The sequence below is a fragment of the Limnothrix sp. HT2024 genome (assembly GCF_059138625.1).
The window spans coordinates 807,402-1,038,087 of the sequence record NZ_CM181121.1 but is presented as its reverse complement, the minus strand read 5'-3'; the positions used below and the strand labels follow the sequence as shown (position 1 = coordinate 1,038,087).

The following is a 230,686-nucleotide window of genomic DNA, read 5'->3' as shown; positions in this document are numbered from 1 at the left end:
AGGGCGATCGGCCTTTGGTGGTGGCCCAGGCGGTGTTAAGCAATTGGCAAGCGGCCCAACAGGCGGTTTTGGCGGGCGATCGCACCCAAGGCGGTGAGGTTTCGGCGGAGTTGGCGGCTCTGGCGGGTCAGGAGCCGAAGCCGGGAGATCTGGACGATTTGGCCGATGGCACGCTGGATCTGAGTATGGATCTCAGTGACGAGATGCCGGCCGGTTGGTTGGATTTGACCGATGGTACGTTGGATCTGACCACGGATCCCCCGCCTGCCCCCACACCTGCCCCCCCGATCGCGGGTGGATCGCCTGCGATTTCCGCACCCACTCCAGCGCCCGTTGCCACACCGGTTCCGACCCCGCCCAACCCCCCGCCCGCTCCCTTGGTGACGGCGGAAGCGGCCCCCCGTGGGACTCCAGAACCAATGCGATCGGCGGAACCGCAACGGGTGGACAGCAAACCCCTAACCCCGACTCCCCTGATTCGGGTAGAAATCGATCGGCTGCAATCCCTGCAACACCTGGTGGGGGAGCTGCTGATTAATGAAAATCGTCAAAGCTTGCAGGATGAACAGTTGCGATCGGCCCTGGAACGATTTCGCCAAGGCCTGCGCCAGCACCGTCGCTTGCTGGCGGAAGCACGCGATCGACTGGAAAAACGCCCCAACGATCGCCGATCGCTCAATGGTTCTCCCGCCGCCACCAGTGCCAACGATCTGATTTTGCAACAGTCGATCGATGCGGCCCTCGACAGTGCCGAGCGGCTAGATTCCACGGCGGAAGTGGTGGAACGCTACGCCCAACAAACGGCCACCACCCTCGACAAACAGCGCCGACTGTTGGGTCAGGTGCGCGACAGCCTGATGGATACCCGAATGCAACCGGCGGCGGCCGTGTTCGATCGCTTCGGGCCCTTGGTGCGGCAACTGTGCGCCCGCTATGGCAAAACGGTGCATCTGCGAGTGGTGGGGGAACGGGTTGCCATTGACAAGGTGGCGATCGAACAGCTTTACGATCCCCTGCTGCATTTGGTCCGCAACGCCTTTGACCATGGCATTGAAACCGTTGAAGAACGGCGCGATCAGGGCAAACCCGCCGAAGGGACGATCGAGCTGCGGGCCCAGCAACAGGGCAACCATGTGTTGATTTGGGTGGCCGACGATGGCAAAGGCATCGACCCCCAACGGTTGCGACAAAAAGCGATCGAACGCGGTTGGCTCACGCCCGATCGGGCCCAAACCACCTCAGATCAAGCCCTCTTGGATCTGTTGTTTGAGCCGGGCTTTTCCACCGCCGACAAAATCACCGATCTGTCTGGGCGCGGCGTGGGCTTGGACGTGGTGCGATCGCAAATGCGATCCCTCAAAGGCTCCGTCACCATCCAATCGAGTCCCGGACGCGGCACGGCCTTCATTTTGCGGGTGCCCCTGAGCCTGATGACCGCTCGCCTGTTGGTTTGTCAGGCCGATCGCGCCGCCTATGCCCTGCCCTCAGAAAGCGTCCGCCAAATTCTGATTCCTCAACCGGAGCAAACCCAAATGCTCGGGGGGCAGCGGATTTTGCGGTGGCGAGCCAGCAGCGAAGATCCCGAAATCACCATTCCCATTCGCAAGTTGGCGGAACTGATGCGCTACAGTTCCTTGGCTCCGGGCCTGTTGCGATCGGACATGGGCGCAATCACACCGTTTTTGAGCAATCGCCTCGCGCCCCTGCTGTTGATGGATGCCGGTGACACCCCCGTGGCGATCGAGGTGGATGGGGTTGTGGGTGAACAGGAACTGGTGTTGCGGCAACTGTCGGAAGCCCTGCCCGCCCCACGCTATATCTATGGCTGCACCATTTTGGGCGATGGGCGCATGGTCTTGGCGATCGACGGTAATGAGCTGTTGGCCCAAGTCGAGGCCGTCCCGATCGTCGCCGCCACTCCCCTACAGTTGCCCACACCCGCCGCACCCGCTGCGATCACCCCGGAATTGCCCGCTGAGTTGCCCAACGCCCCGATCGCGCCCCCCAGTCCCGCCCCCGCCCAAGGCAGCAAAACCCTGCTAGTGGTGGAAGATTCCGACACCGAGCGCCGCCTTTTGACCCTGACCCTGGAGCGCCAGGGCTATCGTGTGGTGCAAGCGGCCGACGGGCTAGAAGCCTTGACCCAGCTTCGCCAGCGCTCCGATATTGATCTCGTCATTTCCGATATTGAAATGCCGCGCATGACGGGCTTGGAGTTCTTGAACGCCCGCCGCCAGCATCCCAACGCCGCCCAAGTGCCCGTGATTTTGCTGACTTCCTGTAGCGGCACGCAGTATAAACAGGTGGCCCTGAGTTTGGGGGCCGCAGACTATATGCTGAAGCCCCACGTTACCCCGGAACTGGTGGCCAGCATTGAACGGCTAACGGGCGATCGGGCGGCGGCAGTGGTTTAGGTTTAGGGGTGGCCTCAATCACCCATGGAGCGATCGGGCAAAAACCAGCCAGCCCCTAGCTCCGGCGGCTTTTGTTGGTGGCCAGCTTCAAGAAACTCTGGTAAGTGGTGGCGATCGCCTGAACCCGCCGGGCCTGATCCGCATAGACACATTCCCACTGCGTGACGGCGCGCCCTTCTCGGGAGCAAATGCCCAACAGGCCCGAAGCCCGGTTCGTGCCGTTGCGGATATCCAGCCGATCGTTGCTGTCTAAATAAAAGGAAGCCGTTCGGGCCCAAGCATAGGCCTCCAGCCCCGAGAGGCCCCCCCGCCGGGCGATCGCCAAGGCCTGGGGAAACCAGCGGGAGTGAACCGGGCTGGCTTGGTTATACAGGTCGATCGCATTGACCAAGGCTTGCAAATCTTCGTAGGGATCAATGCCAGCGGCATACAGATCCGTGAGGGCCGTGGGCAACCGCCCAGACAACCGCTCCACACAGGCCCGATCGGCCACGGCCAAGTTACCGCCACTGCGGCCCTGGTCACTGCAAGCCCCGTAGTTGGTGACCCGCTGCCCCCAAGACAAATTGCCCGGATCCGTATGGCCGTAATAGTTCGGGGTGGGCTGCACAAACAGACTGCCGTTTTGCACCATCAACCGATAGTTTCCTTCCGCCACCCCCACGGCCACCACCCCCATGGAGGTAGGGCTTTGGAAGATTTGGGCATAAACCGGCAAATCTTTTTGCAAATTAAAAGACCGCTGGGGAGCCTGTTCCATCCAAAACATTGTTTGGCCGTTGGGAGCCGGCCGGGTGGGCGGCGCGGTGGGCGGCTTGGCGGTGCTGGATTTCAGTGGGGCGGCCGGTGTGGGGCGGGCAGTGGTTGGGGCCGCCGCTGGGGCCGACTGGGTTGGGTTGGGTTGGCTACCGTTAGCAGTGCCCCCGGCGATCGCTGCACCGTTGTTGGGGGAAGAGCTGGTTTGGCCGGGCGCTGCGCCGCTGGTGGTGGGAACCGTGGCCATAGATTCCAGGTTGGCGGCAAAGGGATCCGAAATGGGCACATCTCCGTTGCTGCCCCCGGTTGGCTGACTCGCGATCGAGCCGGAACCCGATCGGGACGCATCATCACCGGGTAAGTCAAAACTGAGGGGAGACACCGGCAAGGGCGCACTGGCCTCGGTTTTGGGCTGGGCTTGCTTGCCGGCCGTGAGTGGCAGGGCAATTAACACGATTGCCGTGCCTGCCACACCAAGGGCGATCGACCGTCCCCACAGGATACGCCCAGGGGAAGCTGGACTAGACACCAGGGAGTTTGCAACAGATTTCACGATCACAGGTTGCCAACCCAACGTTGACAAGAAAATAGAACAACCTACCGAGTGTCTACTTTAGCTTACGGTTTCAAATTGCACAGAATTATTTCGGGATCGTTGTCTTATAGGCGCGAATCGCCGCTTGTGTGCCTTGCTGTGCGCCCTGGCCGTCGTCAAGGGCGCTAACCCGCTGAAAGATCTGATTTGCCAGTTCCGTCACCGGTAAAGCACAGTGGCCGGCGGCTTCCGCCACCAGACGCAAATCCTTTTGCATATGGGCGATCGCAAAGCCCGGGGCCAAATCCTCCGCCAAAATTTTCGGCCCCAAATTGGCCAAGGCCCAAGACCCGGCCGCTCCGGTGCTGCAAACCTCAATTACCAACTGCGGATCCAAATTCTGGGCAGCGGCCAATTGCAGGGCCTCGCACAGGGCCAGCATGTGACCGGCGGCCAACACCTGGTTGCAGAGCTTCACCGCCTGGCCACTGCCGATCGGGCCACAGTGGCGAATGGTTTGGCCCATGAATCCTAACCAAGGGTGCGATCGCTCAAAATCCGCCCGCTCACCCCCCACCATGATCGTCAAGGTTCCCCGCTGGGCCCCCACGTCCCCCCCGGAAACCGGCGCATCCAAAAACCCAAACCCCAGCGATCGCAGGGCCGTTCCCAGCTCGATCGCCGCCACACTCCCGATCGTGGTGAAATCCACAAGCAGCGCCCCGGCCCGCGCCACCGCCGCCGCACCGCCCGCTCCCAACAACACCTGCCGCACATCGGGCACATCGCCCAAACAGGAAAAAATCAAATCCGCCTCGGCCACCGCTGCGGACAAGTCGGGGGCGATCGTCACGCCCGCCGCCGCCGCTTGGGCCACCGTCGGGCGATCGGGCGTGCGATTCCAGCCCCGCACCGTCGCGCCACTCCGGGCCAAGTTGGCCGCCATGGCGCTGCCCATCACGCCCAATCCCAAAAATGCAATTTCGGTCATGCTGTTTACTTCTTTGTTTCTATTCTTTGTCTGTAAGGATTCTTGGCTCGTCAGGAGATTGATGCAAGGGGTCTGTTGGTGGGTTTCGCCAACAGGATCCCGATCGCACCCAAAACAATTGCTAATCAGGGTTCGATCGGGGAGGGGTACGGGATAGGCGATAATTGCCCTGGCGCTTGGGTTGCGCCGTTCCCGTTGTCTCCGTTGCGCACCATGTCTTACTTCGTTTCGCCCCGCTTCACCGAAAAAGTCGCCGTCCACGCGGTCAAGAACTTCCTGAACTTGCCGCGCGTGCCCGTGCCGCTGATTTTGGGCATTCATGGCAAAAAAGGCGAGGGCAAAACGTTTCAGTGCAACCTTGTGTTCGAGCAAATGGGCATCGACGCGGTGCATATTTCCGGCGGCGAACTGGAAAGCCCCGACGCGGGCGACCCGGCCCGGCTGTTGCGGTTGCGCTACCGGGAAGCCTCGGACATGGTGAAGGTGCGCGGGCGGATGTGCGTGCTGTTGATTAACGACATCGACGCGGGGGCGGGCCGGTTCGATCGCCTGACCCAATACACGGTGAACACCCAACTGGTGAACGCCACCCTGATGAACATTGCCGACAACCCGACCAATGTGCAGTTGCCCGGCAGCTACGACAGCGAACCGGTGCGCCGGATCCCGATCATCGTCACGGGCAACGACTTTGGCACGCTCTATGCGCCCTTGACCCGCGACGGGCGGATGGAGAAGTTTTATTGGGAACCGACGGCGGCGGAACGGCTGGAAGTGGTGCGCGGCATGTTTGAGGGGCTGGGCTTGGCCGATCGGGCCGTGGCCGAGCTGGTGGAAACCTTCCCTAAGCAGTCCGTGGACTTCTTTGGGGCCATGAAATCGCGGGTCTATGACGACCTGGTGCGGCAATTCATCCAAGACACGGGCTTGGCTCAGGTGTCGAATCGGTTGCTGAAATCCAAGGAAGCGCTGCCCCAGTTTGCGGAACCGCAACCGACCCTGGAGCAACTGAAGGCGATCGGGGCGGCCTTGGTGAAGGAGCAAGATCGAATTCAAGAACTACATCTGGTGGCGACCTACAATCCCCACCGCGAGGCCAATTCCGCCAGCGAAACGGTGAGCCAAAACGGCCAGGGCGAAACCAACGGGCTACAGGGTCGATCGCGCCCTTACAGTGCCGAACCGCCAGGGGCCCCAACGCCCGAACCGGCCGTGGCGACCCACACCCAAACCCAGCCGATCGCCCCGGAACCTAAACCCGGCGGCGCTCCCCGGCCGAACCTGGAACCGGAGTTGCCGCCCCTGAGTGGCAACCCAGATCTGGAAGCGAAGTTGGAATATCGCAGCAGCCAGCGGCCGAAGTTGGTGCAGCCCTTGGGCCCGACAATTCGATCGCAGCTCGTGCCGATCGTGAACAATGGCTATCGGCTGGGGATCGAGGTGGCCGACAAGCGCCACTACAACGCGAATTCCTGGCAATGTTACGGAACGGCGGAACCGCACCAGGAAACGGAGGCGATCGGGAAGTTGGAAACCTGCCTGGCGGAAAACCTGGATTGTTATGTGCGGTTGGTGGCGATCGACCCCGATCGCAAGCAACGGATCCGCGAGGTGATCGTCCAGCGCCCGCAATAGTTCGGCTTTACGATCGTGCTGGTTGCAGAGTCGCACCCAAGGTGCGCAGGATTTGCAGCACGTCGTAAAGTTCGTTGCCGGGATTCAGCAAGGAAAATAGGCGGGAGTTGGCGTAGCGCTTGGATATCCCGTCGGTTTTCAAAAACAGAAATTCGTTGCCAGTGGTGATCAGTCCATAGCTGGGGCGATCGCCTTGGGGATTGGCTAACAAATAGGCGAGGGCTTGGGGGATGGCTCGCAGGGCGGAAAAGTCGCTGCGTTTGGATTCGATCACCAGTACCCAGAGGCGATCGTGCAGCACCAACACATCAATGCGGCCACGGACGATCGCCCCTTGATCTTCGGCGGTGATTTCGATGCGGCTTTCGGTTTGAATCCTGAAGGGTTTTTGATAGAAACCGGCGAGGTCGAGCAGGGGGGCAAGCACGACCATTTTTACGCCGTCTTCGAGGAGGGGCGGGTCTTCGAGCAGGGTTTGGAAGTTTTGTTTGACGCGATCGAGCAGTTGTTGTTCGAGGAGGCTGAGGCTGGGTTGGGGCGATCGCCACTCGGGAAAAAAGTCGGCATCATCGGTCAGTTGCAACCCAAAGTCTTGTTTCAGGTTCCGAAGGGTGACATCTTGGGCAGCAATAATCTGGGTCATGATGCTTGCTGTTGATAGATCATTTTCGCTTTGTTTCTAGGCTAGCTTTGGTTGACCCAAAACAGGTTGCTGAGTAGGTTGGGTTGAAGCATGAAACCCAACACCCGTAACACTTCCAATCATCGCGTTGGGTTTCGCAAGGCTCTACCCAACCTACTGAGGTGTGGCAATGGCTGAGGATATCAATTTTCGGCGGGCGATTCAGACGGTTTTTCAGCGGTATGTGGCGTTGGCGCGGACGGATCGGGGGGTGGAGCTGATTGCGGTTTGTGATGTGGAGACGGGGAATTATTTGCTAATGAATGTGGGGTGGTCGGGGCGCGATCGCATCCACAGTGTGGTGGTGCATTTGCGGGCGATCGGGGAGCAAATTCGGGTGGAGTGGAATGGTACGGATTCTTTGATCGATGACTTGATTGAGTTGGGGTTGCGGGAGGAAGATTTTGTGCCTGCGAATCCCCGATCGAGTGTGTCGGCGATCGCGGGTTAGGGGTTGGGAATGGGTGGATAGGATTTGCCTTTGGCGGCGTAGTATTCCTTAATTTGGGCGATCGGGCGCAGCATTGTGGCTTCGATGTCTTGCCGCACTTCTCGGGACAAATAACAATCCGTATTCAAACATTCCAGCAACCTCCAAGAAGCGGCTGCATATTCTTGCAGTAAGTCTCTTTGTTCATAAGATAGCGACCACTGATGGCAGACATCTCGATATCTAATTGCAGTCGATCTAAACTCGGAAAGCCATGGTCTCTCTTCAAGGTTGCCTTGCTCACTATCAAAATCAAGTATTGAGTCGATTCTTAGGGTTAATTCTTGAATCTTTTTACCAAGAATTTCATTTTTCATGAGTTCACAAAGCTTTAGTGCATAACCTAGATTTTCAAATAGAGAATTTGAATCATCTTCGGTTTCGTAATATTCTGAAATTGACATCAAGCATCGATCTAGCAGAATGGAATAAGAATCATCATTATCTTCATGGTACATTGTATTAGAAATTTCAATTGCCTGATCAAAATTGATTACACTTGTTAAATAGAAGCAACCAGCCAAGTATCTTTTTTGGAAAGATAAATTAGAATTCATCTTGATTGAAACCCATTCAAGTATTTCATTGAGATCACGATCAAAGGCAATTAATTTATTGACTCTCTTGCTTAAGAGTTTCATTAATTCATCTGCTTTTCTCATACCTCCCACTACCAGCAAGGTAATTTCTCTCCAAGATTTTCTTGATATATTTGTTGACAGTAAATTCCAAAGATCAAGATTTTGACTAAGGAATATTTCACGTGCAGCAAAATACTCGTGAAATGTTAAGTGGGAAAAGGAATAAATTCCACGCGATCGTTCGATAAGTAGCCCATGCTGTGCCACGATAGAATGCAGGATAGCCTCACTATCCAGGCTCAGTGCTTTTGGGTTGTTTTGAACATCAGGTAGGTTTGATATATAGCCCACAATTTCTTTCTTGGCTATAGATTTTTCAAAAAAGTAACGTCCTTCCTGAAAAGTGGAAAAAGCTAGCTGAGATAATAAATCTTCTTTTCGATCAACGGATAACTTTTTATAGATTTTATCTCGCTGAATGTTCCGTTTTCCATCCCATTTCTTCAATAAAAGATTTACACCTTCTTCATAAAGTCTGACGCGATTACGCGGAAAATTACCACTTTCACCAAATACTAAACATAGCAATGTTAATAGAAGTGGATTACTTGCTAGCTCTAGAATTGGCTCGTTTACTTTTAATTGTTGAATAAACTGATTGATTTTAGGAATGTCTTCATGATATTTAAACCAATTATTGACAAATTCCTTTATTTGATCTTGTGTAAAATCTGCCATTTCTACTTCAGAAAAGTTACTAAAGCTGTATTCTTTTGCCGCAATCCTACAAGTCATGACGAATCTATTTTTAGGAAAATTTCGCACTAAATTATTGACTTCTTGGATAGTTCGATTGGTATCATTTGCTAAAACTTCATCTAGTCCATCAAAAAATATTAAAATTCGACCCTCTTTCAGTAGCTCCCATACTATTTTGCTGGATTGAGGGATGGAGGCTTTTGACCATTGATCTGCAATAAACTTTATCAATCCCGGCTGCTTAGAAGACTCTGACCATTCTTTAAGAGTTACAAAAACTGGTACATATTCTTTAAAAATTTTTTGATCTAAGCAAGCAATTGTTAAATGTTTTAAAAATGTAGTTTTTCCTGATCCTGGTTTACCTAAAACCATGAGGGCCTTATGTTGTTCAATAGCATTCAAGCCAGAAATTCTCTCTTGCCGAACTCGACCTAGGCAAAAGCGGTCAAAATCTTCAACTTCATCTAAATTTTCACGAAGTTCCGATATGGTAAAACGTTGATTTTCTGTCAACTTCTCCAACACATTTACTTGGGTATAAATCGTGCTTAAGGCAATCGGCTGCTCCATATCTAGGACTTTCATTGTGCCGCACCGCCGCCGTAAATCTGCCTCCACCTGCGATCGCACCCACGACACATCGATCGCATCCGATGCCGATTCGGACTGCACAGGCTCGATCGCATCGCCCCAAGCAACCTGCCAAGCCTTGAACTCCGCAATCAATACTGGCAGCTTATTTTGTCCTTCTACCCTGATCCCAAAGTCCTTATACAGTTGACGCAAATGTTGTCCCACGTTATCCGTGTTGCCACCGCATAGGTCTGTAGCAATTTTGATCTTGGTTTCCCCGCGCACAATCCGCTCTAGGACGGCTTTTCGCTTGGGTGGCAGCTTGTCGAAAATTTCTTTGGCGCGGGCTGGAGTCATGCTGAGAATTTCTCATCACCTCTGAGAATTTTCTCGCATCTAACATCTGAGAGCCAACTGTTTTTCACTGGAGGAGTCCCAAATACAGGAGCCACCTCCCATGAAACGCCCGCAAATCTATCAACAACTGCTGATCGTCTCCGTTTTGTTCACCGCCCTCTCGGGTGGGGCCGCCATCCACCTGGCCAGCCAACCCCAGCTCAATCCCCAACAATCCGAACTGTTCCAAACCTTCAAAGGCCTGTTTGAAAAAGGCGTGTTGGGCATCGGCGGCCTGGTGCTGGGCAAAATGACGGGCTACTTTCCTGATCGGCCGCCCAACAACCCCGACGACAACACCGATCAATAGAATCGCGGCCCAGCGCGACTTGCGGATCTCCGGCCAACGCACCGGCTCGTGATATCATCGAAAGTCGCGCTTTCTAACACCTAGACAGGCGCTAAATTTGTTGAACCAATTTAATGGACTGCCAAGCCAGACAGCAGTTGGGTGCAGCCGTGAACCGTTCCCGTGCGATCGCCCCCGCTTCCGTTTGGTCAACGCTTAGTCCGCCAATCGCCCACTCGGAGCTAGCCCAACCATGACCAAGCGTACTCTTGAAGGAACCAATCGCAAGCGCAAGCGTGTTTCCGGCTTCCGTGCCCGGATGCGGACTAAGAACGGTCGCCGCGTGCTGAATGCTCGTCGCCGTCGCGGTCGCGCTCGGTTGGCGGTTTAAGGATTGCTCACCGGCAGTCTGTCACAGGGTGGTTGAGCGATCGCCCCTACACCCAAACGTGCATGGCCTTACCCCAAGCCTACCGACTTCGACATCGCCATGACTTTGACCGAGTGTATCGGCAAGGCAAACGGTATCGCAGCAAGCACCTAACCCTTTGGGTCTACCGGCCATCGGCAAGCCCCGCGATCGCCCCCAGCGAACCATCGGCGGCCGTTGCCCCCACGCTGCCCACCCTGGCCCCGGCTCCGAAAGTTGGCATCAGCATCAGCCGCAAAGTTGATAAACGCGCCGTTGTGCGCAATCGGCTGCGGCGACAAATTCACGGTATTTTGTGCCAGCACTTGCCGACCATGCCCCTCGGTTGGCTGGCGGTGATTAGTGTGCGTCCAGCCATGCCCCTGTGTCAGTACCCCCAAATTCTGCAAGAATTGGAACAGTTGCTGACCGCCGCCAAGTTGGATTTGGAGCAAGCCAGCGTTTAAACCGTTGTGTTTGCGCTGTTGACTTTGCCCCATTCCCCAGGGGCGGCGATCGCCCAATTCGCCCCATTTGGCCCGCACTGAACCTTACGAGCACTGGACTATGGGTATCAAGGAAGATGTTTACTATGAGGGCGGCCCCCACCGTGGCGATTTGATCGTCAACCTGCTGTTGGGTCTAACGATCATTTGCCTGCCCCTCACCATCGGCTCGATCGTGCGGGCCTTTTGGTTGCGCTATCGCATCACCAGCCGCCGCATTTCAATCACCAGCGGTTGGCAAGGGCGCGATCGCTCCGATGTGATTTATCCCGAAATTCGCGCCGTTGTGGCCGTGCCTCGGGGGTGGGGTGCTTGGGGTGATATGGTGCTGACCCTCAAGGATGGTAGCCGCCTGGAAATGCGATCGGTTCCCAACTTCCGAGCCGTCGCGGACTACATCAACGAGCGGATCGGCGCAGCGGCCCAAACCGCCACCAGCAAGCGCTAAACCGCCCGATCGCCCCCTCGCTGCTCCTGTTCAACCCTCCTGCTTGCACGGCCTTGTGGCTTCCGGCGGAGGGTTACGTGTTGATTAGGCTGTGACGATTGGGCTGTGACGATTGGGGCGGCATTGGCGGCCCGCGGCCAGGGCGGTAGTCCCCACTGGGTAACCGCCCCCCAAGGGGCTCCACTTTGCATAAGCTGAAGTCACATCTTTGGGCTAGGGTGGCTCTGGTTCATGGGGTGAGCGTTCGGCTCGATCGCGTCACCCTGGGCCAGCCTTGCTGTTTTGCCTTCGTTTAACGAATCGTTGACCGCCCGTTGACGGTTTTTTGATAACTTTTAACAACTCGATCGCACAACCGACGCAACGCGCATGGATTTCGGAGTTGGATTTCTCTCAAACAACGTCATGCTGCCGATCCTGGATTTTTTCTATGGAATCGTGCCCAGCTATGGCCTCGCCATCATCGCCCTGACGCTGGTGGTGCGCTTTGCCCTCTATCCGATCAGCGCTGGCTCCATCCGCAGTATGCGGCGGATGAAGATCACCCAGCCGATCATGCAGAAAAAGATCAAGGACATTCAAGAGCGCTACAAAAACGACCCCACGAAACAGCAGGAAGAACTCAGCGCCGTTTACAAGGAATTTGGGAACCCCCTGGCCGGTTGTTTCCCGATTCTGGTGCAAATGCCCGTGCTGATTGCCCTGTTCACCACCCTGCGTGGCTCGCCGTTTGCGGATGTGCCCTATTCCGTGAATCTGCAAATTTTGCCCCAGGAGCAAATTGAGCGGGTGCAACCGGAAGCGTTTGCCACCCCGCCCAAGAACATCTACATTTCCGACAGCACCCACTATCCCGTGGTGGGTTTGCTGCCCGGTGGCACGCGCCTGGCCGTGGGTGACACCACCAAGCTGGAGTTCCAAACGCCCGAAGGCAAAACCCTGACCACCCTGGCCACAGAAGCCGGTGGGGACATTGACCTCTCGCCCAAGTGGCAGGTGATGAAGGGAGCCGAGCGGGTGCAGTTGGGCCCCAACGGTGAAATCACGGCGCTGCAACCGGGAGATGTGACCCTGCAAGGGACGATTCCCGGCCTGGCGGCGAGCAAGGGCTTCCTGTTCATCAGTGCGCTGGGCCATGTGGGCGCAGTGGACGATGAGGGGATCCACTGGGATATTGTGGCGATGGTGCTGCTGTTTGGCTTGAGCCTTTATGTCAGCCAATCGATTTCCAGCCAAGGGGCAACGGATAATCCGCAACAGGCGGCGGCAAATAAGCTGACTCCGATTATTTTTTCGGGGATGTTTCTGTTTTTCCCCCTGCCGGCTGGGGTGCTGATGTACATGGTGGTGGCGAACCTGTTCCAAACGGCCCAAGCGTTCATTTTGTCTCGGGAACCGCTGCCGGAGAATATCCAAAAGATGGCGGAAGCTCAGGGCATTGTGGATGTGAAGGCGGTGGCGGTGGATGGCGCTACGGGCCGGCTGCCGTTTGAACCCAAGAGCACCAAGGCCAGCAGCCCGGCGAAGAATCAGCCGAGCAAGGGCCCAGGCAACAAACCCAGCACGAACAACAACAAGCAGAAGGGCAAGTCGTGATGAGTGATCCGGGCGATCGGGGACGAATTTGGCTGGAGGGGCTGCTGGCGCGCTTGGGTTTGCCAACCCAGGTGCAGGCCGAGCACGACCCGATCGATCATGTGCTGAACTATTGGCTCACGATCGACGCTTCGCCCTGGTCTCCGGAGCAAATCACCAGCGTGGTGGGTGAAGCGGGGGTGACCCTGGATGCGATGCAGTATTTGGCGAATATGCTGCTGAACGTGGGGGTCGATCGGGATGACCATTGCGGTTACACGATCGAACTCAACGGCTACCGGGCCCAGCAACGGGCCGAGCTGGAGTCGGTGGCGGCCAATGCGGTGTCGCAGGTTCGTGAAACGGGGGAGTCGGTGGCGATCGACTCACTCTCCTCATCCCAGCGCAAACAGCTCCACGCCATGCTCGCGGCCTACGAAGACATCGCCACCCACAGCGAAGGCCAAGAACCCCACCGCCGGTTGGTGGTGGCCCTGAAGTCAACCGAAGCCTAGCTTGACCCGCGCCGCCGGGCCTTGGGGGTTCGGCGGCTTGGGTCGGGCTGGCCATTCGGGAATAGCCAGTGGTCTGCTGCCATTCCCGATCGCACCCATCTTTACCCTCCCCGCTGCGGGGTTCCTACCGTGGATTCGGTCTATATTCCCCACATCCTGAAGGCCACCAATCGAACGATCGGTTGGGAATTTAAGGATTTTCTGCCAGGCTTGGAAACCCTCACCCCCGTGCGCGGCAAGTTGCGTGTGGTTCACCGGGGCAATTTTCTGGAGGTGTCAGCCCAGGCGGAAGGAATTGTGACTCTCACTTGCGATCGCTGCCTTTGTCAATACAATCAGCGGCTGGTGGTCGAGACCCAAGAGCCAATTTGGTTGGATGAGGCGGCGGAGTCCAAAGATTTACCCCTGGAACGGGAAATCAGCGCTGAGGATTTGCAAGAATCCTTGTCGCCAACGGGTTATTTTTATCCCGAAGATTGGCTCTATCAGCAATTTTGTCTTGAACTGCCCGCCCAGCAGCTCTGTAGCGAAGACTGCCAAGGGATTCTGGAACCGGAAGACGCTGCGGAGGCCCAACCGGCGATCGATGCCCGCTGGTCTGCCCTGGCTTCCCTGAAGAACCAACTCGATCGCTAAGGCTCCACCGCAAGCCGATTCTGTGCATGGCTGGCCGCCTTATGCCTAATGGCTTAACGGACTTGGCAACGGGGCGGCATTTCCATCAGCGTCAAGGGTTTCAGCGGCGGATGGCCCACCCACTGGCGCTGAATTTCGCAGTGATTCACCTGGATCGCTTGGCTCGATCGCCCCTGAGTATCCGCCTTGAGCTGAATTTGATAATCCGAGGGCAAATTGCGGGCAAAGGGTTTGTTCACCAGCACCTGTGTCCAGCGCAGCGGCGTTAGCTCCGGGGGCGATCGATGCTCACCGATCACCCAAGCCGTGTCTGTATTGCCGCTGGTGTAGATGCGGTACTGCTGGTTGAGATTGGGCGACACCAGCGCACCCACCCAGGCTTGTAGCTCTGCGCCGTCGCGGGCAAACCGCCCATGCTCCTGATAAAACGCCTGCTGGGCCCGCACCACCGATCCCACCGTGGGCTGCAAGGGAGAGCCACAGGCACAGGCCGGCGGCGAGGCCACCCACACCAGACCACCCGCCAGCACCGTGCTCACCACCAGAGCGCTGGTCAGCCAAGGGGAAACCCGCCAAGCGAAGAATGGGTGCTGGTGGCTGGGTGCTATGGGGCGATCGGGCGCGGGCTGTCCGTCGTTGGGTTGGTCGCCACGGCTTGCACCAAAATTCGTCTCAAAATCAGAACTTTGAAGATCAGAACTTTGATGCTGTTTCATACGGGTGCTTTTGAGGTGGTCTAAGGCGGCGGCAGGGTCATGCCAGCGGGCCGGCGGCGCATGAACTAGCGCAACTTTTGCTTAATGAACGTCACAAGCTGGGTCAACTGCTTCTTCAGTTGATCCACTTCCGCTTGCAAGGTTGCCACTTTTTGCTCCAGGGCCTGGATTTCAGCGGCAGAAGCACCCGGAGCTGCCATGGGCGCAGCGGCCGGGGCAGCGGCCGGCGGTGGGGCCACGGCCGGAATCCGCGAAGCGATCCGCATGGCTTCTTTGATGGACTCGATTAGCTCTTTCTTTTCAAAGGGCTTTTCGATGAAGGCAAATCGCTCGAAGGGTTCCGAAATTTTTTCGGTCACTTCTTCCTTGCGCCCCGACATCACCAGCAGCGGAATCGCTTGCAGGTGGGGTTGGGTTTGAATTTCTTGATAGACTTCCCAGCCGCTCTTTTTGGGCAACAGGAAATCCAACATGATCAGGTTGGGATGTTCTTGCTGAATGAGCTGTAGCCCTTCGAGTCCGTCTTTGGCTTCGAGGACTTCAAAGTTTCCGGCTGGCAACATTTCTTTGACGCGCTGCCGAATCACTTTGCTGTCATCGATGACGAGGATTTTGTGTGTTGCCACGACTTTCTCCTTAGGCTTGCGTGCAGACGAGTCGGGAGTGATAGGGGCGATCGCCCTTCAAGGGGGCGGCGCGTTGGATGAAAAGTTAGGAAGCGATCGCTTAAGACTGAATTCAGCCACCATCGGGGCCGAAAACAGGCTGGCAATGGGTATCCCTGCTTAAGATACGAGCGATCGGGACTCTCGGGTAGTATCCGGGGGAAAAATCTTTCCGAAAACTCCCGAAGACCGTTGCAAATCCTGGGGTTGAGTTCGCCAAAGATTTTCAGCAATATTTCCAGGTCACTGGATCGGCAGCTAAGCCCCTTGGGCCTCTGCGACTCCAGTATATGGCGATCGTCCCGAGGTTTGAAAAGCCCCACCGCTGGCGTGATGAGTTCCCCGATCGCGGCTGTGGCTTTTTCTGAGGCCGCCTACATGGGCGATCGCCCGGATAGTTGCCCCCCCCAAATTAGCCCAAACCCTCGCTCCGCCATCACCCAACCAATTGTCCCGCAATTCTTACGCCACAAATTTTTACGCCACAATAGGGGAAATTCATTTTCCAAAATCCATTTGCCGCCTGTGTCGCCGTCCTCTTCTTCCAGTGCCGCCAGTTCCGCTGTGCCCGACGGGTTGCCTACCTGGCTGAAGCCCCGATTAGGCCGGGCCAGTGAGTTAGCTGAAGTGCAGCGCATTATCAAGCAGCGGCAAATTCACACCATTTGCGAGGAGGGCCGCTGCCCCAATCGGGGGGAATGCTATGCCAATCGAACCGCAACGTTTCTGTTGATGGGGCCCGTTTGTACCCGATCGTGCGGTTTTTGCCAGGTGGACAAGGGCCATGCACCGATGCCGATCGACCCGGAGGAACCCCGCAAGGTGGCGGAGTCGGTGGCGCTGTTGGGGTTGCGCTATGTGGTGCTGACTTCGGTGGCGCGGGATGATTTGCCCGATGGGGGCGCGAGTGTATTTGCACAGACGATCGCCGCCATTCGATCGCAATGCCCTGGCACGGACATCGAAGTGTTGACCCCGGATTTTTGGGGCGGCCAGCCTGACCCTCGGGCCAAGCAGCGATCGCGGGTGGAAGCGGTGGCGGCCTTGCGCCCCGCTTGCTATAACCACAACCTGGAAACGGTGGAGCGGCTGCAAGGCCCCGTGCGGCGTGGGGCCAAATATCACCGATCGCTGGATGTGTTGCGCTGGGTGAAAGAACTGGATCCCACCATTCCCACCAAGTCCGGGCTGATGTTGGGCCATGGGGAAACGGAGGCGGAGATTTTGCAAGCCCTGCAAGATTTGCGATCGGTGAATTGCGATCGGCTGACCTTGGGCCAATACCTACGCCCGTCCCTAGACCATCTACCCGTCCAAAAATATTGGACACCGGCCGAGTTTGACCGCCTGGGAAACCTGGCCCGTGAGCTGGGATTTACCCAGGTGCGATCGGGGCCCCTGGTGCGCAGCTCCTACCATGCGGGGGAGGCGGATTGAGCTGAAGGATTGCCCAAATAATCGCCCATGGGTCGATCTCGCCTGATCACTCCCTTACAGGCTCAAGGGGTGATCGCCGTCGGTGAAATAGACCCGATCGACCGGCCAAAGTCGATTGCGCGTGAGGGTCGCCTGCAAACTGCCAAACAGGGTTAACTGTTCGCAACTGGATAGGGATTGGAACTTGCGGCGGCCATCGGGATTCAGGCGCAGGTCAATGGTGACCGATCGCTTGGCTGTGTCCAAGCTGATGCGATAGTGACGCAGGTCAAAGGCCGGATCGGGTTTATCGCCAGTGGCTTCAATCAACAGCCGCCCCACGGCCGCTTCCAAGGGACGATCGCGCGGGACTTTCACGGACTGGGCCACCAAGCCTTTGCAAGCACCGTCCGGTTTATATAGATCCACCGAAACCGTATCGGGCAGCGGATCCGAATCAATTGCCGCCGCCTGGGCGGAAGGGTCGCCGGTCAAATTACAGCCCGCCAACCCCGGCACAGCCGCCAGGGCCAGCAGCGCCAAGACCAGAGCAGCACGGCGAGGGGTTGCGGGTCGCGAAGACTGAGGAAACCAGGGGCGATCGAGCATCATGGCGAAAATTCCAACGAGGAGTAGTGCTGAAGGGGTGCTGAAAGGAAGGTGACTCAATCTTGCCGGTTTGGGTCAGCCAGCGTCCCCGAACTGGAAAGCTTTCTGAATTGGGTCTAAATGGAGTCTGAAGGGGGGCCAGATCCATGATTGGTCGGGGACTGGGCGGCAGGGGGTCGGGGGCTGAATGGGGTGTTTAAAATCTAGTGCTGATTGGGCGCTGAATCGATGTTTGCTTGGGTGCTTGGTCGTTGATTGGCCGGTGCTTGATCGGTTCTTCAAAGGCGCGATCGCCCAATCCGTATAAACCGCCTTGTAAACCATGGATTCGGCCCCTGATTCGATCGCCGTGGCAAATCCCCTTCGTCAGCGCACCCGTTTGCGCTGCATTTGCGCTTCAATGGATTGCTGGCCCGCATTTCCCCTCGCCCCATGACCACTGCAAGCTGGACCCACCGCCACGTCTTATCGTTGGCGGAGTTCTCGCGCGAAGACTACGACACCGTGTTGACCACCGCCGCTAGTTTTCGCGAGGTGTTGTCCCGTCGCACTAAAAAAGTGCCCACCCTTCAGGGGCAAGTGGTCACCAACCTGTTTTTTGAACCCTCGACCCGCACCCGCAGCAGTTTTGAGCTGGCGGCCAAGCGCCTGTCAGCGGATATTCTCAACTTTGCGCCGGGATCATCTTCGCTCACCAAGGGGGAAACGATCCTAGACACAGCCAAAACCTATTTGGCCATGGGGACGGACATTATGGTGATTCGGCACCAGCAGGCCGGTGTGCCCCAGTCGATCGCGGCGGAGATGGATCGGCTGCAGTCCGGGGTGAGTGTGCTGAATGCGGGGGATGGTCAACACGAACACCCTTCCCAGGGATTGTTGGATCTGTTCTCCATCTGCCAGGTGTTGAATCCCCAAAAACCATCGATCGGGGACTTGCGGGGTAAAAAGGTGGCGATCGTGGGCGATATTTTGCACTCACGGGTGGCCCGATCGAACCTGTGGAGCCTGACGGCTGCGGGGGCGGAAGTCCATTTGGCCGGGCCGCCAACCCTGCTGCCTCGGGAATTTGCCCAATTTTTGCCGCCAACGGCCGATCGATCGCCCCTCCAAATCCATTGGCAACTGGAGCCGGCCTTGGCCGATGCGGATTTTGTGATGACCCTGCGGTTGCAACAGGAACGAATGAGCCAACACCTGCTGCCCAGCTTGCGGGAATATCACCAACGCTATGGCATCACGCGCGATCGACTGCGGCTCTGTCAGCCCCAAGTGCGGGTGTTGCACCCGGGCCCCACGAATCGCGGCGTGGAGTTGGCTTCCGATGTGATGGATGACCCGGCCCTCAGCTTGGTTCCGGATCAGGTAACTAGCGGCATTGCGGTGCGCATGGCGCTGCTTTACCTGATTGGGGGCGGCAAGGGCTAACTTGTTAACTCATTCTCCAGTCAAGCATCCGGGGGCAAGTGCGCCACCGTTTAACTGCGCCACCATTTAACAAAATGCCGGTTTATTGGTTTTGGGGTGAGGATGATTTTGCGATGCAGCGGGCGATCGACCCGTTGCGATCGCGCGTGGATGCCGCCTGGGAAAGTTTTAATTTTGAAAAAATCCCGCCCGATCGTGAGGATGGCCTGTTGGTGGCCCTGGCCCAGGCGGTAACTCCTCCCTTTGGGGCGGGCGATCGGCTGGTGTGGCTGGCGGAAACGGTCTTGGCCCAACGCTGTCCCGATGATTGGTTGCGGGAGTTGGAACGCACCCTGCCCCAAATTCCCGACAATGCCATTTTGCTGCTCACCTCCCGCCCAAAGCCCGATGGCCGCCTCAAGTCCACCAAATTGCTCCAGAAGGCCAAAAACACCGAAATTCAGGAATTTTCCCCGATTCCTCCTTGGAAAACCGAGGAGCTGTTGCAACAGGTGAAACGGGCCGCCCAAGCGATGAAGGTGAAAATTAAGCCCGAAGCGGCGGAGTTGCTGGTGAACGCGGTGGGCAACAACACGCGCCAACTCTACAGCGAGCTGGAAAAGCTGCAATTATTTGTGGGCGATCGCCCGATCGGTACGGAAGACATCAATCGCCTGGTTTCCGTTTCCACCCAAAGCAGCTTGGAGCTGGCGAAGGCCATGTCTTTGGGGCAAATTTCCCAATCGTTGAAGCTGATTGCGGATTTGATTGCCCGGAATGAAAATCCCTTACGGATTCATGCTTCTTTGGTCACTCAGTTTCGACTGTGGCTGTGGGTGAAGCTGATGCTTGATCGGGGTGAGCGGGATGATTTGGTGATTGCCAAGGCGGCAGATTTGGGCAACCCCAAGCGACTATTTTTCATTAAGAAAGAAGTGCAACCCATGGGACTCAAAGCACTTCAAAAAAGCCTCCAGCTTCTCTTGGAGCAAGAAACCCTCTTGAAGCGGGGCAGCGACCCGATCGAAACGCTGCAATCTAAGGCGATTGAACTCTGTTTGCTGTTCCAAAAAAACTAGGCAGCAGAATCATTGTCTTCCAAAAAGCAATGGCTCAAGCAGGATCAAAATCTCAAAAAATAATCGACAAATGGTCGGCCAATGGATCGGCTAATTGATTAAATCCTTGCTGATTTTAGCTTCAAACTCCAAGAAATTTGCGACAATAGGCATAGGAAAAAGAATAAGAGGATGTTTAAAAAGTATTCTTTGGCACGGGCAAGCACCAATAGTCGTGGAAGGAGCTTAGGGCCTGTCGTCATTTCCTAGGATCGGGCGGAAACGACTGATTTTCCATGTCCCAGTCGTTGTAACAAGGGGCTTAAGCCCCTTGTCCCCCACGATCTGCCAACGGCGGAATCAAGGTTTCAGGCGATTTGACGACAGGCCCTAAGCCCCTTGTCTAAGTCGATCACTGGGGCGTACAGAGTAGCAATTTTGGCTTTTCAGACATCCTCTAAGACAAAGATTAATTGCCTCCCGATTTGCAGCACCAAAATTTCAAGCAGGGAATACCAGTGGCTCCACCCCCCATCCGAGTGCTGTTGGTTGAAGATTCCGAAATTGCCATCCGGCTCCTGCGGCGGGCGATCGAGAGCACTGGTGCGCTGCAAGTGGTGGGCACGGCCCATACGGGGCTGGAGGGGTTGGAACTCCTGAAAGCCACCGATCCCGATGTGATTTGCACGGATTTGCACATGCCGCGCATGAATGGGCTGGAATTTACCCGCGAGGTGATGGGGCGATCGCCCCGGCCCATTTTGGTGATCAGCAACTCCGTTCGCGAGGACGATCGACGCACGGTGTTTGAGTTGCTGGAGGCGGGGGCAGTGGATGTGTTTCCCAAACCGGTGATGAGTTCGCCGGAACAATATGCTCAAGTGGCGGCCCAGTTAATTGCCAAAATTCGGGTGCTGGCGGGGGTGAAGGTTTTCAAGCTGCGGCGATCGTCATCCCCCTCGCCGTCACCGACGATCGCGCTGCCGTCGGCGCTGGTGCAAGGGCCGGCGATCGAACGGGCGATCGGGGCGATCGGCGCTTCCACGGGCGGCCCCCAGGCCCTGCGGGAGATTTTGAGCCAATTACCGCCGCGTTTTCCCCTGCCGCTGGTTTGCGTGCAACATATCAGCACGGGCTTCTTGCGGGGGTTACTGGATTGGCTCAGCCTCAATTGCGCGCTGTCGATTCAAATTGCCCAAGCGGGCCAAACTCCCCAGCCGGGCGTGATTTACTTTCCGCCGGAAGGTCACCAGTTGGAGTTTGATCCGCAAGGGCGGTTCGTCACCTTTCGCACGGAACCGGTGGATGGCCATTGCCCCTCGGTGACGGCCACCTTTCGCTCCATGGCTCGGGTCTTTGGCAAACGGGCGATCGGGATTTTACTGACGGGCATGGGCAACGATGGCGCAAGGGGCCTGTTGGAACTGTCCCAATCGGGCGGCTGGACGATCGCCCAGGATGAAACCAGCTCTGTGGTGTTTGGAATGCCCCGAGCGGCGATCGAGCTGGGCGCGGCCAAACAGGTGCTCCCCCTCAGCTCGATCGCCCTGCATTTGGTGGAACGCAGCGGCAGCCTAGCCCGCTCTGGCTGATTCCCCCCGCAGGCCCTCGCGTCCGGGAACCCGATAGGCCACAATGGAGAGCGCATCATCCATCGGTTCGATCGGGTTCTCCTGCCATGTCTTTTGTTGGTCTCCACATCCACAGCGATTACAGCCTGCTCGATGGGGCGAGTCAACTGCCCGCTTTGATCGATCGGGCCATGGAACTGGGAATGCCCGCGATCGCCCTGACGGATCACGGAGTGATGTATGGGGCGATCGAACTGCTGAAAGTTTGTCGCGGCAAACCCATTCGCCCCATTATTGGCAACGAAATGTATGTCATCAATGGCAGCCTTGATGACAAACGAAAATTACCGAAATATCACCAAGTTGTCCTGGCGAAAAATAAGCAGGGCTATAAAAATCTCGTTAAATTAACCACCGTTTCTAACCTGCAAGGGGTGCGTGGAAAAGGCATTTTTGCCCGTCCTTGTATTAATAAAGAATTACTAGAAACCCATCGCGAAGGCCTAATTGTCACCAGTGCTTGCTTAGGTGGCGAGATTCCCCAAGCCATCTTGGCCGGGCGCTTTGACGTGGCGGAACGGGTTGCCCAATGGTACAAAGAAATTTTTGCCGATGATTTTTATTTGGAATTGCAAGATCACGGCTCCCAGGAAGATCGGGTGGTGAATGTGGCGCTGGTTCGGCTCGCTCGCCAGTTCGATATTCAACTGATTGCCACCAACGATTCCCACTTCATTTCCTGCTTTGATGTGGAAGCCCACGATGCATTGCTTTGCATCCAGACCGGCAAGCTAATTACAGAAAATAAACGACTGCGTTATAGCGGTACGGAATATCTGAAATCGGCCGAAGAAATGGCTCAATTGTTTCGCGATCACCTCACCGATGATGTGATTCAAGAGGCCATTAGCAACACTCTGAAGGTGTCCGAAAAAATCGAAGATTACGACATTTTGGGCCAACCCCGGATTCCCGACTTTCCAGTTCCCCCGGGTCACACGGCCGATACCTATGTGGAAGAAGTGGCTTGGCAAGGTCTTTGTGATCGCTTGGGTTTGGCCTCTCGACAGGAATTAATCGATCGTCATCCTGAATATACAGAGCGCCAAACCTACGAACTAAACATGCTGCAACGCATGGGCTTTTCGGCCTATTTCCTCGTGGTTTGGGACTACATCAAATTTGCTCGCGATCACAACATTCCCGTGGGCCCCGGTCGGGGCAGTGCCGCCGGTTCCCTAGTTGCTTATAGTCTCGGAATTACCAATATTGATCCAGTACACCATGGCTTGCTGTTTGAGCGATTCTTGAACCCAGAACGGAAATCCATGCCAGACGTGGATACGGATTTCTGCATTGAAAAACGGGATCAAGTAATTGATTACGTCACCCAAAAATATGGAACCGATCGGGTGGCGCAAATTATCACCTTCAACCGGATGACCTCCAAAGCCGTGTTGAAGGATGTGGCACGGGTGCTGGATATTCCCTACGGGGAAGCCGATCGAATGGCCAAAATGATTCCCGTTTCGCGGGGCAAGCCAGCCAAGTTAAAAGTGATGGTTTCTAACGAAACACCCGCCCCCGAATTCAAGGAAAAATACGACAAAGATGAGCAGGTTCCCGGCGCGTTACCGGGGGTGACCTATCGCCGCTGGCTCGATATGGCCATGCGGATTGAAGGCACCAACAAAACTTTTGGGGTTCATGCGGCCGGCGTGGTTATTTCCGCCGATCCCCTCGATGAAATTGTGCCCTTACAACGCAACAATGACGGCTCAGTGATCACTCAATATTACATGGAAGATATTGAGGCCGTCGGACTGCTAAAGATGGACTTTTTGGGTTTGAAAAACCTAACCATGATCCAAAAAACTATTGATTTGATTGAGCGCACCAGTGGCAAAACCATTGATATTGACAGTGTGCCGGAAGATGATCCCAATGCTTACAAACTGCTTGCTAGTGGTGATTTGGAAGGAATCTTCCAGTTGGAATCTTCCGGAATGCGCCAGGTGGTGCGTGATTTGAAGCCGTCTAATTTGGCTGATATTTCTTCAATTTTGGCGCTCTATCGGCCAGGGCCCCTTGATGCCGGTCTGATTCCACAGTTTATTAACCGGAAGCATGGTCGAGAGGCGATCGCCTATGACCACGAAATGTTGGAACCGATTTTGAACGAAACCTACGGGGTTTTGGTGTTCCAAGAACAGATTATGAAAGTCGCCCAAGAGTTGGGGGGCTATACCTTGGGTGAAGCAGATCTGCTGCGGCGGGCCATGGGGAAAAAGAAAAAGGAGGAAATGGAGAAACACCAAAGCATTTTTGTTGATGGGGCAGCGCGTAATGGCATTAAGAGCAAAATTGCCGAAAGTTTGTTTGAGCAGATGGTGAAGTTTGCGGAATATTGCTTTAACAAATCCCACTCGGCAGCCTATGGCTATGTGACCTACCAAACGGCTTATTTGAAAGCCAATTATCCCGTTGAATATATGGCGGCGTTGCTGACTTCCAACAGCGACGATCGGGATAAGGTGCAAATGTATATTGCCAGTTGTTTGCGCCTGGGCATTGACGTGGAGCCGCCGGATATTAATCGATCGGATGTGGATTTCACACCGCTCAAGGATGCGTCTGGAAAACGGGGCAAAATCCTGTTTGGCTTAGGTGCAGTTCGGAACTTGGGCTTAGGGGCGATCGAGTGTTTATTGCAAGCGAGATCGGAAGGTGGACTCTTTCAATCTTTGGCCGATTTGTGCGATCGAATTGACTTGCGATCGGTCAACCGGCGGGCCTTGGAAGCATTGGTGCAGTGCGGTGCATTGGACTGTTTGCAAGCCAATCGCCGTCAATCAATGGCTGATTTGGAGTTAATTATCGATTGGGCCCATAGCCGGGCAAAGGATCGAGCCAGTGGCCAGGGTAATCTGTTTGATTTGGCTATGGGACTGGAATCTTCAAGTCATGCCAAAACACCGGAGAATGTGTTGGATTTGGCTCCCAAAGCGCAACCGATGGATGATTATCCCAAACAGGAACGGTTGAATTTGGAGAAGGAATTACTCGGATTTTATATTTCCGATCATCCCCTGAAGGATATTCAAAAACCCTCTCGATTGTTGGCTCCCATGAACCTGTCAGAACTGGGTGAGCGACCCGATGACAAGGCCACGGTGAGCGCCATTGTGATGTTGAATTCCGTGAAACCGGTGGTGACCAAAAAGGGCGATCGAATGGCCATTGTGCAAATTGAAGATCTGACGGCTCAGGCGGAGGCGATTGTGTTTCCCCGGGCCTATGAGCGAATTCACCCACTGATTCAGCCCGATCGACAGTTGATGATTTGGGGCAAAGTCGATCGCCGTGATGATCAACCCCAATTCATCATTGAAGATGCGGAACCCATTGATCAAATTCAACTGTTAACGATCGAAATTTCTGCTGATTTAGCGGGCAACATTGAACAACAACACCAGTTACGAACTTTGCTGCTGAATTGGGCGGGGGATGATGCCAAAACGCCCGTGATTGCCATTGTGCGCGGAGAGGATGGCCGCCGTGAATTAGTGCGGTTTGGCCCCCAATTCCGGGTACGCGATCCGGGAGCTGTCACCCACGCGCTTTCCAACGCGGGATTCGCTGCCCGATCGATGGCCTTGGTTAGTGGATCCTAGGGTTGAGAGGGATCTATGATGCGAATTTTGGTGGTGATTCCGCACTTCTTTCGCCCTGATGCTGATGGGAAATATGGTTCCGCCAGGCGCGATCCCCGGCCGCGAATTGCCGCCCTCAGCCAGGCAATTCAGGCACTGCATAGCCTTTTCAATGCTCACCAGGTTGCCTTCCAAGATCAACCCCAACAGGGACTACAAATTCAGCAGGTTAACCAATGGACGAGTTGTGAACTGGATATTCTGCTTTGCACAACGGGCGATCGCCATTTGTTGGCAAAGTTGCCCGTGAGCAGTCATCTTTTTCAACACATTGCCTTGGATTGTCCCGATCGGGAATTGGGATTTTATTGCCAGCGAGTTTTGGGCGATCGACTCTCAGAAAATTATGACTATTACTGCTATTTGGAAGATGATTTAACCATTCGCGATCCCTTATTTTTTCTAAAGCAACAATGGTTTCAGTCATTCCTAGGCGAAAGTGCAATATTACAGCCGCATCGCTTTGAATGGTCGAATCCAGCGCTAAATAACTCCTGCGCAAGCCGTGGAGTCGGTGAAAATCCTGACTCATCCACTTCAGATTGGGTTAACTCACCCAATTTCGACTCAACCAGTAGCCATCATCCAGGAAGCTATCACAAAGTCTACGTCGATCCAGACTTTGAAAGCAAAACCGGCCAAAATCCAGGATTTGCCCACCATTTCACGGAGCAGCGTGTTTTGGTTGGCCAGTTTCTGGGTCAACCGATCCAATTCGATCGGGCTGGAAATCCCCATGCGGGTTGCTTTTTCCTAACCCGATCACAAATGGCCCTTTGGGCTTCGGCAGTGGATTTTGGGCAACCCAGTAGTCAGTTTATTGGCCCCTTAGAAAGTGCTGCTTCCTTGCATCTCATGCGCTATTTTCGGGTCTATAAACCGGCTCTGCCATGCGCCAACTTTTTGGAAATTGAGCATTGGGGACAATACAACAGCCAAGACTTACTGAGTAATTTACATTTGGTGCAGTTTCAACCCAAAGTGGTTTCCTATGCGGTCGGCAACTTCCCCAATGGATAATTCGATGGTTTTCTCAAAAAGCTTTGCGCTAAACTCTTCGCTTACTGAGCCTTAAAACCATCCAGTGCCAATAGGATGAACTGGGTTACCTGGGCTTCTCGAAAATTATTATCACTCACCAAAATGATACTTTGGCGACCGTCCGGCAATCGGGGCCCAAGGGTTAGTCCTTCTAGGTTATCGATCGGGATGCCCAGGGTTTTAAAGTCCAGCAGTAGCTTTTTATAAGCGGGTTTCACATCAGGCAAAGCCCCCCGCAAGTTGGCATAGCTCGATGTGTCTGTGGCGGTTCCTAGTTCCACCTGAAAGAGTTTGGCCCCAAAGCCTTCTAAGGGGTCAAAGGTACGCTCCAAACTGAGGAAATGACCGCCTTGGTCGAGGGGTGTTAATTCCACCAGACCGTTACTAATGGCGGTGCTACTGGCCGGATCCATTTCATACAAATGCTCAGAAATAGGAAATGGTGGCCCATCACCCAAACTGAAATGCAAAATGCGCGATCGAGGCGGAATTGTGGGGCGATCGCCCTCGGTTTTTTCGGGTTTCGGCTCCAAATCTTGAACTAGGTTTTCTTCGGTGGCTGTGAATGCCCGAAACGGTTCCACAGGGGAGGGATTCGCCCCCACGGGCACAATGCCCAACGCCTCAAAACCCAAATTATCGCGAATTCCTTGGGGCGAACCGTCCGCCGCGTTGCCGGGTAGATAGCGACTGGGCAAGGGCAGGGGCGATCGCGTGGCCATGCCCGTTTTGCGATCGAACTCGCGAATCATGGGCAGAATGCCCTGTTTCACATCACCTTCACTGGAAATTAAAACCGTATTTCGTGGGGTAATTGCTAACCCTTCAGGATCAATTTCTCCTGCTGCAAAAGGCTCACCTGATTCATCTCGTAAAATGGTGACATTCTCAACCGTCACGCGATCAATGGTTTGCCCCACTTTGACCGATGAAGGTGCTGAATTTTGATCAGAAACAGAGGCCTTAGCAGGATTAGGATTGTCGGTTGATCGCCAGGAAATTTTGAGTGTATAAAACCTTGCGGGAGCCAAGTTAGAGCGATCGTCAGAAAGGGCCAGAAATCGATCGGTTTGGCGATCGTATGCCAAGGCCGAAAGCCCTCCCACGGGCGTGTCCATGATCTGTTGAGCGGGCAACAAATAGGCCCCCAAAAAATCAACGGACAGCGGTAATAGCAACCGAGACTCTGCACTAACTTGGGGCAATCCGCAACCGCCCACCATCAGTCCAAAACAGATCAGTAAGGCCAGGCCTCGATGGGCAAAGCGTCCCTTGCCGATCGCTTGCAGTCCAGAATGCCAAACGAAGCCATCGAGCCTGGCGATTTTGGATAGGGATCGGAACCAAGGTTCCCAGAGGTTGCGATCGGGTGGGCTGCTGTGCATGGCGATCTCCAACGGTCAAGGAAACGGGCTTACTTGGCGGGTAATTTTGTAACTTTGTTGGTTTGGTTTTGAGTTGGTTTGGTTTTGATTTTTTGGCCTTTGAGGATCTCTATTTTTGGGTCTTAACTTGGGAGCTTGGTTGCTCTAATTTTTAGCCTAATCCCTAGTGCGCTGGGTCGCCTTTGATAGTTGTTGGAATGGAGCTTTAACCATTGGAAGCTTCGTGACCCACGCTCACCACATCAGGCAGCGATCGACGAAGTTTATAAAGCCAAAACAACCCCAAACCGCCCAAAACAACCCCAGTTAAACTCACCATCTGAGCCATGCGCAGGGGGCCAAACATCAAGCTATCGGTTCGTAAACCTTCAATCCAAACGCGACCTAAACTATAGGTCACAGCATAAACACAACCGATCGTCCCGGGCCGTAAATTGGGCCACCGCAAAAAGAGGGTCATTAATAACCCAAAAACTCCCAAATTCCAGAGCGATTCATAGAGAAATGTGGGATGGAAAAACTCAAATCCTTCATAGCCCAAGGGGCGACGATCGGGGGGAATATAGAGTTTCCAGGGCAAATCTGTTGGCCGCCCAAAGGCTTCGGAGTTAAAGAAATTGCCCCACCGTCCGATCGCCTGGCCCAAAATCAACGAAGGCGTAATGACATCTACCAACTGCCAAAAGGGAATTTTGTTGAGGCGGGAAAACAGCAACAATGCCGCCAGTCCGCCCAAAATCGCACCATGAATTGCAATGCCGCCTTCCCAAATGGCGATAATCCGCTCCGGATGGGCTGCGTAGGCTGACCAATTAAACAGCACGTAATAGATCCGAGCGGCTGGTAAGGCAGCTAACACCAACCAAATGGAGACATCGGCAACCAAATCGCGATCGATTCGACGCTTGGTTGCCAGCCATTGAGATAGACTCACGCCCGTCATCAGGGCGATCGCAATTAAGAGTCCATACCAACGAATGATGAGGGGGCCAAACTTCAGAAAAACGGGCCCTGGCGAAGTGAATTGCAAGGCAAGTGGCAGCACAATAGCTCTCTCAAACGCAACAGCAACGACAGGATCAAAACTTCTTCCAAACCGCTTCCAAGACGCTTCCAATCAAAAGGAAGAATGCAAAAAAATAAGCAAAAATAGCCAAAAAGCTAATGAATCAGCTCTGATTACAACAGCCCTAGAATTTCGCCATTACCGGCCACCACTTCACCTAATTGCCAAGCAGCAATTCCCCATTGATTGAACTGCGTCAAGGCCGCCGCAGCTTCAGCAGCAGGCACCAAAACCACGAAGCCCACGCCCATATTAAAGGTATCGAACATGGCCGCGGTTGGCACCTCACCCGTTTGGGCCAACCACTGGAATAGGGGGGGAATTTGCCAACTGCTGCGATCGACCGCTACGGATTGGTTCGGGCCCAAGGTGCGCGGCAAGTTCTCCGGCAGCCCGCCACCGGTAATGTGGGCCATGCCATGGATCGATAGGTCAGACTTCAGCAAATTCAGGATGGGCTGAACATAGATTTGGGTGGGCGTGAGCACCAGCTCGCCTAAGGTGCGATCGCCCGTCAGCCCTGCCACCCGATCGCCCCAGGTCAGACCTGCCTGTTCAACCACCTTGCGCACCAGGCTAAACCCATTGCTGTGCAGTCCCGAGCTGGGCAGGGCGATCGCCACATCACCCACCTGTACCTGAGCGCCGGTTAGGAGGCGGTTGCGCTCGGCAATCCCCACGCAAAAGCCCGCCAAATCATATTTTCCTTCGCTATAAAATCCCGGCATTTCGGCCGTTTCGCCGCCCAACAGGGCGCAACCCGCCTGCTCACAGCCGATCGCAATGCCTTCCACCACATCGGCCATAGCCTCCGGGCGCAGCTTGCCCGTGGCGATGTAGTCCAAGAAAAAGAGGGGTTCGGCTCCAGAGGTCAGCACATCGTTGACGCACATGGCCACCAAATCAATGCCCACGGTGTTGTGTTGGCCGGTTTTTTGGGCAACTTCCAGCTTTGTACCCACGCCATCGGTTCCGGAAACCAACACCGGCTCCTGGTAGCCCTTGGGCAGCGCAAAACAACCGCCAAAGCCGCCCAGTCCCCCAAGCACCTCAGGACGGAAGGTGCGTTGCACGCGATCGCGAATGCGATCGACAAAGGCGCGACCCGCTTCAATATCGACCCCTGCTTCCCGATAGTCCACGGTTGCTGTTCCTCTCGAAGTCGCCCGCCGCTCCTGAGGGAGGATTCCCTTGAGAGGAGAATTCCCTTGGGAAATACATCGTTGGGGGCGGAGCGCTGAACGGCATGGATTTTAGCATCCAGGTTGCAGCAAGCACTATGAACCTTCAGCTTCCCAAGCGTTTAGCCCAGCCTTCAGCCAGTTGTGATTCTGTCCTGTGGGCATTCCCAAAGAAGCGAATTTGGGGTCGAGAAATCTTAAATTTTTATTAAGACGGTAATCGAACCCAAGGGGCTGAGATCCTTTGTTTTCCATGGCGATCGAGCAGGGAGCGATCCCCACCGATGCCAGACCCAGAGCGCCGCCACCAGGGATCAGGCAGTCTGCTGCGGTTGGCTGTGGTAACCTACGTCAATCTTGCGGTCAAAACTTTGCGGTTCTTAATGAAACCCTTGGTGGCGACTGCCGGAGAGTGCGAAGCGGTTGGAACTCTTGCCGATTCAGCTATCCACCCATTGATTGCGATCGCCACGGCCAATCGCTTTCTGTCCACTGTGTTCTCGCCCTGTGCAGCGTTGGTTCCCAGCTTTAGTTCCTTGAAACTATTGCTAACTGGGTTCCGGCATTGGATAGCCTCCGAGTTCACCAAAGCCGCCATCTCCACTGTGTCAAATGTTGCGCGGGAGATGGGACGGGCGCTTGGTTGCTCCGGAACTGCTGTGTTGATGCTCTGCTAGGGTGCATGACCAACCGACAGACCTCCTAGGTTCCCGGTTTTGCAATATCGAGTTCGATCGCCCCTGACTAACCTCCATGAACTCCCCCTGAGTTCTCCGGCGATTAACTGATACTCCAAAACCCGTTGATGCTCCGGTGCATTTTGCACCAACGTCTTTAACTTTCCCGATCGCCCCTTGGTGGTCTCTTGTCAGTTAACTCCAACTAGCTACCCACTTCGTTTCCCTTCGACCATTGCATGTTCGTGAGCATCGGACAGTCAGAGCCTGATCACTGAACCTAGCTTGAGGCGCGCGTGACGTTTACCCCACCACGCCATGAATTATTCCATTCAAAAACTGACGTTGTTGGCTGCCTCGGTGGCCGCCGTCGCCTTCGGTGCTGAAGCTCCCGCCCTTGGGGAAGAAATTCAACCCATTTCGGCTCAAGCTCAGTCCACCCCCTCAGTCATCTTGGCAGCGGAGTTAACCGCTCCCACCCTGGCTCTCCAGCCAGCCGCTGAAATGACTGGCGCGCGCATCAGCGCCGCTGCCGCGATTCCACAGCCCACCGCGATCGGGTCGCAACTGTACGGAATCACCAAGGTTCATGCCCACCAATTGGGTAACCGACCGGCAGTGACGCTCTATGTTCGCAATATCCCCGTGGTGACTTTCCTGGCCAACGACGAAGCCAGCACCACCAACGCCCTGGAACGGGCCACCGCCACCGCGCGCGAAATTGACCAACGCCACGCCAACGGTGTGGATGCCCAGGCCATTCGTTACGAGTGGAGCAACCGCGAAAATCGCTATTGGGTGACGATGGGCGGTCAGCCGCTGGTTGCGATCGACCAAACCACGCTTGCGCCCCAACCCACTGCCAGCTACTCAGCCGATGCAGTGCAGGTTGTTAACCGTCTCCGCCGCCAGTTGGGCAATGCTCAACCCTTGGCCTACAACGGCCAGTTGCGGATGCGGGTTGCCTCGAACCAGTCGGGCGGCAATTCCTTGGACACCCCCAACGCCAATAGCTTGCAACATAACGGGGTGCTTTACGCGGTGCGATCGAGCCAAACAGGCCAGGCTTCCTGGTATGGGCCCGGCTTCCACGGCAACCGCACGGCCAACGGCGAGCGTTTTAACCAGAACGCCCTCACCGCTGCCCACCGAACCCTGCCTTTTGGCACGCTGGTGCGGGTCACGAACCTGCGCAACGGTCGATCGGTGATTGTGCGGATTAACGATCGCGGGCCTTTCACCCGTGGCCGCATTGTTGACCTGTCGGTGGCTGCTGCTCGCGAAATCGATATGTACAGCTCCGGGGTGGCTTCCGTCCGTTTGGAAGTCCTGCAAGCTCTCCCGGGTGATGTGGCATCGGTTCCTAACCGGTAGAACTTTCCCGTAAAGCTTTCCCGTAAAGCTTGCTCGTAAAACTTTAATTTTCGGTTTTCCGAATCATAGGGGGGCTAGTTCTTGAAGGATTAGCCCCTTTTTGCATGATTGGTTTCGGTAGAAATCAGTAGAAATCAACAGAAACTAACTCATCGCCAACATCCGCTGAATGGGTTTGAGGGCGGCCGATCGCACTGACTCATCCATCGTGATTTCAGGCGATCGCGTCTTCATGCAGAAATAGAGCTTTTCTAAAGTATTCAGCCGCATGTGCGGGCATTCATTACAAGCACAATTGCCCTCGGGTGGCGCGGGAATGAATTGCTTTTGGGGTTCTGCCTTTTGCATTTGGTGCAAAATTCCCGGCTCCGTTGCCACAATAAACGCCGCCCGATCGCTCCGTTGCACATAGTTGAGCAAGGCCGTGGTGGAACCGATGAAACTGGCATGACGCAGCAGGGGCGGTTCGCATTCGGGATGGGCAATGACTTCCGCCTCAGGATGTTGAACCTGAAGTTGCACCAATTTCTGTTCTGAAAAGGTTTCATGAACAATGCAACTACCATCCCAAAGCACCATCTCTCGACCCGTTTGTTGCATCACGTAGCGGCCCAAGTTGCGATCGGGCGCAAAGATAATCGGTTGCTCCGGGGGAATTTGTTGCACAATTTTGACCGCGTTGGAACTGGTGCAAATAATGTCACTCAGGGCCTTAATTTCAGCGGTGCAATTGATGTAACTAATCACCAAATGATCGGGATAGCGAGACTTGAAAGCAGCAAATTCACGCGCCGGGCAACTGTCCGCCAAAGAACAGCCCGCTTCTAAATCCGGTAACAACACTTGCTTGTGGGGGTTCAGAATTTTGGCCGTTTCTGCCATGAAATGAACTCCCGCAAACACGATCACATCCGCATCGGTCTGGGCTGCCTGCTGGGAGAGACCCAAAGAATCGCCAATATAGTCGGCAATATCTTGAATTTCCGATTCTTGGTAATAGTGGGCCAAAATGACGGCGTTGAGTTCGCGCTTGAGGTCGCGAATGGCAGCAAAGAGATCGTGAGGAATGGCGGTGGGGCGATCGAGCGCGGCTGCAAACACGGCAGTATGAGGATAAGCGGGTGAAGTATGGTAATTATAGTACTTTTTACCAAAATAAACATCCACACCCGTTGCCCTGCGATTGCGCCTTGATCGCGCTCGAACTGCACCCTGGCCTCGATTCGCCGCTGTCCCCAACGATCCACACTTCAGCAAGCAACACTTCAGCAAGCAACGATCGCTCCTCAACCCAAACAAAATCGGGAGCCGGCCAATGCCCACTCCCGATCAAACCATCAGATTGATCTGGCGAACTAAGTTGATTCCATCAATCACCGCTTGGGCGAATGCCTCACCTCAATTCAGCCATCTCAATAACCCGGTTAATCCTAATCAGCCGGGTTAAAGGATCATGCTTTAAATAACCATACCGTCGGGAATGGTGGCGTTCTTGAGCACCACCACAATTCCGCTGCGAATCACAAAGCCCAATTCCTCGCGGTTTGCCTCTTGCACATTGTCCTTGTTGACGATCGCCACCTTTTGGCCAATGCGAGCGTTCTTGTCAACAATGGCGCGGCGGATTGTGGAATCTGGCCCAATCCCGATCGGTACATAGCCCCGCTCAATGCAGTCCATCCGCTCGGGGAACGGTTGATAGTAATCCGCTCCCATCAGTAGGGCGTTGTCAATCACAGAGCCAGATTCAACTCGGGAGCGCACCCCCAACACGGAATGTTCGATCGTGCAGTTTTTGAGGATGCAACCCTCACTCACGATCGAATCGGTGACCTGGGCGTTCAAAATTTTGGTGGGGGGCAAATGGCGCGATCGGGTGTAGATCGGCGCATGTTCATCGTAAAAACTAAAGGGTGGCTGCGGTTGCTTGGTCAGCGCTAAATTTGCATCAAAGAAGGCTTCGATCGTTCCAATATCTTCCCAATAACCGTCAAATAAATAGGCTTGAACGTTGTAATTGGGAGCCGCCTGCGGAATGATTTCTTTCCCAAAATCCGTGCGATCGACGGACTCATTCAACAGGTCAATCAAAACTTCTTTCTTAAAGACGTAAATGCCCATGGAGGCGATATAAGGCATCTCCTGGGCGCGGTCAGCCGGCAAACCCAAAACGGTAGTATCCACCGCCATGGCCTTGAGGGCATCCCCCTTCGGTTTTTCGCTAAAGCTTGTTACCCGGCCGTTGCCGTCAATTTTCATCAGGCCAAAATCCGAGGCCCGCTTCTCATCGATGGGGATCACCGATAACGTGATGTCGGCATTGGTGGCGCGGTGATGCTCCACAAATTTTCGATAATCCATCCGATAGAGATGGTCGCCGGACAAGATGACGTATTCATCCACGTCCCAGTCGGCAAAAATCCACAGATATTTTCGCACCGCATCGGCAGTGCCTTGGAACCAATTGGGACTATCGGGGGTTTGTTGGGCAGCCAAAACCTCCACAAAACCATCGGTGAACCCGGACATGGCATAGGCCCGGGACAAGTGACGGTTCAACGAGGCAGAGTTGAACTGGGTGAGGACGTAGATTTTAAGAATTTCGGAATTGATGCAGTTACTAACCGGAATATCGATCAACCGATATTTGCCCGCCAGGGGGACTGCCGGTTTTGCCCGTAATTTGGTCAGCGGATACAGGCGGGTTCCTGCTCCGCCGCCTAGGATGATGCCTAAAACTCTTTTCACAAGACGACCTCTAGCGCTGCCAATCCACTTCCACGTCCAGTGTCCGTTGCTCGGTGGCAATTGACAAGGGGTTGACAGTAAAGCCATTTCAGCCCGATCGCTCCCGGGCCGATCGAACGGGAATTCACGATCCCAAGCAGATTCTGAAGTCCAGAAAAACCGTAGCGAGGGTTACTGTTAAAATTTGTTGCGATATATTGAAATTGTGACAATCGTGTTAACCACGCAACAGTTCTCTTGGGCCAATCCCCCGAGGTGGAGGCTGAACCATGAGTATCCAGACCGGCAACCCTAGTTCCTTGCGCAGTTCCCCCACACCAGCCCGCCCCCGCCCGATCGCGCCTAGCTCCGGGCGATCGGAATTTGATGCGGCCACTTTCCTGAAGGCCCGAGCCGCCACAGACGATCGGGACGTGTATGTGGAATGGACTGGCTCCATCTACGCCATGTTGCCCGACCAAACCCAATGCCACCTGTTTGACATCGTGGGCATGAACGTGGCCCGGGGTGTGAACAACGGGGATGGTAGTTGGAGCCTGGTGTCCCGGGAGCTAACTTACTACTTAGATCCCAACACCGGGACCGTGCTCCACAGTTGGGACAATCCCTGGACGGGGGAATCCGTGCCCGTGGTGCATGTGGCCAATGACCCGGTGCAAAGTCGCCTCACGGGCACGTTCGGAGCAACCCTGGCGGGCGATGCGGTGATTTTTACCTGTGATGTGTTTCCGGCCTATCCGAATCCCTTGGGCAATGACCCGCGCTTTCAGGACTACAGCCCCAGCCCCCACTACAGCGCTGCTGAGTTTTTCAAGCTGACCGTCCCTCTTTCGGAGCTAACCAATCCGGAGTTGGCGGCCGTTGACACCATGACCGTTGCTTGGCATCGGATTGGCCCTTGGTTGCCTTGGATGAAAATGGGCGATCGCTCCGGGCAGTTGGTCTATAGCGCCTGTGGTCAGCGCGTTGCGGGCTTCGAGGCCTTGCCGCCTCTGCTGCAAACGGAAATCCGCGATCGCCTCCCGAAATATCGCCACGCCCCTGATCACCACAGCACCCAGAAAAACATGACCTCTTGGCGCTACTTCAAAGAGCACTTTGAGGCCTATCTGCGGGGTGAAATGTTCCCGCTGCCAGAACTAGCGGTTTAGTCGTCGCCCGTCTAGCTATCCCCACTGCATCAATCCTGGGCAACCCCAGTTTGGGGCCCCAACTCAGCGGGCTAGCGGGCCTAGGGGGCCTTTTTGGTGGCTTTCAGTTGACTGATGGCCCGTTGGAACCCAAGCACCAAGGTCAAATTCGCCAAGGTCAAGAAAACCTCCGCGCTGCCATGGAGCCAGTCCACATCGGCGAGACTTTGGTTGTAATGCACCTGGGCGTAGATACCGGCGGGAATGGTAATCGCCACAAATAAAAGGGTGAGGTAAAACCCAATCAGACCCAGCTTGGGTGCTTGACCCGATCGCGTCAAAAACCACAGAAACCCCAAATAGGGAAACAGAGACAGACCAAACAGGGTTTCTTTGGACAAAAAAGACATCATTGATTTCCGTCACTAATCCTCAGCGGCTTCGGCGGCTTCCTCACCTTCCGGGGAAGACGTTTTGAGGGCCGCTTCCAGGGCCTGGAGCTGATCGCGGCGAATTTCTAACTCTAACGATCGCCGCGATAGCTCTTGATTTTGCAGGGTCAGAGACTGTTTCCACTGCTCTAGGCGGTTGGCCTCGTGGGCCAACTCCTCGGGCGTGACTCCCAGGCTCAAGTAGGTTTTAATCAGCTCCAAAATCCAGTCGGTTGCATCTTGGCAGTCGGTCACCAATTGGGCATTGTCCACCTCAATCAATACCAACTGCTGGGGATGACATTGGGCCTGTTGCGGCAAGGGCAGGGTCTGACGTTGGCGCTCTCGGGTAATTTGCCATCCCCGATCAACGGACTGCACCGCCAGCGGCATCAGGGCCAGGGAGTGATCCGTTTCCTGCTGTTGCACTTGGGCTAAATAAAGCACCATTTCCCCTCCGACGAGGCCATACGCTGATTTTAAGTTTCTTAAACTCAGGAAATTGCCTGAATTCAGGATTCCTGGGGCAATTATTGCAACTGGGCCAGGCGATCGCGCAGTAGTTGAGCTTGGGTTTCCGCTTCGGCCAAGGCGGCGCGGGCGCTGGCCACCACATCGGCCGGGGCCTTATCCACAAAGCCCGGATTGCTGAGGCGACCCGACAGCCCTTTGATTTCCCCTTCGGCCTTGGTCAGGGCCTTGGTCAACTTAGCGCGCAGGGCGGCCAAGTCCACCACGCCATCCACTAGGGGCAACAGCACTTGGGTCGTGCCCACCACACCGGCCATAGCCCGCTCGATCGGGATCGCTGCCGGTTCCGCCTGGCCCAGGTCGATCGGCAGCTTCACCTCGGGGGCTTGGGCGGCCGGCAACTGGCGGGGCTGCGGAGTGGCCGCGGCCGGAGCGTCCCCAGGATAGGCCCGCACCGCAAAGGGATTGCCCTCGCCGATGTAGGTCAGCTTGGCTTGCCGAACGCCGTTAGCAAAGGCCGCTCGATCGCGTGCAAACAGCAGGGTCTTGGGCAGGTGATAAACCGTCCAGAAGAAGCCAATCAACTGGAAGATCGAGGGCAGCAACGGAATCTCATCGATCGCATCCAGGGTGCTGTTGGCCAAATAGAGCGCAAAGACCGCCGTTCCCATCATCGCCAAGGTCAGCAGGGCCACCCGCCGTTTTTCGCTCTGCTCCCAAGCCAGTTGGTCGGGATCCAGAGCCATCCCGTCGGTGGCGATCGCCTCTAGCAGGGCCGCCGTGTCCGTATCCATCAGGGTCGGCTCCGGGGCTGCCGGTTCCGCCGTTGGGGCCGCCGAAGCTGCACCGCCCTGGATTGTCAGGTCAGACACCTTGGCCAGATTGCAAATGTAGGCGCGACCCACTTCAAAGGCCGTCCGTTCCCGATCGGTCTCCGGTTGCAGGACGATCGGCACTTTCTGGCTGGGTTTAATGTCCGCCTCGGCCCGCAGGTTCCGGATCGTGCGGATCGCGTTGATGATCGCCTCAAATTGCGCTTCTAGCTCTAGGTCGATCGCCCGGTCGATCGCCACCGGGTAGGCTTGCAGGGCCAGGAATTCCGTCGCCGCCGCCCCCGTCAGAGCGTGCCACACCTCTTCGGTAATGTGGGGCATGAAGGGATGCAACAGCTTCAGCGTCCCATCCAAAACCAGGGCCAACACCTGCTGCACCGTTCGCCGGGCCGCCGGATCTTCGCCATTCAAGCGGGGCTTCACCAACTCGATATACCAGTCGCAGAAGTCGCCCCAAATGAACTCATAGAGACCCTTGGCCGCCTCACCCAAGCCGTAGTGATCAATGTCGTGGCGGGTTTGGCGCACCGTTTGGTTAAAGCGCGACAGAATCCAGCGATCGGCTAGCTCCAGGCGATCGGCCTCCGGCGCACCCAAACTAGTCGGCGTTTCCCCGGCCAAATTCATCAACACAAACCGCGACGCATTCCAGAGCTTGTTGGCAAAGTTGCGCGAGGCTTCCACGGACACCGACTCATCGGTTTTGCGGTTGTAGTCTAAGCGGATATCTTGACCTGCGCCGGCCACTTCTCGCACTAGGGTGTAGCGCACCGCATCCGTGCCGTATTTGTCGATCAACAGCAAGGGATCAATGCCATTGCCCTTGGACTTCGACATTTTCTGGTTATTTTCGTCCCGCACCAGCCCATGGACATAGACCGTCTTGAAGGGCATTTGGCCGGTGAAATAGCCCGCCATCATCGTCATCCGGGCTACCCAGAAAAAGATGATGTCAAAGCCCGTCACCAACATTGTGTTCGGGTAATAGGCTTGGAAATCGGAGGCGGCTTCGTTGGGCCAACCCAGGGTCGAGAAGGGCCACAGACCGGACGAGAACCAGGTATCCAACACGTCCTCATCACGCTCCAGCACCGCTTCTTCGCCGTAGCGGGCTTGGGCTTGTTTGAGGGCATCGGCTTCCGTGCGGGCCACGATGAAGGGCGTGTGCTCCGTTACTTGGCCGTTGGTTTCGCTGATCACGTACCAAGCGGGGATTTGGTGGCCCCACCAGAGCTGCCGGGAAATGCACCAGTCGCGCAGGTTCAGCAGCCAATCGCGATAGACCTTTGTCCAGCGATCGGGCACAAACAGCGGCTCCCGGTTGTTTTCCAAATCCGCCAGGGCTTTTTCGGCCAAGGGGCGAATTTTCAGGAACCATTGGGACGACAACAGCGGCTCTACGGGCACTTTGCCCCGCTCGCTGTAGGGCACGGAGTGGCGATAGGCTTCCACCTTTTCCAGGTAGCCCAGCTCCTCCATCTTGGCCACCAGGTTTTTGCGGGCCACGAACCGATCTTGGCCGCAGAACTCGCCGCCGTTTTCGTTCACCGTGCCGTCTTTGTTCAGGATTTCGATTTGGGGCAGGTTGTGGCGCTTGCCCATCTCGAAATCGTTGGGATCGTGGGCGGGCGTGACTTTCACACAGCCCGTGCCAAAGGTCGGATCGACGAATTCGTCGCCAATGATCGGGATCTCCCGGCCCACCAGCGGCAGAGTGACGGTTTGACCGATCAGGGCTTTGTAGCGATCGTCCTGGGGGTTCACGGCCACCGCCGTATCGCCCAGCATCGTTTCCGGGCGGGTCGTGGCCACCACCACTTCACCGGAACCGTCGGTCAGCGGGTAGCGGAAATGCCAGAGGCTGCCGTCCACCTCTTTGTTGTCCACTTCCAAATCGGACACGGCCGACTGGGAGGCGGGACACCAGTTGACCATGTATTTGCCGCGATAGATCAGCCCGTCTTCGTGGAGCCGCACAAAGGCTTCCAACACGGCGTTGGAGAGGCCTTCATCCATGGTGAACCGCTCGCGATCCCAATCGACGGACAGGCCCAGGCGGCGCATTTGCCCCACGATCGTGCCGCCGGATTCTTCCTTCCAAGTCCAGGCGCGATCGAGAAAGACCTCACGGCCCAGTTCAAACCGATCCGTACCTGCATCCTTCAGTTGCTTGTCAAGGATGGCCTGTACCGCAATGCTGGCGTGGTCGGTGCCCGGCAGCCACAGGGTGTTGCGCCCGGTCATCCGGTGGTAGCGGACAAAGGCATCGATCAAGGAATGCTCAAAGGCATGGCCCATGTGCAGACTGCCGGTGACGTTCGGCGGCGGAATCACCACACAAAACGGCTCGCCAGCGGCATTCACATCGGCCGCAAAGGCAGCGGAGTCCTCCCAGGTGGTCTGCCATTTGGCTTCGGCAGCTTTGGGATCGTATTGGGTGGGAAGCGCGTCTACCGAGGCAGTCATGGCGACGAGGGCTGAAACGGTGAATGGGATAACGGGCGATCGGGGCCTTGAAGGGGCTACCCATCTTACAGGCTGCTATCTTACCCGGTTGCGCACCCTGTTCGCGCTGGGCAACAGAACCGGTTCACCGGGCGCGATCGGCGCGATCGAGAGATTGTTGGGGATCCCATGCGATCCTCAGATCCCGAAGCCAGATTCCTGGATCAAGAAATGGCCGCGAGGAATTCTTGAATCATGGCTGCCAACTGCTTGAGTCGCACCGGCTTGCTCAGATAATCACTGGCTCCCGCCGCCAAACATCGTTCCCGATCGCCCGCCATCGCCAACGCCGTCAGGGCAATGATCGGCACATTGGCCAGGGTCGGATCTTGGCGAATTTGGCGAGTAGCTTCCAAACCATCCATCACCGGCATCTGAATATCCATCAGGATCAGATCCGGTGGCGCGGCCTTGGCGAAAGCAACGGCCTCCTCGCCGTTTTTGGCCAGGGTCAGGCGATAGCCCTTCGCTTGCAGATACGCCACGATCGTGCTGACATTGGCTTCGTTATCCTCCGCCAACAGAATCAACGGCGACTCCAAAGGCACTGCCGGACTGGGTTCCGTCGCCTCGATCGCCCCCGTTGCCGGTTGATCTGGCCCAGACAGCGTATTTGCACAGGGCAAATCGACCGTAAATCGACTGCCAACACCTAATTCACTCACGAGGGATACTTCTCCACCATGCAATTCAACAATTCGCTTCACCAGTGCTAACCCCAACCCTGTGCCGGTATACTGCCGATTCAAAGCACTGTCCACCTGCATAAAGGGCTGAAAGAGTTTGCGGACATCTTCTGGTGCAATCCCAATTCCGGTATCCACAACCGAAATTTCCAAAAACTGGTGAACTTCTGTTTCCCCCAAACTACTGTTTAGTTTAGGGACTCGCCGTGACGTTCCCAAACAAACTTCCAAAGCAACAGATCCGTGGTCGGGGGTAAATTTAACCGCATTGTTTAACAGATTAATCAGTACCTGACGCACCCGACGTTCATCCACCAACAGGTCCGGCAACTTGGGGGAGAGCTGAATCGCCAGTTGAATTCCTTTTTTGAAAGCCTGTTGCTTAACAAACGCCAAGCTTGATTGACATAGGGGCGCAACAGGAACCGCTGCGATGTCTAACTCTAGCTGTCCGGCTTCAATTTTGGCCACATCGAGGATGTCATTAATCAATGATAAAAGATGGGAGCCACTGCGTTCAATGGTTTGAAGCACTCGCTCCTGTTGCTCAGTGATGGGACCAAAAATCGACTCCTGAAGCCCTTCAGTAATTCCCAAAATGGCATTCAACGGCGTTCGTAACTCATGACTCATGTTCGCTAAGAATTCATCTTTTAACCGAGTGGCTCGTGCCAACTCTTGATTGGAAACGGCCAATTCTTGGTTGCGATCGGTCAATTGCTGTTGAGCCTGCTGGCGCTCTTGAAGTTCCCGTTGCAATTGTTCAAATAAATTAGCCTGTTGAATTGCCGTGGCCAACTGGTTCGCAATTTGTTGCAAAAGCTTGGCCTCTGCCCCCTGCCACACTCGCTGTTCCTGGCAAGCATGGATCACCAATACGCCCCACAGGCGATTATTGTGCCCGATGGAAACCCAGCGATCTTCGCTATGAACGCGGACTTCTTGCAAAATAGGAGCCACCACTTTGGACTGAATTTGTCCTGCTTGGGAATATTCCCGCAGGCAATCTGTCCACCGATCGTTCATCACATCCGGCACAATTCGCGGCTTTCCCTGCCAATAGTGCTCCAAAATTTCTATGGACCAATGCTCATCATCCCACTGGCGGTTTTTGAGAACCGGAAAACCTGGCGCAACAGATTCTTCAAAAATTTGGCTGTGGCCATTTGGGAATACCTGGAGTATGATTGCGCGATCGCACTGAAAGACCTGCCGCACTTGGTCGGTGACCACTTGCAAAATTTCGGCCACATCCAACGATTCTCGAATTCGTTGAGAAATAATGCCTAATAATTCCTGTTGATGGAGTTGAAGGGCGATTCGCTTTTCCGCTCGCTTGCGAACTAATAACTCGGCCTGCATTCGGTCATACAGGCTGGCTTGTTGGATTGCAATTTCTAATTGATTGGCGATTTGCTTAATTAATTCAATTTCTGAAAGCTCCCAATGTCGAATTTTCATGCATTGATGCACACAAAGCAGGCCCCACAAGGCTCCATTACAAAGCAAAGGCATCACCAAATTAGCCCGCACCGCAAACCGCTTCAAAACATCCGTGTGGCAGGCGTTCAGGCTGCCATCATAGATATCGTCGGTTGCACAATATTGTCCTTGGGCATAGCGTTGGAAATAGCTTTCGCCAAAACAGCGATCATCCATCGAAACGGCAATTACCGATGGATATTTGTCATCAACGGATTCCGCAACAAACTTGCCATCTTGCCATTGGGAATCAGGATTAAATTGAAAGATGCCAACGCGATCGGACTCCATGAGTTTCCGAATTTCCTGACAAGCTGTTTCAAACACAATCGAGAGATCCAAAGACTGACGAATTCGTTGGGTAATTTCTAACAGCAGGGTCTCGCGCTTGGCCTGCTGAACCACGATCGCTTCCGTTTGCTTGAGATCGCTGATGTCCGCAAAATAGCCCACAATTTCTAGGGGCTGATTATACTCATCGCGCACCAAGTAAATTTCATCCCGCACCCACAAGTAGTAGCCATCCGCATGAAGTAATCGGTACTCATACTTGTAGCGATCCTCTTCAAATGAACCACTTAGATCATTGAGCACCCTGTCTACATCTTGGGGATGAATTCGGCTAATCCAGAAGTTTGCATCCTGAATAAACTCCTGGGGCGTGTAACCGAGGATGGATTCTACATTGGGGCTAACAAAGGTTGTGGTGTAGCGTCGATCGAGCTTGCGACTGTAAATAACAGCGGGGCTGGAAGCCAACAGAAACTCCAACCGTTCCTTGAGCAGTCGATTTTCCTGCTCTGTGCGCTTGCGATCGGTAATGTCTTGGACAATGCCCAAAAATCCAATGATTTGATCATTGCGATCCTTCAGGCAGCTACGAGACAGGACAGCGGGAAACCGAGAACCATCCTTGCGAACGTGAATCCACTCATCTTCGTCCACAACACCCTGGCGGGCCCGGGCCACGAGCACTTCAAACCCTTGGTCGATCGGTTCGCCCAACTCTGCCGATCGCTGGGCGGCCCGGGTGGCCACCTCCTGGAGGTCGTGGAAAATTTCCGGCGTAAGCTGGCGGATCACTTCGGCAGCCCGATATCCCAACATGCGCTCGGCGGCCGGGTTGAAGGTGGTAATTAGCCCCTGGATGTCGGTGGCGATCACCGCATAGGGGGCACAGTTCAGAATGGCCTTATGCAGATTGTGAACGCGCCAAAGCTCTTGGGTTCGCCGTTGAATCGTAATTTCTAGATCCTGGTTGAGCTGCTCAAGGGCGTTGGTGGCTTGCTGGCGCTCGAGTTCGGCTCCAGCCCGAGCCGCAAAGATGCGCAAGACGGTTTCGGCCCGGCGGGGCGCTTGAATGGGCCCTTGGTTCAAGATGCAGAGGTGACCAATTTCCAGACCGTGGGAATCCTGGAGGGGAACGCTCAGATAGTTGCTGTCGGTGATTTGTGTCAGGCCAGGCACTTGGGGAAACAGGGACTGAAGCAACTGCGGGTGGCAGTCCCCGTGCCAAGGGTAAGGTAGTTCCCGATCGAAGTGGTTGAGGGCACAGGTGGCGATCGTTTCTACGGTGCCCGCATTCCAAAAGGCCAACACTTGGATTCGATTGCCCATGCGCTCAGCCACAAAGGCGTGGGAAACATTGAGGGCGGTGGCCAGGTGTTTGACCAGGGCAGGGAAGAAATCGAGGCCGGTGGCGGCGGTTCCTTCGATCAGGTTTTGGAGGGCAAAGTCAGCCTGTTTGCGATCGGTGATGTTGGTGATGGCTCCCACATGGCCCAGGATATCGCCGTTGAAATTGCGCTCCACCACCGACTGGCCATAGACCCACAGCACTTCCCCATCGGGACGTGCCAGGCGATATTCGGCCTTCCAGGGGCGATTGATCTGGATGGCTTGCATCCAGCCGTTGATGACTAAGGCGCGATCGTCCGGGTGCAGGGTGAGCTGCCAACCATGGCCCAGGGCGGCCCGATGGTCGAGGCCGGTCATTTCACACCAATGATCGTTGACGTATAGGCAATGGCCGGCAGTATCGGTGCGAAAAATCCCGACGGGGGCCACGGCCAACAGGCTGGCGTATCGCTGGCGACTTTCGCGGAGTTCGAGGGCCGATCGCTTCCGATCGCTGATGTCCGTGAGGGTTCCCACATAGCCGATCGGTTGCCCCGTGGCATCCCGCTCCACCACCACCCGCATATCCACCCAAGTGATAGCCCGATCGGGGTCGGGGCCGTGGCGATGATCGCGAGATTGGAACCGGCATTCTAACTGACAGGAGGACTGTTCCCGCAGATTTTGCTCCCGCAGGGCCAACACCCAATCCCGATCGTCCGGGTGCAGGGTTTGCTCCCAATCCCAATCAAGGCCCTCTTCAACGGAACAGCCCAAAATTTGGCAGTAGCGTTCGTTGACGTAGGTGGGCCGTCCCTGCAAATCCATGCGGAAGATGCCCACGGGCACAACGGCCGCGAGATTGGCATAGCGCTGCTCGCTTTCACGCAGGAAGGCTTCCGCTTGCGTGCGGGTTTCCAATTCCTGTTGCAGTTGCTGGTGAGTGATGGCCTGCTTGAGGGCCACTTCCAATTGCACCGACAGGCCCTTGAGCAATTTCACCTCGTCGGGTAACCAGTTTCGGGTGGTTCTGCTTTCGGAAGCGCTCAACAATCCCCACAGTTCCTCTTGATAAAGCAAGGGAACCAGGATTTTGGCGCGGGGCCGCAGCTCGATCGGTAACTTGAGGTGACACCCACCCATGTCACTGGCGGCCACGTCGGGTTCAACCCGGATGTAGCCCTGCCGATAGACCGGTTCTTGGTCATGCTGAAACCAGGTACCCTCCAGTTCCGTGCCGATCATGGAAATGGGCAAGTCCGTTGATTCCGCCACCACCCTGGCCCTGGCCTTGTCGGCGGTTTGAAATTGCCAAATATTCACCCGATCGCACTGCAAGACCCGTCGCACCTCCTGCACCGTGGTATCCAAAATGCTCTGTAAGCTCAGGGACGATCGAATCTGAGTGGCCAACGCCACCAACAGCAGTTCCCGTTCTGCCTTGGCCCGCAGGGCCGCCGTGCGGGTTTCCACCTGCTGCTCCAGTTCCTGGTGATGCAGCGTTTCCAGGGCCTGTTTCTCCGCTTCGAGCTGGTTCACCTTGTGCTCTAGCAGTTCCGCCAGTTTGTATAGCTCCAAGGGGTTCAGAACCCGCAGCAAACTGGTTTGGGTGACAATGCCCACCAACTCGCCCCGATCGCCCATGACCAAAACGCGCTGGATGTTGCGCTTGGCCATCAACTCATGAACCAACCACAGGGAACTATCGGCGGCCACGGTGAAGACTGGTGTGCTCATCACCTCTCGTACCGTGAACTGCTGAAAGTCCAAACCTAGGGATTGAAACTGCACCAAGTCCCGTTCCGTCACAATTCCCACGGGCTGCTGTTCCGAATCTGTTGCACCCGACTCCACAATCACCACGGATCCCACCTGGCGCTCAGCCATCAGCCGAGCCACATCGAGCATGGAACTGGTGACCGCGATCGCCACCACATGGTGGGTCATCACCTCCGAGGCCAACCGCATCCGCAACAGGTCGATCGGGCGGGTGGTTTGGCAGAGGCTTTCGTGGGTCATCAAGCCCACCAAACGGCGATCCGCATCCAGCACGGGCAAATGGCGAATGCCGTGTTTGTGCAACAGCGTGATGGCCGCCATCACGTCCAGGTCTTCGCAAGTTTTGGTCTGCAAGGTCACCAGGGGCTGGATCATGATCTGGGAGACCGTGAGTTGATCCAAGCAGGTTTGTTGGGCCAACAGTCGCACCACATCTCGCTCGGTCACAATCCCGATCGGGCGGTCTTGATCCACCACCAGCACACAGCTCCCCCGAGCCTCTCGCAGCGCCTGCTGGTTGTTGTTTTCAGGATCGGTGGACTCCGCAATTCCACAGCTCGATCGCACCTGACTCATCCGATGGAGCGCCGCTACCACGGGTGTGTCCGGTGAAACAATCAGCGGGTTCTGAATCAAGGCAGCCTGCGGATCCAAAGGAGTCAGGGTGACAGACAAGGCAGCCATAAGCATTGCAGAAGGGAAGTTCTTCTATTATTTACTACCCAAGGGAAAAGCGCTGGATTACTCATTTCATCCATTGATTTTCTCAAGACCATCCAATCATTTCGCCAGTTGTCAGCCAAGAGCGTTGTAAACGGATATGAATTAACGAAAGGACTATTGAAAAAAAGACAATCACAGGATATGTATCAAATCAAACTAAGTAATCAAGATCGGAATAATGATTATCAATAATATCTTTTGCATGTTTTTTGATCTTTTTCAAGAATTAATTCTATTGAGTTCCTTTTAAAGTTCATTGCATTTTCAGGCAAGCTTGGTGGCTCAATTTATTTGTACTGATTAATTTGCATCAATCGGGAAACGAACCCGTTGTCGCAGGTCACAGGTCTGAGTGATTTCAAACGCAACCCATCTTCAAAAACACTTCACAAAGACAGAGGGCTGTCACCCAGTTACTGATGACAGCCCTTGAAATTGAAGCGACGAAATTTCGAGAGTCTTGGAGAGGATGCCTGGACTGTTAAAACTGCTACCTAGTGGGTCTCATCGATCGACAAGAGCAGGGGGCTGAGAGGATATTTGAAAAGTATCTTTTGGCCTTTGCCAAACACCAATAGTTGTGGGGGCAAGATGCTCAAGCCCCTTGTCTACGTCGATCACTGGAGCGGACAGAGTAGCAATTTTGGCTTTTCAGACATCCTCTGAGGGGCGATCTCCATTTCCTGGGTACAGAAACTGGAACGGTCGATGTTCCAAGCCCTAATCGTTGTAACCGGGAGCTTCAGCCCCTGGTTACAGCAATCGGTCTCGTCACAATGGAATCAGGGGATGAAAAGAGCTAACAGCCTGGCAATGTCCCCTAGGCTGAAGCTTCGGCTTCCGGCTTTTTGGGTTTGTAGGTGGAAGCCACTTGCAATTCCTTCAGTTGCTTGGCTTCCACGGACGATGGCGCATCGGTCAGCAAGCAGCGGGCCTGCTGGGTCTTGGGGAAGGCGATCGCGTCGCGGATCGAGTCTTCGCCGGTCAGGATCGAAACTAGGCGATCGAGACCGTAGGCAATCCCCCCGTGGGGCGGCGTGCCGTATTCAAAGGCATCGAGCAGGAAGCCGAACTTGGCGCGGGCTTCGTCGTCGGTCAGGCCGATCGCCGCGAATACTTGCTCCTGCACATCCCGTTGATAGATCCGCAGGCTGCCGCCGCCGATTTCCGTGCCGTTGAGCACGATGTCGTAGGCCAGGGCGCGGGCGGTTTTCAGATCCGCCAAATCTTCCGGGTTGGGGGCCGTGAAGGGATGGTGCAGGGCTTCCAATCGCTGTTCGTCGGCGTTGTACTCGAACATCGGGAAATCGACGACCCACAACAGATTGATCGCGTCGGGATCAATTTGGTTCAGCTCTTTGCCCAGGGCCAGGCGCAGGCGATCGAGGGTTTTGTTCACGATCTCTGCCGGGCCCGCACCAAACAGCAGCAGGTCACCCGATTGGGCCCCGGTACGCTTCAGCAGTTCGGTGGTGATTTCTGGGGTCAGGCTGTCCTTGAGCGCCCCGATCGTGTCCACTTCACCGTTGTCGCGCACGCGAATGAAGGCCAGTCCCTTGGCTCCGGCTTCCGAGGCGATCGCGAACAAATCCCCACCGGGCTTGATCCGCACGTTGGAAACGGCATCATTACCACCGGGTACGGGCAGGGTTTTGACGATCCCACCTGCGGCGATCGAACCGGAGAACACCTTGAACCCACAGCCCTTAAACAGATCTGAGCAGTCCGCCAGCTCCATGCCAAAGCGGGTGTCGGGGCGATCGCTGCCGTAGCGATCCATGGCTGCGGCGTAGGTCAGACGCGGGAAGGGGCGCGGCAGGTCAATGCCCTTGACGGTTTTGAAGATGTGGCAAACCAGTTGTTCATTCAGGTCCAGGATTTCTTCCATGGACATGAAGCTCATTTCCATGTCGAGCTGGGTGAACTCGGGCTGGCGATCGGCCCGCAGGTCCTCATCGCGGAAGCAGCGGGCGATTTGGTAGTAGCGATCGAACCCGGACACCATCAGCAATTGCTTAAACAACTGGGGCGACTGGGGCAGCGCAAACCACTCGCCCGGATTCACCCGCGAAGGAACCAGGTAATCGCGCGCCCCTTCCGGTGTGGATTTGGTGAGGACGGGCGTTTCGATTTCCATGAAGCCCTGGGCATCTTCCAGGAACCGGCGCATGGCCTTCACCACCGCATGGCGCAATTGCAGGTTGTGCTGCATCCGGGGGCGGCGCAAATCCAAATAGCGATATTTCAGCCGCAGCTCTTCGCGCACGGTTTCGTTTTCGGAGGTGGAAACCTGGAACGGCAGTTGCTTGCTGACGGCGCTGAGGATTTCGATTTGATCCGCCAACACTTCCACTTCCCCGGTGGCCAGCTTGGGGTTTACGGACTCGGCCGGCCGTTTGGTGACCGTGCCCGTAATCCGCACCACATATTCATTGCGGAGGGAATCGGCAATTTGGAAGGATTCGGGCAAGTCCGGGTTCGAGGCCACCTGAACGATCCCCGAGCGATCGCGCAAGTCCACAAACACGACTCCCCCGTGGTCGCGGCGGCGATCGACCCAACCGCAAAGGGTGACGGTTTTACCAACCTGTTCGGCGCGCAGTTGACCGCAATAGTGGGTACGCATGGTGACTCAAAATGGGACTGGAACTTAACTGGACGAAATCGGAACTGACGCGGTTGCTGCGAAGGGGCTGTGACTTCGTAGACAAGGGGCTTAAGCCCCTTGCTCCCGACGATTTCGCACGGGCGGATCAGGGTTACAGATGATCGATCGCCCCTTGCTCCCGACGATTTCGCACGGGCGGATCAGGGTTACAGATGATCGATCGCCCCTTGCTCCCGACGATTTCGCGCGGGCGGATCAGGGTTACAGGTAATCGATCGCCCCTTGCTCCCCACGATTTCACGTTGGCCAATCGAGGTTTCAGGCAATTAACGGCCCCTTGCCCCAAGCCTCTCGTAACGGTTGCGTCAGTCCGCAAAAATCTTGACGAAACGCAAATGCGCTGGGGTGCAAGTCCAATATCCTACCCCGATCGCGCGGCTTGGCCCGCTGAGAAATGCCGCGATTTTCCGACAACCGGCAAGGCCAGAACCGAGCCTGAGCGCCCAGCTCGATTGTAAAGGATTGTTGCGATCGCCCCGTTCCACTGGCGGGCATTCACGTCTAGCTTGCGATTCAGCCAGTTAAGCCAGTCGATCGAGCAGGTGATCGCCCACACGCAGCGCATTCGCAATAATCGTTAGGGCGGGGCTAACACTGGCATTCGAGGGGAAAAAGCTGCCATCCACCACATACAAATTATCCACATCGTGGGCGCGGCAGTGGCGATCGAGCACCGAAGTCGCTGGGTCGTCCCCAAACCGACAAGTCCCGCATTGATTGGCCATCACCTGCACCGGAATTTCACCTCGGGGATGCATCGTGCCCACCGGAAAACCATCGAGTTGTTTTTCTAGGGATTTCAACACATTAATCCAGCGGTGAGCGAGGCGATCGTGCGCTTCGGTATTATTGGGTTGGTAGTCAATACAAAGTTTGTGTTGATCCCAGTAAACCCGGTTATCAGGATTGGGCAAATCTTCCGTTTGAATCCACCAGCCGATCGAGCGGGTTGCCAGTTGTTGCAGCCCAAATCCCGGCATGAATTTCGCCAGCACCGAAAACATCGGTGGCGCTTCTGCAAAAATCACATCGGTTAGCAAACCACCCGTATTGTAAATATGCCCCATGGGGTAGGGAAAATCTGCATCGCCCCAATAGAAATCATTCACACAAACGGTTTTTTGAAATGCACCTGAATTGGCTTTGCTGCTGACCTGCACGATCGCGGTCATCAGATTTTTCATGAGGTTGCGGCCGACCAAATTGGAACTATTGGCCAGTCCCTGGGGATGGCAATCATTAGCTGATCGCAGCAACAAAGCCGCCGAATTCACTGCCCCGCAGGCCAGCACTACCAAATCTCCCAAAAAGAGGTAGGGTTTGCCGTTAATCTCTGCTTCGACGGCGCGAACCACTCGCCCCGAAGAATTGGTATGCAACCCCACCACTTTTGCCTTAGTTTTGAGGGTGACATTGGGGTATTCCACCGCTGGCAAAATACCGCTCACCTCGGAATCGTTGGTGGGGTCATCCTCCTGGCGAGTTAACCCCAAGGGCAAGGCGGAGGGGTGCAATCCTTGCTGGGCGATCGCTCCGGCAATAGCGGCAATTTGCGGATCCGATTCGATCGCCGGAAAAGGATAGTCGCCGCTCCGAAATGGCTCGGTTGGGTCTTGGTCAGCCTGACCATGTACTTTATAAAGTGCTTCGGCAGCAGTGTAATAAGGCTCGAATTCTTCATAGCCCACAGACCAAGCCGGTGAAACTCCCTCACGATGGGTAACGGCCGCAAAATCCTGTTCTCGCCGCCGCATCAGCACGGCTCCATAGATTTTGGTGTTGCCCCCGATCGCGTAGTTCATTTGGGGCGAAAAGGGTTCACCCGTGTTGTCGTACCATTGCTCCGGCGCGTGATATCGCTCGCGTTTAAAAACATCCACATTGCTGCGGTTTTGTTCTTCGAGGGGCATAAAATCCCCCCGTTCCAAGATCAAAATACGCTTACCAGTGGGGGCTAATTTATAAGCCAGCGTCCCGCCGCCGGCACCAGTACCAATAATAATCACGTCGTAATGGCAATCATCAATAATCATACTTAGATCGTCCTGACTACTCAACGATTGAAACTATTGCTTGCCGATTCACTGACATTACGAGGGGCTTGGTAGGCGATCGCTCGCCTCATGCCAAATCGCCTATCACCCTCATCCTGATCGATGTTTTGGTTACTGCCAGATGTAAATCAACAGAAACAAAATAATCCAAATCACATCCACAAAGTGCCAAAACAACGAGGTCGAAGCCACACCAAATTCGCCGCGATCGTAGTTACCTGGAATGAACGATCGCACCAGCATAATCAGTTGCAGCAGCACACCGGCAAAAACGTGCAGACCATGGAACCCTGTGAGCAAATAAAACGTGCCACCAAACACGCCATCGGTGAACCCAAAGGCTAAGTGGCTCCACTCGATCGCTTGGCCATACAGGAAGTAGCTACCCATGGCGATCGTCAGCAGCCAGAATGCTCGAAAGCCCCAAAGCTGCTTGACATGTAAATAGCGCTCAGCCAGATAAATCGTGAGGCTGCTGGACACCAAAATGACCGTATTGATGGCCGGCTCCCGCACCTCCAAACCCAAAACGCCTTCCGGCAACCAAGTTTGGGCCGTAGTTTTGTAGACAATATAGCCCGCAAAAAAGCTGAAGAAAATGACACTTTCGGACAGCAAAAAAACCACGAAACCAAACATTTGATCGCCAGGGGATCCATGCCCATGGGCCGCATGGTGTGCGTCGTCATGGGCTTCGGCAATCCCCAGCAATGCATCATCTCGCAAGTCCGTTTCAGTTGGGTTCATGGGCCACCTCTAGTTCGTCGGGATTAGACACCAAGGGATCAGATTTGCCATAGCCATAAGGCTCAGAAACCACGATCGGGAGTTCCTCAAAGTTCTCAACCGTTGGCGGTGAAGATAACAACCATTCCAACCCGATCGCCCGCCAAGGATTTTTGGGCGCTTTTTCACCCTGCACCCAAGAACCAATCATGTTCAAAATGAAAGGCAGGGTAGACATGCCCAACAGAAAGGCTCCCAGGCTCGCGACCACGTTCCAGAAGGTAAATTCAGGATCATAAGACGCGACCCGGCGCGGCATTCCTTGCAACCCCAAAGGATGCATCGGGAAAAAGTTCAAATTAGTGCCAATAAAGGTGAGGGCAAAGTGCAATTTCCCTAGCCCTTCGGAATACATGCGCCCGGTCATTTTGGGGAACCAGTGATAGATCGCTGCATAAATTCCCATCACCACCGCGCCGTAAATCACATAGTGAAAATGTCCCACCACGAAATAGGTATTGTTCACATGAATATCAACCGGGACTGCCGCCAACATAATTCCGGTGATCCCTGAAAACACAAACATCACCAACCCACCCAGGGCAAATAGCATGGCTGTGTTGAGGCGCAACTTGCCGCCCCAAATGGTGGCAACCCAGGCAAAAACTTTAATCCCCGTGGGCACTGAGATCAGCATGGTTGTGGCCATAAAAATCATCCGCATCCAGCCCGGTGTGCCACTGGCAAACATGTGATGCACCCAAACAATGGCACTCAAACCGGTAATGATTAGGGATGAAATGGCAACTACTTTGTAGCCAAAAAGTGGCTTACGGGCATAGACCGGCAAGATTTCTGAAAAGATGCCAAAAACCGGCAAGATAATGACATAAACGGCCGGGTGAGAATAGAACCAGAAAAAGTGCTGAAACAGCACCGGATCGCCACCTTTGGCTGGGTCAAAAAACGTCGTACCCACGGTCAGATCCAGCAACAGCATCACCGCGCCAGCGGTCAAAGCAGGCAGACCAAACAGTTGAATAATCTGGGCTGCCAGCACTGTCCACACAAAAACCGGCATCCGAAACCAAGTCATGCCAGGGGCACGCATTCGGGCGATCGTGGTGACAAAATTCACCGCACCCATAATCGATGCAACGCCAGAAATCGCCACTGCCAACAGCCACAACACCTGACCATTGATCAGGTTGCCCGTGGGGTTTTGGAGGCTCACGGGTGGATAGGCCCACCAACCGGCTTGAGCCGGGCCGCCCGGCACCAAAAAACTCGCCATCAGAATTGCGCCAAAGATCGGCACCATCCAAAAGGCGACTGCATTCAGCCGAGGAAATGCCATATCCCTTGCGCCAATCATCAGAGGCACGAGATAGTTTCCTAGGCCCAACAAACAGGGAAAAGTCCACAAAAACAACATCACCGTGCCATGCATGGTGAACATGGCGTTATATACGGTGCGATCGACCAAATCTGCTTCCGGGGTGATCAATTCGCCCCGAATAATCATGGCAAAAATGCCCCCCACCAAAAAGAAAAAGAAAGACGTTACTAGGTACTGAATCCCAATGACTTTGTGATCGGTACTGAAGCTAAAAAATCGCTTCCAGTCATTGGGTGCGCCGGGCATGGTTGGCTGAGAAGCGGCGATCGATTCGGTAACAAGATTGGTCATAAATCGGTTGGAGGAGATTGTTCTGGAATGCTGAGATCAGCACCTAAAGTTCAGCAATTGTTTTCGACCAAGACCGAACTAAACTAGACTAGGTTGATCGAAAACAGCTAATTGCTAACTGGTTCCTTTGCCGGGATAGTTCACCAAGGGTGGCGGCGCTGGTTGAACTGTTTGCCAGCCAATCCGTCCGCCGGGGGAACGCTGGAATTCATCAAAGGCTTGGTTATAGGCGGCGGTGGGCTTTTGGTTCGCCGCATCCGTCAGCCATTGCTGATAGGAATCGGATGATTCAACCACCACATCGGCTTGCATGGCCGCAAAGTAAGTGCCGCTGTACTGGGAGTCGCGCAGGCGATATCGGCCTTCGCGGATGGGCGTAAATTTCAGGGTAATGGCACGCCCTGGAATGATATCTTGCTTCACACGAAAGGCTGGAATATAAAATCCATGGATGACATCTTCAGAAATTAGTTGCAGACTGATCCGTTGATCGGCTGGCAGATGCAATTCAGCCGTGGTGACTTGTCGATCGGGGTAATAGAATTCCCAAGCCCATTGTCGAGACTTCACGGCAATCACGACCTCTGGTTTGACGATCGCATTGCTATTGCTTGATTCAGTAGCAACCGGGGCGATCGCTGGAGCTTTTGGAGCCATATTATGTGCCATCGATTCATGCACATGCTCCATTGGCCCCAGGATAGAAATGCGATCGTAAATGTGGTAGCTGTAGGCGGCAATTCCAACGACGAGGATAAAAGGAATCGCCGTCCAAACCACTTCTAGCGTGACATTGCCTTCAATGTGCGGGCCGTCGCTGGTATCGTATTTACCGGCTTGTTGAAACAGTGCCACATAGACGATCGTCCCGACCACCCCTAGGAAAATAAACGTCCCGATCGCCACTAAGAAGCTAAAGAGCCGATCGATCAATTGAGATTCCGCTGAGGCTTGGGGAGGAAACCAGGTGTAGGATTGCTCCCCCATCCACCAACTGATGAGAGCCAGTACGATCGCTAGGGTTCCTAAGGTAAAAATGGTGCGAATCTTCATGGATTGAAGGATTTCAAAACGAGGTTGGGATTTTCACCCAAATCCAACAGGCGATCAGCGGTGATATGGACACCAAATTCAGCGGCTAGCTGTGCTCCCAAGGTTCCATGGACAAACATCAAGCCAAAGATGATCAGCCCCACGAAAAGATAGCTCCATTGCACTTGGCGCGATCGGTCTTTCAGCCAAACAAATCGCTGAAATCCTCGCCAAACGGTCATGCCTACAATTAATAACAACAGGGCAACACCACCCACACCATGCCACAACATGGTTTCCATGGCCTGCAAGCCCCAGGCACTTTTCACATCTGCCGGTGGCCGAGCCAATAACATTTCATAAAAGCCCGCAGCCACCGTCAAAAAGGTGACGATCGCCCCGGCCAACATGTTGTACCAACCCACATCGAAGAAATTGGAGCGCGTGGCAGGAATGGCCAAAAACTTAAAAACCGGCTTTTCTAGGGGAAACAAAACGCCAACAATATCAAAGGCGATCGCGACAATAAACAGGCCCAACGTCAAATGCACCAAGTTGGGATGAATCGGAATTGTATAGGGTAATCCATTGATCCCCAACTGGTTTTGTAATTGCTCAATCAAATCATTGTTCATTACAACAGTCCCTCCCGCACTGCCTCAACCACGGGCACCGTATGGAGTCCATAGACCCACACTAAAACATCACCGAGATAAATCTGGAAACACACGATTACGGTCATCAAAACTCCCACCCCTAAAAAGGCGTTGGGCAATGTTTTTGGATCGCGCGATCGCAACACATAGCGCCAAGCTGTCATTGCTGCGATAATTCCCGACAAAGACCAACCCAGAAGCGTGTGCAGATTCAAAGTGGCTTCGGCGGCGTTGTAGGGTTCGGCCAATCCTGCTTCGATTTGACCAAAAATAATGGCAACGAAGATAGAAATGGTTGCAAAAAACAAATTCCACCAGCTCACTTCATAGAGTCGTGAATTGCGAGTGAAGTAGGCAATGCCATCGCATAAAACCGAAAACAACACCATCGCAATGACAAAATGCACCACAATTGGGTGCATCGTGTCTGGATAAGGCAAATTATGATCGTTGAGCGGGGGGAGATACTCCAGCATATTGGTCAAAAGTCTGTCGATTGATTGAATATACTGATCTATCGGTCAATAATTATCATAAATTTTGCGAATTGTCCGTCATTTAATGATGGTCGCCAATGACAGTTATATTTCATGAATGGGCAACCGTTTACGAGCCAATTTTTCAAAGCCCTATTGCTTGACAAATTTCATTGCTTGACAAAACACAATCCATCAGTCTGACAGCCAGTGATTATGAGTTCATCAAAAACTAGCCGCCAAACGTGGACAAAAAAATTCAACGTGGAAAGATATTTTGTAAGCTAGGCTACTGTCTAATTGAAATGGATGTTTGCTATCTCGCCTACTAGTTTAGTGGAGACATAGGAAATGTCAGTAAGTTGTACTGGTTTTTTTAAGATTTTTATCAAGATTATTACCAATTATTTCAGATTTTTTGGAAAACCTTTTGAAAGTCAAAATGCAGTCCGCTCACTTTTTATAAATCTTTTTTCTATCAATCTGTGCAATCAAGTCTCAATATCAGAGTCATTGAACAGTGATTCAATAGTGTCATCATACTGGAGATCAAGGTTTTTGTATGTTGAACAACATTTTGATCAATTTAAAATTAATTATTTAGTTCAAGTTGGAACTGATTTTTAAGTCTTCTTAACTTAAATTTTGCTTGGCCCAAGATGCTGGCTTAATCATTCACTAGTCTCTCAAAGCTTCCAATTTTGAAACTAACTGCCAGAAGGAGGATCTTAAAATTCTTGATCTTCGATTGGTTTCGGGGGAATCTGGTCAAAAATCACATCTTCATAAAGGCGATCGAACCCGGCTCGGTAATTTACGGTTTCCAAGACCAATTCCGCATTGATGCCTTCATCACTTTCCAATACCCATTGGCCCGCCTCGGAGCGCCGAAAAATATCCACTTGGGGCTGTTGAGTAGAAATTAAAACGTATTCTCGCAAGCTGTTGAGATGACGATAGGTGGCGAATTTGCGGCCCCGATCGAACGCTTCCGTGGAATCCGATAACACTTCCACAATCAAACAGGGTGCGGATTTGTAAAGCCGTTGATCGCGATCGCCCGGGTCGCAAGTCACCATCACATCGGGATAAAAAAACTGCGCGCCCTGATTAATTTGCACCTTCATATCCGACATAAAGACACGGCAACCAGTTCCTCTCAGGTGCGATCGCAGTTCGCTTGCCAAATTTAGCGCGATCGTCGTGTGCGCATCTGTGCCACCGGCCATGGCATAGGCTTGCCCATCGAGGTATTCATGCCGAATATCGCTCTGGGCTTCAAGAGCCAAATACTCTTCGGGGCTAAGGAATTGGGGAGCAGCAATCATAATGGCGGGGCGATCGCGCAGTTTTTCCCAGCATATCGCAACTATCTGGGGAAGGTAATTAAGATCAGTTGATGAACCACCATGGATAATTTTCAATCACTGAATGTAGCCTGTTTTGGCTTGGAGGGCGTAGCTGCGAATCACCGAATTTTGCGTGCTGGGATGCTTCAGCCACTTTTCCAAAATAGCCACTGCTTGTTTGTTATTCAGTGACCAATGTCCTAATCCGTGAATGGCAGAAACGATCGCATTGCCGTTTTTGCTATATAGGGCTTCGCTCATAACTTCTAACCCTGCTTGGATGACAGATGGGGCAGTATAACCAGGATGCAGCACGAAAAGATCCCAGAACATGTAGCACAAATAAGATAGCCGATCACCCTCGGGGGTAGAACCAATCACCTGGATTGATTTATCTGAAACAAAGCAGTATCGATCGAAGTAATGGCGGTAAAGATACTTGAGATTTTTAACCCCTTGAACAATTCTCGGCTCCGGTGATTCCAAGTAGCAGAGGGGAAAGTCACTACAACTATTTGAAAAAATGTAGTTCAGACCAAAGCCAATTTGAGCCGGGGAAGCTTGTTGGTGAATTTCCGAATCGAGTAGCAATCGGTCAATGAAATCAAAGGCTTGATGGCGCGGCATTGTATATATTTCAGGACTCAGCTCTGTAAAAATTGGATTGGCCCTTGCGGGTTGTCCAAAGAGTTGATCGCGCCATTGTTGATAGTTCATCGGCTGAATTGGTCTTGAGCGATGGAGCGGGGGCTTGATCGATTCTAGCCATTGCCCCCTGCGGACGGGCCGGGCGGTGGTAGGCTGTTGGCGATTTGTGCCGCAGGAACCCAAGATGCGATCGCCCATCTGGACATCTATTGCAAATTCGATTGCAAGCTGGCTTCGATCGATCCCCCGATCGCTCTGGTGGTCCGTGGGCATTTGGGCGATCGTCCTGTTGATTTGCAGCGTGGTGCGCCACGAGCTATTTCAATCGACGGCCTTTGACTTAGCGATTTATGACCAAGTGGCCTACCTGATGGGGCGCGGCGAAGTGCCGTTTTCCACCGTGTCGGATATGCACCACATGGGTAACCATGCGGCCTACAGCTTCTTTGCGGTGGGGCTGCTCTACGCGATTTTTCCCAGCATTTATTGGCTGTTTTGGGTGCAGGCGATCGGGCTGGCGGCGGGGGCGATCCCGGCCTGGGCCTTGGCGAAACAGGCGGGGCTGAATCCGGGTCAATCCCTGGCGATCGCCTGGGCCTATTTGCTCTATCCCGTGGTGTTTAACGTCAATTTGTTTGACTTTCACCCGGAGGTGATGGGGATCGCAGGGCTGCTGGGGGCGATTTGGCTGGGGCGGGCGAACCGGCCGATCGCCCTGGCGCTGGTGCTGGTGTGGGTGATGGGCTGCAAGGCGGTGCTGTCGATTACGGTGGCGGCCATGGGCGCTTGGTTGTTGCTGCTCGATCGCAAACGCTGGCCCGGACTGGTGGCGCTGGGGATGGGGATCGGTTGGTTTGTGGTGGTGAACCAAGCGGTGATCCCTGCCTTCAACCATGGCCTCAGCCACGATGCGATCGGGCGCTATGCCTATTTGGGTTCCAGCGTGTCTGAGGCGGCGTTGAATCTGTTCCTGAAGCCGCAATTGGTGCTGGGGAAACTGTTCTCGGGCGACACGCTGATCTATTTATTGTTGATCTTGGGGCCGTTGTTGCCTTGGTTTGGGGGTGGGCGGCTGCGGGCCTGGGCGGCGGCGGCTCCGGCGATCGGGTTAAATGCCCTCTCAACGGTCGCCGAGCAGCGGGATTTGGTGCATCAATATTCCCTGCCGATTTTGCCGTTTTTGCTGGTGGCGGCGATCGACAGTTTGGCGCGGGGGCGCTGGGATTGGCTCGATCGCCTGGGATCCATGGGCGATCGGCTCCGGGGCTGGATCGCCAGCGGGCGGGCTATTTGGGTTTGGTCGCTGATTGGCTTTTTGGCCTTGGCCAAATTTGGCTATTTTGGCTCCATCTATTTGGTGGAACTGGATACCTGGGCCGACAGTCGCGCTGCGATCGCCTTGATCCAAACCCAGGAGCGATCGATCCCCGCCAACCAACGGGGCGGCATCCTCACCACCGCTGATTTGGGCCCCCACCTCAGCCACCGCACCATGCTGCGCCAAACGATCGCCACCGCGCCACCGCCCAACTGGGCCGAATACGATTGGGTGTTGCTGAACCTGAAACATCCGGGTTGGGGCAGCACCCATGAGTTTGCTAAATCATTAGATCAACAATTGCGATCGAATCCGGTCTACAAAATCGCTTTCGATCGCGGTGGGATCGTCCTCTTTCAGCGCTAGCCTAGTACGAGCGCATCGCAAGTCAGCATTCATTTCTGTGATTTTCGCGGGCGATCGCACCCTTTTCCATCCCCCTCGCCTTTTGGCAACCAAGGATAAGACGGCAACATGCAGCGACTGATTGGGTTGTGGCAACGGTTTGGACAGGTGACTTTGGGGCTGGGGGTTGTTGTGGCGGGCGCAACCCTGGCCGCGTTCGATCGCCCAGATGCCATCAACTCGCAGTTGCCGCCGCCGGACGATCTTCAGCCCCTCAATGTCACCCCTGGGCCCGCCAAGGACTTGGCCAACGAACTGCGAATCACGGCTTCCTTTGGCAGCAATGGCCGGCCCGTGTTGTCACCCCTGCCCCAGGCTCAGGAGGTTTGGCAATGCGAAGTGGTGGTGGTGGGCGGATCCTTAGGGGGTGTGGGGGCCGCCGTTCATGCCATGCAATCGGGCGCACGAACCTGTGTGATTGAGGTGTCGCCCTGGATTGGAGGGCAAATTAGCACCCAAGGCGTGTCCGCGATCGATGAATCGGCGGACATGATTTTGGCCGGGAACCTCTCGGAAAGCTGGAAAGCCTTTAAATCGCGTATCTATCGCCAACCGGTCAAGATTCCACGCTGGGCCGATCGCAACCAACCGATCAAAACCGTGCGCGAGGTGGATAGCTGCTGGGTCGGTTCCCTTTGTTTTCCTGCTTCGGCCGGCGATGTAGCCGCGCGGGAAGCGTTGGCCGCGGCTGCCCAATTGGCTCCCGGCAGCCGCTGGAGCAGTGCCACGGCCTTCAAGGGCGCAGCTTTTGATGCAACGGGCCACAACATTACGGCGATCTACGCAGTGCGGCGAACGCCTCGGGCGGACTATGTGCCCTCGGGTCGCTTGTCTCAGGAGTTGCCGGCCTGGTATTCCTGGAACAGTGACGACACCTTTCGGAAAACACCCATTCGCCTAGAACCAGTGCCGGGCAAGCGATTCACGGTGATTGATGCCACGGATACCGGTGAGCTGGTGGCCTGGGCCCGTGTGCCGCACCGATTGGGATCCGAGTCGCGCCGCACCTTGGGTGAGCCGAATGCGGCCAATTGGGACAACCCCCAATGCACCCAGGCCTTTACCTTTCCCTTTGTGGTGGCGATCGCCAATGATGAGGGTCGCAGCCTCAAGCAACTGGGCCAACTGCAACCTACCTTCCCCAAGCACGAACACCAGCGCACCTTTTCCCTTTGGGGCTTTCCACCCTTTCTCGATCGCAGCTTTTTCAAGTATCGGCGGATCGTGAGTATGCGGCTGGATAACCGAATTACCGGTAAGCCCAGTCCCGGGGACATGGCCATGATCAATTGGGGCTATGGCAACAACTGGAACCTGATGAACCCGCCTTTGATCCTGACGGGCGATCGGCTAATGGATACGGATCAGTACCGCAACTGGATGGGCGGCGTTTCCACGGAAGCCTTACATCACGGTGAGGAGCGGGCGCTCATTTTTTCAGAATGGGTGCTGAAAACCCTGGCCACCAAAGAATTTCCCCTGATGCATTTGGCGGGGCCGAATACGCCCATGGGGACACGATCGGGCTTGAGCCTAATGCCCTATATCCGCGAAGGGCGACGCATTTTGGGCCGCAGTGCCTATCGCCAAAATGCCTTCATGATTCGGGAAAACGACGTGCATCGGGGCATTGAGAATATGCGCGACTTTTCCGCCACCTCGATCTCCATGGTGCATTACGACATCGATATCCAGGGCTGTGCCTATCGCAACTGGGAAGACCCCGGTGAGGCCACCAACGCCAGCGCGGACATTGCCCATGTGCGCCCGGTGGCTGTCCCGATCGAGGCGCTCATTCCTCGGGGTGTGGATAATTTGTTGATTGGTGGCAAGGCGATCGCCGTTTCCCACATCGTGAACGGAGTCACCCGCATTCACTACAGCGAATGGAGTTCAGGGGCTGCTGCTGGTTCGATCGCCGGTTGGTTGCAACGACAACCCAAGAATTTAATTGCGGCCGAAATTGTGCCCCAAAATCGGTTTCCCTCGGTGCGTGAACATATGAAAGCCCAAGGATTGCGCTGGTGGTGGTAAACCCAAGATGCCGTCTCTCAGGGTGTGAATGAGCCTTGGGGCGGTGTCACGGGAATGCGAATCAGAAAAGTGGTGCCCTCACCGGGTTCAGAGGTGCAAATCAGTTCACCCTGATGGCGATCGACAATGATTTGATAGCTAATGGAAAGGCCTAAACCCGTGCCTTTCCCGATCGGTTTGGTGGTGAAAAAGGGATCGAAAATGCGATTCATCGTTTTCGGATCCATGCCTAAACCACTGTCCGTAATTTTCACCTCAACCCAATCTTGATCACTTAGGCATGTGCTGATCTGAATACTGTAGGGAATTACATCGCTAGAACGAGGATGCATCGATCCCGACTTGAGCTGCTGGTGATAGTCCTCGATCGCATCAACCGCATTCACCAAAATATTCATAAACACCTGGTTCATGTTGCCCGAATAGCACATCACGCTGGGCAGCGAACCATATTGCCGCAAGACCTGAATTTCAGGGCGATCGCCGTGGGCTTTCAAACGATGACCCAAAATAGTCAGCGCACTGTCTAAGCCATCATGCAGGTTTGCCAATTTCAACTCTGCTTCATCCAATCGTGAAAACGTGCGCAATGACTTCACGATTCCACAAATCCGGTGAGTACCCAACTTCATGGAATTCAAAATATCTAAGAGGTCGGATTCCATGAAATCCAAGTCAATTTCTGCAATTTTGGCAGCAATTTCTGGCGTTGGCTGGGGATAGCTTCTGCGATATAGCTCCACCAATTGCACCAGCTCTTTCGTGTAGGTTTGGGCAGGACTGATATTCGCCGCAATGAAATTCAAGGGGTTATTAATTTCATGGGCAACGCCGGCCACCATTTGCCCCAAGCTCGACATTTTTTCCTGTTGCACGATTTGTGCTTGGGCTGCCTTCAAATCCGCCAGGGCTTTTTGCAATTCCTCGTTCCGTTGCCGCAGGGCCAATTCTGACGCTTGCAGGGCTTCTTCAATGCGCTTGCGATCGGTGATATCCGTGCGCACTGACAAATAGCGAACGGGTTTTCCTCGCTGGCTCACGATTGGCACAATAATCGTATACACCCAATATTCAGAGCCATCTTTAGCGCGATTTTTAATTTCGCCGCGCCAAATCTTTCCCCGTGAAATGGTTTGCCACAGCTCCGCGAAAAATTCCGCAGAGTGATGACCCGAGTTCAGAATTCGATGATTCTGCCCCATCAACTCTGAGAGTTCATATTTTGAGAGCTTGCAAAAATAGTCATTAGCATAGATGATTTGACCCTTGTGATCGGTAATGGCCACAATTGCCGTTCGATCGATCGCATATTCCCAATCGCCCAACCAAGCGTCAAAGGTTTTGTCATCCCCTTCTGCTTTTCCACCCAGGCTGTTGGCATTTTGGAGGTCATGAAATGCATTTGCGTTGATATTAAACGCAGCAGCATTATTATTAGTAACCATGACTGGTTCCTGAGAGCAGGGAGAATGAATATCCAATGACCGAGCCTCGTTTTTAGGAAAGAGAGTGCAAAGTAGGTGATGAGCAGTGTAATTAATGCTACAAGGCAGGTCTTGATATTGTTTGGGCGATGTAATTAATGCTACAAGGTAAATATTGATAGAATTGGATAGATGTGCTGAAAGAGCTTGAACTGACTGTATTGGATGAAAACGATGAATGCTGATTATTTTAATGAACAATTAATAGAAAATCATACTGACTTTCTCTATGAATATTTCTTGTCCTATTTGAACTTTGTTTAAACCTTTGGTTTCAAATTTGGATTCTATTCCCATAGACATAAACCGACAAAACACCGCCGAATCTTGCGATCGGGCGGTGTTCGGATTGGGAAGATCTTCAAGAGATCATTGGAATCAGCTAGGTATTGTTGCTGACTTTCAGCCCGGCGTTGGATTGGGAATAGGTTTCCAGGGACACGGGTACGGGCGACACATGCCAAATGTCGCGGCAATATTCCCGAATGGTGCGATCGCTGGAGAAGCGACCCATCCGCACGGAATTGAGAATTGAGGATTTTGTCCACCATTCCCGATCTCGATAGGCCCGATCGACCTTGCTTTGGGCTTCAGCATAAGCACGGTAGTCCGCCAAGACCATGTACTCATCCCGATAGAGCAGGGCATCAAGCAGGGGGCGGAACAACTCCCGATCGCCCCGGCTGAACTGTCCCTCAGCGATCGCATTCAAGACCCCTTGAATTTCCGGATCACCGTAGTAGTAGCCCATGGGATCGTAGCCTTCGACCTTGAGGGCCACCACTTCCGCTTCCGTTAGCCCAAACAGGAAGAAGTTATCGGGCCCCACGGCTTCGCGAATTTCGATGTTTGCCCCATCCAACGTCCCGATCGTCAGGGCCCCGTTGAGCGCAAACTTCATATTTCCCGTGCCGGAGGCTTCCTTGCCCGCCGTAGAAATTTGCTCCGACAGATCCGCCGCCGGATAGATGCGCTGGCCCAAGGATACGGAATAGTTGGCCACGAAGGCCACTTGCAGCCGCCGGGCGATCGCAGTGTCGTTGTTCACCACCTCCGCCACACCGTTGATCAACCGGATGATCAGCTTGGCCAGGTAATAGCCAGGGGCCGCCTTGCCCGCAAAGATAAACACCCGAGGATGTAGATCTAGGTTGGGATTTTCCTTGAGCTGTTGATAGAGCGAGATCACGTACAAAATGTCCAGCAGTTGCCGTTTGTACTCGTGAATCCGCTTCACCTGGATATCGAAAATGGCTCGGGGATCCACTTCCAAATCGTTGTACAGCATCAGGTAGTCCGCTAGTTCCCGCTTGTTGGCCTGTTTGATTTCAGCCCAGCGGTGTCGGAATTCGGGATCATTCGCCAACGGCTCCAGAGATTGCAACAACTCCAGATCCTTGACCCAGCGATCGTCCCCAATTTTTTCCGTAAACAGCTTGGATAGCCGAGGATTGGCCAACAGCAGCCAACGGCGGGGCGTTACGCCATTGGTTTTGTTCTGGAACTTTTCGGGCCAGAAGGTGTAAAAGTCGTTGAGGACGTGCTTTTGCAGCAAGTCCGTGTGTAAGGCCGCAACCCCATTGATCGCATGGCTGCCAACGCAGGCCAGATGGGCCATCCGCACCATCCGCTCTGGATTTTCTTGAATCAAAGACATCCGACCGGCGCGGGCTTCGTCGTGGGGATATTGCAGCCGCACTTCGTCCAAAAAGCGCTGGTTGATTTCGTAGATGATTTCCAAGTGGCGGGGCAAGAGCCGCTCAAACAGGTTGACGGGCCAGCGTTCCAGGGCTTCCATCAACAGGGTGTGATTGGTGTAGGCCAAACATTGGCGGGTGACGTGCCAAGCGCGGTTCCAGCCCAAATCGTAGCGATCGATCAGCAACCGCATCAGTTCGGCTACGGCGATCGCGGGGTGGGTGTCGTTGAGCTGAATGGCGATGCTTTCATGCAGGTATTCCAACCCCCGCCGCCGATCTCGCCGGTAGCGGTTGATTGCGTCTTGCAGGGAGCAGCTCACGAAGAAGTATTGCTGCTCAAAGCGCAGTTGCTTCCCTTGGGCCGTGTTGTCGTTGGGGTAAAGCACCTTGGAGATGTTTTCCGACAAGATTTGGTCGGCCACGGCTCCGGTGTAGTCACCCCGATCGAACACTTGGAAATTAAACTCTTCACTGGCGCTGGCTTTCCACAGGCGCAGGGTGCTGACGGTGTTGTTGTTGTACCCCGCGATCGGCACATCATGGGGCGTGCCCAAAATGCGTCGGGCCGGAACCCAGCGACAACGACCATGGCCATGCTCGTCCACGTACTGTTCCGTGTGCCCCCCAAAGCCCACTTCCACGGTCAATTCCGGGTGACGAATTTCCCAGGGATTGCCGAACCGCAGCCATTTATCGGGCCGCTCCACTTGGGCCCCATCTTCGATCCGCTGATCAAAGATGCCAAATTCGTAGCGGATGCCGTAGCCGATCGCCGGAATCTCTAAGGTGGCTAGCGAGTCCAAAAAGCAAGCCGCCAGCCGACCCAAACCGCCGTTGCCAAGCCCCGGTTCTGGCTCCAATTCCAACAGGTGATTGAAGTCTAAGCCAGCTTCCGTCACCACCTGCTTGGCTTTTTCATACATCCCCAGGTTGAGCATGGTCTTGCCCAACTGTCGCCCCAGCAAAAATTCCGCTGACAGGTAACAGACCGTTTTCACGTCCTGTTGCATGTAGGTGGTGTTGCTGGCGATCCAGCGGTGTAACAGGCGATCGCGCACCGTGTAGGCCAGCGCCATGTAGTAGTCAAAGGGCGTGGCGGTGAGTTCGTTTTTGCCTTGGATGTAGTACAGGTTGTCGGCAAAGGCACGCCGCAACGTGTCGGGGGCCATCCCGGTGCGATCGTCCTCCACGTGAACGGTAATCGGGCAGTAGTTTCCCTGAATGTCAAATGATTCCGTGTAATTCGAGAGCGGTTGTCCGGTAGAGGTCATAGGGGCGGCGGTGGGTAAAGAAATCAGGTGAGAGGCCGAACGGCCGTGGGGGCCAAGGGGACGATCGGGCGTGGACAGGGAGCCGGAACCGGCCCTGGCGCTGCCCAAGGTTCAAGGGAAAATACACTTGATCCCGATCGTAGCGATCCCCACCGGATATCCAAACTGCCTATCAACTCAATCAACCAGTGCAGTGAATCAAACCTTTGGGGTATCAACCTTCGGAAATCTCAATCTTCGGAAATCTCAATCGTGGTGATCGGGTGTGGCGATCGGGGTTCCCAATCGAGTCCCGGATTAACCAGGGCGATCGAACAGGGCGATCGGGTTGGAGGAGTCACTGGCGCTGGCTGACTGTTTTCTAACTGGATTGATGTTGTCTAATTGAGTTAGTTGATTGTGGCCAGTGGAACCCATCACCCCAAACCGGGTCTAGGGGAAAGTAACACCCAAAAGCCGGGTCTGGGAAACTCAATGGTGCGTGGGGAGCAGTTGATAACTGAAGTTATTGGCTTGGGTTATGACCCCACTCCTCAAACAAGTGATGCGGATCAGGCCTTGGGATGCACTCTAACCTCGTCTTGCTTGGAAAACTAGAGCTGTGGTCAGCTCTGGCAGTCCGCAGGGAGTCAGCGGTGGATCATCCTCAGGTTGAGTCCTAGTCTAGCCGAGTCATTTTCGTCGCTTCCGTCGTGTCTAGAAGTTTTAATGGTGTCTGGAAATTTTGACTTTGAAGAGGCGATCGCCTTCGCAGAAAACCCAGAGCCGCGCTGCCCTTGCGTGCTGCTGCTGGATGTCTCAACCTCCATGCAGGGCGCGCCTTTAACCGCTCTGGAAGCTGGCTTGCAAGCTTTCCAGGCTGATCTCAACGGCGACTCCCTAGCAGCTAAACGGGTGGAAGTGGCGATCGCAACCTTTGCCGATCGGGTGGAAGTGCTTCAAGACTTTGTGACGGCCGATAGTTTTGAAGCGCCTCGGCTCCGAGCCGGCGGCATGACCTACATGGGAGCTGCAATCCACGCGGCCTTAGACTTGCTGCGCGATCGTAAAGCCCAGTATCGCAGCAATGGCGTGGCTTACTACCGTCCTTGGATTTTCTTAATTACTGACGGTGCGCCCAGTGATGATGCGGAAGTGCTCGGAGCCGCTGCCACCCGAATTCGCGACGAAGAAGCCCGTAAATCACTCGCCTTTTTTGCCGTGGGTGTCGAAGGTGCAGATATGGAGCGACTGGGATCCCTCACGGTGCGATCGCCCCTGAAGCTCAAGGGTCTCAGTTTCCAAGAGCTGTTTCTGTGGCTTTCGGCCAGTATGCAGCAAGTGTCTCGATCGCGCCCCGGCGAACAAGTTCCCCTCCCTTCCCCTACGGGTTGGAGCGAAGTTTAGCGATCCCCAATTGGGCAAATCAGTACTGTTCAATCCTGGTCAATCCTGGTCAATCCTGACTGTTCAATCCTGCTTAGCTGATTAATGCTGGTCAATCCTGACTGCTCAATCCTATTTAGCTGATCAATCCGGGTTGTTGAATCTGGCTGCTCAATTCAGATTGCCAACTGCAAAATCAGCGATCCCAGACCCGATCGCTGATCCCAGAGCATCAAAACCAGACTCCAACCAAGTCTCAAAGCGAATGGGGGGCGATGCCAAGTTCATGGCATCACCCCCCATTTTCCAGCTCAATTTTCAAGAGCGCCTTTCTGAGGCAAATTAGGCGCGGCTCTGGCGACGCTTCAGCGCCACCCAGCTACCCACCGCAGCCAAACCAACCATCAAGGACGGCTCCGGCGTGGCGGCCGGCGGCTCCGGCAACTTGCCTTGGAACTGCACCAAATAGGTTCCGTTGTGGGACTTGCCATCACCCGCTTCCACCTGTCCAGAAGCGATCCCCTGACCACCATAACGGACAGTTTCTTGCCCATCGTAAAGCACCTTCACCAGCTCGCTGGCTTGCAGCTTCACCCCTTGGGTTCCCAGGGCCTTGATGGCGTTGCCATACTGAACTTTTTGGATGTTCGTTAGGGTTTTGCTGGTGGCAATCAGCCCCGACACAATATTGGTCACGTCCATATGACCCGCCAGACCCACCGAAATCATCCCGCTCACCAAGTCTTGGTTCACGAAGGCAATGTTCGGGTCACTCAGTCTGGCCAAAGCGGCATTGGCTTCCGTCGTGTTGGAGGTGAAGTAACCAACTGCTTCTGACAGCAAACCACCGGTCAAAATGCTGCTAATGCCATTTTGGGTAGCCACATCCGTCAGCCAAGCTTGGGTAAATTGAGCAGTCCAGTCGGACTTCACCAGGCTGCGGAATTGAATGGCTTGACCGTTCAGAGTGCCGCTGAGGGTGCTGTAAGTGCCGCTCAGGAACTTGGCCAGTCCAGGCGCGGTTTCGCTGTCTGCGAATAGTTCAACGTTGCCACCGGGCGCGGTCAGATCCCCTTGCAGGGCAGTGCCGAGGTTGCTGTTATCGCACAGAAAGGTGTTGGTGCCGTTTGAACAATACACCAGGATATCGCCGGTGGTGCTGGCACCTTGGAGGCTGGCGGCTAGGGCTGGTGCTCCGGCAAACAACCCCACGCCAGCGGCCATTGAGGCGCTTACGACCAGTTTGGGGAAAAGTCCAACCATGTTTTCGACTCCAACAGTCTTGAGCTAACTTGGGCTAAAAATTTTGGGCTTGTTTTCAAGGAGCACCCAGCTAAGACGCGCTTGGCTTGGCGTTGGTCAGCCATCAGGGTTTTAAGCGCACTGGGCTGACTTGACTTGCTACTCCTGCAATCCTACGGGAAGGGCCAGGGCGATTAGGTAAAGACTGGATAAAGTTGCGCAGATGGTTCTTAAGGAGTTGATGAAGTTCTGCGAAAAGCTTCGATGAATGATCTGGATCACGCCTTTGGATGGGTTAACCAAGGGTTTCTGAGACTGATCTCTACAGATCGTTGATCTCGATCACACATTCAATGCTCAAATCGATCGGGCAGAATGAGTTTGCGGAAAAAGCAGCCCCAAATGAATCGTTCCAAGGCAAATTGCGAAAACAAGGCTGCTAATACGCATCTCGATCGAGTTCCCAAGAATCATCACGCGTCCCCAAGAGTCGCCCGGTGGACTGAGCCTTGATCGGTCAAACCCAATCCATATCTTTAGATCAACGAAAGATCAGCGAAGGATCAACGAACCGATCACGAACTCAACCAACCATCGCTGATTAAATAGCTAGTCAACGGGGCGATCGAAAAGCGGTTCAGCGAGTTGATCAATAAACCAGCACCGATCGAACCGGCACATCCGGCAGGCGATCGCGCCCCTTGAGGTCTTGCAGCTCAATCAAAAAGCCATAGCCCACCAGGGTTGCTTCAATTTGCTGGATCAGTTGCCCAGCGGCGGCGGCCGTGCCCCCGGTGGCAATTACGTCATCCACCACCAACACCCGAGAGCCGGGGCTGATCGCATCCTGGTGAATTTCCAGGCGATCGCGCCCATATTCCAAGTCATATTCCACGCCATGGGTGGCGGCGGGGAGTTTGCCCGGTTTGCGCAGGGGCACAAAGCCCACACCCAAGGCCAACGCCAAGGCCGGACCAAACAGAAACCCGCGCGCTTCGATGCCGGCCACAAAATCCGGGCGCAGGTCATGGCAGCGATCGTGTAGGTGATCCACGGCCTGTTGCAAACCATCCCGATCGCGCAGCAGGGTTGTAATATCGCGGAAAACAATTCCGGGCTGTGGAAAATCAGGAATAGCACGAACCAGACGATGCAAATCCGTCGGCTGGGGCTGGGGCTGGGTCATCGGGGTTTTCTCCAGGAAATTACTTAAAACTGCTTAAACTGGTGGGGATCATTCGGTGGCATCAGTGCGGAATCAGTATCGCTGAATCGCGGGGCTGAATTTTGCAGCCGATCGTCCGGTGGGGGGTGGTTACGGAATGATTTTGGGATGATTGCAGGATGTTGGATGATTGCAGGATGTTTCAATGGGTGCGATCGCCCAAGTGGCACAGGCTTCCCGATCTTCCCCGATCGACCCAATGCCCTGGAATCTTCGCTTGGGTGGGATTGCCCCCTATCCCCCTCGCGGACAATCGGACTGATTGACCGATGGATCGAAATGATTTTCTAATCAATGGTTTCATTGAATTGCTGATGTGATTCTGTGCCGATGACTTCTTCGAGTGCAATGTTTGCCGATCGATCGCCTATTCCCGCAGATTCACCGGAGATCCCGCCGATTTTGGAGCGGCTGCCCAATCCGCTCGTAAAAGATGGCGAATGTCCCCGACGGGCCCGCCAACAACTGGACTTGATGCTCCTGGCGATCGAAGCCCTCGATCTCAGCGGGGCTGAGGCCATTCTTTACTGTGCCCAAGAGCTGGGGATCACGAGCGTGGTTGGCACAAAGGTTAACCTGTGGCGACTGCGAGCCACGAATCCTTTGCGGCGGGCGGTGCAACGGCGGCCCCTCAGCTTGAATGAGGCCAAAGCCCTGACCACAATTGTGGTTTATTTGGCCAAGCGGCTGACGGTGCTGATTCGGCAATTACTTCTGGCTTGCGAGCGTCTGGAGGAGCAGGATCTATCCTTCGAGCACCATTTTCGGCTGGCGGATTATCTGGAGCGGTTCCGGGCCCACTTCCGGGCCCGGATGAATCCGCGCCGATCGGCCGTGACGGTTTACAACACCGACGAAGCCCTGAATACCCTGGCCCTGCGCTTGCTGGAACAGTTACTGTACTGCTCGTCAACGGCGGGGCTGGAACGCTTTTGGATTAGTTTGTTTGACGGAGAAGTGGCGTGACAATTCAACGACAGTACAGCTTGCCCAATTGTGTCCTAACCCTGGAGGGTATGGATTCATTGGCAGAGGTGGGAGAAGCAAGACCGACTTTATCGGTGCTGTTGACGGTGAATTGTCAGTTTCCTGCCCATGGCCGGGGATTTTTGTGCGATCGCAGCTTTTTTGAGCGGTTTGCCCAGGTGGTGAGTCAATACGCCCAGGGTTGCTTCAGCGGCATTCAATCGCCCCAGTTGCCCACGGAGATCAATCCCAGTCAGCCCAATGTGGCGGTTGTGCCGGCCGATGGGGGCAAACATCGATTGTTGGTGATGCCGCCGCCGAATCCGGAGGGGCCCGGCGATGGCCCGCCACAGCCGATCGAGCTATTGCTGACCCCGCTGCAACTGTTTGACTTGGTGGAAACGATCGACCAGTTCTATGGCGATCCCAAAACCTTGCCCGACATCCAGCAGGTGTTCTCACCGGTGTCTCGCCATGACTTGGTGCAGGCGGAACCGCTGGTGCAACGGGCGGCTCCCGTGGCCTTGGGCGCGTCCGGGTTGGCCGTGGCGGCGGGGTTGTTGTTCATGCTGCCCGTGCCCAAGGTGCAACAACCCAAGGATTTGTTGCGACCCACGCCCACACCCACGCCTCAAAATCAGTCGGCCTTGCCCTCGCCCTCACCGGCCACCGCACCCAGCCCCACGAAACCTCAGCCCCAAACCCGATCGCTCCCGGCGGCATCCCCAGCCAGCACGAGCGCAGCCATTCCCCCCTCATCGGTGCCAGTGCCCTCGCCCCTGGCCGGAGAGGGAGCCGATACGCTGTTGACTCCCGCCAAGCCGGTGACGGATCCCAAACAGTTGGCGGCCTTGGAGCGGTATCTCCTGGGCCAGTTAGATCAGGCTTGGACCGATCGCCAGAATTTGGCCGTGACCTTGAGCTACCGGGTGAGCGTGGGCGAGGATGGCTCGATCGTGGGCTATTTGCCAGAAAACGCCATGGCCCAAGAGGCGATCGCCCGCACCCCGTTGCCCAAATTGCTCTTTAAACCCCTCGATCGGGCCAACACCGGAGAACCCCTGGCCACTTTCCAGGTCTCCTTCAGCGCTGCCCAGGGGGTGCAAGTGATCCCCATGAAATCCGTCAACGCCAGCAATGCCGCTGTCAACCGAATTCAGAACCCCAGCCTCAGCGACGCGATCGCCCGTGAAAGTGCCCGCGCCCAGCTTGAGAAGAGCCTGCGAACCGCCTGGCAGGGTCAATCTGCGCCCAGTATGCCCCTGATGTATGACGTGCGCACCAATGCCGCTGGCCTCGCAGTGGAGGCGGATCCCGCCAATCGCAACGCGGCCCAAAAACCCTTCCCCCTGGGCCCATTGCTGAACCCAGCCGCCAGCGCCATCAAAGGCGACAACGGCAAGGTGCAACTGGCTCCCTTGGCTCAGTTTCGAGTGGTCTTTTGGCCCGATGGGTCGATCGATGTGCGTTCCTAACCTGATTCTTGGGGATTTCTTGGGTATGTTGGCCTTGGGGTTAGCTCGATCGCTGGGTTGATGGCTGAGTTGATTGCGCCCAAGCGTCCTCACCCAATCGATCGCCCCAATCCCAATCCTCCATCTCCCTAGTGTTCCTAGCTATGGCTGGTCTATCTCCCGAAGGATTCTTTGATCTGAGTGCCGGTAACGATACCTACACCGTTCCGGCCAACCTGCTCGCCACCGCCCCCCAAGGCCTACGGGCCCTAGAAGGTGCAGACAGCGTTCAAGGGTCTGAAGGGGGCGATTTTATCTATGGCAACACGGGCAACGATCGGCTACGGGGCAACGGTGGAAACGACAGCTTGCTAGGGGGCCGCGACCAAGACGACCTCGATGGCGGGCTGGGGGATGACCTCGTGGCTGGGAACTTGGGTAACGATTGGGTGGTGGGTGGCGATGGCAACGATACCCTAGTGGGAGGGCGCGATGCTGATCTGCTCCTGGGCGGTGCGGGCAATGATTTCCTGAGCGGCGATTTGGGCAGCGATGTGCTGATCGGTAGTGCAGGAACCGATACCTTCAGCCTGCGGGGCGATGCCACCGGTCTCAGCAATGTGGACGTGGTGTTGGATTTTGATCCCACGGTCGATCGCCTGCAACTAAACAATCTGAGTGCCAGCGATATGCGCTTCCAAACCACCAGCTATTCCCTCAGCCTTCTGGTCACCCTCCTGCAAGGCAGCAGCGGCAGCCTGCCTCCGGGGCTAACCCTGCCTGCCAATGCCACCGCCGCCACCATTCGCCAAACGATCCAGAGCACCGTGGGCGTGGACATTGATCCCGACGGCGACGGCTCCATCACCGGCACCTTGGTGACCAATGCGGCCGGCCAAGAAATTGCCTTCTTTTTGGGGGCTGCCCCCGATGCTGTGGCCCGCGCGGCCGGTGGCAGTACCACCAACAGCGGCGGAACCAGCGGCGGCGGAACCAGCACCTTCACGAGCGACATCCTCACCACCCACAACAGCTATCGATCGGCCGTGGGTGTTGCCCCTCTCACTTGGTCAGACTCCTTGGCCAGGGATGCCCAGGCCTGGGCGAACCAATTGGCATCCACCGGAGCCTTTAACCATGCCCAAAACACTGGTCAGGGCGAAAACTTAGCCCGAGGAACCAGTGGGGCCTATTCCGCTAAAGCGTTGGTTGACCTATGGGGAGCCGAAAAGCGGTTCTTCAAGCAGGGAATTTTCCCCAACGTCAGCACCACCGGCAATTGGGCCGATGTGGGACACTACACCCAAATCGTTTGGCGCAACACGACGCAAGTGGGCTGCGGCCTGGCCTCGGGTGGTGGTAACGATACCTTGGTTTGTCGCTATTCACCGCCGGGAAATTTCACCGGCCAAGCCCCGTTCTAGTGGCACGACGAGCTGATTTTGAGCTGATTTTGATAGGCTGATCCTAGTGACTGTTTCCATTGCTCGATCGTTAGGCAGCAAGGGAATAACGGTTGCCATCGCCAAACTGTTAGGCAGCAAAGAGCTTAGGGGCTGTCGTCGTTGAGCACGAAATCCCAGATTTGTCGTTAGCGGATCGTTAGGCAGCAAGGAGCTTAAGCCCCCGTTCGCGGATCATGGGGGGCAAGGGGCTTAAGCCCCCGTTAGCGGATCGTGGGGGGCAAGGGGCTTAAGCCCCCGTTAGCGGATCGTGGGGGGCAAGGGGCTTAAGCCCCCGTTAACGGATCGTGGGGGGCAAGGGGCTTAAGCCCCTTGTTATGACGATTCACCCCGCAATCTTGACCCCATGAATTAGGACAGCCCCGTTCTAGGATTTGCCATTCATTCAGGATTCAGAACCTCATGTTTCAGATTGAAGAATTAGCTGAACAGTGGCCGGTCTTTCGATTAACCGATGGGGCTGCCCAGTCCGTTTTAGAAGTGGTTCCCGATCGCGGCGGCATCATCACCCGCTGGGCAATTCAGGGCCAAGAGCTGCTCTATCTCGATCGCGATCGCTATCAAGATTCCAACCTCAGCGTTCGCGGCGGCATCCCCATTTTGTTCCCCATTTGCGGGAACTTACCGGACAATTACTATCAGCTACCCAGCGGAGAAACGGGCATTCTCAAGCAGCATGGTTTTGCGCGAAATTTGCCTTGGATGGTCACGGGATCCGACTTGCGCGACGCAGCGAGCATTACCCTCACCCTCGATGCCACACCCGCAACCCTAGCCGTTTATCCCTTCCAGTTTCGATTGGATTTCACCTATCGGTTGCAGGGAAATCAGTTAGAAATAATCCAAAATCATCAAAACTTGGGCGATCGCCCCATGCCTTTTTCCTCAGGGCTACATCCCTATTTTAATGTGGCTGATAAATCAGTCCTGGCGATCGATCTTCCTGTCACTGAATATTTTGATCAAAAGCGCCAATTGAGCGGGGCCTTTGATGGCAATTTGGACTTTGAACAAGATGAATTAGATCTGCGATTTCCTGTGGTCGATCGCCTATCGGCCACGGTCACAGATCGCCAGCAACAGCAAACCCTCAGCCTGGAGTTTGATGCTAGTTACCGCACCTTGGTGTTTTGGACATTGAAGGGTAAGCCTTTCTATTGCCTGGAACCCTGGACAGGGCCGCGCAATGCCTTAAACACGGGTGAACAATTGCTGTGGCTGGATCCCGGTTCGACTCACACCAATCAGGTGCGATTGCAACTGCAACATAACCGCTAAAGCACAGCCCCTTAAGGGCGTTCCATTGATGTAGTTCGTTCACAATGGGTTCTTGATCGATGATGCTCACGCCCGAGGAGTTTCAGCAACAATGGACAGCCCTGCTCGATCGGGTGGAAACCTGCACCACGGAAAAAGCCCTAGAAGATCGAGTTTTGACCCCATTGCTGATGCTGCTAGGCTATGACAGAGCCGATGTGGCCCAACAGGTTCCTTTTGGGCGTAAACGGGTTGATTTTTTAGTGAGGGCCCAACAAGCAGCTCCCTGTAGCCACTATTTGGTCATTGAGGCAAAAGCACCCCGCAAATCGATCGCCCACAATAGCTGGCAACTGCGGGAATATCTCCGGGAATCGGGCAGTTTGTTGGGCCTATTAACCAATGGCAATCAGTTCAAGTTGCTCTATAACGATGGTAGGGCAATTCACATTCTGTGGGAGTTTGAGCGAGCCGATCTTTACGATAACTATCGGTTGTTGGGATCGTTGCTGTGGCAGCGCAATTGCGATCGGGTCATGGCCGCCTTTGCCGATAGCCATCGAAAGGTTCATCATCAATTTATTCGGGCGATCGCGCGGCTTTCTCACGATCCCAAAATGATGAGCCTGTTGGCGATTCACGATCGCCAAACCTCAGACCCAGAACCTCAACGGCGAGAGTCTATGATCATCACGGTTTTTAACAACAAGGGTGGGGTTGGTAAAACAACACTCACCATCAACTTAGCCGCTGCCTTAAGCCAAATGGGCAAGCGAGTTTTGCTGATTGATATTGATGCTCAGGCCAATTTAACCACCGGACTCGGAATTGATCCCCTTGAAGATATTGAAAAAGCGGGACGCAAGGATATTACCCATCTGCTGACGGAACCCAAAACCACGGCCGCTTCTGTCACCATCAGCAAGCGCTGGGGCAATGTGACCTTGGATGTGATTCCTTCCCATATTCGGCTCAGCAATATGGAGAATCAGCTCATTCAGTTAGTGGATAGCGATCGAATCCTGGCCAAAAAACTCAAAAACCATGACTATGATTTTGTATTCGTTGACCCACCGCCCTCCTTTGGGAAAGTGAACCGAATTTCCCTGATGGCTTCGGCGGGAGTTCTGGTGCCCACACAGCTTTCCCCCTATCCCATTCGTGCCTTGGAATATGTGCTTAGTCAAGTGGAAGAGGTGGGACAATTCCGAGAAACGCCCCTGCCGATTGTCGGCATTGCTGTCAGTATGTATGATCGCCAGTCCAAGACTTTTAATCAAGCCATGGTGGATGATTTGAACGCCAAGCTTGATCGGCTCCCGGGGGGCGATCGCACGGCGCTTTTCCGCGAAGCAACTTGGGTTCCTCGGTTAAATGTTTTGTCCAAATCTCAGTCGAAAGGCTATCCGCTTTGCGCGGCTGATTTTGATGAGGATCTGGGATCTCAGGATCGCAATTCCGTTGAAAATGCCCTGGCGGCCTTTGAGAATTTGGCCAAAGAATTGATTCAAAAAGTTAGTGTTGACGCTGAACCTAACCCATGAGCGATTATCAAGAACGTCGCCGCCTGATTCGCGAAAATCTGAAGATTCAACCCGTTAACCATGGTCAGGTTCATACCTGTTTGGTGGGGATGCGATCGCAACCGAAAATTTCACCCGATCGCTATGAAGAGCTGCGGTGGAGTTTGCAGAATCACAGCAGCAATTTGATCCCAATTCTGGTTCGCCGCACCGATCAGCTTGGGGATGAAGTGGAATATGAGGTGATTCATGGGGCCGATTGGGTGGTGGTGGCCAATGATTTAGACATTGGGATGCTTTGGGCTTGGGTTTTTGACCTGAGTGATGCGGAAGCGGAATTGGCCCAAGAAGAGCTGGCGGTTTTGTTAGAGGGTGATTCCCCTTCGGCCTCGACTGTCAACCCCAACCCAAGCCTTGAGTCACCTTCAAAACCCGGCATCGATCCAACTTTTGGCCAGCGCCTGGAGGAACAATTAACCCAAAAATTGGAGCAACTCCTGGATCAGAAACTAACCCAGGCCCTTGCAGGAGTAACTGTTGCCGATCGCCATGCTTTGGGGGATGCCAACTCAGCGCAAACATTGGCCAAGCTCGAAAGCCAAATGACAGCTCTCAGCCAACAGGTGGCGAACCTTAGCCAACCGGGAAATGCGATCGCGCAGCCACAGCCGCCCAGCCCTACGGGCGAAACCAACTCCAGCAGCGCTGCCCAGGAAATGGTTGCTTCTTTGGAGCGATCGATCCATCGCCTTTGCGAAGTGGTGACCGAAGGATCAAAAATTACCCTGACAATCGAGCCGCCGGCCCAGTCGCCAGCCAAAATTGTTGATCCCCAAGAAGCTGAACTGCGGGCCATTTACGGCGCGATCGCGTTGACCAAGCTCAAAACCCTCGCCAAAGAAAAGGGAATCGCGGTCAGCAGCAAGGCGAAGGCTGAGGAAATTATTGAGGCCCTGATTGAATCCCATCGTCCATCGGTTGCGTCCTAGTAGCATGACAGGCTTAATACATTGGGTCAAAGTTGCGGAGCCAGTCGTAGTAACAAGGGGCTTAAGCCCCTTGCTGCCTAACGATTTGGTGGCGATAACAGCCATGTAATTTAACCCAGTGAATTAAAGCAGCCACGCTACTAGGCTCAATTACATCTAGCCTGGGGCTAGTGCTGAGTGAGGACGGACAACATTTGGCGAGATTGATCGGAGCAGTTTCCGCAAACTTCATCAAACTTCATCGCCACCCTTGAAGCGCGATCGGTTGTGGGTTAAAGTATCAAACGTCATCCCCAGGATGGCTAATTGCTGGCGTAGCTCAGTTGGTAGAGCAACTGACTTGTAATCAGTAGGTCAGGGGTTCAAGTCCCCTTGCCAGCTTCCGAATCGCGTTAATCAGGCAGCCCCATGATCGGGCCGGCCTAGGAGTCTTTGGCGGCTTCTAGCAGTTGTCCCCGCTCAACGGTGGGGGTAATTTGCCAACCCCGGTTTTGTAAAGATTCCAGGATTTCGCGGGAGGGGCGATAGAGCCAAACCCGATCGCCCAAGGGCTGGCCCGCCAAATCAGCGGGCGATCGCACGAACAGAAACTGCACGGTGGGATCGGTGCGATAGCCCAGCCCGATCGCCCGGCCCACCTTTTCCGGCCCCGTCAGCACCCATTGCTTAGGGCGGTTGGCAAGGGCGGCAGCCACTTCGCCATCATAAAAACTGCTGTATTTGTTCCACCAAGTATCCGCCTGCACCATGGTGATGCTGGAAGCGAGGCTAACCGACACCAACAGCACGGTGACGACCTGGCCCAATCGTCGGCCATATTGCCCAGCCAGGGAATGGGAAGAGCGCGGGGTTACCCAAAATTCTGCCAGGCTGTAGGCCACCGCTAAGATCACCCCGATCGAGGGGCCCAACAAGAAACGGGGCACGGTCGATCGCTGTCCCCCATCAATCAAGTCGGGAATGGCCAGGGCCAAAAAGGGCACAGCCAACCCACAAAGCACCAAACATTTCGCCGCTTCATTGGCAAATTGGCAGAGAATCCGGAAACTCCAAACCACCAAGCCCGCCACTGGCAACAGCACGCCCCACCAAACCCAGCTTGCCAATTGGGCTTCATCCTGGCCCGTTTCCACATTCACCAGCCGATCGCTTGTCAGACCTTGCACATCCGCAAACAAACCCACTAGGCCAATCAACCAGCGCCGGCCGATCGTCAGCCAACCCACATCGCGCCCCACCCAAGCCATGCCGTCAAAGTGGATCAAATAAACCACCAACCAAGGCAAAAAAGCCGCACTACCCAGCGCCGCTGCGATCGCCCAAGCGCGCATTTGACGGTTCCAGCGAAACCGTTCCAGCCAAGTCATCCATAGCCCATGGCCAAAAATCGTGAGCGCAAAGGTGGGGTGAGCATACAAACCCAGGGCGATCGCCCCGCCATAGGCCAGCCATCCCCGTTGCACCCGTTGCAGTCGGCCCGCCGGGTCAAAGGCCCGAGATTCATGCCAAGCCCGCTGCACCCGCACCAACAGGGATCCGGATACCAGCACCAACAACACCACTAGGCTATATTCCCGGGCCTCCTGGGCATAGACCAAGTGCAGTGGCGACAGGCTCAACAGCAAAACCGACAGCAACGCCACGGTCCAAGAGCGGAAAAGTTCCCAAGCCAACCAAACCATGGCCGGAAAGGTGAGCCAACTGATCAAGGCTGAGGTCAACCGAATTTGATCGATCGCCCGGCCACCAAACCCGGCCAACACCCTGGCAAATCCATAGAACAGGGGTGGATGTTGGGGATTGTCCGTGGCCAGGGCGATGGTGGTGGCCCGCAAGCCCTCGATCAGGTTTTGATCGGCGGGCAGGGTTTGGAACTGCATTAGGTCGGCCATGGTCACCGGTTGGCGATCGCTGGCGGCCCGGGTGGCCCAAGCCACGGCGGTTTCCTTGCCCACGCCGGCCACCCGCATGGCGCTATGAATTTCATCAATCCAGTGGAATTTCTGGGGCAAGTTGGTGACCCGCAACCCCAGGCCCAGCCCGATCGCCAGAACCAAAACCAGGGACAGCAGCCAGCTCGATCGTCTTAGGGCGTACATGGCAAGGTTAAGGAAAGGGGCAAGAGAGCTAAGTTCTGGCGGTGTTCGGCAACATCAGGCCGGTGGCGGCGGGGTGATCTCGGTAGCCACCTTGGCTAGGCACTTCGCATCGAGAACCACCAAATCCGGTTGTTGATAGGTCTGGCAGGGGTGATTGGGGGTTAAAAAGGTGCTGAGGGCGGGCTTTTCACCGCGATTGAGCCGATCGAGCGCCTGTTGTTGCACCGGTTGAAATTGGCGTAACCAGCGGTTGGCTCGCCGCTCCTTGGCACTCAGGTAATCGATCGTGAAGGTGTCGCGATCGAGCAGCCAAAAATCAATGTGGTATTGCTGATTGAAGGCCAACACCGCCGCCAGATCTGGGCTATAGAGCGCTTGCAGCAAATCCATCATCCGCTGCCGAAATACACGGTAATAGCCCCAGTGGTAAGGAATGGCATATTCACGGGCCACCAAAACCGATCGCCCGGCAAAGGTGGGCAGATTATCGGCCTCCTTGGCCAAGGACGCAACCCGCAGATCCACTGGCTGGGTCGCAAAAAATTGGTACAGGCTCGGCGATTCTCCGGCGACGTAGTTGGCCTTGGGGAAGCGTTTCAGGCTGAGGGGATAGAGCACTGCACCGCTAAATAGCCCGATCGCCAAGAGTGCCGCCAACATGCGCTGAAGACCCCGGCCGGAGCCTGAGGCTGGGGCAATGGTTCGGCTGGAGTCTGGGCTAGTTCGTTGAGAGTTGGCTTCGGTGTCGGTGAATTTGGTGCTCATCACTGGATCGGTTAAGTCAGACCGCGATCGACCAGCGCCCAAGAGCTGATCCAGCAGCAGCGTCAACACCAAGGCCGCCGCGATCGGCAACATCATCCGAATGCTGTGTTGGGTGTAGCGACCGGGCAAATGGAGCCGAAATAGCAGCAAATGGGCCAAGGTATAGCAACCGATGCCGGAGGCAAGCCAAATGGGCAACAGGGCCAGGCGATCGCTCAATTGCTCGCCCAAACGCCAGCGATCGCGCTGCCACCAGGCCACCGGCAACAACAACCCCAAGGCCAGGGTGGCCGGCGTGAATGGATCCTTGGGCAATAGGCTGCTGCGTTGCCCCAAAATCCAAAAGTCAAACCAGTTGTCATCAAAAAAGTTGGCCCGGCCGCTGGAGAAAAACTCCGGGAGCGATCGCGCTTGGCTGACGGTCACCACCGGGCCATAGTCCGAAGCTTGCAGGGCATAGAGACCCAGGACTGCGATCCCCGCGATCCCACCGCTAAGGGCCAAGCGATCGCGCCGCTGAGTTAGGGTGGCGGCGGGGCCCCAACGGCTGGCAATCAGCGCCCGCAATCCGGCCGGCCACTGCCATCGCCATCGCCAACACCAATCAATCGCCAAGATGCCCAAGGCCACCAGGACGTATTGGGGATAGAACAGGCCCAGCAGCCCGATCGTGCCCAAAACCCAACCCAGGCTGGAGCGTACCCACCCCCAAGCAAAGGCCAAAAAGAGCGGGTAAAGGAACGATCGGGGGGTAGCGGAAGCCAAGTCATCGGTCATGGCCAACACTTGACTGGTGAGCACCGATCCCAAAAATCCGGCCACTGGAATCGGCAACAGGGCTGTAGTTAGGCCAAAGGCCAACCCTGCGACCAACAACCCCAGCCCGATCGGCAGAATTTTGCTCACCCCCAGCGGATGAAACCCCGCCCAAGCCAACAGCCGATAGAGGGTGCGATAGCCTTCCGGGGCCACGGATTGAAAATAATCCGCAATCCAATCCTCAGGAAAAAGGGTGGGATCTAGCCAGCGCTGCATCCAAAACACATGCTGGCGAGCATCGTCTTGGACAATGTAGGGGCCGCCTGTGGCCTGGCGATAGCCGGCCCAGCCAATGGCCAGGGCGATCGCCCCGCTGGCCAACAGCCAGCCCCACCAATCGCGCCGCTGGGGCTGGGCCGGAAACAGCCAGCACCGGAGCCGATCGCTCCAAGGGATGAACCGTGGGGCCGTCATGGGCGGCGGGCTGCGCGGTCGATCGCCGCCGTCATTAATTGGGCCAACTGGGCGGCACTGTCGGGCACAGCCAGGGCGCGGGCCCGCTGGGCCATGGTGTCCAGGCGCGATCGATCCGCCAACAGTTCCAAAACCAAATCTTGCAGGCGATCGGGAGACAGTTGCCCCTGAGGAAACACCTGTGCGGCCCCCGCTTCCACAAAAACTTGCGCATTAAACGTTTGGTGATCATCGGCCGCGAAGGGATAGGGCACCAAAATCGAGGGGGTGGCGGTGGCGGCCAGCTCCGTTAACGTGCCTGCACCCGATCGACTCACGGCCAAATCGGCCCGCCCCAGCAGGCTAGCCATATCGTCATAGAACGGGAGCGCAATGTATTGGGGATGTTCAAAGCTGGCCGCATCCGGATCCCGATCGCCCGTTAAATGCACCACCCAAGCCCCCATCGCAAACCAAGCCGCCGCCACTTCCCGCACCAACCGATTCAGGGCCACGGCCCCTTGGCTGCCGCCGGCCACCACAATCAACGGTGCATCCTCCGGCACGGGCAAGGCCAGCGGTTCCGGCTTCCAGAATCGATCGCGGGCGGGCGTGCCGGTGCAAAGGGCCGCAATCTTACGTTGGCGCAACCGCTGGCCCGCCACCTCAAAGCCCACGGCCACCGTGTCGCACCAGGGGCCAAACCAGCGCGTGACCCGGCCAGGAATGGCGTTGGACTCGTGCAACACCACGGGCAACCCAAGCGATCGAGCGGCCACAATGGCCGGCCCGGCAATATAACCCCCGGTGGTCAGCACGCCGGCAAACTGTCCCCGCCGCAACAGCCGACGTACCGCAAAGACAGACTTCACCAAGCCATAGGCCGTGGACAGGGTTTTCCAGCCCAATCGCTCCTGAAAACCGGTCACCGGAATGGTGTGCAATGGAAAGCAATCGGGTACAAGCTTTGTTTCCAGGCGATCGGGCACACCAAGCCACTCGATCGTCCATCGATCGGTCAACTCTTGGGCCGCCGCCAGCGCCGGGAACAAATGCCCTCCCGTGCCACTGGCGGCCACTAACAATCGCTGCGGGGCGGTTGCTGCCAAACCGTTTCTCTCTTTCAACCGCTACAATCGGACAGGCAAGGCGGGAACTGATCTCAGAGCGGCGCAATCCGAGCGATCGCCCCCTTTGAGCCATCAATCCGGCCGATTCCCGACTTCTTAAATTATCATTCCATGCTTCTTCGTGCTTGTTACGTCTTGGGAAATCCGCAACCGATCCAGCGGGCTAGCCGGTGGGGACTCGCCCTCGGAGCCAGTCTGCTGATGGCCATGGGCACTGCCGTCAACCCTGCCGCCGCCGTAACGATCGATCCCAACGTGCAAGCCCTGTTGAGCGACATCGATCGCGCCGCCAGCGCCAAAGATACCGGTTTGCTGCAACGGTTCGCCCCCAATTTTCGCAGCGCCGACGGCCTCAGCCGCGACGAGTTGGGCCGCTCCCTCAGTCAGTTTTGGCAATCCTTTGATCAGGTGACCTACAGCACCACCGTTGAAAAGGCCGATCGCGATCGGGATACTTGGATTCTCGAAACCCGCACCGACATTACCGCCACCAAAGCCAACACCACCCTCGGGCCCGTCAAACTGGTTACGGAAGTCCGCGCCCGCCAGACCATTCAAAACGGCCTGGTAATCCGTCAAGAACTGCTTGATGAGCGCACCACCACCCAATGGGGCAGCAAACCACCTCGCGTGAGGGTGCGGCTGCCGGAGCGAGTGCGCCCGGGAGATACCTACACCTTCGATGCGATCGTGCAAGATCCGTTGGGCGACACCCTCTTGGCTGGCAGCGCGATCGATATGCCCGTGCGCCCGGAGGTGTATGCCATTCCCCAAAATGCAGCCCTAGAACCCATTTCCGCTGGGGGGTTGTTTAAGGTGGGGCGCGCGCCCAATAGCCCAGGATCTCGCTGGATTTCCGCTGTTTTGGTGGGGCCCGAAGGCATGACTTGGATTACCGAACGCTTGGAAGTACGCTAGGTTTCTCACAATTAAGCTGAATCAATTGGACTGGCGGAATTGGCGACAATTCAACGGGAAACCCAACTGGGGAGTCGCTTGCTTGGCCACAAGGGCGATCGAACCGTTGGCCCGAGTCACCCAACCTTGAGCTTCAACAATTGGCTCAGAAATCACTGGCTCAGATGACTCGGCGGAAACCGTGCGATCGGGCAAATTCGGGGCGATCGCCCGATCAGGAGCATCCGTCGCCTCCCCCGTCAGGTTGCCGCCCAGCCACCGCACATCATCCCAATAGGCCCCCGCACTGCTGGCTGGCTGATCGGGTTCCGCCGGTAAGCCACCCCGTCCTGTCACCACAAATCGGTTACCCTCATCCGCTGCGCAACCGATAATAATCGCTGCTGTTGGATCCAAAGTGTCTTCCGGTAAGTCAATCAACCCCGACTCATCATTGAAGTTTTGGGTGTTGATTTGCACCGCGCCGCTGAAATTCGCCCCCAGCCCCGAAGTGGCCGTGATGTCGCTTTGGGGAGTGAGCTGCTGTCGAAAGGCCGTTCCCAAAACCGTATCCGCTTGAATGTCAACGCGCCCGCCCCGCCCCGCCTGAGCATTCGCTGTAATGTCGCTATTTTGTAGGGCGGCCAGGGAAGAAAGCTGAAACCGGATGTTGCCGCCGTCACTGCGCACGGCGTTGGTGGCGATCGAACTGCCGGCCAACATTTGCAGCGTGTTCACCTGCACATCAATGTTGCCCCCACGGCCGGAGGCGGTGTTGGCGGTGATGTTACTGTTTTCCAAACGGAGGCGATCGCCCGTGATGCTGAGGCTGCCCGCATCCCCCGTCAGGCTGCTGTTGACGGCAATTTCCCCTTGGTTGCGAATCACCAAATCGCCCACTTGCAGGTTTAAACTGCCACTGTTGCCCGTGGCGGTGATTTGGGGCAAATCTGCTCGCCCGGAAACTGCCAACAGCCCGCTACGGAAACCATCGGCCGATCGCCCACTGATTTCCATGCGATCGGCCTTGATGGTGATGTCTCCCCCTTGACCCAACCCCAGCGAGGAGCTAGAGAGGGTTGCGCCGTCCAAAACCCGCAGGAATGGCGTTTCAATCAACACGTTGCCGGCCGGATATTCCGTGAAGGTATCGGTGGCAATCCCACTGGAGAACAAGCGATCACCGGAACTTCCAATCAGGTCAATTTGGCGGGCGGCCCGAATCGTAATTTCGCCGGGCACTCCTCCCACCGGAAACAACCCAATCCGAATGTTGGCCCCGCTCTGCCCCCCAATAAATGCCCCATCACGCACCGTGAGGGTATTGGTTTCAATGAGCATGGCTCCGCCCCGACCATTGCCAGCGATGGTGTTCGTGAAAATCCCACTGGCCACGGAAGCAAGGGGCACTGCATCTTTAATTTCAATGCTGTCCCGAACTTGCACCGTCAAAGCGCCGCCGGGGCCGTTGCCTAAATTCACCGTCACCAGTAGCGCTCCCCCTTGCACCAACAAGGATCCAGCGCGAATCGTGAGGGATCCGCCTTCGCCCGTGGACTCGCGAGCATTACCCGTGCTAATCAGAGAGCTGGCGGCATTCATTTGCTCAGCATTGATGATGATGTCGCCGCCTCGGGCTGTGCCAAAGGTGGGCGCAAACACAACGGCCCCATCGGCAACTGTCAGGTTGCGCGCATTCAGCCGAATGGAACCCCCATTCCCCAAGCCAGCGGTGTTGATGTATAGGCCAGCGATGCGAACTTCAGGGGTAATTTGCCCCACCAAGCTGCCGCCAACAATCACCTCGTTCACAAACTGCAATCCCAGGCCACTGAGGGTGATGGCATCGGTGGCACGAATATCAATGTCGCCGCCCTGGCCGGAGGCAAAGGTGCTGGCGGAAAGGAGGGCGGGCCCTTGGGTGTTGAAGCGGTTGGCTTCAATGACGATCGAGCCACCTCGGCCGGAGCCGCTGGTGTCGGTCACGATTGCGCTGGGCTGTTGGCCGGTGGGATCAATGCCCGCCACCACCACTTGATCAGCCCCGATCTCGATTCCCCGGCCGTTCACTGCCCCTTGCGTCAGGGCGGTGACCGTGGAGCCGTTGAGGATGGCCACTTGGCCCGCCTGCAGATTCAGCAGGCCACCGCCGGGCCCGCTGGCATCAATCGCGGCTTGCTGATCCAAATTAATCACGCCGCTGCGTTGGGCCGTGCCCAGGCCGATCGCCTCATTGGTTTGCCAGCGCACCGTACCACCGGCCGCGCTGATCAGATCAATTTGCCCCTGAGGAGCCACGGCCCGCCCGCCCGCCAGGTCGATCGCCCCGCCCACCAACGACAGCCGCTGGGTCGGAGCCACCACCAAACTCCCCAACAGCCGAATCGGAGCCGGTTGTGAACCTAATTGCAACCCCAAAGGAACCTGGGAGGACAACAGTGGGGCCCCACCCGATCGCCCCGCATCAAAGGTCACCCCATCGCCAAACACCAAGCCATCGGCCGTGCTGGCCCAAAATGCGCCCCCCAGTTGCAACTGGGCATTGGGCCCAAACAAAATTCCGTTGGGATTCAGCAAAAAAAGATTGGTGGAGCCATTGGCCCGAAGCGTGCCCAAAATCTCCGATCCTTGGCTACCGGTCACCCGGGTGATGGCGTTCTGCACCTCTGCGCCCGTGTTGAACCAAGCGGTTATGCCCTCGGGAACCGAAAAGCGCTCAAAGCTGTGGAATAAATTCCCTCCCGATCGGGTGCCCCCGTCGATCTGGATCGTGTCGCCCGTGGTTTGGATGCGCGACGGTTCCGGCAATGTGCCATCGGGGGCGATCGGCCCCACTTGGGCCCCGGCAGCGCCTCCCCAAAGCCCAACACAACAGCTCGCCGCCAGCCATCTTCGCCGCAAATTTCCCATCGTCCTTTGGATCGGTGTTTGGCCCGTTTGACCCGTTTGGCCAAGGCCCCCTCCCAGGAAGATAACAAACGGCCAGCGAGTGCTGAGGCTCCCCGCGTTTGCTGTATTTACCCGATCGCCAGTCATGAAACAACGCATCCAAAACGCCTCATGGGCGGCCAAGCAAGGAGTCCGCCTTGCTGTGTTATACCAACGACCCGAGACGCACCCGTAAAAGCAATCGATCTCAAACCATCAAATCATCAAGATTCATGATCAAAGATTCATGATCAAAGATTTCTGATCGCAATTCCTGATCCAAGTCAATCATCTAATTTTCAATCCTCAAACTGACCGAGCTACCGCTTGAGGGCCCGTTCCATATCGCGCTGATCTTGCTTGCGCTTGAGATCTTCGCGCTTGTCGTGCAGTTTCTTGCCTCGGGCCAGCCCGATCGCCACCTTGACCCATCCCCCCTTTAAATACATTCGCAAGGGAACCAGGGTCAGTCCCTTTTGATCCACCTGTCCCACCAGTTTGCGGATTTCTTCCTTGTGTAGCAGCAGCTTGCGCGTGCGGCGAGGGTCGTGGTTAAAGTAGCTGCCCGTGGTGTCGTGGGGCGAAATATGCACATTCAGCAGCAACGCTTCGCCATTGCGAATGAGGGCGAAACCATCCCGCAGGTTCACCTTGCCAGCCCGAATGGACTTCACCTCAGTGCCCTTCAGTTCAACCCCCGCCTCGTAGGTTGCCAAAATTTCGTACTCGTAGCGGGCTTGGCGGTTGTCAGCGACAATTTTGTACCCACTTTGCTTGTCGGCCACGCTGTTGATTAACCCTCCGTCGCGCTCTGACCCCGATTGGGAATCTTCATGTTGGTTCTGAGACCCAGGCCTGACCGGGATCGATAGGAGGTCTATTCTAACCGCTGATTCATCTCAAGCGGCGCAGTACCGGGATTTTGCAAGATTTGCGAGCCGATGGCGGTGGTGATTAGGGGCGATCGGGGGCAATCGGTGATGATCCGGGGTGGTGAGGAGTGGGATTGCAAAGCAAATGGCAAAAACATCGGCAAGGCCGGCAGCGATTAATCCTTCAGCAACCCTTCAGCAAGCTTTTCGCCAGATCATCGCGATCGAATCCTCAACTTGCGATCGATCCATGATGCAGTTTCCAAGACTCCCGATCGCCCTCAGCAGTTTCCAGGCAAGGGTTTTGGGCGAGGGCCAACGGTTCGATCGCCACCCATTCATCAGCCCCAGCGATCTTTGCTTCACAAAATATTAAGTGCCCCTTGACTATTTTGGGCTTAAATCGTATCTTTAGATACAGAAACCAATCGTTCATCTTTCCCCGCTAACACCACAGCTTGCAGGTCACCCTAGCAGCCGTTAGTTAGAAAGAAAGACGGAAGTAGGGATTCTAGGTCAATGTCGATTTTGGGTTAAGTCCTAACCACCGATCCACAGCCCGCAAATCCCGAAGGAACGCGCCTCAGTCAGATCCTGAACGCATCTCCTGGAGGCGATCCTCATGAAACTCATTTATCGCGGTGTCCGGTACGACAGCACAGAAACCCCTCTGCCCACGGTAGAAACGGGCCACACTGGTCGATATCGCGGATTGGAAGTGCATTTCCGCCATGCCGAAAGCATTCCGCCGCAGCCAGTCAATGATCTGACCTATCGGGGTGTCGCCTATCGCACGGGCGCTGAGGCCTTCGCGCCCAGCAGCGTCCCCGCTAGCCGCCCCGTCACTTCGCCGATCAGCCAACCCCTTACCGCAGGTTCTGTTATGTCTACCCAATCGATCTCCGCTCGTGCTCGCGTCCAAATGATGTCCCGTCATCATCAAGCCGCTGCTCGTGAACAATTGGCACTCGATCGCGCAGCAGCCGAATTGGGTCTGGGTCACCTGTCGTCTACTTTCAGCCGCATCCAAGGCAAAATGCAACACGACATCGCCATTTCCTGCGAACCCAGCTCCGTCGCGATGAGCTAAGCAACCCTTGCTGGGTTTTGGGCCACCCGAAAGCCATTGGGGTTTCGTTAAGTGGTTCCTAAGCTGAATTGTCTTGAACTTGTCTCAAACCTTTTTGTTGTGAACTCTTTCTCGAATGCTGCTCGGTAGAGCAGGGTATCGGTTGAATGAAAGGTTCTGATCCAAGGTAGTTGGCTTGCGGGCTGGCTACCTTGGACTCTTTCCTGAATTCGTTCTGGCTGATATTTTGCAAAACCCGACTATTTCAGTGAGCGTTAGCCCCATACCCCCAGCCTGCTCAAGGAGCGCTGGAGGTATTTTTTTGGGTTTTTCGGTGGGACAAGACCCTTGCTAAGATGCGGGTGGGAATGGGGCGATCGCCCGTTGGGGCTTTTGCTGTCTCTATTTTTCGGGATCTATTTCGGGATCTATTTTTGCAGGTCTATTTTTAGAACATTTTTGAAGATCTATTTTTAGAAATTTATCGATCCTTTTGGAACCTATCTTTCTGGGTCTCTCTATGTTGAAATTCAAGCGATCGGGTCAAGTTCGCACACCCAAAGAACCCCATGGCCAAGTGACTTCCGATCGCAAACGGCTACGCATCGTGCGTATGGGACACCGTTTCCATCCCTGGGAAGATGCTTACCATTTATTACTAACCTTGAGCTGGCCAAAGTTTTGGCTAGCAATTATTGTGGGCTATGGGTTAGCCAATTTCCTGTTTGCTGGGTTATATCTTTTGGAACCCGAAGGAATCGCCAATGCCAAACCGCAATCTTTCATGGATGCGTTCTTTTTTAGTGTGCAAACCATGGCAACGATCGGCTATGGCGCAATGTATCCGGCCAAGCCTTGGACACAGATGCTCACGGCCATTGAAGCTTTGGTGGGTCTGATGGGATTTTCGGGAGCAACGGGGCTAATGTTTGCCCGATTTTCGCGGCCCACGGCTCAAGTGCGCTTTAGTCAGGCGCTCCTGAAAACAACCCATGAAGGTCAACCTACGCTGCTGTTTCGGATGGCTAATCAGCGGCAGAATCAGATCATTGAAGCCCAGGTAAATTTGGTTTTTATTGAGGATACGGTCACCCAAGAAGGGGAATATTTACGCAAGATTCAAGATTTATCGTTGGTGCGATCGACCTCGCCCATGTTTGCCCTGTCGTGGTTGGTGATGCACCGAATCGATCAACAAAGTCCCTTATTTGGCCGATCGATCGAGTCTTTATTGAATAGTAATGCCACCTTTGTTGTGTCTTTAACTGGGATTGATGATGAACTGAGCCAAACGGTTCATGCTCGCCATATCTATGCAATTTCTGATGTTTTAGAAAATCACCGATTTGTGGATATGTTGGCCCATCAGCCCAATGGGGTGATTTGTATTGATTACCGATTTTTTGATCAGGTGGAACCGGTGGCTCAATTCACACCCAAAATCACGCCCAATTAAGGGCGATTATTCACCCCGACGAATCACCAATCGATCGCCCGCTTTGCCAACCAAAATTCCTGCCTGAAACGGAGGACGATCGCGATCTTGGGGCCGAATCACCCACAGAGCCACGCGGCGATCGGCCCAATGTTTGGCCTGTTCCGATTGAGGCACGGGAATTACTTCACAATGACAATAGAAATCCAGGGAAGGGCGCTGGGTGCGATCGCTCGTGTAAACCTTTGAGCCGGAATGGGCAACCGATCGCAGCAGATTCGCCACCGGCCGCACGGGATACTGTTCATTCAGTTCCCAAAGCCAACTGCCCGACGAGAAAAACAGTGTTAACCCCACAAACATGCCCCAAAAGGCTACGGGGATCAGTTGTCGATCGCCCTGCTGGGCCAACAAGACCACGGCTCCCCCCGTTAGCCCCAAGGCCGCCAGCGCCAGGGCGAGCATCGGCTCCAATGGTGTGGCCCAGGCGCTGAAGTAAACGGCTCCAGCACAGCCACCCAAGGTCAGCAACCCAAAAATCACCTGCCACGATCGCCCAAACCGGGCCGGCGGTTCTTCCCACAAAGACCCCAGCACGGGCCCGATCGCCAGGGCCAAGGGGGGATAGAGCGGCAGACCATACCAGGGAAGTTTGGTTTCCATCACGGAAATGGGCAGTAGATAGCCCAAGCTCCAAACCAGCACCAACTTGCCCCAGGGCCAATCCCGATCGCCCCAGGCCGCTTGCAACCCAGCGGGCAATAAAAATAGCCAAGGCCAAGCCAATTCCAACAGCTCTTGCAGATAAAACCAGGGCGGGCCGCCCCGATCGCTCACGGAATCCCAAACCCGCCGCAGGGATTGATTCAGCAAATTAGTCTCAAAAAATGCTGGGCCGTAGTGTTGCCATTGGGCCCCATACCAAGCCAGGGCTGGGGCCAAGCCCAAAAGCCCCCCGAGCCAGAGATAGGGCGATCGTAACAACCGGGGCGTATCCCAGACTAAAAAGCCGAAGATTAGGCCCCCAAACAACAGGGCCACCAGCCCCTTCAATAGGGCGATCGCGCCGAGGGCAAACCCAATTCCCAGCGTCCACCGCAAATCCCGCCGGGCCCGCAACAGACAGCACCAGGTCAGCAACCCAAAGGCCACAATGGCCGCATCCAGCATGGCCAACCGCCCATGACGCACCACGGGCAACCAGGTGAGATAGACCAAGGCGCTGAAGAGGGCGGCGGCCCGGTGGGTGAAAATCAACCGCCCCACCGCAAACACCAGGGGCACGGCCGCCGCACCCAGCAAGGCTCCGGGCAGTCGGGCAGCCCATTCGCTTTCGCCAAAGGTGCGGAACAACAGGGCGATCGCCCAATGGAGCAGCGGCGGCTTGTTGAAATAGGGGCGATCGTGCAGGGTGGGAAACCACCAGGACTCGGAGCCGATCGGGACGCGGGCCAGCTCCCGGGCCACTTGGGCCACCGTGCCCTCATCCCAATCGCGCAGGGGCAACCCACCCAAATTGATGCCATACAACACCAGGGCCAACAATCCCAGCCCGATCGCCCAGGCCCAATCCACCGCCCGATCGTCCCTGCGCCACAGTTGCCGGGCGATGGCCCCCACGCGGGACGATCGCACCGAGGCCGAAGAACCAGCCGGGTCAGGATTAGGGGCCATAGGAATGGGGAACAGGGATGGGGAAATCGATCGCGCGGTTGAAATCAATGCCCAATCTAGCGAATTAAGGGGCCCGAAAACCCAGAATCAATCCGTTTTCGGAGGCTGGCATGGCTATTGAAATGGTTGTTGGCAACGATGCCACTCGTGGGGCCCAGACCGCACGCCCGACCCCGATCGGCCGGCTTATACTGGCTGGCATCGTGGGCCCCATAGCGTCTTCAAAAATTTCCAGCTAAATCAACCGAACCATTCAACCTAACCATTTAAGATGCAGCTTTCACCCATCGTCGATATCGTTATCGGCCTCCTATTCGTTTACTTAACCCTCAGTCTGTTGGCTTCGGAAATTCAAGAACTGATTGCCACCCTGTTGCAATGGCGAGCCGCTCATCTGAAACAGTCGATCGCCCAATTACTGGGCGGTGGCAGCCAATCCACCGTCAGCGGCCGCGCTCCCCAGCGTCCCGGTGACAGCACCCGCGCCGAACAACTGACCGAACGCCTCTACGATTCCCCCACCATCAACAGCCTGAACCAAGAGGCCCGGGGGTTGTTAGCCGCCGGTTTTCGCAAGGGCTTTCGGGTTCTCTGCAACCTGATCGGCCTCAGCAATTCGATCTTTGGGCAACATACCAGCGCCCCTTCCCACATCCCGCCCAGTTCCTTTGCCGATGCATTGCTGTCTTCGGCCAAAATTCCCGAGCTGATTCGTACCGTCAGCCTGCGGCGGTTTGAGCAATTTACCCAAGACTTGGGGCGACAAACCCGCCAATTGCTACAACCGCAACTGAGTGATTCGCGATTGACCCAACTGCTCGATCGCTTTGAACAACGCCTGCGAGACATCACCACCGACTATCGATCGGGCAAATTTGACCTCAAAATCAGCCTCACCCGAGTGCTGAACTCCGTCGATCGGCTCATTAGCATTCTGCAAGCGGCCCATATTCCCGAGGTCGATCGACTGGTGATCCTGCGCGACGACACCTTTGAAGACCGCGAGGGCCACACCATTTTGCTGGCGGCCCTGTTGCCCTCCACCGAAGAAGTGCTGGATGGATTGCGCCACAAACGCGCCATCTACCAGGAAGTGCAGGCGGTGATTGCTGAATTGCGCGATGCTAATGACCCCACTCGCAAAGGATTGGAAGAGGCCCTGAACCTGTTGCCCGAGCCTGTGCAAGACAACCTGTTGCTGCTGGCAAAGCGGGCCCGATCGCGGGCGGCCTCCGCGCAAGAGGATTTCCAGGAATTCCAAAAGGAAGTGGAAGGTTGGTACGATCGAGCGCGCGATCGGGCATCGGGGGTCTATCGCCGCAATGCACGCGGGGTTTCGATCCTGTTGGGCATTGTCCTGGCGGTGGCCAGCAACGCCGACACCTTCAACATTGTGAGCAAGCTGTCTCGGGATACGGCCCTGCGGCAAGCGGTGAGCGCCTACGCCGATCGAGTCGTTCAAACGGGTAGCGCCCCCGGAGTTCCTTCGCGGCCCATGCTGCCCAAGTGGTCGGAAGTTAGCCAGGACATGCAGGCGGCTTTGGATGAAACCACCCTCCCGATCGGCTGGGATTCCAACAAATTAAATGAGCAATTGCGCTACGACAATCGCAAACCCAACAACCAAGGAGAAGTGATTTGGGTTTTAATTCGCACGGCTTTGGGCTGGCTGGTCACGGGCTTGGCGATCGCGATGGGCGCGCCCTTTTGGTTTGATCTACTTGGCAAAATTATGCGAGTTAAAAACACCGGCAAATCAGAAGCATCCTAATTGTCCAGCACCATATCGGCGGTGATAAAATCTCGTGAGTAGGTTATCGGCTCACTCATAACGCCTCAGGGCCGAACCATTCGCCCATGCCAAAAGTCACAACCACAACGTCTGAGTCTGGCGGTTTGGGTTGGGTTTGGTTGCTGTTGCTGTTGGGTACGGGGGCGATCGGGGGTGGGCTTTGGGGGCTAACGACCTGGCTACTGGGTCGATCGCCCGCCTTGCTCACCCAGGCCCGCCAAGCGCGATCGACTCCTTCAATTCCCCGCCTTGCGGAAACCAACCAACAACTCACCCAGCAAATCAACTGGCTGCAATTGATTCCCCCTTGGCCCCTGTTGCCCCATGACCAGGCCCAAGCCCAATTGCCCACGCTCAAAGACCAGCAAGCCGCCATTAACCGCGAGCTGACGATTGCCCGGGGCCTGAACACCGCTGAAAATGCGGCCATGAAAGCCGCCCGTTTGGTGCAAAATCCGCCCCACCCGCCGGCTGTTTGGCAACAGGCCAAGCAGCAATGGCAGTTGGCGATTCAAACACTGGCGAGTCTGCCGCCGGATGCGTTGACGGGGGCAATGATTCAAAGCAAGCTGGCCACCTATCGATCGAATCTAGCGGCAATTGAACAGCAATTGGCTGTGGCAGTGCAGGCGGTGGAATTTAACAATCGCGGGGTTGAGGAGCTGAACAACGAACGCTACCGCGAGGCGATCGCTTGGTTTCAGCAGGCCCTGGCTCACAACCCCAAGATGGCGGAGGCCCTGTTGGGGCAAGGGTTGGCGCAAGTGGCCCTCCAAGACTATCGATCGGCATTGGAGTCCTTCAATCGATCGATTACCGCCAAGGGGGATTTTGTGGATCCGTACCTTTATCGGGCGGAAACTCGCTATGAATTTGGCGATGCGGCTGGGGCCATGGCGGACTTGGATCAGGCCATTGCCCTGGATAATCAACGGGCGACGGCCTATCTGTTGCGGGGGGTGATCCATTTTGCCCAAGACCAAGCCAATCAGGCCCGATCGGACTTAAACAAAGCCGTGGAGCTGTTTTCGCAACAGCAAGATTTTGATTCTGCGACCCAAGCCCGCACCCTGCTGGCGCAACTGCCCGCTGAATTGCCTCCTGCTGAATTGCCGGTGACGGAATCTGCCCCGCCAGACAATCCAGCAGTGGCGGTGGAGGACGATGACGATGATGATGACGACTACAAACGCCGTCGTCGCCTCTCGTTGCGGGATGTGCGATCGACCTGGGATCGGGTGCGCCGTTCTGGCCGCCGTCGCCGCTAGGTTTTGCGATCAATAGCAACTTTCCCAAGGCCCGCAGAATGCCCAATTCAGGATCCCCAATTGTCCATGGCCGCAAACCGATCGAGCGTCAACCCCTCAAGAACCATCTGGCTGGGAGCCAAGGCCGCCCAGGTGCAACGGGCGATCGCCCAAGGTCTTTGGGGCCCTTTTGATTGGGTGCTGACCCCGACCCGGCAGGCAGCCCGGGCGATCGGGGTGCAGGCCCAATCTCTCGATCAACTCCTCAAGCGGTTGCGACTGGATGGCAACCTGGCTCCGATGCTGATGCGTCAGCGGGCTTTACGATCAGCCGTGGCGAAGGTTTGGCCTGATGTGGAAGCGGGGCCCTATGCCAATACGATCGCCCCCGTGATTCGGGAAATGCTGCACAACGGTTGGTCTCTGGCGATGGCGGCCCAGGAACCCACCTTGAGCGATCGGGCGCGGCAGTTGGTGACCATTGCCCAGGCTTATTTGCAAGCGCTGCAATTATCGGGCGATCGGAAATTGGGCGATCAGAAACGGGATGATCAACAACTGAGCGATCAACAACCAGGTGATCAGAAACTGGGCGATCAATCCACTCAGCGGCGGGCCGTTGATCGACCAGCCGATCGACTAGATGCGGCCCAAATTTATGGACAGGCGGCCCAGGCGATCGCCCAAGGTGCGGTGAACCCCCTGGTGCTGGGCCTGTGGGGCTATGGCTATTTGGCTCCCGATGCGATCGCCCTAATTGATGCCTTGGCGGGGCCCGGCAGTTGCCTTTGGTGGCCCAATGATCTGGCTTTGCATCGGCTGCTGCCGGCCTGGGAACAGCGGGGCTGGACGGTGCGATCGGTCTCGGAACTTTCTGAAGAACCCGAAGCAACAACGCCCCCGACCGAATGCCCAGCCTTGCAACAGGCGATCGCCTTTCCCACCCTGGAGGACGAGGTGCGCTGGGTTCTGGCCAAGGTCAAACAGCATCTTCACCAAGGTGTGCCAGCTAATCAAATGGTGTTGATTGCCCGCGATGAGCAACGCTACGGGCCGAAGCTGTTGGAGGTGGCGCAGGAATTTGAGGTTCCGGTGCGGTTGCTGTATGGCGTGCCCCTCACGCAAACACGGGTGGGCCATTGGGTGCAATGCCTGCTGGAAGCGGCCCAACAACAATGGGCCTATGAGCCAGCGGTGCAATTATTGCGCCACCCGATCGGGCGAGATCGCCTAGAAGATCAATGGGAAATGGCCCGCCGCCTACGCCCCGATCGCCCCAAGGCCTGGGTTCAGGCAGGCATTGATCTTGCGGATTTGGCCCCGCCGGCCCAATCGGCCCGCCGCGAGGCCACCCGTGAGCAGTGGGTGAGTTGGGTGCAGGACTGTGCCCGATCCCTGGAGATTCGATCGGGCGCACAGCATTGGCCCAGTGAAGCCAACGCCCTCAGCAGCCTGAATCATCACTTGATTGAGCTAGCCCGTCCCAGCCACGAAACATTAACCCTGGCCAGCTTTGCCCAGGAATTGCGGGAACTGTTGAGCCTAATTTCCGTGCCCCGCCATCCCGGCCGCGGCGGTGTGGAATTGCACAACCCCGCTAGCCTCATCGGGGCCCAATATCGCTACGGATTTGCCCTGGGGATGGTGGAAGGCTGGTGGCCCGCCCCGATCGCCCCTGATTTAGCCCTCGATTGGTTCGATCGACGCGCCCTCACCCAAGCCGGGTTTCCGATGGCTGGCACTGCCGAGCTGGCGGATCAAGAGCGCCTCCACAACAGCGCCGCCTTTGCCACCATCCAAGCGCAATTGGTGTTTAGCTATCCCCAGTGGCACGGCCAGCAACCCCAATCCCCCAGCGCCCTGCTCCGCAATCCCCAAATCAAACCCGCCGAGCCGGAGCCGGTTCCCGATGTCAGCCCTTTGGCCAGTTGGCAGCGGTTTTTGACCCGAGCCGATCGCCCCGCAGCCCTGGTGCAAGATCCCTTAGGCCCAGCCTTGGAGCGAGCTTGGCGGATGGAATGCCAACGATTGCGTGGTGGCCCACCCAATCTCCCGGAAGATTTGGCATTTAACGGCTTCCTTGGCTCCCTCGCCGCCATGGATCCCGATCGGCATACCTTTAGCGCCTCTCAAATCACCGATTTGGGGCAATGTCCGTTCAAATACTTTGCACGGCGCGTCCTGCGGCTCCAAGAACCCCAAGAAACCGAAGCCGACTTGCCCCGAAACAGCAAAGGCAACCTCTACCACCGCGTTTTGCAAAAACTGGGGGAACAACAGCGCGATCGGCAAGCGCCCGTTTTCAATGACCCTGAGCAACGGTTGGCGGCCCTCGAAACCTGGCTGACCGAAGCGGCCACCGAACTGCAACTGCCACGCCATCTCACCTGGACAGCCCAGCGCCAAGAACTCTTGGCCCAATTACAGTGGTTAATTTTGCAAGACAGCTTTTTACCCACCGAATCCACCATCCTCCATTGCGAAGTGCCCTTTGAAGGGGAGTGGCTGGGTCTGAAGGTGAAGGGCATGATCGATCGAGTGGATCAGTCCCCCGATGGCTTGGTTCTGATTGATTACAAAACCGGTAAAGCCGAAGGAGCCAAAGTCAAAGACCAAACCGGCCAAGCCAGCCTGGATGTGCAACTGTTGGTTTATGCCAGCGCCGCCGCCCAACTGGTTCCCGAAACCCCCGTCGCCAAGGCCTATTACTACAGCTTGCGAGAAGCGAAGCCCTCGCCATCCCAACAGCCCACCCGTGACGATCCAGAGGTGGGAGCCTTGGTGCAACGATTGCGTCACCACTTGGCGGCGGGGGAATACCCTGTGGATCCCGATCGGGAATACAAAGCCTGTCAGTTTTGCGAAGCCTCATCGGCCTGTCGTTGTGTCCAGGATGGCTGATTGCAAGTGGGATTTGCCCTACGATTGGCTGAACAACCGCCACAGAATGCTCTGGTAATGTTCTGCATGGGAGACTCTTTTCCCTGCGATTGTTAGCCGTGACGATGCACGGGTGCTGATTTTCGATCATGATCGGGTCGATCGCTCAGCCTCCTCCCCTTTCTCCCCCCTCCTTCCAGGTGTCTGAACGTCGCCGTTTTCGTCCGATCGACCAACGACCGTTCCAAAAGATTTGGATTGGGGCTGCCTTCTTTGCAGTCACCCTCATCATCTCCGTCACGGGCTACATGATCGCTGGCTGGGGGTTCCTCGATGCCTTCTACATGACCATCATCACCGTCTTTGGCGTGGGTTATGGGGAAATTGGCCCCATGACCCCCCATTTGCGGGCCTTCACGATTTTTGTGATCATCGCGGGCACTTCTTCGGCGGTCTACACTGTAGGGGGGGTCTTCCAAGCCCTGGCCGAGGGCGAAATGAATCGGCTACTGGGGGCCAGGCGCATGAGTCGAGATATCGATCGCCTCAAAGATCATGTAATCATCTGCGGGTTGGGCCGCATTGGTCGGCTATTGGCCCGCAAGCTGGTGGAAACGGGCCAGCCCTTCGTGGTGATTGACTCCAATCCTGATCGGGTGGAGCGGGGTGTCAATCTGGGCTATTTGGTTTATGAAGGCAACGCCACCGATGAATCGGTTTTGCGAGCGGCGGGCATTGAGCGGGCCAAGGCCTTGGCTACGGTGTTGCCCGATGATGCGGAAAATGTGTTCATTACCCTGACCGCCCGGGGCATGAATCCCCACATGACGATCGTGGCTCGGGGCGAAGCAGCCAGCACCGAAAACAAGCTGAAGCTGGCCGGAGCCGATCGAGTGGTTTTGCCAGCTAATATTGGGGCGGAGCGGATTGCTCAAATTTTGAATCACCCCTCTGCCCTCTATTTCTTGGAAGAGGATGAGGGCCGGGCCACCCTCAGCGAAATGCTGTTGCGGTTGGATGTGAAGCTGGACGAAGTGTCCGTGCTTCCCCAATCCCCCTTGGATGGCCGGACGATCGGGGACGTGGAAGTGCGTGGCAACGGCACATTCATCGTTGTGGCCCTGCTGCAAAAGGACGGCAACACCATCATTCACCCACCCCAATCGACGCAACTTTATCCAGGCGATACGCTGATCGTGATGGGTCACAGCGACGATATGCCCACCTTTGTCTTTGGTCGGGAATATAGCCGCAACCACAACCGCAACCAACGCTATCGCGGCCTACCCCGTTAGCGGGCAGCCACCAGTTTTAGACCGAGGTTCATGGAACGAATGCCGCTAATTTCAGCCCCAATGACCAACGCTGACTCGGATTCGGGGCCCGTGGTCAATCATCGCCGCCCGTTGTCTTGTTGGGCGATCGGGATCGATCGGGCCGGGTGGTTGCAGGTTTGCCCCGCCCAAGTGCTGCGAGGGTTATTGATGGTGGGGGTGCTGTTGTGGGGATGGGGATTCCTGGTGTTGCCGGTACGGGCCGAGAGCCTGACGGATTTGCAGCGATTGTTTCGGAACACCGTGTGCCGCCACTGCGATCTCAGCTATGCCAACTTGGCGGGGGTGAACCTCAGCGATGCCTATTTGGGCGACACGGACTTGGTGGGGACTGATTTACAAGGGGCATTGCTCGATCGGGCTAACTTGACCCGGGCCCGGGCGATCGGGGCGAGCTTTGCTCAGGTGCGTGCTGACCATGCCGACTTCAGCAACGCCGACCTCAGCGGAGCCAACCTCACCCAAGCCCACCTGGAGGCAACCCGCCTCACCCGCGCCACCATTGTCAGCGCCTCCCTGGAAGGCAGCGTCCTGCGTCGGGCCGAACTCACCGAGGCGGACTTGCGAGACAGCAACCTCACCCGTGCCAACCTATCCAAAGCCGACTTAACCCGCGCTTCCTTGACCTATGCCCGTTTAAACCAGGCTGACCTCCGGGGCAGCATTTTGCGAGGAGCCGACCTGCGCCAAACGGACTTCAGCGGCGCAGACCTAACCGGCGCAGACCTAACGGATACCAATCTGGAAAAGGCGATCCTTTGCGGCACTCGTCTGGCCGATGGTAAAGTGTCGCGCCAAGGCTGTCCCCGATCGCCTGCGGGTGATACCATCAAAGGCGGAAAATTTTGACGCAAACGCATAGGGGACGGACATCATGGATATCATCACCCTCGGTTGGGTTGGCTTGCTGACGGTTTTCACCTTCTCGATTTCGATGGTGATTTGGGGCCGCAACGGCTTCTAAGTTCCCGGGGCTGTGGCCAATTACGTTGCCGAAGCTCGATGTTTAAGAATGCATTTCAGGGATTAAAAAGATTGTCGATCGAGGGTGTATGAATCAACCCGATCGACAGTTTTGTTTAAGTGGCTTTATCTTGTTTTTTGACCCTTGATTTTTGATTTTTGGTGAGGATTCCCGTGGAAACTTCGGCCTTAACCGTTTTATCGATCGTGGCCATGGGCTTGATGGTGGTGGTTACGGGCGGCATTGTGTACTTAACGGCCGCTGAATGGCGCGATCGCCGTCGCCAAAAAACTCCCCAAAAGCGCTAGGGCCTGTCGTCAAGTCGCCTGAAATCCTGATTCCACCGTGGGCAGATCGTGGGGGACAAGGGGCTTGAGCATCTTGCTGCCTAACAATTTGGTGGCGATAACAGCCATATAATTTAACCCAGCGAATTGAGGCAGCTCCGCTAGTAGGGTGGGCAGTGCCCACCAAATTCAGGTAAACGAATCCAGGAAGGCAACTTAAGGTAAATAGAAGCCTAGAAGCACATTTTTGAGTTTGCACATTCTTGGCTAGATTGACTCCGGACTAGACTGCAAAATTCTCGGCTAGTTCCTGGTCTGTTGCTGATACATCGCTCGCAACACCAAGGCCGGATCAATCCAGTCTTTCCCGTATTTAATGCCCCAATGCAGGTGCGGCCCCGTGGTGCGGCCCGTCATGCCCACACGCCCAACCCGCATCCCCGTGGTCACCGTTTGCCCCTGGAAAATCCGTAATCCCCCATCGGGATCGCTCAGGTAGCGGCGGCCTTGCCAGGTCGCCACCCGCCCCATCATGTGACAGTAGGTGTGTTCCCAAGCGCCGGACTGGATCGTGATTGCCGTGCCACATAGCCCACCGTCAGACACTCGAATCACCCGGCCGGCCCACCAACTGCGAATATAGCTACCTTTGGGGGCGGCCAGATCTAGGCCCTTGTGAAACTCCACGCTGCCCCCCCGACGACGGTAGCCAAAGGGCGAGGTATAGGTCTGGAAGTTCTCGACGGGAAATGAACCCTGTTGCCATGAGGTGCGACGGTTCGATCGATCCGATTGATTGCCTTGTCCCGAGTTGCCATAGGGATTGACATAGTTGGGATTGTAGCCCCCGGCATAGTTCCCAACGGAGTTTACCTGGTTAATATTCCTGTTGTAATTGCTGCCGGAATTATTACCATTATTACGAACAGGATTACCGTTGTTGTAACTGTTGCTGTAGCTGTTGTTGTAGTTGCTATAGCTGTTGAAATTGCTGGAGTTAGTCGGGTTATTGGTTGGGGAGTTCCGGTTAGCAGGACGGTTGGCCGCTGGCTGTGCAGAATTGAATCGACTGTCTGGAGAATTTTGGTAATTGGTGTAGCGATTACTGTTCTGATAGCTGCTGTAATAGCTAGTCGCGTTGGCGTTTTGGCGTTGAGCTTGGGTGGTATAGTTTGTCACATTCAAGGGCTGAACAGGGCGCATCTGTGGCTGCCAGTTGGGGTCGGCTTGGCCACGGACAATCGCCGCCGACTCGGCAATCTGCCGCCGGGATGCTTCGATAATTTCAGCAGGGGGCGATGTGGGGGGCGCTTCGAGGCTGGTGCTGGCGGTGTGCTGGGGGCGCTGCCACCAGGGGGCGATCGCCTCCGCTGACAACAGCCCCACCCCAAACAACCCCGCGATCGCCGCCAATTGCCAGTGGGCGCGATCGCGGGCCCGGGGCGATCGGGCCTTGCGCACCAAAGCTTCGCCAGTCAGCGGCGGGGAGGGAAGCTTGGAAAGTGAGAAGCCATGGCTCGATCGAGCTGGGGGCAAGGCAGGACGGTGCAAGGTGCGTGGCGGCATGGGCGGTGGAGCGTTAGCGCCCGTCAACGTGACATAACGTCACCGACTCTACAAAAAAAAATTCGCTCCGTCCACTCTTGACCCGCAATCCGACCACAGAACTACGGATGCTGAATTCTGGGAAAGGGGCGATCGCTCAGCCCCCAAAGAAACGCAAGAGTTTTGCTCTAAAAGTTAGCGTAGGCGCAGGCTAGAGAAGGAAATGTGCTTTTTTATCCACCAAGCTTTGTGGCAGTTCCGTGAAAAACACTGGGTCAGCCTCTACATCTTTTCTGCAATCATGAGGCCATGGTTTTGCTGAAGAGACTGGGCCGTTAACCTTTTAAGAGTCCAGCAAAAAAATATAAATGCCTTGGAGATCAATCGATTTTAAGGGAAATTTCTGAGAGAGAAGGTCTTTAGATAGAATGAATCCAGGGCTGACTTTAGAACAATCATGAATGCTTAGTTAATCCTTGGGTATTGTCTGGGGAAGCGTCTCAGGGAAATGACTCAAGGCTAAGCACTCAAGACTAAGCACTCAAGACTGGGTTGAGCTGATGCTGAGGTGATCCTGAAGCGATCGAGTTCCTGATCAAGTGGCACTACAAGCGATTACAGCGGGTCTGATTATGAATGACCAACAACAGTTGGGGTTACCTAGCCGATCGAATCAATTTCTGACCTATTGGCAATGGGGAAATCCAGACGATCGGCCGCTACTGCTGTTGCACGGACTGGGCGATTGTGCAGCGGTTTGGGAGGGGGCAGCCCAAGAGCTAGCGCAGAAGGGCTATGCGGTGGTTGCACCAGATCTGCCCGGCCACGGGAACAGCAGCAAGGGCGATCGCCCCTACACCACCGAAGCAATCGTTGAAGATTTGGAAGCCCTTTGTAATCACCTGGGCTGGTCTCGGGTGACGGTGGTTGGCCACTCTTGGATGGGCAAGGTTGCCACCCGTTGGATGCAGGATCTTCCCCAGCGATTTCAGCAGGCGGTCATTGTTGACCCGTTTTTTATTGGCAAAATGCCTGATTGGTTGCGCTTAAGCTTCCCAATTTTGTATCGAACCCTGCCATTTTTGAAGCTAACGGGCCCGTTTCCGGATCAAACTTCAGCGGAAGACTGTGCTCGGCAACTCAAACAATATCGTGAGTGGAATCCTTGGCAAGCGGCGGCCTTTGCGGCAAATCTGGAACAAAAAGATGATGGTACTTGGGGTAGCAAACTGGATTTGCTAGCGCGCGATCGCGTGTTTGAAGATGTGCTTGGAATTGCGGGCTTCCAAAAGTCAGTTTCCTTGCCCACGTTGTTGATTTTGCCGGAACAGGGCTTGAATCAATTTGCTTGGCAAACTCGCGATTTCCATCAGTTCTGCGAGCGGCTGACGGTGCAAACGGTTCCCGGCAATCATTGGCCCTTTCTGAATGACCCGATCGGGTTTGCAGAAGCGATTGATCGATGGCTCATTGCGCCCGCCCAAGAACGCCACAATCTTGGTCAAGTGGCGCAATTGGATGTGGTCTGAACGCTGGGTGTGAGGGCTGGATTGCTCTGGCCAACCACCCTGAGTGAGACTCAACAACTAACCGAAGATTCACCGAACAGCGGAGCTGAGTGACGGAGCTGCTGTTGAGAGCATGTTTTTGGTTAAGCTGTTTGTTGAGATTGCGTTGTTGAGATCGCGTTGTTGAGATCGTGCTTAGACGGCAGGTAGTGTGGATCGCGATCGCGTGATTGGGGGCAATCGGAACCCCAGCGATTCAGACCCACGTGATTCAGACCCGGATAATTTTTTTAGATTGGCACTCGCCCAAGGAGATGTTCCCGTGCCGACGGATGCCCAGCCTGTGACCGAAGAAGCCTTTGGAATTGTGCCGATTTATTTGCCGCAGTCGGGCGATCGAGCAGAGGCTTTGTTTTTGCTAGTGCAGCACCGGGCAGGACATTGGGCGTTTCCCAAGGGCCATGCGGAGCCGGGCGAAAGTGCCCTTGAAACAGCGCTTCGGGAATTTACCGAAGAAACCGGCATTCAACATTGCACTCCCGTCACCGACGTGCAGTTTGTTGAAACCTACTGCCGACAGAATAAACTGGTGCAAAAAACGGTGACTTATTTTCCGGCTTGGGTTTTGGATCGGGAAACCAACCTGCAACCGGAGGAAATCCAAGACAGTGCTTGGCTAACCGCAGAAGAAGCCCGATCGCGCATTACGTTCCCGGCTAATCGGGGGGTTCTTGAATCGGCGCTGGAATGGCTGCAATCGCTGCCCACAATGCCTAACCAAGCCGAAAATTAACTCAGCTTCGTCCCCCTAATCCCCATCCATTCAGTCCGAATCAGTCCAATAGTTCTTGCCCAAGACCCTTCGCCCATGCTGCTCGATCGCCCCGTATTGTTTACCCTGCTGGTTGTCGTGACGCTCACGGTTGGCGTGGGGGCGATCGGGCTACTCATTGGTGCAATCGCAAGGCTCTTGGGGCGGCGATGCCTACGCAAAAGCCTCGTCGCGGCCTATGGCAGCGCCTTGGTGGGGGGAGCCTTGGGGGCCCTGGCTTCTTTGGCGGTGACCTTTCCGGTCTCCCTGTTGACCCTGGGCATGGCGGGCGCTTTTGCGGCCACCCCGATCGGGACACTGATTATTCTCTATGTGACGAAAACACGCCGTCCCCGTCGCCGCCGTGCTTCCACCTGAGCATTCAGCGGGCCAAGACGTTCACCCCTAGCTCTATTGGTCATGGGCTGACGGATTGCTCGACCCTTGCCACTGCGAGCCGCCCACGGGACTCGGCAACGCTCAAGACTCGTCGTAGGCCTCCAAATCTAGTAAGTAGATGTAAGGCTCAACCAGCTCTGGCCGCTGAAAGGCGATCGCCCGCAGCAAGTGCCAGTCTCGCAACCCCTCAAAGGGCGTGGCATAATCATCCCGCTCCAGCCGGAGCGCCAACTCGGCCACATCTTGCTCAGTCATTTGGGCAACGGCCGGTTGTGAAATATGCAGTACTTCCACGGTTAAACCTCCTCCAAGCCCTAGACTGATCTTAAGCCGGATGAACCACCAAACAATCGATTTTCCTTGTTTTGGTACGTTAGTTCATGAAAGCGGCCATCGTTCGCCCAAAAGTTAAACCGAAAGTTAAGCCAAAGGTTAAGCCACCAGCTAAACCAAATGCCAGACAATGAGCGCTAGAGGGTTTCTAGGTAGCGCAGTAGGTCGGCCATGTCCTGCGGAGCGGGCTGAAATTGCGGCATGGGGGGTGTTTTGCCGCTAATCACCTGTTCAATCAGGGCGACTTCTGATTTCCGGCTGGCCACATCAAGCAAGCTGGGGCCCACATGACCCGCGCCATCCGCTCCATGACAAACGGCGCAGTTCATGGAAAAAATTGCTTGCCCCCGATCGCGATCGCCCTGCAAGGCGAGGACACTTTCCGCGTAGGGATCCATTGGCTGAAACCACTGGCCCAAGGGCCAAACCATCAGCAAAACGGACAGGACAAGGAGTATCGCGATCGCAAGGGTACGACGCGCCCAAGGTTGGACTGGGGACTGATTAACTGGCGTTTCCAAGGCGATCGCGTTGCTGAGGAACCGACATGAAAGTTTTCATTTAATAACATAGCTCAAAGGTCGCCCCCAGGCCGCCGAAGTTCCCCCCGACTCGCCCACTCAGGGCAGAATCAGTTTTCGGGCTGAGAAGCCGGTAAAATCGGAGGGCGCGTTGCCCGATCGGGAACAGCCACCGCACCAGATCCGCAGTCTTCACTGCTGGAGTCTGACTAAGTGCTTTAAAAATGACTTAATGTTTTAGACGATTTAGGGAAGGAGAATCCGCCGTGATCGAACCTCGCTTGCTCGGTATTGTCTTGGGTCTGATTTTGGTGACGCTGAGTGGTCTGTTTTTCGCAGCCTATCAGCAATATCGTCGCGGCAATCAGTTTGATCTGTAGGTTGATTTGGCCCCGATCGACCCGCTCGATCGTCCCATTCAATTTGAACCGGTGTCTGGAATTCGCGCATCCTCGCGATCGCAATTCCAACCTTAATTCAATCGCTGTATTTACAGCAACGATGCAGTGGAGGCCCGTTTTAAGCAGGTCTCCACACTTTTTTGATCATGCTTTTTTGAGCATAATTTTTGAGCATAAATTAATCATGATTTTTGATCATGAATTGAAGGAATTATTTGAGAATAAACTTGAGTATAAATTGGGTAATAAAAAGGTAACAAGAAGGTGACGCTAGTTGAATATTGTTGATTATGACTTTGATTATGATTGCTTTCTGATGATCACGATTATTTGCTCATTGATTTGCTCATTAAAAAACGCCCAGCCCAAAGGCCGAGCGCTCATGAGTCTTGAACTCAATCCGGTTTAATTTCAGCAAACCAGACTAGGGAGCCAGGGCACTACCCCGCAGCAAACTCCCGATCGTCTTCGCCGTAATCTTCAGTTGAGTCAGCGGATTGGCAGGCACAACCGTCTTATACAAATAGCTGTCAAAGGTCAGCTTTTGCACATCGATGTCTTCGCACATTTCCACAAAGGCTTCGCGCGTCGCATCGGAACGATAAAACACCCGTTGCAGCAGATCCAGCACTAAATAGGTTGCCCCGTACTGCTTATCCCAACGCTTCAGATACTGCTTCAGATCCGCTTCATTGGGAACGCGCTGGCCCTTGTTGGAAAATTCCACAATGGTTTCCGCACACATCCGAGCCGACTTGGCCGCGAAGTAAATCCCTTCGCCAGAAGACTTGGTGACCGTACCGGCCGCATCACCCACCAGGGCCACACGACCCACCACCCGACGAGGGCGGGGATGTTCCGGAATCGGGTGTGCTTCCACCTTGATGATTTGCCCACCTTCGAGGCGTTTGGCTGCTCGGGCCCGAATGCCCGCTTGCAGTTCCTTGATCCGGGCTTGGTTCACGCGCATTGTGCCCGTGCCCACTGCCACGTGATCATATTTGGGGAACACCCAGGCGTAAAAGTCGGGGGAAACATCGTCACCGACGTACATTTCCGCCAAATCCTGGTAGTAATCCATCTTGTCTTCGGGCAGACGGATTCGCTCTTGGAAGGCGATCGCGTAGTTGTAGTCCCCCGCATCGATCGCCTTGGCAATCCGGGAGTTAGCCCCATCAGCCCCAATCACCAAATCCACTTGCAGGGTTTTGGCCACGCCCGCCACCGAACCATCGGAGTGGTCAGCATAGTGCAGGGTGTAGGGAGCCTTGTCATTGCTGGGAATTTCCAGCTTGTGTACTGTGCCGTTAATCAGGTTAGCCCCCAGCTTCACCGCCCGATCGCGCATGAACCCATCCAGGACTTCCCGGCGGCACATACCGATATATTCATCAGGCTTGAGGGTCGAACCGATGTTCACCTCAATATTGGACGGTGAGATCATTTTCATCTTCCGCACGCGGCGATCGATGATCTCCGGCGGAAGTTCAAACTCACCAACCATGCATAAGGGAATTGCGCCGCCGCAGGGCTTGGCGTTGTCCAGCTTGCGCTCGAACAGATAGGTCTCAATTCCAGCTTTAGCGAGCGTTTCTGCGGCTGAGGAACCGGCCGGCCCGCCGCCAACAACAGCAACCCGTAACACGAACAGCTTCTCCTAATTACGCGTGTGGCTGAGGCTTCGACATCACCCTCGTCCTGATGAAATTTCGATCGCGCCTTAGATCCAACCGCAATGCCCAGCGGCTTACAGAGGGGCCTAATTCAGACTCAGAAATTCAATCAAGGCGAGGAGCTTTGAGAAGGCTTGCGATTTTGTTCTGGACTCCAAAGCCACGCGATTAGCATGGGTTACTGCCGCCGTTGAGTTGTCTCCGTCTACTGAACGGATTAACCCGTCACTGTTCAATAACCGCTGGATCGCCCGTCGATTATTAACTGGATCATTCACCGCGCTGCCCATCGGCAACAAAGGCGAAAGGGGGCAATAAACCGCAAAAACCGCTCTGGCCGCCCAAAGATTGGATGTCATCCTATCACGGGGGTTTCCTGTGGCTGGGCGTGCCCCAAGCTTCTATAACGAGAATGCAACAGAGTTTAATGATCTGATACCCCTCGTTCACCAACCTTGAGATCCACAGGCTGAGTTCTCGGGTCATCAAGCTGCGGGAGTGGAGCAACGGGCCGGGGACTAAGGGGTGTCGTCATTTTTCGAGGTGATGCTGAAACGGTTGATCTTCCATATTTTTCGAGGTGATGCTGAAACGGTTGATCTTCCATATTTTTCGAGGTGATGCTGAAACGGTTGATCTTCCATACCCTAATCGTCGCAGCAAGGGGCTTAAGCCCCTTGTCCCTCACGATCTTGCTAACGACAGATCTGGGGTTTCGTGCTCAACGACGGCGGGGGTTAGGGCGATGGTTGACTGGGGGCCCGCCAAGAGACTCAAGGGCATGGGCGAAAATCAGCTAAAGACAAGTACAAATAGTCGTAAACAGGCGCAGATAGTCACAAATAAGCACAAAAAGATAAAAAGAGACAAAAATAAATCGAGGAACTGAGCGCTCCTCGATCGCTTTGCTTGATATTCATCAACCGGGTTCAGCAGTCGATCGCCCATGAATTAGCCACATGAATTAGCCAATTGATGGCGGGAAATCGCCACTGAACCCATCAATAACCTCATTCCTAGAGGAGTCCCAATTACCCCTAAACATTCAGTCACAGCGAGGAGAAAAACCAACGAGCGCTAGGTAGGTGATCAAACACTTAACTTAACCCTTGGGGATCAGCTCTCTGGGCTATTCAGTCCAATTGGAGCCGAGATAGGGTTCATCTTCAAAGGGCTGCACGCCAACTGCGGGATAGTCGTCATGGTCGGGTGCAAAGATTTCACCAAAGCCTTCAAAGACGTATCGCATTGAGGATGAGAGCGAAGTCCAGAATTGCATAACCTAACCTCCGGCTCCATCAATTAAGAGGGAATGAAATGGCTTACCTTCAGCATAGGGAAGTTTCCTGAGAGCTGGGATCGCTCCGTGATAAATCGATGAATTTCGATGAATTTCTCAATGTTTTGTGTGCTAATTTTGCGCAGGAACTTCCTGGAAATTGAGAATTTCAAACAATTCTTGGCAATTTGCCAGCTTTGCAAGTCCTCCCAGTGACTGCTCAGATGTTCCTTCGGGATTCGCTGTCGTTAAACCTGTTCTATGGCCATTCGGATTTACGGTAACCGATCGCTGAAAACGCTACCCGGCCAAACAACCCGGCCGACTGTTTCGCGGGTGCGGGAGGCGTTGTTTCAAATTTGGCAAGGAACGATCGGGGGTTGTCGTTGGCTGGACATTTGCGCCGGATCCGGATCCATGGGCGCGGAGGCCCTAGCGCGGGGGGCGGTTTTGGTGGTGGGGGTGGAACAGTTGCCCCAAGCCTGCGGAGTGATTCGAGACAATTGGCAACGCATTGCCCGATCGCCCCAACGGTTTGAAATTGTGCGGGGAGATGCGCCACGGGTCTTGGCACGATTGCGAGGCCAACGGTTCGATCGCATCTATTTCGATCCGCCCTATGCCGGTGGCCTGTATGAACCGGTTTTGCAGGTTGTTGCTGAGGCGCAATTGTTGGCGGAGGCGGGTGAATGTGCCGTTGAATTCAATCCTAGACAGTGGCAGCCGCCGCTTCAGGTGGGCCAGCTTCGGTGCGATCGGGTCAAGACCTATGGCAACTGTGCCCTGGCTTTTTATGGTTGGTCTGAGGTAACCGCACCTGAGGAAACCCTAGATCTTGCCTGAAGTGGCCCTGGCTGATGATATTTATCCAGAGCCTGTATGGATCCGCTTAATGTAGATCTTCTTGTATAGATAGGTTTTGTACAGAAACGATGACTCAACCCCTTCCAGCCAGTCCCGCAGGCCGCAACAGGTAGTCTGGCACACAGCAACGGCGGCAACGGCTGCACCATACTCGATGGTCGGGAACCCAGCGCGCAACGCGATCGCCGCTGTCTGTCCGGGGGCCATGAAACCGCGAATTATCATTTGTGGCTTGGGGCGCACGGGTTACAAGGTTTTTAATTTGTTGCACCAGCAGGGGGCGGCGGTCACGGGCATTAGCGATCGCCCTTTGCCGGGAGCAAACAGTGCGCAGGTGGTGGTGGGGGATCCCACTTCGGCGGCGGTGTTGCTGTCGGCGGGGGTTGCCACGGCCCAAACTCTGGTGTTGGTGGGCGATCGGGACTCGCAGAATTTAGCGATCCTGATGCAGGCGCGGTTGTTAAACCCGAATTTGCGGGTGGTGCATCGCCTCTATAACGCTCAGTTGGGCGATCGCCTGGATTCCACCTTGGCGGATCACAATAGTTTGAGCGTGTCGGCCCTGGCGGCTCCGGCTTTTGTGTTTGCGGCCTTGGGCAGTCGGGCGATCGGGCAAGTGCGACTGTTCGATCGCCTTTGGCCGATGCGAGAAGAGGCGATCGATTTTGGCCATCCCTGGTTGGGGCGACGGCTTTCGGAACTGTGGGACGATCGGGATCGGATGCTAATCGACTATTTGCCAGTGACACCAGTCGATCGAGGGAGCAATCGTTACGAACCAGAAGACCCACACCGAGAGATCTATCGCGAGGCCCATCGCGAGGCCGCACGCGATTTTCCCCGGGATCTCCAGGGTGATGAGCCACGAGGCGACGTGCGATTTGCGGATCGACCCAATTTAGTGGCAGCCCTCAGCCTGGATCGGGAACTGCAAGTGGGCGATCGGCTGATTGTGGCCGCGCGTCCCACTCGCCGTCCGTCCCAACTGAAACGCCGCCAACGGCTACAGAGTTTTTTGGATGGTTTGGGGCGGCTGGGTCACCAAGGCCGCCCGGCGGCGATCGCCTTTGTGGTGTTGTTGGTGGCGATTGTGGTGTCCACCATTCTCTATGACATGGCCGCCAATAGCCATCTATCGCTGATTGAAGCGTTCTATTTTGCCGTGGGCACAATTACCGGGGCCGGCGGGAAGGAAGATATGCTCGATCGGGCCCCCGATGCCCTCAAAATTTACACCGCTCTGTTGATGTTGGTGGGGGCTGGCATTGTCGGGATTTGCTACGCCCTGCTGAACGATTACATCTTGGGAACTCGGTTTCAGCAGGTTTTGGAGGTGGTGCGGCTGCCCAAACGTGGCCACTTCATTGTGGCCGGGCTGGGGGGGTTGGGCCTCAAAACCGCCCGGGAACTGCGGGCCCAAGGTTGCGAAGTGGTGGTGATTGAACAAGATCCCCGTAATCGATTCTTGGCCACCGCCCGATCGCTGCAAATCCCCGTGGTGATTGGGGATGCCACCTTGCCAGAAACCTTAGTTGCCGTTGGGGTTGAGCGTGCTGAAGCGCTCCTAACCACAACTCAAGATGAATTGGCTAACCTGGAGATTGGGCTAAATGCCCGTACCATCGCCCCCCGACTGGCGATTGTGTTGCGTAATCAGGATCCCCAATCGGCCATGATGATGCAGCAGGTTTTTGAATTTGAAACGGTGCTCAGTCCCGTGGAGCTAGCCGCGCCAGCCTTTGCGGCGGCCGCCTTGGGAGGGCGAATTTTGGGCAGTGGTGTCACGGGCGATCGGCTATGGGTGGCCCTCGGAACCCTCATCACTCCCCTCCATCCCCTTTGTGGCATGGATGTGGAAACTGCCGCCATTCACCTTGACTTTGTGCCGCTATATCTGGAGCGCCCCGACCACGCCACCATCCACGGCTGGGAACTGCTGCAAACCATTTTGGGGGCCCATGATGTTCTGTATCTGTCCATTCCCGCCTGTTACCTCGATCGATTGTGGCGTTTGGCAAGCGATCGCATCCTCAATCAACATCACGACAAGCAATTTCGACGGATCGATCGCTGAAACTTCCCCTTCGTCATTGGCAGAGAATCTGCTCGATCGCTAAATCCTGCATGGTTTTCACCAATATCCCTTGATTTCTATTGCCGCAACTGACGGCAATAGAACAGCATTTTCGACTTAATTTGATCAGCAACCTGCCACCGGGGCCCAATAACTGCGGTATGATCAACAGCATCAGATAATTAAGAAAAAATTAATAACAAAAACAAATATGTATTTGTACTCAGGCTTGAACAACGTCGATCGAGCTACTCGATGCTTAATCAGATCTGGGGCCAAGCCTTAAATTTTTAATTTTCCTAGCCTAAAAGTTGTGAAATTCAGGAATATCAAGGTGCAATTCAGCTTTCGTCAGCACACAAACTTCTACTAAAAGTCCATGGCTTCCTCTAGCTTATCTCCTCTTTTCGTGGCCAAAAAGTTTCAATTTCAGTTTCAGCAGTGGAAAGCAGCCATGATTAGCTTCAAGCCAACCGCGATTCGCTCCAAAATTGCCAGCGGTTATCTGGTTGCTTTAGGGATTCCAATCATCGGAGCCTCGATCGGGATTTTGATTGGTAATCACTACCAAGCAGCCGCCGACCAAAAATTAGCAGAATATCGCGAAGATCAAAGGCGATTGTTGGATTTACAAATTAATATTTTGTCCAACTTGCCCGCAAAATCCCTGAGTCCCTTTACCCATGACTCAGTATCTTTCCGCAAAGCCGGTCAAGCTTTGATCAAACGAATTGAAACTGTCAGCGAATTGACAGAAGGAATGGCCACCGATGATCGGCCCCTATTCATCCAAAATAGAACCGCCTTTAAGCAATATGCAACGGTGGTGTCAGAGTTTTCAAGCTTTGTTCAGCGATCGATTAAGACAATTCAACCGTTGGCCGGTAGCATCAAGAATCAGTACAAGGTTGATGCAGAAATTGGCAAACTCCTCCGCAGCCAGGAATTTAATAACTTCATCGCCTTTACTAATGTTTTGGAGTCCTTAAATATTGATGCCAATCAAGAACTATTGACTGCGGTTCAAGATCGGCGCGAGGCAGAAAATTTTCGGCTGATGATGGCGGTCGGGAGTATTTTCCTGGCGTTGTTGGTATCGGTGTTACTTGGTAATTACACCAGCCGCACGATCGCCCAACCGATCGAAGATCTGGCCAGCCTTGCCCAACAGGTGACCCACGATGCCAACACCCGACTGCGGGCCGATGTCACGACCGTTGATGAGGTGGGAACCTTAGCCCAATCTGTGAACCAGTTGATTGAGTGGGTGGAAAACTACACGCGAGATTTGCAAGCGGCCCAGTTGCAATTGGTACAAACAGAAAAGATGTCTAGCTTAGGAGAATTGGTGGGCGGATTAGCCCATGAAATCAATAATCCGATTAGCTTTATCTACGGCAACTTGGGCTATGTCGATCAGTATGTCTCTGATCTGATTTATTTGGTGAAATATTATCAGGAAAAATATCCCCAAGATGAAACTGATATTGATATGGAAGAGAAAATTGAAGAATTAGAATTTGTAATTGAAGATCTGCCTAAAATGCTGATTTCCATGAAATCGGGAGCGGAGCGGATTCGCGAACTGGTGGTTTCGTTGCGCAATTTTTCACGGTTGGATGAAGCTGATCTCAAAGCCGTTGATTTGCATGAAGGACTAGAAAACACCCTGTTGATGTTGAACTATCGCCTACAACATTGCCGTTTGGAAGATGATATTAAAATCACCAAGCGCTATGGCGACCTGCCGGAAGTTGAATGCTATCCAGCACAGCTCAATCAGGTTTTTATGAATGTGTTGGACAATGCGATCGATGTTTTGAGTGATGAATCAATCCTCCATCCTGAAATTACCCTGAGCACCCAGGTCATTGATTCCGAATGGGTACAACTGAGCATTACCGATAACGGCCCAGGCGTTGAAGAAGCGATTCAGGGTAAGTTGTTTGACCCGTTTTTCACCACCAAGCCGATCGGGCAGGGAACGGGCTTGGGCTTGGCGATCGCCTATCAGGTGGTGCAGCAACATGAAGGGCAAATTCGAGTGATTTCAGCACCGGGTCAAGGAACTACCATTCAAATTGAGTTGCCCATTCAACAAAAATTAGAACCCGAGGAAAATATGCAACCAGCTTTGGAAAAAGCTTTGGCGTAGCAACCCGGTCAGGGCTTCCCGCGATCGCGCCATGGAAAATCCAGCGTTCAGAAGTTTGATCATCGAATCCCGATTCATTGTATGAATTTGGTGTCCGAGTTTGGTGAATTTGGCCCATCTAAGGTGCATCAATCCGATGACTGAAATTTCTGTGAACCGTTGGCAATCCACCGATCATGCCCTCAGCTATTTGGCGCGGGCCGATCGAATTCCGCGTCGCACTGAAGGGGAAGCGGCCCTGCTGGAACAAGTGCCGAAAACGGTACAAAGCATTTTGGATTTGGGTACGGGTAATGGACGACTGCTGGCGTTGCTGAAGGTTGATCGCCCGGCGGCGGTGGGGGTGGCGCTGGATTTTTCGGAAACCATGTTGGCGGCGGTGCGCGATCGATTCGCGGCCGATGACAAGGTGACCGTGGTGGCCCACAATCTCGATACCCCCTTGCCAGAGTTGGGGAAATTTGATGCGATCGTGTCGAGCTTTGCGATTCATCACCTCAGCCATGATCGCAAGCGATCGCTCTATCAAGAGGTATTTCAACAACTGGAGCCGGGGGGCATTTTTGCCAACTTGGAACATGTGGCTTCGCCAACACCCCAGCTTCATGAGCAATTCTTGAAAGCGATTGGCTATCGACCAGGAGAAGATGACCCATCCAATCAATTATTGGATGTTGAAACACAGCTTCAATGGTTTCGAGACATTGGCTTTCAGCAGGTTGATTGCTATTGGAAGTGGTTGGAAATGGCGCTGCTAATTGGCCTCAAACCAGCCTAAGTTTTTGGAGATCGATGGGCAAATTTCAGGATGTTTCCTGGATTTTGGCGTTTTAAAGCCAGCGCGATCAGTTACAGTCCTTTACAATCGAATCGATCCAGTCCGCAACCCCAGGAAGCGACAACGGGGCAAGATGGCCGCGTCGATCGCCCGCTGGATCCGTAGCTGGGGCATCGAGGGCTTGCCTGAAGCCTGTCTGAGCAATGCCGGTTTGGGTCACGGCTGCCGACCCCCTTTAACCATTCAAAGAACTTTAGAAAACCCGAAGCCCTATGACTGCGCTGGTTTCCCCGACTGACTCCCTGGCCCAGGAGGCCTTTCAAACCTGGCTGTGGCGTGGCTACCGAGTGCAATGGTTAGCCCAGGGCAGCGGCCAGCCGATCGTGCTGTTGCATGGGTTTGGGGCTTCGATCGGCCATTGGCGCAAAAATATCCCCGCCCTGGCCGCGGCCGGCTACCGGGTCTATGCGATCGACCTGTTGGGGTTTGGGGGATCCCAAAAGCCCCCGATCGATTACAGCATGGAGCTTTGGCAAGATTTGGTTTTGGATTTTTGGGCTGAATTCATCCAAGAGCCAGCCCTGTGGGTGGGTAACTCGATCGGGGCGCTGTTAGCCCTGATGCTATCGGCGGCCGCGCCGGAGCGCACCCGAGGAACGGTGCTGCTGAACTGCGCCGGAGGGCTAAATCATCGCCCCGAGGAATTAAACCCGGTGTTGCGGTTGGTGATGGGCACGTTTGCCCAAGTGGTGAATACCCCAGGAATTGGGCGGTTCATGTTCAATCAAATTCGCCAAAAACACCGGATTCGCGGCACGCTCAAGCAGGTTTATGGCAACCCAGAAGCCGTTACGCCGGAACTGGTGGATTTGCTGCATGAACCTTCCGGGGATGAGGGCGCATACGAAACCTTTGCCTCAATTTTGGCCGCACCGCCGGGCCCCAAACCCGAAACGCTGCTGCCCCAAATTGCCGGGCCGCTGTTGGTGTTGTGGGGGGAAACGGATCCTTGGACACCGATTCAGGGAGCCAAAATCTATCAGGATTTGGCGGAAACGGCGGGCGATCGGGTAACGTTCTTGTCGATTCCCAATACGGGCCATTGCCCCCACGATGAGCGTCCCGAAGTTGTCAACTCGGCGATCGTCAACTGGCTGAGTCAGATGGCCTGAGTGGGGCGCTAAATTTTTGACGCTCGCTTAACCTTTGGCGCTAAATCTTTGACGCTAAATTTTTGACGCTTAACCTTTGACGCTAAATCTTTGACGGTTGACCGTTGACTGACCGCTGATTAGCCGCATAACAAGGGCCCGTTGCGCCTAATCCACGCGGCGGCCGGGCCGATCGCGTTGCAAAACCTTGCAAAATTCAAGTCAAGTTCACCGCCAAGCCGGGCCCAATGGCAATATGGACGGGCCCGATGCAATGGGCAACCCGACCCCAGGGCGATCGGCTGTTCCCGCATTTTGGAATTAGCCCTAGGCTATCCCCGCGATCGGGGTTGCCCCGGGTTCATCAACCGCAACGCTCACCCATAGGCAGGTTATGGAGAGGTGCTGTGCGAGCGCAGTGCCGACGACTTGCCAATGACGCGCAAATTACGAGACACAGCTCTGAGCTGGCCGCTGATCGCATGACTGCCAATCCATCTTCCGCCTCCCGATCGAACCGTCGCGCCAAAGCTGTCAAGTTTGTGAGGCGCTGGCATTTGGTGCTGTGGACTGAGCGGCTGCTGATCCTCGTCGCTTGGCTAAATTTGATGTTGGTGGCGTTCCACATGACCTATGTGCCGCTGCGATCGTGGTACTTGCGCGCGGCCCTGCTGGTGCGCGATTGGGGCACGGAGCTTCCCTTGCTGGGCCAGGTAGTGGGGCCGCCGGGAGAAGTGCGGCTGTTCTATGACCCGATCGTGGGGATTGAGCCGGAACGCCAAACCCAGGCTTACCTGAAAGTGGTTGATCAACTGGTGACGGTGCTGGAGCGAGGGGGCGTTGATTCGCCTCAGGTGTCGCCCCTGCTGGCGGATCTGCGCGATCGCAGCCAGGAAATGATTAACCAAAATCCGTTCACCCTGTCCGATCGCACCGGTAGCCTGGAAATTATTAAAAACCGAATGCGCGATCGACTGGGTTTGGAGTCCTCCAAACGTGCCTTTGACACCTTTTGGAGTGTTGACTATCTTCGTTCGCGCACTTGGACCAGGGAACTCCGATTTTTTGATCGAGAAATTCGGTTTCAACTGCAAAGTAACTATTTTCGCAGCATTGGGGAAGACGGGCGACCCGCCGACTATTTTGGAATTTTAGATACGCCCTTTGTCATTTTGTTTGCGGTGGAATTTGTGGTGCGGACTTTGTGGATCCGTCGCCGCTATTCGGCCCTCAGTTGGCAAGCCGCTGCCTTCAGCCATTGGTGGGATTTGTTGTTCATTAGTCCCTTCTTCCGTTGGTTGCGAATTATTCCCGTCGTCATCCGTAGCAACAAGGCACAATTTCCCAACTTGGAACCGATTCGGGCCCTGATCAGCCGAGGAATTTTGGCGGGCATTGCCTCGGAATTAACGGAAGTGGTGGTGCTGGAGTTTATTTATGGTCTCCAGAGTTCAGTGAAGTCTGGCAGCTTGTCCCAGCAAATTTTGGATGTGGCGAATAATCCCTATGTGGAAGTGAATGACGTGAATGAGATTCAGGCGATTTTTGATCGCGTTCTGCAACTGAGTCTCTATCGTGTTCTGCCCGAAATTCAAGAGGATTTAGCCAAACTTTTGGCCTATCAAATGGAATCGGTTTTGGCTCGCACGCCAACCTATCAAGCCCTGCGAGCTTTGCCAGGATTCAGCAATTTTTCAAATCAGTTAGCGGGGCAGATTGCGGCAAATCTATCCGCCATTGCCACTAATGTGCCCCAAAAGGCCTACAAAACCTTTGCGGTTCCTGATCCTGAGGCGGAAAAATTGCTTGAAAAATTAGTCGAGGATGCTTCGGCTGCGTTTCGTCAGGGATTGGCAGAACCCAAAACTCAGCAGGAATTGCAAGAGCTAATTTTTGATTTGTTGGAAGAGCTGAAGTTGAGCTACATCAAGCGATCGCGCGATCGGGCGGATTCCTTACAAATCTTGCAGGAAACGGAGCAGTTGCGGCTCAAGGCAGGAAAGACCAAGCTTTGATTTCGCTCAGCCCAAATCCAGCCAACACAGACCAGCCGATGGCAACCGAGATTTCTTAACTCACGCTTAACGAACATGCTTAACTAAACTGTCGTTGGGCAAAGAGCTGAACAACGGTTAAGCGGCAGGTGATGTTATGCAAGTGGTGAAAACTGTGGCGGCCTTGCGCTGCGCAATGGAATTGTTTCGATCGAGCGCTGCTGGCATCGCGATCGGCTTGGTTCCCACCATGGGGGCCCTGCATGAGGGCCATCGCAGCCTGATGACCCGGGCCCGATCGCAATGTGGCCGGGTGGTGGTCAGCATCTTTGTCAATCCGCTGCAATTTGGGCCCCAGGAAGATCTGGAGCGCTATCCCCGAAATTTGGCGGCAGATTTGGCCCTTTGCGAAGCGGCGGGGGTGGATTTGGTCTTTGTTCCTACGCCTGTGGAATTGGGCGTGGCAGTCGATCGCGCGGAACTGACCCAAGTGATCCCGCCGGATCGGTTGGCCACTGTGCTCTGTGGCCGATCGCGGCCGGGCCACTTCCAAGGGGTAACCACGATCGTGACCAAGCTGTTGAATTTGGTGCAGCCTGATTTGGCCTTTTTTGGCCAAAAAGATGCCCAGCAAGTGGCGATTTTGCGGCAGTTGGTGGCGGATTTGAACCTGCCGGTGGAACTGATTACCTGCCCGATCGTCCGAGAGCGCGATGGCTTGGCCCTCAGTTCCCGTAACCAATATCTGAACGCCACGGAACGACAGCAGGCCTTGGCGATTTTCCAGAGCCTGCAAGGGGCGATCGCCCAATTCCAGGCCGGCGAGCGATCGGTGGCGGCCCTGTTGGAACCGGTGCGATCGGCCCTCAGCCAAGCGCCGGGCCTGAGCCTGGACTATGCCGAGCTGGTGGATCCCGACTCCCTCGCGCCCCTGCAAACCTTAGAGCAGGCGGGCCTGTTGGCGGTGGCGACCCAGGTGGGATCGGCGCGCCTGATTGACAACGTGATTCTGCAAACGCGCCGGCCGATTGTGGCCATCGATGGGCCGGCGGGTGCGGGCAAGTCCACCGTAACCCGGTTGGTGGCCCAGCAATTGGGGCTGCTGTATTTGGATACGGGAGCCATGTATCGATCGGTGGCTTGGTTGGCCCTCGATCGGGGACTGGATCCCGCCGATCGCCTGGCCATGGCTGAGCTATCCGCCGATTGCACCATCCGCTTTGGCGAACCGGTCACCCCCGGCGGTGAACAGCGCGTTTGGATCAATGGCCAAGAGGTGACCAGCTTGATCCGAACTCCGACCGTCACCGCTCAAGTGTCCGTGGTGGCGGCCCATTCGGAGGTGCGGCGGGCCCTGGTGGCCCAACAACGGGCGATCGGGCGTTGGGGCGGCCTGGTGGCCGAAGGGCGCGACATTGGCACCCATGTTTTTCCCGAAGCGGAGGTGAAAATCTTTTTGACCGCCACCCCCCGAGAGCGGGCTAAGCGACGGTTACAGGATTGGCGCGATCGGGGCCAATCTGACCTGCCGGATTTGGATAGCCTGGAAGCCGCCATCACCGAGCGCGATTACCAGGACAGCAACCGCGCCGTCGCACCCATGGTTAAGGCTATGGATGCTTGGGAGTTGGTCACCGATGGCATGACGATCGAGCAAGTGGTGCAAGCGATTGTGGCGCGGGTTCCTTAGGGGCTGTCATCCTGGGGGCTGAATTTTGATCCGGGTCGCTGGCGATCATCTCCGGGACGGAGTAGGCGCGATTCCTGCATCTCCGGGACGGAGTAGGCGCGATTCCTGGGGTGCAAAATTCGATGACAGGCCCTAATCCTAGGCGGCGACGGTGGCCAATGCCTGGGGAGCAGGGGCGATCGAACCGGGGGCGGCACGCTGACCGGGAATCGCCACCATAAACTCTGTGCCCCAGGCTGGATCCGTGGTGCAAATCAGTTGGCCACCATGTTTTTCCACCACGATTTGATAGCCGATCGCCAGGCCCAGCCCCGTGCCGCGGCCCACCGGCTTGGTGGTGAAAAAGGGATCAAACATCCGTTGCTGCACTGCTTCTGGAATCCCAGGGCCATTGTCCCGAATCCGCACCACAAACAAATCATCACCCGATCGCGCCTCCGTGGAAATCACAATTTCCGGGTGCGGACATTGGCCCCGCAACGCCGCCTCTTCCAGCGCATCCACCGCATTCACCAGCAAATTCACAAACACCTGGCTCATCAAACCCGGGTAACAATCCACGGGCCAAGCATCGTCGTATTGGGTCACCACATGAATTGTGGGCGAGGAGCCGTTGCCCTTTAATCGATGCCCCAAAATCATCAGGGTACTGGCGAGGGCTTCATGCAAATCCACACGACGCATTTCCTGGCCATCCATCCGCGAAAAATTGCGCAAATCATGCACAATATTGCGAATTCGTTCCGTGCCTTCGCGCATCGATCGCACCACCTTGGGCAAATCATCCACCAGGAAATCCAGGTTCAGATCATCTTGGTAATCCCTAATTGCTTCAGGGGGATGGGGATAGGTTGCTTGATACATTTCCAGCAGCGTTAGCAACCCATTCATATATTCCTGAACATAGTCCAAATTGCCATAGACAAATGAGGTGGGATTATTGATTTCGTGGGCAATCCCGGCCAACATTTGGCCCAAGCTGGACATCTTTTCAGTCTGAATAAGCTGGGCTTCCGTGTCTTTCAAATCCGTGAGGGCGGCTGACAATTCACGGGTGCGCTCTTCCACTCGCTGCTCCAAGGCCAAATTGGCTTGTTCCAGGTGCTCGTTCGCCTGTTCCAATTTTTCAAAGGAGGTTTTTAGTTGCCGACCCATGGAATCAAAGGAATGGGAGAGCGCACTGAGTTCCACAATTGGCGATCGGGGCGGAAGGGTTTGTTTTTGATCGATCGCAAACCGTTCCGCCGCTTCGGCCAACTGTTGCACGGGACGGCTAATAGTCCGGGTGGTGACCACTCCCAGCACCACCGATCCCGCCACGGCCAAGGCACAAATCCAAATGGTTTGTTCAGTGCTGCGATCCACTTCTCGGGTCAAGTCCGATCGGGGAATGGCCAACAGAATTTGCCAATCTAAGCCCTCTAAACCATTCCAACTGACCGATCGCACAAAATAAGGCTGATCTTGCAGGGGGGCTTCCAGTTCCACATCTTGCAGGAGTTGCCCATCTTTGGCCCGCACCAAGCTCCCTAAAGATTGCAACACCCGATCGCTGGTGTTATCCATCGATAGGCGCTGAATGGAACCGCTATCCTGAGAGAAGCTATTGCCTGTGGAGGTGGCAATCACCTTCCCATCCCGCTCCAAAAGATAGACCCGGGCATTAGGGGTAACGTGGAGGGCTTGGAGTTGTTGTTGCAAGGCATCAAAGAGAAAATCAATGCCAATGACCCCCTTGAGCGATCGATTCTTTTCGCTATAGACGGGATAACTGGCAGACACCGCCAGCCGCTTGGTGGGTTCACCGGTTTCCCAGGTATAAATAGGACTCCAAGTGGGACTTTGTGCCCGCACCCCTGCTAAATACCAATCATCAGTTCGCGGTTCATAATCATACAAATCAAGCTGTTTTTTAACCTTCCCATTATTATCCAACAGCGATCGCTTCACTTTCCCCAAATGCTGTTTGGGATCAATCACCTCCGAGACCAAATCGCCATTACTCAGCCGTTCAATCCCGACAAATAATCCCTGAGGATTGGCAAAGTTAATGTAAGTCATGCCGGGATAAATTCGCATACTTTGCCAGAGTTGCTGTTGGATAGCCCCCAAGTCTTCGGAGGAAATCACATCCCGAGCCAGAAGCTGGGCATTGATGCCATTGATTTGATGCGGTTGCCGCAACTCCTGCAACAACTTGGATTCGACCGTTTCAACCGTGTGGTTTTCCAGATGATCCACCATCCGGCCAACGGCCTGGCGGCTATTTTGGATCGACCAATAGGCACTCAGACCAACAGCCAAGCCCACTTCCAGGCAAAACGGAATAATTAGCAAAAACTTGAGACGAATCCAAGCACCTTTGCGGATTCCTGTCTCTTTGGCCGCGCCACTCGATCGCCGTTGATGTTGAACCATCTTCATAGTCGCCATCCACTTTCCTAAACGAATAGTTATAAACCGTCAATTGGAAAAAACTAGGGAAGGCTCGATCGAGTCGCGAGGCCACGGCAGAACGTCCCAATGAATGTTCAGCAAACGATGCTGCACACAACAATTGGTATGCCAGGATACCATCTGACTTCGATTGTGACCCAAGAAATTTGGGCTAATTTGAAAGTTCTTTGGAAGTTTTTAAGTTTAAATTTTGTGGAATTGACTAATTTTGTTTAGATTTAAGGGGTTTTTAAATTCCCAGGCTTTGTCACTCGCTCAGAGTCATCTTTTCGCCAGTTATTCCCAGGATGTCGAACAATCCTTCAGGATCGGATCCGGCTGTCCTGGAACTGGGAGCAAAAGGCATCAAAATGGAAACGGCCGGCGAATATTGCCGCCGGTAGCCATCCAGTGTTTGATGGATGGTTTGGCATATTGGGTGATTGGGTTTGCGCCTGGCTCTTGCGGTAGGAGGTTAAAAACGTGGCTAGCGGATTTGTTTCGCAATCGATCGCCCCTGGGGCAACAGTCCCGATCGCGGATCCCCATCAGTTTGCGGCGCGGCACATTGGGCCCGACCCGATCGAAGCGTCGGCCATGCTGGAGGCCATGGGGCTGGAATCGATCGACCAACTGATCGATAAAACAATCCCGGCGGATATTCGCTTGGGGCGATCGCTCGAGTTGCCCCCGGCCATGACGGAAACGGCGGCCCTGGCGCGGTTGCGGGAGATTGCCAGCCAAAACCAAATTTGGCGATCGTTCATTGGCACGGGCTACTACGGCTGCATCGTGCCCGGCGTGATTCAGCGGAATGTGTTGGAAAATCCCGGCTGGTACACGGCCTACACGCCCTATCAGGCGGAAATTGCCCAGGGTCGGCTGGAGGCGCTGCTGAATTTCCAAACCATGGTTTGTGATTTGACCGGGCTGGAAATCGCCAATGCGTCCTTGCTGGATGAGGCCACGGCGGCGGCGGAAGCCATGGCCCTGAGTTATGGCGCGACCCAATCGAAGACGGCGCGGGCCTTTTTTGCGGATCAGGGTTGCCATCCCCAAACGATCGCCCTGTTGCAAACCCGGGCCCAACCGCTGGGCATTGACGTGATCGTGGCGGACTGGCGATCACTGACGGCGGCGGATTGGACGGCGCACGGCATCTTTGGGGCGATCGTCCAATACCCGACCAGTTTGGGGGCGATCGAGGATTATCGCCAACTGGTGGAGCAGGCCCACGCCGCCGATGCGCTGGTGACGGTGGCCACGGATCTGTTGGCCCTGACCCTGCTGGAGCCGCCGGGCGATTGGGGCGCGGACATTGCGATCGGCAGTTCCCAGCGGTTCGGCGTGCCCCTCGGCTATGGCGGGCCCCACGCGGCCTTTTTTGCCACGCGCGATCAGTTTAAGCGGCAACTACCCGGCCGGATCGTCGGCGTTTCCAAGGATGCCCAGGGCAAGCCGGCCCTACGCCTGTCGCTGCAAACCCGTGAGCAACATATCCGCCGGGACAAGGCCACCAGCAACATCTGCACGGCCCAGGTGCTGTTGGCGGTGATGGCGGCCATGTATGCCACCTACCACGGGCCGGCGGGTTTGCAGGTGATCGCCCAGCGGGTGCGCCACCAAACCGTCAGCCTGGCCCATGCCTTGCAAGCTCTGGGTTACGAGGTAGCGGAAACCGCCCAACTATTCGACACGATCGCCCTGAAACCCACGGATCGATCGCCCCATCGATCGGCTGCGGAGGTGCAAATTGCCGCCGAAGTGCGCCAGGTGAATTTGCGTTACCTGCCCGACGGGTCGATCGCCCTCAGCCTGGACGAAACGACCACGGATCAGGATCTCGACCAACTGATCAAGATCTTTGGTGGCCAGGCGATCGCCCCCGTGGAACCGCCCGCCCTGACCCGATCGCGCACCAGCGACTACCTGACCCACCCGGTCTTTAACCGCTACCACAGCGAAACGGAGCTGCTGCGGTATTTGCACCGGTTGGAAGCCAAAGACCTGGCCCTGAATCAATCGATGATTCCGCTCGGATCTTGCACCATGAAGCTGAACGCCACGGCGGAAATGATTCCCGTCACCTGGCCGGAGTTTGGCAACCTGCACCCCCACGCGCCCCGATCGCAGGCGGCCGGCTACCAAATTTTGTTTGAGGAGCTGGAGCGGGATTTGGCGGAAATCACCGGCTTTGCGGCCTTGTCCCTGCAACCGAACGCCGGTTCCCAGGGCGAATATGCCGGACTGCTGACCATTCGCCACTACCACGCGGCCCGGGGCCAGGGCGATCGCACCGTTTGCCTGATTCCCCAATCGGCCCACGGCACAAATCCTGCCAGCGCCGTGATGGTGGGGCTGCAAGTGGTTCCCGTGGCCTGCGATGCCAACGGCAACATCGACCTCGACGACCTGCGGGCCAAGGCCGACCAGCACGCCGATCGCCTGGGCGCGTTGATGATTACCTACCCCTCCACCCACGGCGTGTTTGAGACGGCGATTCGGGAAATCTGCGCGATCGTCCACGATCGGGGCGGCCTGGTCTATATGGACGGCGCGAACCTGAACGCCCAGGTGGGCCTCTGTCGGCCCGGCGATTTCGGGGCCGATGTGTGCCACCTGAATTTGCACAAAACCTTCTGCATTCCCCACGGTGGCGGCGGCCCCGGCATGGGGCCGATCGGGGTGGCGGCGCACCTGGCTCCCTTCTTGCCCCCCACCGATTGGCAGGCGATCGCCCAGGCCCCCACGGGGGACGGCTCGATCGGCTTGGTTTCGGCGGCCCCCTTCGGCAGCGCCAGCATTCTGCCCATTTCCTGGATGTACATTCGGATGATGGGCGCGGACGGCCTGAAACGGGCTACGGAACTGGCGATCCTAAACGCCAACTACATCGCCCACCGGCTCGATCGCCACTTCCCCGTGCTCTATCGCGGCGAGGCCGGCTTCGTGGCCCACGAGTGCATCCTCGATCTGCGCGGCGTGAAACAGTCGGCGGCGATCGAAGTGGACGACATCGCCAAACGGCTGATGGATTATGGGTTCCACGCGCCCACGGTTTCCTGGCCCGTGTTGGGCACGATCATGGTCGAACCCACCGAAAGCGAATCAAAAGCCGAGATCGATCGCTTCTGTGATGCCCTGATCGCGATTCGGGACGAGATTCGGGCGATCGAATCCGGCTCCATGCCCCGGGACAACAACCCCCTGAAACACGCGCCCCACGCCGCCGACGTGTTGCTGAAGGCCGACTGGGAGCGCCCCTACAGCCGCGAGCAGGGAGCCTACCCCGCCCCCTGGACACGCGAGGTGAAATACTGGCCGCCGGTTTCCCGGATCGACAACGCCTGGGGCGATCGCAACCTGGTTTGCTCCTGCCTGCCGATGGAGGCCTACGCCGAACCCAGCTAAAACAACACTCTAGGGTTGATCGCCGTCATTGTCGGTGAAGACTAAAGCGGCTGGTTTTCCTGGCCACAATCGTCGTAACAAGGGGCTTAAGCCCCTTGTTTGCCAACAGTTTGGCAGTGACAGATCAGAGTTTTCAGTAGTTTAAAAATTCCCGTTAATCATCCTCAGGGCGATCGCTACTCCAAAACAACTCCAAGGCTGATTCATCCACGAGATAGGCCGAGGTTTGATCGCCAATTACCCGCTTGCCCACCCTCGGAAAAGTAGCCATATCCAAGGGTTTGTTTTCGCCACCCATCAGATAAACCAACTCTTCATCAAACGGGTTACGCAAGTGGTGCGGCTGTTGTGGAATCCCAAAGCCCATGAAATCCCCCGGCCCCACTTCATATTCCGCTTCCCCAATTTCCGCAATGCCCCGGCCCGACAAAATATAAACCCACTCTTCTTCGGTTTGGTGAGCATGGTAAATAAATGACTCTTTACCGGGTGGTACTCGGGCGATCGTCACCCCAATTTGTTTGAGACCAACCGCACGACCCAAAAACCGTAAATCAATTTCTGAATTGGGATTGAGCGGGTGTTGAAATTGGACTGCATCCATCGCATCAATCTCAGATGCTTTGATCAGCGCAGGTAACTTTTCAGGGTTCATGGCTTTGGCTCTTTAGGGTACTGAGTCGCTGAGAATCAAACTAGCTGTTTTAGGATCGTATTGAAATTGCTCGATCGCCCCCTCCTGAATTTTCTGGATCGCTGTTTCAATCACCTCCAGCGGCACAAAAAACTATTCCTTAGGCTTCACCGGTTCCCCGAATCGATCAAGCAGTTCAAGCGCTAAGCAGGCACGATCAAAATTCCATGTAATAACGGTTGGCGGTTAAGTTGGGCTTTGATCGGGCGGATTTTGATTAGGGGATTGCGGTTCAGTATTCTCGGTTGTCGTCTGGTTAACATCTGGGTCGCTAGGGGGCGTTTGCAGTTGTTGCATGAACCAAGCCGCCGCGGCCGTGTTGGTTTCTGTGGCTAGTCGTTCCAGGGTTTGTTCTAGGAGGGTGATCGGTAAACCCGCCAACACCTGCGATTGTTCCAACAATTGATAGTGACCCGACTCATCCAAGCCAAAGGCAAAAATCCGCAATCCCTTAACATCAACCACCCAATATTCAGGAATCCCTAAACTTGCATAAAGCTGTTTTTGTTCATCCAAATCTAGGCTGAGGGTGGTGTCAGCAATTTCACCCACTAGGTCGGGCCGGCGATCGCGTTGTAGATTAATTCGACGCGGCTGGCCCGGTTGCCATTGGGGAATATTATCCCCTCGATAGAGCACCAAATCGGGCGAACAGGCGTGGGTTTCCGGTGCTTCTAGTAAGCAGCGACCGTAGGATTGCAGGGTGACTTCTGGATGGAGAAATGCCCAAAATCCAAAAATCATCGTGATCAAATCGCTAAACGCCGCATGATTCGGCCCTTCAAATCCCATATTGACCCACAACCAATCGTGATGAAATGCAATTTTTTGCCAATTTGAATTGGAATCGCGAACCGCTAGATAATCTGCCCAGGTGGCATCATGGCGCTGCCAGCGAGATGCCAGTGGTGGTGTGGTGGGTCTATCCAGTGCTAGGGTCATCGATCGCCTCCTAGGATCTCTGATCTGCTCTCACTTTGCTGGCCGAAAACGCGATCGTAGCTGTTATATAGATTCTCTTTGCAAGTCAGCTCTCAATCAGGTCTCTAATCAAGATTGTGATCGTGCTAGTGGGGTTTTGGGTCGGTGGGGCCAATTGGGTGACCGATCGCACTGGCGGGGCCCTTGTCCGCCGGGTCTGAGGTTAGCGGATTTTGCTGATCTGCGAAGGTGCGTAAACCGTCCAAAATTTTCAGAATTTGAGCGGTGTTCAGGCGATCGAGCGCCCCTTGGCCCTGATTGGCCCAGGCAACCCAAGGCTCTGTTCCGCTGGCCGCCGACCATTGGGCCAACTGCTCCACAAAACCACGCATCTGGCGCAGGGTCATGGTTTGGCGCAGGGATCCTTCATAAACCAAGAGCCACGATCGCACCACCAGGGGATTGGGGGCCGCGTCGGTGGGCTGAATCGGGGCGATCGCCCGGCTTGCAGCTAAATCCGTTGGGGCCAGCGGCGGCGGGGGTTGCTCTGCGGCCTGTTGCAGGGCAGCTTTCAGGGCCATGTCCAGGCTGGCGGAATGGTCGGCCCCTGAGTTGATCGGGGGCTGGGGTGGAATGGGGCCGTTGATTGGCCGCTCTGTGGGTGATTTTACGGGTAATTCTGGGGGTAATTTTGCGGGTGATTCTGGGGCTAGCGCTGGAGTTAGTTCAAAATTTAACGCCTTGAACGCCAGCGCCCGATCTCCCGTTGGTTCCGTTGCGAGGGTTGGTTCCGGCTCCGGTGCAAATTTCGGTTCTGATCCCCATGGTGCTTGCGGCATCCAGCCCTCAAAATTCTCTAACCCTCTCCAGACCTCTCGGGTTTCCGGGTTGTGGGGTTGGTCGGGGGCGATGGGATGCGGGTTCGATCGCCCCGTGATCGGTGTTGGAACCACCGGAACCGCCGGAAAATACAAACAAAACTGGCTGCCTCGCCCCAAGGTGCTGCGTACTTGGATGGTGCCCCCCAGCATGGCCGTGAGCCGCTTGACGATCGCCAGGCCCAACCCTGTGCCGCCATATTCTCGCTCGCACTGCCCTTCGCTTTGAATAAAGGCTTCAAAAATTCGCGCTTGCTGGTCGGGCGCGATGCCGATGCCCGTATCTGTGACCGTTAACAGCAGATTGAATGTGGGTTCCTGAAGGGTTTCGGGGTTGGGTTGGCCCGTGAAGTTGGGATTGACGAACGGGGGATGAGTAGGGCGCTGGTGGGTTGGTACTGGGCGATCGATGTTGTGGGCCGTCTGGGGAACCGCATGGCTGGGGATGGTTTGCAGGGAAATCGTGACATGGCCGCGCTCGGTGAACTTCACGGCATTGCCCACCAAGTTGACCAAAATTTGTCGGAGGCGCACGGAGTCAAAGGTGATCAACTCAGGGATGCAATCGGCCACGGCCACCTGCACTTGAATCCCTTTTTGTTGGGCTGCCACCGTAAACATTTCCGCCACCTCGCGCAACACTAAGCGTGGGCGAATGGGGCCCCAGTGCAACACCAGTTTTCCCGCTTCAATTTTTGAGAGATCCAACAAATCGTTAATTAAAGCCAACAGGGTTTCCCCGCTTTGGGTCATCACCTGAAGCCACGATCGGGTTTTGGGGTCGCGGGCTTCCCGTTGCAGCAGTTCACAAAACCCCAAGATGGAGTTCATGGGGGTGCGAATTTCGTGGCTGAGATTCGCTAAAAATTCGCTCTTGGCACGGTTGGCCAGGTCGGCGGCTTCTTTGGCTTGGCGCAGGGCAGTTTCGGCGGTGGCACGGGATTGGGCCATGGCCATCAATGTGCCGACTTGCTGGGCCCATTTGATGCTGCCGGGTTCCCAAGCGGCGGGCTGGTTCATGGCCAAGACAAAGCAGGCTACTAGTTCACTGCGGTAGTGAATGGGCAACACCCCGATCGAACTCATGCCCTGTTCGGCTAACCAATGGTTGATTGCAGTGTTCAAGGGGGTTGAGCGATCCGCAGAATCTGGCAACAGGATCGGTTCCGATCGATCCAGGCGATCGCCCAACCAATCCAACGGCAACAATAGCGTTGAGGGATCCGGCGTGAGCGGACAAGCCACCTGATCCGTCGGCCGTAACCAATAGCCATCCAAACTCCAGGGCTGACCGGCGGCCGGCTGTGAACAAAACCAGGCATGGCTTAGATGCAGGGCGGAAACCACTGTGGAAAGCGTGGTGGCCAGGGCAACACCAATATCTTCGTTCAAAAATTGCTGGGAGAGGCTGGCCAAAACCCGATCGCGGTGCGATCGCCGTTGCAACACCTCCAGCAGCCGTTTCAGATCCGTAATATCGTTGGCCGTTCCCAGCAGCAATTGCGGCCGCCCCTGCTCATCCAAGCTAAACACCGTTTCCCGACTGCTGAGGGTGCGCCATTCTCCATTGGCATGACGCATTCGATATTCCCGCTCCAAAACCTGGCCCACCTCGGTTCGGGCACAGGTGCGCCCATATTGCAGCAGCGCCAACCAGTCATCGGGGTGAAGCACATCCACAAAGGAGCCTTGGGCCATGCGCTGAATTTCCGGCACCGAGTAGCCCAGCAGGGTTTCCACCGCTTGGTTCACATAGACCAACTCTTGATCCAACAGGTTGTAGAGGTAGAGCAAGTTGGGGGTGGAGTCGGCCAACTGCTGCACAAACCGCTGGCTTTCGGCCAGTTGGGCCGTGCGTTCCTGAACGCGCTGTTCTAGCTGTTCGTTCAGTTGGCGCAAGGCTCCCTCAACGGCCTTGAGGGGGGTGATGTCTGCAATGTTGCCCAGCAGTTGGGTGGGATGACCTTGGCGATCGCGCGAGAAGATCGTTAACCGTTCAAAGAGCCAGCGCCATTCCCCGTCCGATCGCTGCATTCGATATTCCCGCTCGCAAATTTCCCCATCCGTGCAGCTCAAAACGGTTTCGTAGTGATGGGCCAAGCGCTCAAAATCGTCGGGATGCACCAGGCGCACCACCATGGCGCTGGTCATGGCTTGGATTTCCCGAGGGGTGTAGCCCAAAATATCCTGCACCGCATGGTTGATGTAGAGGGTGCGGTTCTGGGTCAGATCGTAGAGATAGACCATGTTGGGGTTCGCATCGGCCATTTTTTGCAGCATGTGTTGACTGTGGGCCAGGTCGGTGGACTGTTCGGCGGCGCGGGTTGCTAATTCCGTGTTGAGGCGATCGATCGCGCGGTTCGCCCGCTGTCGTTCCAGTTCGGCCGCAGCCCGGGCCGCAAAAATTCGCAAAATGGTGATGTGGTTGGGATCTTCCGGCAATGGCTGCGTATCCATCACAATTAAGGCCCCGATCGTTGTGCCTTGGGAGTCTTGGAGGGGCACGCCTGCGTAGCTTTCGGCTCCCAGGTTGCGCAGGTTGGTTCCTTGGGGAAATTGGGATTGCAAATGTTGCCCACAGGTGTAGGTTTGGCCGCCAAAAACGATGGCACAGGGGTGATGGGTCCAGTAATAGGCAAAGCTGGTTCCCCATTCCGTTTGATTCCACCAGGCCAACACCTCTGCTTGGTTGCATCGATGATCCATGACGCTGGTGAGAAAGGCATAGCGAACGCCTAGGGATTCGGCCAACAGCCGCACGCAGTTCTCAAAAAAGGCTTTGCCGGTGCTGGTGGTGGCTTCGACCAAGGCCCGCAACATGGCTTCCCGGCGCTGGAGATCGCTGATGTCTTGGAAGGCTAAGAACAAACAGGCTTGGCCGTCCAGCTCGATCGGGGCGGCAGACAGTTGCACCATTTTGCGCTGGCCGTTGAGATCGTGAATTGCGAGTTCCGGCGACTGGTAATAGCGACCGGTTTGGATGGTGGAGCGAATTTGTTGATAGTCCCGATCGCGCAAAAATCCCTGAAGTGACTGCACACCGAGGCCTTGCACTTCCGCTGGCAAATAGCCGGCCAAGCGTGTGAAGGCTTCATTGGCTTCCAAAATCAAACCTCCTCCATCCAAAATTAGGCCAGGAGAAGGATTAAGTCGAAAAACCGCCATCCAGCGTGATTCGGTCAGGCGCAAGGCTTGGGCAATGGACTGACTGACCCGATCGCGATCGGGATTGCGATAAACCAAGGGGCGATCGGTGGCGGCCAGGGTTGGCAGGGGCGATCGGTTCCAGGGGCGATCAAGTGCAGGTTTGCTAGATCCAGGTTTAGTTAATCCAGGTTTAGTTAATCCAGGTTTTATGGATTCAGGGTCGATCGCCCCCCCAGACCCGATGAATTCAGCGGATTCCGACAGACCCAACTCAGGAACTTCCGCCGCCTGCGTTTCGGCGGCCTGCTCCAATCCTTCCAGCCGCAAGGCCACCGCCAACGACAGGGCCACCCCTTGCAATTCCCGCTGGGCCACAATCGACAGGGGTGGCATCGGAGCCGATTGCACGGCCATCAGCCAACCCCAATGGCGTTGTTGGGGGGCAATGGGAATCGCCACAAAACATTGAATTTGCAAGGCCTTGAGATGTTGCGAGAGCAAGGGCGATCGCCGTTGAAGCGGCCCCGCCACCCCAATCACCGGCTCCAACACCGTGACGGGCAGCAGCGGAAACTGCAACGGCAACTCTCCACCCAAGCGGCTGTCCTCATCGGGGCGGCTGGATTCATAAACCACCTGTAATGCTTGGTTATGGATCCGCTGGGCAATTAAGACCGCATCCACCCCCAACTGCAGCCGCAAATCGCTCAAGGCGGCTTGGGCAATGCGAGACCAGCGATCGCCCCGAGCCAACCGCTCCATCACTCGTTGGGCCAGATTTCCCGTTTCCGTTGCCCGCTGTCCGCGCGATCGCTCAACGCTGTGGCCCATGTCCGGGCGATCGAGAAAGGTCTCACTCAGTGCCATAGCAAAAAACGAATCGCACCTCAGTTTGGGATAGGCGGAACCTTCTATTCTGCATTGGCACTAGGAGGCTGGGGTAATGGCAATCAAGCACTATTACCACCCAAGAATCCTTCGAGGCTTCCCAATGGTTTGCCGAAACGCCCGGCCTTCCTCAGACACTTGCAAGCCAATGAACTGGCGAGCAAATTGCCCAGAAATACCGCCAAGAAATGTTTCTCGGAAAGATCGCCAAGGGTATCCCCCCAGGACATTCCTCAGGAATATTGCCAAGAAACAGGTCTGAGCAAGCCAGGATCCTCACACCAGGGATTGGCAATTGGCAAGCTGCATTTGGACTTAGGTTCTACTTCAATTGTGTCTTTTTTAAACTGTAATGATCTTAAATGATCAAATTGTGACGTGCGATCCCACGAAGGCGCGATCGCACGTCACCGCCAATCAATATTTGTTGCTGTCTATCAATATCTGTTGATCATCTATCGATCATCTACTGATCATTTTTTACTGATCATCTTTTTTACTGATCATCGATTGATCTCTATCGATTGACCTCTATCGATTTTTGTCTATCAAAGCGTGAGTTTAAAATATAAAAATGAGTTTAAAATGTGAGTTTAAAAGCATAAATTAACAGCCATATCAAACCGCAAAGGGGGCGCACGGCCGCACGCCCCGATCCGAACTGTCAGAAATTACGGCAAAAGTCTAGCCTAAGCTTGACCGCAATTGCAGCCGGAATTGCCACAGCAAGCGCCGCCTTCATGGCCATTGGCGCAGGCTTCGCTGCAATAGTGTTTCCCGTCTTTTTGGATGGCGGTGGCCAAGTCCACGGTGCAGAGGCAGGGGCCGCAGTCGCATTTTTGAGTGGTCGTCGTCATGGGTTGCTCCTAGCAATCTCACTGAGCAGTGAGGCGAGTGGGTTAAAGATCCCTAAGATCCCCGATCGAGGATGGTGCGTCGCTGGGTCGTTGGTTGTTGTCCAAGGGGGAGTTCCCCGAGTTCTGGGCCCGGCGTGGGGTTCCAGAAATGACTCCAAGCCATGACCTGATCGCGATTGGCGTTTGAGGTGGGGATCTGAGTTGAGGTCGAAGTTGCGACCTACAGAGATCTGAGTTGATCTTAGGTCAGCCTTAGATGAATAGCTGAACGTTTGTTCAGATGTTGCTACTTTAGCATGACTCTTCCCGCGACTGTCAAGGGTCGATCGGGGAAAGGGAAATTTGCAGAGGACAGTGAAGCCTTAAGCTATGCCCCTAGGCAATTTTGATCGCCCTAGGCATCACTCAACTGCCAGCAACTGGCGATCGGCATTCGCCAACCCACCCCAAAGGCCCGATCGCTGACCTTGAGCACCGGGGGCGTTTGTCGCCGTTTAAATTCAGCCCGAGCCAACAGGTGCATCACCCGCCGCACGGTGGACGAATCGTGACCAGCGGCCACCAAATCTGCGAGGGACTGCCGACGATTCACCAGCCGATCGAGAATGTCATCCAAAATTTCGTAAGGGGGCAAGGAATCTTGATCCAATTGGCCGGGTCGCAGTTCGGCGCTGGGGGGCTTGTTCAGCACGTGGCTGGGCACAATTTCCGATCCTTGGGACACCAACTGCGCAAAGGCGGCCGCGCCCACTTGCCCCTGATTGAGCCAATGGCAGAGGGAATAGACGCGGGTTTTGGGCACATCGGCGATCGCGGCCAGGCCGCCGTTGGTGTCGCCATAGAGGGTGCAGTAGCCCACGGCCATTTCGGATTTGTTGCCTGTGGAAATCAGTAAATAGCCAAATTTGTTGGCCAAAGCCATTAACAAATTGCCGCGAATGCGCGATTGCAAATTCTCTTCGGTCACGTCCGGTTGGGTTTGGGCAAAGGGTTCCGCGAGGGTTTGCTCAAAGGTGGCCATCAAGTCCCCGATCGGGAGTTTCAGGGTTGGGAAACCCAAATTTTCCGCCAGGGCCAGGGCATCGGCGATCGAATGATCGGAACTGTAAGGGGAAGGCATCAGCACGCCCAGAACGTTTTCGGCCCCCAAGGCCGCCACGGCCAAGGCTCCAACCAAGGTGGAATCGATCCCTCCACTGAGGCCCAGCACAATTTTGCGAAAGCCACATTTGCGGGCATAGTCCCGAATGCCCAACACGAGGGCTGACCACAGTTCCGCATCGGTGCTGGGAGCCAGGGGGGCTAACAATCCGGTTTGTTCTGGCAGGGGTTGTTCCTCGGCCAACAGGGGCAAGCTGTGAGGCCAAGATCCTTCCTGGCCAGTGACCACAAAATCGCGGGTTTCTGGATCGAATTCCGTGAGGATCAGCCCGGTTTCAAAGCTGGCTCCCCGGGCTGCGATCGCCCCTGTGCGACTGATGACTAGGCTGGTGCCATCAAAAATCAGGTCATCATTGCTGCCCACCTGATTGACATAGGCGATCGGGAAACCATAATTCAAAACCGAATGTTGCAGCATTTCTTCGCGCAACCGAGGCTTCCCGATCGTGTAGGGCGAAGCGGACAGATTCACCACCCAATCCACATCACAGTCCACCAACTCCGCCAGGGGATCCACATCGTAGAATTTGCGGCCCCAAAACTGATTGTTATTCCAAATATCCTCACAGATAGTTACGCCAATTTTGATGCCATCGAGCGTGAACCATTCTGCTTTTTTACCCGGTTCAAAATAGCGCCCCTCATCAAAAACGTCATAGGTGGGCAGCAGTCGCTTGCTAAACACATGCCGCAGGGCACAACTATCAATCAGCACTGCGCTATTAAAGAGACTTTTTCCACCTTCGGTTGCTAACAAATTGCCAATGATCGTTCCCGTCAGCACGGCTAGATTGGGCGGCAGCTCACGGGCCAACTTGGTCAACTGTTGTTTTGTGGCTTCCAAAAAGCTGGGCCAAGCCAACAAATCGCGCGGTGGATATCCACAAAGGGCTAATTCCGGAACCACCAACAGCCGCGCACCTTGGCGACTGGCCTGCTGGGCAGCGTTGAGGATGGCACGGGCGTTTCCCGCCAAGTCTCCGACCACGAGGTTCAGTTGAGCGAGGGCAATTTTCATGGGGGGCAAGCGGGGGAGGAACGATCGGGATATCGACAAAACTACGAAATTATCGATATAGCCTATCGGCAAATTAGCGATCGCGTAATGGGAATTGATCTGTAATTTGTCGAGTCGATCGCCCCTTTCCTTGCAACCCCGGTGCTTTTGTTACGCCACCGTGGAGAACATGCTGAAATGTCTTTTCTGGAATCGTTAGCCGTTGATTAGCCCCAAAACATCAACCGTTTGATTGGATTTGATCGGGTTTGATCGAACTTGATCGGATTTAGTTCCGTTGAACCCATGCTCCAAGGCCTAGCTGGCTTGGGGTTGATAGGGGTGAGGATGAGGATATTGATGGTGATGTTGGCGCTGAAGTTGGGCCATGTGATGGAAGAGTTTCCAGCAATATTCTTCCGGCAGGCCGCAGGTGGTGGCTCCGCGCATCACGACGGTGAAATACCAATCATTGGGGGCCAGTTCGCGGGGCAATTTGTCCACAACCACGTAGGTGCGCACGTCGTGGTAGGTTTGGCCCTGGCTGGTGACGGCGATGGTTTCGCGACGGTAGCCGCCTCGGGGCACATCTTCGCGATCGTCCAGTTGGTCGCTTAAACGCCAGGGCAGGGCATAAAGAACCCCAAAAACGCGCGATCGGGCATCGGGAACCACATCCAACACGCCGCATTCTCGCCGGGGCGATCGCCAGTTAAACCCCAGTCGGTAGCCCTCCAGCATGGCCGTGCCCACCAGGTAAGGATAAGCCGGCTCTCCGAGGGTGCGCTGCAAATCCACGGGGCACATGCAGGAGCCATAGGCAAAGTACAAAAACGTGGGTTCAGCGGGAGAACCGTTGGTTGGCAAGGCTTGGAGGGCGGCCGGTTCAGCGATCGGGGCGGGGCGAGAGGGGTTCATCGGCAGACGGAGGTGGATGGGGAAACGTTGATCCGATTGTCACCGCTGGGGGCCGTTGGGTTACGGAGGATTAAGCATTCGATCGAACCCGAAGCGAAGGGGTCAGCAGCGAGCAAGATTGTGCCAGCATTGTGCTGGTTTGCATCCTAGCAAAACTGTTTACCGAAATACAACTAAAACTCGATCGAAAAACCGTAGATTCAACGGTAGATTCAGATTACCCCATGGTCTAGTCGAACAACTTCGATTGTTTGCCTAGGGCCGGAATCCCCACGCCTTGAGGTTGGGGAGAATGTCAAGTTACCGAGTTCCGAAGCCCATGCGATCGATTGCCGAGATCAACGACAAAATCCGGAGTGGCCAAGTCACCGTTTGGACGGCCGAAGAACTGAAAGCCCAAGTGGCCACAATCGGCATCCAGGCGGCGGCCGCGCGGGTAGATGTGGTGGTGACCGGAACCTTTGAACCCATGGAGGCTTCTGGGGCCTTTCTGAACCTGGGGCAGACGGATCCACCGATCAAAATTCGCCGCTGCTGGCTTGATGGTGTGCCGGCCTATGCGGGCTTTGGGGCAGTGGATTTATATTTGGGAGCCAGCCACCCGGTGGAATTTGCCGACGGGGAAGCACCCGACGAAGGCCGCGATCGGGGCGGTGGCCATGTGATTGAAAGTTTAATCGCCGGACATTCGGTGCAACTGCGGGCGATCGGGCATGTGACCGACTGCTATCCCCGAGGCTCCTTTGAAACCTCGATCTCTCGCGACACGATCAACCAGTTTTATCTCTACAACCCCCGCAACCTCTACCAAAATTTCATCGTGGGCGTGAATGGGGGCGATCGGCCGCTCAATACCTACTTGGGCCCCTTGCAACCCAACCTGGGCAATGCGGTCTATGTCAGCGGCGGGGCCCTGTCGCCCCTGCTGAACGATCCGGAACTGCGGCTGTTGGGCATTGGCAGCCGCATTTGGTTGGCCGGCAGCCAGGGCTACATTGCCTGGGAAGGAACTCAGCATTTTCCGCTGCAAAAACGTCTCCCGAACCAAACCCCGATCGGCCCGGCGGCCACCCTGGCCTTGGTGGGAGATGCCAAACAAATGCAGGCCCAATGGGTGCGCGGTTGCTATTTCAAAGGCTATGGGCCGTCGCTAATGTTGGGGGTGGGCGTGCCGTTGCCGGTGTTGGATGAAGCGGTGGTGGCCCGGTGCGCCGTCAACGATGAAGAGATTGTGGCCCCGATCGTAGATTTTTCGATTCCCCGGCGAGTGCGGCCCACCTTTGGCTTGGTGAACTATGCCCAACTGAAGTCTGGCCGGATTGAAATCGATGGCAAACTTGTACGCACAGCGCCGCTCACCAGTTTGGCCCTGTCGCGCCAAGTGTCCGAGGCTTTGAAGTTGGAAATTCAACAGGGGCGGTTTTTGCTGTCGGAAGCCGTGGCCCCGTTGCCGAGCGATCGCACCTTTATTCCACAGGATCGCTGGGGACAAATTGGGATGGAATCGGAACCTTAGGCGCAGGGGGCGCGATCGCCCTAGGCATCGCTCACCTAGGCGCGATCGAGCGTGTGGTGAGCCACCAAGGAGCGCAAAGCATCGCGATCGAACGGTTTGGTGATATATTCCGTGGCTCCCGCCAGTTGCCCTTGAATGCGATCGAACGGGCGATCGTGGGAAGTCAACATAAGCACCGGTAGCGCAGCAAACTGGGGCAAGCTGCGCAAAATCCGGCACAGCTCCAGCCCATTCAGATTCGGCATCGACACATCCAACAGCAGCAGATCGATCGGCTGGTGGTAGATCATCGACAGCGCTTCCACCGGATCCGCCGTGGTCACCACGTTGTACAAATCCTCTAACGTGCGGCGCACCAAGGTATGCACAATCAAGCTGTCGTCCACAGCCAGCACCGTGGGCTTCGTCATGCTCGATCGAGCCACGGAAACGACATCAGAGGAGCTGTTCATGACTGACCCCAGGATTGAGATGATCGATGCGGCAATTGATGGGGCAATTCCCAAACGCCTTGTGCCTCACCCCTCGCAGGTTGGTTTCAGGTCGCTGGTCGAATCAGCCTGCCCAATCCTGCAAAAAATAGCACTCTCGTTTGATTAATCCATCAATTGCTACCTTAGCTGCCTTATTAGATGATTATTCCTAGATTCCTGATTTCTTTCACCCATGTGGCTAATCTCCCAAGGAGAAAGACAAGGACTTTCAAGACAATTTCAAGGCGATCGAGGGACTGAGACTAACGCAGGGAACTAATTAAATTTTGGCATTTTCCGTTGCGCCCTGGTCAAAATTCTGTTCATAGGCATCAATTTTTGATGATTTGTCAAGGTTGATGATTGAGCGCGCGGATTGCAACCAAGGCTCGATCGGTTCTGATCTTGCCTGCTGCGTGGCTCAGGCCTCGACCCACAGCAAAAGTAGCGCCATTTGAAAGTAAGGGGTCTGGGTCTCTTGCGCTTGTTTGCGAAAAGGGCAGCGGCAATGATTTGGCCATTGCTAAAGGCCTTGCAGGGGAAATAAAGCCAAAATTGCTACTCTGTACGCCCCAGAGATCGATGTAGACAAGGGGCTTAAGCCCCTTGTTCCTACGACAATTAATCTTCAGCCCGTGTTGAAAGATACTTCTCAGACATCCTCTCAGTGATCTTTTGAAGAAAAGATCAAAAAACATGAAGAAAATTTGAACACTGTCTTTACCAATAACTGCGGTTTATCCAAAATTCATTCAAAGTTCATTCAATATTTATCTGGTATTGATCCAGCGTTTATTTAGTGTTCCTCTGGTGTTCATGAACCATTGCTGGACTGCTGATTGATGACTCATTAACGATTTGTCAACTATTCGTTATTAATCCACTAGTAATGAATGGGCGATCGGGGCATTGTTGACGGGTTATGTTGATGGGCCATTAATGATTGGGCAGGGCCTCGATCGTTCATGGGGCATCATCGGTTTATGGGCATCAGCAAGACCCTATCAAGATCGAAAGTCATCAAGACCGACGTTGGAATTTTGGGAGCACTGATGATTCCAAAGGCAAAATTTCATCCTCTCAGGATTCTCTGAGGGGATGCAAAAGCAATTGGGGTGGTCAATTGCGATCGGGAAACAATTGCCGTGGGGTCAGGTTTTTGAACAATTATGAAGATCAAAAACTTAACCTGATGGGCTGAAGGAGTGATTGCGGTCAGTAATGAGAATCAATCCAATTTCTGAAAGCTCGAATGAGCGATCGCCCATTAAATCAAGACTTAGTGTCAAAATCAGCAAATTATCTAGCGAGAATCAAGGGAGAGCGTGTTTATTTAAGGGTCAGAGAGTATTTACATAAATTTATGATCAAAGGTTTACGTCTAATCTTTCGTGGATTTATCAATAAAACGCCACATTCACAGATCTAGTGAAAGATCCTGAGCTAAAATTGATAACAAATACAGATTTTTTTAACAGTTTTAGAGAGAGATGCCGCAACCATCCTCCAGCAGCCAATTTTGGAAATTGTAATGGTTACTCAACTACCGTCCTACGCCATGCGGCGATCGCCTCATCGATCCCAAGCTGGGCCGTTGTTAGTTCATTCCCTCGGAACTTCAGCGGCACGTCTCAGAAATAGCCCCTCTTGGCCTGACGGTGCGATCGAGTCAACGAATCATTCAGCGAATCAACCGGCTGCCAATTCGGCTTCCCTGAATCAAGAGCTGGCTTGCAGTGCTGATTCAGAGTCAACGGCTCATTGGCTAGATAGCAGTTCCGAGGCGGACTGTCGATCGCTGCTGACAATGCTCAATGGAGTAGGGGCTATTTTGACCGGCACGGGGCCCCTGGAACGGCGACTGCAACGAACATTACGTTACTTAGCCCGTTGTCTGGATCTAAAGGAAGCGGAACTGTGGTCTTACGATCGGGTGCAACATCGGTTTAAGTTGTCGGCCCTGTTTGTGCGGGGACAGGGGCGAAACTTAGCGGTGCATTTCGATCGCTCCGTGTCGGAAGCGGAGGTGCGCAAGTTGGGGCGGCGGGGCAGTCGCTCCATGGGCAAGCTGGAACTGTCGCAACTTGCCCCCCAGGGGGCGGGGGCCGGTTCTGAGGCAGTGGCATCTTCTGCCCAGACGTTTTACTGGGGGGCTTATCCCCTGCGCATGGAGCGGCATCCCCTGGGGATGTTGTTGCTGTGGCGCGATCGCCCCTGGTCGTTGGCCATGCAGGAGGCGGTGGAACAGGTGGCGCGGTTGGTGGCGCTGGCGTTGGGCCATGACTTGGCGAAACAGGGCGATCGGCAAAAACCAGAGGTGCGGTTGCGCCCTTGGCTCGAAAAAATTCGCTCATCCCTGGATTTGGATGCAGTTTTGGCGGCGGCGGTGCGGGAGTTGCGCCTGGTGTTGCGGATCGATCGCTGTGCTTATCTGTGGGCCTTGTGGGGTTCCGATGGAGCCATGCAGCTCACCGTTAGCCACCAGGACAGCCGCCAACCGGCCTTGGATGGGGCCTTCACCCGGGCGATCGCCCAAGGCCTGCCCTCTCTGTTAATGCCAGTGCTCAATCAATCCGATCTGAGCACCACGTCTACCCTGCCCTGGACACAACTTACCCACCTGCTGCACCATCCCGATCCCCAGGTGGCTCATTGGGCCGAGTCCGCTGGAATCAACGCCCTGTTGATTGTGCCCGTGCAGACGGCTTCTGGCCATTCCGGGGCGATCGCCTGCACCACCATCAGCCAGCGTCGTCAATGGTCCAGCGACGATTGCGAGGCCCTGCGTTGGGCGGCCGATCGCCTGGCCGTCGCCATCAGCCAAGCGGAACTGTACGATCGCTCCCAGGCCGCTGTACGCGCCACCGAAACCCAATTTCACGAGTTAGAACGCACCCTTGAGGATTTGAAAAAAGCCCAAGCCCAACTGGTTCATTCCGAAAAAATGTCCAGCCTTGGCCAGTTGGCGGCCGGCATTGCCCACGAAATTAACAACCCCGTCAACTTCATCAGCGGCAACCTGGATTGGGCCAGCGATGCCCTCACGGAATTGATCGAACTGGTGCGCCTGTACCAACGCCACACCCATGACCATGATCCCGAAATCATGGCCCAGGCCGAGCAGATGGACTTGGAATTCGTGCTAGAAGATTTGCCAAAGGTCTTGCATTCCATGCGCCAAGGCACAGAGCGAATTCAAGGCATTGTGGCTTCCATGCGCAATTTCTCGCGGCTCGATCGCGCAGAAGTTTCCTCGGTGGATTTGCATGAAGGCATCGATAGCACCCTGCTCATTTTGCATAGCCGCCTGGAGCGTAAAGGTCGGCAAAATCGAATTGAAGTGGTGCGCGATTATGGTGAGTTGCCCTTGGTGGAATGCCACAGCGGTCAGCTCAATCAAGTGTTTATGAACCTCTTAAGCAACGCGATCGATGCGCTCGAAGACCGGGAAACTGATCCGCGCATTGTCATTTGCACCCAATTAATGGCGGCAGATTCTGCGGTGGATGGGTTTGATCAACCCTCAAAACCGGGTGTTGAAATCACGATTCAAGACAACGGTAGCGGAATTCCCCCGGAGGTCACTTCTCGAATTTTTGACCCATTTTTCACCACCAAACCCGTGGGCAAAGGCACTGGGTTGGGCCTATCCATCAGTTACCAAATTGTGGTCGATCGGCATGGGGGCAAAATTGCCTGCGAATCTCAACCCAACAAGGGCACAACCTTCCGACTGTGGCTCCCCCTAGCAGTGACCGATCGTAACCACTAAACTCAAGACAGCTCGTTGCATGAGTTACTCGTGAGGACAAGGGCTATTCCCTGTCTCTTTCTGCCAAGGTTATGCCCCCAGAGGTTATTGCGCTGCTCCATGAACTGGTTCCCATCATCTACGATCGCTATGGCCTACGACTGCGGGCTAGCGATCTTGAAGGTCTGACTCAGTTTTTGCATCATCGTTGGCGATCGGGCAGCCCCCAAATCTGGGCCACCTATCGTCAACTGCTGTTGGATCGAAGTCCCCGCGGTCAACAGGCCTGGCAACCTTTAATTAATGTCATCACCAATACGGAAAGCTATTTTTTCCGCGATCGGGGACAGTTTTCGCTCTTGCAACGGCAGATTTTGCCAGAGCTAATTCTGAGTCGGCAAGGAAGTCGGCGGCTTTGTTTGTGGAGTGCGGCCTGTGCTGGGGGCGAAGAACCCTATTCCTTGGCGATTGCTTTACAGGGTATGTTGCCGGCCCATGAAAATTGGCAAGTTCGCATCTTTGCCACGGATATTAATGAAGAAGCGCTCGATCGGGCCCGATCGGGTCGCTTTCGATCGTGGTCATTTCGAGCCATTGATCCCACCACTTGGCAAACCTATTTCCGGCCCCTGGCGGATGGTTGGCAAATTGACCCAGCGATTCAACGGTTGGTGACCTTTCAAAACTTCAATTTGGTGAATGATGAGTTGCCTTTAACTGATGTTGGCAAGTTTGATTTAATTCTTTGTCGAAATGTATTTATTTACTTTGCTACGGAGTCCATTACGCAAACCGTTGATTTGTTTGCCAAGGCCCTTGCCCCTGGGGGATATTTGCTGACGGGCCATGCGGAATTATGTCATCAACCGCTGCAATCCTTTGCAACTCAAATCTATCCAGAATCGGTGATTTATCGTCGGCGATCGGGACAAGCAGCCGCAACCCCTCTGCCTCCAATTAATGGCTTAACCCAACCTTACGCCGCTGCCAGCAATTTAGAAAATCCCTTGGGGAATCCCTTGGAAAACACGACGGGGCTGAAAAATGGGATGGAAACCCTTCACCCGGCTCCGCTGATCAATGCTGATGCCCAGGCGATCGCGATTGAAACGGCGATCGCCAATCATCAGGAACGGCCCAATTATTCGCGATCGGATCATTTAAATGACCTAACTGATTCCAACCATTTAAATAATTCCCGATCGAGCAATCCCCGACCCACCGACTCATTCCCCCATTCCCTTCAGCCATCGTCCCCCAAAGTGCCGGTGGTTAAGCCCCTTTCCACACCCTATGCCACGCCTAAAAATCAAACAGAACAGTTACACAATCGAATCAAGCAAAAATTATTGCAACTGCTGAAGCTCTATCCCAACAGCAGCGCCACACTCTATGCCCTTGCTTGTCTTCACGCCAATTGGGGAGCCAGCCAGGAAGCCAATCAATATTGTCAACAAGCCTTGGAAATTGAGCCAGAGTCAACGGAAATTTGCTGTCTGTTGGCCCGAATTTGGGAAGAACAGAACCAGTTTGATCAAGCCAAGCAATTTCTGCGGCGGGCAGTGTATTTAGATCGCCATGCTTTGCCTCCCCGGCTGGAATTGGCCAGCTTATACGAGCGGATTGGGGATGCCACCGCAGCACGTCGTCTTTATGCTTCAGCGTTGGAACTGTTGCAGGATTTTGCCCCCCACTGGCCCGTGTTTGACCATGACCATTTAACGGCGAGGGAATTGAGCGATCGCCTTAAGGAACATCTAGCTACAATCAGCCACGATCAGCATTGATTCAGTCCTAATCAGCGCTAATCAATGCTGATCGTGTTGCTTGTCGTATTTTCTGGTTTGCATCAATTTTTGATTAACTGGCTATCCGGTGAATGTCAATTGGATATTAACCGATGATTAATGATGCAAAGAAAATATAGATTTCACACAAAAACATAAAGAAAACGACAAAAATCCTAGAAGCCGGAAAAATCGAAAGTAAACTCAAGTTAGTTCGTTAGGGCAACGATCGAACAGAAAGCCATGGCAGAGTTCCCGTGACTCAGAAATTCAAGGTAAACAGCGAAAGATAAAAGTGCAAAAAGTTTTTGTCCAATCTGTCTGATCCCCACGGACAAGGGGTGGTAACAAATTTCTAAGAGGTTGTTTGAAAAGCCAAAATTGCTACTCTGTACGCTTCGGTAATCGACGTAGACAAGGGGCTTAGGGCCTGTCGTTGTTTAGCCTGAAACCCCAGACCTGTCGTTAGCGGATCGTGGGGGACAAGGGGCTTAAGCCCCTTGTTGCGACGATTAGGACATGGAAAATCAACCGTTTCAGCATCACCTTGAAAAATGACGACATCCCCTCAGCCCCTTGCCCTCACGATTATTGGTGCTTGGCCTGTGCCAAAAATACTTTTCAAACATCCTCTAAAAGAGAAATATGGCAAAAAGCCGCATATTTTGCCCGGTAACTTTGAGCTTTCGAGACTTCAAACTCACCCTGGCATTGTGGCGAGTCTGAGGTTGATTTCTGGTGCGATCTCTTGGGGGCAATCGCTAGCGTGATTTCTGGGGCGATCGAGCGGGGCTAGCGGGTTCAGCAAAATGGGCGGTGAATGATTTGTGGCGACTGAACAGAGCTATTTAATTGTGGATGTGATGCAGACCCTGTGCGGTTTAGAGGCTCAATGGGTGGAAGAAACTTTGCCCCTGGTGGAGCTGAAGCCGATCGCGGGGTTGGGAGCTGGCTATTTGGGAGCGATCGACCGGCGGGGAAAACTATTGCCGGTGGTGGACTTGGCGGATTGCCTGGGTTTGGCTCGATCGCCCTATGGCCTCTCCGATGCGATTGTGGTGTTGCGATCGCCCCAGGGGGTGAGCTTGGGGTTGATTGTCAATGAAGCGGTGGATCTGCAAGGGGTGATGCTGGATCCAGACCCCAGCCTGTTGGTGGCGGAACTGTCAGCCCAGGCCCGCGAGCTGGTGCGGGACGTGGTGCTTTTGGCCGGTCAACCGATCGCCCTGATTAATACAGAAAATCTGTTCACGGTGTTGCAGCGGCCCGAGTGGCATCAAACGCCCGCCGATTCCGCTGCCGATCGGTGGCGGGCCCTTTCCGCGATCGATCAGGCCCTGTTGCGGGCGCGGGCGGTGGAACTGGCGGAGGCCGAGCACACCGACAGCGATCAAGAGGGACAACCCTGGATTGTGGTGGAAATTGGTGGCGAGCGCTTTGGCATTGACGCGGCGGCCGTGCGGGAGCTGGCGGAGTTGCCGGTGATTGTGCCCTTGCCTTGTTGCCCGAGCCATGTGTTGGGGAATGCGAATCTGCGGGGCGAAATTGTGACGGCCATTGACATCAGCCCCTGGTTAGGCCAAGAGCGCCGGCCCGCCGTCACCCGATCGCTGGTGGCGATCGTGCAGGTGGAGGACTTAACGGTGGGTTTGGTGATTGATCGGGCGATCGAGACCCAGTGGGTCAGCGCCCAGCGCTTGGCCCCCGTTCCCTTTAACACCAGCACCGCCGAGCAACTGGCTCCCGTCAACGGCTCCCTAGATTCAACAGTCGCCAACCGAGACAGCGCCTACATTCGGGGCATCCATGTGCATGGGGGCCAGGCCACCAGTTGGCTGGATGTGGCCACCCTGTTGCGCGATCCGAGCTTGGTGGTTAACGAAAGTCTTTAGGCAAGTCTTGAGGCCCACGGGGCGATCGGTCCCCAAGCTTCCGAATTTCCCCCAACTTTATTTCCCCCAACTTTGCAGGACAAAACCATGAATTCTACCCTCAAAAACGATCGTCATTGGCGACTGCGGTATCAAATCTCCTTGGGATATGCCATGCCGATCGCCCTGTCGATCATCGCCACCACCGTGGTTTTGAATAATGTGCAATCCGTGCGCGAGCAACAAACCACCTTTAACCGGGTGACGCAAGTGGAGGAAAAAATCGGGCTTTTAGGGTTCAATGCCCAAACGATTTCTCGCGCCACCCGAGGATACTTGCTCGATCAAAATCCCGTTTCCATTACTTCCTTTGATCAGGCGCGTCGGAATGCTGACAAAGCCATGACCGATTTAGAAGCGATCGTTGTGGATGCTCGGCAGCGGGAAACCCTGGGCGAACTGAAACAGGATTTGGCGCAATTAGTTTCTATCAACGAAAAATTATTGACCATTGCTCGCCAAAATCCGGCCGGGGCGATCGCGGAATGGAAGCGGGATGGGGGTCGCCAAGCCATTCAAAGTGTGGAACGGTTGGTGGAAATTCTGCGTAGTCGGCAATCGGAATTAGTGGACAAAACCCTGAAGGATCAAAACGATGCCCTGACGGCCCTGTCGAATATTTCCCTGTTGACCACGGGGCTGGCGGTGTTGGGATCCACGGTCTTGGGGATTTGGATCGTGGTGGCGGTGAGTCGGCAAATGTTTGAAGTCAGCAGCAGTCTGGCGGCTTCGTCCAGTGAAATTGCGGCCACGGTGGAACAGCAGGAACGCACTTCCAGCGCCCAAGCCGCTTCGGTGAATGAAACCACGGCCACGATGGATGAGCTGAGTGCTTCATCGCGGCAGTCGGCGGAACAGGCGGAGTCGGCGGCGGCGGCTTCCCAGCGGGTTTTGCATTTGGTGGAGGATGGCAACCGCACCGTGGGCCAAACCCTGGAGAGCATGACGGAAATGAGAATGCAAATGAATGCGATCGCCCAACAAATTTCCCAACTGAGCAGCCAGGCGGCCCAAATTGGCAGCATTACGCAGTTGGTGACGGATGTGGCCAATCAAACCAATATGTTGGCCCTGAATGCGGCGGTGGAGGCCGTGCGGGCCGGGGAACATGGCAAGGGCTTTTCGGTGGTGGCGGCGGAAATTCGCAAGCTGGCCGATCGCAGCAAGGAATCGGCCCAAAAGATTGATGGGTTGGTGACGGAAATTCAAGGGGCGATCGACACCACGGTCATGGCCACAGAAGAGGGCAGCAAGCGCGTGGAAACGGGCTTAACGGCCAGCCAGCAAACGGCGGGGGCCTTTGACGAGGTGGCCCGGGCGATCGATATGGTGGTGGTGAGTAACCAACAAATTTCGCTGAATATTCGCCAGCAGGCGATCGCCGTTGACCAAGTGGTGCAGGCTATGAACGCCTTGAACCAAGGGGCCAAGCAAACCGCCGAAGGCATTGCCCAAACCCGCATCGGCACTCGGCGCTTGGAAGAGGCGGCCCGCGACCTGCAAGAGATGGTTTAGGTTCCAGACCGGGTAATGGCTAATGGCAATCATTGACGATCGGGATCTGCGGGAACTCTATCGCTTGTCCAGTGGCGAGCATCTGCAAACCCTGGAAACGGGACTGCTGCGGTTTGAACAAAATCCCAGCGATCGCAATGACTTTGCGGAACTGTTGCGGGCGGCCCACACCCTGAAGGGAGACTCGCGAATGTTGGGGGTGAACCATGTGGAAAAACTGGTTCATCAGGTGGAGCATGTGCTGAAACAGTTGCAGATTCAGGAACTCAGCCTCACGCCGCTGCTGGCGGAAACGCTCTATAACACTCTGGATGCGGTCAAGCAGTTGGTGCAGGAGGCCACGGAGGAGCTGCCGAGCGAGCTGCCTTCTGCGATCGATCCGGTGCGGGTGTTGGCCCGGTTAATGCAGGCCAGCAGTGGGGTGGCCGAGTCGGAGTTGATGCCACTGGAACCCAGTCCACTCCCGATCGCCCAAACGGCCCCAGCGAGTTTTGAAGGAAACTCAGAACCGATTCCAGAGCCAATTCCAGAGCCAATTCCAGATCCCCAATTAATTCCAGAGCTAATTCCAGAGCCAATTTCAGACCCCCAATTAATCTCAGACTTAATTTCAGAACAGCCCAGCGAACGGGACGCAACCTCCTCGACAACACCGCCAGCGGTTTCTAATTCGGTTCCGGCGCTTAGGGCCGATCGCCCCACTTCTGCACCCTCAGAATCGCCCCCACCGGCTCGATCACCCGATCGCCCAACCAGTCCAGTTAATTCAATCCATTCAGTCAATCCCACCACGCCCGCCAGTGCCGAGCCATATCACATCGACACGATCCGCGTTGCCACCCGCCATTTAGATGGCCTGGTTGATCGGGTGGGTGAATTGGCGGCCATTGAGCGACGACTATCCCATCAGGCGGCCTTGCTCGATGGATTGGTGCGGCTGTGGGAAGAATTGCGATTGCACGATCGGGGACAGCAGCGGATGAGTGATCCCACCCTAGCCCCCGATCGTCGTCGTAGCGATCAGCAACGGCATCAACTGCACGAAGACTTTCAACAGGCTCTCTATGGCTTGCGGGAGCGAGTGCAAAATGCCAACCATCGCCTAGAAGCGATCACCGATGACCTGAAAGATCGCACCCGTTCCCTGCGGTTGTTGCCCTTGGCCACGGTGTTTCAACATTTTCCGCGCATGGTGCGTGACTTGGCCCAGCAGCAGGGCAAAGCGGTCACCCTGGTGGTGGAAGGGGGCGAAACCACCGCCGATAAACAGGTGATTGAGGCGCTGCGAGATCCCTTGTTGCACCTGGTACGCAACGCGATCGACCATGGCATTGAGTCGGCGGCTGAACGTCAGGCGGCCGGCAAACCCGCCTGCGCCACCTTGCGGTTGTGGGGTGCTCAACAGGGCGATCGGGTCTTGATTTCCCTCAGCGACGACGGCCGCGGCTTAGATCGCCAGGCAATTATCGCCACCGCCGTTCGCCAACAGCTTTACAGTGCCGAAGAACTCGCCCATTGGCAGGATGAACAGATTTTTGAGCTGATTTTGTTGCCAGGATTTTCCACCCGACTGGAAGCCACCGAGCTATCGGGACGGGGCGTGGGCCTCGATGCGGTGCGGGTTTGTGCGGAACGGCTGAAGGGTCGGGTGATGGTGCAGTCCAAGCCGGGTCAGGGTTGCACCATCACCCTCACGGTGGGGACAACCCTGGCGGCCACCCAAGCCCTGTTGGTGATGACGCGCGATCGCACCTTGGCCATTCCGTTGGAATATGTCCATGAAACGCGCCTTGTGCCGGTCAATCAAATTACCGCCTTGGAAGGTCGCCCCGTGATTCTGCTGGAAGGGGAGCCGGTTTCCGCCACCGACCTGGGGGATTTGCTGGAGTTGCCGGGATTGCCACCGGGGCCCGCGCCCGATCGAGTGGATGTTATTCCCCATCCCTGCGTGGTGTTGGTGATGGGGCGCGATCGCCTGGCCGTGTTTGTCGATCGGCTAATTGATGTGCAAGAAATTATGCTCAAACCCCAGAGCAAACTGCTGGTGCGTGTGCGGAATGTGTCTGGGGTGACGATTTTGGGCAATGGGGATGTGTGCCCCGTGTTGCACCCGCCGGACTTGTTTGCCACCTTGGGCGGCCGCACCAGCCGCAACAGCAGCCTGAGCACGGCCGATTCCCTGAGTATGGCCCGGCCACCCGCGATTTTGTTGGTGGAGGATTCGATCGCCACCCGTACCCAAGAAAAGCGGATTTTGGAAACCGCTGGCTACGACGTGGTGACCGCCACCGACGGGATGGATGCACTGCACAAGCTGCGATCGCGCACTTTCGACGCGATCGTTTCCGATATTCAAATGCCTCGTTTGGATGGGTTGGGGCTAACGGCGCGGATCCGTCAAATGCCCGAATACGACGACCTCCCGATCGTGCTCGTATCGTCCCTGAATTCCGACGCAGACAAACGACGGGGCGCGGAAGCCGGAGCGAATGCCTACTTGACCAAGGATGCATTTAACCAAGCGGCGCTGCTGGGAATTTTGCGCGAACTGGCTCGATCGCCCTAGTTACTAGTTATTAGTTATGCGCTATCTGCCCCAGCCTTCCCAAAAATCAGCCGACGGGGCGCGATCGGGGTCAGCAAACCCAGACCCGAAAACCCAAACCTAATCAACCCAGATCAGCAGATCCGGTGATTGTTGGCCATTAAACGGTTGGTCGATAAACAATCCCGAGGCATAAACGGTTAAACGTGATCGTTGAAAAATTTAATGGCGCTCTAGCTCGTGACCGGCAACGGTTGACCCATGCCAACCCAGAAACTTAACCGTTTCCTTAATTACCAAATCGATCCAACGATCGCGAGCTAGAACGTCCCCCCTAATCGATCAACAACTCCTCATAAACAAGTCATGAATGAATTGTGATGCCTGTTTGCCCTAAAACTCCCTGAACAAGATTTCTGGAGCAAACACACAATGAAATGAAGCCAAAAAGCTGAGAGCGAAAGCGATTCAGAATTTCCCAAAGACCTGACGGATTCCTAGAGCCGTTAACCAATTCCCATCGAATGATCCATGCGATCGGGTGGATGCTGACGGCGATCGGAAAGATTAGTCCCCTTTGGGTTCCTTGCCAACTACTAAGCGATTGGCAACGGTTTCGGGTTGAATCGCAGACAGTACCACATGGCCCGAATCCGCAATAATCACAGCTCTGGTGCGGCGACCATAGGTGGCATCAATTAATTGGCCACGATCTTTTGCATCAGTAACCAGGCGACGAATCGGAGCCGAGTCAGGGCTGACAATGGCAATGATTCGGTTGGCCGCCACAATATTACCGAAACCAACATTAATGAGTTGAATGTCCATCGACAAATTCCTCAAAGAGAAAACCCGTGAAGGTTGATTGAGTGGTTGGTAGATAATGATTAGTCACTCCGAGACAGAATCGATCCCAGCCTAATTAGGCAGGTTATGACCTAGTTGATCGCCGTTGTTGAGCACAGCAGGGCCCTCTCAGGTAGCAACCGCATGAGCGGTTATACCTACTGAGCGCTATCTCAATGAACCAACCCAGAATGAATGGGTCTAAATCTCCTATTAGAAGGATTAGCCCCAGTTAATCAGGGTAGGGGATGGATCGGGAATCGATCTCCCAAGGGGAAATTCAGTGTGCATCAGGACGATCTAGCGCGAATGAACCAGGATAGATCGTCATGATGGATCACGGCATCGATCAGGCGGGACAGATTTGTGCGGACTGACTAACACACATGGAAAATTTAGCTCGAAAAATGAACATTCAGTCTATTTTCACAAAATTTCCCAGCAAGTTGATCAGTCTCTGTTCTCCAATAGTTGATTAAAGCGGTGAATTTGCCAAAAAACATGGTTCAACCGCCGTTGATCGTCTAAACCCATGGCGAGTTCCTGGGTAGTTTGCCAGCGGGTTTGATCGAGCCACAGCTCAAAAACTGCTCCATGGGGGATGGAAATTTGCCATGTTCTTGGGGAGCCGAGGATCTCTGAGATTAGGTGTTGCAAGATCCAGTGATGGGTGATGATCCAAAGGCAGGGATCGGGATTTTGTGGCTCTGTTTCGGTGGGGTTTGTATCAATAAATTGGCTAATTAGACCTTGTAAAAAGATCTGTGCGCGTGATCGCCCGGCTTCTAGGGTTTCTGATTGCGGAATTGGGATCCATTCCCAGGAATTTTCCAGTTTTTGGCAAAGTTCGGGATATTGTCGCCTGGCTTCGCTCCAGGTCAGCCCCTGAAAAATGCCGTTGTCAAATTCGCAAAGGTGGGTGTCGGTGATGATGAGCGGTAGGGGCCGATCGCCCGTGGCCGGGTGGGCCATGGCGGCCGATCGCGCCAGTTGGGCAGTTTCTTGGGCCCGTTGTTGGGGACTGCTATAAATGGTTTGGGGATGGGCTCCCTGTTGGGCCAGGGCTTGGCCAAGCGATCGCGCCTGGGTTTGGCCCCGATCGGTCAAGGGGTCGTCGGCTCGCCCCATCATTCGCCCCGCTGCATTCCCGATCGACTCCGTATGACGGATAAAAAAGAGTTTCAGCATCAATTAGAATTCGTGGCCCTTAGGAAGGGGTAGAACGCATTGGGCAAGCTCCTACAATAATTGGGGAGTTTGGAATTGGGGAGTCTGGCGATCGGGCCTTGGCTGTCCATGCCCAGATCCCTTCTCAACCGCCGCGTTCAAAACCAGAGCCGATGCTACTAAAGTCCACCACCCGCCATATCCGCATCTTCGCCGCCGAGTTGGCCAATGATGATATTGTGCCGAGCGAAACGAAGCTCACGATTGATGTTGATCCCGACAATGAGTTTTTGTGGAATCCGGAGGCGCTCCAACAGGTCTACCGTAAGTTTGAAGAGCTGGTGGCCCAGTCGGCGGGTCAAGATTTGACGGAATACAACTTGCGGCGAATTGGGTCAGATTTGGAGCACTTTGTGCGATCGCTGTTGCAAAATGGCACGATCGCCTACAACTTGGAAACCCGCGCGGTGAATTACAGCATGGGCTTGCCGCAGGTTTCGCCCTAGGGGTTGTGCTCGGTGCGATCGGGGCTTGATTGGGGTTTGGTCAGTTTCTGAGCATGGCCCGATCAATTTCTGGTCTGTCCGATTCGGTCTGTTTGAGCGGTCTGATCAGTTGCAGTTCAAGGCGTTAATTCTGCCAGCTCAACAGCTCCAACCCCAGGCCACAGACAAGGGGCTTAAGCCCCTTGCCCCTCGTCTGGTCTGTCCGATTCGGTCTGTTTGAGCGGTCTGATCAGTTGCAGTTCAAGGCGTTAATTCTGCCAGCTCAACAGCTCCAACCCCAGGCCACAGACAAGGGGCTTAAGCCCCTTGCCCCTCGGTCGATCGCGGAACCTCAAGAACCTGTTCCCCGCAGGCCTTCGCCCTAAGCAGCCAACTGCCGGAAAAAAGATTGCCGCCACTGGGCATCCCGCTTGCGATCGCACAAAAATTCCAGCACGCGAATGCCTTGGGTGGGCAGTTGGCTCAAGGAGTCGCAAAACTGCTGCCATTGGGTAATTTGCCGATATTCAATGCCATAGCTCTGGCAAAGGCTGGCAAAGTTAACCGATTGCGGTGTGGCAAAAAACTCCTCAAAAGGGGGTTCAAACTGCGAAACGGGCAGCATTTCAAAGATGCCGCCGCCGTTGTTGTTAATCAGCAAAATGGTGAGGCTGCCTTGGAAGTGGCGACGGGCTAAGAAGCCGTTGGTGTCGTGCAACAGGGCTAAATCTCCGGTGAGCATCACGGCCGGTTGATGGTGTTGGGCCAGGCCGATCGCGGTGGAAAGGCTGCCATCAATGCCGTTGGCTCCCCGATTAAAGAAGGGCTGAATTTCCCGGTTGTTGATGCCCCAAAAATATTCCACATCCCGCACGGGCATACTGTTGCAGATAAAAATTGGGGTGCGATCGGGCAGTGTTTGCGGCAACAGCCAGGCGATTTTGCTTTCCAGACGTTGGGGTTGTTCCGCCAGGGCCTGTTTCACGGTGATTTCCAGGGCCCGATCGCCCGCTAGCCAAGTTTGCAAATAATCGGAGGGGGGCAAGTCCGGTTCCGGGGTTTCCCACAGCTCGATCGCCCCCTGGATCGATCGCGTGCGGCCATGGAGCGGATCCAGGTTGCGATCGCCCGGATCCAAAATCCATTGGGGCGCATCGGTTTCCATCAGCCACAGGCGCAGGGTCTTGCTGATTGGTAAGCCCCCCAGCCGCAGCACCATGGTGGGCCGCAGTTGTTCCCGCTGGTGGGGACTGCGCAACATCAAGTCGTAGTGGGCCACCAAGTGCTGATTCAGGGCCCCAAAATTCCGCAACGGCGAGAGGCCTTCCGCCAACACGGGCCAACCGAGCGATCGCGCCAAGCGTCCCACCGCTGCACAATAGGCCGCCGGATCCGCCGGTTGGGCCGGCCCCGCCACAATCAGCCCCCGCTCCGTTTGGCGGGCCCCTTGCCAAAACTCCTGCCAGGGCAACCGGGAAAAAGTAATCGGTCGGCGCACCGGCTGCAAATGCCCAAAGAATTCCTGATCATGCCAATTGGCCCGTAGCTGGGCGAGGGCATCGACCACGGCCGGTTCCGGCAAAGGGGGCAACGGATCCCGCAAGGGAACATTCAGATGCACGGGACCCGGGGCGGAGATCGCCCGTTGGGCCGCCTGGGCCAGGGTTTGGCGCAAGTAGGCCAACAGGTCTAACCGAGGTTCCGGCAGGGCCAATTCTGCCTGCCAAACGGGATACATCCCAAAGAGCTTGAGCTGATCGATCGCCTGGCCCGCCGCACAGTCGCGCAACTCTGGCGGGCGATCGGCCGTGAGCAACAACAGGGGCACACCACTTTCGCGAGCCTCAATCACCGCCGGGAAAAAGTTGGCTCCCGCCGTGCCCGATGTGCAAACCACCGCCACCGGCCGGTGCGATCGCCGGGCCGCCCCCAGGGCCCAAAACGCCCCCGATCGCTCATCCAAAATCGGAATCGCCGTCATTTGCGGATGGCTGGCCAGGGCGATCGTTAACGGGGTCGATCGGGAGCCTGGGCAAATCACCACCTCCGTCACCCCCACCCGCACCAGCGTTTCCGCCAACACCGAAGCCCACAACGTATTGCGATTCGTGAAATCCATCCCCAAGATCAAACCCCTATCCAACCGCGCATGACCCGCGTGTTGACACTCCCCGTCCTAAAGGGACAGGGATTCTTGATTCTACGAGGTTGCTTGCCTTGACAGGGTTTCCCCAACCAAAGTAGAGGCATCCTCTCCCCAAGCGTTGCACGGTTCAAGACCGTAGCTTCCGGTATGCCCTACCGTAGCCAATCCCCGACTGAGGATATTTCTAGCTGCATTGTGGTCACGATTAAGGACAGCTCCGCACCAACAAATATGCGTCCTTGTTGACAGTCCTTTCTTGACAATCGCGCCACAGCTAGAGCATTCCTGGCTTGTGTAGTGAGGCGGGACAGCAACGGTGATTTTGCCAAACACTTTGCCAAAATATTCCAGCCACACTCTGAACTGATACCAGGATGCATCGTTAATCGACTTAGCAAGGCAGTGATTCTGCACCATGTTTTTGATTCTCAAATCTTCGTAGACGATCAAGTCGTTAGACTGAACTACGCACCGTGCCAATTTCACAGCATGGTCTTTACGCTGCCTACTTATCTTGAGATGGCGCTTGCCTAAAATCACCCTTGCCTTGCGACGATTGCTTGACCCTTTAACCTTTCTGCTAACCCTCCTTTGAGCCTGCTTGATCCGTTGCTCTCCCCTGCGAAGAAAGCGCGGATTTTCCGCTCTGTCGCCATCCTGAGTGACGTAGAAATCGTTGAGTCCTACATCTAACCCAACCGCCTTACCAGAAGGCTGGACTACTTCAAAGCGTTCAACAGATACGGCAAATTGAACATAGTACCCATCTGCACGTTTTACCAGTCTGACCCGCTTGATTTGGTTAGGTTGGTAAAAATGCAAATCACGAGTTCCCTTCAGTTTCAATCTGCCAATCTGCTTACCATCAGTGAACGTGATTGATTTACGATCCTCCGCTAGTTTCCACCCAGTCGTTTTGTATTCCACTGAGCGAACGTCTTTCTTAAATTGCGGAAAACCTTTCTTGCCTGGGATCTGCTTTTTGCAGTTCTCATAAAACCGCGAGATCGCAGACCAAGTGCGTTCTGCCGATGCTTGACGAGCCATTGAGTTGAGTTCATTGGCAAACGGAAATTCTTTTGCCAGCACCGCACAATACTTGTTGAGGTCGTATTTAGACAAGCCTTTATTGTCCATCCAATAGCGCAAGCACTTGTTTTGGATGAACTTGGCAGTCCTCAACGCCTCATCAATAGCGCTGAACTGAGCAGGCTTTCCGTAGACTTTGAACTCAAGAATTAGCATATTTGCATTATAGCTTATGCTGACCTGCTTGGCATAAGAATGACGGGCACTAAAGTACCCCTGTCGCCTTTTATCCTTGCGCTAAAGAGACAAGGTTTTCATGCTCCCGTGCGACCTGATAACCTTACTGCTGTCTAGGCTTTCTAGGTTATCTAGACCGCGCAGGTTCTTGGATCTCATTTCCCCTTGGATCTTGGATGTTGCATCTGGGATCTGGGGGTTGGTCTTGGGCCGCACAACCCTCGCCCCTTTCTTACACCTTCGGCATACCGCCATGAAACTGCTCGACTCACAGGGCCGCCTCCTTGGCAAACTCAGCATTTTAGACCTCGGTGCAGGCCTGGTTATCCTACTTGTGCTGGTTGGGATCTTCTTGGTGCCCGGAACCGGCGGCTCCGTGGCCCAAGTGGGCGCAGTGAAACAAATGGTCGAAATTGACGCGGTGGCTCGGGGTCTTTCCATTCGGGATCCGCAAACCGTGATCCAAGAAATGACCAGTTCCGGCAAAACCAACGTGATTATTCGGAACCAGCCCTACGGCAGCATCACTGTTAAATCGGTGCAAACCCTCACCCGCACTACCCTGGTTCCCCAACCCGATGGCACGGTGAAGGCCCTGCCGGATCCGCGCCCTGATTTGTATAACAGTGACCTGTATTTGACCCTCAGCGGCGAGGCCACCATGACGGAAAATGGGCCCGTTCTGGGGAATAACAAGCTCAAAATCGGCATTCCTGTGGAATTGGAAGGAAAGGCCTATAACTTCAATGCCAGCGTGATTGATGTGCGGTTGCTGAAGAAATAGGTTTGTTTTTTCGGTTATCGATTTCTAAATGATTGATTTCTGAATGATCAAATTCTGAATAGTTGATTTCTGAATGATCAACCTTCTGGATGATCAAATTCTGAATGATCGATCGAACCCATTCCGTCCATCAGCGCGATCGAGGCGATCGCCCCCATAACCCCATAAAATTTCGCCCTATTACCCTATGAATATTCACCACGTTGCCAGTCAGCCTTTTTTAGATCAAAAGCCCGGCACTTCCGGTCTGCGGAAGCGCGTGCCCGTTTTTCAACAGCGGCATTATTTAGAAAATTTTGTTCAATCCATCTTTGACAGCCTCGAAAATTTTGCCGGACAAACTCTAGTCCTGGGTGGCGATGGGCGCTACTACAACCGCACCGCGATCCAAACAATCTTGAAAATGGCCGCGGCCAATGGAGTGGGGCGCGTGTTGGTGGGTCAGGGGGGAATTTTGTCCACTCCGGCGGCCTCCTGCGTGATCCGCAAAAATGAAGCCTTTGGCGGCATCATCCTTTCGGCCAGTCACAACCCCGGCGGCCCCGACGCGGATTTTGGCATCAAGTTCAACACGGCCAACGGCGGCCCGGCTCCCGAAAAGGTAACCGATGCGATTTATCACCGCACCAAAACCCTGGATGGCTACCGGATCCTGGAGGCGACGGATTTGGATCTCGATCGCCCCGGTACGAGCCAACTGGGCGATATGACCGTTGAGGTGATCGATTCCGTCAGCGACTACGCGGCCCTGATGCAGTCGTTATTTGACTTCGATCGCCTGCGGGATTGGTTCAAAACCGGCCGCGCCTGTGTGGATTCCATGCACGCCGTGACCGGCCCCTATGCCCAAGCAATTTTGCAAGGGCTGTTGGGTGCGCCGGCCGGTACGGTGATGAACGGTGTGCCCCTGGAAGACTTTGGCGGAGGTCACCCGGATCCGAACCTGGTCTATGCCCATGACTTGGTGGAAATTTTGTTTGGCGACGGTGCGCCGGATTTTGGGGCCGCTTCCGATGGGGACGGCGATCGGAACATGATTTTGGGGCGCAACTTCTTCGTCACCCCCAGCGACAGCTTGGCCGTGTTAGCCGCCAACGCCACCCTCATTCCGGGCTATCGCGATGGTTTGGCCGGTGTGGCGCGATCGATGCCCACCAGCGCCGCAGTCGATCGGGTGGCGGCCAAACTGGGCATTGATTGCTATGAAACCCCCACCGGTTGGAAATTCTTCGGTAATTTGCTGGATGCGGGCAAGGCCACCCTCTGCGGCGAAGAAAGCTTCGGCACGGGGTCAAACCATGTGCGCGAAAAAGACGGTCTTTGGGCGGTGCTGTTCTGGCTGAACTTGCTGGCGGTGCGCGGCCAATCCGTGGAGGCGATCGTGCGGGAGCACTGGCAAACCTACGGCCGCAACTACTACTCCCGCCATGACTATGAAGAGGTGGAGAGCGATCAGGCTCATACCCTGGTCGATAACCTGCGGGCCAAGCTGGGTGACCTGAAGGGCCAGAAATTCGGCTCCTACGAGGTGGACTACGCCGATGATTTTGCCTACACCGATCCTGTGGACGGCAGCCTCAGCCAAAAACAAGGGATTCGGATCGGGTTCACGGATGGCTCCCGGATTGTGTTCCGCCTGTCGGGCACGGGAACCCAAGGAGCCACGCTGCGGTTGTATTTGGAAAGCTACGAACCCGATTCCGCCAAGCATGATCAAGACACCCAAGTGGCCCTCGGAGATTTGATCGCGATCGCGGAGGAAATGGCCCAAATCAAGTCCCTGACCGGGCGCGATCGCCCCACGGTGATCACCTAACGATCACTTGCTGCCATCTGATTGCTGATTGATGCGCGGATTGCCTCGCCGGTCGCGTTGCAGCGATCTCGTGGCTGGTGATCAAGTCCCTCTCTCAAGTCGGGAGAGGGATTTAGGGTGAGGGTCTTGATTGATGCAAGAGGCCTATGCCAATTGTTTTGTGCATCAGCCCAAGAAACCATCCCTCAATTTGGCTGCACTGGCGATTGAGCTGCCCGCTTAACCCGAACTGATGTTAAACCAGGGCAGCGATCGCGCGATCGGGAACGACAACACCGCCGTCAGCGTCCCCAGCCCTAACCCGGATCCGCAAAGACCGCCACCAATGGCACGATCTCTGGGGGGAAACTTCTCAGGGCGATCGTGCTGATTTGTTCGCCAATGCCAGTCATTATTCAAGACTGGAATCTTGAGTCTGGAATCTGAAGTCTGGAATCTAAAGCCTGGAATTCAAGGCTGAGTTCAGTGGGAGCACAAATCGTGCTCAAGTTTCTGGAGGAGCTGGTTGCACACCATGAACGAATTAGCCCCCACAGCGGTCTAATTCAAGGCTCAAAGGCTAAACAGTCCCTAGGCTAACCAGTTCCGGAACTATTCATCGATTAGGAGTTTGTAATCATGGCTATTGGCCCTAACCCCCCGTTTTACGATCTCGACGATGCCAACAACTTTTTCTCCACTAGTTCGCTGTCGGCGGAAGTGCTCCGCACCACCCCGGCAGGCGTGCGAGGTTTGGGGGGCGATGACCAAATCACCGGCAGTGCCCAAGCGGACATCATCTACGGCAACCTGGGCAACGACAGCCTTTATGGTTTGGGGGGCAATGACACTTTCTATGGTGGTCAAGGTGATGACCTGTTGGTGGGTGATGGCCTCAACTCCACTGGGGATGATGTACTCAGCGGCAACAAGGGCAATGACCTGATTTTGGGTGGCGTGGGTAACGATATCCTGCGGGGGGGTCAGGATAACGATTTCCTGAATGGCGAAGAGGGCAACGATACCCTGGTGGGCGACTTGGGCCAAGATACCCTGGCGGGTGGGGCTGGCGATGACCTATTGGTGTTGCGACGGGACGCGGCGGCGGTGGCCGATGCCAGCGGGGCGATCGCTGCGGATTTCATCGTGGATTTTGGCACCGGGAACGATCGCATCGGTTTGACCGGTGGCTTGCAGGAAAGTCAATTGCAACTGCTGGCAATCACTTTGAACGACTCCGGCGGCGGCTCCACGCCCAGTACGGCGATTACGTTCAACGACAATGGGGTTTTCAAAACCTTGGGTCTGGTGTTGGGTAAAACGCCCACCGAGCTGGCCGGTAAGTTCGTGAATACGGACTTTTAAGCCGACCTTTCGGCCGACTGTCTAACCAACCTTTCGGCCAGTTTTTTAGGCTCAGGGTTCCGCTGATGGGATTAACACCTGAGGGAGTTAACACCCAATGGGATCAATACCTGATGGAGTTAATACCTAATGGGATCAACACCAAACCGGTGGCGTTAGTGGCCAATTACGGGTAAGGGGCAAGTTGCGGGCAAGGGGCAAGTTGCGGGCAAGGGGCTTAAGCCCCTTGTCTTCAGGATTCGCTCAGTAGCTCTCGGGCCCAGGCTTCTTCCTCCGGCAGCTCGTCTAAAGAGGGCCGGGTTTCCCGCAGTTCGATCGCGGCGGGAGTTGCGATCGATCGGGGGCTAGTGCGGCTCTTGGGGCGCAGTGCGCGTTCGGCCTCTTCCGCGCTGGCACGGGCTTGATGCAAGAGCTTGTTGCAGCGCTCCCAGGGATTCGATCCATTCAGGGCCTCAAGCTGGCTGCTGCGTTCGTTGGCCACGGTGGCCAGGGCGCGCAACACGGCAGAAAATTGGATGCCTTCGCGATCGAGGGTATCCAGCATGGGGCGTAACAATTCGCACAACAGGGTGTTGCGGTGTTCAGCAATCAACGCGCCGAGTTCGCTGGTGTTAATTGCGTCGCTAATGCTTTCGGGTAAATGTTGCATAGCTTTGTGGGCAATAGCGGAGCTGTCAAGTTTCATGCGATTTTCATGCGATTTTCAAAAATTCCTCATGAATCGCCGGTTGATGCACCCTCGAAACACGGTTAACGCCACTTTGCGTTTGCGCTCAAAACCGATCACAGGCGATCGAGCACGATCGAGCACGATCGGTTAGAGACCCATTAGCGATCAACTCCACGATCGGCTACTTAACCCTGACGGTTGCCCCGGATGCTGCCAGGAATGGAGCAGCGGGTTGGTAATCCCGAACGAAGCAGCCTTGCGCTGGCAATGGCAGGCTACCGGGAGTTGCACCAGTCCTGTCCGTATAGTTGGGACAAATTTGGGCGATCGTCGATACAGAGATTACCTATCTCTTTCTCTAAGGTACAGTGCCGATCGGGAAAATTCCGTGCAAATCAGCCAGAAGGAGAATTCCGCACAAGGGGCGATGGATGATTGGCGGCTCCGGGCGATCGGCCCCGTTGCCCAACTCCAATTTCGTCACCCAAGCTCCCTCCCAAGCCCCATGCATTGCCTCATCCGTCTCCCCTGTATCACCTCGTACATCACCCCAGTCATACCATTCCCCACCTGCCAAAAATCTGATCAAAATCCCTGGGATCGATTGGACGCGCAATTTGGGCTGATATGGTGAATAATTGTGGATTCGACAGGCTTCGGCACAGACCGCAGCGGTTTGCCTGGGCCCCAAGCCTGAACGTCCTTGGCTGTTTGTTGACTGGTTTTTGTTTGACTGGTTTTTGTTTGACCGTTCTGTTTGACTCTGCTAACCCCTTAACCCCTCGCTTCAACGGCACTGCAACTGCAAGCTATGGCTGGAAAACCCACAATCGCCGTTACTCACCTCGGTTGCGAAAAAAATCGCATTGACACCGAGCATATGATGGGCCTGCTGGCCCAGGCAGGCTATGACGTGAGTGCCAACGACGATGCGGCAGACTACGCGATCGTCAACACCTGTAGCTTCATCCAAGAGGCGCGGGAAGAGTCGGTGCGCACCTTGGTTTCGCTGGCGGAAGCGGGCAAACGAATTGTGATTACGGGCTGCATGGCTCAACACTTTCGGGACACCCTTTTGGATGAAATTCCGGAAGCCGTGGCCGTGGTGGGTACGGGCGACTATCACAAGATTGTGGATGTGGTGCAGCGAACGGAAGCGGGCGAGCGCGTTCAGGAAATTTCCGAAGAACCAACTTACATTGCCGATGAGACCGTCCCTCGCTATCGCACCACGGCCGAAGGCACGGCCTACCTGCGGGTGGCGGAGGGGTGTGACTACCGCTGTGCTTTTTGCATCATTCCCCACTTGCGGGGCGATCAGCGATCGCGCTCGATCGAGTCGATTGTGGCCGAAGCCCACAAGCTGGCCGATGAAGGGGTGCAAGAGCTGATCTTGATTTCCCAAATCACCACCAACTACGGCCTAGACCGCTATGGCAAACCCAAGCTGGCGGAGCTGTTGCGGGCCCTCGGCGAGGTGGACATTCCTTGGGTGCGAATCCACTATGCCTATCCCACGGGGCTAACGGAATCGGTGATTGCAGCGATTCGGGAAACGCCGAATATCCTGCCCTATATTGATTTGCCGCTCCAGCATTCCCACCCGGAGGTGCTGCGATCGATGAATCGCCCCTGGCAGGCCAATGTGAACGATCGGCTCTTGTCCCAAATTCGCGAGCAATTGCCCAATGCCGTCATGCGCACCACGTTTATTGTGGGCTTCCCCGGCGAAACCGAAGAGCACTTCGAGCATCTGTGCGACTTTGTGCAGCGCCATGAATTTGACCATGTGGGGGTGTTCACCTTCTCGCCCGAGGAGGGAACCGCCGCGTTTGATTTGCCCAACCAACTCCCGCAGGAAGTGATGGATGGTCGGCGCGATCGGCTGATGGCCCTGCAACAGCCCATTTCCCTGAAGCGAAATCAGGCCTACGTTGGCCAAACGGTGGATGTGCTGATTGAGCAGGTGAACCCGAAAACGGGACAATTCTTGGGCCGATCGGCTCGGTATTCTCCCGATGTGGATGGTTTAGTCTACGTCACCGGGCCGGCTCGCTTGGGGGCGATCGTCCCGGTCACCATCACCGCCGCCGAACCCTACGACCTATTTGGCGAGGTCGCCGTCTCCGCCTAAAGAATTTGCCCCACCAGCTCTACTCAAACCCAAGGGCGATCGCTCAAAATTGAAAAGCGCGCGGGCTTGCTTCCCACAGAAGTCAGTCCTCGCCGTTTCAGCCCATTCACCGCCCATCGGACTCCCACCGTGATTGCCCGATCGGAGCGTGGGTGGATCAATCGGGGTGTGTCCCCAAGGATGAGGAATTGTGGTTTCTTTTTTGATCGTGGCCGTCGTGATTGCCGTCGGCCTGATTGTGCTGACCTATTTGCCGTTTGGTGTAGAAGTCGATAGCCCTTGGAAGGCCTTGATCGCCGGTATTGTTTTGGGCGTTTTACAGGGGCTGGCGCGGGCTGTTCCTGGCTGGCTTACCTTCTTACCTAAGTTGCTCACGCTGGGCTTGTTTTCTTTAATTGTTAGCACCTTGCTGTTTGGTTTGGCTGCTTGGTTGGTCGAAGGTTTCCGCCTCAAAAATGGTTTTTGGAGCGCCTTGCTGGGGGCAGTTTTTATTAGCATCTTCCAATCTTTGGTGCTTGGAGTTCTGGGAAATTTCCTGCCTGTTCTCAACCAATAGTGTTGCTAGAATTGTCAGGAAATTAGAAGTGATTACCCAGTTTCCAAAGCTCTGATTCTTTTGCTGCAAAGCCACGGGAGACAAGGGGCTTAAGCCCCTTGTTTGCGCTGGCTGGCTGATCGAACTGGCTGCCCCAAACTCCAGCCGACGGGACAAGGGGCTTAAGCCTCTTGTCTGTGCTAGATTTCTGCCGTTAAATGTTTCGTTTCAATCCTGATCAGAACTGGGATCTTGATTGGGTAAGTCATCGCTAGCCAACACCCAAGTATTGCGACCCAGAGACTTGGCTTGGTAGAGGGCCCGATCGGCCGCTTGCACCAAATCTTGGCAAGAGCGATCGAGCTGAGGAACTTGGCTGGCAATTCCCAAACTCACCGTCACATAACGGGTTGTCCCTTGGTGCTCTGAGTGGAAAATTTGCAGATTCAAAACAGCTTGGCGAATCAGTTCGGCAATTTGGGTTGCACCGCCAGAATCAGTATGGGGCAACACCACCACAAACTCTTCACCGCCATACCGCGCCACCAAATCCGTATTGCGCTGGAGCAATCCATCAATCGATCGGGCAATGCTGATCAGACACTGATCACCGGCTGGGTGACCATGCAAATCGTTATATTTTTTGAAGAAATCCACATCAAATAAAATCAGCGAGAGCGGTTCTTGAATTCGCTGACACCGTTGCCATTCCTGTTGCAAAACCACATCAAAACAACGGCGATTAGCAATTTGTGTGAGGCCATCTCGGTTGCTCAAGTCATTGAGCTTACTGTTAATTTCTTCCAAAAAATGATTGGCTTGCTGGAGCTGTTCCGCTTGTGATCGAAACTGTTCCAACAATTCAGAATGTTGAATCGCGATCGCCAACTGATCTGCCACCTGTTGCAACAATTCGGCTTCATCCCCTTGCCAAGAACGGGAATTAGCACAGGCCTGCACAATCAAAAGTCCCCAAACATGGGATTCACCATGGGGCAAAGTGCCCACAATGGCAGCCATCACTTGAGATTGTGCTCCCGTAGCTTCCATCAAGCGTGCTAAGTGCATTTGAGGGCGATCGCTCGGAATTTCTTGAATAATTTGTGTCCGAGGCGCAAATTCTGCACTAGACCGTGACCATAGGGAATTGGTTTTGGGCCACTGCCGATCGCGCATGGAGGGATAGTCTATTTTCACCACTTCTTGAATAATTGATCCTGAATTATCCCCATGGAAACGCAGGATAAAAGTGCGATCAGCTTGCAGGGTTCGATGCACTTCCGTAACCGCAATATCTAAGATTTCACTCAGATCAAGACTACTTTGAATGTGTTGAGTAATGGAACGCAAGGTTCGTTCCCGATCGGCCTGTTGGCGAAGGGCAATTTGCGCTCGCTTGAGATGAGTAATATCCCGCGCCACCACCAACACCGACTCAATGACCACCGGATTAACCATCACGTTGGATGATTGAGACTCAGACTTTTCAGAATTGACCCAATGAGGCAAATTCAACACAGAACCGCCTATGAAATCTTGGAGATTTTCGAGGCTGTTCCAACTGGGTACGGCTACAGAAAGACCGAAACGTTCTCGATCCAAAATTGGAGTTTGTATTACTTCCGGTACTACCCAGGACTGGAAAATATGGTCACCATCCGGCAATGACATTTCATATTCTAAAAAAGCCTTCTGACCAGTTTCCAAAACGGTTTGTATGCCCTCATGCCACATTTGAACTAAATCTTCTGGAAATCCTAATTCTGCGCTGGTTTTGCCAATGAAATCTTGCTCAGAAATTCTACAAAGTTGTAAAACTGTGCGATTGACATAGAGAAAGCGTCCTTCCCGATCGCACCGCATAATGCAATCCGGTGAATTTTCTGCCAGATTACGAAATTCTTGCTCCCGCTGATTGAGGGCCACCTCTGCAAACTTGCGATCGCTGATATCCTCGATCGTTCCTACCATCCGGACTGGTTCCCCTTGTCCGTTCCAAACCGCCTGTCCGCGAATTCGCACCCAAATATAATGACCTTGGGTATGTTGAAATCGCACTTCAATGTCATAGCGTTCATAGCTTTGGAGATGGGCTGTTAACGCTTTTTCCCAATGTTCTTGATCCTCGGGATGAATTTTTTTGAAAAAAGCAGTCTCAGGAAAAAGTTGTGTTGATTGCAGTCCCTGATGTTCTTCACCCAACAATTCTAAATAGCGCTCCGACACCAAAATTGAATCATCCAAAATATTCCAATCCCAAACACCTTCGCCAATACTTTGAATTGCGAGATTATACAGATCATTAATGATTTTCAAATCATCTGCTAAGCGTTGTTGATTGGTGATGTTGATATGAAATTTAGTGACACGCCAGCCATTAATCTCAGATTCCCATTGGGATGTGCCGGTGAGCATTGCCCAACGCCACTCTCCATTTCGGTGTAAAAACCGATAGCTAAATTGAAAGGTTTCTTCTGCCCAGATACTTTCAAAATGAGGCAAAACAATCTTCTGGAGATCCTCTGGATGGACAATCGATAGCCACAGTTGATTATTGGCTAAAAATTCAGAAGGATGATAGCCAAATAGATCTTCACATCCAGCCGAGCAATAATCATAACGATGGCTGTTGTTGGAGAAAACATAGGCGCTCATAATGGCCGCAGCCGTGTTGCTTAAAACTGCGTTGAGCTTGATTTCCGATTCACGAAGTGCTCGCTCTAAATATACCCGCTCAGTTACATCCCAAAAGATGCCTTGAATACCGATGATCTGGCCATCGCTGTCACGAACGGGAGTCTTAACCACCTGCACAAGACTCAATTCAGAACCGTCTTGATTTTTGCCCAATAATGGGTGGGGTTCAATGACATCTAAAATATGTCCGGTTTCCAAAACCCAGCGTGTTTCTTGGCTGTAGCGATTGGCTAAATCATAGGGGTATAAGTCATAAACGGTTTTGCCAAAAATCTCGGCATCTGACAAATTTAGGAGGTCTAAAAATGCCTGATTAGCAAAGGTGCAATGCCCCTGGCAATCCTCTCGAAAAAGGGATTGTGGCAATACGTTGGCTAAGGATTGATAGTGAGCGTTGCTGCGGCGCAGGGCTTCTTCTGTGGCTTTGCGATCGGTGATATCAATGTAAGCAATGGCGACACCATAGGAATCTAAGGGAATGGGGGCCGCACTGGTCATAATCCAGCGCAAAGTGCCATCGGGCCGCACAATCCCCTGCTCGACATTTTGAATTGGACGACCTTCCCGTAAGGCACGAATTGAGGGGTACTCTTCGGCGGGCATGGGGCTGCCGTCCGATCGCAAAATTTCCCATGCGGAGGAATCACAGGTGCGTTGGGTATGTTCTTCTTTGGAAACGCCTAAAATTCGTTTGGATTCTGGATTGGCTTCCAAAATCTGACCGCTAGCATTGGCGATGGAAACCCCGATGGGCAAAATTTCAAAGAGGGTTCGATATTTTTGCTGACTTTCCTGGAGCGCATGTTCTAGCTGGAAGTGCTCTGTGAAATCAACAATCATGGCGTAATAACCATGAACGCTTTGATCGATCGCTTGATCGGGAATTAGGGTGGCTCGAATATAGCGCTGTCCTCCTTGGGCATAGGGAAGAGCGCTTTCATAGGTCACAATTTCTCCTTTTAAGACCCGATCAATATGGGGTTTAACTAATTGATAAGCCTGTTGACCGATTACCTCGGCTACTCGCTTTCCGCAAATGTCTTGAGGACAGAGACCAAACCAGTCCTCATAGCTTTGGTTAACGTAGCGATAATATAAATCCCGATCGCAATAGGCAATACAAACGGGCAGAAGATCCATAATCTGCTGCCACTTTAAGGGATTATTCAAAAATATTGATGGAGATTTTTGGGCCGGTCTGGGCTGATGAAGTTCGGACTCCTCTATTTTGGCTTGCAGTGCTTTTACCTGCGCTTGGGCTTCGGCCAAGGTAGTTTGGGATTGTGCAAGCTGTTGTCGTAGATGCTGAACTTCAAGATCAGATGGGAGGAAGTCAGTCATAGCTAGCGGGGCAGACGCAGAAACAAGTGGTGAATCATGGTTATACCTTGCGATCGGGTCAAATTCTCCTAAGTTGCCTCCTAATTTATTTTTATGATTCATCACACTTTCCGGCGATGATGGAGCGATTCGCCTGGGCAAGGGTGACTAATCTGTGATGGGAAATCAATCCTGCTGTGCTCAAAACCAGTTTTGAAAATTAAGCTCTGGGGACTCAATTTTGGAAATTAAGTCACGAGGATTCAGCCTTGGGGATTCAGCACTGGGATTGCGATCAAATTTTGGGCTGATATCGTTAATCTTTGCAGGGTTGATCACCCTGAAACCGGATGATTGGTAGTGGTTTGATGGTCAGCGCCACTCAAAACCCGATCGGGTCGCTTGTCCGGTTTTGGGCGCGATCGAACCGTAAGGGCTGTCAGGGTTGCCCTGCCCTTGGGGGCGATCCGGTGGTGACTAAGGGCGATCAATTGTTTGCCCCACTTCCTCCATGCACTGTGCTGGTTCCGCCGACTACACTGAGGACAGCCCCACCCCAGCAAGCTATGGGACTGCCATTCTCATTTCGCCCCGCTCATCCCCATGAAACGTTTGCTGCAACCTTTTCAGGCTCGTTTGTCGCGAACGGTGGCCTTGGGGGTGTTGTTGAGTATTGTGACCATTGAGGCGGTGATTCTCATTCCCTCTTATTGGCGGCGGGAACGGGAGCTAATTGACTATATGCAGCGGATTTCCACTGCCAAGGTGGTGACCCTGGCGCGTTGGTCGCAGGCTGCACCGGAGTTTCAGGATCCCGTGCTGTTGGCTCAGCGGTTGGCCAATCAAACGGATGATCCTATTTCTTTGTGGAAAGGGCTGGCGTTCTATGACCAATCAGGGCGTTTGGTGGCCACGGTGGGGGAAAAGCCTGAGTTGACCATCACGGCGGTGGCTGCGGGTCGCCGTGAACAACTGAGCCACGATCAACAACGGCTCGATTTGGCTTGGCCGCCCGATGCCAGACGCAACTACACCCTGGTGGTTCGCCACGACATGCACCCGGTTTATGCGGAATTGCGGGCTTTTATCCTCCGCATTCTGGGATTGGTGGTGCTGATTTCGGTGTTTGCAACGGGGGTGACGATGGTGGTGTTGTCGCGGGTGGCGATCGTGCCGATTTTACAAATGCGCGATGACCTGCGGCGAGCGGCGGACTTAATCAGTCGTGAGGATACCTCTGGGGAGATGTTGTATGCCTGCCAGGTCGATCGCCCCGATGAGTTGGGGGAGGTGATTACGGCTTTCCGGCAGATGTATAACCGAATTCACCAGGAAATTTTGGAGCGCCGACGGGCAGAACGGGAATCGGAAAGCCTGTTGCTGAATATTTTGCCGCCAGCGATCGCGGAACGATTGAAGCGGGGCGAACACCCGATCGCGGAACGGTTTGAACAGGCAACGGTGCTGTTTGCGGATTTGGTGGATTTCACCGGACTAGCAGCCCACATCACCCCGGGCGAGTTGGTGCAACAGCTCAACCACATTTTTTCTGCGTTTGATGCGTTGGCCGATGCTTATGGCCTCGAAAAAATTAAGACGATCGGGGATGCCTATATGGTGGTGGGGGGCGTTCCGGATCCGCACCCGGACTGTGTGACAGCGGTGGCGGAAATGGCGCTGGCCATGCAACGGGCGATCGCGGACTACCAGCCCGCCGCCCACTCCACCCAGCGCCCCTTTTCGATCCGAATCGGAATTCACACGGGGCCCGTGGTGGGCGGTGTGATTGGCATCCGCAAGTTTATTTACGACTTGTGGGGCGATACGGTGAACACGGCCAGCCGGATGGAGTCCCATGGAATGCCGGGCCAGATCCAGGTGACCGAAGCGGTTTACCAAACCCTGTGCGATCGCTTCCAATTTGAGCGGCGGGGCGAAATTGCCATCAAGGGCAAGGGCACAATGACCACCTATTGGTTGCTCGATCGATTGGCAACCAACGGCCCCATGAATGGCGCAGCCGCGAACCCGGCAGCCCACCCCCCGATCGCCTCAGGATTTTCGGGAAATCGCCCGCTTTCCTAGGCCTTGGGGGGCGTTACCCCCATCCGAATTTCGGAGCAGAAGGAGGCAAAGGTGGGGCCGCCCGATCGGGTTGTGGTGCTCGATCGAAACCGGAGATTATCGCTAGCAAACCAGATTCGTTCCTCAATCCAGCCACCGTTCACCGGCAACGTAATCCACAGGGCCCCGTCACTGCCGAAACTGTAGCGACCCGGTTGGGGCTGGCCATTGCTGCCCGGCGTGGCCAACAGCGGCCCTGCGCCCGACGGATCCGGAGCCAAGGCCAACAGCACCGAGGATCCCAATTCTTTATTCGGAGAAGCCGTAATCGCTTCCCAACGCATTTTCAGACCCGCCGCGATCGCCTGCGGATCGGCCCCATATTTCTGGCAAAGGGCGATCGCCTCCGGTGCGTCGGCCGTTAGGGTCTCCATCCAGAGATCCCCTTTGCCCAAAACGGATTTTCGATCGGTCAAATTGTGGCCCGTCCGTTGGGAAAACCACTTACCCACACATTTTTCTAAAAATTCAGCGATCGTGCTCATGATGAAACAGAGAATTGATGGTTGATTCGGTTTTTGCCTTAAAAAAATACTCAAAAAAGGCCAAGGCTGAAATGGGTTGGGCCCTGAGAGGATGTTTGAGAAGTATCTTTCAGTACGGGCTAAACATTAATTGTCGTGGAAAAATTGTCGTGGAAACAAGGGGCTTAGGGCCTGTCGTCATTATTTCAAGGTGATGCTGAAACAGTTGATCTTCCATGCCCTAGTCGTCGCAACAAGGGGCTTAAGCCCCTTGTCCCCCACGATCCGCTAACGGCAGATCTAGGGTTTCGAGTTAAACGACGACAGGCCCTAAGCCCCTTGTCTACATCGATCCCTGGGGCGTACAGAGTAGCAATTTTGGCTTTTCAGACATCCTCTGAGAAGCCAAAATTGCGTTTTGATCGCCCGGCCTGGCCGCAGTTTGAATCTGAGCCAGGCCAAGCAACTCAAAGCCCCGTGAATCCAGGTTATGAATCCAGGTTACGAATCCAGGGGCTGATCGGCCAGGGGATTCGACGGCTGATCGAGTTGATCAAGCTGTTGCAATCCATAACGCGCCGCTTCGGCCACCTGGGGATGGCTATCTTTGGCAAGATATTTCAGGGCCGATCGGCTCTTTTCACTGGGCAACTTACCCAGTGATTCCGCCAAGCGTTGCCGCACCAGCCAATCATCCGACTGCACAAAGGTCAACATACGCTCCACGGCTTCCACGGCTCCCACCTCGCCCAGCGCCGCGATCGCCGCCTGCTGCACAATCACCTCCGGACTGTCCAGCGCATCGATCAGGGTTTTGCGGGCGCGTGGATCGCCCAAGTTCCCTAACGAAACGGCCGCACTGAAGCGCACCAACCAATCCGTATCCTCATAGAACAGGCGGATCAGGGGTTCAACGGCGCGGGTGTCGTGCAAATAGCCCAACGCTCCGGCCGCATTGGCGCGGATGCTGTAGTCTTTGTCCGCCAACAGACCCATCAGCAGATCAAAGCATTCCTCTGTGGGCTTCAGTCCTAGGGCAAAAACGGCCATGGTGCGTACTTGCAAATGGTCGTCGTTGAGGACTTTTTTAATCAGCGGGACCGCATCAACCGGCGACACATCCCGCAAAGCCGTGAGGCCCAGGAGTCGATCGCGTGAATTGGGGCTTTCGAGTTGGTCGGCAATGCGATCAAGATTGGGATCAGACATGGGGTGAGGCTACCAAAACGGATCGACGAATTGGCCGAGCATTTCACCATCATACCAAGGGCCCACTCTCCCCAGACATGACCGGGGATCGCGAGGCCAGCCGCGGCCGCAACCAACCCAAATATTCCTCATCGCGTCGTCGATCGATGGAGTGAGCCGATCGTTGAAGTTCTTGGATCACAAACTGTGGCTCAAAAAGTTGCTGAATTTCGGCAACGCTGGTGCCAAAGGGCGGGCCACCGGGGCGATCGTGGGCGAAAAACACCGCCACCAAGGAGCCTTGATCCGTCAGGAGCGATCGCACGGCCTGCACATAGGCCGGCCGCAAACTGGGATCGATCGCACAAAAGCAGGTGTGCTCAATCACCCAATCAAATTGCCCAACCCAATTGGCCGCCAAATTGAGAATATCTGCCTGCACAAATTCCGCCACCACCCCCCGATCGCGGGCAGCCCGGTCAGCTTCGGCAATGGCGGAAGGAGCCAAATCAAACCCCACGACCTGAAAGCCCCGATCGGCTAAAAACATCGCGTCATGGCCCCGGCCGCAGCCCACCACAGCCATGCGTCCCCCCGGTATCACGTCGGGGCGATCGGCCCAGGCTGCTAAAACGGGTGATGGTTGCCCCAAGTCCCAGCCAGTCTTGCCTGTTTGGTAGGCCGTTTCCCAAAAATCAATCGTTGGTTGTTCCCCGCTCAGAACCATGTTGAGGTGTTTGCCGTTAGTTAATGGATTGGGTATCAATTCTTTGGTCATTATTGAGTATGGGCTGATGGGCATGGGCTAAACATGGCCTGAATTGGCGATGGACTGAAGCAATCCGGGGCTAGGGCCTGTTCGTTATTGCCTGAAATCAGGCGGAAATGGTTGATTGGCGATGCCCCATGTGCTTCAGAGATCCCTACCAACCATGGCCCACGGTTTCCTGTCCGAGATTCCCCTCTCACCCAACTTCACGACCCCATTTCACCACTTCTGACCTATGCAATCGATCGCCCTTCCTCAGGATTCGTCCAATCAACAGTGGCTAGCGGCGATCGCCCCGGAAGATTGGGTGAATCCGCAACCAGCGGATTGCTATGACCTGGTGGTGGTCGGCGGCGGGCCGGCGGGTTTGGTGGCGGCGGCCGGCGCAGCGGGCTTGGGCTTGGGGTTAAAGGTGGCCCTCATTGAGCGCCGCTGGTTGGGTGGGGATTGTTTGAATGTGGGCTGTGTTCCCTCCAAGAGCTTGATTGCGGCGGCCAAAGTGGCCCGATCGCCGGTGGAACCCGAAACCTTTGCAGCGGCCATGGCCCACCTGCGAGCCGTGCGATCGCGTTTGGCGGTGCATGACTCAGCCCAGCGGTTTCAGGGGCTGGGGGTCGATGTGTTTTTGGGCGAAGGGCGCTTTCAAGATCCTCGGGCGATCGCGGTGGGTTCCCAAACGCTGCGGTTCAAAAAAGCCGTGATTGCCACCGGAACCCGCCCACATGTGCCGCCGATTCCGGGCTTGGCCGCAGCAGGCTCTGTCACCAACGAGACCCTTTTTAATTGGGTGCAGCGGCCCGATCGCCTGGCTATTTTGGGCGGCGGCCCGATCGGCTGTGAATTGGCCCAGGCCTTTGCCCGGTTGGGAACCCACGTGACCCTCATTCAACGGCGATCGCGCCTGTTGCCGCGCGAAAGTGCGGCCGCGGCTGCCATTGTGCAACGGGCCCTGGAACGGGCAGGGGTCACGGTGTTGACGGGGCAAACGGTGACCCAAGTGAATCGATCGCCCTTGGGTTGTGAAATTCAAATGGCCCAACATCCTGCAATTGCTGTGGATGAAATTCTGGTGGCCACCGGTCGATCGCCCAATGTTGAAACCCTGAACCTGGAAGCGGCCCAAGTGGCCCTTGGCCCCCAAGGGATCGCCGTCAATGATTTTCTGCAAACCAGCAATCCTCGTATCTTTGCGGCGGGCGACGTGTGCCAGGGCGATCGGTTCACCCATGCGGCCGATGCGGCGGCCCGTCTTGTTTTGCAAAATGCCCTGTTTACGCCCTTTGGCCTGGGCAAGGGCCGTTGGAGCAAGGTCACTATTCCCCGGGTCACCTACACCGATCCGGAAGTGGCCAGCGTGGGCTGGATTGATTCCGGAGAGGGAATGAGCGCAATTGGCCCGGGGCCGGCCCCTCGGTTGATTGAAGTACCCTTAAGCCAAGTCGATCGGGCCCAGACCGACCAGGTTGCTGAAGGGTGCTTGCAAGTGTGGCTAGCACCCGATCGAGACCAAATTTTGGGGGCCACGCTCATTGCTCCCCACGCGGGCGAAACCATTGGCGAAATTGCCCTGGCCATGGCCGCCGGTTGGGGGTTGGGCCGGCTTGCCAAAGTGGTGCATCCCTATCCCACCCAGGCTGAATGCATCAAAAAAGCGGCGGATGCCTATCGCAAAACCCAACTGTCCGATCGCACCCGCCAGTTACTGGCCTGGTTGCATCGCTGGAGCTAGGCCCCCTCTCGATCGCGGACAGCGGGCCCCCAGCAATCCGCCTGGTTCGGTTGGCCCAGCCACCTGCCCACCCCAGACACCGCTTCTGATCCTTCCCTCTCCACTGAACAACTGCTGAACAACTGCTATGAAACGACGGGATTTGCTGTATGGCCTAAGCGCTGCCGGTAGCGCGATCGTCCTCAACAATTGCACCTTCGCGCCCAGCACACCCCAGCGCAGCCGCCGAGCTGCCCTGTTCAAGGTGGCCATGCTGTTGCCCCGGGGCGCAGACAGTGACGATTGGTGCCGAGAAGGCATGACCGGCCTCGGGCGCATTGAGCGGGAATTAAACGCAGAAATTGCCTACACCGATGACATCAACAAAGGGTTACCCGCCAGCCTGCCGCAAGCGCTCGATCGCTACGCCAAAGAAGGTTTTGGCTTCATCATTGGCCACAGCGGAACCTTCCGCGACGATATGGTCAAGGCCGCAGTTCGTTATCCCCGCACCCGTTTTGCCATAGTGGCTAGCGACAGCGGCAACAACCGGAATTTCGGAGCCTTGGGCTACCGCAACTCCGAGTTAGGCTACCTGCTGGGGGCGACCCTGGCCTTGCAGCCCAAATTGCAACATATTGGCCTGATCACCAGCCTGCCCACCCCACCCATTAAGCAATTCAACTTAGCCTTCCAAAATGCCCTGCGCCGCTTTGCACCCGATCGCAAGCTTTCGATCGAATGGGTTGGGAGTTTTGATGACGAACCCAAGGCGATCGCCCTCACCCAAAAGCTGATCGGCGCGGGAATTGATGGGTTGGCCATGAACTGTTGGACGAATAATCCTGCCATTGTTAACGTAGCGGTCGATCGCCAACTGCCCATGGTGGTGCTGGGCCCCGATTCTCGCAAATTGGCCCCCAACTTAATTTTGGCCAGTGGTCTCATCCATGTGCCGGAGCTAATTTTGCATGGGGCCCGACTGGCCCAACGGGGACGTTGGGAAGGTCGCCAATACCTCTTTGGCCTATCAGAACGGGTGCTGGAATTTATTCCCACCATTGGTAACCTGAATCCTGAGAGTCAAAAGGAAATTGTGGATCTCCATGACCAAATTCGTAGCGGCCGCTTGGAGGTTTTAGAGGAGCGTTAAGCCATCAGGGTTTTGGGATTAGATGAAGTACTCTCAATCTCTCGTGGTAATTATCATCGCACTTAAAATAGGTATTAATTTAGGTATGGGCTTTGGTTGAATTTAGGGTTTCGGTTGAATTTAGTTCAGTGGGGATCAATTCGCTTGGCAAATTCCTCCTAGACTGCAATCTGGACAGCCAGGGCGTTGAGGTATTGCAAGAAACAAGCTGAACAGTCAGAAAATAGATGTACAGCTTGATAGACCGAATCAACCGGCCAATGGACGGGTTCATCGATCGACTTGCGATCCCTTGATTGAGGTGCAAACTGAATCAGCCAATGGGCAAGCTGATGAGTTGGCTGATGAATGGGTGAATTTATTGATCGGTCTATGGGTCAATTGGCCAGTTGTTGGCCGGTTGATTGATGGGTCGATTGGCCGATTAATCCATGTGCCGGCTGATGTGCTGGCTGATGTATGGTTGGGCTATGGGTTTAACAGCAACAGTTGCTCGCCAAATGATGCCAACGGTTAAGGTGCAGGGGAAAGTGCTGGACAATCGTCAACCCTCTGCTGCCAGCGAGGCGTTATGGATTAGCCACGAATGAGGCTCAAACAACGGTTTCAGCAATTGGTGAACTATCGCCGCTGGTGGCCCATGTCCCTGGCGCTGCAAATCCGTTTGGGGCTGACGCTGATGGTCTCCCTGGGAACGCTGGCCACTGGGGCCCTGTTGGCCTACAACAGCACTCAGGTACAACTGAAAACACTGCATCAATTGCAGGCGGCTCAATCGCGGGCGGTGGCGGAGCGCATTAGTACCTATCTGGAAGATTTCCAGCGCAAATTGGGCTATTTGTCGCGGGTGACGGGACTGTCAGAGCTGCCCGTGCCGGTGCAACGATCGCTCCTGGAGGCGTTGATTCGCCACGATTCGGCCTATGAGATGGTGGCGATTTTGGATCGATCGGGACAGCCCATCACCTTTGTGGCCACAGATCCCCTATTTCGCCCCCAAAACCAGAGCCGCACTGTAGCCTTCTCGCGGGCCTACCGCTGGGCCGAAGACTATGTGGGTTGGGTGGAATCGGAACAGCTCCACGATCGGCGGGTGCGCTGGATCATGATGAGCGTGCCCATTCGCGATCGCTCGGAGCAGATTGCGGGGGTGCTGCTGGCTCGGGTGAATTTAGATTTTCTGGATTCTGTGCTCAGTGAGGCCTGGAGCGAAGAGGCGGGCTATACCTATCTGCTCGATCGACGCAATGTGGTGCTAACGGTGAGCGATGCCGACCCCACCACCTTCGCCCCCATCAATTTGGAGGGGCAACACCTGGCCGAACATTTGGATCAGGCGATCTCGGGGGAAGTGACCCAATATCAAGGCTTAAAACAGGCGCAGGTGATTGGAACCGTTGCGCCCATCCCCTCCAGCAACTCCAGCGGCTGGCGGGTGGTGACGGAGTTGCCCCTGGCCGATGCCTATGCGCCGCTGCGTGACCTGATTTTACAGATGACCCTTGGGTCGATCGCAGCGGGAGCGGCGGCCGGTTGGCTCAGTTGGCGCTTGGCCCATCGGGCGATTTATCCCTTGCAATTGCTGACCCATGAGGTGATTAAGCTCGATCGAGCGTCCTTTTTGCAACTCCAGCAACATAGCCACATTGACCAGCTCGCGGCCACCCACGATCGCCATGAGCTGGGTATTTTGGCGCGGGCTTTCAAGGACATGGCCCACCGGCTGGGGGAATCTTTTGTGGCCTTGGGCAAGGCCAATGAAGAATTGGAACAGCGGGTTGTGGAGCGGACGATCGAACTGCAACGGGCCTTGGATGATCTGCGCCATACCCAATTACAACTAATCAAAACTGAAAAAATGTCCAGTGTGGGTCAACTAGTAGCCGGATTAGCCCACGAGATTAATAATCCCGTTAGCTTTATCTTTGGCAACCTGGCCCATGCTCGTTCCTATTTTGAAGATATTGTTGAACTACATCAAATTTGTATTCAAGAACTGGGCTATCACCCCGATGAACCCATAGAACAAGGCCTGGCAAAATTGCCCGAGCGAGTGCGCGAAAAATGGGAAGAAATTGAATATGATTTTATTCTCCAAGACTATCCAAAATTGCTGCAATCCATGGAATATGGAGCGGTTCGCATTCGGGATCTGATTCGCAATTTGCGAGAATTTGCGCGCCTGGATGAAGCAGAAGTCAAAATTGTTGATCTCAATGCCAGCCTTGAAAGTACCCTGACGATTCTGCAAAATCGATTGGGGCCCATGCCAACTCGCTCTTGTATTACCTTGCATCGATCGCTTGGAGAATTGCCCACCGTCACTTGCTACGCGGGCCAGCTCAATCAGGTGTTTTTGCAAATTTTGAGCAATGCGATCGATGCAATGGATTTGTTGCCCAATGACGAACAGCCGCAACTATGGATCACGACCGGCTGCCTGGATGAAGCGATTGTGATTTCGATTCGAGACAACGGCCCTGGTTTGGATGAATCCGCCGCCAACAAAATTTTTGATCCCTTTTTCACCACCAAGCCTGTGGGTCAAGGCACAGGATTGGGCCTATCGATTAGCTACCAAATTGTTGTGGAAACCCATGGCGGTTCCTTGGAAGCCAAGAACCATCACCAAGGGGGGGCGGAATTTACCATTACCTTGCCGCTCGATCGGCTGACGCAGTTGGCGCGGCGCACCACTCCCCATGACGCGGATGCTGATCATGGGCTTACCATCGACCCCAGGGAAGGAATTGCCCAAGCCTCCGCGAATCGAGTCAATGGCAATAACAATGCAATCACCGCCACCAGTCCAGTCGCTACGGTGGGCATCCCGCTAATTTAACGCCAGCGTTTGACCGTCCCTCCAGTTAACTGCCCAAAAGTTAAACCTCAAGTTAACTATCCAAAAGTTAACCGTTCAAATTCGTAAACATGGGGTCGGTTCATGCTTCCTGCTGAGGCCACTTCCAGGCATGGTAGGCAATAAGTAAAAGAAGAACGACTTCTACAAGAGTGCCAAATATCATGTGAGGGCAAGCCTCTTTTTTTGCTAAATTCAATAACGAATAAGAAATCAGAAGTGTTGAATACAGCCTTTATCTCAAATAATACTTCCGTTTTTGAATAGTTCTCATCTGTTTTAGTCACTTGATTTCAACGGATGACGATGCAAAAAATTTTGTTTTTAGAGGATGTCTGAGCAGTGAATTGGAACGCTAACTAAGCAGTAACAGTCATGGGATCAAGAGACTTGGGATCCTGATCTTTGCTGCTTGGGAAAATCCACAAGGTATCAATTTTGACTTCCCAGACATCCTCTTAAAATAATGAAGACGCTTTGCAGGGTTCACCATAACAAATCACCATGGCAAAGGCCAACCTAGGTTTTGGCTATCCATGGTTTTGACGCTTTGCATATTTTGATACAACATGGGTTTTGGGTAATCTTGATCTTGCTCCCATTATTCCTCTCATTTTCTGAGGATTGAGCTAAGATGGGAGGCTAACAAGCAATGAGCTAATAATTATTTAAACCTCATTTTTTGTTAGGATGCTTAAATGGATCCAGCAGCTCAAGCGTTGCTAATTCTCGAAACTAGAAACTTCATCTCCTGCTCATAGTGACCATCTCCCGCTACAGCGAGTACCTTCAATGGATTTGCAAAAAATCAAGGAAATTTTTGAAGCGATCGTTTTGGGCAGCCAATCTTATATGCCCCATGGTCATTGTTATTTGTGGCAAACGCCCTTAGTGGGGCTGCATGTGGTTAGTGATTCACTAATTGCGATTGCCTATTTCTCGATTCCCGCCATGCTGATGTACTTTGCTTATCAGCGTCGGAAATTTTTGCCAATCAGCATTTTTCTGATGTTCGGGGCATTTATTATCCTATGCGGCTTAGGTCATTTACTGGAAGTTTGGACGCTGTGGTATGGGGCCTATTGGCTAGCAGGGATTGAAAAAGCCTTAACGGCTTTAATTTCTTGCTACACGGCTGTTTCTCTTGTGAATTTATTACCTCAATTTCTATCATTGCGTAGTCCAGATGAACTGGAGAAAATTAACCAACAATTGCAGCAGGAGGTCAGCAGTCGGCAGATTATTGCCCAGGAATTAGCCCAAATTAATCAGAATTTGGAGGCCCGAATTGCCGATCGCACCGTTGAGTTACAAACCAAAAATACTCAACTAATGCGAGAGATTCAGGAACGCCAATCGATTGAACAGTCTTTGGCTCAGCGGTTAGCCTGTGAACAAATTTTTTCTAAAACCTTGCAGCGCGTTTGGACAACGGCGGACTTTGAACCCCTGTTTCAGACCTTAGTGCAAGATGTTCGCGAGTTTTTGCAAGTCGATCGGGTGCTGATTTTTCAGCTTAATGGGGACTTCAGCGGCGCAATTTCCACAGAATCTGTTTCGGATCCCAGCTTGAGCTTGTTGGGACAATCCTTTGTGGATCCTTGTTTTCAAGAAAAACATGCTCCTCTATATCAAGCAGGACGCATCTGCATGATTGAAGACATTGAAGTCAGCTCCTTGCAAGAATGTCATCGAGAATTTTTGCGTAGTTTGCAAGTGCGTAGCAACTTAGTTATCCCAATTTTATGGAAATCAGAATCTAGTCATTTAAATCGGCAGGAAGGCCTCAGTGATCAAGCAATCACTCCGGCTACGTTTTACCTTTGGGGATTATTAATTGCCCAATCTTGTCAAGGAGCGCGAGCCTGGGACAATTTGGAAGTGGAAGCGTTGCAACAGTTGAGTTTGCAATTGGGAATTGCCCTGCGCCAAAGTAAGTTGATGAACCGCTTGCAGGAAGAGCTACAAGAAAAACAACAAACGGCTTTAGCCCTACAAGCTTCTGAACAAGAAGCGCGACAGCAGGCAGCATCATTAGCCACAACATTAAATCAACTGCAAGCAACTCAAGCTCAGTTAGTGCAGTCAGAAAAGTTGGCTTCTTTAGGCAAAATGGTTGGGGGAATTGCCCATGAAATTAATAATCCCTTGAGCTTTATCTATGGCAACTTAACCCACGCCCACGAATATAGTAATCAAGTGCTTCAAGGTCTTGACCTCTATCAACAGCATTATCCTAATCCAGTGGCCCCGATCGCCCAGTGGCTCTCGGAAGTGGAATTTGAATTTCTAAAAGCCGATTTTCCTAAGCTTCTGACTTCTATGAAAAACGGAGCCGATCGAATTCGTGAAATTGTGTTGTTGTTGCGCAATTTTTCGCGATTGGATGAATCGGAACTCAAATCCGTTGATATTCACGATGGAATTAATAGCACACTCAGCATTTTAACTGAGCGATTTTTAGAGTCCACTTGCGGTCAAGCGATTCAGTCTCATTGTGATTACGATCGTGATATTCCCACGGTGGAATGCTATCCCGGTTTGCTGAATCAAGCGCTGTTTAATCTGTTTAGTAATGCTCTGGATGCCGTTGAGGAACGCTGTCGATTGCAAGAAATGTTTGTGCCCATGGTGAAGGTGGAAACACGCCTGATTTGTCAGCAACATGCCAATGGTTTGACCTTGCAACGGTTTGCGCAAATTCAAATTACTGACAATGGTTCAGGGATTGATCCAGCGTTGGCGGATAAGATTTTTGATCCCTTTTTCACCACCAAGCCGATCGGGCAAGGAACTGGAATGGGCCTGGCGAATGCCTACCAAATCATTGTGAAACGGCATCACGGGGAACTCTGGTATCAGGTGAATGAGCAGGGACAAACCCAATTTGTGGTGAAAATCCCGATCGAGCAATATTTTTCCAGTCCTGCTGCCACCGAGCGATCGGTCTCGCCGGCCTTGACGATCGATTCCTTGAGCAGTTCTGCGCCCCGAATTTAGGAATCAAGGCTCAAGCCCTCGAAACCCAGAATGTTTCTAGAAAAATTAGCCTAAAATGATCAAATGATCGTCCACAGAACAGCTAAATTGAAGCCTTAGGACTCTGATTCGCGAGCCGGAAACGATCGATAAATTTCCATAATGAAGGCTGTTCCCTTGCCTGGTTCCGACAAACAGGACAGCGTTCCCCCATGCAAGTTCACAATAATTTGATGACTAATGGCTAACCCCATACCGATTCCTTTACCCACTGATTTTGTGGTGTAAAACGGGTCAAAAGCTTGGCGGCGTAATTCGTCATTCATTCCCAAACCATTGTCTGAAATCGCAATTCGCACGCGATCTGGCTCAACAGTTTCAGTGCGCACGGTGATGGTTGGCAGGGTATCCGGTGGGTAGCTGTCGCCCACACCCTGATCTAGCGCTTCGATCGCGTTTAGTAACACTTGCATAAAGCATTGGTTTAACTGCCCGATCGCACAATCAACTAAGGGCAAATCCCCATAGTCACGCACCACTTGAATGGAGGGGCGTTTGCCATTTCCGGCTAAGTGAACTCCCATCAGACTAATAGTAGCGTCAAGGTTTTCATGCAAATCGGTAAATTTAATCGTTGATTCATCCAATCGCGAAAACATGCGTAAGAGATTCACGACGGTTTTAATGCGGTTGGCTCCCACGAACATAGAGCTAAAGAGGGGTGAAAAATCTTCAGTAAGATATTCCAAATCCAACTCCGTGAGGACCGCAGCAATATCTTCGTGAGGATTGGGATAATGTTTTTTATAGAGGCTCACTAAGTTGAATAGTTCCTCTAGATAGGTTTGGCAATGATGAAGATTGCCGTGAATAAAGTTAATGGGATTATTAATTTCATGGGCCACACCTGCCACCAAGCGCCCCAAGGCTGACATTTTCTCCGCATGAATCAAGGTGATTTGCGCCTTTTGCAAATTCTCAAGGGCTTGGGCTAGCTTTTTGCTTTTTTCGGTGGCTACTTGGGCAATTTCTTGACGACGTTTCACCTCCGCTTCCAGTTGAATTGCTTTTCGCCGCAGCTCCAATTGGGCAATGACCTGACGGCCCAAGGCCTCTAGGGCTTCCATTTGTTGAGTTGTTAGCTGTCGGGGCGTTTTGTCAATCACGCATAATGTCCCGATCGCATGGCCATTGGTAGTCAGCAAAGGTGTCCCAGCATAGAAGCGAATTTTCGGTTCTTGCTGGACTAAAGGATTATTCGTAAAGCGTCCATCTTTCAGTGCATCTTCCACAACTAAAACTTGATCAGGTCGGCAAATTGCGTGGGCACAAAAAGCTTGGCTGCGTGGCGTTTGTGTGGCATCAATTCCATGACGGGACTTAAACCATTGCCGCTCGCCATCCAGCAAGCTAATGAGCGAAATGGGAGTGCCGCAAATCTGGGCTGCAATCTTGGTCAAATCATCGTATTGACGTTCGGGAACCGTGTCCAAAATTTGATAGTCGAGCAGGTCTTGTAATCGTTCCTCTTCATCAGTGGGAAGAGGAAACATCCCATGACCATCATGGGCTACGTCACTGGCTGGTAAATCCATGTCCAACTCCGGGGATGGAACGCGATCGGGATTGGTATTGTGATCAGTGTGATCAGATGAATTCAGCTTCAATTTTGGTTGCTTAGGAGTGGTGTGGATCGGGCTAGGTTCACGAACCTACTGACTGTTGATCGCGGAGGTGTCTTCCCAGGTTACTCTAACGTCGCAAGATGGTAAAACTCGGGAAGAGATGATTGACTGACATCACAATTTAGCAGAGCCAGGAACACAACTTAACCCCCTGGAACGTTTCATGAATTCCTAGAACATTCAATTAATGTTCATGCCAGAGTGGCCAGTTTCAGGAAACCCAATCGGTAAGGATCTTTGAGCAGCATCTTTGGAGATTGCTAGAGCGCCAATCGTTATAGGGTCAAGGGTTTGAACTCTTTTGTCTTTGCTCTCTTGTCTTTGCTGATCGATTGGGCCGGCAGTGCATTGGCTTTGGCGACTCAGGTATTTTTTTAGAATATAGCTTTCATTCGTGATCTTCCAAGATTTCTTGATTTTCACTTAAAATAATTGATTAAGTGGCGAAATTGACCCATCACTAGGATTTTGCGCCAAATCTTCAAAGGTTGTGAATCGTTCCTGTTGCAATTGTTGTAAGTAGCGGCGTTCTTGATAATAAAGATCGTGGAAGGTTTGTTGCTGCTCGTAGGCGCGATTGAGGTTTTCCTCTAGGCGTTCTAGGTCGATCGGGTCAGGAGCCAGGGCCAAGTTACCGGCCACGCCACCCCCGCCACCACCCCCGCCGCCACGCAGGCTAATCACCTTATCGTTTCCGGAGCCGATCGGGGGTTCACCGGCAAAAACCCGCCGCAACGCTTCGGCCGCCACTTCCGCTTGCAGGTAGTGCGAGAGCCAAGCATCCAGCAGGTGACGGCAACGCTTGGCGCATTGCAGGCTTTCGAGGGTGGCGATCGCGGCGCGGATGGCGAGGCCGGGGCGATCGAGATCCAACAGGGTACGCTCATCTAAGCTCAAAAGCCGATCGACCATGACCAAATCCTCGTGGGAAAGGTCTGGATTCGATCGCAATTCGATCGCCAATTCGGTCGCCTCCTGACCCCATTGCTCTTGCAGTTGCAAAATCTGCCGCCACAAAAAGCGATGGTGTGACAGGCCAAACTCCAACTCTCGCTCTTCCAAAATGGCCAGGATTTGCTGGCGACGATCGGGCCGGTGCAAATAAATCCGCAAGAGCTGCCCCTCCGCCGACTCCCGCAGGCTGCTATCGCCCGATCGTTGCCACTTGGCCGATCGCCCGTGCCAGCGCTGGCCCTGCACCTGCGCTCGCAAATCCTGCTCCAATTGCAGCGTAAAGTAGCTATCCTTTTGGCCCAGCAGGTCGGCACAGCGGCGGATGTAGTGGCTGCGGGTGGCGGGATTGGGCAGTTGGCCCAGCAGCTTCACCGCATCGCCCACGGCCGCTTGAAACTGGTCGGCTAATCGCAAATCCCGGGAGCCGATCGCCCGATCGAGCTGCCAATCGAGCCACAGGGGCGCATCGGCGATCAGGGTGCGGTAATGATCCGGGCTGTAGGTTTTCAGGAACTCATCGGCATCCTTGCCCCCCGGCAAGTTCAACACCCGCAGTTGAATTTCGCCCCGGTAAGCCAGCCCTTCCACCTCCCCGATCGCCCGCTCCGTGGCCTTTTGACCCGCCGAGTCCGCGTCGAAGTTCAGGATAATTTGCTTCGATTCCGTGAACCGCGTCAGCAGCTTCACCTGGGCCAAGCTCAGGGCCGTGCCCAAAGCCGCCACGGCATTTTCGATCCCCGCCGCATGGAGCGCAATCACATCGAAATAGCCCTCCACCACGATCGCCGCATCCTGTTTGGCGATCGGCGTTTTGGCCTGGTCTAGCCCAAAGAGCGTCTTCCCCTTATCAAATAGCTCCGTTTCCGGCGAGTTCAGATACTTTGGCTCATCGCCATTTAGCGTCCGCCCCCCAAAGCCGATCGTCCGCCCCTGGGGATCGCGAATCGGCACCATCAGCCGATCGCGGAATCGATCGTAGTAGCCACCGCCCGCCTTCCGGGGCACAATCAACCCCGCCTTTTCCACCAGCGAAACGGCATAGCGTTTTTGATCGACCAAGTAGCGATAGAGGGCATCCCAGCCGGCCGGCGAATAGCCCAAGTTAAACGCCTGAATCGTGTCCTGGCGCAGTTGCCGTTCTTCCAGCAAATAATCCATGGCCCGCGCCCCCACAGGTTGGGTCAGGGCATGGGCATAGAACCCGGCCGCCACGGCCAGCACTTCATAGAGCTGTTCGCGCTCCGTAATTTGCCGCTGAATTTCCTGGCGTTGTTCCGGTTCCAGGGTTTGCACGGGCACTTGGTAGCGCCGCGCCAAGTCCAACACCACGTCACCAAATGATCGCTTGTCCAGCTCCATCAAAAACTTGATGGCGTTGCCCCCGGCCCCACAGGAGAAGCAGTAATAGAACCCTTTGGTGGCGCTGACGGTGAAGCTGGGGGATTTGTCGTCGTGGAAGGGACAGAGGCCTTTGAAGTCTTTGCCGTTTTTTTTCAGCACGACCCGTTCCGAGACCACATCTACGATGTCGGCTCGTTGTTTGACGGCTTCTACGGTGTCGGGATGAAGACGCACGATCGGGCGGGGCAAGTCGAACGGCTATTGTCCTATTATCGCGACCCGATCGGGCGATTGAACGCTCAAGGGCGATCGCGAAAGCTGAATTTTTGTGGATCTCACTCAAAGCCGCTTGAAAAAATCAATCCTGTAGATACTGGTGCTCAACGATTGCTTGACTACAATCAGGCAGCTTCAACGATTTGTAATGGGGCGATCGCAACGGCGTAAATTTTTCTACTATATACAGATATTGCTTATACACTATCTGCTCTGTGAACCCAATGAGTAATTTACTGTCTCGTATTACCCAAACCCCTGGCCAATGTGGTGGCCGTCCTTGCATTCGAGGCATGAGAATTCGAGTGAGCGATATCTTAGAAATGTTGGCAGAAAATGTTAATTTCTCTGAGATTTTAGAAGATTTTCCAGATTTAGAAATGGCTGACATTCAAGCTTGCCTATTGTTTGCGGCACGGCGTACTGATTTTTCTCGGTTGACTGCATGAAGATCTGGGTTGATGCTCAATTGCCCCCAACCTTGGCAAGCTGGCTGTCGAGCAATTTTGCAGTGGAAGCTTCGGCCTTGCGAGATCTTGGATTACGCGATGCGAAAGACTTGGAAATTTTTGAGGCGGCACGACTTGCCAATGCGATCATCATGACAAAAGACAGTGATTTTGTTGATCTTGTCTGTCGATTGGGGATACCTCCTCAAATTATCTGGTTAACTTGTGGCAATGTGACAAACCGAAATCTACGTCGAATTCTCTCAATTACTTTGCCGAAGGCTTTAGAAAAATTGCAAGAAGGTGAAATGATTGTAGAGATCAGTAGTAGCCGATAGGGCGAGTAACACCCACTTATTCCTAATAGCCGATCGTTAAGGCAGCCTAATCACACTGTGGGAGGCGGCAATTACTGTTTTGAGCATGAATACTGTTTGACTAGATAGCAATGGGCTAAGGTCTATTTCACTCACTCTCGTGCCGCTCTCCTGGATGTATTAATGCTTCAAAGGACTAAGGTAGTCAGCTAATAGCTTTACGGCAGAAGATACAGGAATGCTAAAAAATATCCAAGCCAGTCTCTTGAAAATCTCATTAATTAGCTTTTTATTACTACGTTCAAATTCATCTACGGCATTCTGATCGCCTTTCGTAATTAGGAATTTCGGATACACTTCAAGCTTATCGATTAGCCTGTCAATTGACCTTTCGATAGCACTGCCTAGAGAGGCTCCAACCACAAAGACAGTTAACAAAAACACTAAAACTGCTTGCAAGGAACTGATGGAAAGCTCCTGCCCAATTCCAATAATTGGGTATATATAGTCCGTGTAGTTGCATGTGATGCATAGACAAAGCAATGGAAAAAGAAGTCGAATAAGCCGACTTGTGTCTTTTCCAGATTTCTTTAGAAACTTCTGAATGGCACCAGGTTCAGGTGCTTTTTTTAAACCTTTATACCATTCATCCACAATGAAGAGGAGTTCGTTGGCGACTATACTATTTATAAAATCAACCTTACAAACACCCGGAGACTCTGCTTCCATGACTTCTGAAATATCATCGCTGGTAAAGATTAATTGAATTATATCTTTGGGTGGTATAGCATTTCCCATTCTCACTTTCATCGAGTGACTTTGCGGCGACTTATATTGCGGCAATTTGATGAGAATATTCCAGCTAATGTTAAGTGCCTGAACTCTTTCATTCACCGTGTTCAATTGTGCTCGTTCAAATTCAGCCCAAGTAGAAAATTCTTTGATTTTTTTGTTAGATAGGGTAAAAGTTATCGATGCGGTTTGTCCAAGAGTATGATGATTGCCAAGCTTGGCTGCCACCTGTTCTTCAAGGCTTCTGATATCTGCAAGCTCTACAATTTTTCCATCTTTCAAAAAGCGAATTTCTGTATCAGGCTTTGCATTGTATAAGTAAAAAATAGCTTTCAAATCATCAAGAGTTCTAGGCGAAATTGCCTCAACTGAGTTGGGGACAATGCTTCCAGAGTCAAGTGATTGTGAGTCAGTCATATTCAGATGAATTTTCGGAATTTGTTGTGAATTGTAATAAATTCTGACAGATAAACTTGTGATTTTTCAAAAATTCAGAGCAATATCACTATCTGTCAAATTAGAGGCGCAAAATAACTCGTCTTCAAGTGATTTAGCAACTCAATGAGAACTTGGCGAGTGGTGGGGTAGGTTGTGGCCCCGTATAGGCTAGCCCATAACATAGTGTCGAGGCAAGTTGTTGGTGTTGGGCTAAAACATCGATCAAAACGTCACTGTCGAATAAGACTTGCTTCACCCGTACTTCTCCTCCAGATAATCCTCATAGGCATCTGTCGGATCTTCTTCACTGAGCTGAATCACGCCAATTAAGCTTTGAGTCCAGGGGGCAAGACCGGCAACTGAATTGGCACTTGGAGTTGGAGGGCTAAACACCAACGTTTCCTGTTGAATGGAACTCAACAAGGACTGGACTAAGCGCCAGCGATCGCTAATTGGTAACTGTAACGCCTGATTCTGCAATTCTAGTAGCGTCATCACCGCCCTCCCAACAACTCTCTATCAATTGTAATCAATTCTAGAGTGCTGCTGCCCTTGGTTCCAGTCGATCGACCAATCATCACCTCACATCACCTGGTGGGGCTACAGCCCCCGAATGGCCAGCGAGGTAATCCCAAGGGCGATCGGTTAAACCTGAATAAGTCGCGATCGGGTGGCTTCCACAGAGTAGCGATCCCAAACGCGATCGAACTCACAAAGACCCGGGGGGGGATTTTTATGGATGGTCTCTACACATTAGCCAACGATGTGGTTCTGGATCAGCTCATCGCCTTTTTGAACAGCGTTGAAGCCAACGGCGGCCGCTTGCCTGATGGCAGCCCTTATCCGGTGATGGTTTGTCCCTATGACCATCGAATCGATCGCCTAAGAACCGTCTTGGCCGACTGGCCCCATGTGCGGATTTTGGAAGATTGGGACTTAATGGCCCGCTGGGATCAGTTTTCCAAATCCGTCATTGAAGCCACCCCCCTGGCCTTGCAGCTTTATGAGCAAGAACCGAACCTTTACGGGCGCACCATGGGTGGGCGACGGCGGTTGGCGGCCTTCGAGGGCCCGTTCGATCGATTCATTTATCTGGATGCGGATACCTTAGTGCTCCAGCCCCTCGCGCCCCTGTTTGCGGCCTTGGAAACCGCCGATTGGGTCACCTACGATTTTCAGTACAAAGACCCGGCCCATGTGTATCGGGTGGCGAGTCCTTTGTTGAAATCGCTGTTTTCGCCGGAGCAAATGCAGCAATCGCTGTTTTGTTCGGGGCTGTATGCCACCAAGCGAGGCGTGCTGACACTCGATCGCTGCGATGAGTTGTTGAAACAGCTTCAGGCCGGCGAGTCAGATGTGCTCTATCCCCGATCGGCCGATCAGGCACTGTTGAACTATTTGGTGATGCGATCGAACCTCAAGGTTCATAACTGTGCGCACCATTGGCCCAAGGAACAGGTCACGGGCAATAGCGTCACTTCAAAACATTTTGTGGAGCGATCGGGGCAAGTGTTTGATCGTGATCGCCCTCTGCTTTATTTGCACTATATCGGCCTATCGTCGTCCCTCTTTTCCAGGGTTTGCGCGGGTGAAAATATCACCTTCCCCTATCGCGACACCTTCTTGCACTACCGCTACCTCAAGCATCCGCAGCAGCGCCCCCGCTTGGTTGGTCGCCCCCGGGCCCATAATGCGCCTCCAAGTTTGTGGGAGCGGGCCCAACGGAAGTTTAAGCAGAAATTCAAGCAATGGATTCGCAAGTCCGCCTAGTGCATTGTGGGGTTGATGAGCGGGGGTTAATGACAGGGTTGATGCACTGTTTTTCAACGGGTAAATGATCGCAATTGCCCAGTGAATTACCTCATTAATCGTTTGGCAAATCGTTCGGCAAATCGTTCGGCAAATTACTGGGTAAATCGCTAGGCAAATCATCCCGATCACACAGCCAGAGGAATGCTTCCTGGGCCGCGGCCTGTTCCGCTAATTTGCGCGATCGACCGCGGCCTTGGCCCAAACAACGGCCATGGAACCAAACCTGGGCCTCAAAGCGCTGCACATCCCCATGAACGGCGCTCAGTTCCCGCACTCGATATTCCGGCAAGGATTTGTAGCGCCCTTGGGTCCATTCCTGGAGGGCCGCTTTGTAGTTTTGGCGGGCCGGGTCGTTGCGCACCTGGTGGGCGATCGCCCGAAAATGGTCATCGAGCCAAGGCCGCACCAAATCCAGCGATCGCACCGAAAGATATAAGGCTCCGATGGTTGCTTCCAGGGCATCGGCCAAGCGCGATTGCCGCCCTTCCAGATCCCGGGCCGCGCTGCCGCCCATGATCAGGTAGCGCTCCAGATTATAGGTGTCGGCAATTCGCGCCAACATGCGATCGCTCACCAAAATGGCCCGCGCCGCCGCCATTTCGCCCACGGGCCAATCGGGATAGGTTTCCCACAGCAATTCGGCCGCCGCCGTCCGCACGATCGCATCCCCCACAAATTCCAACTGTTCGTAGTTGGTTTGGGAATCCGCCGTGGGGTGAGTCAGGGCCCGATCGAGCAACACCCAATCGACATTTGCACCCTCATTCAACCCCATGCGCGATAACAGGGCTTCGAGATCCCGTTGTCGGCGGGGATAGCTTAGTACGGTTGATGCCAACGAACCCATGAACGCTTCTGGACAACAAATTAAAAGGAGAGGCAGGACGTAAGCCGGGTTCTGTCCTCAACTGGCCTCGGAGCACAGCAAGCCGCACGCCAAGGGCCAATCAATGGGCGGTTATCTATCTGGGACGATCGTTACCGATCGCCTCAAGCGGTTCTCAAAGCGGGACAGGAAAAAGACCAACCCTCGTCCCTCACCTTGCTTCCGGCCGGGGTTTACCGAGCCAGCACCTCTCGATGCTGCTGGTGCGCTCTTACCGCACCTTTGCACCCTTACCGAGCCAGAGCCGTTAACAATTCAGTCACCGAAAACAATCTTCTGCCGCAGCAAAGTGGGACAGTTTGGGTGGGGAATTTTTAAGCGGCTCGGTGGCTCGGCGGTATTTTTCTGTGGCACTATCCTCACGATCGCTCGCACTGGGCGTTACCCAGCAAGCCTGGTCTTTCGGAAGCCCGGACTTTCCTCAGATGACAACCGATCATCCCTTGAACCAGCCAGAGCTAGCCCAAGCAAGATCCGGCTGATCATCCGCAACCACCTCGCCTACACTCTCCGTCTATCCAGTTTATCGCTTGGTCGCAAAACTGACTCGTAGCCCCGGATGAATGCCCGTCCCCCATGGATCTCGCACCCCCAAGGGCGATCGCCGTTGCCCCCAAACCGGTTCCCAAAGCCTTAGGCTAGGGCCGCGCTGATGGGCAAACCGTTACTCAACAACGGCAAGCCACTCTCAGACTCAGTTACAATCGACTCGGATTCCAACGGATGCGCTGCGATCGCCTCCCGCGACCCCCTCGCCTATGTTGTTTAACGCCACGGAAATTCTGATTGATGCATTTGTCGATCGCCTCAAAGAGGGCTATCGGCGTACCTACGGCGGCTGGAAACCGGAGTACGAAGACATCATTGGCTGGGCCGGCAACATGGCCCTCGAAAACATTGCCAACAGTGACGCGCTTTACCACGACGTGGAACACACCATCCTGGTCACCCTGGTGGGCCAGGAAGTGATCCGGGGCAAACATATTCGCGAAGGGGGCGTGTCGCCAGAAGATTGGCTGCATTTCATCATCTCCCTGCTCTGTCACGACATCGGTTATGTCAAAGGGGTTTGTCGCCTGGACAATGGCCGCTACTACGCCACCGGACGCGGAGACGAGTTGGTGAAGCTGCGGCCGGGGGCTTCCGATGCCAGCCTCACGCCCTACCATGTCGATCGCGCCAAAATGTTTATAAAGGAACGCTTTGGGGGTCACAAATTAATTGACTCTGAGGCGATCGAGCGCAACATTGAACTCACCCGCTTCCCGGTTCCCAAGGAAGAAGATCACCAAGACACCCTGAACTATCCAGGCATGGTGCGAGCTTCAGATTTAATTGGCCAATTGTCTGATCCGCGCTATCTGAATAAAATCAGCGCCCTTTATTACGAATTTGAAGAAACTGGCACCAATCAATATTTAGGCTATGCTCACCCGGGCGATCTGCGCAAAAACTATCCCAAATTCTATTGGAATGGTGTTTTTCCCTATGTGAAAGATGCCTTGGAATATTTGCGCCTGACTCAGCAGGGCAAGCAAGTGATTGCAAATCTTTATTCCAATGTGTTTGTGGTGGAACATGAACCGGAAGATTCAGTGGTTCCGCCCGATGCCGGCGATCGCAAAGAGGATCAAAGCAGTCATCGCAGTGGCGATCGAACCCCTGACCGCAATCCTGACCGCAATGATGATTTAAATCAGAATTTGGATCATGCCTTGAATGGCGATCTCGCCGAGCTGAAACGAGAAGAACGCACTGAAGAAGCCCTAGAGGCGTTGAATAGTGCTGCAAAAATTCCAGTGATTCAAACCTAAGAGGATGTCTGAAAAGTGTCTTTTGGCACGGGCAATGCACCAATAGTCGTGGGGGCAAGGGGCTTAAGCCCCTTGTCTTCGTCGATCGATGAGGCGTGCAGAGTATCGATTTTGGCTTTTCAGGCATCCTCTAAGGCCAGGTCTGAAATAGGCCAAGAGTTCCGGTTCCAATGGGTGGCGTAACTCCCTCGAATCCGCTAGGACGATTAGGGTAGGATGGCCCCAATCGATCGCCCCCACAATAGCCCCAACAGAGGAGGTGAATGGCAATGTTTGTCGGTACGCGCATATTCATGGGTGTGGTGTCTTATCTGATCGTGTTGCAGTTGCTGTCACCGGCTTTGCAGGAATGCCCGGATGGCTCCTGCCTGTGGCGGCCGCTGCTGTGGGCTTCTGAATGCTGGCGGCCCAACAATTGCTATGTGCCCTGCGATGCCTATGAATACCGGAGCTGCGGCCCCACGGTGGTGACGGAGCGGCCCCAACCGGTGCGGCCGGTGATGGTGGGTAAATAGGCGCGAATGAGGCGCAAATGATTGGATCGTTGCGTGGGCAGGTTTTGGCCCTTCAGGTGCAGGGCAATCGGGCGATCGGGCTGTTGGATGTGGCGCAGGTGGGCTATGAAGTGCAACTGTTGCCCCGATCGGCCATGGAATGGGTCATTGGCGAAACGGTGCAGGTTTTTACCCATTTGCAACTGCGAGACGATCGATGGTTGCTGTTCGGGTTTGCCACGGTGGCGGAGCGGGATCTGTTTCGGCAACTGATTGCCGTGAATGGTGTGGGGCCACAGTTGGCGATCGCCCTGCTCGATCGCCTGGAATTACCGGTGCTGATCCAAGCGATCGTCAGCGGCAACGCCAACCTGCTGGCAAAAACCCCCGGCATTGGCCCCAAAACCGCTGGCCGAATTGCCCTTGAACTGAAAACCAAGTTGGCGGAATGGCGCGATCAGTCGGGGCTATCCACCACGCCCGCGGCCGGGCCGGTGGGGCTGGTGCGGGAAGATGTGGAAATGACCCTTTTGGCTTTGGGCTACAGCGATCGGGAGGTGACCCAAGCCCTGGAGACCGTGGGCCAGCAAACCGCCCTCAGCAAGGAAGGCGATCCGGAACGTTGGATTCGCGAGGCGATCGCCTGGCTGAGTCAATCGGCCCTTTGAGGTATTTGAGGCGATCGGGTGGCGCGATCGAGAAATTCGATCATCCTGCCGCCCACAGTGCCCCCAATGGGCAATTGGTTGATCAACCCATCCACAGAAGCTAGGTTGGAGCAGTCTCCCCGATCGGGCAGATTTCCACTCTTCCTCAGCCCCCCATGAGCCATTCCGTCACCTACCTGGAGCTGTCAGAAGCCGACGGCGGATCCCACAAGTTTTATGAAGTCACGGTGCAAGACAACACCGTCAGCATCCGCTACGGGCGAATCGGGGATTCTGGACGGCTGCAAACCCAGGACTATCCCACCCCCGAAAAAGCCCAGGCCGCAGCCCAAAAAAAGATTCAAGAAAAACTGCGCAAGGGCTATGAACCCGCCGTGCAAGGGGGCCGGCCCAAGCGTTCCGTCACGCGCCGCCAGGTCACCAGCAGCCGTTCCACCGCTCGATCGGCCCCCGTTCTTTGGCAATTCAACTCCGGAGCCGCCGCCTTTGGCATTTTCATCGGCCCCACCGCCTGTTGGGTAGGCAATCAATCGGGCCAAGTGTTTGCCCTTGACCAGCAAGGCCAAGTTCTCAATCAATTTCAGCTACCCGACGGCGTGAAATGTTTGGTAGCCGATGATCTCTGGTTCTATGCCGGGTGCGATGACGGCAATGTCTATGACTTGTCGGGAAAACTGCCGCGATTGGCCTATGAAATTGAAGAAAATATCGACATTTATTGGCTCGATATCTATGACGGATGGCTAGGCGTTTCCGATCAAAATGGTCAGGTGGCGCTGTTTCACCCGGAAGAGGAAGAGCGCAATTGGATGAGGCTTTCCACGGGCCAAGCCGGTTGGATGGTGCGCTGCGATGACCAAGGAATCTATCACGGCCACAGCAATGGCATCACCTGCTATGACTTTTTGGAAGGGCGCGTGCAATGGCAACAAACCACCAAAGGCTCTGTGCTATTTGGTTGGCAAGGGCGCTCCACGGTTTATGCAGGCACGAGCAGTAAATTAGTTTATGAATTCAGCAAACAGGGCGAATTATTAACCCAATGTCAGTGCGATTCAGCGGTTTATTCTTGTGCGGCTGATGCGGAGGGGCAATATATTTTTGCGGGGGATAATTGCTCGTCAGTTTATTGCTTTGATCGCACTGGAACGCGGCTTTGGAAGTTAGCCAGCGGCTGTGGATCCGCCCTGTCGATGCAGTGGCATGATCACCGGCTGTATTTGGTGACGACCAATGGCTATTTGGCTTGTTTGGATGTGACTCCCGGGGCGATCGAGGCGGCCCAGCAGGGGCAAATTCCCGCACCGGCTGAAATTCTTGCACCCAAAGGGGAAGGCACGGCGGTTTCGGATGTGGTGGAACGGGTCAGCAGTCCCGGCGAAGGCATCGTGGTGCAATGTGTGCGCGATCGGGACAAGTTGCGAGTGCGGGTTCTGTCCCCCGGTTACCATGCTGATTGGAACGTGCAGTTTCCCCGCAATGTGCGCGAAGAGGGCGCTAAGTATGTGGTGAGCGAGTTGCGGGAATCGGCTCGGGGGCAGTTTTATCGCGTTTGCGGGGAAATTAAGCGGCTGGTGGACTAGGAGCCGTGGCCCAATCCCCCAAATCCCTGTTCTGCCGCTGCAAAATCGTGAGGGGTAAGGGGCCTTGGGGTCTGTTGTCAAATCGTCCAAAACCCTGACATTGCCGTTGCGAAGTCGTGAGGGACAAGGGGCTTAAGCCCCTTGCCTAGGGCGATCGGATTGGGAGCAGCAATCGATCCAGCGATAACTTAAGGGGCGATCGAGCCTTGGATCCAGACTTCAAAAAATGCGCCCTATGGGGGCTGAATTTTCTGATTTTGGATCGCTCGATCGCCCCTCAAAGGTCAATCTAATTAGAGACGGGAAAAATCTTAGGCCTCGGCAGCAGCAGGATAAACGCTGACCTTTTTGCCGCTCTTGCCGCGACGCTCGAAGGTCACCACGCCATCCACCAAGGCGAACAGGGTGTCATCGTTGCCGCGACCCACGTTGTTGCCGGGGTGAACCTGAGTGCCCCGTTGACGCACCAGGATATTTCCAGCGCGGACGATCTGACCGCCGTAGCGCTTCACACCCAAGCGCTTGGAATTAGAGTCGCGACCGTTACGAGTACTACCTGTCCCTTTTTTGTGAGCCATGACGAGCTACCTCTAAAAACTTCGGTTGAATTTCGTTACTGTGGGGGTTACCGCTCGATCGCACCCTGATCCATGTAACCACAGACGGGCTAATGGCAATCAACCAAGGCAGTCTCCGATCGAGGGAGGGTTGGCGAGTTGGGCAATACAGGTTTTCAGGATCGGCTGTTGGTTTGGGCATCTGGGAGAACCCGTTGAGATGATTCACCTGAAATGCTTCACCAATGCCCGATCGCCCCCTTTGCCCAAGTCCCAAATTTACTCCGCCGCAACGGTCTTGCCACCGTAGGTGATCGACTCAATCACCAAGCGGGTCAGTTCTTGGCGATGACCTTGCTTTTTGCGGGTTTTCTTTTTGGGGCGCATCTTATAAACAATAATCTTCCGGCCGCGGAAGTGGCGCAGCACTTTGGCGGTGACGGTGGCCCCTTCGAGGGTGGGTGCGCCGATGTCGATCGTTTCGCCATCGCGAACCAACAGAACGCGATCGAGCGTTACGGTTTCGTCTACGTCGGCGAACACGCGGTTCACGTCATAGAAACGACCCGGTTCGACACAAAGTTGTGTGCCGCTGGTTTCAACAATTGCGTAGGCCATGAAAGTTCCGAAAATGAGGGTTGCCGTACGGGTAGCTGGCGCGGAGGCTGGCTTTTGCTCGACCCGATCCGAGCAAGATTGCAACGCGACTCGATCACAGCCGTTTCAAACAAGCGGGGCGATCGGGGGTCGCTAGGTCGTCGTTGGCTGACTAAGCGCCGATTTACCATCATCCCCAAGGCTTGGTGTTCTGTCAACTTGTTCTGTTAACCATTTGTTCTATTAACCATGACTGAACTTAGGCATTGAACTTAGGCATTGAACTCATGGCAGATCTGAGCGATCGGCCAATTTCTATTCCCCAATCCATCACCTGACCGGTTCATGACTGCGCCATTCATGAACTCATCGCCCTTCTCCCGATTTCCCAGCGCCGGCCTTGATCGATGCTTCAGCGTTTCTCGCATTAGGATCTCCATTAGCATCGCGTCCGATCCAACCTCGATCGCTCCCCACTAGGCTCCCCAAGCAAGCGCCCAACGGATTTTGAATCATCGCTGGCTGGTCAAATTTGGGAACATTGCGCAACCCGGCTCCCGAGGAGAACTGGTCGGGGCCATTATTTTTGTGGCGATCGCCTACGGACTTGCAGCCTATGTGGCCGTCTCCCTACCAGGTCTGCACCAAATTGGCACAGCGGTTTGGCCGGCGGCCGGCATTGCCCAAGCGGCCCTGATGTTGGGTGGTTTTCGGCTGTGGCCGGCGATCGCCATTGGCATCAATTTCTATGACCTGATCCACCCGGGAATCACGATTCCCCTGTTGGGACTGTTTGGCTGCACGGGCGCAACGGTTCAGGCTGTCCTGGGGGTGTGGCTGTTTCGGCGGCTGGGGGGCAGCAATGTGTTCGATCGCGTGTCGAATGTGCTGAAGTTTTTGGTCAGCGGCGTGCTGATTGCCCCCCAAATTAATTGCACCTGCGGTGTGTTGGCCCTGTGCCTGACCGGTAACTTGCCTTGGTCGGAGTTTGCCACGGTGCGTTGGGGCTGGTTTTTGGGCGATGCCATGGGCGTATTGGTCTTTGTGCCGCTGATTTTGATGGTGGCCCAACTCCAGCGGCAAGATTGGCAACGAATCACGCAACTGCGCCCACATAAAAGCACGCGTCGATCGCTCCTGCGCACCCTCTGGCTCGGGCTATTACTCGGCAGCAGCGGCATCGTCTTTTGGGCCCAAACGGAGGCGGATATTGCCCGCTATCCTTTGGAATATTTGCCTTTTCCCCTGGTGGTGTGGGCGGGGATGCAGTTTGGACCAAGGGCCGCAGCGGTGGGGTCATTTCTGATTTCAGCGATCGCGATCGGGGGCACGGCCTTTGGGATGGGCCCCTTTGTGGCCAAAGCCAGCAGCACCCAACAGGCGGTGCTGTTTTTGCAGGCCTTTTTGGGTGTAATCACGATTACTTCGATGGTGTTGTCGGCGGCGGAATCCGAGCGCTCCCGCTCGGCGCGATCGCTCGCCGCTCTCAACCGCGAACTAGAGCAGCGCGTGGCTCGCCGTACCGCCCAACTGGCGGCCCAGACCGAGCGGATCAACGACCTGTTACACAACATCTTGCCCGCTGGCGTGGCGGAACAACTGGCCAGCGGCTCCCAAACCGTGGCGGAAACCTTTAACGATGTGACCGTTTTATTTGCGGACATCGTGGATTTCACCAGCTTTGCCGCCCAGCATCCGCCCACGGTGGTGGTGCAATTCCTGAATGATGTGTTTTGCACCTTCGATGACTTGGTGGAGCAATATGGCCTGGAAAAAATCAAGACGATCGGGGATGCCTACATGGTGGTGGGCGGTGTGCCCAAGCCCCGATCGAACAGTGCCTTTGCGATCGCCCATTTAGCCCTGGCCATGCAACAGGCGATCGGGCAATATCGCAAGCCCGATGGCAGCCCCTTTCGGTTGCGGATCGGGATCCACAGCGGCAGCGCCGTAGCTGGAGTGATTGGCATGAAAAAGCTGGTCTATGACCTGTGGGGCGACACGGTGAATGTGGCCAGCCGGATGGAAACCCTGGGGCAGCCGGGCCGAATCCAGGTCAGCCAAGCCGCTTTCGATCGCCTGCACAGCTATTTCCACTTGGAGCAACGGGGCACAATTGCTGTGAAGGGCAAAGGCGAAATGATCACCTATTGGTTAATCGGTGAACTCAGCAGCCACCAAGAGTCAGATCCTGATTTGCATCCACATCCCCCGTCATGAGCTACTGCTTAAACCCCCGTTGCACTGCCCCCGAAAATGGCGATGCTAGTTCAGCGTTGCGGCCCCAAAGGTGGCATTGAACTGTTGGCACCAAATGGCCACGGATTGGTACTGCGCCAAATTGAGATTGTTGGGGATCACGTAACGTTGGGAACCGGAGGTTTTTTGCAACGCACTCAACACCACGTATTGGCCTTCCGTCAGTTGCATTCCCGGTCGAGCGGATCGATGCAACACCACCTTCAGAGCTGGGCCATTGTCACTGCGGAAGTTGTTGCCAAATTCCAAAATCTTCTGAGAGCCTTCCATGACGATTCGGGCTGTGCCTTGGGTGGGATGCTCCAGGGCCATGAAGTTTCCGGACTTGAGCACCCTTGCTGATTGCTTGGGCAGGGTGATGCGGCTTTGCTGGGCAAGGGTGGCAGAGGGGCTTTGTGCAACGGCCATGGAAGCAACCGGGGCGATCGCGCTCATAGCCAAAACCAACGCTACAACAGTCCGTTTCATAACGATTCAGTCCTCGGAACCTAAAGATTGGGTCGCTGAAAAATCTGGCGTGGCGGCGGCAAGGCAGCAATCCTGAGGAATCCACAGGGTCTCTACACAACACCCGTGCAACATTTCCACAGGATCTCTACACAACAAGGTTTGAGGCGATCGCGCTGGTTGGGGTTGCTGGGTTGCCTGTCCACATTTACCAAGGTAGACGGGCAAGATGAGTCCCAGATGAGTGGGAAATGAGGCGCGGCGATCGGGTCGATCGAGTGGTTGATTGCTCTGCAAATTTTCTAGTGCTCAATGCGGCCAGCCCATCACCCTCGAGGTCTTAAGCCTCAAACCTTCAGGAACCAGCCCCGGCGATAGAACCCATACATGGCCAGCCACCACAGCAGCACCATGGCGATCGCAAATAGCAACGAGCCGCTCATGGGGCCTGCCCAGGAAGCAAACAGGGTTTGATAGAGCCATTGATAGGTGCTGGGGGCATCGGGGCCGCTGCCAATGTGGGTGCGGTTCAGCAGCCGCCCCACCAACCCGGAACCCACAAAAGCCGCGATCGCGTTCATTCCAAAAATTTCAAAGGGGCGGCTAATGCCGTGGGCGTGCCGAATTTCCGTGAGGGCATAGCACCCCGCAAGCAAGACGATCGACCAACCGGCGGCATAGAGCGCATAGGAACTGGTCCAAAGTTGCTTATTTAGCGGTAACGCCAAATCCCAAAGCCGACCCAGGGCGATCGCCCCTACGCCGGCCCCCGTCAAGCGCCAGGCGGTTAGGGCTTTGATGGGCTGGGTTTTCAGCCACTGCACCGCCCAATAGCCCGCGAGGGTGGATCCGATCGCGGGGATGGTGCTCAACAGCCCTTCCGGGTCAAAGGCCACGGTTTGTTGATTCAGGGTGAGTTGGTAAAGATGACTTGCGCCGAGCAGGGTTCGATCAACCCAACCGACGATCGACCCATCGGGCGTGAGCGGCGTGGTGCTCAACAGGGCCCAATAGCCCAACCACAGGCCCGCCACGGCGATCGCTTGGGCCCGTCGAGAGCAGTGCAAAACCAGGAGCGCCGAAGCACCATAGGCCAGGGCAATTCGCTGCAAAACGCCCAAAATTCGCCACTTTTCCCACAGGAGCGGGGCCCCTTCAAACCAAGTTCGCATCAACAGGGTGGAAGCATTCAGGGCTAAGCCTAAGCCAAACAAAATCAGTACCCGTTGCAGCAATTTACGATGGATTTGTCGCTGCTGGGGGCGATCGAGTGGGGCCTTTTCCGCCACACGCCCCAAGGAGAAGGCCATGGCTCCCCCAACCACGAACAAAAACAGCGGAAAGACCAAATCCGTGGGCGTGAATCCGTGCCACTCGGCGTGGAGCAGGGGGGGATAAACCTGGGCCCAACTGCCCGGATTGTTCACCAAAATCATGGCGGCGATCGCCAGGCCCCGCAGCAGGTCTAAGCATCGAAACCTTGGGGGTTTGGTAGGTTCGGCGGGCAAAGGGCGATCGACCGTCATGGCAAAACCGGTGGGCAATCAACCGGCGCAAACAACTGAAAGCAAGAATACAAACTTGCGATACCAGCTTGCGATACTGGCTTGCGATACCAGCTTGCGATACCGGTTAGGGGCGATTCATTAGCAATGGATCAGCCACTGAAAGCCGGGTGCTAGGCTGGACGGGAGGAATGGGCGATCGGGCCCCGGTTGAGCTTTCATTCAGCCATCCCAATTGGCCAGTTCCCGATTCAAATCCCGATTCAAATTCCAACCCCAGTCCCGACCCGCGTGCAAACCCGCGTCCTCACCTGATTTCCAACCTATGAGCGAATTGCAAGACTCTGACCGTTTCACCCTGGCCGCGGGCGATCGGGTGCGGCTTGTGGCCCTGCCGCCCTACGTCAAAACGGCGGAACCGCTGCCAATGTTGCGGCCGCCATCGGTTTTGGCGATCGGGGACTTGGGGACGGTGCTGGGTTGTCGGCCCGGGAACTGTTGGGCCATTCGGTTTGCCAATGGGGCTTATCTGCTGACGGCGCAATATCTGGAACGGGTGCAGACCCCCTGAATGCTGAATCCCAATTCCTGAAGTAAATTTGCTGAATCTTCTGAGAGGATGTCTGAGAAGTCACTTGGGGGACTTGCGAAGGTGCTCGTAATCTTGGGGGCAAGGGGCTTAAGCCCCTTGTCTTCGTCGCTCGATGCAACGTCGCTCGATGCAACGTCGCTCGATGCAACGTCGCTCGATGCAACGTCGCTCGATGCAATCCACAAAGTAGCAGTTTGGGCTTTTCAGACATCCTCTGAATTTTCTGATCCAATTGAGCTAGAGCAGAGACCATATGGGTGTCAGGGCGATCTATCCGGGGAGTTTTGACCCCATCACCTTGGGGCATTTGGATATCATTGAGCGAGGCTGCCAACTGTTCGATCAGGTGATTGTGGCGGTGTTGCGCAATCCCAATAAACAACCCCTGTTCGAGGTGGCCCAACGGATTGAACTGATTGAACGATCGACCAACCATTTAAGCAATGTTAAGGTCGATACCTTCAATGGTTTGACGGTGGAGTACGCTCGACAGCAAAAGGCAACCGTATTATTACGGGGATTGCGCGTGTTGTCGGATTTTGAGTACGAGCTGCAAATGGCCCATACCAACAAGACGCTCTCCGAGGCGATCGAGACCGTCTTTTTGGCAACGCGCAATGAGTATAGTTTTTTGAGTAGTAGCTTGGTGAAAGAGATCGCCCGCTTTGGTGGCCCGGTCGATCGCCTCGTTCCCGATCCTGTTGTTGCGGAGATTCAGCGATGTTTTCCTCAGATGCCTCTGGTTTCGCCCCCCAGCCCGTAGCGGATTCGGCAGCTTCGGCGGCGGAACCGGCAGCGAATGAGACGCAATCGGCGGCGAATTCCCAGGGGCGATCGAGCGGCTTTGATGTGCAACGGGCCCTCGATCGGCTTGAAGAAATCGTGCTGGACAGTCCCCGCATTCCCTTTGGGCGACGCACGTTGGTGGATGAGGAAGTGTTGCTGGATCAACTGGATTCGGTGCGGCTGAATTTGCCCGCCGCCTTCCGGGAGGCCGAGGCGATCGTGCGGCAACGGGAGCAAATTCTCTTTGAAGCCCAACAGCAGGCCAAAGACATCATCGAAGGGGCCAAACAGCAGGCCGCCCGCGCCATTTCCGAAACGGAGCTGGTGCGCCATGCCCAACTGGAGGCAGACTCGATTCGGCAGCAAGTGGAAGAAGAATGCCAGGCCGCACGCGATCGGCTGCTGAATGAATTAGACCAAACGCGCCAGGCCGCCGCCGCTGAGCTGGAAGAAATGCGGCGGGCCGCCATTTCGGAATGCGAAGCGATTCAGGATGGGGCCGATGATTATGCCGATCGGGTCTTGGGCAGCATTGAGCGGCAACTGGGCGACATGCTGCGGGTGATTCGCAACGGTCGCCAACAGTTACAGCAGGAAGCCGATCGCGCCATGGGCAAATTGGGCAAATAGCCAAAACCCATGCGGAGTTGCCCCTAATTGCTCAGCTCGCCGTCTTCCAGGTGGGCCACCCGATCGGCAATGTCTATAATCCGGGGATCGTGGGTCACAATCACGATCGTGCTGCCATCTTCCTTGGCCAAACTCCGCAACAGTTCCATCACCCCATGACCATTGCGGGAGTCCAACGCGGCCGTTGGTTCATCGGCCAAAATCAGCGGTGGATGGCCCGCCAAGGCCCGGGCGATCGCCACCCGTTGTTTTTCCCCACCCGACATCACCTTGGGCAGATGATCCGCTCGATGGCTCAAGGCCACGCGATCGAGCAATTTGCGTGCCATCTTTTTGGCCTGGGGGCCGCGAATACCCTTTAAGTTCAAGGCCACTTCCACGTTTTCCGCCGCCGACAGGGCCGGAAACAGATTGAACCCCTGAAACACAAATCCAATATTTTGGAGCCGGAAATTAGCCAACTGCTTGGGGGACAACTGGGTAATCGTCTGGCCCAGCAAATCCACATGGCCGCTGGTGGGGGTTAAAATGCCCGCCAAAATTGACAGCAGCGTGGTTTTGCCCGACCCCGACGGCCCCATCAGCAATTGAATGTCCCCCCGCTTCACCCGCAGGCTCACATCCTTCAGCACATGGATGGCTTCATCGCCACCGCTGTAGCGCATGTCAACATGCCGCGCGTCGATCGCCCAAGTACAATCGCCTTTGCCCTCGTGGCAGCGATCGCGACGGATCAGGGGTGGCGACACCGGAGCGGTTAAAGCGGGCGCAGTCGTGAAATTGGTAGACGCGGTCATGGGGGAAACGGCTGGTTTAGGGATGGGAGATGATACCGATTCGATCGAGGTGGGTGGTGGGGGTAGAGCTTAGTGTAAGCGGTTAACCGACCTAGCCGAGGTGACTAATCGATCAGTTCTTGGCGATCGGGAACAGGAGGCCCATTAACCACTTCATTAATTGTCTATAGCTCTCCATTTTAGAATTGTCTATTTTCAAGGTTGCCCAGGATTGGGGGAAACTTTGGGAATTCGCGACTCCGGGCGATCGATATTCCCAGTTTCAGCCACAGGGATCTGGTTATTTCCGTCCATGACAGACAATTTCAGAAGCGGCTACAAAAATAGCCCAATGAGAAAAGCAAGCCAAAAGCAGGTCAAAAATCACTCACAGGCGACTCAAAAGCAAAGTTAATCAAAACATAGAGTAATCCTCAATTGCCGGAAGACACGAGATAAATAACTAAAATGATGACCAATAAAACAACCAGAGAAAGCATTGCATTACAGGGCAGAAGCGAGAAAATATAGAAGTAATATTAAAGCAATCTTAAGTTGATTTTCAAAGAATGAGAAAACGATAATAAAACAAAGACTAGGCAATGGGACGATCGATTAGTTCCTGATTGATTTTCTAATTGATTTACTCTGATTGACTCAAAAATGCTGACTGATATGAATTGCGAATCATTAAAACCGCAAACAACTACGAATGACCGATCAGCAACTCATGCAAAACCAGTTCATGATTAATAAATCACTCATGAATGGCTAAGGATGGGGCACAGACTGATTGATCGCATCTTAGCGCAATCGCCGGGTCATGATGACTCTTTCTAAGCCTTGAAAACCACAGCGGGGTCAATGCGATTAACCTTTTGAATGGCAAACAGGGCCGAACTGACGCACATCACCACCGTCACGCCAAAGGTCAAAAAGGCGCTAAGGGGCGTAATGGCAATGACAACACCGGCTGTGGTGGCAAATTGCGCCACACCCACGCAGAGGCCGATGCCGGGTAAGTATCCCAAGACTGCCATCCAAAGGGACTGTTCAACAATAATGCCGCGCAAAACCCAACTGGAAGCGCCCATGGCCTTGAGGGTGGCGAATTCGCGGACGCGCTCGCTGGCGGAGGCGTAAAGAATTTGGCCCACGATCGCGATGCCCACGATCGCCCCGACGATCGCCCCGAGGGTCAAGATAAACCCCACCCCCGTGCGATCGCGCCAGTAGGTTTGCGAGAGGCGGGATAATTCCGCGCGGGTGAAGGCTCGGGAGTCTGGCAAGGCTGCTTCAATGCGGTGTTGGAGATCTGGGATCGAGCTGCCCGGCTTGGCCCGCACCAAAATAAAGTTCACCGGGTCGGACGCATTGAGCGATCGAGGTGGTACGGGGCGATCGGCTCCGGTGGGCTTGGGGCTGACCCGATTCACACAATCCAGCCCCCCATCGGGCTGCACACTACAGGTCAACCGTGATTCCCGTCCGGCACTCAGCAGGCTGTTGGCCGACACGGTGGACATAAACAAAAACGGGCTGAACACGATCGATTGCAACCCTTGACCCACTGCGCCCACTTGCAATGGGGTGGAACCCACCGTGCCCCGATCGCCCACCCGCGACAGCCCCAACTTCCGAAGGTTCGTCACGTCAGTGATCACTCGGTAGGGTTGTTGAACTTCGGTTGCCCGGCCCTGGGTCAGGTTCCAGGGTTGAAATAACACCCCATCCGGTTGATAGCCCAAGGTAATCACCGACTCAATCCGATTGTTGGGGGCGCGCCACAGCACTTTGCCAAAAATCAGCGGCTCCGCCCGTTCCACCCCCGCCAACCGCTGGACACGGCTCAGGTGGTCAAAGGACAGGGGCAGGGTCAGTTCCAAATGCACCAAGTCCTTGGATGTGACCCAAATATCGGCCTTGGAGCGATCGACCAGCAGCGATGTGGATTCCGTGAAACCGCGAAACACGCCCGTTTGGATGGTCACCAGGCTCACGGCAAACAGAATTCCCGCTTGGGCCACCAACAGGCGCGGAATATCTTCAAAGAGGTTTTTACGGGCGATCGAGGGCATAGACCACCTAAAAAAGAATCGCCAAGCAGTTCATCAAGCAGTTCATCACCTGTGAAATCAATCATCGATCAGAGTGCCGCCAGAATGCCGCCAAAGTGCCGCCAGCTCCGGTCAATAATCCCGATGGAATTGGAACCGGTTAGGGGCGCAGGTTAGCAGCGTGACTTGTGGGCACGGGTTAGCGGCAATCCGCCCAATCCGCTCAATCAACCTCATCCGACAACCTCATCAGACCAAACAATCAGCGCCATCAGAATCAAGAGATGCGCGCCAACGACCGGAGCGGATAAGCTAGGTGTTCTAGTCAGTTTTTTGTATTGCAGTTTTGACGGTTCATCGACAGCAGATGCGTCCCAAATTAACAGATTTAAACGATTGGTATCGGGCTGAGTTACTGATGCAGCCAGCCTTCCTGCGAACGATCGACAACATTCGCAAGCAACTGGAATCTTCCGGCTGGAAAGGAACCTACGAAGAATTTCCCGTCTTTCCCTACGGCACGTCTGAAGAAATCCAAACCCGCGTTACCCTTTTGCAGCAAGAGTTAACTACCGCCAGCGGCGAACGAGCAGCGGAAATTACGGCGGCGTTGGATGACTTGCCGCAACCCTATCCGGGCTATTGGTTCACCCTGGAGCACGATGGCCAGTCCACCCGCGTTGACGTGTGGGAACTGTGCTACAGCATTTGCTTCCGCGACTACCAAGCCCTCAGTACCCTCAGCGCGGGCGATGAGGTGATAGTCACCATTGATTTGGACTTGATTGGGGAGGATGGGGATGTGGACTGGCATCGGCTGGATGAAAAAGCCCAACGGGTGGTGGCGCAAGTGTTCGATCGTCTAGCGAGCGCAATCAACTAGCCCTGGATCCGCAATCGCTCCGCAATCAATCTGCAATCAACTCGTTGCTGGCTGCGTGGGTTTCATGGGGTGGCAGGCTCCTTTGACCCTAGCGCAACGAGTTCAGGTCGATCGCCCCCACGCCGCCCCGTTGAATTTGGCGCAAAATAATCCCAAACTGCCACCAAACCGTGAACGCTCCACCCACCGCCACCGGCAGGGAAAGTTTATAGGACAGGGCGATCGGAAACGCGAAGCACTGCAACGTGGCCGCCAAAAAAAAGCCAGCCCCGCCAGCCATTCCCACAAACGGGAGCCACAATTCAGGCCCTTTCATGGCCGCCGGATCCCGATCGGGCGACTTGAGCCAAACCCGGCCCTGCTCGCGCAAACTCCTAGCAAAGGCCAACCCCGACAGCGCTCCCGCCGCAACCCCGGCCGCCAACAACACGTAGGGCGATCCGCCGCTGGTGTAATCCATTGTTTCTATTAATGACGTTCAAAGCTTATATTCCAAGGCGTTTATTCTATCGTCTCTATTGCCAATGTAGACTAGATGAGAACGATGGGTGTTATCTCCAACCGAATGGGTTCAGGCTCACGGAACCCAACCCAACCAGCATGGCCCCACAGACCACAAGTCTCGCAATTCTCAACGTTGCCAGTGGTCACGGTGGGGGGTAACTTTGTGCTTGTCTGCGTCTAGTAAGTTTTGGCCCCACCCGATCGCACGGAAGCTACGGTGATTGGCTCAGGGGGAAAGTTACCGTTGACTAACAGCGGGGGAAGCGGGAAATTTTCTAAATTCATCGAAAAATTCATCGAATTCAACAAATTCACCGATCGCCCGTGAGGATTCGTATCTGTGAGTTGCCCAATGAGTCATTCAATGACACCATTGCCTGTCATGACGACCCCCATTATTCCGGTCATTAGCTTGCCTGCTGGGCCCATTGCCCAGTCCCCAACCACCCCGGCTCCTGCTAATAATTTATGGTTCATGAGCAGTGGCGCTTTGGCAGTGTTACTGGTCGCTGGTGGTGTTTATTTCAAGCTAGAAACAGACAAGCTCCAAAAGAGAATTCGTGCAGAAGAATTCCGAGTTCGTGAACTCAAAAAACGCCTTGATTTAGCCCTTAAAAGCATTCACAAGATGGAAGCAAACCCCGATCTTGTGAATTCTCGTGAGTTCAACTTGGATTACTTGCGAATGCGGATGCAGGAGGAGATCTTCCACTTCGCGATCGTGAACCAGATCAAGATGAAGATCAAAACCATGGTGTCCGTGGCCCTGCGGCCGACCCAACAACAGGCCGGCAATCAAAACAACGCGCAAACCAACCAAGGCCGCCAAGTGGATCAGCTCTTTGATGTGGAGTATGAAACTTGCACCGATGGCGTGAAGCGGGTGAAGCGGGTGTTGTTTCGAGTGCAGGTACGCATCACCAAATTGCCCACCCAGCCCACGTCCCGGACGATCGAGGAAATTATCAATTGCCTGGAGCGCTACCTCAGTTTGGCGGATGACGATGACGATCGGTGGCAACCGACGATCCAGGGCCGCATCGTCACCATCAGTTGGGATCAAAAGGCCAAACCCACGCCGTTGCTGGTGTTGGAGCAGTCCGGCGAGGGCATGAATGTCACCCTGAAGACGCGGCGGGCGGCCGGTGCGGCTAAGTAGGCCGGTTGCTGTGTTTTGGTCTTGAGGAGTCTAATTGGAGCCTATGGCGGTTTATTTGGGGTTTGATCCGGGCAGCGCTAAATGTGGATTGGCGGTGCTGCGATCGAGTGGCGAGATTTTGGCCCATGAGGTGGTGCAATCGGACGGGGCGATCGAGCAATTGCGCCAATGGCAGCAGCAGTACCAAGCAGCGATCATCATTATGGGTGACCAAACCACGTCCAAGGCCTGGGTCAGCCGTCTGCAACAGGGTTGGCCCGATGCACCCCCGATCCAACAGGTTGATGAACGCTACAGCACGCTGGCCGCGCGCGATCGCTATTGGGAACTCTATCCGCCTCGGGGTTGGCGTAAGTTGCTGCCTCAGGGGCTGCGCCAGCCGCCCCGCCCGGTGGATGATATTGCGGCGATCGTACTGGTGGAGCGGTTTTTAGCAACTTTCCCTGCCAAAGGCTAAATTCCGCGTGGCAGATGCCGAACGGCGCGTTTGGCGCGATCGGACACGGGCCAGCGCCACACATCTTCAAAGAGCCAAACCAAATTGTGCTCGGTGGTTTCGCTGAGGGCAATGATCCAGTTGTCTACCGCCGCTTGGGTGCTAGTGGCATCGGGGCGATCGCGCACGGCGGCCCATAGTCGCTTGGCAAAGGTGGGATCGTTGGGACTGTAGCGATCGCGCACTTCCAGCAACATGGCCGCCCACAATTCCGGTGCACCAATGCAAATTCCCCGCTCGGAACAGAGGGGGTTTTTGGGAGCTTGACCCGATCGCAAGGTGTTGTGCCAATTCAAGGTGCGATCGGCTTGATAACGCCACAGGAGCGATCGCAAATCCTGGCGATAAATTTCAAACGGTGTGCCATACACCGATCCCGGTTCAATTTGCAGCACATCCAGCACTTCCAAACGCATGAAAGCCGCAAACCCGGTGCGTACCGTGACACTGGCATCGACTCCCTGATATTCCAGTTTTTTGGCATAGGATTTCAGCCAAAAATTGCGACCCAATTCATAAATGGGCAGGGTCTCAAATTCACCGGTTTTCTGATAGGTCTTGTAAAGATCTTGGAAATAAGGCGCTTTTACCTCAATGCCGGTGCTGGAGATGTAGCCACAGCCACCACCACAGGTTTTCGGAACAATGGCCACCGTTCCCAATTGATCGCGAACGGTGGGGCCGTAGGGCGTGGGTTTGCCGGCCACGGCTTCGGCATAGAAATCGTAGGCGCGATCAACCAGTTCAATCAGGGGTTGCAATCGTTCCGGTTCCCAAGTTCCCTCCGGCAACAGCCACACCAAATTGCGGCCACGATAGGGATAGAGCTGCAACTCGGTTCGATCGAACGTCACATAGGGAATGGGAACTGGCCGGGTTGGTTGGGATGGCTCGATCGCCCCGGCCACCCCCGCCGCCAACCACAACAGCCCCGCCCCCAGCCCGCCCAGCCAAACCCGCCGGACTGCTCCCCGCCGAGGACTACGCCCGCCGAATCCAGCCATTGAGCGTGAACCGGCCATGGTCAAATTGGCGCGACGGACAAACAACGGGCAGCACTTCATGTTTACAGCGACTATCAAAAAAGACAATCCGATTATTCAGCGGCTCAATGGTCTCGAAGCGATCGGAAGCGGTCACCATGGGCCCGCTGATATCCGTTTCATACATTCGCAATTCGCCACCCGAAAATCGCTTGGGTTCCTGATAGAAATAGTAAACATAGGTCAGGACGCGCGTGGCCGTTTCTGGACTGCCTGAATCGTTGTGAATTTTATAAAAACAGCCATCGTTGTGAGCCGTTAGCTGCATCTCCACTTGTCCCGGCTCAAAGCCAGGCATTCCCAATTGCTGCATAACCGTCGGCAATAGGCCAATTAACCTTTGGCGCAAGAGTTCGTAGAGATCTGGATAGAGCGTGGCATACAAAATGCTGGAACGACGATAATCGCTAGCGTTGGTGGTGGTTTTGGAACCAACAAATTGATCGGCCTTATTCAAGGCTGTGCTGAGAGCAAACTGATGTTCTTCGTGGCTTAGAAAGTTGTCAATTTCTAAAACCGTTGGCTCCAAAATTTGGGTATTGCTAACCGATACAGGAGCCACCGCCACGGGGTACGAAAAGGCCTGCTGTTGGGCGGTGGTGCTGCCTGCATGGGGCCGATCGGGGCCGGTGGTGGGCTGGCTGTTGGGGGTGAACCTCAATCTTGCGTCAAGGTGCGATTCTGGTCGCGGTTTTGGGCGCTGATTGCTTGGGCTTGTCAAGCGTTGGGTCAGTTGCGGCAATTCCCAACCATCGGTGTTTAGACCTTCGATCGGGTCGATCCCATAGGCCAATTCCAAAACACGCAGGGCCACCAAGGTTCGATCGCGCAATGACAGTTCAGGAGAGTCCAGCGCTTCATTGAGGGTGCTCACTGCTCGATCGAGCAGGCCCTCCATTCCATCTGATTGAGTCACCGTTTATGGGGGGAAGTAAATGGCAAGGGATTCGACCAGGAATCAACGAGAGGCGTTAATTCCTGCTGATTCCTTCCGTCTTATCAAATCGATCGGGAATCTGAGAACTGATTGCGGCGGTCATCTTGATTCCCTGGAGGAAAAGCCATGGCGATCGGTCTTGCCCAAATTTCTGACCAGATTTCTGGCCATGCTCCTAAGAAGAGGTCTGAGACATCACTTGGGGTACTGGTAAAGCACTAGTAGTCGTGGGGGACAAGGGGCTTAAGCCCCTTGTTACGACGATTAGGGTATGGAAGATCAACCGTTTCTGAGACATCACTTGGGGTACTGGTAAAGCACTAGTAGTCGTGGGGGACAAGGGGCTTAAGCCCCTTGTTACGACGATTAGGGTATGGAAGATCAACCGTTTCAGCATCACCTTGAAAAATGACGACACCCCCTAAGTCCCTTGTCTTAGTTGATTAAGTGGAAGGAAGGGCCCGCAATCGTTCATCCAAATAACTACGATCGGCCACACTGTGGAACAGGGGCCCCCGATCGCTCATTTCCACCACATTCAACCCCGCCACCGGCAACGAGAAGCGATCGCGATAGCGACCCACATCAATGCCCATCAACACACAAAGCAAGATCCGAATCGTCGCCTTATGGGACACCAACAGCACTGAACCCGTGGGGTGACGACGCTCAATTTCGTCCAGAACCAATGAAGCTCGGCGGGCAATGTCCACACCCCGCTCGCCTCCCGTGGGCGCATTCCAAGCCGGATCCGTCAGCCACCGCACATAGTCATCGTGATAGATCCGATCGACCTCGCGCGGGTGCAACCCTTCCCACTTCCCGTAGGCAATTTCCCTTAGCCCATCTCGCAATTGCATATTCAGCCCCGTCATTTCGCACAGCGGCGTTGCCGTTTGGATGGCGCGGCGCAGCGGACTGGTGTAAATGGCTGTCCACTCAAGGGAGGCATAGGCGATCGCGAACTTCTCAGCCATTTCATGCCCCTCGGGCGTGAGGCCGGGATCATTTTCAGGCGTGCCGCAATAACCACCGGATGCACTGTAGGCCGTCTGAGCATGACGCAAAAAGAAGAGCTTAAGAGCCATGGTGGAGTTCGATCGACATGGAGCTTCAATGGTTCAATCCTAGATTCCATCCTAGGACTGAACAGGAGCAGTGGGAAAATTGGCTGGTTGCCATGAAGGCACTTTTCAGACATCTTCTCGGGTTGGTTCAATCCGGAGATAAGCTAAATCCGGCAATTTAGGGCCCATCAACAGCGCTATGGCTAATGATCGAATCTTGAAGTCTGGCCCAGGATGGCGACTGGGCTGGCAGCCTTCGTCCGCAAAATTTTCGGGATTGGTGGGCAGTGATGATTGGGCCGTGGAGCTGACGGAGCCGGAGTTAACCGACTTTTGCCGACTGCTCGATCGCCTGGTGGACTCAGTACGGGCGATCGCCGATGAGTTGATGCCCGAGGAAAAAATTGCTTGCGAGGTGGAGAGCGATCGGCTCTGGATGGGGGCCGAGGGCTATACAGATGCCTTTGGGGTGCGGTTTGTGTTGCTGTCGGGGCGGGGGGCCGAAGGGGGATGGCCGCCAGAAGCGGTGGATGGGTTGGTGCAGGCGGCCCGCACGATCGGGCTGTTTTAGGGCCTTCTAATCACGCCCTCTCTCAGCGCGATTCCTGAGCAATACTCTCAAGGCCAGGGTCTCTCAAGGCAAGGTGTTGAATGATCGCTCAATGTTCAGAGCCGATCGCGGCCTTGGGTGGCGGAAGTTGGGCTTGAAGGCGCAACAGTTCGATCGGCATTCCATCCGGGTCTGCGATGAATGCCACCTCATAGACCCGATCGCCGATCATCTGCTGGCAAGGAGCCAACAACAGGGGCAAGGGCTGTGGAGCCAGGCGATCGCCCATCAGGTTCAACCAATCCATTAGGGTTGCTGGGCGATCGGGCGATTGGGCCAAATCTAGCGACAAATGGTAGTAGCCCACATAATGCTCGTTGCCGAAGGGATCGGGCGGGGATTGAGGCTCCGGCACTTGCAGCAGCTCAATCCGTCCCCCCCAACCTTCCATCCAACAGGCCAGGGTCATGCCCGCCGTGAACCGTTCGGCCATCCCAAACCCGATCGCCTCATAAAACGCGATCGCCCGGTGAATATCCGCCGTTTTTAAGGAAACATGGTGCATTGGGCCGCTGCCTACCAACCTTGGGCTACTCAAACAGCCGGAAATAGGGATAGCGCACCGGCACACCGGGTTCCTTGTCCAACACAAAATTAATCACATCCCAACAGGGATCCGCCGCTTCCGTGGCGCTGAATTCCACCGGCAAGCCATAAAGCCGCGGCCGACCGTCGGAACTCGGATTGCGCGGGTTTGCTCGATCGAGATAGGACGCAATGAGGGTTTGGTAACGATGGGCAACCGTCACCTTCGTGGCCCGAAAACCTTGGGTATAGAGCCGATCAAGCGCTTCATGAATCTCAAAGCGAATCCCGTCGGGGTGCGTATGCTGGCGATACCATTCACCTTCCCACTGCCGCCAATGGCGACTGGATTGCAAATGCACCAGTTCTTTGGTGTTGGGGTCGGCTTCAAAGGCCCCATGCCGAGGGCAAAGGTACGTGTCCGTAAGGGTCAGGGCCGGGATCGGCTGCCGACAATGGGGACACAAAATTTCTGGGCCAAAGATGGGATATTGCAACGTCGGATTCAGCATGGGTTCGATCGAAACCTCGTGCAGGACGGCGGTGGGAGCGGGGGTTCGATCGCGGGCCGTCGCCTCGCTACCCTATTATAGCGATGGCATTTTGGCGGTCTGGACAAAACAAACGCTTCTTGAAATATTTAAATATTTGTCACGTTTATGTCACGTCTAGAGGCAACAGGGGCGATCGCCCATCCCATTTTGGGCACACCGGACATCGCGGCCGCGGCCTTTGTCGCTCCCAACGCCACCATTATCGGCCGGGTCACCTTGGCCACCGGGGCCAACATTTGGTATGGCGCGGTGCTGCGGGGGGACGTGGAGCGAATTGACATTGGCGAAAACACCAATGTTCAAGATGGCGCAGTGATCCATGGTGACCCGGGCCAGCCCACGATCCTTGAGGCCGATGTGACCGTGGGCCACCGGGCCATCATCCACTCCGCCCACATTGAACGGGGCTGCACGATCGGGATGGGAGCCATCATTCTCAACGGTGTGCGCGTGGGGGCGGGTAGCATCGTGGGAGCTGGGGCCGTGGTCACCAAAGAAGTGCCACCCCGATCGCTCGTGGTGGGAATTCCGGGCAAGGTCGTGCGATCGCTCAGTGATCAAGAAGTGGCGGAACAAATTGAACATGCGGCCCGCTACGTGAAGTTGGCCCTGGTGCATGGCGGCCAGGGCACGGATCTGGGTTTTCACGGGGCACAATAGGTAACTTGGCCTACCCCAATGCCCGCCAAGGGCCCAGTTCCTCGGATTCCGATCGACTGGTCGCGTTCGGGAGGCCCCAAATGCCCGACAATGGCATTTAATTAAATTGGCTCGCCTGTTTTTAGAACTGTTACGGGAGATCAAGATATGGATTGGCGCGTTTTGGTTGTGGTGTCTCCGCTGCTGCTGGCTGCTGGCTGGGCTGTTTTCAACATTGGTAAGGCAGCTCTCGAACAATTGCGTCGTCAGCTAGACAGCTAGGTTCGTAAACTCTGGCGGTTTTGTCGCGATCGCCCACAATCGATACCCAATCGCAGAATGGTAGGGGCGCTTTGATGGCGCTCCTACTTGTTTTTGGGTATTTTTTTGGGCATTTTTTGTCCCTCGCAAGGCGCAATAGGCTAAGGAGCAACACCATGACCCCGGCGATCGAGCCATCAAACCCAGGGCCGCTAGATTCAACGAATTTGGTCAGTCCAGCTCATCCGGCAGCCCCGGATCATCAGAGCCACCAGGGCAATCAGGCCAATCACGCTTACCAGGTCAATCAGGATCATCAGACCAATCAGGTAGGCCAACTAGACCAGCAATTAGCCAGTTTCCAACCCCTGGGCGTGCAGTTGGACTTAGAGCGGATGCTAGGGGTGCTGGCGGCTTTGGGGAATCCTCAGCAACAGGTGCCGATCGTCCATGTGGCGGGAACCAATGGTAAAGGTTCCGTTTGTGCTTACCTGTCCAGCATTCTGACGGCGGCGGGCTATCGCACCGGGCGCTACACGTCACCGCACCTGGTGGATTGGACGGAGCGAATCACGGTGAATCAAGTCCCGATCGAGCCTCCAGTGTTGGCTGAGTTGCTGCGTGAGGGGGAACGGGCGATCGCCCAAACCGGCATTTCCTTGACCCAATTTGAGCTGGTGACCGTGGCCGCTTGGCTATATTTTGCGCGCCAGCGGGTGGATTTGGCGGTGATGGAAGTGGGGCTAGGCGGACGGTTGGATGCGACCAATGTGGTGGATGAGCCGATCGCCTGTGCCATCACCTCGATTGGGCGGGATCATTGGCAGGTTTTGGGCGACAGCTTGGGACAAATTGCCGGAGAAAAGGCCGGCATCCTGAAGCCGGGGCGGCCGCTGGTGGTGGCTCCCCTGCCGCCCGAGGCCCGGGCCGTGGTGACCGATCGCGCGGCCCAACTGGCCTGCCCGATCGATTGGGTGGAGCCGGCCGAGCCGATCGCCCCGCCGTCTGAATCTTGGCCCCACTTACCTTGGGTGCGATCGGGCGATTTGACCTATCCGTTGCCCCTGGCTGGCCAGATCCAGCGCACCAATGCGGCCGTGGCGATCGGACTGGTGCAACGGTTGCGATCGGCCGGCTGGGCCATTGCCACCCCCGCCATTCAAACCGGCATGGCCAATGCCCGCTGGCCGGGCCGGTTGCAGTGGACAACCTATCAAGGGCGATCGCTGCTGGTAGATGGGGCCCACAACGATGACTCAGCCCGCGTGCTGCGGGACTATGTGGATCAGCAAAATTTGGGGCCCGTGACCTGGGTGATGGGCATGTTGAGCACCAAGGACGCGGCCGCCGTGCTGCGGATCCTGTTGCGATCGGGCGATCGGCTCTACACCGTGCCTGTTCCAGATCCCCAGTCGATCAACCCCGAAGCATTGGTGCATCTGGCTCCCGAGGCGATCGCCCTGACGGAAACTCGCCCCTTCATGGAACTGTCGTCGGCCTTGGAGGTGGCCCTGCGGGGCGATCGGCCCGTGGTGCTCTGTGGCTCCCTGTATCTTTTGGGGCAGTTCTTCCGGATCAGCACCCCCACCCTTTCCCCAGCCCTATCGGCCAAAAGCTGACAAGTCCCTTGGTTTTGGATTAGAAACAAAGGGAGCCTGATCCGCAAAATCACGGAGTTCAGGGGAACCCTCTTTTCGGTTTCCCAGTTCCCCAGTAGCAGGCAGGTATGGGTGGGTCAGGCTGAATGCAAGGGCTTTCGACCATGGGCCAAACTGTGGATTGAAAATCGATCGCGGCTGAAACGGGGCGATTCATCTCGAAACGGCGGCCAGTCCGGTTTGGGTTACGGATGAAGCGGACTTCGCCGTGATGAAGCAGGAAGCCTCCCGATTGCGGCCTTCGTGAGCGAAGGGTGGCAATTGCTAGTGAAGTAGTGACGGATTTTGGAGGTTTCTCAATGAAAATTGTTCAGGCTCCCAGCCAACCTGTGCGCCCGCTCCAGCGGTTTGTGGTGGCCGGTGTGGCAACGCCCGATGATGCGGGCAAACCGTTGGTCGTCAGTCTGAATAATGACTTCAAGATGACAGGGCCGATCGTGGCCAAGGACGGCACTTGGCGCTTAGACCTGGTGTTTCCCAAGCCCGGCAACCATCACCTGAGTGTGAATTTGGGCGATCGGCGGGCGGACTGGTCGTTTCAGGTGATTGGGGAAAATGGCGAAACGGCCCCACCGGGCCCGATCGTCCCAGAAGCCAGCCCTGTCAACGGCCGTCGTCCCCTCCCTCGGGCGAAGGCCGCAGAAGGTGCGCCCACCCTGCGGCAGTTGGTGGAAGAAGCCTTCCGCAACAACTATTCCGATGTGCATTTGGCCGTGGGCCGAGAACCGCGCTTCCGCAGCCGGGGGCAAATGCAGCCCACCACCTACCCCACCACCGATGACAACACCTTCATGGCCTGGATGCAGGAAGTGTTGAGTGATCTAGAAATTCAGCAGTTTCAAGAACATTTGGACTTTGACGGCGCGGCCCAATATCCCTTTGCACGGGTGCGGATCAATTTGTTTGAAACCCTGAACGGGCCGGCGATGGTGTTGCGCTTGATTCCGATGGAAATCAAGACCTTTGAGCAGCTTTGTTTACCGGCGGCCTTTGCCAATGTTTGCCATGCCCACAAGGGGTTGATTTTGGTGACGGGGCCCACCGGCTCCGGGAAGTCCACCACCTTGGCGGCCATGATTGACTACATCAACCGCAACATGACCCGGCACATCATCACGATCGAAGACCCGATCGAGTTTGTCCACCAAAGCCGCAGGTCGGTGATCAATCAGCGGGAGGTGGGGATTCACTCCCTACGGTTTGATAATGCGTTGCGGGCTTCCTTGCGGGAAGATCCAGACGTGATTCTGATTGGGGAAATGCGCGATCGGGAAACGGTGGAAACCGCCCTGAAGGCCGCCCAAACCGGTCACTTGGTGTTCGGAACCCTGCACACCAACGGGGCCGTCAAGACGATCGAGCGGATTTTGGCCCTCTATTCACCGGAAGATCGCGAGGCCGTGCGCACCCAAATTGCGGAAGCGATGGTGGCTTGCATTTCCCAAGCCCTCGTGCCCACCACTGACGGCAAACGGGCCCCGGTTTTTGAAGTGCTGATCAACACCGATGCGGTGCGGGATTACATCAAGAAAGGTCAGATTGACGAGGTGGAGGACATCATCCCCCGATCGGAATACGAGGGCATGTGTACGATGAACCAAATTCTCTACAAGCTCTATTTGGAAGGGCGAATCAACGAGGAGATTGCCCTCGCCAATTCGCCCCGCGAGAACGAAATGGCGATTATGTTGCGAGGCGGATCTCTCTACAGCTCTGCGGTCTAGGTCGGGGCTTGGGGCTTGGGGCTTGTCGTCAAATGGTCTGAAACCCTGATTTCACCGTTAGCAGATCGGGGGGGGGACAAGGGGCTTAGGGGGTGTCGTCATTTCAGCGTGGATGGCAGAGGAGAGAGTACCCTTAGCCGAAGTACTGCGCGTTCCTCTGGGTTATAAACCCTGATTGCACCATCGTGACCGATGACCAATGGGAACGAATTCGCCCCCTGCTCCCCCCACCTCGATGCCCCATTGGCAAGCAAGGACGGAATGATCGATGGTTCATTGAAGCGGCGCTTCATCACTATCGGACAGGGGCCCCTTGGCGCGATTGACCGCCCCAGTTTTGCTCCCGCAATTGGCCCCTGAAATTCAGTATGTTTAGGGTGGCGGCGCAAAACCCAGATCATGCAGCGATCGAACCTAACCAAACGGAGCCGAACCCTCCTGGCCCAACGGGCCATGACGGGCGAGCGGATCACGCTGCGAACCACGGGGAAAGCGGGCGGCGAAGGGGAAATTTATCAGGTTGCGGAAGAACCGAGCCTGCTGGCCAAGATTTATCACCCCGACCAACGATCGCCCGATCGGGCGGCCAAACTGGCCGCCATGTTGAACGATCCGCCGCTAGATCCGTTGGAACCACCGATTACGATCGCCTGGCCAGTGGATGCGGTGGTGGTGGATGGGGCGATTGTTGGGTTTTTGATGCCCAAAGCACCCGAAACCCGCCCCCTGCATGAGGTTTATACGCCCAAGATGCGACGGCGCGAGTTGCCGGGTCTCACCTATCGCTACCTGGTGCGGATGGCTCGCAACCTAGCCCAAGCCGTTGATGTGCTCCATGAACGGGGCTACACGATCGGGGATGTGAACGAGTCCAACGTGCTGGCCGCGTCCAATGCCCTGGTGACCCTGGTGGATACGGATTCGTTTCAGGTGGTCGATCGTCAACAGCGGCGCACTTTCCGTTGTCCCGTGGGCAAGCCGGAATATACGCCCCCGGAACTGCAAGGGCGCAACTTTCGAGAGGTCGATCGCACGGCGGCCCAAGACTGTTTTGGGTTGGCGGTGTTGCTCTTTCAGTTGTTGATGGAGGGAACCCACCCCTTTGACGGCGCTTTTCTGGGATCCGGTGACCCGCCCCTGATTGACCAACGGATTGCGGCCGGAGAATTTCCCTACAGTGCCCGATCGCCCCGTTGGAAACCCAAGCCGATCGCGCCGCCTTTCGCGGGCCTCGATCCGCAATTGCAAAACCTCTTCCGCCAGGCCTTTGAAACCCGCCACCCGGCCGATCGGCCCAGCGCCCGTCAGTGGTTCACCGTTTTGGACAGCGCCGAAAACAACCTCGTGACCTGTAGCGCCAATCCTCACCATATCTACTTTGGCCATCAGGGTTCCTGTCCCTGGTGCGATCGGGCGCGACAGTTCCGAGGGCGCGATCCCTTTCCCTCTCCGGCCGCCATCCGGCGCGGCGAGCATATCCAACTGGCCAAAACGCACCGCAAGGCTCCCCGGGTGGTGACCCCGCCGCCCATCGCCGCCAGCATCCAAACGATTCCCCTGCGCCCCCTGCCGCCCACCGTCACCGCCCGCAACTATTGGCTGGCTCCCGGCTATTCCCGATCGAGCGCTTGGGTCTCTGCCATTGGGTTGGGCTGCTGTTTTTTGGTCTCCGCCGCCATCATTGCCAGCCGAGAAGCCCTCGACTTTTCCACCCCCGGAGTCCCCGCCCTCATTCCCCGCGTTCTGACGGCTCGCCCCCCTGTCCTTAGCCCAGAACAGCAGCGCCTGGCCCTGATCCAATTTGACAGCACCCGCAGCCAAATCGAAGGCCTCACCAATCAACTCACTCAAGAAATGGTGACCCTGATGCAGGATCCCGATCGGCCCCTTGTGCGGCTTTCTCGATCGGCCCTCACGGAGCGATCCCAACGGGCGATCGCCTCTGCCCTGGGCAAGCCGGGCCTGTTTTATGGCAATGGAACCATTTCCGGCTCCTTGCCCCCGGACGGGGAGGCCACCCAAACGGTGCTGCAAATTCAATGGATTGAAGCCATTTCCGAATATCAACGACGGATTTTGGGCGACCAATACGCTTGGGGCTATCTGGATTCCGCCACCGTCCGCCACCTCACGGCCGACTCTCGCCAAATTTTGCTGGACTCGCTCACGCCTGTGCCCGTGGCGGTTCCCAGCACGCTCACCCAGCCCGATCGCCCCGCCAATCAACCCTAGGGAGCAAGGCCATAGAGTTATGAAAGGGAGTTACGCAAGGATTGATGGGTTTTCCCATGCACCGAGAATTGAGCGCGACCCAACCGATCAGGAATTGTCGTGAATCCGGGATGGTCGATCGCACCGTGGCCCATGAATTGATCGGCCCATTGCCCCCCAAATCCCGTAGGGGCGCATCGCCATGCGCCCTCCGGTACGCGAGATCTCCGAGGGCCAATTCGTTTCGATCGATCCTGGCGGAGGGCGTACAGCGGTACGCCCCTACCCGATCGCCCCATTGACGGGGAAAGCCCGATGCATGATCCCGAGGCGCGATCGAGCCGTGACCCATGAATCGATCGGCCCATTGCCCCCCAATCCCGTAGGGGCGCATCGCCCTGCGCCCTCAGGTACGCGAGATCTCCGAGGGCCAATTCGTTTCGATCGATCCTGGCGGAGGGCGTACAGCGGTACGCCCCTACGGGTTGGTTTGTTGGGTTTGGATGTGGTGGATTAACCGGCGTGTGTTTTCGGCTTCCGGAGAGCCGATGCGTTCTAGGATTTCGAGGGAGATTGATAGATCGACCAGACCGGCTTCAATTTGCCCGAGCTTGGTGGCCTTGAGACAACCCAGCCATTGCAGGGTGGCGGCTTTGCCCTGGACATTGCCGATTTGCTCTGTGATTTCCAAGGATTGCTGAAAGAGGGCGATCGCCTGCTCGATCTCGCCCCGGTTGGCGTAGATGATGCCCAGTTCGTGCAGGGTGGCGGCTTTGCCCTGGGCATTGCCGATTTGCTCTTGGATTTCCAGGGATTGCTGATAGAGGGCGATCGCCTGCTCGATCTCGCCCCGGTTGGCGTAGATCCTGCCCAGTTCGTGCAGGGTGGCGGCTTTGCCCTGGACATTGCCGATTTGCTCGTTGATTTCCAGGGATTGCTGATAGAGGGCGATCGCCTGCTCGATCTCGCCCCGGTTGGCGTAGATCATGCCCAGTTGGTGCAGGGTGGCGGCTTTGCCCCCGATATTGCCGATTTGCTCCCAGGTTTCCAGGGATTGCTGATAGAGGGCGATCGCCTGCTCGATCTCGCCCCGATCGGCGTAGATGTTGCCCAGGCAGTGCAGGGTGGCGGCTTTGCCCTGGACATTGCCGATTTGCTCTTGGATTTCCAGGGATTGCTGATAGAGGGCGATCGCCTGCTCGATCTCGCCCCGATCGGCGTAGATGTTGCCCAGTTGGTGCAGGGTGGCGGCTTTGCCCTGGGCATCCCCGATTTGCTCTTGGATTTCCAGGGATTGCTGATAGAGGGCGATCGCCTGCTCGATCTCGCCCCGCGCACTGAGCAAAGTAGCGAGGTTGTGGATAATGGCGGCTCGTTCGCGGATTTCGGCTTCGGTGTTGGTGGGGCAGCGATCGAGGGCGGTTTGGTAGTTCACCAAGGCTGCGGCCACATCCCCGAGTTCTTGTTGCGATCGGGCCAGGGCATGAAACACTCGATAGTCTGAGGCCACTTCGAGAGTCGATCGACACAGCTCAACGGCTTCGCGGAAACGGCTTTTATCGTTCCAGTTGTGCCCGAGCCTTGCGCTGATGGTAGCGGCAATCTCCGATTCTTTGCCCAACAGCGCCAGCCGGTGAATTTCTAGGCATTGTTCTTCTGTTGAATCATTAGCTTCTTCCCACCAAAGGCGATAGAGCGTTTGACAAGCCAGGGCCGCCAACTCCTGGGGCGGAGTGCTGGGCAGATCCAGTGGCAAAATGCGCGGCACTCGCAACTCCCCAGCGGGCGATCGCTCCAACAACCCCAGGGCTTGGGCCCGAGCCAGGCGGCTGGCCGCCGCTGGGATGTCCGTCAACAGGGGGTCGATCGCCGCTGGTGGCACGGGCAACTCATAGATCGCCGCCCGCTGCAACAGGTGGTGCAGGTCTTGATCCACCCAATCCCAGAGGGTGGCGGCCAACACTTGCTCCCGTAGCTCGTCCGGCTGTTGGGCCAGGCGATCGAGCAGGGCGCTCAGGGTGTCCGGGTCGGGGCGATCGCTCGCGCCTTGGGGGTCGATCGTGATTTTGCCCGACTCATCCAGCCGACCCAAGCCGCTCAGGAGCCGATCGAGCCAGCGCCACAGCCGGGGGTTGCCATCGCCCAACTTCCAAGCCCGCTCCACCAGCGATCGGGGCAAGGTCGCGGCGGGGTTGCTGAAACCCGGCAGCCGTTCCCGCAACTTGCGCGCATCCCCACCCCGAAACCCATCAATCCCCAAGTGCCGCAACCGCAACCGATCGCGCAGGGCCGGGTCAATGTCGTAGCGGGTGGTGATCAGCAGCTTGTGGGGCTGGTCAAAGGCTTGCCGATCAATGGCCGTGGCGATCGCCTCCAAAATTTCCGCCGCCGCCGGTTGGAGCTGATAAGTGCCGTTTCGCAGTTCCAGGCAGTTTTCAAAATCATCAAACACCCACAAAAAGGGCGGCTGATCGGCGCGAGCATTGAACAAGCACTCGAGGCGGTAGTCCAAGGGGTCGCGATCGTCTTCCAGGAGTTCCCGTTGCTCCCGAGGCAAGCCCCGCGCCGTTTCCCGCACAAACCGAGGCAGATCCAACCGCCCCACAATCACCACCCGCTGAAATTGATCGAGCCGATCGCACAGCCGGGCCGCGATGCTGCTTTTGCCCAGGCCGCCCATGCCCTGGAGCCACACCCCCACCGAGTCGCGATCGCGCAACACCCGCAAACCCCGCTGCAACCAGCGCCGCCGCCCCACAAATTCCCGCCGCGTCGGCACTTGCACCGTCTGCCGATTTGGATCGAGAAATTGCCCCACCAGGCTGGCCTTGGGCGCACGCAACCGGCCGGGCGATCGGGGAGCCGTCACCAAGGGGCCGATCGCCGGGGTCAGGTCGCCCCCCACAAACAACCGCAACAAATACCACTCGGGCGATCGACCCGTTTCCAGGGGCCGCATCAGCTCCCCATAGGCCACCCGCAACGCATCCACGAGCGATCGCCCCTCCGCCAACCCGCGATAGATCGCCGCCGCCGCCGCCGTGGCATCGGTGTCATAGACCGGTCGCCCCCAGCCCAACACGGCCCGCGTCCCCGCTTGCACGAGCGATCGGGCCATGGCGGGCATCCCGTTGCGGCCTTCCCCGGTCTGACAGCCGGACAAAAACACCAAGGGCGGAAACTGTCGCCCCAAGGCCTGGGCAATCTCAGCGGCCGTCGCATCGCGCCGATCGCCCGTTTCCGTTTCCGTAATGAACACCGACACGGGCGGTTGTTGGCGCTGATCAATCCCCGCATGGCCGGTCAGGTGCAACAAATCCAACTCGCTGGGGTCAAACTGCCCCACCAACCAGCCCAAATCCTCCAAGCAGCCGGTTTCTTCCACGGTCAACCGCATATCCAGGCGATCGGTCGCATCCAAAATCGCCTGCTCTTCGGTTTCAAACCCCAGGGCCACGCCGCCCCCGGTAGGAGCCGCCGCCATAAACAGCCCATGCAACGCCCGGTTGCGCCGCTCGATCAGGCTTAGAGCTAATTTATAAAGAGAAGCTAAAGCCGACTTGGCAGCTCTAAATTCGGTTTTAGGCTAGACCTACCCGAAGCATCACCCAGCTCATGAGTCGTCTCCCGGTCATTGCCAATCCTACCCGCAAAGCCTATCCCAGTGATTTGAGCGACGATGAGTGGGTGCTCCTCCAGCCGCTGCTGCCCGCTCCTAAAGGCTTTGGACATCCGATAGAAGTTGATTTCCGAGAAATCCTCAATGGCATCTTTTACGTCCAGCGGACTGGCTGCCAGTGGGAAATGCTGCCTCACGATTTACCCCCTTACAGCACGGTCTACCATTACTTCCAGAAATGGCAACGAAAAGGAATTTGGCAGCAAATGCATGACCAGATTCGAGAGCAACTGCGGAGCAAATTAGGTCGTTCAGAGCAATCTAGGGTCAGTATCGGTGATTCTCAGTCGGTGAAAACCACGGAAAAAAGGGGGTGGTCTACGGCTTCGATGGTGGCAAAAAGGTTAAGGGACGTAAACGCCACATTATCGTTGACTCGCAAGGGTTCCTAATGGGCGTGTTGGTGACTGAAGCGAATGCTTCTGAGCGATTGGGAGGGATTGTGGTGTTAGAGCTAATTTATAAAGAGAAGCTAAAGCCGACTTGGCAGCTCTAAATCCGGTTTTAGGCTAGACCTACCCGAAGCATCATCCAGCTCATGAGTCGTCTCCCGGTCATTGCCAATCCTACCCGCAAAGCCTATCCCAGTGATTTGAGCGACGATGAGTGGGTGCTCCTCCAGCCGCTGCTGCCCGCTCCTAAAGGCTTTGGACATCCGATAGAAGTTGATTTCCGAGAAATCCTCAATGGCATCTTTTACGTCCAGCGGACTGGCTGCCAGTGGGAAATGCTGCCTCACGATTTACCCCCTTACAGTACGGTCTACCATTACTTCCAGAAATGGCAACGAAAAGGAATTTGGCAGCAAATGCATGACCAAATTCGAGAGCAACTGCGGAGCAAATTAGGTCGTTCAGAGCAATCTAGGGTCAGTATCGGTGATTCTCAGTCGGTGAAAACCACGGAAAAAAGGGGGTGGTCTACGGCTTCGATGGTGGCAAAAAGGTTAAGGGACGTAAACGCCACATTATCGTTGACTCGCAAGGGTTCCTAATGGGCGTGTTGGTGACTGAAGCGAATGCTTCTGAGCGATTGGGAGGGATTGTGGTGTTAGAGGAAGTGAAGGAGAAGCTATCTCGGCTAGAGGTTATTTGGGTTGATCAGGGGTATTCCGGGAAAAAGTTTGCGGATGCTGTGAAGCATGTGTGTGGTGAGAGTGTGCGCGTGGAGGTGATCAGCCGAATCAGTAAAGGGTTTGAGACGTTGCCCAAGCGGTGGATCGTTGAGCGGACGTTTGGCTGGCTGAACCGATTTCGGCGATTGAGCAAGGACTATGAGTTGTATTCGGAGACGAGTGAAGGGATGATCTATGGCTGCTTAATGCATTTGATGGTGAGAAGATTGGCTGCTCTAGATGCTTAATAATTGATTTATAAATCAGCTCTTAGAGGAAGTGAAGGAGAAGCTATCTCGGCTAGAGGTTATTTGGGTTGATCAGGGGTATTCCGGGAAAAAGTTTGCGGATGCTGTGAAGCATGTGTGTGGTGAGAGTGTGCGCGTGGAGGTGATCAGCCGAGTCAGTAAAGGGTTTGAGACGTTGCCCAAGCGATGGATTGTCGAGCGGACGTTTGGCTGGCTGAACCGATTTCGGCGATTGAGTAAGGACTATGAGTTGTATTCGGAGACGAGTGAAGGGATGATCTATGGCTGCTTAATGCATTTGATGGTGAGAAGATTGGCTGCTCTAGATGCTTAATAATTGATTTATAAATCAGCTCTTAGGGGCCGCGCCTCCGCACAAACCCGCACCGGCACAATCCCCGCCGCCACCAAAAAGCGATCGCCATCGTGTAGCAATTCCCAAGGCAACCGCCCCAAGTCGGGCCAGCTCGGATCGGTCGGCGCGATCAAGTCGATCGCCAACACCGTGGGGCGCTGATCCGCCAACTGCCGACTCAACAGCCGATCGCTCCCATCCAGCCAAGCAAACAACTGCCGCCCCAGGGCCAACGCCTCGGCCGGCCCCTGCCGAGGATCGAGCGTCCGGTCAAAGAGGCGATCAGCCTGGTCGATCGCCTGGCCCAACTCGGCCACCGGGAGCGATCGGCTCTCGTAGCGATTGGGATTCTCAAAAAACCAGCGGAATTCCACCGTATCCGCCGTCAGCGATCGCAACCAAAGGGAGAGCGTCGTCATGGGGAGCGATCCAAACCCAAAATGCCGGCCAAATTCGCTCCAGTCTAGCCCTCGGTTTTGGGCGATCGCTATGCCCGCAAGGCTTCCGCGATTTTGGTTTGTAGCGTGTTGACCCCATCGGCTAACCGATCAGCTTCGGTTGTTTACCTAGGGCCGGGATCCCCGCTCTTTCTAGGCGGGGAGGTTAATCAACAATTGGTTGAAGCAAATTCTGAGGAGTTGGGTTAACCGCAAATGCCGTCTTGCCTCAGCTTCCGACCTGGAAAAACCAGGTGGGTACTCTTGTCTCCGTTTAAAGTTTCTGAGTTAACAAAGCGCCGAAACGCTCGCTCAGTCTACTGCCACTAAGACGTTCGGTGAGTCCCCGAATTGGAACAAACATAGATCGCAAAACAATTATTGGCAGTCACCAACATTGCAGCAAAACCCAACCGGAATTATAGCAAACAGTTTAAGGATTACGATCGCCCCGGGAGCACTAGTTTTGCTCCTGAGTCGATCGCCCGCAGGGCCCCATGAAGCGAGCCAGCAACCCCTAGCCAGAACCACTCAGGAACCGGATCGGGGTGATCGCCCCGATCTGCGGCTAGTTCTCAAGAAGGCTCCGTCAAAAGCTTCACCAACTCTAGTTCTTGGGCGCGGTGGCCATCTTGGAAAATGGGTACTGGCCGTTCAATGCCCTTGAACCGAAATTCTCCCATTTGCACCCAATTCATCTTCCGCGACACCAAGTCATAGGTATTGGCGCTGATGATGCATTGACCCACCGGACAAATCGCCTCCATCCGGGCCGCCAGGTTCACCGCGCCGCCCAAGACTGTGTAATCCATCCGTTGGGAGCTGCCCACATCCCCCACCACGGCTCGACCGCTGTTGATGGCAATCCGTAGTTGCAAATGCTCGCCCAACACGTTTCGTTTATTTAGATCATCCAAGCGTTCCAGCATTCGCCGGGCCGCAATCACAGCGCGATCGGCATGATCCGGTTGTGGCTCCGGCGCACCAAAAAAGGCCATGATGCAATCGCCAATGAACTTATCGAGGGTTCCTCCAAGGGCAAACACCTCTTGCAGCATTTCTTCAAAAAAGCGGTTCAACAGATCCGCCACCTCCGCCGGACTCAGGCGCTCCGAAAGGGCCGTAAACCCGACAATATCCGCAAACAAAATGCTGAGTTCCCCATCGGTGGTGGGAATCCGGCCATCCTCGTGGGTGCCAGCAGCGATCATCTGTTGCACCACCGCAGGCGAGTGATAGCGCTCTAGCTTTTGGCACAGGCGCTCTTCTTCCTGAAGCTTGCGGGTGAGCAACCACCGTTGAACACTGGCAGCCACGAGGTTGGCCAACGCCGAAAAGAAACTGAGATCGTCTTCGCCCTCTTGCACCCAACTTTCGGAGGACAGGTTGGCATCGGCGTAGAGTACGCCGACCACTTTGTCTTCGTTCCAAAGGGGCACGGCCATGGCGCTGCGGATGCCCTTATAGAGAATGCTTTGTTCTGCGCCAAACCGTTCGTCGGCTTGGGCATCGGCCGTTTGCAGGGCAATTTTTTCTTTGAATACTTTTTGGCAGATGCTTTGGCTGATCCAACCGCTGTTGAGGGTGAGGTCGCGGGCCCGTTCGGTTTCGCGGGCGGCCGCGTTCAGCAGTTGCAGTTGGCCATTGCCTTCCACATCCACCAGCAGGGCCAGGCGCTCAATGTTGGTGAGATAGCGAAACACCACTTCTTGCACTTGGGAGAAGATGGCGTTGCTGCTGGCGGCGGAGGTGAGGCCTTTGGCGATTTCTACGAGATCGCGCAGGCGGGCAATGGTGCGATCGCGCTCATAAAGACTGTCGCCGCTGCCTTCGCTGGTGCGGAGCCACTGTTCTTTGAGGTCACTGGCATCGCGTGAAATTCGCATTTTGCCATCGGCCGTGGCATCAATCAGGGGCAGCTTGACCAAATTGGGCCGCACCACGGAAACGGTGGGCGGCAAAACCTCGGGGTTTAAGGGAACCTGCACCCGCTGGGAATAGACGGCTTTGGGCCCTTGGGGCGATTGGCGCGATCGGGTGATGGTGGGATTCGTGACCGCGTTGGCCGTGCCCACCCCTGCCAGCAGAATCGTGATACAAACATTTTCGATATAGATTCGATCGCCGTGGGCGATGGGGGTTGGCTGTTGGAGGGGGGTTTGGTTCAGGCGTGTGCCGTTTTTGCTTTGCAGGTCTTCAACCATCCAGGGACTAGCCCGATCGACGCGGCTAATTCGGGCATGGTGTCGCGACACGCCATAGGGAGAAAGGGGCAGCTCGCAATCACTGGCCCGCCCGATCGTCACGGAGTCGGTTTCCACGGGAATCAGTCGATCGGGGCTACCGGGAACCTGAAGGCGTAATTGGATCTCAGCCATGCCATCTACTCTGCTTCACAGCAATCGAATCAATATCGCCAAATCCGCATCGACTGGAACGCTGAGAATAGCACCGGGAACAGCGCCGAGAACGTTAACCGATCGATGCATTACACCCTATTCGACAGCGTTTAGGCTCACAAGCGTTGAGGGGCCAGACCAGTTTTTCAGAACGCCCATGCCCCAGTCCGGTTAACCCATCCCGCCGCAGCCCCGTTACTGCCTCGCTGTTTTCGTGGTTAGGCTGTGGTTAAGCCGTATAACCTTGATTAAAGCCTGGTTTAAGCCCCTTGCCCGATCGCCCTGAACGCAATCGGTTTGTTCGAGATGTCCCCTGCGATCGCCCTCCTCTCGCGACCAATTGGCTAAGCGTCCCCCGATCGCCCGTTCCCATACCCAAATCCAGAACCGGCACTGCAAAAGCACCGCTCCTTCCCATTTTTCTCGCTGGATGCGAGTTGAGTTGATCTGTGGTGATGCGTTGTTGGTGACCAATTGCAGTGACAAGTTGCAGTGACCAATTACGATCATGAACTGCAATCACGAACTGCGATCGAGAGCTGCGGTCACGAACTGCGATGAAAACAGAATTCCCGCAAAGTTCCCGCAAATCAACAAGCCGGTATCGCACCCAAGACAGCCTGCCAAAATCTCACCTGACCCAACGCTAGCACTTGAACCTAGACAATGACGCAATTGGCTTCCACGTTGTGTTCCGTGGCATTCTTCATCCTGTCTAAGTTCAGTCCAGATTAGCCCCGATCGCCCCAATTAGGCGACTTCCGGCAACCTCAATTCAATTAGCGATTAAAGCGATCAAGGCGCTTGAATCTGCCTTCAACCCGCCTTTGGCTAGCCTTTAACCAGTTTTCAGTCTTTAAACAGTCTTTAAATAGTCTTCAATAAATAGTCTTCAATGTTGTCCCGATGGTTCTTGGGCAGACTTTTAACGGAATCTTCCAGTCCGTCCCCAGGGGATCGGGCTAATCTGAGGCAAGTTGTCATCAAGGATGACGGTGCTGAGTGGTTGGCCCCTGTTGTGGCCTCGGGTGTTGCGATTCCGTCCCCCTAATCCGAATAGCCTGTGCTTCCTCGGCCAGCCCATTGCAACATCCACGACAGCGCCCGCAACAGTGCTTGAGCTAAAAACTTTGAACTGCGACTCCCGTGATGTTGGTTGGGGCCTGCATGATTGGCCCGCCAGCCGCAACTCAGCCGATTGTTAGCCGACCCAGATTTTTCCTATGGCTCAAAGTTTCGGACTCATCGGTCTTGCTGTGATGGGCGAAAATCTTGCCCTGAACATTGAACGGAATGGATTCCCGATCGCGGTGTATAACCGCAGCCGCGATAAAACCGACACATTCATGGCCACCCGGGCCCAGGGCAAGCAGGTGCAACCCACCTACAGCTTGGAAGAATTTGTGGCTGCCCTTGAACCGCCGCGCAAAATCTTGATCATGGTCAAGGCGGGCGGCCCCGTGGATGCGGTGATTGAACAGCTCAAGCCCCTGCTGGCCCCGGGCGATATTTTGATTGACGGTGGCAACTCACTGTATGAGGACACAGAACGCCGCACCCAAGATCTGGAAGCCTTGGGCCTGACCTACATTGGCATGGGCGTGAGCGGCGGCGAGGAGGGGGCGCTGAATGGCCCCAGCTTGATGCCCGGTGGTACTCGATCGGCCTATGAAAAAATTGAGCCGATCGTCACGAAGATCGCCGCCCAAGTGGATAACGGCCCCTGCGTTACCTACATCGGCCCCGGCGGATCTGGACACTACGTCAAGATGGTTCACAACGGCATTGAGTATGGCGATATGCAGCTCATTGCCGAAGCCTACGACTTGCTGAAAACCGTGGGCGGCCTGAACCAAGCGCAGTTGCAAGCCACCTTCGCGGCTTGGAACCAAACGGACGAACTCAACTCCTTTTTGATTGAAATTACCGCTGAAATCTTTAAGGTCAGTGATCCCGACACTCAAGAGCCGTTGGTGGAGCTGATTCAAGACGCGGCGGGGCAAAAAGGAACCGGCCGATGGACGGTGATGAGCGCTCTGGAGTTGGGGGTTTCGATCCCAACTATCATCGCGGCGGTGAATGCCCGGATTATGTCGTCCATTAAGGCCGAGCGGACGGCGGCGGCCCAAGAGCTGAGCGGCCCCGGCCCGATCGCCCCGGTGGATCAAGCCACGTTCATTGACCAAGTGCGGGATGCGCTCTACTGCTCCAAAATCTGTTCCTATGCCCAAGGGATGGCCCTGTTGGCAAAGGCTTCCGCTGAATTTGGCTATGGCTTAAATTTGGCGGAAATGGCCAGAATTTGGAAAGGCGGCTGCATCATTCGCGCGGGCTTCCTGAGCAAGATTGAGCGAGCTTTTACGGATAACCCGCAGTTGCCGAATTTGCTGCTGGCTCCGGAGTTTAAGCAAACCATTCTCGATCGCCAGGCCGCTTGGCGATCGGTGGTGGCGACGGCGGCCCAAACGGGGATCGCGGTTCCGGCCTTCAGCGCCTCCCTGGACTATTTCGATAGCTACCGGCGCGATCGACTGCCCCAAAACCTCACCCAAGCCCAGCGCGACTTCTTCGGCGCACATACCTACGAGCGGATCGACAAACCGGGCACGTTCCACACGGAATGGGCCGCATTGGCGAACGGTTAGTTAGGCCGCGATCGCCCAAGGCTGTTGAGCGGCGGCAAGGGAAGATTAGGGCGCATTTGGTGAGATTCCTGTGGATTCGGGAGTCCAAATGGCTCGTAAATCTAACCGAAATTCCGGCATAACCGGATCGCCGCTCAACTCCAAACGTAGGGTTCATGGGAGTACGGCCCCATGATGACGGAATGGTTGGCTTGTTCTCCCACGCCCCGAGAATTAAGCGCCACTAGGGTAATACGACAACCCGAAAGCCAAAGTTGAGGCCGATGAGACCAGCCTCCGCATTCCAAAAAATACATCTAAAGACCCACGGGCCGCAGCGCAAAAAATGTTTCATTCATGCGCTCGCCAATCACATTGAGTTCTTGCTGCAAATTGTCAATGAACTCATGGAGACCCCGATCGATCACTTCATCCACTGAAAAATAGCTGAGTTCTGCTAACAACCGTCCCAAGGGCCGCTCCACAGGATTGCTCCAAGTGCCCGTCGGTGTTCCGGTAATTTCATGCAAGGATTTTTGGGACTGCAACAGGCAAAATTGCACCGCGCGGGGAAACTGTCGATCGAGCAATAAAAACTCCACAACTCCCGTGGGCGAAATGCGGTGATTGCGCCACTTTTGATACATTTCATAGGCGCTGGCGGACTTCAACAATGCAATCCATTGGAGGCGATCGAGCGTTGTGCCCACATCCTGCACCGAAGGCAGCAGAATGTAATATTTCACATCCAAAATTCGCGATGTTTTATCCGCCCGCTCCAGAAATCGGCCCACCTGTCCAAAGTGCCAGCCTTCGCCGTGGGTCATGGTGGCATCGGTCACGCCGTAGAGCAAATGACTCGCCAACTTCACCTCATTAAAAAACTTATCTAGGTCAACGGCTCCCGCGCTGTAGCTGGCGGCCGCTTCCTGAACCATTAAATAAAACGCATTAATTTGTTCCCAGACTTCCGTAGACAGAATTTCTCGGATCGATCGAGCGTTTTCCCGCGCTGATTTTAAACAAGACAAAATCGAATTGGGATAATTCGCATCAAATGTTAGAAACTGAATCACATTTTCAGCGGAAGCTTCCCCATAATTGGCCTGAAAAAGTGCCAAGTCTCCCGTGGTCATCAACAGAGGTTTCCATTGTTGAGTCACACCCGCAGGGGAATCTAAACTCAGCTTGAGATTGACATCAATAAATCGGGCCACATTTTCCGCCCGTTCCACATAGCGATTGAGCCAATAAATCGAGTCCGCAACGCGACTGAGCATGGTGATTTAAAGGATGAATTTCAAGGGGTGATTCCGCAAGAAGCCTTGATCGGGGAAAGTTGCCTAGAGCATACCTTAAACATCCCAGTCGGTTCCAGGATTGCTTCAGTGTGAGCTGTGGCCGCCATTCCCCAATCAACACATTCCTCAACCATCCACCTTGGCGATCTCGCCCTACAAACGAGCAACACCATCTAGGCGAGCGGCCGCTTGCACCGCAGCGGCCACCGCTGGAGCCACGCGCGGATCAAAAACTGAAGGGACGATCGTTTCGGGGCCCAACTGCTCATCGTCCACCAATGAGGCGATCGCCAAGGCCGCATCCAAGAACATGCGTTGGGTGAGTTTGTTGGCCCGGCTGTCGAGGGCCCCCCGAAACAGGCCCGGAAACGCCAACACATTGTTGATTTGGTTGGGATAGTCACTGCGGCCGGTGGCGATGATGGCCGCTTTGCCGATGATCAGTTCCGGTTGAATTTCCGGAACCGGGTTGGCCATGGCAAAGACGATCGGGTCTTTGGCCATGGATTCCACCATGGGCACGGACACCACCCCGGGCGCACTGACTCCCAGGAAAATATCAGCACCGACCATCGCATCGGCCAGGGTGAGCGGCCCGGGGCGATCGACTGCAAAGTCCTGCTTTTGGGGGTTCAAATCGGTGCGATCGAGCGTCAGCAGCCCCTTCGAGTCGCAAATGGCAATGTCGGTGGCTCCGGCCGTGCGCAGCAGTTGGGCGATCGCGATCCCCGCCGCCCCTGCCCCATTGATCACGATTTTGACCGCCGATAGGGCTTTACCCACATATTTCAGGGCATTGGTCAGGGCCGCCAAGGAGACGATCGCCGTGCCGTGTTGATCGTCGTGGAACACGGGGATATCCAGTTCCTCCTTCAGCCGCTTTTCCACTTCAAAACAGCGCGGCGCGGCGATATCCTCCAGGTTCACCCCCCCAAAAACCGGCGCAATCCGCTTCACGGTTGCCACAATTTCATCGGCATCTTGGGTGGCCAAGCAAATGGGAAAGGCATCCACCCCGCCAAATTCCTT

At 55.0% G+C, this 230,686-nt stretch carries 175 protein-coding genes, 1 tRNA gene, 2 other RNA genes, 4 pseudogenes and 1 riboswitch (2 of these 183 only partly in view); of the genes and pseudogenes, 96 read left to right on the top strand and 86 right to left on the bottom strand.

What is annotated here, in order from left to right; genetic code table 11:
* Positions 1-2,414, top strand: partial view of a hybrid sensor histidine kinase/response regulator gene (locus AC2IAX_RS04270; protein ID WP_494389480.1) — the 3' portion only. The gene continues 649 nt to the left of window position 1, outside the view; the window shows 2,414 of its 3,063 coding nt (coding positions 650-3,063); its start codon lies off the left edge, out of view; its stop codon occupies positions 2,412-2,414.
* Between the two features lie 55 nt (positions 2,415-2,469).
* Here AC2IAX_RS04270 and AC2IAX_RS04265 read toward each other — a convergent pair whose 3' ends face one another.
* Positions 2,470-3,723 carry a hypothetical protein gene (locus AC2IAX_RS04265; RefSeq protein ID WP_494389479.1) on the bottom strand — a complete coding sequence of 418 codons (1,254 nt, stop codon included), beginning with the start codon at positions 3,721-3,723 and terminating at the stop codon, positions 2,470-2,472.
* A gap of 88 nt (positions 3,724-3,811) precedes the next feature.
* Positions 3,812-4,696 (bottom strand): NAD(P)-dependent oxidoreductase, encoded by an 885-nt coding sequence (locus AC2IAX_RS04260; RefSeq protein ID WP_494389478.1) that lies wholly within the window; start codon positions 4,694-4,696, stop codon positions 3,812-3,814.
* 213 nt (positions 4,697-4,909) lie between these two features.
* Between AC2IAX_RS04260 and AC2IAX_RS04255 the strand changes: the two genes are divergently transcribed.
* Entirely contained in the window at positions 4,910-6,331 is a 1,422-nt protein-coding gene (locus AC2IAX_RS04255; RefSeq protein ID WP_494389477.1) for an AAA family ATPase, read from the top strand.
* Positions 6,332-6,338: 7 nt separating this feature from the next.
* Here the strand turns inward: AC2IAX_RS04255 and AC2IAX_RS04250 are convergent, their stop codons facing one another.
* Complete coding sequence (locus AC2IAX_RS04250; protein WP_494389476.1) at positions 6,339-6,974, bottom strand: type I restriction endonuclease; 636 nt, start codon at positions 6,972-6,974, stop codon at positions 6,339-6,341.
* Positions 6,975-7,143: 169 nt separating this feature from the next.
* Here AC2IAX_RS04250 and AC2IAX_RS04245 point away from each other — a divergent pair, with 169 nt between their 5' ends.
* Positions 7,144-7,464 (top strand): element excision factor XisI family protein, encoded by a 321-nt coding sequence (locus tag AC2IAX_RS04245; protein ID WP_494389475.1) that lies wholly within the window; start codon positions 7,144-7,146, stop codon positions 7,462-7,464.
* Here the strand turns inward: AC2IAX_RS04245 and AC2IAX_RS04240 are convergent.
* On the bottom strand, positions 7,461-9,776 hold the full coding sequence (locus AC2IAX_RS04240; protein WP_494389474.1) for an NACHT domain-containing protein: 2,316 nt from the start codon (positions 9,774-9,776) through the stop codon (positions 7,461-7,463). The genes AC2IAX_RS04245 and AC2IAX_RS04240 overlap by 4 nt on opposite strands.
* Positions 9,777-9,876: 100 nt before the next feature.
* Between AC2IAX_RS04240 and AC2IAX_RS04235 the strand changes: the two genes are divergently transcribed.
* The 7 genes from AC2IAX_RS04235 (at position 9,877) to AC2IAX_RS04205 (ending at position 14,193) form a co-directional block, all read left to right on the top strand.
* Positions 9,877-10,125 (top strand): hypothetical protein, encoded by a 249-nt coding sequence (locus AC2IAX_RS04235; RefSeq protein WP_494389473.1) that lies wholly within the window; start codon positions 9,877-9,879, stop codon positions 10,123-10,125.
* Positions 10,126-10,357: 232 nt separating this feature from the next.
* A complete protein-coding gene (gene rpmH, locus AC2IAX_RS04230) occupies positions 10,358-10,495 on the top strand; it encodes a 50S ribosomal protein L34 (RefSeq protein ID WP_099534334.1) in 138 nt (45 codons plus the stop codon).
* A gap of 32 nt (positions 10,496-10,527) precedes the next feature.
* Positions 10,528-10,980 (top strand): ribonuclease P protein component, encoded by a 453-nt coding sequence (gene rnpA / locus AC2IAX_RS04225; RefSeq protein ID WP_494389472.1) that lies wholly within the window; start codon positions 10,528-10,530, stop codon positions 10,978-10,980.
* Positions 10,981-11,080: 100 nt separating this feature from the next.
* A complete protein-coding gene (locus tag AC2IAX_RS04220) occupies positions 11,081-11,467 on the top strand; it encodes a PH domain-containing protein (RefSeq protein ID WP_494389471.1) in 387 nt (128 codons plus the stop codon).
* Between the two features lie 369 nt (positions 11,468-11,836).
* Positions 11,837-13,063 carry a membrane protein insertase YidC gene (yidC, locus tag AC2IAX_RS04215; RefSeq protein WP_494389470.1) on the top strand — a complete coding sequence of 409 codons (1,227 nt, stop codon included), beginning with the start codon at positions 11,837-11,839 and terminating at the stop codon, positions 13,061-13,063.
* Positions 13,063-13,557 (top strand): Jag family protein, encoded by a 495-nt coding sequence (locus tag AC2IAX_RS04210; protein WP_494389469.1) that lies wholly within the window; start codon positions 13,063-13,065, stop codon positions 13,555-13,557. The genes yidC and AC2IAX_RS04210 overlap by 1 nt, the downstream gene beginning before the upstream one ends.
* Before the next feature lie 129 nt (positions 13,558-13,686).
* Complete coding sequence (locus tag AC2IAX_RS04205) at positions 13,687-14,193, top strand: YceD family protein (RefSeq protein ID WP_494390271.1); 507 nt, start codon at positions 13,687-13,689, stop codon at positions 14,191-14,193.
* 53 nt (positions 14,194-14,246) lie between these two features.
* On the opposite strand, the gene AC2IAX_RS04200 is transcribed toward AC2IAX_RS04205, so the two are convergent.
* Together AC2IAX_RS04200 and AC2IAX_RS04195 are read right to left on the bottom strand one after the other, a co-directional pair.
* A complete protein-coding gene (locus tag AC2IAX_RS04200) occupies positions 14,247-14,909 on the bottom strand; it encodes a hypothetical protein (RefSeq protein WP_494389468.1) in 663 nt (220 codons plus the stop codon).
* Positions 14,910-14,974: 65 nt separating this feature from the next.
* Positions 14,975-15,535, bottom strand: a complete 561-nt coding sequence (locus AC2IAX_RS04195; RefSeq protein ID WP_494389467.1) for a response regulator — start codon at positions 15,533-15,535, stop codon at positions 14,975-14,977.
* A 372-nt stretch (positions 15,536-15,907) separates the two neighbouring features.
* Between AC2IAX_RS04195 and lipA the strand changes: the two genes are divergently transcribed.
* Entirely contained in the window at positions 15,908-17,011 is a 1,104-nt protein-coding gene (lipA, locus tag AC2IAX_RS04190; RefSeq protein ID WP_494389466.1) for a lipoyl synthase, read from the top strand.
* A gap of 54 nt (positions 17,012-17,065) precedes the next feature.
* On the opposite strand, the gene AC2IAX_RS04185 is transcribed toward lipA, so the two are convergent.
* On the bottom strand, positions 17,066-17,602 hold the full coding sequence (locus tag AC2IAX_RS04185) for a hypothetical protein (protein ID WP_494389465.1): 537 nt from the start codon (positions 17,600-17,602) through the stop codon (positions 17,066-17,068).
* Positions 17,603-18,031: 429 nt separating this feature from the next.
* Between AC2IAX_RS04185 and AC2IAX_RS04180 the strand changes: the two genes are divergently transcribed.
* The 5 genes from AC2IAX_RS04180 (at position 18,032) to AC2IAX_RS04160 (ending at position 26,368) form a co-directional block, all read left to right on the top strand.
* Positions 18,032-19,027 (top strand): aspartate carbamoyltransferase catalytic subunit, encoded by a 996-nt coding sequence (locus AC2IAX_RS04180; RefSeq protein WP_494389464.1) that lies wholly within the window; start codon positions 18,032-18,034, stop codon positions 19,025-19,027.
* A gap of 74 nt (positions 19,028-19,101) precedes the next feature.
* Positions 19,102-20,085, top strand: coding sequence for a DNA polymerase III subunit delta (holA, locus tag AC2IAX_RS04175; RefSeq protein WP_494389463.1), 984 nt, complete (start codon positions 19,102-19,104; stop codon positions 20,083-20,085).
* Positions 20,086-20,582: 497 nt separating this feature from the next.
* Positions 20,583-21,656, top strand: a complete 1,074-nt coding sequence (gene cheB / locus AC2IAX_RS04170) for a chemotaxis-specific protein-glutamate methyltransferase CheB (RefSeq protein ID WP_494389462.1) — start codon at positions 20,583-20,585, stop codon at positions 21,654-21,656.
* 86 nt (positions 21,657-21,742) lie between these two features.
* Entirely contained in the window at positions 21,743-25,309 is a 3,567-nt protein-coding gene (locus AC2IAX_RS04165; protein WP_494389461.1) for a DNA polymerase III subunit alpha, read from the top strand.
* 15 nt (positions 25,310-25,324) lie between these two features.
* Positions 25,325-26,368: a calcium-binding protein gene (locus AC2IAX_RS04160; protein WP_494389460.1), complete on the top strand. Its 1,044-nt coding sequence runs from the start codon at positions 25,325-25,327 to the stop codon at positions 26,366-26,368.
* Between the two features lie 41 nt (positions 26,369-26,409).
* On the opposite strand, the gene AC2IAX_RS04155 is transcribed toward AC2IAX_RS04160, so the two are convergent.
* From AC2IAX_RS04155 to purM, 3 genes are all read right to left on the bottom strand, one after another.
* Entirely contained in the window at positions 26,410-27,774 is a 1,365-nt protein-coding gene (locus tag AC2IAX_RS04155; protein WP_494389459.1) for an esterase-like activity of phytase family protein, read from the bottom strand.
* A 205-nt stretch (positions 27,775-27,979) separates the two neighbouring features.
* Complete coding sequence (gene lgt, locus AC2IAX_RS04150) at positions 27,980-28,822, bottom strand: prolipoprotein diacylglyceryl transferase (RefSeq protein ID WP_494390270.1); 843 nt, start codon at positions 28,820-28,822, stop codon at positions 27,980-27,982.
* Positions 28,823-28,953: 131 nt separating this feature from the next.
* Positions 28,954-29,982, bottom strand: coding sequence for a phosphoribosylformylglycinamidine cyclo-ligase (purM, locus tag AC2IAX_RS04145; RefSeq protein ID WP_494389458.1), 1,029 nt, complete (start codon positions 29,980-29,982; stop codon positions 28,954-28,956).
* 1,775 nt (positions 29,983-31,757) lie between these two features.
* On the opposite strand from purM, the pseudogene AC2IAX_RS04140 reads away from it, so the two are divergent.
* Positions 31,758-32,072: pseudogene (locus tag AC2IAX_RS04140) on the top strand (septal ring lytic transglycosylase RlpA family protein); the annotation flags it as partial.
* A gap of 144 nt (positions 32,073-32,216) precedes the next feature.
* On the opposite strand, the gene nadA reads toward AC2IAX_RS04140, so the two are convergent.
* Complete coding sequence (nadA, locus tag AC2IAX_RS04135; RefSeq protein ID WP_494389457.1) at positions 32,217-33,173, bottom strand: quinolinate synthase NadA; 957 nt, start codon at positions 33,171-33,173, stop codon at positions 32,217-32,219.
* Positions 33,174-33,530: 357 nt separating this feature from the next.
* Positions 33,531-34,820 (bottom strand): glucose-1-phosphate adenylyltransferase, encoded by a 1,290-nt coding sequence (locus AC2IAX_RS04130; RefSeq protein ID WP_494389456.1) that lies wholly within the window; start codon positions 34,818-34,820, stop codon positions 33,531-33,533.
* Between the two features lie 269 nt (positions 34,821-35,089).
* Between AC2IAX_RS04130 and AC2IAX_RS04125 the strand changes: the two genes are divergently transcribed.
* Entirely contained in the window at positions 35,090-35,971 is an 882-nt protein-coding gene (locus AC2IAX_RS04125; protein ID WP_494389455.1) for a DUF1838 domain-containing protein, read from the top strand.
* An 80-nt stretch (positions 35,972-36,051) separates the two neighbouring features.
* Here the strand turns inward: AC2IAX_RS04125 and AC2IAX_RS04120 are convergent, their stop codons facing one another.
* From AC2IAX_RS04120 to AC2IAX_RS04050, 15 genes are all read right to left on the bottom strand, one after another.
* A complete protein-coding gene (locus AC2IAX_RS04120; protein WP_190530065.1) occupies positions 36,052-36,363 on the bottom strand; it encodes a DUF3593 domain-containing protein in 312 nt (103 codons plus the stop codon).
* Between the two features lie 12 nt (positions 36,364-36,375).
* Positions 36,376-36,831: an HmpF-related protein gene (locus AC2IAX_RS04115; RefSeq protein ID WP_494389454.1), complete on the bottom strand. Its 456-nt coding sequence runs from the start codon at positions 36,829-36,831 to the stop codon at positions 36,376-36,378.
* An 80-nt stretch (positions 36,832-36,911) separates the two neighbouring features.
* Positions 36,912-40,151 (bottom strand): valine--tRNA ligase, encoded by a 3,240-nt coding sequence (locus tag AC2IAX_RS04110; protein WP_494389453.1) that lies wholly within the window; start codon positions 40,149-40,151, stop codon positions 36,912-36,914.
* A 203-nt stretch (positions 40,152-40,354) separates the two neighbouring features.
* On the bottom strand, positions 40,355-46,438 hold the full coding sequence (locus AC2IAX_RS04105; RefSeq protein WP_494389452.1) for a PAS domain S-box protein: 6,084 nt from the start codon (positions 46,436-46,438) through the stop codon (positions 40,355-40,357).
* A gap of 859 nt (positions 46,439-47,297) precedes the next feature.
* The gene (gene aspS / locus AC2IAX_RS04100) at positions 47,298-49,103 is read right to left on the bottom strand and encodes an aspartate--tRNA ligase (RefSeq protein ID WP_494389451.1); all 1,806 of its coding nucleotides are present in this window, start codon (positions 49,101-49,103) and stop codon (positions 47,298-47,300) included.
* A 133-nt stretch (positions 49,104-49,236) separates the two neighbouring features.
* Positions 49,237-49,386, bottom strand: coding sequence for a hypothetical protein (locus AC2IAX_RS04095; RefSeq protein WP_494389450.1), 150 nt, complete (start codon positions 49,384-49,386; stop codon positions 49,237-49,239).
* A gap of 17 nt (positions 49,387-49,403) precedes the next feature.
* Positions 49,404-49,640 carry a hypothetical protein gene (locus tag AC2IAX_RS04090; protein ID WP_494389449.1) on the bottom strand — a complete coding sequence of 79 codons (237 nt, stop codon included), beginning with the start codon at positions 49,638-49,640 and terminating at the stop codon, positions 49,404-49,406.
* A 26-nt stretch (positions 49,641-49,666) separates the two neighbouring features.
* Positions 49,667-51,178 carry a GMC oxidoreductase gene (locus tag AC2IAX_RS04085; protein WP_494389448.1) on the bottom strand — a complete coding sequence of 504 codons (1,512 nt, stop codon included), beginning with the start codon at positions 51,176-51,178 and terminating at the stop codon, positions 49,667-49,669.
* Positions 51,179-51,310: 132 nt separating this feature from the next.
* Positions 51,311-51,946: a cytochrome c oxidase subunit 3 gene (locus AC2IAX_RS04080; RefSeq protein ID WP_494389447.1), complete on the bottom strand. Its 636-nt coding sequence runs from the start codon at positions 51,944-51,946 to the stop codon at positions 51,311-51,313.
* On the bottom strand, positions 51,933-53,615 hold the full coding sequence (ctaD, locus tag AC2IAX_RS04075) for a cytochrome c oxidase subunit I (RefSeq protein WP_494389446.1): 1,683 nt from the start codon (positions 53,613-53,615) through the stop codon (positions 51,933-51,935). The genes AC2IAX_RS04080 and ctaD overlap by 14 nt, the downstream gene beginning before the upstream one ends.
* 114 nt (positions 53,616-53,729) lie before the next feature.
* On the bottom strand, positions 53,730-54,668 hold the full coding sequence (locus AC2IAX_RS04070; RefSeq protein ID WP_494389445.1) for a cytochrome c oxidase subunit II: 939 nt from the start codon (positions 54,666-54,668) through the stop codon (positions 53,730-53,732).
* Complete coding sequence (locus tag AC2IAX_RS04065) at positions 54,665-55,282, bottom strand: DUF2231 domain-containing protein (protein ID WP_494389444.1); 618 nt, start codon at positions 55,280-55,282, stop codon at positions 54,665-54,667. The genes AC2IAX_RS04070 and AC2IAX_RS04065 overlap by 4 nt, the downstream gene beginning before the upstream one ends.
* The gene (locus AC2IAX_RS04060; RefSeq protein ID WP_494389443.1) at positions 55,282-55,779 is read right to left on the bottom strand and encodes a DUF2231 domain-containing protein; all 498 of its coding nucleotides are present in this window, start codon (positions 55,777-55,779) and stop codon (positions 55,282-55,284) included. The genes AC2IAX_RS04065 and AC2IAX_RS04060 overlap by 1 nt, the downstream gene beginning before the upstream one ends.
* Before the next feature lie 728 nt (positions 55,780-56,507).
* Positions 56,508-57,107 carry a Uma2 family endonuclease gene (locus AC2IAX_RS04055; RefSeq protein ID WP_494389442.1) on the bottom strand — a complete coding sequence of 200 codons (600 nt, stop codon included), beginning with the start codon at positions 57,105-57,107 and terminating at the stop codon, positions 56,508-56,510.
* 96 nt (positions 57,108-57,203) lie between these two features.
* Positions 57,204-57,845, bottom strand: a complete 642-nt coding sequence (locus AC2IAX_RS04050) for a hypothetical protein (protein ID WP_494389441.1) — start codon at positions 57,843-57,845, stop codon at positions 57,204-57,206.
* A 34-nt stretch (positions 57,846-57,879) separates the two neighbouring features.
* Between AC2IAX_RS04050 and AC2IAX_RS04045 the strand changes: the two genes are divergently transcribed.
* Both AC2IAX_RS04045 and AC2IAX_RS04040 read left to right on the top strand, forming a co-directional pair.
* Positions 57,880-59,460 (top strand): DUF2079 domain-containing protein, encoded by a 1,581-nt coding sequence (locus tag AC2IAX_RS04045; protein WP_494389440.1) that lies wholly within the window; start codon positions 57,880-57,882, stop codon positions 59,458-59,460.
* A gap of 108 nt (positions 59,461-59,568) precedes the next feature.
* A complete protein-coding gene (locus AC2IAX_RS04040) occupies positions 59,569-61,533 on the top strand; it encodes an FAD-dependent oxidoreductase (protein WP_494389439.1) in 1,965 nt (654 codons plus the stop codon).
* A 17-nt stretch (positions 61,534-61,550) separates the two neighbouring features.
* Here AC2IAX_RS04040 and AC2IAX_RS04035 read toward each other — a convergent pair whose 3' ends face one another.
* Positions 61,551-62,978, bottom strand: coding sequence for a sensor histidine kinase (locus AC2IAX_RS04035; RefSeq protein ID WP_494389438.1), 1,428 nt, complete (start codon positions 62,976-62,978; stop codon positions 61,551-61,553).
* A gap of 421 nt (positions 62,979-63,399) precedes the next feature.
* Complete coding sequence (locus AC2IAX_RS04030) at positions 63,400-65,988, bottom strand: glycogen/starch/alpha-glucan phosphorylase (RefSeq protein ID WP_494390269.1); 2,589 nt, start codon at positions 65,986-65,988, stop codon at positions 63,400-63,402.
* Positions 65,989-66,696: 708 nt separating this feature from the next.
* On the opposite strand from AC2IAX_RS04030, the gene AC2IAX_RS04025 reads away from it, so the two are divergent.
* Positions 66,697-67,374 carry a vWA domain-containing protein gene (locus AC2IAX_RS04025; RefSeq protein ID WP_494389437.1) on the top strand — a complete coding sequence of 226 codons (678 nt, stop codon included), beginning with the start codon at positions 66,697-66,699 and terminating at the stop codon, positions 67,372-67,374.
* 321 nt (positions 67,375-67,695) lie between these two features.
* On the opposite strand, the gene AC2IAX_RS04020 is transcribed toward AC2IAX_RS04025, so the two are convergent.
* Together AC2IAX_RS04020 and AC2IAX_RS04015 are read right to left on the bottom strand one after the other, a co-directional pair.
* Positions 67,696-68,616, bottom strand: coding sequence for an NF038130 family PEP-CTERM protein (locus AC2IAX_RS04020; protein WP_494389436.1), 921 nt, complete (start codon positions 68,614-68,616; stop codon positions 67,696-67,698).
* A 628-nt stretch (positions 68,617-69,244) separates the two neighbouring features.
* Positions 69,245-69,781, bottom strand: coding sequence for an adenine phosphoribosyltransferase (locus tag AC2IAX_RS04015; protein WP_494389435.1), 537 nt, complete (start codon positions 69,779-69,781; stop codon positions 69,245-69,247).
* A 369-nt stretch (positions 69,782-70,150) separates the two neighbouring features.
* Between AC2IAX_RS04015 and AC2IAX_RS04010 the strand changes: the two genes are divergently transcribed.
* The 7 genes from AC2IAX_RS04010 to AC2IAX_RS03980 all read left to right on the top strand — a co-directional run bounded on the left by AC2IAX_RS04010 (position 70,151) and on the right by AC2IAX_RS03980 (position 77,853).
* On the top strand, positions 70,151-70,786 hold the full coding sequence (locus tag AC2IAX_RS04010; RefSeq protein WP_494389434.1) for a DUF3038 domain-containing protein: 636 nt from the start codon (positions 70,151-70,153) through the stop codon (positions 70,784-70,786).
* On the top strand, positions 70,783-72,261 hold the full coding sequence (locus AC2IAX_RS04005) for a DUF4335 domain-containing protein (RefSeq protein ID WP_494389433.1): 1,479 nt from the start codon (positions 70,783-70,785) through the stop codon (positions 72,259-72,261). The genes AC2IAX_RS04010 and AC2IAX_RS04005 overlap by 4 nt, the downstream gene beginning before the upstream one ends.
* A 143-nt stretch (positions 72,262-72,404) precedes the next feature.
* Positions 72,405-73,664: a CAP domain-containing protein gene (locus tag AC2IAX_RS04000; protein WP_494389432.1), complete on the top strand. Its 1,260-nt coding sequence runs from the start codon at positions 72,405-72,407 to the stop codon at positions 73,662-73,664.
* 441 nt (positions 73,665-74,105) lie between these two features.
* Positions 74,106-74,981, top strand: a complete 876-nt coding sequence (locus AC2IAX_RS03995; protein ID WP_494389431.1) for an aldose epimerase family protein — start codon at positions 74,106-74,108, stop codon at positions 74,979-74,981.
* A gap of 59 nt (positions 74,982-75,040) precedes the next feature.
* Positions 75,041-76,504: an AAA family ATPase gene (locus AC2IAX_RS03990; RefSeq protein WP_494389430.1), complete on the top strand. Its 1,464-nt coding sequence runs from the start codon at positions 75,041-75,043 to the stop codon at positions 76,502-76,504.
* Positions 76,501-77,472: a hypothetical protein gene (locus AC2IAX_RS03985; protein ID WP_494389429.1), complete on the top strand. Its 972-nt coding sequence runs from the start codon at positions 76,501-76,503 to the stop codon at positions 77,470-77,472. Before AC2IAX_RS03990 ends, AC2IAX_RS03985 begins: the two co-directional genes overlap by 4 nt.
* Positions 77,473-77,780: 308 nt before the next feature.
* A tRNA-Thr gene (locus tag AC2IAX_RS03980) sits at positions 77,781-77,853 on the top strand.
* Positions 77,854-77,894: 41 nt separating this feature from the next.
* Here AC2IAX_RS03980 and AC2IAX_RS03975 read toward each other — a convergent pair.
* From AC2IAX_RS03975 to murG, 3 genes are read right to left on the bottom strand one after another with little or no spacing between them, the layout of a single operon-like run.
* Positions 77,895-79,571 (bottom strand): glycosyltransferase family 39 protein, encoded by a 1,677-nt coding sequence (locus tag AC2IAX_RS03975; protein WP_494389428.1) that lies wholly within the window; start codon positions 79,569-79,571, stop codon positions 77,895-77,897.
* Positions 79,572-79,625: 54 nt separating this feature from the next.
* Positions 79,626-81,569, bottom strand: coding sequence for a hypothetical protein (locus AC2IAX_RS03970; RefSeq protein ID WP_494389427.1), 1,944 nt, complete (start codon positions 81,567-81,569; stop codon positions 79,626-79,628).
* Positions 81,566-82,657: an undecaprenyldiphospho-muramoylpentapeptide beta-N-acetylglucosaminyltransferase gene (gene murG / locus AC2IAX_RS03965; RefSeq protein WP_494389426.1), complete on the bottom strand. Its 1,092-nt coding sequence runs from the start codon at positions 82,655-82,657 to the stop codon at positions 81,566-81,568. The genes AC2IAX_RS03970 and murG overlap by 4 nt, the downstream gene beginning before the upstream one ends.
* Positions 82,658-82,789: 132 nt before the next feature.
* Here murG and AC2IAX_RS03960 point away from each other — a divergent pair, with 132 nt between their 5' ends.
* Complete coding sequence (locus AC2IAX_RS03960; RefSeq protein WP_494389425.1) at positions 82,790-83,596, top strand: DUF8623 domain-containing protein; 807 nt, start codon at positions 82,790-82,792, stop codon at positions 83,594-83,596.
* A 21-nt stretch (positions 83,597-83,617) separates the two neighbouring features.
* Here AC2IAX_RS03960 and AC2IAX_RS03955 read toward each other — a convergent pair whose 3' ends face one another.
* The 3 genes from AC2IAX_RS03955 to AC2IAX_RS03945 all read right to left on the bottom strand — a co-directional run bounded on the left by AC2IAX_RS03955 (position 83,618) and on the right by AC2IAX_RS03945 (position 87,533).
* Positions 83,618-86,611 carry a two-partner secretion domain-containing protein gene (locus AC2IAX_RS03955; protein WP_494389424.1) on the bottom strand — a complete coding sequence of 998 codons (2,994 nt, stop codon included), beginning with the start codon at positions 86,609-86,611 and terminating at the stop codon, positions 83,618-83,620.
* A 212-nt stretch (positions 86,612-86,823) separates the two neighbouring features.
* On the bottom strand, positions 86,824-87,288 hold the full coding sequence (gene smpB / locus AC2IAX_RS03950; protein ID WP_099532473.1) for an SsrA-binding protein SmpB: 465 nt from the start codon (positions 87,286-87,288) through the stop codon (positions 86,824-86,826).
* A 92-nt stretch (positions 87,289-87,380) separates the two neighbouring features.
* Positions 87,381-87,533, bottom strand: a complete 153-nt coding sequence (locus tag AC2IAX_RS03945) for a hypothetical protein (protein WP_494389423.1) — start codon at positions 87,531-87,533, stop codon at positions 87,381-87,383.
* Positions 87,534-87,625: 92 nt separating this feature from the next.
* On the opposite strand from AC2IAX_RS03945, the gene AC2IAX_RS03940 reads away from it, so the two are divergent.
* The 3 genes from AC2IAX_RS03940 to AC2IAX_RS03930 all read left to right on the top strand — a co-directional run bounded on the left by AC2IAX_RS03940 (position 87,626) and on the right by AC2IAX_RS03930 (position 89,900).
* Entirely contained in the window at positions 87,626-87,751 is a 126-nt protein-coding gene (locus AC2IAX_RS03940; protein WP_494389422.1) for a hypothetical protein, read from the top strand.
* A 51-nt stretch (positions 87,752-87,802) separates the two neighbouring features.
* A riboswitch (Glutamine riboswitch) is annotated at positions 87,803-87,958 on the top strand.
* Positions 87,959-87,997: 39 nt separating this feature from the next.
* Positions 87,998-88,465: a DUF4278 domain-containing protein gene (locus tag AC2IAX_RS03935; protein WP_099532475.1), complete on the top strand. Its 468-nt coding sequence runs from the start codon at positions 87,998-88,000 to the stop codon at positions 88,463-88,465.
* A gap of 499 nt (positions 88,466-88,964) precedes the next feature.
* Positions 88,965-89,900, top strand: a complete 936-nt coding sequence (locus AC2IAX_RS03930; RefSeq protein ID WP_494389421.1) for an ion channel — start codon at positions 88,965-88,967, stop codon at positions 89,898-89,900.
* Between the two features lie 6 nt (positions 89,901-89,906).
* Here the strand turns inward: AC2IAX_RS03930 and AC2IAX_RS03925 are convergent, their stop codons facing one another.
* Positions 89,907-91,553, bottom strand: a complete 1,647-nt coding sequence (locus AC2IAX_RS03925) for an ArnT family glycosyltransferase (RefSeq protein WP_494389420.1) — start codon at positions 91,551-91,553, stop codon at positions 89,907-89,909.
* Between the two features lie 271 nt (positions 91,554-91,824).
* Here AC2IAX_RS03925 and AC2IAX_RS03920 point away from each other — a divergent pair, with 271 nt between their 5' ends.
* The 7 genes from AC2IAX_RS03920 (at position 91,825) to AC2IAX_RS03890 (ending at position 100,078) form a co-directional block, all read left to right on the top strand.
* Entirely contained in the window at positions 91,825-93,324 is a 1,500-nt protein-coding gene (locus AC2IAX_RS03920; RefSeq protein WP_494389419.1) for a hypothetical protein, read from the top strand.
* A gap of 86 nt (positions 93,325-93,410) precedes the next feature.
* Entirely contained in the window at positions 93,411-94,613 is a 1,203-nt protein-coding gene (locus AC2IAX_RS03915) for a tetratricopeptide repeat protein (protein WP_494389418.1), read from the top strand.
* A 66-nt stretch (positions 94,614-94,679) separates the two neighbouring features.
* Positions 94,680-97,493, top strand: a complete 2,814-nt coding sequence (locus AC2IAX_RS03910) for a PD-(D/E)XK nuclease family protein (RefSeq protein WP_494389417.1) — start codon at positions 94,680-94,682, stop codon at positions 97,491-97,493.
* A gap of 179 nt (positions 97,494-97,672) precedes the next feature.
* A complete protein-coding gene (locus AC2IAX_RS03905; protein ID WP_494389416.1) occupies positions 97,673-98,767 on the top strand; it encodes a potassium channel family protein in 1,095 nt (364 codons plus the stop codon).
* A gap of 60 nt (positions 98,768-98,827) precedes the next feature.
* Complete coding sequence (locus AC2IAX_RS03900) at positions 98,828-99,655, top strand: pentapeptide repeat-containing protein (protein ID WP_494389415.1); 828 nt, start codon at positions 98,828-98,830, stop codon at positions 99,653-99,655.
* Between the two features lie 25 nt (positions 99,656-99,680).
* Complete coding sequence (gene petN, locus AC2IAX_RS03895) at positions 99,681-99,770, top strand: cytochrome b6-f complex subunit PetN (RefSeq protein WP_099531567.1); 90 nt, start codon at positions 99,681-99,683, stop codon at positions 99,768-99,770.
* A gap of 173 nt (positions 99,771-99,943) precedes the next feature.
* On the top strand, positions 99,944-100,078 hold the full coding sequence (locus AC2IAX_RS03890) for a hypothetical protein (RefSeq protein WP_255407478.1): 135 nt from the start codon (positions 99,944-99,946) through the stop codon (positions 100,076-100,078).
* A gap of 282 nt (positions 100,079-100,360) precedes the next feature.
* On the opposite strand, the gene AC2IAX_RS03885 is transcribed toward AC2IAX_RS03890, so the two are convergent.
* Complete coding sequence (locus AC2IAX_RS03885; protein ID WP_494390268.1) at positions 100,361-100,939, bottom strand: M23 family metallopeptidase; 579 nt, start codon at positions 100,937-100,939, stop codon at positions 100,361-100,363.
* Between the two features lie 1,262 nt (positions 100,940-102,201).
* Between AC2IAX_RS03885 and AC2IAX_RS03880 the strand changes: the two genes are divergently transcribed.
* The 3 genes from AC2IAX_RS03880 (at position 102,202) to AC2IAX_RS03870 (ending at position 104,299) form a co-directional block, all read left to right on the top strand.
* Entirely contained in the window at positions 102,202-103,131 is a 930-nt protein-coding gene (locus tag AC2IAX_RS03880; protein WP_494389414.1) for an alpha/beta fold hydrolase, read from the top strand.
* Positions 103,132-103,432: 301 nt separating this feature from the next.
* The gene (locus tag AC2IAX_RS03875; RefSeq protein ID WP_494389413.1) at positions 103,433-103,903 is read left to right on the top strand and encodes a bis(5'-nucleosyl)-tetraphosphatase; all 471 of its coding nucleotides are present in this window, start codon (positions 103,433-103,435) and stop codon (positions 103,901-103,903) included.
* Positions 103,904-103,978: 75 nt separating this feature from the next.
* On the top strand, positions 103,979-104,299 hold the full coding sequence (locus tag AC2IAX_RS03870; RefSeq protein WP_494389412.1) for a hypothetical protein: 321 nt from the start codon (positions 103,979-103,981) through the stop codon (positions 104,297-104,299).
* Between the two features lie 102 nt (positions 104,300-104,401).
* Here the strand turns inward: AC2IAX_RS03870 and isiD are convergent, their stop codons facing one another.
* Both isiD and AC2IAX_RS03860 read right to left on the bottom strand, forming a co-directional pair.
* Positions 104,402-104,614, bottom strand: coding sequence for a protein IsiD (gene isiD, locus AC2IAX_RS03865; RefSeq protein ID WP_304441447.1), 213 nt, complete (start codon positions 104,612-104,614; stop codon positions 104,402-104,404).
* A 176-nt stretch (positions 104,615-104,790) separates the two neighbouring features.
* Complete coding sequence (locus AC2IAX_RS03860) at positions 104,791-105,084, bottom strand: c-type cytochrome (RefSeq protein WP_494389411.1); 294 nt, start codon at positions 105,082-105,084, stop codon at positions 104,791-104,793.
* Positions 105,085-105,440: 356 nt separating this feature from the next.
* Here AC2IAX_RS03860 and petG point away from each other — a divergent pair, with 356 nt between their 5' ends.
* Entirely contained in the window at positions 105,441-105,554 is a 114-nt protein-coding gene (petG, locus tag AC2IAX_RS03855) for a cytochrome b6-f complex subunit V (RefSeq protein WP_099531563.1), read from the top strand.
* A gap of 445 nt (positions 105,555-105,999) precedes the next feature.
* On the opposite strand, the gene chlP is transcribed toward petG, so the two are convergent.
* Positions 106,000-107,220 (bottom strand): geranylgeranyl reductase, encoded by a 1,221-nt coding sequence (gene chlP / locus AC2IAX_RS03850; RefSeq protein ID WP_494389410.1) that lies wholly within the window; start codon positions 107,218-107,220, stop codon positions 106,000-106,002.
* 1,157 nt (positions 107,221-108,377) lie between these two features.
* Positions 108,378-108,527, bottom strand: coding sequence for an isochorismate synthase (locus AC2IAX_RS03845; RefSeq protein ID WP_494389409.1), 150 nt, complete (start codon positions 108,525-108,527; stop codon positions 108,378-108,380).
* A gap of 261 nt (positions 108,528-108,788) precedes the next feature.
* Here AC2IAX_RS03845 and rsmD point away from each other — a divergent pair, with 261 nt between their 5' ends.
* Complete coding sequence (gene rsmD / locus AC2IAX_RS03840) at positions 108,789-109,370, top strand: 16S rRNA (guanine(966)-N(2))-methyltransferase RsmD (protein WP_494389408.1); 582 nt, start codon at positions 108,789-108,791, stop codon at positions 109,368-109,370.
* A gap of 21 nt (positions 109,371-109,391) precedes the next feature.
* Here rsmD and AC2IAX_RS03835 read toward each other — a convergent pair whose 3' ends face one another.
* On the bottom strand, positions 109,392-109,598 hold the full coding sequence (locus tag AC2IAX_RS03835; RefSeq protein WP_494389407.1) for a hypothetical protein: 207 nt from the start codon (positions 109,596-109,598) through the stop codon (positions 109,392-109,394).
* On the opposite strand from AC2IAX_RS03835, the gene AC2IAX_RS03830 reads away from it, so the two are divergent.
* The 7 genes from AC2IAX_RS03830 to AC2IAX_RS03800 all read left to right on the top strand — a co-directional run bounded on the left by AC2IAX_RS03830 (position 109,597) and on the right by AC2IAX_RS03800 (position 119,233).
* Entirely contained in the window at positions 109,597-111,465 is a 1,869-nt protein-coding gene (locus AC2IAX_RS03830) for a potassium channel family protein (protein WP_494389406.1), read from the top strand. The genes AC2IAX_RS03835 and AC2IAX_RS03830 overlap by 2 nt on opposite strands.
* A 379-nt stretch (positions 111,466-111,844) precedes the next feature.
* Entirely contained in the window at positions 111,845-113,620 is a 1,776-nt protein-coding gene (locus AC2IAX_RS03825) for a sensor histidine kinase (protein ID WP_494389405.1), read from the top strand.
* Between the two features lie 136 nt (positions 113,621-113,756).
* Complete coding sequence (locus tag AC2IAX_RS03820; protein WP_494389404.1) at positions 113,757-114,398, top strand: class I SAM-dependent methyltransferase; 642 nt, start codon at positions 113,757-113,759, stop codon at positions 114,396-114,398.
* Positions 114,399-114,670: 272 nt separating this feature from the next.
* On the top strand, positions 114,671-115,570 hold the full coding sequence (locus AC2IAX_RS03815; RefSeq protein WP_494389403.1) for an alpha/beta fold hydrolase: 900 nt from the start codon (positions 114,671-114,673) through the stop codon (positions 115,568-115,570).
* Between the two features lie 141 nt (positions 115,571-115,711).
* Positions 115,712-115,936 (top strand): hypothetical protein, encoded by a 225-nt coding sequence (locus AC2IAX_RS03810; RefSeq protein WP_494389402.1) that lies wholly within the window; start codon positions 115,712-115,714, stop codon positions 115,934-115,936.
* Between the two features lie 95 nt (positions 115,937-116,031).
* Positions 116,032-117,564: a hypothetical protein gene (locus AC2IAX_RS03805; RefSeq protein WP_494389401.1), complete on the top strand. Its 1,533-nt coding sequence runs from the start codon at positions 116,032-116,034 to the stop codon at positions 117,562-117,564.
* 136 nt (positions 117,565-117,700) lie between these two features.
* Positions 117,701-119,233 carry a bifunctional pantoate--beta-alanine ligase/(d)CMP kinase gene (locus AC2IAX_RS03800; protein WP_494389400.1) on the top strand — a complete coding sequence of 511 codons (1,533 nt, stop codon included), beginning with the start codon at positions 117,701-117,703 and terminating at the stop codon, positions 119,231-119,233.
* A gap of 138 nt (positions 119,234-119,371) precedes the next feature.
* Here AC2IAX_RS03800 and AC2IAX_RS03795 read toward each other — a convergent pair whose 3' ends face one another.
* Positions 119,372-121,666, bottom strand: coding sequence for an ATP-binding protein (locus AC2IAX_RS03795; RefSeq protein WP_494389399.1), 2,295 nt, complete (start codon positions 121,664-121,666; stop codon positions 119,372-119,374).
* Between the two features lie 513 nt (positions 121,667-122,179).
* Between AC2IAX_RS03795 and gcvP the strand changes: the two genes are divergently transcribed.
* Positions 122,180-125,080, top strand: coding sequence for an aminomethyl-transferring glycine dehydrogenase (gene gcvP, locus AC2IAX_RS03790; protein ID WP_494390267.1), 2,901 nt, complete (start codon positions 122,180-122,182; stop codon positions 125,078-125,080).
* Positions 125,081-125,234: 154 nt separating this feature from the next.
* Here gcvP and AC2IAX_RS03785 read toward each other — a convergent pair whose 3' ends face one another.
* From AC2IAX_RS03785 to AC2IAX_RS03760, 6 genes are all read right to left on the bottom strand, one after another.
* The gene (locus AC2IAX_RS03785) at positions 125,235-125,684 is read right to left on the bottom strand and encodes a cupin domain-containing protein (protein ID WP_494389398.1); all 450 of its coding nucleotides are present in this window, start codon (positions 125,682-125,684) and stop codon (positions 125,235-125,237) included.
* 276 nt (positions 125,685-125,960) lie between these two features.
* Entirely contained in the window at positions 125,961-126,716 is a 756-nt protein-coding gene (locus tag AC2IAX_RS03780) for a Uma2 family endonuclease (protein WP_494389397.1), read from the bottom strand.
* 125 nt (positions 126,717-126,841) lie between these two features.
* Positions 126,842-131,587, bottom strand: a complete 4,746-nt coding sequence (locus AC2IAX_RS03775; protein WP_494389396.1) for a PAS domain-containing protein — start codon at positions 131,585-131,587, stop codon at positions 126,842-126,844.
* A 710-nt stretch (positions 131,588-132,297) separates the two neighbouring features.
* Positions 132,298-132,465 carry a metallothionein gene (locus tag AC2IAX_RS03770; protein WP_099532687.1) on the bottom strand — a complete coding sequence of 56 codons (168 nt, stop codon included), beginning with the start codon at positions 132,463-132,465 and terminating at the stop codon, positions 132,298-132,300.
* Positions 132,466-132,859: 394 nt separating this feature from the next.
* The gene (locus AC2IAX_RS03765) at positions 132,860-134,644 is read right to left on the bottom strand and encodes an NAD+ synthase (protein ID WP_494389395.1); all 1,785 of its coding nucleotides are present in this window, start codon (positions 134,642-134,644) and stop codon (positions 132,860-132,862) included.
* A gap of 297 nt (positions 134,645-134,941) precedes the next feature.
* Positions 134,942-135,541 carry a gamma-glutamylcyclotransferase family protein gene (locus AC2IAX_RS03760; protein WP_494389394.1) on the bottom strand — a complete coding sequence of 200 codons (600 nt, stop codon included), beginning with the start codon at positions 135,539-135,541 and terminating at the stop codon, positions 134,942-134,944.
* 319 nt (positions 135,542-135,860) lie between these two features.
* Between AC2IAX_RS03760 and AC2IAX_RS03755 the strand changes: the two genes are divergently transcribed.
* Positions 135,861-137,057, top strand: a complete 1,197-nt coding sequence (locus AC2IAX_RS03755) for a homocysteine biosynthesis protein (RefSeq protein ID WP_494389393.1) — start codon at positions 135,861-135,863, stop codon at positions 137,055-137,057.
* A 35-nt stretch (positions 137,058-137,092) separates the two neighbouring features.
* Here the strand turns inward: AC2IAX_RS03755 and AC2IAX_RS03750 are convergent, their stop codons facing one another.
* Positions 137,093-137,509: a response regulator gene (locus AC2IAX_RS03750; protein WP_494389392.1), complete on the bottom strand. Its 417-nt coding sequence runs from the start codon at positions 137,507-137,509 to the stop codon at positions 137,093-137,095.
* Between AC2IAX_RS03750 and AC2IAX_RS03745 the strand changes: the two genes are divergently transcribed.
* The 6 genes from AC2IAX_RS03745 to AC2IAX_RS03720 all read left to right on the top strand — a co-directional run bounded on the left by AC2IAX_RS03745 (position 137,508) and on the right by AC2IAX_RS03720 (position 149,080).
* Positions 137,508-137,657: a hypothetical protein gene (locus AC2IAX_RS03745; protein WP_494389391.1), complete on the top strand. Its 150-nt coding sequence runs from the start codon at positions 137,508-137,510 to the stop codon at positions 137,655-137,657. The two genes, AC2IAX_RS03750 and AC2IAX_RS03745, sit on opposite strands and share 2 nt — an antisense overlap.
* Before the next feature lie 1,404 nt (positions 137,658-139,061).
* The gene (locus AC2IAX_RS03740; RefSeq protein WP_494389390.1) at positions 139,062-141,302 is read left to right on the top strand and encodes an ATP-binding protein; all 2,241 of its coding nucleotides are present in this window, start codon (positions 139,062-139,064) and stop codon (positions 141,300-141,302) included.
* A 71-nt stretch (positions 141,303-141,373) separates the two neighbouring features.
* Positions 141,374-143,068: a CheR family methyltransferase gene (locus AC2IAX_RS03735; RefSeq protein WP_494389389.1), complete on the top strand. Its 1,695-nt coding sequence runs from the start codon at positions 141,374-141,376 to the stop codon at positions 143,066-143,068.
* Between the two features lie 827 nt (positions 143,069-143,895).
* A complete protein-coding gene (locus tag AC2IAX_RS03730) occupies positions 143,896-144,960 on the top strand; it encodes a chemotaxis protein CheW (protein WP_494389388.1) in 1,065 nt (354 codons plus the stop codon).
* Between the two features lie 87 nt (positions 144,961-145,047).
* The gene (locus tag AC2IAX_RS03725) at positions 145,048-146,514 is read left to right on the top strand and encodes a HAMP domain-containing methyl-accepting chemotaxis protein (RefSeq protein ID WP_494389387.1); all 1,467 of its coding nucleotides are present in this window, start codon (positions 145,048-145,050) and stop codon (positions 146,512-146,514) included.
* A 22-nt stretch (positions 146,515-146,536) separates the two neighbouring features.
* The gene (locus AC2IAX_RS03720) at positions 146,537-149,080 is read left to right on the top strand and encodes a hybrid sensor histidine kinase/response regulator (RefSeq protein ID WP_494389386.1); all 2,544 of its coding nucleotides are present in this window, start codon (positions 146,537-146,539) and stop codon (positions 149,078-149,080) included.
* A 546-nt stretch (positions 149,081-149,626) separates the two neighbouring features.
* Here AC2IAX_RS03720 and remA read toward each other — a convergent pair.
* Complete coding sequence (remA, locus tag AC2IAX_RS03715) at positions 149,627-149,887, bottom strand: extracellular matrix/biofilm regulator RemA (protein WP_494389385.1); 261 nt, start codon at positions 149,885-149,887, stop codon at positions 149,627-149,629.
* Between the two features lie 468 nt (positions 149,888-150,355).
* Positions 150,356-151,093: a histidine phosphatase family protein gene (locus tag AC2IAX_RS03710; RefSeq protein ID WP_494389384.1), complete on the bottom strand. Its 738-nt coding sequence runs from the start codon at positions 151,091-151,093 to the stop codon at positions 150,356-150,358.
* Positions 151,094-151,245: 152 nt separating this feature from the next.
* Between AC2IAX_RS03710 and AC2IAX_RS03705 the strand changes: the two genes are divergently transcribed.
* Positions 151,246-151,578, top strand: a complete 333-nt coding sequence (locus tag AC2IAX_RS03705; protein WP_494389383.1) for an NAD(P)H-quinone oxidoreductase subunit M — start codon at positions 151,246-151,248, stop codon at positions 151,576-151,578.
* A 361-nt stretch (positions 151,579-151,939) separates the two neighbouring features.
* Here AC2IAX_RS03705 and menD read toward each other — a convergent pair whose 3' ends face one another.
* Together menD and AC2IAX_RS03695 are read right to left on the bottom strand one after the other, a co-directional pair.
* Positions 151,940-153,676 (bottom strand): 2-succinyl-5-enolpyruvyl-6-hydroxy-3-cyclohexene-1-carboxylic-acid synthase, encoded by a 1,737-nt coding sequence (gene menD, locus AC2IAX_RS03700; RefSeq protein ID WP_494389382.1) that lies wholly within the window; start codon positions 153,674-153,676, stop codon positions 151,940-151,942.
* An 81-nt stretch (positions 153,677-153,757) separates the two neighbouring features.
* Positions 153,758-154,948 (bottom strand): RNA-guided endonuclease InsQ/TnpB family protein, encoded by a 1,191-nt coding sequence (locus tag AC2IAX_RS03695; protein ID WP_494389381.1) that lies wholly within the window; start codon positions 154,946-154,948, stop codon positions 153,758-153,760.
* Between the two features lie 274 nt (positions 154,949-155,222).
* On the opposite strand from AC2IAX_RS03695, the gene AC2IAX_RS03690 reads away from it, so the two are divergent.
* The 3 genes from AC2IAX_RS03690 to AC2IAX_RS03680 all read left to right on the top strand — a co-directional run bounded on the left by AC2IAX_RS03690 (position 155,223) and on the right by AC2IAX_RS03680 (position 158,913).
* Positions 155,223-155,753, top strand: coding sequence for a DUF4330 domain-containing protein (locus AC2IAX_RS03690; protein WP_099532700.1), 531 nt, complete (start codon positions 155,223-155,225; stop codon positions 155,751-155,753).
* A 187-nt stretch (positions 155,754-155,940) separates the two neighbouring features.
* Positions 155,941-157,569 (top strand): alpha-D-glucose phosphate-specific phosphoglucomutase, encoded by a 1,629-nt coding sequence (locus AC2IAX_RS03685; RefSeq protein WP_494389380.1) that lies wholly within the window; start codon positions 155,941-155,943, stop codon positions 157,567-157,569.
* Positions 157,570-158,187: 618 nt separating this feature from the next.
* On the top strand, positions 158,188-158,913 hold the full coding sequence (locus AC2IAX_RS03680) for a calcium-binding protein (protein ID WP_494389379.1): 726 nt from the start codon (positions 158,188-158,190) through the stop codon (positions 158,911-158,913).
* A 232-nt stretch (positions 158,914-159,145) separates the two neighbouring features.
* Here the strand turns inward: AC2IAX_RS03680 and AC2IAX_RS03675 are convergent, their stop codons facing one another.
* Together AC2IAX_RS03675 and AC2IAX_RS03670 are read right to left on the bottom strand one after the other, a co-directional pair.
* On the bottom strand, positions 159,146-159,562 hold the full coding sequence (locus AC2IAX_RS03675) for a hypothetical protein (protein ID WP_143473013.1): 417 nt from the start codon (positions 159,560-159,562) through the stop codon (positions 159,146-159,148).
* Between the two features lie 379 nt (positions 159,563-159,941).
* Positions 159,942-160,067 carry a hypothetical protein gene (locus tag AC2IAX_RS03670; protein WP_494389378.1) on the bottom strand — a complete coding sequence of 42 codons (126 nt, stop codon included), beginning with the start codon at positions 160,065-160,067 and terminating at the stop codon, positions 159,942-159,944.
* Between the two features lie 327 nt (positions 160,068-160,394).
* On the opposite strand from AC2IAX_RS03670, the gene rimO reads away from it, so the two are divergent.
* Together rimO and AC2IAX_RS03660 are read left to right on the top strand one after the other, a co-directional pair.
* Positions 160,395-161,717, top strand: coding sequence for a 30S ribosomal protein S12 methylthiotransferase RimO (gene rimO, locus AC2IAX_RS03665; protein ID WP_494389377.1), 1,323 nt, complete (start codon positions 160,395-160,397; stop codon positions 161,715-161,717).
* Between the two features lie 208 nt (positions 161,718-161,925).
* Positions 161,926-162,273 carry a phage holin family protein gene (locus AC2IAX_RS03660; protein WP_494389376.1) on the top strand — a complete coding sequence of 116 codons (348 nt, stop codon included), beginning with the start codon at positions 161,926-161,928 and terminating at the stop codon, positions 162,271-162,273.
* 207 nt (positions 162,274-162,480) lie between these two features.
* Here AC2IAX_RS03660 and AC2IAX_RS03655 read toward each other — a convergent pair whose 3' ends face one another.
* Positions 162,481-166,290 carry a PAS domain S-box protein gene (locus AC2IAX_RS03655; RefSeq protein ID WP_494389375.1) on the bottom strand — a complete coding sequence of 1,270 codons (3,810 nt, stop codon included), beginning with the start codon at positions 166,288-166,290 and terminating at the stop codon, positions 162,481-162,483.
* A gap of 582 nt (positions 166,291-166,872) precedes the next feature.
* On the opposite strand from AC2IAX_RS03655, the gene AC2IAX_RS03650 reads away from it, so the two are divergent.
* Positions 166,873-168,354, top strand: a complete 1,482-nt coding sequence (locus AC2IAX_RS03650) for an adenylate/guanylate cyclase domain-containing protein (protein WP_494389374.1) — start codon at positions 166,873-166,875, stop codon at positions 168,352-168,354.
* Here AC2IAX_RS03650 and AC2IAX_RS03645 read toward each other — a convergent pair.
* From AC2IAX_RS03645 to AC2IAX_RS03635, 3 genes are all read right to left on the bottom strand, one after another.
* A complete protein-coding gene (locus AC2IAX_RS03645; protein WP_494389373.1) occupies positions 168,351-168,878 on the bottom strand; it encodes a phycobiliprotein lyase in 528 nt (175 codons plus the stop codon). The genes AC2IAX_RS03650 and AC2IAX_RS03645 overlap by 4 nt on opposite strands.
* 480 nt (positions 168,879-169,358) lie before the next feature.
* Positions 169,359-170,066: a HEAT repeat domain-containing protein gene (locus AC2IAX_RS03640; RefSeq protein WP_494389372.1), complete on the bottom strand. Its 708-nt coding sequence runs from the start codon at positions 170,064-170,066 to the stop codon at positions 169,359-169,361.
* Positions 170,067-170,115: 49 nt separating this feature from the next.
* On the bottom strand, positions 170,116-170,823 hold the full coding sequence (locus AC2IAX_RS03635; RefSeq protein WP_494389371.1) for a methyltransferase domain-containing protein: 708 nt from the start codon (positions 170,821-170,823) through the stop codon (positions 170,116-170,118).
* A 226-nt stretch (positions 170,824-171,049) separates the two neighbouring features.
* Here AC2IAX_RS03635 and AC2IAX_RS03630 point away from each other — a divergent pair, with 226 nt between their 5' ends.
* From AC2IAX_RS03630 to AC2IAX_RS03610, 5 genes are all read left to right on the top strand, one after another.
* Positions 171,050-172,543 carry an FAD-containing oxidoreductase gene (locus AC2IAX_RS03630; protein ID WP_494389370.1) on the top strand — a complete coding sequence of 498 codons (1,494 nt, stop codon included), beginning with the start codon at positions 171,050-171,052 and terminating at the stop codon, positions 172,541-172,543.
* A 127-nt stretch (positions 172,544-172,670) separates the two neighbouring features.
* Positions 172,671-173,675 carry a BMP family ABC transporter substrate-binding protein gene (locus AC2IAX_RS03625; protein WP_494389369.1) on the top strand — a complete coding sequence of 335 codons (1,005 nt, stop codon included), beginning with the start codon at positions 172,671-172,673 and terminating at the stop codon, positions 173,673-173,675.
* A gap of 292 nt (positions 173,676-173,967) precedes the next feature.
* Positions 173,968-174,192, top strand: coding sequence for a hypothetical protein (locus AC2IAX_RS03620; protein ID WP_494389368.1), 225 nt, complete (start codon positions 173,968-173,970; stop codon positions 174,190-174,192).
* 69 nt (positions 174,193-174,261) lie between these two features.
* Complete coding sequence (locus AC2IAX_RS03615) at positions 174,262-176,517, top strand: sensor histidine kinase (protein WP_494389367.1); 2,256 nt, start codon at positions 174,262-174,264, stop codon at positions 176,515-176,517.
* Between the two features lie 810 nt (positions 176,518-177,327).
* Positions 177,328-179,535, top strand: a complete 2,208-nt coding sequence (locus tag AC2IAX_RS03610) for a GAF domain-containing sensor histidine kinase (RefSeq protein WP_494389366.1) — start codon at positions 177,328-177,330, stop codon at positions 179,533-179,535.
* Between the two features lie 95 nt (positions 179,536-179,630).
* On the opposite strand, the gene AC2IAX_RS03605 is transcribed toward AC2IAX_RS03610, so the two are convergent.
* On the bottom strand, positions 179,631-181,109 hold the full coding sequence (locus tag AC2IAX_RS03605) for an ATP-binding protein (RefSeq protein ID WP_494389365.1): 1,479 nt from the start codon (positions 181,107-181,109) through the stop codon (positions 179,631-179,633).
* Positions 181,110-181,622: 513 nt separating this feature from the next.
* On the bottom strand, positions 181,623-183,728 hold the full coding sequence (dnaG, locus tag AC2IAX_RS03600; RefSeq protein WP_494389364.1) for a DNA primase: 2,106 nt from the start codon (positions 183,726-183,728) through the stop codon (positions 181,623-181,625).
* 266 nt (positions 183,729-183,994) lie between these two features.
* Between dnaG and AC2IAX_RS03595 the strand changes: the two genes are divergently transcribed.
* Together AC2IAX_RS03595 and AC2IAX_RS03590 are read left to right on the top strand one after the other, a co-directional pair.
* The gene (locus AC2IAX_RS03595; RefSeq protein WP_494389363.1) at positions 183,995-184,219 is read left to right on the top strand and encodes a DUF433 domain-containing protein; all 225 of its coding nucleotides are present in this window, start codon (positions 183,995-183,997) and stop codon (positions 184,217-184,219) included.
* The gene (locus tag AC2IAX_RS03590) at positions 184,216-184,557 is read left to right on the top strand and encodes a DUF5615 family PIN-like protein (protein WP_494389362.1); all 342 of its coding nucleotides are present in this window, start codon (positions 184,216-184,218) and stop codon (positions 184,555-184,557) included. The genes AC2IAX_RS03595 and AC2IAX_RS03590 overlap by 4 nt, the downstream gene beginning before the upstream one ends.
* 159 nt (positions 184,558-184,716) lie before the next feature.
* Here AC2IAX_RS03590 and AC2IAX_RS03585 read toward each other — a convergent pair whose 3' ends face one another.
* Together AC2IAX_RS03585 and AC2IAX_RS03580 are read right to left on the bottom strand one after the other, a co-directional pair.
* Complete coding sequence (locus AC2IAX_RS03585) at positions 184,717-185,745, bottom strand: hypothetical protein (protein ID WP_494389361.1); 1,029 nt, start codon at positions 185,743-185,745, stop codon at positions 184,717-184,719.
* Positions 185,746-186,018: 273 nt separating this feature from the next.
* Positions 186,019-186,261: a hypothetical protein gene (locus AC2IAX_RS03580; protein ID WP_494389360.1), complete on the bottom strand. Its 243-nt coding sequence runs from the start codon at positions 186,259-186,261 to the stop codon at positions 186,019-186,021.
* 45 nt (positions 186,262-186,306) lie between these two features.
* Here AC2IAX_RS03580 and AC2IAX_RS03575 point away from each other — a divergent pair, with 45 nt between their 5' ends.
* The gene (locus AC2IAX_RS03575) at positions 186,307-187,536 is read left to right on the top strand and encodes an Npun_R2821/Npun_R2822 family protein (RefSeq protein WP_494389359.1); all 1,230 of its coding nucleotides are present in this window, start codon (positions 186,307-186,309) and stop codon (positions 187,534-187,536) included.
* A gap of 94 nt (positions 187,537-187,630) precedes the next feature.
* On the opposite strand, the gene rnc is transcribed toward AC2IAX_RS03575, so the two are convergent.
* Both rnc and rnpB read right to left on the bottom strand, forming a co-directional pair.
* Positions 187,631-188,425 (bottom strand): ribonuclease III, encoded by a 795-nt coding sequence (gene rnc / locus AC2IAX_RS03570; RefSeq protein ID WP_494389358.1) that lies wholly within the window; start codon positions 188,423-188,425, stop codon positions 187,631-187,633.
* A 24-nt stretch (positions 188,426-188,449) separates the two neighbouring features.
* Positions 188,450-188,972: RNase P RNA component class A (rnpB, locus tag AC2IAX_RS03565), an RNA gene on the bottom strand.
* A 250-nt stretch (positions 188,973-189,222) separates the two neighbouring features.
* Between rnpB and AC2IAX_RS03560 the strand changes: the two are divergent.
* The 4 genes and pseudogenes from AC2IAX_RS03560 to AC2IAX_RS03545 all read left to right on the top strand — a co-directional run.
* Positions 189,223-190,047, top strand: a pseudogene (locus AC2IAX_RS03560) (Npun_R2479 family HD domain-containing metalloprotein); the annotation flags it as partial.
* Positions 190,048-190,547: 500 nt separating this feature from the next.
* The gene (locus AC2IAX_RS03555) at positions 190,548-190,793 is read left to right on the top strand and encodes a hypothetical protein (protein WP_494389357.1); all 246 of its coding nucleotides are present in this window, start codon (positions 190,548-190,550) and stop codon (positions 190,791-190,793) included.
* 17 nt (positions 190,794-190,810) lie between these two features.
* Positions 190,811-191,440, top strand: a complete 630-nt coding sequence (gene ruvA, locus AC2IAX_RS03550; protein WP_494389356.1) for a Holliday junction branch migration protein RuvA — start codon at positions 190,811-190,813, stop codon at positions 191,438-191,440.
* A gap of 155 nt (positions 191,441-191,595) precedes the next feature.
* A complete protein-coding gene (locus AC2IAX_RS03545) occupies positions 191,596-193,023 on the top strand; it encodes a WGR domain-containing protein (RefSeq protein ID WP_494389355.1) in 1,428 nt (475 codons plus the stop codon).
* Positions 193,024-193,334: 311 nt separating this feature from the next.
* Here AC2IAX_RS03545 and rpmA read toward each other — a convergent pair whose 3' ends face one another.
* On the bottom strand, positions 193,335-193,601 hold the full coding sequence (gene rpmA, locus AC2IAX_RS03540) for a 50S ribosomal protein L27 (protein WP_494389354.1): 267 nt from the start codon (positions 193,599-193,601) through the stop codon (positions 193,335-193,337).
* 258 nt (positions 193,602-193,859) lie between these two features.
* Positions 193,860-194,198, bottom strand: a complete 339-nt coding sequence (gene rplU / locus AC2IAX_RS03535) for a 50S ribosomal protein L21 (protein ID WP_494389353.1) — start codon at positions 194,196-194,198, stop codon at positions 193,860-193,862.
* Between the two features lie 486 nt (positions 194,199-194,684).
* Here rplU and AC2IAX_RS03530 point away from each other — a divergent pair, with 486 nt between their 5' ends.
* Positions 194,685-196,397, top strand: coding sequence for an adenylate/guanylate cyclase domain-containing protein (locus AC2IAX_RS03530; RefSeq protein ID WP_494389352.1), 1,713 nt, complete (start codon positions 194,685-194,687; stop codon positions 196,395-196,397).
* A gap of 45 nt (positions 196,398-196,442) precedes the next feature.
* Here the strand turns inward: AC2IAX_RS03530 and AC2IAX_RS03525 are convergent, their stop codons facing one another.
* Positions 196,443-196,904: a DM13 domain-containing protein gene (locus AC2IAX_RS03525; protein ID WP_494389351.1), complete on the bottom strand. Its 462-nt coding sequence runs from the start codon at positions 196,902-196,904 to the stop codon at positions 196,443-196,445.
* A 326-nt stretch (positions 196,905-197,230) separates the two neighbouring features.
* The gene (locus AC2IAX_RS03520) at positions 197,231-198,409 is read right to left on the bottom strand and encodes an acyltransferase family protein (RefSeq protein ID WP_494389350.1); all 1,179 of its coding nucleotides are present in this window, start codon (positions 198,407-198,409) and stop codon (positions 197,231-197,233) included.
* Between the two features lie 304 nt (positions 198,410-198,713).
* Here AC2IAX_RS03520 and sipA point away from each other — a divergent pair, with 304 nt between their 5' ends.
* The 3 genes from sipA to AC2IAX_RS03505 all read left to right on the top strand — a co-directional run bounded on the left by sipA (position 198,714) and on the right by AC2IAX_RS03505 (position 200,396).
* Positions 198,714-198,959, top strand: coding sequence for a regulatory protein SipA (gene sipA / locus AC2IAX_RS03515; protein ID WP_494389349.1), 246 nt, complete (start codon positions 198,714-198,716; stop codon positions 198,957-198,959).
* Between the two features lie 274 nt (positions 198,960-199,233).
* On the top strand, positions 199,234-199,743 hold the full coding sequence (gene coaD, locus AC2IAX_RS03510; RefSeq protein WP_494389348.1) for a pantetheine-phosphate adenylyltransferase: 510 nt from the start codon (positions 199,234-199,236) through the stop codon (positions 199,741-199,743).
* The gene (locus AC2IAX_RS03505; protein ID WP_234406927.1) at positions 199,701-200,396 is read left to right on the top strand and encodes an ATP synthase subunit B family protein; all 696 of its coding nucleotides are present in this window, start codon (positions 199,701-199,703) and stop codon (positions 200,394-200,396) included. Before coaD ends, AC2IAX_RS03505 begins: the two co-directional genes overlap by 43 nt.
* Before the next feature lie 23 nt (positions 200,397-200,419).
* Here the strand turns inward: AC2IAX_RS03505 and AC2IAX_RS03500 are convergent, their stop codons facing one another.
* Both AC2IAX_RS03500 and AC2IAX_RS03495 read right to left on the bottom strand, forming a co-directional pair.
* On the bottom strand, positions 200,420-201,061 hold the full coding sequence (locus tag AC2IAX_RS03500) for an ABC transporter ATP-binding protein (RefSeq protein ID WP_494390266.1): 642 nt from the start codon (positions 201,059-201,061) through the stop codon (positions 200,420-200,422).
* 947 nt (positions 201,062-202,008) lie between these two features.
* Complete coding sequence (locus AC2IAX_RS03495) at positions 202,009-203,250, bottom strand: FtsX-like permease family protein (RefSeq protein WP_494389347.1); 1,242 nt, start codon at positions 203,248-203,250, stop codon at positions 202,009-202,011.
* Positions 203,251-203,596: 346 nt separating this feature from the next.
* On the opposite strand from AC2IAX_RS03495, the gene AC2IAX_RS03490 reads away from it, so the two are divergent.
* Entirely contained in the window at positions 203,597-204,112 is a 516-nt protein-coding gene (locus AC2IAX_RS03490; RefSeq protein WP_494389346.1) for a hypothetical protein, read from the top strand.
* 88 nt (positions 204,113-204,200) lie between these two features.
* Here AC2IAX_RS03490 and AC2IAX_RS03485 read toward each other — a convergent pair whose 3' ends face one another.
* The gene (locus tag AC2IAX_RS03485) at positions 204,201-204,572 is read right to left on the bottom strand and encodes a hypothetical protein (protein WP_494389345.1); all 372 of its coding nucleotides are present in this window, start codon (positions 204,570-204,572) and stop codon (positions 204,201-204,203) included.
* A gap of 426 nt (positions 204,573-204,998) precedes the next feature.
* On the opposite strand from AC2IAX_RS03485, the gene AC2IAX_RS03480 reads away from it, so the two are divergent.
* Together AC2IAX_RS03480 and ruvX are read left to right on the top strand one after the other, a co-directional pair.
* On the top strand, positions 204,999-205,775 hold the full coding sequence (locus AC2IAX_RS03480) for a hypothetical protein (protein WP_494389344.1): 777 nt from the start codon (positions 204,999-205,001) through the stop codon (positions 205,773-205,775).
* Between the two features lie 43 nt (positions 205,776-205,818).
* Entirely contained in the window at positions 205,819-206,232 is a 414-nt protein-coding gene (gene ruvX / locus AC2IAX_RS03475) for a Holliday junction resolvase RuvX (RefSeq protein ID WP_494389343.1), read from the top strand.
* On the opposite strand, the gene AC2IAX_RS03470 is transcribed toward ruvX, so the two are convergent.
* From AC2IAX_RS03470 to AC2IAX_RS03460, 3 genes are all read right to left on the bottom strand, one after another.
* On the bottom strand, positions 206,229-207,275 hold the full coding sequence (locus AC2IAX_RS03470) for a hypothetical protein (RefSeq protein ID WP_494389342.1): 1,047 nt from the start codon (positions 207,273-207,275) through the stop codon (positions 206,229-206,231). The genes ruvX and AC2IAX_RS03470 overlap by 4 nt on opposite strands.
* The gene (locus AC2IAX_RS03465) at positions 207,253-208,230 is read right to left on the bottom strand and encodes a 2OG-Fe(II) oxygenase (RefSeq protein WP_494389341.1); all 978 of its coding nucleotides are present in this window, start codon (positions 208,228-208,230) and stop codon (positions 207,253-207,255) included. Before AC2IAX_RS03465 ends, AC2IAX_RS03470 begins: the two co-directional genes overlap by 23 nt.
* Before the next feature lie 464 nt (positions 208,231-208,694).
* The gene (locus tag AC2IAX_RS03460; protein WP_099533244.1) at positions 208,695-209,339 is read right to left on the bottom strand and encodes a histidine phosphatase family protein; all 645 of its coding nucleotides are present in this window, start codon (positions 209,337-209,339) and stop codon (positions 208,695-208,697) included.
* A 178-nt stretch (positions 209,340-209,517) separates the two neighbouring features.
* On the opposite strand from AC2IAX_RS03460, the gene AC2IAX_RS03455 reads away from it, so the two are divergent.
* The gene (locus AC2IAX_RS03455) at positions 209,518-209,889 is read left to right on the top strand and encodes a DUF1818 family protein (protein ID WP_494389340.1); all 372 of its coding nucleotides are present in this window, start codon (positions 209,518-209,520) and stop codon (positions 209,887-209,889) included.
* 88 nt (positions 209,890-209,977) lie between these two features.
* On the opposite strand, the gene AC2IAX_RS03450 is transcribed toward AC2IAX_RS03455, so the two are convergent.
* Together AC2IAX_RS03450 and AC2IAX_RS03445 are read right to left on the bottom strand one after the other, a co-directional pair.
* Positions 209,978-210,433 carry a VOC family protein gene (locus AC2IAX_RS03450; protein WP_494389339.1) on the bottom strand — a complete coding sequence of 152 codons (456 nt, stop codon included), beginning with the start codon at positions 210,431-210,433 and terminating at the stop codon, positions 209,978-209,980.
* Between the two features lie 25 nt (positions 210,434-210,458).
* A complete protein-coding gene (locus AC2IAX_RS03445; protein WP_099533247.1) occupies positions 210,459-210,965 on the bottom strand; it encodes a TIGR02652 family protein in 507 nt (168 codons plus the stop codon).
* A gap of 147 nt (positions 210,966-211,112) precedes the next feature.
* On the opposite strand from AC2IAX_RS03445, the gene AC2IAX_RS03440 reads away from it, so the two are divergent.
* From AC2IAX_RS03440 to AC2IAX_RS03415, 6 genes are all read left to right on the top strand, one after another.
* Positions 211,113-211,667 carry a gamma carbonic anhydrase family protein gene (locus AC2IAX_RS03440; RefSeq protein ID WP_494389338.1) on the top strand — a complete coding sequence of 185 codons (555 nt, stop codon included), beginning with the start codon at positions 211,113-211,115 and terminating at the stop codon, positions 211,665-211,667.
* Positions 211,668-211,814: 147 nt separating this feature from the next.
* The gene (locus AC2IAX_RS03435) at positions 211,815-211,928 is read left to right on the top strand and encodes a photosystem II protein Y (protein WP_099533248.1); all 114 of its coding nucleotides are present in this window, start codon (positions 211,815-211,817) and stop codon (positions 211,926-211,928) included.
* Positions 211,929-212,083: 155 nt separating this feature from the next.
* A complete protein-coding gene (locus tag AC2IAX_RS03430) occupies positions 212,084-213,526 on the top strand; it encodes a bifunctional folylpolyglutamate synthase/dihydrofolate synthase (RefSeq protein ID WP_494389337.1) in 1,443 nt (480 codons plus the stop codon).
* Between the two features lie 338 nt (positions 213,527-213,864).
* A complete protein-coding gene (locus AC2IAX_RS03425) occupies positions 213,865-215,289 on the top strand; it encodes a type IV pilus twitching motility protein PilT (protein WP_494389336.1) in 1,425 nt (474 codons plus the stop codon).
* 185 nt (positions 215,290-215,474) lie between these two features.
* On the top strand, positions 215,475-215,615 hold the full coding sequence (locus tag AC2IAX_RS03420; protein ID WP_494389335.1) for a transposase: 141 nt from the start codon (positions 215,475-215,477) through the stop codon (positions 215,613-215,615).
* A 73-nt stretch (positions 215,616-215,688) separates the two neighbouring features.
* Positions 215,689-217,521, top strand: a complete 1,833-nt coding sequence (locus tag AC2IAX_RS03415; RefSeq protein WP_494389334.1) for a helix-hairpin-helix domain-containing protein — start codon at positions 215,689-215,691, stop codon at positions 217,519-217,521.
* Positions 217,522-217,978: 457 nt separating this feature from the next.
* On the opposite strand, the gene AC2IAX_RS03410 is transcribed toward AC2IAX_RS03415, so the two are convergent.
* A complete protein-coding gene (locus AC2IAX_RS03410; RefSeq protein WP_494389333.1) occupies positions 217,979-220,984 on the bottom strand; it encodes a tetratricopeptide repeat protein in 3,006 nt (1,001 codons plus the stop codon).
* Between the two features lie 131 nt (positions 220,985-221,115).
* Here AC2IAX_RS03410 and AC2IAX_RS03405 point away from each other — a divergent pair.
* The 3 genes and pseudogenes from AC2IAX_RS03405 to AC2IAX_RS03395 form a co-directional block, all read left to right on the top strand.
* Positions 221,116-221,612: pseudogene (locus AC2IAX_RS03405) on the top strand (IS5 family transposase); the annotation flags it as partial.
* 105 nt (positions 221,613-221,717) lie between these two features.
* Positions 221,718-222,541, top strand: a protein-coding gene (locus AC2IAX_RS03400; RefSeq protein ID WP_494387266.1) for an IS5 family transposase whose coding sequence is annotated in 2 segments (ribosomal slippage) — positions 221,718-222,096 and positions 222,096-222,541 — 825 coding nt in all. Because the reading frame shifts where the segments join, the coding sequence is not laid out codon by codon here.
* Positions 222,542-222,584: 43 nt separating this feature from the next.
* Positions 222,585-222,875, top strand: a pseudogene (locus AC2IAX_RS03395) (transposase); the annotation flags it as partial.
* 8 nt (positions 222,876-222,883) lie between these two features.
* Here the strand turns inward: AC2IAX_RS03395 and AC2IAX_RS03390 are convergent.
* From AC2IAX_RS03390 to AC2IAX_RS03380, 3 genes are all read right to left on the bottom strand, one after another.
* On the bottom strand, positions 222,884-223,315 hold the full coding sequence (locus AC2IAX_RS03390) for a hypothetical protein (RefSeq protein ID WP_494389332.1): 432 nt from the start codon (positions 223,313-223,315) through the stop codon (positions 222,884-222,886).
* A 221-nt stretch (positions 223,316-223,536) separates the two neighbouring features.
* A non-coding RNA gene (gene ssrS, locus AC2IAX_RS03385) (6S RNA) lies at positions 223,537-223,742 on the bottom strand.
* Positions 223,743-223,908: 166 nt separating this feature from the next.
* Entirely contained in the window at positions 223,909-225,711 is a 1,803-nt protein-coding gene (locus tag AC2IAX_RS03380) for an adenylate/guanylate cyclase domain-containing protein (RefSeq protein WP_494389331.1), read from the bottom strand.
* A gap of 1,244 nt (positions 225,712-226,955) precedes the next feature.
* On the opposite strand from AC2IAX_RS03380, the gene gnd reads away from it, so the two are divergent.
* Positions 226,956-228,377 carry an NADP-dependent phosphogluconate dehydrogenase gene (gene gnd, locus AC2IAX_RS03375; protein ID WP_494389330.1) on the top strand — a complete coding sequence of 474 codons (1,422 nt, stop codon included), beginning with the start codon at positions 226,956-226,958 and terminating at the stop codon, positions 228,375-228,377.
* 296 nt (positions 228,378-228,673) lie between these two features.
* Here gnd and AC2IAX_RS03370 read toward each other — a convergent pair whose 3' ends face one another.
* Positions 228,674-229,636 carry an alpha-E domain-containing protein gene (locus tag AC2IAX_RS03370; protein WP_494389329.1) on the bottom strand — a complete coding sequence of 321 codons (963 nt, stop codon included), beginning with the start codon at positions 229,634-229,636 and terminating at the stop codon, positions 228,674-228,676.
* Between the two features lie 174 nt (positions 229,637-229,810).
* A protein-coding gene (locus AC2IAX_RS03365) for an NAD-dependent malic enzyme (protein WP_494389328.1) crosses the window boundary here: on the bottom strand, positions 229,811-230,686 show its 3' portion. 522 nt of this gene lie beyond the right edge of the window; 876 of the gene's 1,398 nt are visible here — the last part of the coding sequence; its start codon lies beyond the right edge, outside the window; its stop codon occupies positions 229,811-229,813.

Bases quoted from the DNA above. Each gene is read 5' to 3' on its own strand.
- AC2IAX_RS04260 (WP_494389478.1), bottom strand. From the start codon at position 4,696: ATGACCGAAATTGCATTTTTGGGATTGGGCGTGATGGGCAGCGCCATG.
- AC2IAX_RS04255 (WP_494389477.1), top strand. From the start codon at position 4,910: ATGTCTTACTTCGTTTCGCCCCGCTTCACCGAAAAAGTCGCCGTCCAC.
- AC2IAX_RS04250 (WP_494389476.1), bottom strand. From the start codon at position 6,974: ATGACCCAGATTATTGCTGCCCAAGATGTCACCCTTCGGAACCTGAAA.
- AC2IAX_RS04245 (WP_494389475.1), top strand. From the start codon at position 7,144: ATGGCTGAGGATATCAATTTTCGGCGGGCGATTCAGACGGTTTTTCAG.
- AC2IAX_RS04240 (WP_494389474.1), bottom strand. From the start codon at position 9,776: ATGACTCCAGCCCGCGCCAAAGAAATTTTCGACAAGCTGCCACCCAAG.
- AC2IAX_RS04235 (WP_494389473.1), top strand. From the start codon at position 9,877: ATGAAACGCCCGCAAATCTATCAACAACTGCTGATCGTCTCCGTTTTG.
- rpmH (WP_099534334.1), top strand. From the start codon at position 10,358: ATGACCAAGCGTACTCTTGAAGGAACCAATCGCAAGCGCAAGCGTGTT.
- AC2IAX_RS04220 (WP_494389471.1), top strand. From the start codon at position 11,081: ATGGGTATCAAGGAAGATGTTTACTATGAGGGCGGCCCCCACCGTGGC.
- yidC (WP_494389470.1), top strand. From the start codon at position 11,837: ATGGATTTCGGAGTTGGATTTCTCTCAAACAACGTCATGCTGCCGATC.
- AC2IAX_RS04210 (WP_494389469.1), top strand. From the start codon at position 13,063: ATGAGTGATCCGGGCGATCGGGGACGAATTTGGCTGGAGGGGCTGCTG.
- AC2IAX_RS04200 (WP_494389468.1), bottom strand. From the start codon at position 14,909: ATGAAACAGCATCAAAGTTCTGATCTTCAAAGTTCTGATTTTGAGACG.
- lipA (WP_494389466.1), top strand. From the start codon at position 15,908: ATGAGTTCCCCGATCGCGGCTGTGGCTTTTTCTGAGGCCGCCTACATG.
- AC2IAX_RS04185 (WP_494389465.1), bottom strand. From the start codon at position 17,602: ATGATGCTCGATCGCCCCTGGTTTCCTCAGTCTTCGCGACCCGCAACC.
- AC2IAX_RS04180 (WP_494389464.1), top strand. From the start codon at position 18,032: ATGACCACTGCAAGCTGGACCCACCGCCACGTCTTATCGTTGGCGGAG.
- holA (WP_494389463.1), top strand. From the start codon at position 19,102: ATGCCGGTTTATTGGTTTTGGGGTGAGGATGATTTTGCGATGCAGCGG.
- AC2IAX_RS04165 (WP_494389461.1), top strand. From the start codon at position 21,743: ATGTCTTTTGTTGGTCTCCACATCCACAGCGATTACAGCCTGCTCGAT.
- AC2IAX_RS04160 (WP_494389460.1), top strand. From the start codon at position 25,325: ATGATGCGAATTTTGGTGGTGATTCCGCACTTCTTTCGCCCTGATGCT.
- AC2IAX_RS04155 (WP_494389459.1), bottom strand. From the start codon at position 27,774: ATGCACAGCAGCCCACCCGATCGCAACCTCTGGGAACCTTGGTTCCGA.
- AC2IAX_RS04125 (WP_494389455.1), top strand. From the start codon at position 35,090: ATGAGTATCCAGACCGGCAACCCTAGTTCCTTGCGCAGTTCCCCCACA.
- AC2IAX_RS04120 (WP_190530065.1), bottom strand. From the start codon at position 36,363: ATGATGTCTTTTTTGTCCAAAGAAACCCTGTTTGGTCTGTCTCTGTTT.
- AC2IAX_RS04115 (WP_494389454.1), bottom strand. From the start codon at position 36,831: ATGGTGCTTTATTTAGCCCAAGTGCAACAGCAGGAAACGGATCACTCC.
- AC2IAX_RS04110 (WP_494389453.1), bottom strand. From the start codon at position 40,151: ATGACTGCCTCGGTAGACGCGCTTCCCACCCAATACGATCCCAAAGCT.
- AC2IAX_RS04105 (WP_494389452.1), bottom strand. From the start codon at position 46,438: ATGGCTGCCTTGTCTGTCACCCTGACTCCTTTGGATCCGCAGGCTGCC.
- aspS (WP_494389451.1), bottom strand. From the start codon at position 49,103: ATGCGTACCCACTATTGCGGTCAACTGCGCGCCGAACAGGTTGGTAAA.
- AC2IAX_RS04090 (WP_494389449.1), bottom strand. From the start codon at position 49,640: ATGCCCGCCAGTGGAACGGGGCGATCGCAACAATCCTTTACAATCGAG.
- AC2IAX_RS04085 (WP_494389448.1), bottom strand. From the start codon at position 51,178: ATGATTATTGATGATTGCCATTACGACGTGATTATTATTGGTACTGGT.
- AC2IAX_RS04080 (WP_494389447.1), bottom strand. From the start codon at position 51,946: ATGAACCCAACTGAAACGGACTTGCGAGATGATGCATTGCTGGGGATT.
- ctaD (WP_494389446.1), bottom strand. From the start codon at position 53,615: ATGACCAATCTTGTTACCGAATCGATCGCCGCTTCTCAGCCAACCATG.
- AC2IAX_RS04070 (WP_494389445.1), bottom strand. From the start codon at position 54,668: ATGAAGATTCGCACCATTTTTACCTTAGGAACCCTAGCGATCGTACTG.
- AC2IAX_RS04065 (WP_494389444.1), bottom strand. From the start codon at position 55,282: ATGAACAATGATTTGATTGAGCAATTACAAAACCAGTTGGGGATCAAT.
- AC2IAX_RS04060 (WP_494389443.1), bottom strand. From the start codon at position 55,779: ATGCTGGAGTATCTCCCCCCGCTCAACGATCATAATTTGCCTTATCCA.
- AC2IAX_RS04055 (WP_494389442.1), bottom strand. From the start codon at position 57,107: ATGATTGCTGCTCCCCAATTCCTTAGCCCCGAAGAGTATTTGGCTCTT.
- AC2IAX_RS04050 (WP_494389441.1), bottom strand. From the start codon at position 57,845: ATGAACTATCAACAATGGCGCGATCAACTCTTTGGACAACCCGCAAGG.
- AC2IAX_RS04040 (WP_494389439.1), top strand. From the start codon at position 59,569: ATGCAGCGACTGATTGGGTTGTGGCAACGGTTTGGACAGGTGACTTTG.
- AC2IAX_RS04035 (WP_494389438.1), bottom strand. From the start codon at position 62,978: ATGGTTACTAATAATAATGCTGCTGCGTTTAATATCAACGCAAATGCA.
- AC2IAX_RS04030 (WP_494390269.1), bottom strand. From the start codon at position 65,988: ATGACCTCTACCGGACAACCGCTCTCGAATTACACGGAATCATTTGAC.
- AC2IAX_RS04025 (WP_494389437.1), top strand. From the start codon at position 66,697: ATGGTGTCTGGAAATTTTGACTTTGAAGAGGCGATCGCCTTCGCAGAA.
- AC2IAX_RS04020 (WP_494389436.1), bottom strand. From the start codon at position 68,616: ATGGTTGGACTTTTCCCCAAACTGGTCGTAAGCGCCTCAATGGCCGCT.
- AC2IAX_RS04015 (WP_494389435.1), bottom strand. From the start codon at position 69,781: ATGACCCAGCCCCAGCCCCAGCCGACGGATTTGCATCGTCTGGTTCGT.
- AC2IAX_RS04010 (WP_494389434.1), top strand. From the start codon at position 70,151: ATGACTTCTTCGAGTGCAATGTTTGCCGATCGATCGCCTATTCCCGCA.
- AC2IAX_RS04000 (WP_494389432.1), top strand. From the start codon at position 72,405: ATGGCTGGTCTATCTCCCGAAGGATTCTTTGATCTGAGTGCCGGTAAC.
- AC2IAX_RS03995 (WP_494389431.1), top strand. From the start codon at position 74,106: ATGTTTCAGATTGAAGAATTAGCTGAACAGTGGCCGGTCTTTCGATTA.
- AC2IAX_RS03990 (WP_494389430.1), top strand. From the start codon at position 75,041: ATGATGCTCACGCCCGAGGAGTTTCAGCAACAATGGACAGCCCTGCTC.
- AC2IAX_RS03985 (WP_494389429.1), top strand. From the start codon at position 76,501: ATGAGCGATTATCAAGAACGTCGCCGCCTGATTCGCGAAAATCTGAAG.
- AC2IAX_RS03975 (WP_494389428.1), bottom strand. From the start codon at position 79,571: ATGTACGCCCTAAGACGATCGAGCTGGCTGCTGTCCCTGGTTTTGGTT.
- AC2IAX_RS03970 (WP_494389427.1), bottom strand. From the start codon at position 81,569: ATGACGGCCCCACGGTTCATCCCTTGGAGCGATCGGCTCCGGTGCTGG.
- AC2IAX_RS03960 (WP_494389425.1), top strand. From the start codon at position 82,790: ATGCTTCTTCGTGCTTGTTACGTCTTGGGAAATCCGCAACCGATCCAG.
- AC2IAX_RS03955 (WP_494389424.1), bottom strand. From the start codon at position 86,611: ATGACTGGCGATCGGGTAAATACAGCAAACGCGGGGAGCCTCAGCACT.
- AC2IAX_RS03945 (WP_494389423.1), bottom strand. From the start codon at position 87,533: ATGTTTTTGCCATTTGCTTTGCAATCCCACTCCTCACCACCCCGGATC.
- AC2IAX_RS03940 (WP_494389422.1), top strand. From the start codon at position 87,626: ATGATGCAGTTTCCAAGACTCCCGATCGCCCTCAGCAGTTTCCAGGCA.
- AC2IAX_RS03935 (WP_099532475.1), top strand. From the start codon at position 87,998: ATGAAACTCATTTATCGCGGTGTCCGGTACGACAGCACAGAAACCCCT.
- AC2IAX_RS03930 (WP_494389421.1), top strand. From the start codon at position 88,965: ATGTTGAAATTCAAGCGATCGGGTCAAGTTCGCACACCCAAAGAACCC.
- AC2IAX_RS03925 (WP_494389420.1), bottom strand. From the start codon at position 91,553: ATGGCCCCTAATCCTGACCCGGCTGGTTCTTCGGCCTCGGTGCGATCG.
- AC2IAX_RS03920 (WP_494389419.1), top strand. From the start codon at position 91,825: ATGCAGCTTTCACCCATCGTCGATATCGTTATCGGCCTCCTATTCGTT.
- AC2IAX_RS03915 (WP_494389418.1), top strand. From the start codon at position 93,411: ATGCCAAAAGTCACAACCACAACGTCTGAGTCTGGCGGTTTGGGTTGG.
- AC2IAX_RS03910 (WP_494389417.1), top strand. From the start codon at position 94,680: ATGGCCGCAAACCGATCGAGCGTCAACCCCTCAAGAACCATCTGGCTG.
- AC2IAX_RS03900 (WP_494389415.1), top strand. From the start codon at position 98,828: ATGACCAACGCTGACTCGGATTCGGGGCCCGTGGTCAATCATCGCCGC.
- petN (WP_099531567.1), top strand. From the start codon at position 99,681: ATGGATATCATCACCCTCGGTTGGGTTGGCTTGCTGACGGTTTTCACC.
- AC2IAX_RS03870 (WP_494389412.1), top strand. From the start codon at position 103,979: ATGCTGCTCGATCGCCCCGTATTGTTTACCCTGCTGGTTGTCGTGACG.
- AC2IAX_RS03860 (WP_494389411.1), bottom strand. From the start codon at position 105,084: ATGGTTTGGCCCTTGGGCCAGTGGTTTCAGCCAATGGATCCCTACGCG.
- AC2IAX_RS03845 (WP_494389409.1), bottom strand. From the start codon at position 108,527: ATGCAATTCTGGACTTCGCTCTCATCCTCAATGCGATACGTCTTTGAA.
- rsmD (WP_494389408.1), top strand. From the start codon at position 108,789: ATGGCCATTCGGATTTACGGTAACCGATCGCTGAAAACGCTACCCGGC.
- AC2IAX_RS03830 (WP_494389406.1), top strand. From the start codon at position 109,597: ATGAAACCGCGAATTATCATTTGTGGCTTGGGGCGCACGGGTTACAAG.
- AC2IAX_RS03835 (WP_494389407.1), bottom strand. From the start codon at position 109,598: ATGGCCCCCGGACAGACAGCGGCGATCGCGTTGCGCGCTGGGTTCCCG.
- AC2IAX_RS03825 (WP_494389405.1), top strand. From the start codon at position 111,845: ATGGCTTCCTCTAGCTTATCTCCTCTTTTCGTGGCCAAAAAGTTTCAA.
- AC2IAX_RS03820 (WP_494389404.1), top strand. From the start codon at position 113,757: ATGACTGAAATTTCTGTGAACCGTTGGCAATCCACCGATCATGCCCTC.
- AC2IAX_RS03815 (WP_494389403.1), top strand. From the start codon at position 114,671: ATGACTGCGCTGGTTTCCCCGACTGACTCCCTGGCCCAGGAGGCCTTT.
- AC2IAX_RS03805 (WP_494389401.1), top strand. From the start codon at position 116,032: ATGACTGCCAATCCATCTTCCGCCTCCCGATCGAACCGTCGCGCCAAA.
- AC2IAX_RS03800 (WP_494389400.1), top strand. From the start codon at position 117,701: ATGCAAGTGGTGAAAACTGTGGCGGCCTTGCGCTGCGCAATGGAATTG.
- AC2IAX_RS03795 (WP_494389399.1), bottom strand. From the start codon at position 121,666: ATGGCGACTATGAAGATGGTTCAACATCAACGGCGATCGAGTGGCGCG.
- AC2IAX_RS03785 (WP_494389398.1), bottom strand. From the start codon at position 125,684: ATGGATGCAGTCCAATTTCAACACCCGCTCAATCCCAATTCAGAAATT.
- AC2IAX_RS03780 (WP_494389397.1), bottom strand. From the start codon at position 126,716: ATGACCCTAGCACTGGATAGACCCACCACACCACCACTGGCATCTCGC.
- AC2IAX_RS03775 (WP_494389396.1), bottom strand. From the start codon at position 131,587: ATGGCACTGAGTGAGACCTTTCTCGATCGCCCGGACATGGGCCACAGC.
- AC2IAX_RS03770 (WP_099532687.1), bottom strand. From the start codon at position 132,465: ATGACGACGACCACTCAAAAATGCGACTGCGGCCCCTGCCTCTGCACC.
- AC2IAX_RS03765 (WP_494389395.1), bottom strand. From the start codon at position 134,644: ATGAAAATTGCCCTCGCTCAACTGAACCTCGTGGTCGGAGACTTGGCG.
- AC2IAX_RS03760 (WP_494389394.1), bottom strand. From the start codon at position 135,541: ATGAACCCCTCTCGCCCCGCCCCGATCGCTGAACCGGCCGCCCTCCAA.
- AC2IAX_RS03755 (WP_494389393.1), top strand. From the start codon at position 135,861: ATGCGATCGATTGCCGAGATCAACGACAAAATCCGGAGTGGCCAAGTC.
- AC2IAX_RS03745 (WP_494389391.1), top strand. From the start codon at position 137,508: ATGACTGACCCCAGGATTGAGATGATCGATGCGGCAATTGATGGGGCA.
- AC2IAX_RS03750 (WP_494389392.1), bottom strand. From the start codon at position 137,509: ATGAACAGCTCCTCTGATGTCGTTTCCGTGGCTCGATCGAGCATGACG.
- AC2IAX_RS03740 (WP_494389390.1), top strand. From the start codon at position 139,062: ATGGTTACTCAACTACCGTCCTACGCCATGCGGCGATCGCCTCATCGA.
- AC2IAX_RS03735 (WP_494389389.1), top strand. From the start codon at position 141,374: ATGCCCCCAGAGGTTATTGCGCTGCTCCATGAACTGGTTCCCATCATC.
- AC2IAX_RS03725 (WP_494389387.1), top strand. From the start codon at position 145,048: ATGAATTCTACCCTCAAAAACGATCGTCATTGGCGACTGCGGTATCAA.
- AC2IAX_RS03720 (WP_494389386.1), top strand. From the start codon at position 146,537: ATGGCAATCATTGACGATCGGGATCTGCGGGAACTCTATCGCTTGTCC.
- remA (WP_494389385.1), bottom strand. From the start codon at position 149,887: ATGGACATTCAACTCATTAATGTTGGTTTCGGTAATATTGTGGCGGCC.
- AC2IAX_RS03710 (WP_494389384.1), bottom strand. From the start codon at position 151,093: ATGCTGAAACTCTTTTTTATCCGTCATACGGAGTCGATCGGGAATGCA.
- AC2IAX_RS03705 (WP_494389383.1), top strand. From the start codon at position 151,246: ATGCTACTAAAGTCCACCACCCGCCATATCCGCATCTTCGCCGCCGAG.
- menD (WP_494389382.1), bottom strand. From the start codon at position 153,676: ATGGATTTCACGAATCGCAATACGTTGTGGGCTTCGGTGTTGGCGGAA.
- AC2IAX_RS03695 (WP_494389381.1), bottom strand. From the start codon at position 154,948: ATGCTAATTCTTGAGTTCAAAGTCTACGGAAAGCCTGCTCAGTTCAGC.
- AC2IAX_RS03690 (WP_099532700.1), top strand. From the start codon at position 155,223: ATGAAACTGCTCGACTCACAGGGCCGCCTCCTTGGCAAACTCAGCATT.
- AC2IAX_RS03685 (WP_494389380.1), top strand. From the start codon at position 155,941: ATGAATATTCACCACGTTGCCAGTCAGCCTTTTTTAGATCAAAAGCCC.
- AC2IAX_RS03680 (WP_494389379.1), top strand. From the start codon at position 158,188: ATGGCTATTGGCCCTAACCCCCCGTTTTACGATCTCGACGATGCCAAC.
- AC2IAX_RS03675 (WP_143473013.1), bottom strand. From the start codon at position 159,562: ATGCAACATTTACCCGAAAGCATTAGCGACGCAATTAACACCAGCGAA.
- rimO (WP_494389377.1), top strand. From the start codon at position 160,395: ATGGCTGGAAAACCCACAATCGCCGTTACTCACCTCGGTTGCGAAAAA.
- AC2IAX_RS03655 (WP_494389375.1), bottom strand. From the start codon at position 166,290: ATGACTGACTTCCTCCCATCTGATCTTGAAGTTCAGCATCTACGACAA.
- AC2IAX_RS03650 (WP_494389374.1), top strand. From the start codon at position 166,873: ATGAAACGTTTGCTGCAACCTTTTCAGGCTCGTTTGTCGCGAACGGTG.
- AC2IAX_RS03645 (WP_494389373.1), bottom strand. From the start codon at position 168,878: ATGAGCACGATCGCTGAATTTTTAGAAAAATGTGTGGGTAAGTGGTTT.
- AC2IAX_RS03640 (WP_494389372.1), bottom strand. From the start codon at position 170,066: ATGTCTGATCCCAATCTTGATCGCATTGCCGACCAACTCGAAAGCCCC.
- AC2IAX_RS03635 (WP_494389371.1), bottom strand. From the start codon at position 170,823: ATGACCAAAGAATTGATACCCAATCCATTAACTAACGGCAAACACCTC.
- AC2IAX_RS03630 (WP_494389370.1), top strand. From the start codon at position 171,050: ATGCAATCGATCGCCCTTCCTCAGGATTCGTCCAATCAACAGTGGCTA.
- AC2IAX_RS03625 (WP_494389369.1), top strand. From the start codon at position 172,671: ATGAAACGACGGGATTTGCTGTATGGCCTAAGCGCTGCCGGTAGCGCG.
- AC2IAX_RS03615 (WP_494389367.1), top strand. From the start codon at position 174,262: ATGAGGCTCAAACAACGGTTTCAGCAATTGGTGAACTATCGCCGCTGG.
- AC2IAX_RS03610 (WP_494389366.1), top strand. From the start codon at position 177,328: ATGGATTTGCAAAAAATCAAGGAAATTTTTGAAGCGATCGTTTTGGGC.
- AC2IAX_RS03605 (WP_494389365.1), bottom strand. From the start codon at position 181,109: ATGGATTTACCAGCCAGTGACGTAGCCCATGATGGTCATGGGATGTTT.
- AC2IAX_RS03595 (WP_494389363.1), top strand. From the start codon at position 183,995: ATGAGTAATTTACTGTCTCGTATTACCCAAACCCCTGGCCAATGTGGT.
- AC2IAX_RS03590 (WP_494389362.1), top strand. From the start codon at position 184,216: ATGAAGATCTGGGTTGATGCTCAATTGCCCCCAACCTTGGCAAGCTGG.
- AC2IAX_RS03585 (WP_494389361.1), bottom strand. From the start codon at position 185,745: ATGACTGACTCACAATCACTTGACTCTGGAAGCATTGTCCCCAACTCA.
- AC2IAX_RS03580 (WP_494389360.1), bottom strand. From the start codon at position 186,261: ATGACGCTACTAGAATTGCAGAATCAGGCGTTACAGTTACCAATTAGC.
- rnc (WP_494389358.1), bottom strand. From the start codon at position 188,425: ATGGGTTCGTTGGCATCAACCGTACTAAGCTATCCCCGCCGACAACGG.
- AC2IAX_RS03555 (WP_494389357.1), top strand. From the start codon at position 190,548: ATGTTTGTCGGTACGCGCATATTCATGGGTGTGGTGTCTTATCTGATC.
- ruvA (WP_494389356.1), top strand. From the start codon at position 190,811: ATGATTGGATCGTTGCGTGGGCAGGTTTTGGCCCTTCAGGTGCAGGGC.
- AC2IAX_RS03545 (WP_494389355.1), top strand. From the start codon at position 191,596: ATGAGCCATTCCGTCACCTACCTGGAGCTGTCAGAAGCCGACGGCGGA.
- rpmA (WP_494389354.1), bottom strand. From the start codon at position 193,601: ATGGCTCACAAAAAAGGGACAGGTAGTACTCGTAACGGTCGCGACTCT.
- rplU (WP_494389353.1), bottom strand. From the start codon at position 194,198: ATGGCCTACGCAATTGTTGAAACCAGCGGCACACAACTTTGTGTCGAA.
- AC2IAX_RS03525 (WP_494389351.1), bottom strand. From the start codon at position 196,904: ATGAAACGGACTGTTGTAGCGTTGGTTTTGGCTATGAGCGCGATCGCC.
- AC2IAX_RS03520 (WP_494389350.1), bottom strand. From the start codon at position 198,409: ATGACGGTCGATCGCCCTTTGCCCGCCGAACCTACCAAACCCCCAAGG.
- sipA (WP_494389349.1), top strand. From the start codon at position 198,714: ATGAGCGAATTGCAAGACTCTGACCGTTTCACCCTGGCCGCGGGCGAT.
- coaD (WP_494389348.1), top strand. From the start codon at position 199,234: ATGGGTGTCAGGGCGATCTATCCGGGGAGTTTTGACCCCATCACCTTG.
- AC2IAX_RS03505 (WP_234406927.1), top strand. From the start codon at position 199,701: ATGTTTTCCTCAGATGCCTCTGGTTTCGCCCCCCAGCCCGTAGCGGAT.
- AC2IAX_RS03500 (WP_494390266.1), bottom strand. From the start codon at position 201,061: ATGCGCTACAGCGGTGGCGATGAAGCCATCCATGTGCTGAAGGATGTG.
- AC2IAX_RS03495 (WP_494389347.1), bottom strand. From the start codon at position 203,250: ATGCCCTCGATCGCCCGTAAAAACCTCTTTGAAGATATTCCGCGCCTG.
- AC2IAX_RS03490 (WP_494389346.1), top strand. From the start codon at position 203,597: ATGCGTCCCAAATTAACAGATTTAAACGATTGGTATCGGGCTGAGTTA.
- AC2IAX_RS03485 (WP_494389345.1), bottom strand. From the start codon at position 204,572: ATGGATTACACCAGCGGCGGATCGCCCTACGTGTTGTTGGCGGCCGGG.
- AC2IAX_RS03480 (WP_494389344.1), top strand. From the start codon at position 204,999: ATGACGACCCCCATTATTCCGGTCATTAGCTTGCCTGCTGGGCCCATT.
- ruvX (WP_494389343.1), top strand. From the start codon at position 205,819: ATGGCGGTTTATTTGGGGTTTGATCCGGGCAGCGCTAAATGTGGATTG.
- AC2IAX_RS03470 (WP_494389342.1), bottom strand. From the start codon at position 207,275: ATGGCTGGATTCGGCGGGCGTAGTCCTCGGCGGGGAGCAGTCCGGCGG.
- AC2IAX_RS03460 (WP_099533244.1), bottom strand. From the start codon at position 209,339: ATGGCTCTTAAGCTCTTCTTTTTGCGTCATGCTCAGACGGCCTACAGT.
- AC2IAX_RS03455 (WP_494389340.1), top strand. From the start codon at position 209,518: ATGGCTAATGATCGAATCTTGAAGTCTGGCCCAGGATGGCGACTGGGC.
- AC2IAX_RS03450 (WP_494389339.1), bottom strand. From the start codon at position 210,433: ATGCACCATGTTTCCTTAAAAACGGCGGATATTCACCGGGCGATCGCG.
- AC2IAX_RS03445 (WP_099533247.1), bottom strand. From the start codon at position 210,965: ATGCTGAATCCGACGTTGCAATATCCCATCTTTGGCCCAGAAATTTTG.
- AC2IAX_RS03440 (WP_494389338.1), top strand. From the start codon at position 211,113: ATGTCACGTCTAGAGGCAACAGGGGCGATCGCCCATCCCATTTTGGGC.
- AC2IAX_RS03435 (WP_099533248.1), top strand. From the start codon at position 211,815: ATGGATTGGCGCGTTTTGGTTGTGGTGTCTCCGCTGCTGCTGGCTGCT.
- AC2IAX_RS03430 (WP_494389337.1), top strand. From the start codon at position 212,084: ATGACCCCGGCGATCGAGCCATCAAACCCAGGGCCGCTAGATTCAACG.
- AC2IAX_RS03425 (WP_494389336.1), top strand. From the start codon at position 213,865: ATGAAAATTGTTCAGGCTCCCAGCCAACCTGTGCGCCCGCTCCAGCGG.
- AC2IAX_RS03415 (WP_494389334.1), top strand. From the start codon at position 215,689: ATGCAGCGATCGAACCTAACCAAACGGAGCCGAACCCTCCTGGCCCAA.
- AC2IAX_RS03410 (WP_494389333.1), bottom strand. From the start codon at position 220,984: ATGGCGGCGGCTCCTACCGGGGGCGGCGTGGCCCTGGGGTTTGAAACC.
- AC2IAX_RS03390 (WP_494389332.1), bottom strand. From the start codon at position 223,315: ATGACGACGCTCTCCCTTTGGTTGCGATCGCTGACGGCGGATACGGTG.
- AC2IAX_RS03380 (WP_494389331.1), bottom strand. From the start codon at position 225,711: ATGGCTGAGATCCAATTACGCCTTCAGGTTCCCGGTAGCCCCGATCGA.
- gnd (WP_494389330.1), top strand. From the start codon at position 226,956: ATGGCTCAAAGTTTCGGACTCATCGGTCTTGCTGTGATGGGCGAAAAT.
- AC2IAX_RS03370 (WP_494389329.1), bottom strand. From the start codon at position 229,636: ATGCTCAGTCGCGTTGCGGACTCGATTTATTGGCTCAATCGCTATGTG.